164 protein-coding genes, 2 tRNA genes and 3 rRNA genes (2 of these 169 running past the window's edge) are annotated in these 230686 nt (G+C 40.9%); 84 read left to right on the top strand and 85 right to left on the bottom strand.

The window, feature by feature from the left end; genetic code table 11:
- The 5 genes from IZT61_RS22500 to IZT61_RS20175 all read right to left on the bottom strand — a co-directional run.
- Positions 1-426: the 5' portion of a hypothetical protein gene (locus tag IZT61_RS22500; protein ID WP_262895703.1), read on the bottom strand. It extends 4056 nt beyond the left edge of the window; 426 of the gene's 4482 nt are visible here — the first part of the coding sequence; its start codon is at positions 424-426; the stop codon falls past the left edge of the window.
- Positions 427-1545: 1119 nt separating this feature from the next.
- A complete protein-coding gene (locus tag IZT61_RS20190; RefSeq protein WP_196098801.1) occupies positions 1546-3192 on the bottom strand; it encodes a glycoside hydrolase family 32 protein in 1647 nt (548 codons plus the stop codon).
- A 417-nt stretch (positions 3193-3609) separates the two neighbouring features.
- Entirely contained in the window at positions 3610-4449 is an 840-nt protein-coding gene (locus tag IZT61_RS20185; RefSeq protein WP_196098800.1) for an endonuclease/exonuclease/phosphatase family protein, read from the bottom strand.
- Between the two features lie 206 nt (positions 4450-4655).
- The gene (locus tag IZT61_RS20180; RefSeq protein WP_196098799.1) at positions 4656-6431 is read right to left on the bottom strand and encodes a RagB/SusD family nutrient uptake outer membrane protein; all 1776 of its coding nucleotides are present in this window, start codon (positions 6429-6431) and stop codon (positions 4656-4658) included.
- Positions 6432-6493: 62 nt separating this feature from the next.
- The gene (locus IZT61_RS20175; protein WP_230383782.1) at positions 6494-9799 is read right to left on the bottom strand and encodes a SusC/RagA family TonB-linked outer membrane protein; all 3306 of its coding nucleotides are present in this window, start codon (positions 9797-9799) and stop codon (positions 6494-6496) included.
- A 922-nt stretch (positions 9800-10721) separates the two neighbouring features.
- On the opposite strand from IZT61_RS20175, the gene rpsA reads away from it, so the two are divergent.
- On the top strand, positions 10722-12656 hold the full coding sequence (rpsA, locus tag IZT61_RS20170) for a 30S ribosomal protein S1 (RefSeq protein WP_196098798.1): 1935 nt from the start codon (positions 10722-10724) through the stop codon (positions 12654-12656).
- A 529-nt stretch (positions 12657-13185) separates the two neighbouring features.
- The gene (locus IZT61_RS20165; protein ID WP_196098797.1) at positions 13186-14850 is read left to right on the top strand and encodes a beta-N-acetylhexosaminidase; all 1665 of its coding nucleotides are present in this window, start codon (positions 13186-13188) and stop codon (positions 14848-14850) included.
- 995 nt (positions 14851-15845) lie between these two features.
- Here IZT61_RS20165 and IZT61_RS20160 read toward each other — a convergent pair.
- Entirely contained in the window at positions 15846-16250 is a 405-nt protein-coding gene (locus IZT61_RS20160) for a thiol-disulfide oxidoreductase DCC family protein (RefSeq protein WP_196098796.1), read from the bottom strand.
- 66 nt (positions 16251-16316) lie between these two features.
- On the opposite strand from IZT61_RS20160, the gene map reads away from it, so the two are divergent.
- From map to IZT61_RS20145, 3 genes are all read left to right on the top strand, one after another.
- Entirely contained in the window at positions 16317-17081 is a 765-nt protein-coding gene (gene map, locus IZT61_RS20155) for a type I methionyl aminopeptidase (RefSeq protein WP_196098795.1), read from the top strand.
- A gap of 70 nt (positions 17082-17151) precedes the next feature.
- Positions 17152-17700, top strand: coding sequence for a bifunctional pyr operon transcriptional regulator/uracil phosphoribosyltransferase PyrR (gene pyrR / locus IZT61_RS20150; RefSeq protein ID WP_196098794.1), 549 nt, complete (start codon positions 17152-17154; stop codon positions 17698-17700).
- 3 nt (positions 17701-17703) lie between these two features.
- Positions 17704-18633, top strand: coding sequence for an aspartate carbamoyltransferase catalytic subunit (locus IZT61_RS20145; protein ID WP_196098793.1), 930 nt, complete (start codon positions 17704-17706; stop codon positions 18631-18633).
- A gap of 48 nt (positions 18634-18681) precedes the next feature.
- On the opposite strand, the gene IZT61_RS20140 is transcribed toward IZT61_RS20145, so the two are convergent.
- Positions 18682-18858, bottom strand: coding sequence for a hypothetical protein (locus tag IZT61_RS20140; protein ID WP_196098792.1), 177 nt, complete (start codon positions 18856-18858; stop codon positions 18682-18684).
- Positions 18859-19001: 143 nt separating this feature from the next.
- Between IZT61_RS20140 and IZT61_RS20135 the strand changes: the two genes are divergently transcribed.
- A complete protein-coding gene (locus IZT61_RS20135; RefSeq protein ID WP_196098791.1) occupies positions 19002-22025 on the top strand; it encodes a tetratricopeptide repeat protein in 3024 nt (1007 codons plus the stop codon).
- A gap of 4 nt (positions 22026-22029) precedes the next feature.
- A complete protein-coding gene (locus IZT61_RS20130) occupies positions 22030-23727 on the top strand; it encodes a porin family protein (protein ID WP_196098790.1) in 1698 nt (565 codons plus the stop codon).
- A 601-nt stretch (positions 23728-24328) separates the two neighbouring features.
- On the opposite strand, the gene IZT61_RS20125 is transcribed toward IZT61_RS20130, so the two are convergent.
- The 5 genes from IZT61_RS20125 to IZT61_RS20105 all read right to left on the bottom strand — a co-directional run bounded on the left by IZT61_RS20125 (position 24329) and on the right by IZT61_RS20105 (position 30485).
- Entirely contained in the window at positions 24329-25573 is a 1245-nt protein-coding gene (locus IZT61_RS20125; RefSeq protein WP_196098789.1) for a DUF4374 domain-containing protein, read from the bottom strand.
- 1 nt (position 25574) lies between these two features.
- Positions 25575-27914, bottom strand: a complete 2340-nt coding sequence (locus tag IZT61_RS20120; protein WP_196098788.1) for a TonB-dependent receptor — start codon at positions 27912-27914, stop codon at positions 25575-25577.
- Between the two features lie 294 nt (positions 27915-28208).
- Positions 28209-29861, bottom strand: a complete 1653-nt coding sequence (locus IZT61_RS20115; RefSeq protein WP_196098787.1) for a PepSY-associated TM helix domain-containing protein — start codon at positions 29859-29861, stop codon at positions 28209-28211.
- A gap of 12 nt (positions 29862-29873) precedes the next feature.
- On the bottom strand, positions 29874-30152 hold the full coding sequence (locus IZT61_RS20110; protein WP_196098786.1) for a hypothetical protein: 279 nt from the start codon (positions 30150-30152) through the stop codon (positions 29874-29876).
- Between the two features lie 3 nt (positions 30153-30155).
- Complete coding sequence (locus IZT61_RS20105) at positions 30156-30485, bottom strand: hypothetical protein (RefSeq protein WP_196098785.1); 330 nt, start codon at positions 30483-30485, stop codon at positions 30156-30158.
- 874 nt (positions 30486-31359) lie between these two features.
- Between IZT61_RS20105 and IZT61_RS20100 the strand changes: the two genes are divergently transcribed.
- The 15 genes from IZT61_RS20100 (at position 31360) to IZT61_RS20030 (ending at position 54167) form a co-directional block, all read left to right on the top strand.
- The gene (locus tag IZT61_RS20100) at positions 31360-33021 is read left to right on the top strand and encodes an SPOR domain-containing protein (RefSeq protein ID WP_196098784.1); all 1662 of its coding nucleotides are present in this window, start codon (positions 31360-31362) and stop codon (positions 33019-33021) included.
- 1 nt (position 33022) lies between these two features.
- Positions 33023-33727, top strand: a complete 705-nt coding sequence (locus IZT61_RS20095; protein WP_196098783.1) for a MotA/TolQ/ExbB proton channel family protein — start codon at positions 33023-33025, stop codon at positions 33725-33727.
- Entirely contained in the window at positions 33727-34128 is a 402-nt protein-coding gene (locus IZT61_RS20090; RefSeq protein ID WP_196098782.1) for an ExbD/TolR family protein, read from the top strand. Before IZT61_RS20095 ends, IZT61_RS20090 begins: the two co-directional genes overlap by 1 nt.
- Positions 34128-34961, top strand: a complete 834-nt coding sequence (locus IZT61_RS20085; RefSeq protein ID WP_196098781.1) for an energy transducer TonB — start codon at positions 34128-34130, stop codon at positions 34959-34961. Before IZT61_RS20090 ends, IZT61_RS20085 begins: the two co-directional genes overlap by 1 nt.
- A 430-nt stretch (positions 34962-35391) precedes the next feature.
- Complete coding sequence (locus tag IZT61_RS20080) at positions 35392-36402, top strand: PDDEXK nuclease domain-containing protein (protein ID WP_196098780.1); 1011 nt, start codon at positions 35392-35394, stop codon at positions 36400-36402.
- Between the two features lie 452 nt (positions 36403-36854).
- Positions 36855-38144, top strand: coding sequence for a bifunctional folylpolyglutamate synthase/dihydrofolate synthase (locus IZT61_RS20075; protein WP_196098779.1), 1290 nt, complete (start codon positions 36855-36857; stop codon positions 38142-38144).
- Positions 38145-38397: 253 nt separating this feature from the next.
- Positions 38398-38946: an RNA polymerase sigma factor gene (locus tag IZT61_RS20070; protein WP_196098778.1), complete on the top strand. Its 549-nt coding sequence runs from the start codon at positions 38398-38400 to the stop codon at positions 38944-38946.
- Positions 38947-39005: 59 nt separating this feature from the next.
- Entirely contained in the window at positions 39006-40007 is a 1002-nt protein-coding gene (locus tag IZT61_RS20065) for a FecR family protein (RefSeq protein WP_196098777.1), read from the top strand.
- A gap of 78 nt (positions 40008-40085) precedes the next feature.
- Entirely contained in the window at positions 40086-43244 is a 3159-nt protein-coding gene (locus tag IZT61_RS20060; RefSeq protein ID WP_196098776.1) for a SusC/RagA family TonB-linked outer membrane protein, read from the top strand.
- 58 nt (positions 43245-43302) lie between these two features.
- Complete coding sequence (locus IZT61_RS20055) at positions 43303-44646, top strand: RagB/SusD family nutrient uptake outer membrane protein (RefSeq protein WP_196098775.1); 1344 nt, start codon at positions 43303-43305, stop codon at positions 44644-44646.
- Between the two features lie 373 nt (positions 44647-45019).
- Positions 45020-46192 (top strand): glycerophosphodiester phosphodiesterase family protein, encoded by a 1173-nt coding sequence (locus IZT61_RS20050; protein ID WP_196098774.1) that lies wholly within the window; start codon positions 45020-45022, stop codon positions 46190-46192.
- A 47-nt stretch (positions 46193-46239) separates the two neighbouring features.
- Positions 46240-47202, top strand: coding sequence for a glycerophosphodiester phosphodiesterase family protein (locus IZT61_RS20045; protein ID WP_196098773.1), 963 nt, complete (start codon positions 46240-46242; stop codon positions 47200-47202).
- A gap of 564 nt (positions 47203-47766) precedes the next feature.
- The gene (gene pafA, locus IZT61_RS20040; RefSeq protein WP_196098772.1) at positions 47767-49425 is read left to right on the top strand and encodes an alkaline phosphatase PafA; all 1659 of its coding nucleotides are present in this window, start codon (positions 47767-47769) and stop codon (positions 49423-49425) included.
- Between the two features lie 282 nt (positions 49426-49707).
- Complete coding sequence (locus tag IZT61_RS20035) at positions 49708-53106, top strand: methylmalonyl-CoA mutase family protein (protein ID WP_196098771.1); 3399 nt, start codon at positions 49708-49710, stop codon at positions 53104-53106.
- A gap of 140 nt (positions 53107-53246) precedes the next feature.
- On the top strand, positions 53247-54167 hold the full coding sequence (locus tag IZT61_RS20030; RefSeq protein ID WP_196098770.1) for an MBL fold metallo-hydrolase: 921 nt from the start codon (positions 53247-53249) through the stop codon (positions 54165-54167).
- A gap of 630 nt (positions 54168-54797) precedes the next feature.
- Here IZT61_RS20030 and IZT61_RS20025 read toward each other — a convergent pair.
- Positions 54798-55778, bottom strand: a complete 981-nt coding sequence (locus tag IZT61_RS20025; RefSeq protein ID WP_196098769.1) for an acyl-ACP desaturase — start codon at positions 55776-55778, stop codon at positions 54798-54800.
- Positions 55779-56065: 287 nt separating this feature from the next.
- The gene (locus IZT61_RS20020; protein WP_196098768.1) at positions 56066-56365 is read right to left on the bottom strand and encodes a helix-turn-helix domain-containing protein; all 300 of its coding nucleotides are present in this window, start codon (positions 56363-56365) and stop codon (positions 56066-56068) included.
- Between the two features lie 764 nt (positions 56366-57129).
- Here IZT61_RS20020 and IZT61_RS20015 point away from each other — a divergent pair.
- Positions 57130-70182 (top strand): T9SS type B sorting domain-containing protein, encoded by a 13053-nt coding sequence (locus IZT61_RS20015; protein ID WP_230383781.1) that lies wholly within the window; start codon positions 57130-57132, stop codon positions 70180-70182.
- A gap of 60 nt (positions 70183-70242) precedes the next feature.
- Positions 70243-71205, top strand: a complete 963-nt coding sequence (locus IZT61_RS20010) for a PorP/SprF family type IX secretion system membrane protein (protein ID WP_196098766.1) — start codon at positions 70243-70245, stop codon at positions 71203-71205.
- Between the two features lie 322 nt (positions 71206-71527).
- On the opposite strand, the gene rrf is transcribed toward IZT61_RS20010, so the two are convergent.
- The 5 genes from rrf to IZT61_RS19985 all read right to left on the bottom strand — a co-directional run bounded on the left by rrf (position 71528) and on the right by IZT61_RS19985 (position 77065).
- A 5S ribosomal RNA gene (gene rrf / locus IZT61_RS20005) occupies positions 71528-71639 on the bottom strand.
- A gap of 139 nt (positions 71640-71778) precedes the next feature.
- A 23S ribosomal RNA gene (locus IZT61_RS20000) occupies positions 71779-74655 on the bottom strand.
- A gap of 415 nt (positions 74656-75070) precedes the next feature.
- Positions 75071-75147 (bottom strand) — tRNA-Ala (locus IZT61_RS19995).
- A gap of 88 nt (positions 75148-75235) precedes the next feature.
- A tRNA-Ile gene (locus IZT61_RS19990) sits at positions 75236-75310 on the bottom strand.
- A gap of 233 nt (positions 75311-75543) precedes the next feature.
- Positions 75544-77065 (bottom strand): 16S ribosomal RNA (locus IZT61_RS19985).
- Together the 16S, 23S and 5S rRNA genes with 2 tRNA genes alongside form the textbook arrangement of a ribosomal RNA operon.
- A 1721-nt stretch (positions 77066-78786) precedes the next feature.
- Between IZT61_RS19985 and IZT61_RS19980 the strand changes: the two genes are divergently transcribed.
- The 12 genes from IZT61_RS19980 (at position 78787) to IZT61_RS19925 (ending at position 94188) form a co-directional block, all read left to right on the top strand.
- A complete protein-coding gene (locus tag IZT61_RS19980) occupies positions 78787-79731 on the top strand; it encodes an outer membrane protein assembly factor BamD (protein ID WP_196098765.1) in 945 nt (314 codons plus the stop codon).
- A gap of 7 nt (positions 79732-79738) precedes the next feature.
- Positions 79739-80065 carry a DNA-directed RNA polymerase subunit omega gene (locus tag IZT61_RS19975; RefSeq protein WP_196098764.1) on the top strand — a complete coding sequence of 109 codons (327 nt, stop codon included), beginning with the start codon at positions 79739-79741 and terminating at the stop codon, positions 80063-80065.
- Positions 80066-80143: 78 nt separating this feature from the next.
- Positions 80144-81340 (top strand): bifunctional phosphopantothenoylcysteine decarboxylase/phosphopantothenate--cysteine ligase CoaBC, encoded by a 1197-nt coding sequence (gene coaBC / locus IZT61_RS19970; protein WP_196098763.1) that lies wholly within the window; start codon positions 80144-80146, stop codon positions 81338-81340.
- Positions 81337-82227, top strand: coding sequence for a type IX secretion system protein PorD (porD, locus tag IZT61_RS19965; RefSeq protein WP_196098762.1), 891 nt, complete (start codon positions 81337-81339; stop codon positions 82225-82227). Before coaBC ends, porD begins: the two co-directional genes overlap by 4 nt.
- Before the next feature lie 667 nt (positions 82228-82894).
- Positions 82895-84010, top strand: coding sequence for a TlpA disulfide reductase family protein (locus IZT61_RS19960; RefSeq protein ID WP_196098761.1), 1116 nt, complete (start codon positions 82895-82897; stop codon positions 84008-84010).
- A gap of 557 nt (positions 84011-84567) precedes the next feature.
- Positions 84568-84939: a BlaI/MecI/CopY family transcriptional regulator gene (locus IZT61_RS19955; protein WP_196098760.1), complete on the top strand. Its 372-nt coding sequence runs from the start codon at positions 84568-84570 to the stop codon at positions 84937-84939.
- A 253-nt stretch (positions 84940-85192) separates the two neighbouring features.
- Entirely contained in the window at positions 85193-87082 is a 1890-nt protein-coding gene (locus IZT61_RS19950) for a M56 family metallopeptidase (protein ID WP_196098759.1), read from the top strand.
- Positions 87083-87184: 102 nt separating this feature from the next.
- A complete protein-coding gene (gene recN, locus IZT61_RS19945) occupies positions 87185-88837 on the top strand; it encodes a DNA repair protein RecN (protein ID WP_196098758.1) in 1653 nt (550 codons plus the stop codon).
- Between the two features lie 206 nt (positions 88838-89043).
- Entirely contained in the window at positions 89044-90279 is a 1236-nt protein-coding gene (locus IZT61_RS19940; protein WP_196098757.1) for a carboxypeptidase-like regulatory domain-containing protein, read from the top strand.
- Positions 90280-90328: 49 nt separating this feature from the next.
- Positions 90329-91579, top strand: a complete 1251-nt coding sequence (locus tag IZT61_RS19935; protein ID WP_230383780.1) for a carboxypeptidase-like regulatory domain-containing protein — start codon at positions 90329-90331, stop codon at positions 91577-91579.
- Between the two features lie 328 nt (positions 91580-91907).
- Positions 91908-92975: a PA0069 family radical SAM protein gene (locus IZT61_RS19930; protein WP_196098756.1), complete on the top strand. Its 1068-nt coding sequence runs from the start codon at positions 91908-91910 to the stop codon at positions 92973-92975.
- 340 nt (positions 92976-93315) lie between these two features.
- Positions 93316-94188, top strand: coding sequence for an ATP-grasp domain-containing protein (locus IZT61_RS19925; RefSeq protein WP_196098755.1), 873 nt, complete (start codon positions 93316-93318; stop codon positions 94186-94188).
- Positions 94189-94209: 21 nt separating this feature from the next.
- Here the strand turns inward: IZT61_RS19925 and IZT61_RS19920 are convergent, their stop codons facing one another.
- The 3 genes from IZT61_RS19920 to IZT61_RS19910 all read right to left on the bottom strand — a co-directional run bounded on the left by IZT61_RS19920 (position 94210) and on the right by IZT61_RS19910 (position 98663).
- Positions 94210-94737, bottom strand: a complete 528-nt coding sequence (locus tag IZT61_RS19920) for a CAP domain-containing protein (protein ID WP_196098754.1) — start codon at positions 94735-94737, stop codon at positions 94210-94212.
- A 183-nt stretch (positions 94738-94920) separates the two neighbouring features.
- Positions 94921-97473 (bottom strand): ATP-dependent Clp protease ATP-binding subunit, encoded by a 2553-nt coding sequence (locus IZT61_RS19915; RefSeq protein ID WP_196098753.1) that lies wholly within the window; start codon positions 97471-97473, stop codon positions 94921-94923.
- Between the two features lie 515 nt (positions 97474-97988).
- Entirely contained in the window at positions 97989-98663 is a 675-nt protein-coding gene (locus IZT61_RS19910; protein WP_196098752.1) for a response regulator transcription factor, read from the bottom strand.
- Between the two features lie 132 nt (positions 98664-98795).
- On the opposite strand from IZT61_RS19910, the gene IZT61_RS19905 reads away from it, so the two are divergent.
- From IZT61_RS19905 to IZT61_RS19850, 12 genes are all read left to right on the top strand, one after another.
- Entirely contained in the window at positions 98796-99899 is a 1104-nt protein-coding gene (locus tag IZT61_RS19905) for a DUF4856 domain-containing protein (protein ID WP_196098751.1), read from the top strand.
- A 109-nt stretch (positions 99900-100008) separates the two neighbouring features.
- Positions 100009-101103: an imelysin family protein gene (locus IZT61_RS19900; RefSeq protein WP_196098750.1), complete on the top strand. Its 1095-nt coding sequence runs from the start codon at positions 100009-100011 to the stop codon at positions 101101-101103.
- A complete protein-coding gene (locus IZT61_RS19895) occupies positions 101093-102475 on the top strand; it encodes an HTTM domain-containing protein (RefSeq protein ID WP_196098749.1) in 1383 nt (460 codons plus the stop codon). The genes IZT61_RS19900 and IZT61_RS19895 overlap by 11 nt, the downstream gene beginning before the upstream one ends.
- A complete protein-coding gene (locus IZT61_RS19890; RefSeq protein WP_196098748.1) occupies positions 102472-104865 on the top strand; it encodes a TonB-dependent receptor domain-containing protein in 2394 nt (797 codons plus the stop codon). The genes IZT61_RS19895 and IZT61_RS19890 overlap by 4 nt, the downstream gene beginning before the upstream one ends.
- Positions 104866-105961: 1096 nt before the next feature.
- Positions 105962-107641, top strand: a complete 1680-nt coding sequence (ettA, locus tag IZT61_RS19885; protein WP_196098747.1) for an energy-dependent translational throttle protein EttA — start codon at positions 105962-105964, stop codon at positions 107639-107641.
- A gap of 277 nt (positions 107642-107918) precedes the next feature.
- Positions 107919-108623: a hypothetical protein gene (locus IZT61_RS19880; RefSeq protein ID WP_196098746.1), complete on the top strand. Its 705-nt coding sequence runs from the start codon at positions 107919-107921 to the stop codon at positions 108621-108623.
- Positions 108624-109154: 531 nt separating this feature from the next.
- Positions 109155-109535: a nuclear transport factor 2 family protein gene (locus IZT61_RS19875; protein WP_196098745.1), complete on the top strand. Its 381-nt coding sequence runs from the start codon at positions 109155-109157 to the stop codon at positions 109533-109535.
- Between the two features lie 36 nt (positions 109536-109571).
- Positions 109572-109964 (top strand): DUF1801 domain-containing protein, encoded by a 393-nt coding sequence (locus IZT61_RS19870; RefSeq protein ID WP_196098744.1) that lies wholly within the window; start codon positions 109572-109574, stop codon positions 109962-109964.
- On the top strand, positions 109961-110326 hold the full coding sequence (locus IZT61_RS19865; RefSeq protein ID WP_196098743.1) for a DUF2200 domain-containing protein: 366 nt from the start codon (positions 109961-109963) through the stop codon (positions 110324-110326). The genes IZT61_RS19870 and IZT61_RS19865 overlap by 4 nt, the downstream gene beginning before the upstream one ends.
- 83 nt (positions 110327-110409) lie before the next feature.
- A complete protein-coding gene (locus IZT61_RS19860; RefSeq protein WP_196098742.1) occupies positions 110410-111729 on the top strand; it encodes a serine hydrolase domain-containing protein in 1320 nt (439 codons plus the stop codon).
- A gap of 55 nt (positions 111730-111784) precedes the next feature.
- A complete protein-coding gene (locus tag IZT61_RS19855; protein ID WP_196098741.1) occupies positions 111785-112357 on the top strand; it encodes a dihydrofolate reductase family protein in 573 nt (190 codons plus the stop codon).
- A gap of 85 nt (positions 112358-112442) precedes the next feature.
- A complete protein-coding gene (locus IZT61_RS19850) occupies positions 112443-112979 on the top strand; it encodes a glycosyl-4,4'-diaponeurosporenoate acyltransferase CrtO family protein (protein WP_196098740.1) in 537 nt (178 codons plus the stop codon).
- A 55-nt stretch (positions 112980-113034) separates the two neighbouring features.
- On the opposite strand, the gene IZT61_RS19845 is transcribed toward IZT61_RS19850, so the two are convergent.
- Positions 113035-113325 carry a hypothetical protein gene (locus IZT61_RS19845; protein WP_196098739.1) on the bottom strand — a complete coding sequence of 97 codons (291 nt, stop codon included), beginning with the start codon at positions 113323-113325 and terminating at the stop codon, positions 113035-113037.
- Between the two features lie 194 nt (positions 113326-113519).
- Here IZT61_RS19845 and IZT61_RS19840 point away from each other — a divergent pair, with 194 nt between their 5' ends.
- Both IZT61_RS19840 and IZT61_RS22365 read left to right on the top strand, forming a co-directional pair.
- Positions 113520-117554 carry a RecQ family ATP-dependent DNA helicase gene (locus IZT61_RS19840; RefSeq protein ID WP_230383779.1) on the top strand — a complete coding sequence of 1345 codons (4035 nt, stop codon included), beginning with the start codon at positions 113520-113522 and terminating at the stop codon, positions 117552-117554.
- 2 nt (positions 117555-117556) lie between these two features.
- Positions 117557-118342, top strand: a complete 786-nt coding sequence (locus IZT61_RS22365) for a 3'-5' exonuclease (RefSeq protein ID WP_230383778.1) — start codon at positions 117557-117559, stop codon at positions 118340-118342.
- A gap of 274 nt (positions 118343-118616) precedes the next feature.
- On the opposite strand, the gene IZT61_RS19835 is transcribed toward IZT61_RS22365, so the two are convergent.
- The 4 genes from IZT61_RS19835 to IZT61_RS19820 form a co-directional block, all read right to left on the bottom strand.
- Entirely contained in the window at positions 118617-119336 is a 720-nt protein-coding gene (locus tag IZT61_RS19835) for a GDSL-type esterase/lipase family protein (RefSeq protein ID WP_196098738.1), read from the bottom strand.
- A 24-nt stretch (positions 119337-119360) separates the two neighbouring features.
- Positions 119361-119591: a DUF1456 family protein gene (locus IZT61_RS19830; RefSeq protein ID WP_196098737.1), complete on the bottom strand. Its 231-nt coding sequence runs from the start codon at positions 119589-119591 to the stop codon at positions 119361-119363.
- A 349-nt stretch (positions 119592-119940) separates the two neighbouring features.
- Entirely contained in the window at positions 119941-121245 is a 1305-nt protein-coding gene (locus tag IZT61_RS19825; RefSeq protein ID WP_196101373.1) for a DEAD/DEAH box helicase, read from the bottom strand.
- Between the two features lie 274 nt (positions 121246-121519).
- Positions 121520-121744: a hypothetical protein gene (locus IZT61_RS19820; protein WP_196098736.1), complete on the bottom strand. Its 225-nt coding sequence runs from the start codon at positions 121742-121744 to the stop codon at positions 121520-121522.
- Positions 121745-121977: 233 nt separating this feature from the next.
- Here IZT61_RS19820 and IZT61_RS19815 point away from each other — a divergent pair, with 233 nt between their 5' ends.
- Complete coding sequence (locus IZT61_RS19815; protein WP_196098735.1) at positions 121978-122451, top strand: ribonuclease H-like YkuK family protein; 474 nt, start codon at positions 121978-121980, stop codon at positions 122449-122451.
- A 228-nt stretch (positions 122452-122679) separates the two neighbouring features.
- Here the strand turns inward: IZT61_RS19815 and IZT61_RS19810 are convergent, their stop codons facing one another.
- The gene (locus IZT61_RS19810) at positions 122680-123987 is read right to left on the bottom strand and encodes a spondin domain-containing protein (RefSeq protein ID WP_196098734.1); all 1308 of its coding nucleotides are present in this window, start codon (positions 123985-123987) and stop codon (positions 122680-122682) included.
- A 195-nt stretch (positions 123988-124182) separates the two neighbouring features.
- On the opposite strand from IZT61_RS19810, the gene IZT61_RS19805 reads away from it, so the two are divergent.
- The gene (locus IZT61_RS19805; protein WP_196098733.1) at positions 124183-124650 is read left to right on the top strand and encodes an SRPBCC family protein; all 468 of its coding nucleotides are present in this window, start codon (positions 124183-124185) and stop codon (positions 124648-124650) included.
- Between the two features lie 346 nt (positions 124651-124996).
- On the opposite strand, the gene IZT61_RS19800 is transcribed toward IZT61_RS19805, so the two are convergent.
- The 5 genes from IZT61_RS19800 to IZT61_RS19780 all read right to left on the bottom strand — a co-directional run bounded on the left by IZT61_RS19800 (position 124997) and on the right by IZT61_RS19780 (position 131450).
- Positions 124997-125578 (bottom strand): DUF4468 domain-containing protein, encoded by a 582-nt coding sequence (locus IZT61_RS19800; RefSeq protein ID WP_196098732.1) that lies wholly within the window; start codon positions 125576-125578, stop codon positions 124997-124999.
- A gap of 88 nt (positions 125579-125666) precedes the next feature.
- On the bottom strand, positions 125667-126683 hold the full coding sequence (locus IZT61_RS19795; protein ID WP_196098731.1) for a porin: 1017 nt from the start codon (positions 126681-126683) through the stop codon (positions 125667-125669).
- A 40-nt stretch (positions 126684-126723) separates the two neighbouring features.
- On the bottom strand, positions 126724-128124 hold the full coding sequence (locus IZT61_RS19790) for an ammonium transporter (protein ID WP_196098730.1): 1401 nt from the start codon (positions 128122-128124) through the stop codon (positions 126724-126726).
- A 345-nt stretch (positions 128125-128469) separates the two neighbouring features.
- Complete coding sequence (locus IZT61_RS19785) at positions 128470-129417, bottom strand: TIGR01212 family radical SAM protein (protein ID WP_196098729.1); 948 nt, start codon at positions 129415-129417, stop codon at positions 128470-128472.
- A 587-nt stretch (positions 129418-130004) separates the two neighbouring features.
- Positions 130005-131450, bottom strand: a complete 1446-nt coding sequence (locus tag IZT61_RS19780) for an APC family permease (RefSeq protein WP_230383776.1) — start codon at positions 131448-131450, stop codon at positions 130005-130007.
- A 609-nt stretch (positions 131451-132059) separates the two neighbouring features.
- Here IZT61_RS19780 and IZT61_RS19775 point away from each other — a divergent pair.
- The 6 genes from IZT61_RS19775 to IZT61_RS19750 all read left to right on the top strand — a co-directional run bounded on the left by IZT61_RS19775 (position 132060) and on the right by IZT61_RS19750 (position 138719).
- Positions 132060-134306 carry a sodium-translocating pyrophosphatase gene (locus IZT61_RS19775; RefSeq protein WP_196098728.1) on the top strand — a complete coding sequence of 749 codons (2247 nt, stop codon included), beginning with the start codon at positions 132060-132062 and terminating at the stop codon, positions 134304-134306.
- Positions 134307-134356: 50 nt separating this feature from the next.
- Positions 134357-134827, top strand: coding sequence for a PIN domain-containing protein (locus IZT61_RS19770; protein WP_196098727.1), 471 nt, complete (start codon positions 134357-134359; stop codon positions 134825-134827).
- Entirely contained in the window at positions 134811-134966 is a 156-nt protein-coding gene (locus tag IZT61_RS19765; protein ID WP_196098726.1) for a hypothetical protein, read from the top strand. The genes IZT61_RS19770 and IZT61_RS19765 overlap by 17 nt, the downstream gene beginning before the upstream one ends.
- Before the next feature lie 230 nt (positions 134967-135196).
- Positions 135197-136654, top strand: coding sequence for an amino acid permease (locus IZT61_RS19760; RefSeq protein ID WP_196098725.1), 1458 nt, complete (start codon positions 135197-135199; stop codon positions 136652-136654).
- Positions 136655-136847: 193 nt separating this feature from the next.
- Positions 136848-138080: a porin gene (locus tag IZT61_RS19755; protein WP_196098724.1), complete on the top strand. Its 1233-nt coding sequence runs from the start codon at positions 136848-136850 to the stop codon at positions 138078-138080.
- A 72-nt stretch (positions 138081-138152) separates the two neighbouring features.
- Positions 138153-138719: a MarC family protein gene (locus IZT61_RS19750; RefSeq protein WP_196101371.1), complete on the top strand. Its 567-nt coding sequence runs from the start codon at positions 138153-138155 to the stop codon at positions 138717-138719.
- A 451-nt stretch (positions 138720-139170) separates the two neighbouring features.
- On the opposite strand, the gene IZT61_RS19745 is transcribed toward IZT61_RS19750, so the two are convergent.
- From IZT61_RS19745 to IZT61_RS19720, 6 genes are all read right to left on the bottom strand, one after another.
- Positions 139171-140334, bottom strand: coding sequence for an RsmB/NOP family class I SAM-dependent RNA methyltransferase (locus IZT61_RS19745; RefSeq protein ID WP_196098723.1), 1164 nt, complete (start codon positions 140332-140334; stop codon positions 139171-139173).
- 129 nt (positions 140335-140463) lie between these two features.
- A complete protein-coding gene (locus tag IZT61_RS19740) occupies positions 140464-141717 on the bottom strand; it encodes an ABC transporter substrate-binding protein (protein ID WP_196098722.1) in 1254 nt (417 codons plus the stop codon).
- A gap of 112 nt (positions 141718-141829) precedes the next feature.
- Positions 141830-143359 carry a glutamine-hydrolyzing GMP synthase gene (gene guaA / locus IZT61_RS19735; protein ID WP_196098721.1) on the bottom strand — a complete coding sequence of 510 codons (1530 nt, stop codon included), beginning with the start codon at positions 143357-143359 and terminating at the stop codon, positions 141830-141832.
- A gap of 63 nt (positions 143360-143422) precedes the next feature.
- Entirely contained in the window at positions 143423-143677 is a 255-nt protein-coding gene (locus IZT61_RS19730; RefSeq protein WP_230383775.1) for a type II toxin-antitoxin system Phd/YefM family antitoxin, read from the bottom strand.
- A 205-nt stretch (positions 143678-143882) separates the two neighbouring features.
- Positions 143883-144341: a deoxycytidylate deaminase gene (locus tag IZT61_RS19725; protein WP_196098720.1), complete on the bottom strand. Its 459-nt coding sequence runs from the start codon at positions 144339-144341 to the stop codon at positions 143883-143885.
- Between the two features lie 64 nt (positions 144342-144405).
- Entirely contained in the window at positions 144406-145842 is a 1437-nt protein-coding gene (locus IZT61_RS19720) for an MFS transporter (protein WP_196098719.1), read from the bottom strand.
- A 142-nt stretch (positions 145843-145984) separates the two neighbouring features.
- Here IZT61_RS19720 and IZT61_RS19715 point away from each other — a divergent pair, with 142 nt between their 5' ends.
- Positions 145985-146611 carry a LysE family translocator gene (locus IZT61_RS19715; protein ID WP_196098718.1) on the top strand — a complete coding sequence of 209 codons (627 nt, stop codon included), beginning with the start codon at positions 145985-145987 and terminating at the stop codon, positions 146609-146611.
- Positions 146612-147082: 471 nt separating this feature from the next.
- On the opposite strand, the gene IZT61_RS19710 is transcribed toward IZT61_RS19715, so the two are convergent.
- The 14 genes from IZT61_RS19710 to ubiE all read right to left on the bottom strand — a co-directional run bounded on the left by IZT61_RS19710 (position 147083) and on the right by ubiE (position 161939).
- Complete coding sequence (locus tag IZT61_RS19710; protein ID WP_196098717.1) at positions 147083-148984, bottom strand: amidophosphoribosyltransferase; 1902 nt, start codon at positions 148982-148984, stop codon at positions 147083-147085.
- A 224-nt stretch (positions 148985-149208) separates the two neighbouring features.
- On the bottom strand, positions 149209-150027 hold the full coding sequence (gene murI, locus IZT61_RS19705; protein ID WP_196098716.1) for a glutamate racemase: 819 nt from the start codon (positions 150025-150027) through the stop codon (positions 149209-149211).
- A gap of 810 nt (positions 150028-150837) precedes the next feature.
- Complete coding sequence (locus IZT61_RS19700) at positions 150838-151413, bottom strand: OmpH family outer membrane protein (RefSeq protein WP_196098715.1); 576 nt, start codon at positions 151411-151413, stop codon at positions 150838-150840.
- Between the two features lie 68 nt (positions 151414-151481).
- Positions 151482-152012 (bottom strand): OmpH family outer membrane protein, encoded by a 531-nt coding sequence (locus IZT61_RS19695; RefSeq protein WP_196098714.1) that lies wholly within the window; start codon positions 152010-152012, stop codon positions 151482-151484.
- Positions 152013-152188: 176 nt separating this feature from the next.
- Entirely contained in the window at positions 152189-154729 is a 2541-nt protein-coding gene (gene bamA, locus IZT61_RS19690) for an outer membrane protein assembly factor BamA (protein ID WP_196098713.1), read from the bottom strand.
- A gap of 149 nt (positions 154730-154878) precedes the next feature.
- Positions 154879-155619: an isoprenyl transferase gene (locus IZT61_RS19685; RefSeq protein ID WP_196098712.1), complete on the bottom strand. Its 741-nt coding sequence runs from the start codon at positions 155617-155619 to the stop codon at positions 154879-154881.
- Between the two features lie 19 nt (positions 155620-155638).
- Positions 155639-156436 (bottom strand): type IX secretion system protein PorG, encoded by a 798-nt coding sequence (gene porG / locus IZT61_RS19680; RefSeq protein WP_196098711.1) that lies wholly within the window; start codon positions 156434-156436, stop codon positions 155639-155641.
- 2 nt (positions 156437-156438) lie between these two features.
- Entirely contained in the window at positions 156439-157320 is an 882-nt protein-coding gene (locus IZT61_RS19675; protein ID WP_196098710.1) for an NAD kinase, read from the bottom strand.
- A gap of 8 nt (positions 157321-157328) precedes the next feature.
- The gene (locus IZT61_RS19670; protein WP_196098709.1) at positions 157329-157991 is read right to left on the bottom strand and encodes a CBS domain-containing protein; all 663 of its coding nucleotides are present in this window, start codon (positions 157989-157991) and stop codon (positions 157329-157331) included.
- Complete coding sequence (locus IZT61_RS19665; protein ID WP_196098708.1) at positions 157991-158755, bottom strand: alpha/beta fold hydrolase; 765 nt, start codon at positions 158753-158755, stop codon at positions 157991-157993. Before IZT61_RS19665 ends, IZT61_RS19670 begins: the two co-directional genes overlap by 1 nt.
- Positions 158756-159031: 276 nt before the next feature.
- Complete coding sequence (locus IZT61_RS19660; RefSeq protein ID WP_196098707.1) at positions 159032-159478, bottom strand: GatB/YqeY domain-containing protein; 447 nt, start codon at positions 159476-159478, stop codon at positions 159032-159034.
- 77 nt (positions 159479-159555) lie between these two features.
- Positions 159556-160317, bottom strand: coding sequence for an SDR family oxidoreductase (locus tag IZT61_RS19655; protein WP_196098706.1), 762 nt, complete (start codon positions 160315-160317; stop codon positions 159556-159558).
- A 93-nt stretch (positions 160318-160410) separates the two neighbouring features.
- Entirely contained in the window at positions 160411-161211 is an 801-nt protein-coding gene (gene porT, locus IZT61_RS19650; RefSeq protein WP_196098705.1) for a type IX secretion/gliding motility protein PorT/SprT, read from the bottom strand.
- The gene (ubiE, locus tag IZT61_RS19645) at positions 161208-161939 is read right to left on the bottom strand and encodes a bifunctional demethylmenaquinone methyltransferase/2-methoxy-6-polyprenyl-1,4-benzoquinol methylase UbiE (protein ID WP_196098704.1); all 732 of its coding nucleotides are present in this window, start codon (positions 161937-161939) and stop codon (positions 161208-161210) included. The genes porT and ubiE overlap by 4 nt, the downstream gene beginning before the upstream one ends.
- Positions 161940-162419: 480 nt before the next feature.
- Here ubiE and yihA point away from each other — a divergent pair, with 480 nt between their 5' ends.
- The 3 genes from yihA to IZT61_RS19630 all read left to right on the top strand — a co-directional run bounded on the left by yihA (position 162420) and on the right by IZT61_RS19630 (position 165872).
- Positions 162420-163043 (top strand): ribosome biogenesis GTP-binding protein YihA/YsxC, encoded by a 624-nt coding sequence (gene yihA / locus IZT61_RS19640; RefSeq protein ID WP_196098703.1) that lies wholly within the window; start codon positions 162420-162422, stop codon positions 163041-163043.
- A 160-nt stretch (positions 163044-163203) separates the two neighbouring features.
- On the top strand, positions 163204-164061 hold the full coding sequence (locus IZT61_RS19635; RefSeq protein ID WP_196098702.1) for a UbiA-like polyprenyltransferase: 858 nt from the start codon (positions 163204-163206) through the stop codon (positions 164059-164061).
- Between the two features lie 104 nt (positions 164062-164165).
- Positions 164166-165872: a M3 family oligoendopeptidase gene (locus tag IZT61_RS19630; protein WP_196098701.1), complete on the top strand. Its 1707-nt coding sequence runs from the start codon at positions 164166-164168 to the stop codon at positions 165870-165872.
- Positions 165873-166243: 371 nt separating this feature from the next.
- Here IZT61_RS19630 and IZT61_RS19625 read toward each other — a convergent pair whose 3' ends face one another.
- A complete protein-coding gene (locus IZT61_RS19625; protein WP_196098700.1) occupies positions 166244-167467 on the bottom strand; it encodes an MFS transporter in 1224 nt (407 codons plus the stop codon).
- A 664-nt stretch (positions 167468-168131) separates the two neighbouring features.
- Here IZT61_RS19625 and IZT61_RS19620 point away from each other — a divergent pair.
- Positions 168132-170081 carry an amino acid permease gene (locus tag IZT61_RS19620; protein WP_196098699.1) on the top strand — a complete coding sequence of 650 codons (1950 nt, stop codon included), beginning with the start codon at positions 168132-168134 and terminating at the stop codon, positions 170079-170081.
- A 435-nt stretch (positions 170082-170516) separates the two neighbouring features.
- Here IZT61_RS19620 and IZT61_RS19615 read toward each other — a convergent pair whose 3' ends face one another.
- Positions 170517-172493, bottom strand: coding sequence for a KUP/HAK/KT family potassium transporter (locus IZT61_RS19615; protein WP_196098698.1), 1977 nt, complete (start codon positions 172491-172493; stop codon positions 170517-170519).
- A 176-nt stretch (positions 172494-172669) separates the two neighbouring features.
- Between IZT61_RS19615 and IZT61_RS19610 the strand changes: the two genes are divergently transcribed.
- From IZT61_RS19610 to IZT61_RS19570, 9 genes are all read left to right on the top strand, one after another.
- Positions 172670-173203, top strand: a complete 534-nt coding sequence (locus IZT61_RS19610; protein WP_230383774.1) for a T9SS type A sorting domain-containing protein — start codon at positions 172670-172672, stop codon at positions 173201-173203.
- A gap of 152 nt (positions 173204-173355) precedes the next feature.
- Positions 173356-173967, top strand: coding sequence for a fumarylacetoacetate hydrolase family protein (locus IZT61_RS19605; RefSeq protein WP_196098697.1), 612 nt, complete (start codon positions 173356-173358; stop codon positions 173965-173967).
- 3 nt (positions 173968-173970) lie between these two features.
- On the top strand, positions 173971-175704 hold the full coding sequence (locus tag IZT61_RS19600) for a M23 family metallopeptidase (RefSeq protein WP_196098696.1): 1734 nt from the start codon (positions 173971-173973) through the stop codon (positions 175702-175704).
- Positions 175705-176190: 486 nt separating this feature from the next.
- Entirely contained in the window at positions 176191-176655 is a 465-nt protein-coding gene (bcp, locus tag IZT61_RS19595) for a thioredoxin-dependent thiol peroxidase (protein WP_196098695.1), read from the top strand.
- Positions 176656-176712: 57 nt separating this feature from the next.
- A complete protein-coding gene (locus IZT61_RS19590) occupies positions 176713-177558 on the top strand; it encodes a transketolase (protein WP_196098694.1) in 846 nt (281 codons plus the stop codon).
- Between the two features lie 125 nt (positions 177559-177683).
- Positions 177684-178640, top strand: coding sequence for a transketolase family protein (locus IZT61_RS19585; RefSeq protein ID WP_196098693.1), 957 nt, complete (start codon positions 177684-177686; stop codon positions 178638-178640).
- Positions 178641-178868: 228 nt separating this feature from the next.
- Positions 178869-179429, top strand: coding sequence for an RNA polymerase sigma factor (locus IZT61_RS19580; protein WP_196098692.1), 561 nt, complete (start codon positions 178869-178871; stop codon positions 179427-179429).
- 30 nt (positions 179430-179459) lie between these two features.
- Positions 179460-180116: a hypothetical protein gene (locus IZT61_RS19575; protein ID WP_196098691.1), complete on the top strand. Its 657-nt coding sequence runs from the start codon at positions 179460-179462 to the stop codon at positions 180114-180116.
- Between the two features lie 75 nt (positions 180117-180191).
- Positions 180192-180635, top strand: a complete 444-nt coding sequence (locus IZT61_RS19570) for a hypothetical protein (protein ID WP_230383773.1) — start codon at positions 180192-180194, stop codon at positions 180633-180635.
- 87 nt (positions 180636-180722) lie between these two features.
- On the opposite strand, the gene IZT61_RS19565 is transcribed toward IZT61_RS19570, so the two are convergent.
- From IZT61_RS19565 to IZT61_RS19545, 5 genes are all read right to left on the bottom strand, one after another.
- On the bottom strand, positions 180723-182012 hold the full coding sequence (locus IZT61_RS19565; protein WP_196098689.1) for an HlyD family secretion protein: 1290 nt from the start codon (positions 182010-182012) through the stop codon (positions 180723-180725).
- 17 nt (positions 182013-182029) lie between these two features.
- Positions 182030-184210, bottom strand: coding sequence for a peptidase domain-containing ABC transporter (locus tag IZT61_RS19560; RefSeq protein WP_230383772.1), 2181 nt, complete (start codon positions 184208-184210; stop codon positions 182030-182032).
- A gap of 191 nt (positions 184211-184401) precedes the next feature.
- Positions 184402-185802, bottom strand: a complete 1401-nt coding sequence (locus IZT61_RS19555; protein WP_196098688.1) for a vitamin K epoxide reductase family protein — start codon at positions 185800-185802, stop codon at positions 184402-184404.
- Positions 185803-185981: 179 nt separating this feature from the next.
- Positions 185982-187022 carry a hypothetical protein gene (locus IZT61_RS19550; RefSeq protein WP_196098687.1) on the bottom strand — a complete coding sequence of 347 codons (1041 nt, stop codon included), beginning with the start codon at positions 187020-187022 and terminating at the stop codon, positions 185982-185984.
- Between the two features lie 304 nt (positions 187023-187326).
- Positions 187327-187560 (bottom strand): hypothetical protein, encoded by a 234-nt coding sequence (locus IZT61_RS19545; protein ID WP_196098686.1) that lies wholly within the window; start codon positions 187558-187560, stop codon positions 187327-187329.
- 291 nt (positions 187561-187851) lie between these two features.
- Here IZT61_RS19545 and IZT61_RS19540 point away from each other — a divergent pair, with 291 nt between their 5' ends.
- The 3 genes from IZT61_RS19540 to IZT61_RS19530 all read left to right on the top strand — a co-directional run bounded on the left by IZT61_RS19540 (position 187852) and on the right by IZT61_RS19530 (position 190218).
- Positions 187852-188562, top strand: a complete 711-nt coding sequence (locus IZT61_RS19540; protein ID WP_196098685.1) for a LytR/AlgR family response regulator transcription factor — start codon at positions 187852-187854, stop codon at positions 188560-188562.
- Between the two features lie 211 nt (positions 188563-188773).
- Positions 188774-189265 (top strand): hypothetical protein, encoded by a 492-nt coding sequence (locus IZT61_RS19535; protein ID WP_196098684.1) that lies wholly within the window; start codon positions 188774-188776, stop codon positions 189263-189265.
- A 26-nt stretch (positions 189266-189291) separates the two neighbouring features.
- On the top strand, positions 189292-190218 hold the full coding sequence (locus tag IZT61_RS19530) for a bestrophin family protein (protein ID WP_196098683.1): 927 nt from the start codon (positions 189292-189294) through the stop codon (positions 190216-190218).
- 89 nt (positions 190219-190307) lie between these two features.
- Here the strand turns inward: IZT61_RS19530 and IZT61_RS19525 are convergent, their stop codons facing one another.
- The 4 genes from IZT61_RS19525 to gyrB form a co-directional block, all read right to left on the bottom strand.
- On the bottom strand, positions 190308-190919 hold the full coding sequence (locus tag IZT61_RS19525; RefSeq protein WP_196098682.1) for a hypothetical protein: 612 nt from the start codon (positions 190917-190919) through the stop codon (positions 190308-190310).
- Positions 190920-191007: 88 nt separating this feature from the next.
- Complete coding sequence (locus IZT61_RS19520; RefSeq protein WP_196098681.1) at positions 191008-191691, bottom strand: hypothetical protein; 684 nt, start codon at positions 191689-191691, stop codon at positions 191008-191010.
- Between the two features lies 1 nt (position 191692).
- Complete coding sequence (locus tag IZT61_RS19515; protein ID WP_196098680.1) at positions 191693-192031, bottom strand: PadR family transcriptional regulator; 339 nt, start codon at positions 192029-192031, stop codon at positions 191693-191695.
- 481 nt (positions 192032-192512) lie between these two features.
- Positions 192513-194471 (bottom strand): DNA topoisomerase (ATP-hydrolyzing) subunit B, encoded by a 1959-nt coding sequence (gene gyrB / locus IZT61_RS19510; RefSeq protein ID WP_196098679.1) that lies wholly within the window; start codon positions 194469-194471, stop codon positions 192513-192515.
- Between the two features lie 57 nt (positions 194472-194528).
- On the opposite strand from gyrB, the gene IZT61_RS22495 reads away from it, so the two are divergent.
- From IZT61_RS22495 to IZT61_RS19495, 4 genes are all read left to right on the top strand, one after another.
- Positions 194529-194654 carry a hypothetical protein gene (locus IZT61_RS22495; protein WP_262895702.1) on the top strand — a complete coding sequence of 42 codons (126 nt, stop codon included), beginning with the start codon at positions 194529-194531 and terminating at the stop codon, positions 194652-194654.
- 348 nt (positions 194655-195002) lie between these two features.
- The gene (locus IZT61_RS19505) at positions 195003-195602 is read left to right on the top strand and encodes an OmpH family outer membrane protein (RefSeq protein WP_196098678.1); all 600 of its coding nucleotides are present in this window, start codon (positions 195003-195005) and stop codon (positions 195600-195602) included.
- A 66-nt stretch (positions 195603-195668) separates the two neighbouring features.
- On the top strand, positions 195669-196148 hold the full coding sequence (locus IZT61_RS19500; protein WP_196098677.1) for a nucleoside deaminase: 480 nt from the start codon (positions 195669-195671) through the stop codon (positions 196146-196148).
- 168 nt (positions 196149-196316) lie between these two features.
- Positions 196317-197090, top strand: a complete 774-nt coding sequence (locus IZT61_RS19495; protein ID WP_196098676.1) for an EcsC family protein — start codon at positions 196317-196319, stop codon at positions 197088-197090.
- On the opposite strand, the gene IZT61_RS19490 is transcribed toward IZT61_RS19495, so the two are convergent.
- Complete coding sequence (locus IZT61_RS19490; protein WP_196098675.1) at positions 197087-197491, bottom strand: RNA-binding S4 domain-containing protein; 405 nt, start codon at positions 197489-197491, stop codon at positions 197087-197089. The genes IZT61_RS19495 and IZT61_RS19490 overlap by 4 nt on opposite strands.
- A gap of 158 nt (positions 197492-197649) precedes the next feature.
- Here IZT61_RS19490 and IZT61_RS19485 point away from each other — a divergent pair, with 158 nt between their 5' ends.
- Positions 197650-198468: a 2,3,4,5-tetrahydropyridine-2,6-dicarboxylate N-succinyltransferase gene (locus tag IZT61_RS19485; protein ID WP_196098674.1), complete on the top strand. Its 819-nt coding sequence runs from the start codon at positions 197650-197652 to the stop codon at positions 198466-198468.
- 135 nt (positions 198469-198603) lie between these two features.
- On the opposite strand, the gene IZT61_RS19480 is transcribed toward IZT61_RS19485, so the two are convergent.
- Positions 198604-199158, bottom strand: coding sequence for a DUF4136 domain-containing protein (locus IZT61_RS19480; RefSeq protein ID WP_196098673.1), 555 nt, complete (start codon positions 199156-199158; stop codon positions 198604-198606).
- A 159-nt stretch (positions 199159-199317) separates the two neighbouring features.
- Positions 199318-200076, bottom strand: a complete 759-nt coding sequence (locus tag IZT61_RS19475; RefSeq protein WP_196098672.1) for a GLPGLI family protein — start codon at positions 200074-200076, stop codon at positions 199318-199320.
- A 93-nt stretch (positions 200077-200169) separates the two neighbouring features.
- On the opposite strand from IZT61_RS19475, the gene IZT61_RS19470 reads away from it, so the two are divergent.
- The 4 genes from IZT61_RS19470 to miaA all read left to right on the top strand — a co-directional run bounded on the left by IZT61_RS19470 (position 200170) and on the right by miaA (position 204132).
- Positions 200170-200736 (top strand): L-threonylcarbamoyladenylate synthase, encoded by a 567-nt coding sequence (locus IZT61_RS19470; protein ID WP_196098671.1) that lies wholly within the window; start codon positions 200170-200172, stop codon positions 200734-200736.
- A 267-nt stretch (positions 200737-201003) separates the two neighbouring features.
- Positions 201004-202410 (top strand): CCA tRNA nucleotidyltransferase, encoded by a 1407-nt coding sequence (locus IZT61_RS19465; protein WP_196098670.1) that lies wholly within the window; start codon positions 201004-201006, stop codon positions 202408-202410.
- A 99-nt stretch (positions 202411-202509) separates the two neighbouring features.
- Positions 202510-203154: an IS1096 element passenger TnpR family protein gene (locus IZT61_RS19460; protein WP_196098669.1), complete on the top strand. Its 645-nt coding sequence runs from the start codon at positions 202510-202512 to the stop codon at positions 203152-203154.
- Positions 203155-203226: 72 nt separating this feature from the next.
- Positions 203227-204132 carry a tRNA (adenosine(37)-N6)-dimethylallyltransferase MiaA gene (gene miaA / locus IZT61_RS19455; protein WP_196098668.1) on the top strand — a complete coding sequence of 302 codons (906 nt, stop codon included), beginning with the start codon at positions 203227-203229 and terminating at the stop codon, positions 204130-204132.
- A 416-nt stretch (positions 204133-204548) separates the two neighbouring features.
- Here the strand turns inward: miaA and IZT61_RS19450 are convergent, their stop codons facing one another.
- The 18 genes from IZT61_RS19450 to nusG form a co-directional block, all read right to left on the bottom strand.
- A complete protein-coding gene (locus IZT61_RS19450) occupies positions 204549-205847 on the bottom strand; it encodes an SGNH/GDSL hydrolase family protein (RefSeq protein ID WP_196098667.1) in 1299 nt (432 codons plus the stop codon).
- An 11-nt stretch (positions 205848-205858) separates the two neighbouring features.
- The gene (locus IZT61_RS19445; protein ID WP_196098666.1) at positions 205859-207082 is read right to left on the bottom strand and encodes an OmpP1/FadL family transporter; all 1224 of its coding nucleotides are present in this window, start codon (positions 207080-207082) and stop codon (positions 205859-205861) included.
- A gap of 77 nt (positions 207083-207159) precedes the next feature.
- Complete coding sequence (locus IZT61_RS19440) at positions 207160-207471, bottom strand: DUF3467 domain-containing protein (protein ID WP_196098665.1); 312 nt, start codon at positions 207469-207471, stop codon at positions 207160-207162.
- A 158-nt stretch (positions 207472-207629) separates the two neighbouring features.
- Entirely contained in the window at positions 207630-209363 is a 1734-nt protein-coding gene (locus IZT61_RS19435) for a DUF4091 domain-containing protein (protein ID WP_196098664.1), read from the bottom strand.
- A gap of 392 nt (positions 209364-209755) precedes the next feature.
- The gene (locus IZT61_RS19430) at positions 209756-210022 is read right to left on the bottom strand and encodes a hypothetical protein (protein ID WP_196098663.1); all 267 of its coding nucleotides are present in this window, start codon (positions 210020-210022) and stop codon (positions 209756-209758) included.
- Between the two features lie 339 nt (positions 210023-210361).
- On the bottom strand, positions 210362-214648 hold the full coding sequence (rpoC, locus tag IZT61_RS19425; protein WP_196098662.1) for a DNA-directed RNA polymerase subunit beta': 4287 nt from the start codon (positions 214646-214648) through the stop codon (positions 210362-210364).
- A 90-nt stretch (positions 214649-214738) separates the two neighbouring features.
- Positions 214739-218542: a DNA-directed RNA polymerase subunit beta gene (gene rpoB, locus IZT61_RS19420; protein ID WP_196098661.1), complete on the bottom strand. Its 3804-nt coding sequence runs from the start codon at positions 218540-218542 to the stop codon at positions 214739-214741.
- A gap of 157 nt (positions 218543-218699) precedes the next feature.
- The gene (rplL, locus tag IZT61_RS19415) at positions 218700-219077 is read right to left on the bottom strand and encodes a 50S ribosomal protein L7/L12 (protein ID WP_010601097.1); all 378 of its coding nucleotides are present in this window, start codon (positions 219075-219077) and stop codon (positions 218700-218702) included.
- Between the two features lie 66 nt (positions 219078-219143).
- Positions 219144-219665 (bottom strand): 50S ribosomal protein L10, encoded by a 522-nt coding sequence (gene rplJ / locus IZT61_RS19410; RefSeq protein ID WP_196098660.1) that lies wholly within the window; start codon positions 219663-219665, stop codon positions 219144-219146.
- Between the two features lie 2 nt (positions 219666-219667).
- Positions 219668-220363, bottom strand: coding sequence for a 50S ribosomal protein L1 (rplA, locus tag IZT61_RS19405; protein ID WP_196098659.1), 696 nt, complete (start codon positions 220361-220363; stop codon positions 219668-219670).
- A 20-nt stretch (positions 220364-220383) separates the two neighbouring features.
- Entirely contained in the window at positions 220384-220827 is a 444-nt protein-coding gene (rplK, locus tag IZT61_RS19400) for a 50S ribosomal protein L11 (protein ID WP_196098658.1), read from the bottom strand.
- Positions 220828-221250: 423 nt separating this feature from the next.
- On the bottom strand, positions 221251-223413 hold the full coding sequence (locus IZT61_RS19395) for an FN3 associated domain-containing protein (protein ID WP_196098657.1): 2163 nt from the start codon (positions 223411-223413) through the stop codon (positions 221251-221253).
- 30 nt (positions 223414-223443) lie between these two features.
- Complete coding sequence (locus tag IZT61_RS19390) at positions 223444-223590, bottom strand: hypothetical protein (RefSeq protein ID WP_196098656.1); 147 nt, start codon at positions 223588-223590, stop codon at positions 223444-223446.
- Positions 223591-223796: 206 nt separating this feature from the next.
- Positions 223797-224822 (bottom strand): NHL repeat-containing protein, encoded by a 1026-nt coding sequence (locus IZT61_RS19385; protein WP_196098655.1) that lies wholly within the window; start codon positions 224820-224822, stop codon positions 223797-223799.
- 115 nt (positions 224823-224937) lie between these two features.
- Entirely contained in the window at positions 224938-226389 is a 1452-nt protein-coding gene (locus IZT61_RS19380; RefSeq protein WP_196098654.1) for a DUF1501 domain-containing protein, read from the bottom strand.
- Between the two features lie 3 nt (positions 226390-226392).
- Complete coding sequence (locus IZT61_RS19375) at positions 226393-228711, bottom strand: PSD1 and planctomycete cytochrome C domain-containing protein (protein ID WP_196098653.1); 2319 nt, start codon at positions 228709-228711, stop codon at positions 226393-226395.
- Between the two features lie 239 nt (positions 228712-228950).
- Positions 228951-229814, bottom strand: coding sequence for a COG4315 family predicted lipoprotein (locus IZT61_RS19370; RefSeq protein ID WP_196098652.1), 864 nt, complete (start codon positions 229812-229814; stop codon positions 228951-228953).
- Positions 229815-230422: 608 nt separating this feature from the next.
- On the bottom strand, positions 230423-230686 hold the 3' end of the coding sequence (nusG, locus tag IZT61_RS19365) for a transcription termination/antitermination protein NusG (RefSeq protein WP_115403174.1). 276 nt of this gene lie beyond the right edge of the window; only the last 264 of its 540 coding nucleotides appear in the window; its start codon lies beyond the right edge, outside the window — the gene reads right to left on this strand; the stop codon is at positions 230423-230425.

The following is a 230686-nucleotide window of genomic DNA, read 5'->3' as shown; positions in this document are numbered from 1 at the left end:
ATATATCCAGGTGCCACTATCGTTGTTTACTATGGTAACACCTGGGCCGGGACCTCCGGGTTCGCCGGGCTTACCGGGCATTCCCGTTTTTCCAGTCTGGTTTTCTACTAAAATGCTGCTGCTGCTTTTTACAAAAATCCATTTTGTTCCGTCGTTATAGTAAATACCCGGTACAACATCGTTTGCGTTTGCCACGTTATAAACCATCATCCCAGCAACATGCGCTGTTAAGGGCGCCGCATCGCTGGTGCGAATCAAATTTACGCGGGCATGCAGAAATCCTTTATTATTGCTTTCCAGTTCTAAAATTGCATTCTTCTCAGGTAAATTAGCACTAGTTGCTGAGCCATCTTTTATTTTTTGTTGAGCAACAACACTGAAAATACTCAGCGTTAAACTCAAAGTCAAGAATAGATATTTTTTCATAATAAATAATTTCGTGAGATAAGCGTCTTCTGAACCGAGGCCTACCTTCTATTTTCTAAAATTTTAAACCTGATAACCCTGTCATTTGACATTTCATTACCAAAATTACCTTGTTTAGTAGTTTGGTTAAGGGCACTCGAATGAACCGGGAAAATCCCGAGAAAAAAATTAGCAAAAATCAATGTAAAGATTCTTCATACGTTAATAGAGTTGGACAATTTTTTTTAAAGCCCCATGCAAAATCGATAATCGATGATAGGGAGGTTGTTTTTAATATGGTGCAATACGGTTGAGAGCATCGAGCCCTTGATCGCTTTTAAGATTGGAGCGTTAATAACCCAACGTATTGTAACTTATTACTTACAAAAGTATAGGATTAATAAAGCGGATGAAACACATGCTCGACAGAAAGGCTATATCGCCCGATGAACAGCGGGATGAGCTCCATAAAAGAACTCAAATTCGATCCAAAAAGTATTACTAATAATACATTTTTAAACATATTAAGCGTAAAATTTGAGCATTATACGCATGAAATTGATTAGGCAAGATACAATTTGGGGTAAATGCTCTTTTACCATGCCATTTGAAGATCATATTCAGAATTAAACGTAAATACCTGATTAAGAGCATTTAATGATGCATTAAGAAGATTAAAGAAACTTTGATCTGCATCTGTTCGTTGAGTGGTTGGTATGTTTCAGCATGTTAATTTGTTATAAAAAAAACCGCCCGACTTGCCCTCAACCTGCTCTCCGGAGAAAGCAAAGGAAAAAGACAGCGAAAATTGGGGTGAAAAACGCCAAATATGCGGAAAAGTGACTCAAAAATTAGTCGTGAAGGCGACACAGCGACCTGAAAGGTTGGCCGCAAGCGGAGTTGCTACTGCAATTGGATTGTAGAGTCACCCTGAGCATTTCAATTACGCCCAATACAGGCTCAGTCGAAGGGCAATGTTTATTTGCTTTTTCCTATAGAAAAGGTCTTCGACTGCGTTTATCCTGAACATTTCGACTATGTGAATACAGGCTCAGTCGAAAGGCTCAGACTAACATCATTCTTGCTTAACTAAAAACGACATTCGGCGGGCCGTCGAAATGACAAATCAGCAATGACTTTCTACCAAATTGATTTAACGGAATAAACTTTCAAATCCTTAATTTCGACATTATTTCCCCAGAATTGAAAACCCTCGGTGCTTTTGGCATCAGGTTTACGCTCCAGGGAATAGGAATAGGCTCCATTGTCAATAAACACCTCAACAGATGTTCTGTCGATGTAAATATCTGCCGAAATTTCCATGCTCGTCATATCCTCCGGTGAATAAAAAACACCGTTCACGAGGTTAAAATTCATATCATAATCCAGCAGCTTCTGTCCAAAAAGATTTAGCCCTGCACTTGTTGCGTGCGACAACTTCAGCTTTGTTTTGATGCGGATCCTATCGTTACCGTTATAAGCTTTCAATTTTTCATTAGCATCTTTTGCACTGAGGCTATTCCACTCGCCAACACTTTGAAAAAGTTGGTCGGCCTCTTTTATCGTCTCACTCACCAACCTGACACCATTTCTGGTAGTTTTAAGCTTCAATTCGGTTGGCAAGAGCATCATTCCGTTGAAAGGCATTTCAGGATGGCTTATCCTTCCCCATCCAATCTGTATTCTGCGTCCGTCGCTTTCGGGAATATTGGTAAAGGTTTGGGCGGCGTAAATGGTTCCGGTAACATAAAAGTGCTTGCCCGATTGGGGCGTAAACCTCTTACCATCAAATGAACCCAGCATATAAGTGTTTGAAGCGCCGTACATTACCCATCTGGTTTTATTTTTATCGCCATCAACAGGAAGCTCAAATAAGTCAGGGCATTCCCAAAAGCCCGTGGTATGGCTTTCGAACGTCCAATCTTTTAAGTTTTTAGAATTATAGATGGAATGGCCATCCCGTTCGTTTAGCACTAAAACCCAATGGTTGCCCGGCTCGTACCAAAAAACCCGCGGATCTCGGGTGTCGTTGCTGTTCCATTTTGCTTTTGAATCGATAATGGGATTTTTGCTGTATTTCGTCCACGTACGCCCTTTATCTAAGCTGTAGGCCACACACTGTACTTGCTTTTGGTCGGTATAAGCGGTATAAGTGGCCACCATTGCAGGCGTATTTCCCTTGTTAAAACCTGCGGTATTGTGGTAATCGATAACTGCGGAGCCGGAGAACATAGTGCCGATATTATCAGGACTTAATGCCGTTGGAAGCTCCTCCCAATGAATCATATCTTTACTTACGGCATGGCCCCACGACATATTTTCCCACTCTTTTTCGTAGGGATTGTGTTGATAGAAAAGATGATATTCGCCCTCATAATAAATCAGCCCATTCGGGTCGTTAATCCATCCCCTTTTGCTGGTAAAGTGAAATTGGGGCCTGTTCTTTTCTTTGTACATCAACTCATGCCCAGCTATTTCGTCGTTCTGATAAATCTTATCCAGTCCAGAAGCATCGCCATCGTAACTGATCTTAATCGTTTTCCCTTTTAAGGCGGTAACATCACAGAAAACCCAATATTCGGGTTCGCTGGTTGCTAATCTGATCTTGAAAACCCTTTCCTGTTTACCTGCAATTTCGAAAGTCATGTTCTTTCTGTCTTGCTTTTGCGAAACGGGTAAATTGAGGTAACGCTTGTTGATCTTGATTACAATATCGGCGGCATCAGCTGTATGAATTAAACATAAAAAGGCCGTAAGGGCGAGCAGGATTTTGGGGGATGTTTTCATATCTTCTGGATAAAAATAATAAAAAATATGTATTTCACCCTCCAAAGCCTCCGTTGACTGAAGTCAACGGCAATGAGGTCTACCAGCCGAAGCGGAAAACCCCTGCCTTAAATCCGTTGACTGAAGTCAACGGCAATGAAATGCAAGAGGGCTACCAGACAAAGCGGAAAAATCCCTGCCTTAAATCCGTTGACTGAAGTCAACGGCAATGAAATGTAAGAGGGCTACCAGACAAAGCGGAAAACCCACTGCCTTAAATCCGTTGACTGAAGTCAACGGCAATGAAATGCAAGAGCCCTACCAGCCGAAGCGGAAAAATCCCTGCCTTTAATCCGTCGACTGAAGTCAACGGCAATGAATGGTAAACTGCCTACCTGTTCATTGCCGTCAGTTTAAACTCCCGGAGGAAACAAAAAACTATCTTAGCTCAACCTCGGCCAGCACAGGAAAGTGATCTGAAGGAAACTTCCCGTAATAGGTATCGGTCAATATTCCCCATTTTTTGGCTGTAAATTGCTTCGTTACAAAAATGTGATCGATTACTCCTTTTCCGCGTGGCGTTCTAAAACCATTTGCCGACGAGTTATTGGCATAAGGAAACTTAACTTGCATATAAGAATCGGTCAATACACCAGAAGTAGCCAAAGTTTGGTACCATTCGCTATCTCTGCCGCCGTTTAAATCGCCTGTTAACAAAACTGGCGAGCCATTGGCTATCTCCTTAATCTTGCTTAGCATTAGCTTGCTGCTTTCTTTGCGAGCAACAACGGCCTGATGATCGTAATGTACGTTGAAAGCATAAAACTGCTTTTTAGTTTTTAGATCCTCGAGGTAAACCCACGAGCAAATTCTATTGCAGCAGGTAGCATCCCAGCCTTTACCGGGCTTATCGGGCGTTTCCGACAACCAAAAATCGCCACTTTTCAACAGCTTAAAACGATCTTTTTTATAGAAGATAACTGAATGTTCTCCGGCATCCTTGCCATCGTCTCTACCTTTGCCATAATGCGCATACTCGGGCAAAGCGGTACTGATGTCGTCCACTTGATTTTGCAATGCTTCCTGAACGCCCAATACATCAAAACCATGAAAACGAATGAGGTTTGATACAATTGGCGCACGGTTTACCCACAAGTTTCCGGTGTCACGAGGATTATCATAGCGGATGTTGAAGGTTCCAACGGTGATTTGCTGTGCTTCTATACTGACTGTGGCAAGCAAAAGCATTACCGCAGCAAATAGGATTTTTATTTTCATTTGATTGAGTTTTGTTAGTGTTTGAGTTAAGGTTAAGGTTAACCACACAGAAACATAGGTCACATAGCTCAGTGCTATAACAAACTATGTTTTTCTATGTGCCTATGTGGCCAAAAGTTTTAGTGCAATGAGACATAGGTCACATAGTTTAACGCCATTAAAAGGCTATGTTTCTATGTACCTATGTGGCCAAAAGCCCAGCCTTGTTACTCCCAACCCGGATTTTGTTTTAAATTAGGATTACGTTGAAGATCGTTCAATGGAATTGGATAATAATAGTTCCGCTCGTTCCATTTTCTAGGAATTTCGTTCATCCAGATCAACTCGCCTGATGTACCATTTTTTAACAATTGCGAATTTACCGCGTTACCAATCCTTGGCGAAACATCTACATAAGTAACACCACTCACCGGCGTTGGGCGGGTTCCCTGGTAAAAAGCAACATCCAAAATGCCATCCTCATTTAAATCCATTGGCGTATTCAAGGCCGGCACGTAAAAACCATTCCATTCTTGCTCCATTAAAGGGCCTCTCTTCCATCTCAATAAATCGGCAAAGCGTAAACCTTCTAAACTCAATTCAATACCACGTTCTCTTCTAATCTCCAGTAAAGTTGGGTCGCTAATGCCGGGAAAATAATTGGTCATCAAATACGGATCGGCAATGGTAGGCTTTGCGCTCAAGCCGCCTGTAATTCCTCCCCTTGCCCTCAACGCACCAATAGTTAAGGCCCAATCGGCATCGGTTAGCGTTCCCAGTTCGGCCTTTGCCTCGGCATAGTTTAATAATACCTCCGCATAGCGAAACAGGGCCACAGCATTGGTGTTTAATGCACCTGCATCAAAATAGGTATCATCCAATGTCCATTTAATAGGCTGATAACCCGTAAAAGTATAGGAGAAAACGGGAGGAGCAGGAATTTGCTGCCCGTTGCTAATGCGTTTATAGTCGCCCAGGCGGATGGTTTGTTTCAAGCGCAAATCGCGGTTTTTCACCTCATCCTTAAATACCATGGTTTTATAGGCCGGGTCGTTTGTAAATGGCGTTCCATCGAGTTTCAAATAGGTATTGATGAAAGTACGGGTAAAACTTGCCTTAGCGCCATAAGTACCACTTGTCCACCACCAGTTTGCCTCATTAAGTACGCCCAGGTTAACGTCGGCCACAGCGGCCTGTAAAACTTCGTTGGCAATTGGCGCATTGCTGGTAAATACCTGCCGATAAGACACGCCTGCACCTCCGGCCGTGTTGATTGAATAACCTCCATTTTTGATGATCTGTTCAGCTGCCGATGCCGACGCTTCAAGCCATTTATTTGCCGACGATGCCAGGCCCAATTCTGTATGGTATTTTCTGAAGGTGCCCTCAAAAAGACAAACCCTGGATTTATAAGCATGGGCAACCCATTTGGTAATTGTGGTTCGGCTGGCATCGTTTGTAGCCTGAATATTGGCACAAGCGAAATCAAGATCGGCCAGCACAGAATCCATAACCAACTCTCTTTTATCGCGACCCGCGGTTAGGGTTGGGTCGTCAATATCCAAGGCCTTGTTAATCCATGGCACATCGCCAAAGCGCTTTACTTTTTCCATGTAAAAGTAGGCCCTAAAGTAGCGGGCAATGCCGATGTAACTGTTGCGTGTTGCTACGGGTACGGCCGGATTGTTGCAGTTTTGGATAAAGTAATTGATGTTTCTTAAATCCCTCCAGGTCCATCCCGAGCTATTGTTGGCACCAAAACCGCCTTCGCGGATAAAATCCTGAACTGATCTTACCGCCAGATAATCGGACATTGCATCCTGACTGGTGGAATTTTTCGGAAGGAAATCCATTCCATAGAAAGAATTGGTGTATAATTTCAGTCCGTTCTCTGTTCCGAAAACGGCTTCTTTTGAAGCGGTCGATTCCGGTTGTTGATCGAGCTTTTTGCAGGCTGCCAAACTTACGCAACCCAGCAAAATCCATATATAATATCTTTTCATTTTTATATTTTTTTTTCGATGATGATGAAGCCGTGCAACCCCATCTTTTATATATTATCCGATTAAAAACCAACATTTAAACCCAACGAAAAGCTTTTTAATAGCGGGTAGTTATAACCATCGCCATTGGTGCTGTTCGCATTCAAATCCTGATCGGAAGGAACAGCGTTTTCTACGTCGATCGTGTTCTTCACAATTTTGTACATTGGCGAATAAGTGAAAAGATTTTCTCCAGAGAAAAAGATCTTCGCACTGCGGGCGCCGATACGGTTGGTCCACCTGGTTGGTAAAGTATAACCCACCTGAATGTTTTTCATCCTCAAATAAGCCACATTTTGCAGGTAACGGGTTTGGGCAACTCCTAAAGTCCGGTTGGTGCTGTTTGACGCCGCTCTCGACATTGTTCTTGGAAAATAAGCGTTGGTATTTTCAGGCGTCCACATATTGCCAAGGTGGAAAGTAGGAATGTTGTTGTACGGCCTGTTATACTGCCCCCAAAACATTTCGCTTTCGGTACTTGGGTACCATTGTTGTTTGCCTACGCCCTGAAAGAAAACAGAAAAGGAAATGTTATGCCAATCTGCACCCAAATTAATACCATACATGTATCGCGGTGCCGAATTGCCAATAATTCTTCTATCGCCCGAGTTGCCGGCTTTATTCTCGCCAACGTTGATCAAACCGTCGCCATTTAAATCTTTCAGTTTGATATCGCCCGGAAACCACAAACCCGAAGGTGAGGCCCGCATTTGCGGATCTTGTTTTGCATGCGAGGCAATATCTGCCGCATCGATAAAGAAGCCTTCCGTTTCGTAGCCCCAAATTTCGCCAAGGGTTTGTCCCTCGTAGTAATCGCTCAGCAGCTTATCAGGATTGTTATACTTATCAATTTTCGTTTTATTATCCGATAGCGTCAGCCTTACATTGTACCTGAACGGTTTTTCGGGATTACCAATTCTATCGCTCCAGGTGATGGAAGCTTCCCAGCCCCTTGTGGTTAAATCGGCGTAGTTACCTTTAGGCACATCGGCCCCGAAAACCGCTGGCGGGGTTAAGCCGAACGTAAACATATCGGTCGTTTTGCGGATATAGGCGTCGCCGGTAAAGTTCAATCGGCCAGAAAACATCGTTAAATCTAAACCGAAGTTGGTTGTTGTCGATGTTTCCCAGGTTAAGCCGCTAGGTAATACCGAAGGGTTACGCGTGGTTTGCGGTCGCGAGCCGTTTAAGATCACACCCGATTGACTGATATTGAAAAGCTCTTGAAAGGCGTACGAGGCAATGTTACCATTCCCCAGCGCACCATAAGAAGCCCTGAACTTTAAATCGGAGATAATTTTGTCTGAAACATGCCAGAATGGTTCTTTATTTACCCTCCAACCTGCAGAAACTGATGGGAAGAAGCCGTAACGCTGATTAGATGGAAATTTGGATGAGCCATCGTACCGGGCATTCACTTCTACCAGATAGCGATCTTTAAACCCATAATTCAACCTCGAGAAACCGCCCAAAATAGCCCATTGCTCATAACCGCCGCCGGTGGTAATGGATTGGCCGAGAGCCAGGGTTAAATCGGTAGCATCTTCGAAAATAATACCATTCCGTTGCACGGCAACGCGGTTATAGGTCGATTGCTCGTAATTGTAACCTGCCATCGCCTTTAGGTAATGATCTTCGCCGAAGTGGTCTTCGAACTCGGCATAAATATTAGTTGCCAGATATCTTGTTTCTCGTAAATCGAACAATAAATCGTTTGTAGTGGTACCTACATAGGCGGTAACGCCTTGAAAATTGCTGTACGGCACCTGCACTCTTTTTTGCTCGCGATTATTATCGGTATTGCGGAAGGTGAAATCGGCGTTTACGCGAAACTTATTATCGAAGAAATTGCTCCGCAAACCGGTAATGTTTCTGAACACCTCCCGGCGGGTATCGATGCCATTCTTTCCGTAAACGAAATCGCCAACGGTGTAGGCCGACGAAAAGGTTAGTGAACCATCGGGGTTGAACAATGGCATTGTTGGGTGCCCCTCATCGCCAATGTTTCGCCAAATACCGCCGCCTTCACCCACGTTAATGGGGTTGTGGTAGTTCATAATCGAATAATCGGCGTTGTTTTCAATACTTAACCACGGAAAAAGCTGTATGGTACCGCGGGCACGAATATTTTTCGTATCGTAATCGTCGCTGTTGTACCTGAACAAGCCATCTTGGTTTAAAAAACGACCCGACACCAAAAACGTAGCCTTATCGCTGCCACCACTTACCGAAAGATTGTTTTCGAAGGCGTTGGTATTGTCTTTATACAAGGCGCCGTAATAATCGGTACTGCCGTAGTAAGTATATTCGCCTGTTGTGGGGTTCACCTCGACAGTATTATAAGGTTGACCCGATTCTACCCTGCGCTTAAATTCGTCTAAATAAGCTTGCGAGAACTTTTGCGTTTTGTTTACATTTTGCGGAAAAGCGCCATCGCCGTTAACAAAGGCCTCCGAAAACATTTTCGCCCAGGTGTAACCATCTGTCACAAAATCGGGTCTGGTAATTGGCGATTTAATGGAAAAGTTGCTGGAGTACGAAACGCTTGTTCGCCCTTTTTCTCCTTTTTTCGTGGTAATCAAAACTACGCCGAACGCTCCTCGGGCACCGTAAATAGCTGCCGAGGCCGCATCTTTAAGAATAGAAACGGTCTCTACATCGTTTGGGTTCAATAAACTTGGGTCGCCCTCAAAGCCGTCAATTAAAATTAAGGCACTTCCACCCTGCCCAATCGAGGTTGTCCCCCTGATATTATAGCTTGGCGATTGTGTAGGCTTCCCGTCCATCATTTTAAGGTTTAAGTTGGGCAGTAAACCTTGCAAACCTTGTGTTAAATTCGTAATTGGCCGATTTTCGATGTTTTTAGAAGTAATCTGATCGACGGCACCTGTAGCGTTTTCTCTTTTTTGTGTTCCGTAGCCCACTACCAACACCTCATTTAAGGTACCTGTTTCGCCCTTTAGCGTAACGTTTAGCGGCGTGTTTTCATTGGCTTTTACCGCCACCTTAGTAAACGTAGCGGTAGTGTACGAAATAAAGCTAACCGAGAGGGTGTACGTGCCCTCGGGTACGCTGAGGCTAAAACTGCCATCGCGGGCACTTTGCACTACTTTGTTCAATTCTTTAATGAGGATACTGGCGCCCGGAAGCGGGTCGCCTTTTTCATCAACAATTTTTCCGCTGATGGTTCCTGATGCCTGGATGTTGGCAACATTGAGCGAATCGGGTAAATGGGCCTCGGCCATGGCAGATAGTGAAGGCGCAGTAGCCAACAAACCTGCAATGGCATATGCCGCAACCCTTTGCTTTGATAGTAAAGGTTTTTTCATTTTAAGGATGGTTAGATAAAGCAATTTACGAAATTATTTATCATTGATGTAGTTTTTAAATGCCGCAAAAGTAGGATGCCAATGTAAATGGCAGGTTAAGTTAAATTGAAGTTTAGCGTGCTGAAAAGGCATTTTTGACCCGGGCATGTTAAGCCAAATACCAACGCAGCCTAATAAAAACTGCGGCTAGCTAATTGCACACATTTCGCGTTTAACGTTGGTAGCATTCTCTTACCGAGACATTTTTGATAAACAAGATTTAAAAGAAAAGGGAAGATTGGAGGGCGTGATGCCAAGAAGTTGCTGGAGTTTTATGTACTGCTGAAGGCTACTAGTGCTTTTTAATTCAGTCGGTTGAAACCGACGGCAAAGAAACACATAAATTCTAAAACTACTGGGCGCCCACATTCAATCATAAGTCTTGTTCTAATTTTCGGCTAAAGCCTAACAATTGCTCTTCTAATCCGTAGGTTGAAACCGACGGCAAGGAAATACATAAATTTCAAAACTGCTGAGCGCCCAATTCAATCATAAGTTCTAATTTTCGGCTAAAGCCAAACAATTGCTCTTCTAATCCGTCGGTTGAAACCAACAGCAAAGAAATACATAAATTTCAAAACTGCTGAGCGTTCAGCTAAAGCCTAACGACTGCTTTTTAATTCCGTCGGTTGAAACCGACGGCAAAGAAATACATAAATATTTTGGTGTTTTTCATTACTTAATAGCATTACTGAGCACCCTCAAGAGGGAAGTTACAAAAAGCTATTTTCAGTGTATCAATCGCAGATTTTGAACTTAAGACTCCGAACTATCTTTCTAATCACTTTAAAATCAGCAACATTTATTAAAAAAATCTTTTCTATTAATTAAAATATTTTTACCTTTGCAGTCCCTAAACAGGGGAAAAGGAGACAATTAATTAATGGCTAAAAAACAAGTAGCAGAAAAAGAATTAGCAGCAAAAACAGCTGAGCTTCAGGGAGAAGGCGGACGCCTAACTGAAAAAGAAACTATTGAATCAGAAGCTGATTCAGTTTCGATCGAATCGATCAAATCATCATTGGCAACACCAACGGAAGATTTCGACTGGGATGCTGATGAAAAAGTTTTCGGTAATTACAATGATGCAGACCGTAAAAAGTTTGAGGATATGTATGCCGGAACATTTAACCAGATCACTAAAGGTGAGATTATTCCGGGTATCGTTGTTTCAATCAACAACAAGGATGTAGTATTAAACGTAGGTTTTAAATCGGACGGTTTAGTTTCTACTTCGGAATTCCGTGATACACCAGATCTTAAAGTTGGCGATTCAGTTGACGTTTTCGTTGAAGCACCAGAAGATGCTAACGGTCAATTGATCCTTTCTCGTAAAAGAGCTAAAACTCAAAGATCATGGGAAGCAATTAACGAGGCTCTTGAAAACGATAGAATCATTAACGGTTTCGTTAAGAGCCGTACTAAAGGTGGTTTAATTGTTGATATCATGGGCGTTGAGGCTTTCTTACCAGGATCTCAGATTGATATCAAACCTATCCGCGATTACGATATTTACGTGGGTAAAACAATGGAATTTAAAGTTGTTAAAATTAACCATGAGTTTAAAAACGTTGTAGTTTCTCATAAAGTGTTAATTGAAGACGATTTAGAAAGCCAAAAAGTAGAGATCGTTTCTAAATTAGAAAAAGGTCAGGTATTGGAAGGTACCGTTAAAAACATTACAGATTTCGGTGTGTTCATCGATTTAGGTGGTGTTGATGGTTTACTTCACATTACTGATATTTCTTGGGGCCGCATAGAGCATCCGAAAGAAGTATTATCATTAGATGAAAAAATCAACGTGGTTGTTTTAGATTTCGATGATGAGAAAAAACGTATCGCTTTAGGCTTGAAACAATTAACTCCACACCCTTGGGAAAACTTAACTGCCGACATTCAAGTTGGTTCTAAAGTTAAAGGAAAAATCGTAACTGTTGCAGATTACGGTGCTTTCTTAGAAATCATCCCAGGTGTTGAAGGTTTAATCCACGTTTCCGAAATGAGCTGGTCGCAAAACTTAAGAAACCCACAAGAATTCTTAAAAGTTGGCGATGAAATCGAAGCTGAAGTTTTAACTTTAGACAGAGACGAGCGCAAAATGAGCTTAGGTATTAAACAATTATCGAGCGATCCATGGCAAGAAGTTGCTGCTAAATTCCCAGTTGGAAGCAAGCACCAGGCAACTGTTAAAAACATGACCAACTTCGGCGTTTTCGTTGAAATTGAAGAAGGTATCGATGGTTTAATTCACATTTCAGACTTATCATGGTCTAAAAAAATCAACCACCCTAACGAATTCACTAAAGTTGGTGATGTATTAGACGTTGTTGTTTTAGAACTTGATGTTGATAACCGTAAATTGAGCTTAGGCCACAAACAATTGGAAGAAAACCCTTGGGATACTTTCGAAACGATCTTCACTTTAGATTCGGTTCACCAGGGAACAGTTGTTAAGGTAACTGATAAAGGTGCTGTTATTGCTTTACCTTACGGTGTAGAAGGTTTCGTACCAACTAAACACATGGTTAAAGAAGATGGTACTTCGGTTAAAGCTGAAGAAACTAACGACTTCAAAATTATCGAGTTTAACAAAGAAGCTAAACGCATCGTTGTATCTCACGCTCGTATTTGGGAAGAAGTTAAAGCTGAAGCTGTAGCAGAAGAAAGAAATGCTAAAAAGAAAGAAGCTAAAGCTGCTGTAACTGCGGTTAAGAAAGTTAAAGATTCTGTAGAGAAATCTACTTTAGGCGACTTAGACGTATTGGCTCAGTTGAAATCGCAATTAGAAGGCGAAGAAAGCAAAGCTAAAAAAGGCTAGTCTTTTTAACTGATAAATTTGAAAGCTCCCGATGAAAATCGGGAGCTTTTTTTGGTTATGAGGTTACCGTCATTTTTAGCGGAATGCAACGAAGCCGAGAAATCTAAATAACAGATCTCTCCGTTCCGCTGCGCTCCAGTCGAGATGACGATTTATTTATTGGAGGTGAACCCGCAGGGGGCTTACTGCGATTATTTCCGTTCAATGTGACATAGTACTTCGACTACCGAATCAATGCCAAGTCGTAGCGAGACGCTACCAATGCTATTGAGTTAAGGATAAAACGAAAAAATATTGTCATCCTGAGCGGAGTCGAAGGACAAATATTTTTCGTTCTTATCCTATAGAAAGGGTCTTCGACTCCGCTCAGACTGACAATTGACAAGCTTAACTTTAGCATTGGAGACGCTACAACTAGATTTAGACGGAATGATAATGCTCAGTTCTATGTAACATCGCAGTTCGTTCTTTCAAAGCTTTTCCATTCCTCTTTCTTAATCATTACTTTTGGAAAGGAAACTTACTTATAATGACGAAAATTAGCTTATTACTCTTTGCGATTGCTTTCAGTTTGAACCTTTTTGCGCAGGAAGTAAACATTATACCGCAGCCAGGATATGTTAAATTAGATAATTTACGAAAGCCGTTTACAATCGATGCGAATACTCAAATCGCAATCCAAAACGATAGCTTGCGAAATTCAGCTGATTTTTTGAACGATTATCTCCAAAAGTACCTCAATCTGAAGCTGAATATCACTACGGCAGTGCCAAATCAAAACTTTATCAGCTTAATTTTGGATACCAGTGCCAGCGAATTTGACAATGCTTATTTATTAAATACTTTAGACAGTGGAATTTCGATTGTAGGAACTTCAAAGTCCGGCGTTTTTTACGGAATTCAAACACTGATCCAATTATTACCGACTTCAAAAACTACATCACTGCAAATTCCCTCAGTTTCAATAATCGATCGCCCACGCTTCGATTACCGTGGAATGCACCTCGATGTAAGCCGTCATTTTTTTGATGTGGCGTTTGTAAAGCAATACATCGATTATTTGGCACAGCACAAAATGAACTATTTTCATTGGCATTTAACCGATGATCATGGCTGGCGGATCGAAATCAAAAAGTATCCAAAACTAACCGAGGTTGGCGCCTGGCGCAATGGAAGCATCGTTGGTTTATGGCCGGGAAAAGGAAACGAGAATATTAAATATCAGGTATTACAAAACGGCGTTAAAATTACTCCTCAAAATGCAGTGATTAAAACCGACGGAATTCGTTACGGTGGTTACTATGCTCAAGAAGAAATTAAGGATGTTGTGGCCTATGCAGCCAAGCGTTACATTACCATCATTCCTGAAATTGAAATGCCTGCGCACAACATGGCCGTTTTGGCGGCCTACCCCGAATTGGGTACAGAACCCAACAAAAAATATGAAGTAGCGCAAACCTGGGGCATGATGAACAAATACAACAACGTATTACAAGCATCGGATACTACTTTTAAATTTCTGGAAAATATTTTAACAGAGGTAATGGATTTATTTCCGTCAAAATATATTCATATAGGTGGCGATGAGGCCTCGAAAGTTTGGTGGAAAGCCTCCCCTGTTTCGCAAAAAATAATGAGCGACAACGGACTGAAAAATGAAAGCGAGCTACAAAGCTATTTCATCCATCGGATAGAAAAGTTTGTAAACAGTAAAGGGAAAACCATTATCGGTTGGAATGAGATTTTACAGGGTGGCTTGGCCCCTAATGCTGTTGTAATGAGTTGGCAGGGCGAAAAGGGTGGCATTGAAGCGGCCAAGCAAGGGCATAAAGCCATCATGACGCCCGAGGATAAAGTTTATTTCAATCATGCTCAATTTGCAAAAGAAGATAGTCTAACGGCGAGAAAAACCTCTCCACTAATCGATGTTTACAATTACGAACCGATTCCGGCAGAGTTAAATGCGCAACAGGCCAAGTATATTTGGGGCGGACAGGGCTGCTTGTGGAGTGAATACATTACCAATCCCGCAAAGGTGCAGTACCAGCTGTTTCCGAGGTTGGATGCGCTAAGCGAAATCTTGTGGAGTCCGAAAGAAAAGCGTAATTACCCCGATTTCCTGAACCGTTTAAAAACGCAATTTAAACGGTACGATTTGATGGGAATAACTTACTCAAAAAGGTATCTTGAGTAAACGAAACCTTTAACCTCATTGACAATATTTAGCTAAATCAATCACTTTACACCGAAAATAAATCCAATCTTTGCTTCAAAATTTAATGATGCGTAAAATCCTTGCAGTTCTTAGTACAATAATCACGCTGTTTGCTATTAAAGAAACGGTTGTCATTTTCTTATCAAACGAACCCGAAATTGTAAAGCAAAAGCCAATATACATTGTAATTGCGCTTAGCATATCCATCCCGTTAATTATTTTGTCACTTTGGCTTTGGAAACCCAGGAATAAAGGCTGAAGCGTGGGTTAAAGAGGGTCCAAAAGTCGGAAAGACCGGAAGTCCGAAGATAAAAAGTGAAAAGGCTGAAACCAAAATGCCTAGCCAACCTGTCATCCTGAGTTTTAATTTTTCAGGAAAAAATCAATATGAATGACGTTTTTTAAAGCGGTCGTCATTGCCCCAAAGGGGCTACTTTGTAGCGAGGCACGAAGCAATCTATTCTGCACGAAAAGCGCTAATGAGATTGCTTCAATCGATGAAAAATCGATTTCGCAATGACGAAACGTCAATGGTAGTTTTAATATTTTAGGAGAAAGTCAATATAAGTGACGTCGTTTTTCAGAACAATGTTCCTAAGAAGGGTCGTCATTTCGAGCGCAGCGGAGAAATCTCTATCTAAGATTCAAAGATTTCTCCTCCAAAGGAGCTCCTACGGAGCACTTCGGTCGAAAGGACGATTTTTATGGTATTTACGAAAAACGTCAATGGTATGATAACGCATGTCCCTACACTTCGGGGAAGGATCTACAAGCGATGAAACGCAGAAACGCCAAAAACCGCCTGCCAAAGTTTAAAGCGAAATGCCTGGCTACTTCGTCATTGCCCCAAAGGGGCTAATTCGTAGCGAAGCTGGATTCGAGCGAGCTGAAGCAATCTCAATCGACAAATTTAAACTGAAAGACGAAGCAAAAAACCGTAAGTGTTTTTGATGTCCCAAATGATAAAAACTTAGCTACGGCAAAAACTTACTCTTCAACTCAGGTGTTGGCACCCAACAACTTTCTTGCCTTCCCCACCATTTGTAACGGTTTTTAGCAATAATATCGTAAAAAAAGTCCCTTATAAACTTCGGGATGATGATAAAACCATAAAACAACGGCCAAAGTCCGCTTAGGCGTTTGGCTATCCGTAATGCTGCCGACGATTTGGTATGCAGTTGATCTGCTTCCAAAAGCAGAATAGAATTCATTTTACTTACATTAACATTAAATTTTGGCAAAATCGAGTGCGCATACTCGCCCTGTAAAGCGGTAAACCTAAAAAGATCTCTTTTATCATGCTCAATGGTGAACTGAACAGACGCATTACAGAGATTACAAACACCATCAAAAAAAATTACAGGCTTATGCGGCATCATGCTCCTAAAGTACGTAATTTATTAATTAATATGTAAATCTCTATCTTCGCATTAAAATTTGAATCTATGTCAATCACTACAGAAGAAGAATTAATCGGCATGCAAACCGTGAGTAGCGCTGTAGCCTATACCTTAAAGGAAATGCGCAACTTTGCAAAACCAGGAATATCGACTAAGCAACTTGACGATTTTGGCGGAGGAATACTGCAAGATCTTGGCGCAAAATCTGCCCCTCGTTTAACCTACAATTTCCCAGGTTGGACTTGCATCAGCGTTAACAACGAGATTGCGCACGGTGTTCCGAATGAAACAAAGATCTTAAAAGAAGGCGATTTGGTAAATGTTGATGTGTCGGCCGAGTTAAATGGCTTCTGGTCAGACAATGGAGGTTCGTTTGTGTTGGGCGAAGATATAAACAAACACAACATATTGGTAAATGCATCGAAAGAGATCCTGAAGAAAGCCATCAACAATATCAAGGGCGGCGTTCGGATAGCCGAGATTGGCCGACTGATTGAAACAGAGGCAAAAAAATCTGGTTTCCGCGTAATTAAGAACTTAACCGGGCATGGGGTTGGAAGAAGCCTACATGAGCTGCCCCACGAGATTGCCAATTTTTACGATAGATTTAACCACGACAGGTTTAGAAAAAACACAACCGTGGCTGTTGAAACTTTTATCTCGACGGCATCAAGTATTGCCGAAACTGAGAACGATGGCTGGACACTTACTGGAAACAAAGGCGGGTATGTTGCACAGCACGAGCACACAATTTTGATTACGGGCGATAAACCAATTATTCTCACGTCAGAAAACGATATCTGGGCTTAACTACCATCTAATTTTAACCGTAGCTTTCCAACCTTAAAACATTTTTATATATTTGCCCAATCCTTCTTCAATGCAAAAGAAAACACTTCTTGACGGACAAAAAATTCAAATTACAATTAAGAGGCTTTGCCATCAATTAATTGAAAACCACGACGATTTTGCAAATACAGTTTTAATTGGTGTTCAGCCGCGTGGAATCTTTTTGGCCGATCGCATCCACCAGGAACTTGGAACGATATTAAATACCAAACAAATTTTAAAGGGCAACCTCGATATCACCTTTTATCGCGACGATTTTAGAAGAAAGGAAAGTCCGCTGACAGCAAGCAGCAATTCTATCGACTTCATCATTGAAGGCAAAAAAGTGGTGCTTATTGATGATGTACTCTGGACGGGAAGAACAATTAGGGCTGCTCTTGACGCGTTACTGGCCTACGGACGACCTGAAAAGGTTGAGTTGTTGGTTTTAATCGACCGCCGATACAGCAGGCACCTACCTATTGAGCCCGATTATATAGGCCAGCATGTAGACAGTTTAAATTCTCAGCAGGTTAAGGTTACCTGGGCAAGCGAAGGGGATGAAGATAAAGTGATTTTATTATCCGAAAACAATAAATAAGAAATGGCAGCAGAAAAACTATCAACCCGACATCTTTTAGGCATTAAAGATATTAACCGGAATGATATTGAATTAATTTTCGAAACTGCAGATAATTTTAAGGAAGTGATTAACAGGCCCATCAAAAAGGTGCCGTCACTCCGCGATATTACTATTGCCAATATCTTTTTCGAGAATTCTACCAGAACAAAACTCTCTTTTGAGCTTGCAGAAAAAAGGCTTTCTGCCGATGTTGTAAACTTTGCAGCTTCTTCCTCTTCGGTAAGCAAGGGCGAAACACTGATTGATACGGTAAACAACATCTTATCAATGAAAGTGGATATGGTGGTCATGCGCCACCCCTATGCAGGTGCAGGTCAATTTTTAAGTAAGCACGTAAAGGCACAAATTGTAAATGCCGGCGATGGTGCCCACGAACACCCTACGCAGGCATTGTTAGATGCTTTCTCCATCCGCCAGAAACTGGGTGACGTAGCTGGAAAAAAAGTAGTAATTGTGGGCGATATTCTACACTCCAGGGTCGCCATTTCGAATATTCTCTGTCTGCAACAATTAGGTGCTGAAGTGATGGTTTGCGGACCGACAACGCTGATTCCAAAGCATATTCATCAACTTGGTGTAAAAGTAGAGCACAACTTAATCAAAGCATTAAATTGGTGCGATGTGGCCAATATGCTCCGTATTCAACTGGAGCGTCAAGATATAAAATACTTCCCGTCATTGAGGGAGTACGCCATGATGTACGGCCTGAATAAACAAATTCTTGATAACCTCGACAAAGAAATTGTGGTCATGCACCCAGGCCCTATAAACCGCGGAGTTGAAATTACCAGCGATGTAGCCGACAGCAAACAATCGATCATTTTGGAGCAGGTAGAAAACGGCGTAGCCATCAGGATGGCGGTGCTGTATTTACTGGCAAGTCAGGGGTAAACTGTTCATTGGTTTCACTAGTTCATTAGTTAATTTCTGGTTAGTTCATTATTTCGTCATCGGATGAATACCTGGCCCGTTTGCTATATTCATCCGATGACTAGCATTTTGATTATCGATAATTGTTTCATTGGTTAAAGCGATACAACAATCGGGCAATTCAACAATTAACCAGTTTAAACGGTTATTATTATAACCCGACGAACCAGTGAACAAATGAATCATTGACCCTTTTTTCCACAATCGTATAACCTTCCATACCAATTCAAAAAACCATTCGTTTAATGGTGTTATTAACAGATGTTAATTACTTCTGTTGATAAACATGGTTACTATTTTTAATTTCGTACCAACCATATTTGAAACCGATGCAGAAAAAATACTTATTAGTTCCGCTATTATTGGCAGGAAGTTTTACCACTTATGCGCAGGTTAGCGCAGTGCAAAACCTCAACAAAAACTACCAAACTGGCTTAGAATTATTAGAAAAGGAAAAATATACGGCAGCAGCACAACAGTTTAAACTCGTTGAGCAACAACGCAATAAGCCCTCGACCCAAACAGAGAGCAACGCCGAATTAACATTATTAAAGGAAAATGCAAAGTTCTATGCTGCCGTTTGTGCGCTTGAGTTAACAAACAGCGACGCCGAAAGTCTCTTTCAGGCTTTTATTCGCGATTACCCTTTAAATCCGAACACTAAACTGGCCTACTTTTACGTAGGAAAAACCTATTTTGGCCAGAAAAACTATAAAAAGGCATTAGAATGGTTCGAGAAAACCGACCCTTCTACCCTTTCCGGAAAACAACGTAACGAATATCAGTTTAAACAAGGCTATGCTTATTTCGAATTACAGGATTATGAAAAAGCAGAACCTTTATTTGAAACGGTTAAAAAAGAAAAAGGCGACTTTCAAGAAAGCGCTACCTATTATTTTGCTTACATCAACTACTTAAACAAAGAGTACAAAACGGCATTAGCCAATTTCGAAAAACTGAAAGGTTCTCCTACTTACGAAGCGAGTTATCCATATTATATTACTTCGATGTACTATTTAGATGAGCGCTACGACGATGTGATTAGCTATGCTTTGGAATCTATCCAGAAAACGAAACAGCAGTTTGAGCCAGAAATGTTGAGCTTGGTTGCCGCATCATACTTCGCAAAATCGGAATTTAAAAATGCAGAAAAGTATTTCGCTGAATTTTACGCAAAAGATAAAAGTGAGACTAAAAACAATTTGTTTATTTACCAGTACGGCTATTCGCTCTACCAAAACAAAAAATACAAGGAATCTGTAGCAGTGCTCGAGAAACTGAATACCGACGATATTTATCTTCAAAACGGTATGCACACTTTAGGTAAGGATTTTATCGAGTTGGGCAATAAGCAAAAGGCCCAAAGTGCGTTTTTTAGGGCATCGCGTTTAGATTTTGATAAGGCTATACAAGAAGAAGCCTGGTTAAGCTACGCGAAGTTAAGCTACGAGCTCGACTTCCACCAACAAGCTTTAGATGCTACGCAAGGATTTTTAAAAGCCTTCCCGAAATCGCGGAAAACCAACGAAGCCAAAACTTTGCTCGGTGAGGTTTTATTAACCACCAAAAACTATCAGGCGGCGGTTGATATTCTGGAGCCGATTACCGATAAAACACTGGAAGCGAGAGAGGCCTATCAAAAGGTAACCTATTTCCGAGGTTTAGAGTTTTATAACGAACGGGCGTTCCCCAATGCGTTGTCGATGTTCTTAAGATCGGACAAATATCCTGAAGATAACGAGATCCATGCATTAAACACCTATTGGAAGGCCGAATCGATGTACGAGCTTCGTAAATTTGGCGAGGCCGTGAGCACTTTCGAAAAGTTTCTGCGGATGCCCGATGCCGATAAAACTGGTGTTTACAACTTTGCAAACTATGCGTTGGCTTATGCAGCTTTCGAAGATGAAAAGTATAGCAAAGCAGCCAACTACTTTGAGAAATTTTTAGATGGAAACGATAAAGACCAAAAAACGATTGATGATGCCACTATTCGCCTTGCCGATTCGTATTTTGTAAACAAAAGTTATGGTCAGGCGATGGCCAACTATAATAAAATCATCAGCCGACACACCTCGTCAGAAGATTATGCAACCTTTCAAAAAGGGATGATTCAGGGTTTGGAAACGCAATATGATGCAAAGATCGCGACGATGCAAAGTCTGCTGTCGAAGTTCCCGAATTCGAATTATGCCGATGATGCCGGCTTTGAAACCGCTTATACTTATTTCAGCAAGGGTGATTTTGATAAATCAAAATCGGATTTGGTTGATTTAACCGCAAAATATCCACGCAGCAGTTATGTACCTAAAGCACTGGTTACCATCGGTTTGGTTCAATACAATCAAAATCAGGCTGATCCGGCATTGGAATCGTTTAAAAAAGTAATTCGCGACTATCCAACTACCGACGAGGCTAAACAAGCGATGGAATCGATCAAGAATATTTATGTCGATCGTGGCGACGCCAACGGGTTTATTGCCTATGCCAACACCACTCCACTAGGAAATTATTCTGATAACGAACAAGATAATATCGTTTTCGCCGCAGCCAACAACCTTTATTTAAAAGGTGACGCCGAAGGAGCTTTCCAAGCTGTTAATGCTTATTTTGATAAATTTCCGAAGGCAAATCACGAAAAGGAAGCCAAATTTATCCGGGCAGAATCGTTGGTTAAAATGGGTCGCCCAGATGAGGCTATACCGGATTATGAGTTTATCTTAAACGACTGGACGAGTGATTATACGGAGCGCTCGTTGGTGAGTATTTCGCAATTATTCTTAAATCAAAAGAAATACAACGAAGCAATTGTTTACCTGAAAAGATTAGAAACAACAACCGATTATAAATCGCATTACAGCTTCGCCATCAACAATTTATTAAAGGCATATACTGCGTTGAACATGCCCGATGATATGTTAAAGTATGCGCAATTGACCAAGGAATCTGAGAAAGCATCGGAAGAAGAGAAAAATAGCTCAGGCTTATTTGCGGGCAAGGCTTACTTGTTAAAAGGCGATACCACAACGGCAACTACTGAGTTCAAAAACGTGGTAGCGAAGACCAAAACCATTGCGGCGGCCGAAGCTAAATACAATTTGGCCTTAATTGAATACAACAAGGGCGATTACAAAACATCATCAAAAACTTGTTTCGATTTGATTAACAACATGGCTTCTTACGATTATTGGGTAGCGAAAGCGTTTATTTTGCTATCAGATAACTATGTAGCCCTAAAAGATAATTTGCAGGCAAAAAGTACACTTCTCAGCATCATTGATAATTACGAAGGCAAGGATGACATTATCCCAACTGCCAAAGAAAAACTAGAAAAACTAAACCAGAAGAAGTAGAATTATGAAGTCGATTAAATATATATACAGTACACTATTTTTATTAGCTGCTGGATTATCTTCGGTTCAGGCGCAAGACAAAAAAACAGAGGAAAAAGCCGCGGTTAACGAAGAAATTGAGGTTGTTCGGCCTTATAAACCGATTTTGGCAGAAGCTGTGAAGTTAAGGAGAAGTCCGAATTTGGATGATGTAAAAACTTACAAAGCTAAGTTGAACTACAGCATTACCGATAAAAAGCTGGAATTAAACAGCGATATCCAAAAGCTACAGGCCCAGGCGGTAGCAGACGAGAAAGAAAGCATTTTAATTAATAATTATGTAAAAGGCGCCTTTGGTTCTCAAGCCACTTTATTAGGCGAAGCCTATTTTAACACCGGAAAAGATGAAGGATTGCAGGTTGGTGGTTACTTTAAGCATTTTAGCCAGGAGGGAAAACTAAATAAGCAAAATAGCAGCCACCAGGAGTTAAGTGTTTTCGGCAGAAGCATTTTAGAAGAAAACACGGTGAGTGGTCGCGTTAACATTGAGCGAAATGGCACCTACTTTTATGGTATCGATAACGCAAACCCAACGTTAAACCCCAATCCACAAAAACAGGCGTTAACTTTTGTTGAACTTGAAGGAGAGCTGGTTAAAAACTTCACTGAAGATCAAGACGAACTGAGCTATGCACTAAAGGCAAATGGCTCGCTTTGGGGCGATAAGTTCGATGCAAAAGAAAGCTATCTTTCACTTAACGGGTATTTGAATAAGCGCATCAGCTCACTCAATTTGGGCTTAGCAGCCTCAACAGAATTTGGTAACACTAAAGACGCCCTAACCAGTGTAGGCAATAATTTACTTCGTTTAAATCCGTATATCCGTTTGCAGGTTAAGGGTGCTAAAGTTACTGCGGGGATCAATTTTGTACAAGAGTTTGGTGCGTATAGCAGCTCGAGAATTTTTCCGGCTGTTACCGCAGATTTCACGTTGATTCCAGATTATTTACAGGTTTTTGGAGAGGTTAAAGGCGATGTTAACAGAAACTCTTTAAAAGGTTTTACAGACGAAAACCCATGGTTAAACAGCAATATCCTTGTAAAAAATACGGTCGAAAAATTAAGTTTTAGCGCCGGTATTAAAGGTACCGGAGGACCAGGATTTGGCTACAAAGCTCGGTTCTACGTAAAACAGTTCGACGATATGCCATTGTTTATCAATAATTACACTGACTTTAATAAATTCGATGTGATTTACGATTTCGGCAAAACAAAACTTACAGGCTTAGAGGGCGAGATCTCGGTTCAGGTAAGTGATGCGTTAAAATGGACAGGCAAATTGAACATCGATGACTGGAAGCCTGCTTCGGAAACTTACACCTGGTTTAAACCAGGCTTGAAGGTAAGCTCAAACTTCGTTTATACCTACAACAAAAAATTAAGTTTTAATGCAGCTGTTGTAATTCAAGATGATGTTAAGGCCAAAGTAAACATCGCTGAGCCTGTTAATCCACTGCAATATGTTGTGCCAAACACAAGTATAGAACGCATAGAAACCGTTAAAGGCTTTGTTGATTTAGGCATTGGTGCCGATTATAGAATTAACAACAAGTTTTCGGTTTTTGCAAAGGCAAACAATATCTTAAACACCAATTATAGCCGTTACTTATATTATCAGGTGAATGGTTTCAATATTTTCGGTGGATTAACCTATTCGTTTTAAAGCCAAATCAATTAAAATTAAAATGCCCTTAGCTTAAGTGTTAAGGGCATTTTTTATGCATTTTTACCGTTGACTGAAGTCAACGGCAATGAAATACAAATGGAGCGGGCTCCCTGTCATCCTGAGAGCAACGAAGGATCTCCAAGCGATGAAACACAGAACGCCAACAAAGCACAGGCTTAATCATGCTACTCACCGTTGACTGAAGTCAACGGCAATGAAATACAAATGGAGCGGGCTCCCTGTCATCCTGAGTGGAACGAAGGATCTCCAAGCGATGAAACACAGAACGCCAACAAAGCACAGGCTTAGTCATGCTACTCACCGTTGACTGAAGTCAACGGCAATGAAAGACAAATGGAGCGGGCTCTTTGTCATCCTGAGTGCAACGAAGGATCTCCAAGCGATGAAACACAGAACGCCAACAAAGCTCAGGCTACTCACCGTTGACTGAAGTCAACGGCAATGAAATTTTCTCATTGCCGTCGGTTTCAACCGACGGAACCCGGGCAAAAAAAAAGCAGCTGGGAAAGGAACCCAACTGCTAAAAGAAAGCGTTTATAATGACAAGCCGAATCGCTCTGAGCGGCGGCTATAGTTTTTAGTCTAAATGTTGTACTGCTGTTATTGTACCGCCCTCAACCTTTAAACCTTGAGTTGCTGTTGCTGTTTCAGCATTCACCTTGTAAATGTATCCAATGCCACTGGTTAGGTTCACACCAAAATAAGCTGTTTTACCATCTTTAGGCGTGTAATTGTTCCAGGTAATGCTTTTTATGTCAGCTGGCAATCCGGTTACTTTTCTTACCGATTTATCAACCACGTTCACAATAGCCAGTTCTGTACCGTCGGTATACGCACCTTTTGCAGATTTTGGCTGAACGTGAGCCACAAAGTTGTTTCCGCCAATGTACATCCAAGTAGTGATGTAGTAACCCGGTAAAGCATTTTCAAAGTTGAAATAATAGTTTTGATCAAATTCGGTTGTGTTCGCTTTAATTCTGGTAATAGCCGATGGTTTCGTAGAAGTAAGTTTCGAGTCAGTTGCAACCGCAGTTTCTGTATTCTCATTTACAGCAACCGAAGAAGAGAACGCATACACATCACCATTTTCTACCACGCCTAAACCATTTCTGAAATATCTACCAATAAAACTCGTTCTATTATCTTTAATCGTTTTTTCCAATTGCATTCCCGGATAAGAGTATACTGCAATCCAAGCCTCATCTGGGTGATCAGTCCAGAAACTGCCGTTTTTAATAGAAAAGAAGGGCGCAAAAACCTTGTTTCCAACTTGTTGCAACCAACTAAAGTGCGCAATTTCGCCGTTATTAGCAGGCGCCATCGCATCAAGCGCTCCATTGGCAGCAATTAAGAGACTGTTTGTATTTACCTGATACCAAGTAGCATTTGTAGCACCAGTTGCGTTAATAGTCCTCGGAAGTTTTACTAACAAAAGATCATCGTTTACAGGCGCAAATGTTTGAACCGTTTCCGTTTGAAAATTCGAGATTTTGTTCAGCTTACCACCTAAAATATTATAGGTAGTTACCGCACCCGGATTGCCCTGCCCATACAACATGCTAAAAAACTTGTTGTTGTGCGTTACATAATATCTATACGTTCCATCTTGCTCAACACCGTTACCCGCGGTAGAAATTGTTCCACTTTCAAGGTTATTAGCGGTTAACAGATAATCGGCAACCGCAGTTGATGCAACTGGAGTAACCGTTAAAATATAGTTGCCCGGATTTTCTGATACCGGATTATCACTTTTTTTCGAGCAGGAAACAATTGTTGTTGCCAATGCCAATGCTACAAAAGCGCTTGTAAAATTTACTTTCATTTTAATTGTGGTTTTTATTGAAAAAATATCTGATGTTTAAATAAAATGCTCTACTGGGTTTCTGCAAGCTGAAGTTATCGTACAGAAATGCATCCGTAATGTTCTTGGCTTCCAAACCAATATTGTAGCGCCCGTTTTTCATGCTGTACACGGCATTTAAATCATGCGCAAATTGTTGTGGAATATTATACTTTTCCTGTCCCAAACTTGGCCAGTATAAATAAAACTCGTGCACATAAAGCAGGTTATAACCAAGGTTTAAACTGTTTCCTTTTCCACCAACATTCTTAAGCGATACCGAAACATCTGCATTACCGAAGAAATAAGGAATGTTTGGCATTTGATCGAGGTATAAGGGGCTTTCTCCAGTGTAGCCGGCTTCTACCTTTTGCATGTTCTGCAAAAATTGATAAGTTGCAGTAACGCCGGCACTCAACCAGTTTTTATAGGAATACCTAACCTCGGCATCGCCACCATAAGTACGCACGCCATCCCTGTTATCGGGCACATATTTACTTTGGTTTTGGTTCAGGCGGGTATAAATAAAATCGTTAGCATAACGGTAAATGGCATTGGCATTAACACCAAAACGATGCACTTTGTGTACGGCAAAATCGTAGGTTACGCCAAGGTTGATGTTGTTGCTTTTTTCTGGCTTCAGGTTCGGATTGCCTTCCTGATTAACCAAATCACCAAAAATATCATTCGCTTCCGGCATTCTGTTCGCCAGCTCGTAAGATGCCTTAACTTGTACGTTTCTGTTGAAAAAATAGGTCAAAGCCGTTCCGTAACCCGCTCTTTTTATGGGAGGCTGGTTAACTCCTGTATTTGTTGTTACTATGTTTTGGTAAATATATTTTCCAAATGCCGTAGCACTGAACTTGTCTCTGATCGCATAGCTATACCCTAATCCCAAAACATTTTTATTTGTTCTTTGCGGCGGCGCATCGGTGGTGTTTAATGGCCTTAACTCGTCAAATCCTTTCCGATCGAATAAGTTAAGCACATTACTAAGCGCAAGGCTATGCCGATCGCTAATTGTATAATTGGCCGTTGCTGTTACCAGCCCGTTATTGTTCCGATAATTATACAGCGACCTCGAGCTCTCGCCATTTGATCCGATAGGTTTTAAATTACCGTACCAGTCAAACCTGCCATTAACTGTGTCGATCCTTTTTTCACGTCCCAAATTGTAGTTGGCGTTCAGGGTAACATCTAAGCCCTTTACCAAGTTCGATTTGCGGTACTTTAAGCTTGGCATAACGATATTTCCACGGGTGTGGAAACCGCCAAAAACCGAAACCATCCGTGCACCTGTTTGAATTTCCTTATAATTTTGCCCCAAGGTCATTCCAATCAAGAGTTTATCCGCAAACGATTTATTCACCAACCCTACATTGGCAATTACCGTTTCGTTATGATAAGTATCGTGAAAGCGGTTCAGTATTGTGTTCTCTGCATACTTGCCCGTGTTAATGTCCGAAGCATCAACCTTTACCCGATAATTGTTGTCAGAATAATTTTGGAAAGCGTTAACCTGTACAGTGAAACCAGACTTTGAAGTGGTGCCTACGTTAACTACTGTGCGGTGTGTATTAAATGAACCGAATGAGTACGATGCATCGAGGTAACTACCTGCCCGCTCGGCGGTTACAATGTTAATTGCGCCACCCAAAGCGTCAGAGCCGAGCCACATGGGCACAACACCCTTGTAAACCTCTATCCTATCGGCCAGATTGACTGGGATGTTATTAATTTGGAACGACGAGCCGAAGTTATCCATCGGGATGCCATCGATAAAATATCGGATGCGGTTGCCCGAGAAGCCGTTTAACGATAAATTGAAATTAGAACCGACACCGCCAGATTCGCGAACTCTAACGCCCGACACGCGATCGAGTGCGCTGGAAATATCAAGCGTGGTATTATAAAGCTTCTTGGCATCGATAGCCGTAACATTAAAAGCCTGCCTGTTGGTTTCTTCGGCCTTTGTTCTGCCAAATACCTCAACGGTTTCCATTTCTTGCTCGCTCGAAGCCAACTTTACATTATGAACAACCTGCTCTCCTGCCGAAATGCTAATGGTTTTGTCCTGGGTCTTATTCCCAATTCCGCTGAATACCACAACATATTTCCCTGCCGGAAGCTTACCGATAAAATATTTTCCGGTGTTTTCTGAAATGGTAGCAAAAGTGCTGTTCTTAATTTTAACAGCGATACCGGGCAAGGGAATACCGGCTTCGTCGAGAATGGTTCCACTTATAGAACCCTGGTTTTGTGCATAAGCCGTTGAGCAAAGAACAAATAATATTCCGATCAACAAATTTTTCTTAATTTGCATTACTTTTAATTGACGTTAGAAGTTTGTTTGCCTTTCGGCAAATGATTAGCCGGGTGGTTGCAGCCATCCGGTTTTTTATTGGTTTATCAACCGCAAATCGTAGTTGAAACGCAGTTCCTTAATTTAAGGGAGCTTGCCTTTCATCATTTCTTTTTGGTTATTCAGCATTTCAACTGATCCAGTATCTTTATTTAGACTTATTATAAATATATTGCAAATATAAGTCAATCGTTTTACCACGCAACAATTTTTTCAAACAAAACCAGAATTGTTACACTGTGTGCAAATACATCGCTAACCTATCGCCCGCACTTCCTTCGCTTTTGCATGTTGTTTCATCTTAAACAGTACCAGCACAGATATGATCGATAATATTAAAAACAAGAGATCAATAAACAAGATATCATAACGGCCCTGGCTAAAAGTAGTCCACAGCCAGTTATTGCGCTTTATTCCGTCTATTAAGGGCAGCAAGAAACATAACAGGCTCGAAAGCAAAAGCGTTTGGTGATTAATAATGGCCAGGTTTCTCCGTGCGATGAAGTAAACCGATAAAATTAACCACGAATAAAAATAGAGGTGATAAATATCTGATTGATTGGGTTTTGAAATAAATAACAGGCTGATCATTGTAAACGCCGTAACGGGAAGCATACTCAAACACGCTGCCATAAAGATGTTGGCAGTCCAGAAATTAAATACACGTTTTTTCTTGGGTACCTTATTTTTATCTCTGGCCACAAGCCAAATCAGGATTCCGGAGATGATGATTAAACAGCCCATTATTCCGAGCACAAAAAATATTACACGCACGGGTTTTCCGCCGAAATCGCCAAAATGTAAATGGTAAATAAAACTTCGGACCTTGTCTACATAGGTCGAATTTTTAACTGGCGAAACCTCTTTCAATATCTTTTGATCGCGTACCCGATAAACCATTTTACCTGTACCCGAAAAGCTTTCGTCGGCATAAGGCTTAGCGGTTAGGATGACGTGCATGTTCGCATCGCCGTAATTCTTAATCTGAACCGCACTTATTCTACTATGCGCCCATTTTTTCTCCACCTTGGCCATTAAGTCGTTTACCCTAAATGAAGTTGCAATTGGCTGGTAACTGTACACATATTTGGTTGTGTCGCTATATTCCAGATCCTGAAACAGGGCAGAACTGTTGCCCTTGTATACATATTTGGTAAATGGCGCAATTAAAAACACATTTGCAATCAGCACGATCCCCGTAACGGCAAATATCAGCTGAAAAGGAAACCCTATTACGCCGAGCGCGGTATGGAGATCAGTCCAAAGGGTTTTCCATTTAGCCCAAGGCCTGAAGGTGAAAAAGTTTGAAAAAATCTTTTCCCAATGCAACATTAAGCCTGTAATAAGGGCAAATAAGAACAGAAACGAAACTACGCCCGCTAATAAATAACCGAAAGGTGCGCCAAGATGAATGGGAACCGCATTTAGCTGAGCGAGGAAGTGCAAACGATATAAAAATTCGCCCATATCATAGTTTTCGGCATAATCGCCAGCTTTTTGTTGAGCGAAATCGTAATTAAAAAACTTCGAATCATCGTCACCGCCCCTTCCCCTACCGCGGCGTTTTTTGCCTTCGGCCATGGCTTTGGGTTTAACTTTCTTCTTTAACGTGGTATCGTTCGAACCCGTCATGGTTACATAGGCACCCAGATCATGCCGTTGAATAAAGAAATCAAAATCGCGGCCTTTTAAGTTATTTTCGCGTCCAAGTGAATCGATTAAGTGATCAAAATCTCTCGTTACCGTTTTGCGACCTTCTACGTACGAGGTGTTTTTCTGCCATGCGCTAATGTCTTCCTTAAAAAAGGAAAAAGACCCTGCAAAAAAGATCACATATAATAAAGCGCAGATAATGATTCCGCTTATGGTGTGGGTGTGAAAGTAAACGTTGTATTTTCTATTGTCCATTGTTACTTTCTCTTAAACGATAAAACAAACACCTGAAAACAATACCGTTAATGCGACGTACATCCCCAGCACTTTCCAAACATTTTTGGCCAAAAAACTCATTAACAATAACACCGCCCAAAGTATATATCCGGTTATAAAAGAGGTAACTACAATATTTTGCGGTAAGAACAACTTGCTCAACAACAGGTGAAAAGTGAGCATTACAGTGTATCCACCAATAGTTCCCGTTAAAATTTTTACAAGTCGAAGCCATGGTGACTTAGTGAGGTGTTTTTTGTTTGCCGGCATAATTTAAATGAAGATTTCGAGTAATAAAATAGCGAAGTAGACTGCAGCAATTGTTGCTACACGGAAATAACGAAACGGTTGCAGGCTTACAATGAGGCTACCCGCAGCCATTAGCCCAAATATGAGTGTAGCAATGCCGCTGGCCCAACCTAAGTTTACAACGAGCATTGCCGTTGCAACAAAGAGCAAAAACAAAGCCCCGATACGAAATTGGTTTTTATTAGAAACTAATGTTGCTACGTAAGCCGGAGGATTGGTTTGCTTGTACTGCTTGGAGGTAAGGTAGCAGATTTCGAAAGCCATTAGCAGCAGCAAAAAAGTTGTTGTTATCATAATTTATTTAGGGCATCAACCGCTCATCTTTAAAAAGACGAGGATTTTTTTCTGCAAATATAGATGCCAACATTTTAAATCGCAACATTATTTATAATTAATTTAAATAAAGATAGGCTAGCGCAAGCGTCCCTCCGCTGGCGCAAGCGTCTCGCTTGTGCCTACCTCAAAAATGTTCTTATTGTCGTAGCGAGACGCTACCAATGCTATTAAGTTAAGCTCAGCAACTGTCATCCGATAGCTATCGGATCTGAGCCTTTCGACTTCGCTCAAGATAAACTCAGTTGAAGACCCTTTCTATAGGATAAAACGAAAAATATCTGTCCTTCGACTAAACCTGTATTGAGCCTTTCGACTTCGCTCAAGATAAACTCAGTTGAAGACCCTTTCTATAGGATAAAACGAAAAATATCTGTCCTTCGACTAAACCTGTATTGAGCCTTTCGTCTACGCTCAAGATAAACTCCAGTCGAAATGCTCAGATGACAATATTTTTTCGTTTTATCCTTAACTTAATAGCATTGGAGACGCTAAGACGAGGTAAAGATTTCTCGGCTACGCTCGAAAAGACGACTTCTTCAATTTCTGAGCAATTCGCGTATCAATTTTGCTCAACACCGGTGATACGGTTGCAATTAACGCATTATATCTGCAAAGCCATTTGGTTACTAGCATACCATTTCTATCTTTGTAACCGTTATCTTTTAGCGTACGGGGATACGGATCCTATTAACTGTGAACTTTTGTATGATAAAAACATTGAAATTGTCCTCATATTGGTCTCTTTTTTTAGGCAAAACATTTAGACATGCCCTTGTCGACTATTTAAAGGTAGAATGTAATTTATAAATTTAAAACGCTTAATTTTACCGGAATGGACATCATATCATATCTTTTGGAACTCTTGCAACAACGCAAAGAAGTTGGTATTACCGACTTGGGAACTTTTTACAAGAAGAAATCGCCAGGCAGATACGATAAGGAAACACAATCTTTTTTACCCCCCAGCTACGTGCTGCAGTTTACTTCGGAGTTGAAGGAAGAGGAGGTGCTACCGAATTTTATTTCAACAAAAAGAAATATCTCGATCGAGAGCGCTAATTACTATATTGCCCAGTTTACCGACGAAATAAAGCAGAAGCTCGAAGTTGAACATGAGGCTGAGCTACCCAATTTTGGAAGGCTCTTTTTTACTGAGCATGCAGGTTTAAGTTTCGAACCAATAGAAAATATAAGTTACGGTTCGGAGTTTTACGGCTTGCCATCGTTGCAGGAAACGGTAAGTGACGACGCGGATAACGCGGCAGAAGACGATAACGAAGACGTTTTTGAGGAGATTGCCGAGGCACCTGTTGCACCGCCAAATGTAGAGGGCAATATGGAACCTCCCATTATCGAGAATATTGAATTGGATGAGGTTCGCGACGATTTGAAAAATACCTTAAGTCGAACTGATGCTGGCGAGGACGATGTTGTTCCTGCCCCGGAATTTATTAAAGAGCAACACGAAGAACACCCCAACCGTTTTGGGCACAGGCCAGAATCGGAAACTCCCGCCGATAAAACTGAAAACGTTGAGGAAGAAATCATTCCTGCGCCAGATTTTATCAAAGAACAACATGAGGAGCATCCAAACCGCTTCGGCCATACACCTGAATCGGAGCTAGATCACGGACACAATATTGAGACCCCGGAAAGCGACGGTGCAAATGAAGAATCGGTTACTACAACAAACAATCCTACAGAACCCGTTACAGAGGCTCCCGAATTTATTAAAGAGCAGCACGAAGAGCATCCGAAACGTTTTGGGCATGCACCAGAATCGGAAACGCTGGCGAACGAAATTAATCGTGATATAACTTCTCACACAACGGCTGAACCTAAAAAATATATCAACTTAGAGGAAGATAAATCTGCTGCTGAGCCGATCATAGAAGCGCCAGAGTTTATTAAGGAGCAACATGCAGAACATCCCAATCGTTTTGGCCACGACCCTATGATTGATGAGCCACTAGCGGAGGAAAGCAAACCGATATGGCCAAAAGTAATCGCCGTTATCATTTTGCTTGCCGTAATTGGGGCAGTTGTTTACTTCTTGAAACCCGATTTGTTTAATCAACAGCCTAAAACTGAAACCACTGCCGTAGCGGTTGTAGATTCGCCAAAAACTGTTGTTGATACGGCAAAGGCCAGACAAGATTCCATTGCAAAAACCGATAGTATTTTAAAGGCAAATCAGGTTGCCAGCAGCCCCGATACGGTAACAAAAAGCGCCGTGCCCGCACCACCTTCAACAGTTTTTCATGTTATTGCTATTTCGTTTCAAACCGAAGCCGCAGCGCAACGCTACATCGCCAAAATGAAAAAAGAGGGCTACGATGCAAAAATTGTTAAAATTGAAGGTACCCGCAAAAAGGTAAGTATTGCCAACTTTAGCACAAAGGAAGAGGCAGAAAAGCAAAAAGATATTCTGCAGAAGAAATTAAAAGGACAAGGATTTTACGTAAAACAATTAACAAACAACACACAACCTTAAAATGATAACTTTATTAATTCAAGACACCACGCAAGCGCTTCAAGACACTGCCAATGCGGTAAACCCTACGCTATCGCAGCCAGCCCAGGAACTTCGTTTTATCGACCTGCTATTTAAAGGCGGTTGGGTAATGTTGCCCCTTGCTTTTCTGGCCCTCTTAGCCCTAGTTATTTTTATAGAGCGGTATATCACCATTAAAAAAGCTACCAAAGATGAAACCAATATTATGGGTCAGATTAGGTCGTACATACAATCGGGCAATCTCGATGGCGCCATGTCGCTATTAAGAAATAACGGTTCTCCCCTTTCTCGTATGCTTCAAAAAGGTTTAAAGCGTATTGGTCGCCCGATTAAAGAAATTGAAGGCGCTATCGAAAACGTGGGCAAACTCGAAGTTGCGAAACTAGAAAAGAACATTAGCATTTTGGGTATTGTTGCAGGTATTGCGCCAATGTTGGGTTTCGTGGGTACCATTGTTGGGGTAATTACCATTTTCCATCAGGTATCCATTAAAGGGGCTATCGAAATCGGAACCATTTCTGGTGGTTTGTACACCAAAATGATTACCTCGGCAACTGGATTAATTATCGGTATTATTGCCTATGTGTTGTACCACATCTTAAATGCCATGGTAGAGAAAATCATTCTGAAAATGGAAACTGATGCAATTGATTTTATTGATTTACTAGAAGAACCAGGTAGCTAATGAATTTACGCAAAAGAACAAAAGGAAACGTACATGTAAATACAGATGCGCTGAACGATATTATGTTTTTCTTAATGTTGTTCTTCCTGTTGGCATCGGCGGTAGTGAACCCAACCGTTGTAAAACTGTTACTGCCTCAATCTTCGAGCGGACAACAATCTACTGCAAAAAAAGCAGTTACTGTTACGATAGACGAAAACTTAAAATATTTCGTTGATAAAAAACCGGTAACTATAGAGCAACTAGAGCCTACTTTGGCGGCATATCAACAAACTGCACCAGATATGACTATCTTGCTGTATGTTTCTCGCAATGTGACTTATCAGGATGGATTTGTGGTAAATGATATCGCAAACAAATTAAAATTGAAACTTGTTGTTGCAGTTGAACCGAAAAAATAATGAATTACAATACGCAAAACATACATCAAGAAGAGAACAATTACCCCAAAGCGATAGCAATAGCGAGCGGGATAATGGGGTTTCTGCTTTTGATAAGCTTTTTTATCGTGATTGGCTCGTTCCAACCGCCTGAAGAACTTGGTATGGGCGGTATGGTTGTGAATTATGGAACAGCGGCCGAAGGTATGGGCGACGATTATACCAGCATTGAAGAGCCATCTGCCGACCCAAATGCAAACGGAAAAGCACCCGATAAGGTAACACCCGAGGAAAAGGTAACGCCAACAACATCGAGTGAAAATAGCGATAAGGACATACAGACACAAAACACTGAAGAAGCGATTGCCATAAACACCAAACCTACAAAAGCTACGGCCAAAACGCCAACAACAGTAACCGAAGATAAACCAGCAAAACCAGTAATTAATCAAAATGCACTTTACAAAGGCAAAAAGAGCACTGGGCAGGGCGGCGGCGATGGTACAGGAAGCACTGCGGGTAACCAGGGCTCGATAAATGGCGATCCATTAGCGCCAAATTACGGTGAGGGCGGTTCGGGCTTTGGAAACAAACCAATTGAATTAAGAAGATTTTCGAATCTGGTAATTCCGAAGGATGATGGACAGGAAAGAGGAAAAATTGCCATCAGGATCTTTTTTAATAAAAACGGTGATATTACACGGGCAAACCAAGAGCTAAAAGGTTCGACCATTACCAATACAGCGCTTGTAAATAAATGTATTCAGGCCGTGCTTAATTCTTCTTTGAATCGGTCGGATGTTGGCGGCGATAACCAAACTGGCGTAGTAGTGTTCAACTTTAAGGTGAATTAATCAATATTTGCCCTGTCAGTTGGTGTCTCGACGACCGGAAACCTAGAGTGAAGCTGACATCAATGAAAGAAAAGAGGCTTTCTCAAAAAGCAAAATGAAAGTCTAAGCGCAGTATTAAATTTGACGCCCTAAACCTCTCCCTTTTAATGGCGGTGGTTTTTGCGCTGTCTGTACATCCCTTCCGAAGAAGTCGGAAGGGAAAGCAAAGGCATTGCTTTTAACCCAAACGCTGATAGGGAGAGGTTATAAAAGCAAAATTTAATTTGGCCCAGCTTAGGGAGAAATCTGTTCCCTAACTATTGCCTTATAGGTCGGTCTCTCACCGACCGGAAACCAAAGTGAAGCTGACATCAAGAGAATAACTTTATCTGTTTTTTTGATCCGTAACCCGATAATCCATTTTTGTATATTTGTTGTATAGCTGGTAATTATGGATTTAAAATACAATTGTCTGATAGAAGAGATAGGAGGCTTGTTACAAAAAGGTAGAGAGCAGGCGGCCAGAACCGTCAACACCATTCTGGTGCAAACCTATTGGCTTATTGGCAGGTATATTGTCGAATTCGAACAAAACGGTAAAGAAAAGGCCGCCTACGGAACCTTTCTTTTCGAAAAGCTTTCAAAAGATTTAACACAGCTTTATGGAAAAGGATTTAGCAGATCCAATTTGTTATACATGAGAAAATTATATATTTCATTTCCAAAAAGTGAGACACTGTCTAACGTTTTAACATGGAGCCACTACTTTGAAATTTTAAAATCAGATGAAGATCTTGAGATCAACTTCTACCTTAAACAATGTGAAAAAGAAAATTGGAGTGTTCGCGAACTTAAACGCCAAATGAAAAGTATGCTTTTTCACCGTTTGGCGCTGAGTAAAGATAAACAGGGCATTGTTGAACTTTCTCAGCAAGGGCAGGAGATTCAACAAGCTAAAGACATTCTAAAAGATCCATATGTATTAGAGTTTCTCAACATTCCCGAAGGTCACCAATACCTTGAAAGTGAACTAGAAGAGAAACTTATTTCAAATTTACAGAGTTTTCTGCTGGAACTGGGAAAAGGCTTTACATTTATGAAAAGACAATACAGAATCTCGTTAAGTGGCAAGCACTTTTACGTAGATTTAGTGTTTTATCACCGAATTTTGAAGTGCTTTGTTCTCATTGATTTAAAACGCGGTGAAGTAGCACATCAAGATATTGGTCAAATGAATTTGTATCTAAATTACTTTCGAAAAGAGGAAAACACAGAAGGCGATAATGAACCAATCGGAATAGTTTTAGGAGCGTATAAAGATCAAGTTTTAATAGAATACGCTACAGAAAATATTAGCAATCAACTTTTTGTAAGCAAATATCAGCTTTACTTGCCCGATAAAAAACAACTAGCCAATGAACTTAATAAAATACTTGAAGAAGAAAACAACACACTAAATTAGGCGCAAACGAATTTAGGATCGACCCTATCAGTTGGTGTCTCACCGACCGGAATCCACTAGTGAAGCTGACATCTGAAAAGAAAAGGGGCTTTCTCAAAAAGCAAAATGAAAGTTTAAGCGCAGTATTAAATTTGACGCCCTAAACCTCTCCCTTTTAATGGCGGTGGGGTTGCGCTGTCTGTACATCCCTTCCGAAGAAGTCGGAAGGGAAAGCAAAGGCATTGCTTTTAACCCAAACGCTGATAGGGAGAGGTTATAAAAGCAAAATTTAATTTGGCACAGCTTAGGGAGAAATCTGTTCCCTAACTATTGCCTTATAGGTCGGTCTCTCACCGACCGGTACAAAGAATGAAGCTGACATCAAAGGAAACACTAAAGAAATTCTATTTAAATATCAACAATCAATCGTCATATACCTTTCCTATTGCCCCGTCTTACCGTATATTTGCACGATGAATTACCCCGAAACACTCGATTTTTTATACAGTAAACTCCCAATGTTTACGCGTATCGGTGCTTCTGCCTTTAAAAAAGATTTAACCAATACGATCATTTTCTGCGAGGCGTTAGGAAACCCGCAACAGCAATTCAAAAGCATCCATGTAGCCGGCACCAATGGAAAAGGCTCCACATCGCACATGTTGGCGGCAGTGCTGCAGGCACAAGGTTATAAAACGGGGTTGTACACTTCGCCACATTTAAAAGACTTTCGTGAGCGGATACGGATTAACGGAAAAATGATCGCAAAAAGCGAAGTAGTATCATTCGTAAAAAAACAAAAAAAGCTCATAGAAAAGGTCGAACCGTCGTTTTTTGAGGTAACCGTTGCAATGGCTTTTGATCACTTCGCAAGGCATCAAGTAGATATTGCCGTGATCGAAGTCGGTTTGGGCGGTCGGTTAGACTCGACTAATATTATACAGCCAGAACTTTCGGTAATTACCAACATCAGCATGGACCACATGAACATGCTTGGCGACACCATTGAGGAAATAGCGGGAGAAAAAGCAGGAATCATTAAACCAAACACGCCCGTTATTATCGGCGAAACGCAGGAAAAATCTGCAGGCGTATTCATCCGCAAAGCAAAAGAAGTTGCTGCACCCATCTTCTTCGCAGACGAGATCTTTTCTGCAAAAGATTTTAAGCTGAAACGTGCAAAGCTTTCGTTGTCGGTTTTCGAAAATGAGACACTTAAATTCAGTAATCTCGTTTGCGATTTAACCGGCGTCTATCAACACAAAAACATTTTAACCGTTTTAGAGGCGCTGACGAAACTCAACGAAACGACATCATTTAAAATTTCTGAAAGCAGCATTTTCGCAGGCTTGAAACAAGTTAAAAAGCTAACCGGTTTACAAGGGCGCTGGCAAACATTGAGCAAGAACCCATTGGTAATTTGCGACACAGGCCATAACGAGGCCGGCATTGCCGAGGTAATTAAAAACATCAATCAAACCAACTTCGAGAAACTACATATCGTTTTTGGAATGGTGAAAGATAAGGACATTTCGAAAGTACTTTCTATGATGCCCAAAAATGCTACTTACTATTTTTGCAAGCCAGACTTAGAACGGGCCTTAAGTGCTGACGAGCTAAAACAACAAGCTGCAGATTACCACTTACGGGGCAGAAGCTATACAACCGTAGCCGAGGCCAAGGCCATTGCTATATCAACGGCTGGCAAAAACGACCTTGTTTTTATTGGGGGCAGCACTTTTGTTGTGGCAGAAGCGATTTAAGCGTAACGGTAAGTCTGTAAACTGCAACTGTATTGATGAGGATTGAGAAAAGCCCTTTGAAATTGTATCAAGCGGTTTTGCAAAAACGTCTTTTGAAAGGGTCTCACGATGTAAATCTGCAATGACGCCTTTTGCGCTACTATGCGTGTCGGGGCTTATTGTAAGGGTAAATAATTTAGCTATTGTAAAAATTAATGCTACATTTATCGTTACTTACATCAAACCGACATAACCAAATATTCTTGTTCAATTAGTGCCGAACTATATCCAAAATATAAGAAAGGGAGATCATGCATCCTTTGAAATGGTTTTTAAGCTATATCATCGGAAGCTCTATGCCTATTTTTTTTCCAAAACCAAATCTGAAGATCAGGCCGAAGAGCTTACTCAAATGGCATTTATTAAGCTGTGGCGTTTTAAACACACCCTTGCCGATGATTTCCCGTTAGACACTCAACTTTTTAAGATTGCCAAAACAACTTTGTTGGATTACTTTAAAAAACTTGCCAATGATGCTCGCAATCTAAAAATTTACTGCGATCAAATTTCAGCACCATCAGTTGACCCATCACCCCTATTTGATTCCGAACAACAGCTCGACGTGATCTTGGGCTGCCTACCGCCAACCAGAAAGCAGGTCTTTCTACTCAATCGTCTTCATGGTTACTCTTACAAAGAAATTGCCGAAAAGCTCTCTATATCCCCCCGAACCGTAGAAAAGCATATTGCCCTGGCTTTAAAACAGCTTAGCGGCTACGCCAACTTACCTGCGCTCTTACTTTTCATCGAACTGATGAAATAATTAAAAAAATATTTTTTCCTCATTACGGGTTTTATCCCGTTTCAATCGTACTACTATATATGAATGTTTCTGAAGAACTCTTAAACCGGTATTTCGAAAATAAGTGCACACCAGAAGAAAGGCTTTTGGTAAACCGTTATTTAAAAGAGATTGAGGAGTTTCCAGAACATTTGGTTATTAAGGAGGATTGGGACAAAATTACGGATGCACCATTGCCGGCCGAAAAAAGTACAGCCATGTTTAAGCGGATAAAAGCTGAAACCTTTGCAAAAAAGCCAAAAATAAAATGGCTCCAAATTTCGGCAGCCGCAGCGCTAATTGCCGTTATAATAACCATTGGAATAATAATATTCAGCCAAAGCAAACCCGATAACATGATCAGGAATGCAACTAACACTGTAAAAGAACCAGTTTCATTTAATTGGAAATCAGTAGTGAATTATACAGAGAAAACCCAGTTGATAACACTGCCCGATCAATCAGTGATAAAAATTTACCCAGGTGGAGAATTGCGATACGCCGTGCCATTTGTAAATGCAAATAGAGAAGTTTTTCTGAAGGGAAAAAGCTTTTTTCAAGTCGCCAAAGATAAAGAACATCCATTTATTGTATATGCCAATGGGGTTTCGACAACCGCATTAGGTACTTCTTTCACCATCACTGCAATAAAGCAAGGTAAGTTTGTCGACGTTGTACTCCACACCGGAAAAGTTAGGGTAAAAAGCATCGATTCAACTAGCAATCAATCGTTTAGCAAAATACTATTACCCGGAAACGAGCTGATTTATAACGTAGCTAAACATGAAGCAAAAGTAATTATGCCTAAAAAGGAAATGCTTGCCGAATTAAAGTTTACGCAGGTGCCATTGGCTACTGTTTTCGAGCAACTGGAACAACACTACAATATCAGTATTACTTATAGTGTTAAAGATATTGAGAAGATTTCATTTACTGGCGATATTGACACAAAACAACCCGTACACCATATACTAAAAGAAATAACCAGCTTAAACCAGCTAAAACAAACCAGAACAGCCAAGGGCTATTTTATCGAAAAATAACAAACAACCAAATATTGCAAATGCACTTACCTCAAAATTTGGGAGGTGGAATGCTATTGCCCAAAAACCAACTAAATTATGCTTAGAAAAATTACCAAACACCTATTCTTTTGTCTGCTGATACTTTCAGTTACGACACCTGCCTGGGCTCAAAACTCCGAGATAACAGGAATTGTAAAAGACGAAACAGGGCAGCCTTTAGTTGGCGCATCTGTTCTTTTGCTCAACACAAAAACCAATGAAAAAAAGGGAATAATGGTTAATGCCGAGGGTAAATTTCAAATCAAAGACCTATTGGCGGGTGTACCCTACAACATTAGTGCTTCCTTTATCGGCTACACCACAAAAACGATTGAAAATTATCAGCTTAAAGCTGGCGAACAAGCTACTTTGTTTATTCAGTTAAGTCCTGAGGCATCTTCCTTAAATGATGTCGTGATTGTAGGTTATGCCAGCCAACGCAAAGGCAATATTACGAGTGCAATTGCAAGTATTAAGCCCGATAAAATTGACAAGGGCGCTAATTACGATCCTGTTAAAATGTTACAAGGTAGGGCAACAGGTGTTAATATCTCATCAACATCAGGTACTCCTGGTTCCAACCCTAGTATAATGATTCGTGGGGTCAGCTCAATAAGCGGCGGGGACTCTCCTTTGTATGTAGTGGATGGTATGCCAACTGATAACTTACCAAATCTAAATCCTAACGATATAGAATCTATGGACGTTTTAAAAGATGCTTCTGCAGCAGCTATTTACGGCTCAAGGGCAAATAGTGGCGTGATCATTATTAAAACAAAAAGCGGTAAAGCAGGAAAAACCGTTATTAATTACAACTCGCAATTCGGCTGGGGCACGGTAAGTAATGATATTGTAATGGCAAATTCCGCAGAATACACCAAAACAATGCAGGCTGCATTGGCCAATTACAATGCGCAAACTGGCAATAACTTATCATTATATATACCAGCAAACATTGAAGAATTTAACTGGGTAAAAGCTATTGCAAGAGAGCGGTCGGCAACGGCACAGCATAACATCAACCTATCTGGAGGTAATGATAAAACCACATTTTTTACCTCATTGGGTTATTTTAAGCAAGAGGGTTACCTGAAAAAAAGCGCACTTGAACAGTATAGCTTAAGAATGAACTTGACGCACAAAATAAATAAGTACATTAAATTTAATGGCAATATTGCAGCCACATATACACCGCAAAGCTTATTAGAAGAAACCAGTACAAGTCTTAAGATATTACGTACGGCCAGAGAAGAACAACCTTGGTATTCTGCCTATAATTCTTCGGGCGATTATAAAGTGAATGGCACCCAAATTTTACGCCACAACCCTGTAATGCTCCAAAATGAAGAAACCTGGACTCGGAAAGACTACCAAGGAATTGGCAATTTTAGTGTAGACATCACCCCATTTGAAGGATTTAAATATACATCATCAATAAACACCTACGCCATCTTATCAGATGAAAAGAAAAAGTTAACCGAAAATATGGTTGCAAGGGCAACCTCTGCTGGCTGGGGCGCTATAGAACAACGTAGAAATGAAAATTTAAGGTTTGTTATCAATAACATAATGAGTTATGATAATAATATAGGCAAGTTGAAATACACGGCATTAATTGGTCATGAATATTGGTACAGAAACTTTAGCAACTTAGGGGCTTACAGTGATAATTATGCGAATAACGCATTCCCTTCTTCAAGTTTTGACTTGATAACCTCTGGAACAAATATTTATGCAACAGGTGTAGGTTACAGTTCATATAATCTCGAATCATATTTGGGTAGGTTAACGTTAGATTATGATGGCAAATATCTGTTAAATGCCAGTTTTAGGAGAGATGGTTCTTCAAAATTCTCTAAAGATGCCCGCTACGGAAATTTTCCCTCTGCCTCCATTGCATGGCGAGCAACTAAAGAAGATTTTTTTCCAAAACAAGATGTCCTAACTGATTTAAAAGTAAGACTAAGTGTAGGTACAACAGGTAGTATTGATGGTATTGGCAATTATGCCTCCAAATCGTTAGTAGGCGCAGGAAACAGCTACAATGGCTCGTCAGGTCTCGTGTTAACGCAGCGAGCACAGCACCTTACATGGGAGAAAGCCACACAGTATGATGCAGGTATTGACGCCGAGTTTTTTAAAGGAAGATTAAGTTTAACAATGGATTACTTTTATCAAAAAACGAAAAACCTACTTTATAACCTTCCTATCTATTCTACATCTGGGTATACCTCAATTGCTGCAAACATAGGCACACTATCAAATAACGGATTTGAGTTGGCGCTTAATGGCAAAATACTTCAAGGAGAAGTAAAATGGGATGCGGGAGCTAATATTTCGTTTGTACAAAACAAATTACTTTCTCTTTATAGTAACAGTGATATGTACATTGTGCCAGGGAGTGGCAGTAACTTATTTGGCGGCTCACTGCATGCATTAATAAACGGTAAATCCATCTCCTCTTATTATTTATACAATATGCTGGGCCTCTATCAAAATGATGCAGATGTGCCGGCGCCACTTTTTGCAAAGGGCGTAAGAGCTGGCGATGTACAGTATGAAGATATTAACGGCGATGGCGACATTAGTGACATTGATAGAAAATATGTAGGTAAAACCGTTCCCGATTTTTATGGCGGTTTTAACACCACGGTTTCTTACAAGGGTTTCGATTTAGGCATTTTTGGACAATTTTCTTACGGAGGAAAAGTAATTGCCTCGTGGCAAGGCATAAATGGCGTAGAAGGAACAGACAATCCGGCGATGTCGCCAAGCAGGGTTTATATAGACGAGGCCAGAACAACCAGGGCAGAGCAGTATTTTAATGTCAGTCAATATTATGCCAACAACTATTGGCACGGACCAGGCACCAGTAACACAGTACCTCGTCCTGTAAGAGCAGGTGTATTTACAGGTTACAGAAACGGCTATAATTCTTTAGCATCTACACGGTATTTACAAGATGGTTCTTATCTAAAATTCAAAACAATTACGTTGGGTTATAGCCTTTCTGAAAAACTTATCGAACGGACAAAATTCATTAGCTCATTGCGTGTTTATGCTACAGTTGATAATTTGTTAACCTTTACCAATTACTCCGGCTACGATCCTGAAGCTTCTTTTGCAGGTAGCCCAGGTGATCCAAACTATGGCGTCGACTTCGGTTTACAGCCTACATTAAGAACTTTTTCGCTAGGCGTTAACATTAAATTTTAACTATTAAATAACGACGATTATCATGCAATATAAATTCAACATAAACAAACTCATTCTCATGGCTATAGCAATGATATGCTGTGTATCTTGCTCGAAAAAGCTAGATTCTTTATCCCCAAAAGATGCCATTCCGCTAGAAAACCTTTCTGATAAGGATATTGCCTTGCTTCGCAACGGTATTTATAACAAAATGGAAGACGCTGTCTTCTCGTTTTGGTTTGATTTTGATAAAAGAGGAGAAAACTTTGTATCAGGTCCGGGTTTTAGCTTAATAGATCCAATCAATATGTCTCCAGAATCTACAGATATAGGTGGAATGTGGCGTTCTATTTATACTAATTTAGACAAAGTGAACTCGTTTATTGAAACCATTGATAACCTCGGTGCTGCCGCCACCCCGACTGAGGTTTCGTATAAAGGAGAAGCACTTTATTTCAGGGCTTTGTTATATTATAATTTGGTTATCCGTTGGGGAGATGTTCCGATCTTGACAAAAAGCACATTTGAAAAAGTTCAACGCTCGCCTGCTGCAGATGTGTGGAAACAAATCATTACCGACCTTACAACTGCCGAACCCTTAGTCGCTACCTATACCAATAGTTATTATGTTTCTCAACCTGCGGTACAAGCCTTATTAGCGAAAGTATACTTGGCACAAAAGAATTATGATGACGCCATCACTTATGCCAATAAAGTAATTGTTACGGGAAAGTTTGCACAAGCAACAGATGCAAATGGCTATGCCGCTATGTTTGTATCAGCATCTACCAGCAAAGAACTCATATTTGCACTTGCTAATAATACAATAAACAATCAGCATCTTTTTTATCAAGATGTAAATGATGTTGATGCCACTTGGGATTTCAGCCCCGACCCAGCATTATTTACAAATTTGTACGCCGATAATACTAATGGCGCTGTTATTAGGGCAAATGACAAAAGAAAAACTGCTGTTTTCATTTCAAATAACACAAGGCTCACCAAATTTCCAAATGGCAAAACAGGGCAGCAATTGGTAGCCACGGCAAGTGCCATTTCAACACCAATTGTTATTTCAAGATATTCAGATGTGCTACTGATACTGGCAGAATCACAATCATTATCGCCAAATTCTTCTATTGGTGCAGCCGCAGCCACATTGAATCCATATTTTGCAAACAGATACAGCAATCCGCCAAGGCAAGCAGCCGTTGCAGCGCTAAGCCCTGCAGCATTTCAAAACCTGATTTTAAATGAAAGAAGACGAGAATTTTATGGCGAAGGACAATGGTGGTACGATGTAAAACGGACAAACAGAACTGATTTATTTAGCACTTTGGGCGGGCGCAGTTACTTATTGCTCTACCCCATACCGCAAACAGAACGAGATTTGGCAGGTTATACGCAAAACACTGGATATTAAGGTGCTGATATATTTGGCCAAAAATACACAGGTATGCTTCTCCATCATACGCCGTTGATTTCAGTCAACGGCAATGAATTGAATTGCAAACTGCCTAATAGCACCAAGTATGAATGGTTGTCATTCCCCTTGTTAGTCCTTGCTCCAAAGAAGCTATTTTGTTGTGCATTATTCTAATAGCTATCAAAATTCATCGGTAATATTTGTGGCAATCTCCAATTTGGTTTTAGCACAAGGGGATTGCCATCCCGATGAATGGGGAAATTTTGTGCTTGTAGTATAATAGGGATGCTTCCTGCATCAGCAGATGCTTAGACAAACGCTTTGCGATTAACAATTTAAGTATAAACTTATTAAAACAAAGGCGATGAAATTGAAAAATATTTTATTGATAGCGGCTTCTTTTCCCTATCTATTAAACACAAGTTGCAGCAAGGAAAAATCAATTAATAACAATTATACCTCTGGCGCATTACCTGTGGCGGCGTTTATGATTAGCGAACCTCAATCCATAACAGGCAAGCAAGTTAGTTTTACTGATATTTCAACCGATGCAGATGATGATATTGTTACCCAGTTGTGGGATTTTGCTGACGGAACACCTATAGAACAATCAAAAAATAGCGCTCATACTTTTTCCAAAGCGGGCAGTTATCTTGTTTCGTTAACCGTTAAAGATAAAACAGGAAATACAGCAACGGCTTCTAAACGTATTTTAATAAAGAACACTGCACAACCCGACTATGGCAATTTGATTGGGATAAAGGAAAAGATTGCCCTACTTTATCCTAAAGCTATGATTTGTGCTCACCGTACTGATCACGAGAACTTTCCTGAGAATTCTTTAGGAGGCATTCAGGCGGCCATTGAAAATCAGGTAAATATTGTTGAAATTGATACACGCCTTAGTTTGGATAATGAACTGGTTATTATGCATGATGCTACAACAGCACGAACAACAACCGGAAACCATACCATAGCACAAAAGACATTAAACGAATTGAAACAATTAAAACTATTGTTTAATGGAACGCCTACCAATTATGAAATACCAACACTTAAAGAATGCCTTATTGCTGCTAAAGGAAAAGTGTATGTAGATATAGATGCATCATGGGATAATACTTTAAATTATTACAATAGGATTTACAATGAAGTAGCAGCTTTAAACATGGTAAATATGGTGTTTTTTTATACTGAAACACCGGCTGTTGCAAAAGGCCTGCTGGATTTGGATAGTGATGTAATTGTTTTACTCGGGGCGGGCAATGATACCGATTGGAATAATGCCAATAACATGAATCCAAAAGCCAAACTATGGCATTTGGCTGAAAAGACTTTAAATGCCAATTATACTTCCAACCCTTTTACCTCAGGCATCAGGTTTTTTGCTAATGCTTATGTAAACAGTAGTATTGCGCCGCCTCTATCTGGTAAAGATTTAATAGTTGATAATTTGATAAACAACAAAGTGTCTATTATACAAACAGATGTCCCTATCCATATCAAAAACTACTTACAGGCAGGTAATTTATGGCTTCGGTAGCCAAAAAAATGTTGCTCTTAAACCAAGATTTTATAACATCATTAATTATGAAAATATCACACCTTTTAAAAGCTTTTGCACTTTTTGCGATAATTTGTTTAAGTACGGGTTGTAGCGTTCAGAAACTGGCTACAGCACCGCAACTGTCGCAAACGGCAATAGCCGAGCACCTTAACTGGGTAAAGCTTCAGCTAAAACATCCAGAAAATGGAAATATCCTTATATCGGCACATCGTGGTGATTGGAGAAATGCCCCAGAAAATTCCTTACAAAGCTTAGAATTTGGCATTCAAAAAGGGTTTGACATTATAGAATGTGATTTAAAAAGAACCAAGGACGGTGCTTTGATCATTATGCACGATAAAACCATCGACAGAACAACAACAGGAAAAGGAAAGCCCGAAGAATATACCTTAGCTCAATTAAAGCAATTCAAACTTACCAACGCTACCGGCCACCCCACTAACCATACCATTCCAACATTGGAGGAATATCTTATTTCGGCAAAAGCCAGAGCGATATTATGCATCGACAAAGGGTTCGAATATTTCGACCAGGCAATGGAGTTGGTAAACAAGCGTGACATGAAAAGTCAAATCATTTATAATGTTCCAGCAATAACGCTTGATAGTTTACAATCGTTGCAGCTAAAACATCTTGATAGCGATTTAATGCTCAACATCCTTGGTTTCCCAACAGATGTAAGCAAGGCAAGGCAACTGAGCCAAACCTACATCGATAGAAAGAATGCCATCATGCACCCTACCTTTAAATCTGATACAATCGCGTTTGTAAAGTGGGTGCCTACGGTTAAAGCTGATGGGCATCACCTTTGGTTAAATGCACTTTGGCCCGAGCACAACGGCGGCCATGATGATGACAAAGCCGTTGAAGAAAATAAGCCCGATGAAGCTTGGGGCTGGTTAATCGCTCATGGAGCAACAATAATACAAACCGATCGGCCAAAAGAACTCTTGCAGTATTTAAGAGAAAAGCGGCTTCATAGATAAAGTCGTTAATTGTTGAAATTGGTTAATTGCTAATAAAAAAAATAAGAGCCGGGGAAAGCGCTGTCGATTGTTCGGTGAACAATTCTTCTTGCCTCGATCAGATAGATCGGATGAAAGCATAATAAAAACGTCGCTCACCAATTAAACAATGAACTAATCTGGGGCAGGCGTCTCGCCTATGCTTATTCAATTATTTATGTTACTCTTCAATACAAATAATGCATATGTCATCGTGGCGAGACGCTACGACGAGGTAGCGTGTGATTAATCTCTGGTTCTTCGATTGAAACTCCTCCCAACGTAATCTAGTTAACGATACGACAAGAACGTTGTCACCCTGAGCGGAGTCGAAGGGCGGATACAAGAAGCCAATGAACAAATGACTAATGACAATATCAATAAACCTGAAATTTAGTCATCGGATGGATATAGCAGCCACGTCAAGTATTCATCCGATGACTAATGACCATTGAACCTATAAACCAACAGGTTTCTAAATCTTTACACAAACTTCAAAATAACTTTACCTAAAAGTTGTTACTTTAGCCATTTAACAAAAACAGAATGAAGAAAATATCCTATTTACTCTTTTCCCTTTCCCTCCTTTCTGCATCCTTTGCAGAGGCACAAACCAAAAAAGCTTCAGCAATAAACGCAAAAACTTTTCCCGCCGAAGTTGCCCGCCCGAAACTGGTAGTTGGTTTAGTTGTCGATCAAATGCGTTGGGATTACTTGTACCGCTACTATAATCGTTACAGCAACGGAGGCTTCAAGAGATTGGTAAATGAGGGTTTCTCTGTCGAAAACACTTTTATTCCCTATACCCCAACCTACACCGCTTGTGGTCATACCTGCATTTACACGGGTTCGGTACCAGCAGTTCATGGTATAATTGGTAACGATTGGTACGATCCCGAAACTAAGAAAAACGTGTATTGTACCGAAGATTCAACCGTTTCTACCGTTGGAAGTACGCCTTCAACCGAAGGCAACATGTCGCCAAAAAACATGCTTACAACAACAATTACCGATGAGCTAAGGTTGGCTACAAATTTTAAGGGTAAAGTAATCGGAATCTCGCTGAAAGATAGAGGTTCTATTCTTCCCGCCGGCCATGCCGCAAACGCCGCTTACTGGTATCAGGGCAGCACCGGGAACTGGATTACCAGTACATACTACATGAAAGCAGTACCCACCTGGATAGCCGATTACAATAAAATGAAACTGGCTAACAAATTTTACGCAAAAAACTGGGAAACGTTATACCCGATTAACACTTACGTAAACAGTACCAGCGATGAAAAAGCCTACGAGGGCAAAACAAGCACTTTTCCTCATCAACTCACGCAAAACATCGATAAAAACTTTGATGCCATTCGCGGCACTCCTTTTGGCAATACCATCACCCTCGATTTAGCTAAGCTGGCCATTTTATCAGAAGATTTAGGTAAAGACAACATTACCGATTTCCTGGCTGTTAGCTGCTCTGCAACTGATTATGTAGGTCACGGTTACGGGCCGAATTCAATTGAGGCCGAAGACACTTATCTGCGTTTGGACAAAGATTTTGAGGAATTTTTTAACTATTTAGATAAACAGGTTGGCAAAGGAAATTACACCATTTTCTTAACCGCCGACCACGGAGCAGCCCATGTGCCCGGATTTATGAAAGAGAACAAGCTTTTGGCAGGCGTGGTAAGCGATCGGGAAATTGCCAGAAAATTAAATGCTTACCTCAACGATAAATTTAAGGTTAATAATGTAGTTTTAAAATCGATGAATAATCAGATTATCTTCGATCACGATAAAACCGATAACGGAAAGGTGAGCTTCGACGAAATCAAGTCGGCATCCGTTGAGTTTTTAAAAAGACTCGAAGGTTTCCAAAATGCTGTCGATATCTCGAAAATTTCTCAGGCCACGCTCCAGGAAATCCAAAAAAAGATGATTACCAATGGATACAATGCCCGTAGAAGTGGCGATATCTACTACGTTTTGCAACCAAACTGGTTTAATGGCAGCAGTACCGGTACCACACACGGAAACTGGAATCCTTACGATTCGCACATTCCACTCGTTTTTATGGGTTGGGGAATTAAATCCGGCGCTACGAACAAGATGCACTACATGACGGATATTGCACCAACCTTAGCGGCATTATTGCATATTCAAACGCCTAACGGAACCGTTGGCGAGCCCATAACCGAAATAACAAATAAGTAAGGTTGAAAGTAGAGGGCTTTAAGGTGGCAGGTTTACCTCCTATACCTAAAGCCCTCAGCTTTTTTTACCATTTACGAGCATCCAAGTCTTTTCCCAAAGGGATGCCTTTGGCACAGCTTTGGTCTTTTACCTTTAGTCTTTCAGCTTTGGCCTTTAAGCTTTGGTCTTTCAGCTTTAGTCTTTCAGCTTTCTACCTTCCACCCTTTCCACCTTATTCACTACCTTTGTTGAACCAAATATTGGGAACAAGCTTAAAATTTAATTAAGCCTTAAATCCATAGCATGCAACAAGTAGAGATATATAAGCCAAAAAATAAAATCCGTTTTGTAACCGCCGCCTCACTTTTCGATGGGCACGATGCTACCATCAATATCATGCGCCGCATACTTCAATCATCAGGCGCAGAGGTCATTCATCTTGGCCACAACCGCTCCGTAGAAGAAGTGGTTAATTGCGCCATTCAAGAAGATGTTCAAGGCATTGCCATGACTTCTTACCAGGGCGGCCATATCGAGTACTTTAAATACATGTACGATCTGCTGCAAGAAAAAGGTGCAAACCACATCAAGATATTTGCTGGCGGTGGCGGTGTAATTCTTCCTACAGAAATCGAAGAATTAGAGGCTTATGGTATTTCCAAAATATATTCGCCCGATGATGGCCGTAAGATGGGTTTGCAAGGCATGATCAACGATATGCTCATCAAAACTGACTTCGTTACCGTAAGCAACATTGAAAAAACGGAGGTTGTTCAGCTTTCAACTAACGAAGATAAAAATATCGCCAGGCTGATCTCATTTGCCGAAAACAACGCCGATAATTTTTATGAAACAATCGGTTCCTCCCCTTTAAGCGAACTGGGAAAAGCTCCCGTTTTAGGCATTACGGGTACAGGCGGGGCGGGCAAATCATCGTTAGTTGATGAACTGGTGCGCCGGTTTTTGGTAGAAGTAAAGGATAAAACTTTGGCTATTATTTCTGTCGACCCATCAAAGCGGAAAACCGGAGGTGCACTGCTGGGCGATCGCATTCGCATGAATGCCATTAACAATCCACGGGTGTACATGCGCTCGCTGGCCACCAGACAGGCAAATTTAGCTTTATCTAAAAACGTTCAGGAAAGTATCGACATTTGCAAGGCAGCGGGCTACGATTTAATCATTGTCGAAACCTCGGGCATCGGTCAATCCGATACCGAAATAACCGAACATTGCGATGTTTCGCTCTACGTAATGACGCCAGAATTCGGAGCAGCCACCCAGCTCGAAAAGATTGATATGCTCGATTTTGCCGACTTGGTAGCCATTAACAAGTTTGATAAACGAGGCGCTTTAGATGCCTTGCGTGACGTTAGGAAACAGTATAAGCGCAACCACAATATTTTTGACGCCAAAGACGAGGAGATTCCTGTTTATGGAACTATGGCGTCACAATTTAACGACCCGGGTATGAACAATTTGTTTGTTGCGTTAATGCAGCAGATAAAGCAGAAAACCGGGATTGATTTTGAGGCGAAAATGGAACTGACTCGCGATCAATCTGAAAAGATTTATATCATTCCACCCGATAGAACCAGGTATTTATCTGAAATTGCCGAAGCTAGCCAACACTACAGCGAATGGGTTGAAAAACAAGTAGGCCTAGCCCGTAAAATGTATCAGCTACAAGGCGTAATCGATTTACTGGACGATAAAAATTCCTCTCCATCTATCGCAAGTGGTCCGCAGGACGGGGTGTTAAAAAGTCTGACCGCAAACTTTGAGTTTTTCGAAGAACAACTGGATGGCAATTGCAAACGGTTAATTCGGCAATGGCCCGAAACCAAACGCGCCTACAAGGAAGAATTCTTCATTTACAAGGTGCGTGATAAGGAAATAAAACAACCGCTGTTTTACGAATCCTTATCAAAACTGAATATTCCAAAGGTCGCCCTACCGCGTTACGAAGATTGGGGAGATATTTTGCGTTGGCTCTTAACCGAAAACTTGCCCGGCGAATTTCCATATGCTGCTGGCGTTTTTCCCTTAAAACGCGAGGGCGAAGACCCAACCCGCATGTTTGCGGGCGAGGGCGGCCCAGAAAGAACCAACAAGCGCTTCCATTATGTATCACTCGGCCAACCTGCGCACCGCTTATCTACGGCTTTCGATTCGGTGACATTATACGGCGAAGATCCGCACATTCGTCCAGATATTTACGGCAAGATTGGAAATTCGGGCGTTAGTATTGCAACGTTAGATGACGCTAAGAAACTGTATTCAGGTTTCGATCTTTGTGCGCCTTCAACCTCGGTATCGATGACGATAAACGGCCCTGCTCCTATGCTCTTAGGCTTTTTTATGAATGCAGCCATCGATCAACAATGTGAAAAATATATTATCGAAAATAAGCTCGAAAACGAGGTTAACGCAAAAATTGATGCCATTTATAAGGCAAAAAATATCGAAAGGCCGACATATAGCGGTGCTTTGCCCGAAGGCAACAACGGATTGGGCTTAATGCTTCTGGGCGTTACTGGCGATCAGGTTTTACCAGCCGAAGTTTATACAGAAATAAAAGCAAAAGCCATAAGTGCCGTGCGTGGAACTGTTCAAGCTGACATTTTAAAAGAGGATCAGGCACAAAACACCTGCATCTTCTCTACGGAGTTTGCCTTGCGCATGATGGGTGATATCCAGAAATACTTCATCGACGAAAAAGTACGTAACTTTTATTCCGTTTCTATTTCGGGTTACCACATTGCCGAAGCGGGCGCTAATCCTATCTCCCAACTCGCTTTCACGCTAAGCAACGGTTTCACTTTTGTTGAGTATTATTTAAGCCGGGGCATGCATATCGATGATTTTGCACCAAACCTTTCCTTCTTTTTCTCGAATGGGATAGATCCCGAATATGCGGTAATTGGTCGGGTAGCGAGACGCATTTGGGCCAAGGCAATTAAAAACAAATACAAAGGAAACGAGAGATCGCAAAAATTGAAATACCATATTCAAACCTCCGGTCGCTCGTTACATGCTCAAGAAATCGACTTCAACGATATCAGAACGACCTTGCAGGCGCTTTATGCCATTTACGATAATTGCAACTCGCTGCATACCAATGCTTACGATGAAGCCATTACTACGCCAACCGAGGAATCGGTACGGCGGGCAATGGCCATACAGCTGATTATAAATAGGGAACTTGGCTTGGCAAAAAATGAAAACCCATTGCAGGGCGCCTTTATAATTGAGGAACTAACCGATTTGGTTGAGCAAGCAGTTTTAGATGAATTTAAGCGAATTAACGATCGTGGCGGCGTTTTAGGCGCTATGGAAACCATGTATCAACGTGGTAAGATTCAGGAAGAAAGCTTATATTACGAAACCTTGAAACACTCGGGCGAATACCCAATTGTGGGGGTAAACACTTTTCTGAACAAAAAAGGGTCGCCAACCATTGTGCCCGGAGAAGTAATAAGGGCTACTGAAGATGAAAAGCAATATCAAATAGCAACTTTAACAAAATTTCAGGAGCGCAACGCCGATCAATCGGCAGAGGCGCTAAAGCAACTTCAAAAGGTTGCCGTTGAAGGAGAAAACATTTTTAAGCAATTAATGGAAGTTTGCAAGGTTTGTTCGCTCGGCCAAATTAGCCATGCGTTATACGAAGTTGGCGGGCAGTATAGAAGAAATATGTAATGAGAGGCGAGAAGCTTGACTTGAGATATGAGAAGCTAGACACAAGATGTGAGATAGGATGTCAAAGCTCCAGTCTCATATCTCAAATCTCCAGTCTCATATCTCCAGTCTCAAATCTCTAACCGTAAATCTCAAAAAAAATGAAAGCACTATTATTAATGTTCTTATCGGTTTTAACTATCAAGCTTTGTGCCCAGGAGCCAAAAACACCCTACATCATGGTGTTGGGCGTAGCGCAAGATGGTGGCTACCCACACATGGACTGCGAAAAAATGTGCTGCAAAACGGCTTGGAAAAAACCCAGTTTAAGCAGAAATGTAGTGTCTTTGGCCTTGGTTGATCCCATTGCGAAAAAGTGGTGGCTGTTTGAAGCTACACCCGATATTAAGCAACAACTTCAAGACTTCAGATCAAAAACCAGCGAAGAATATCCCTATCTGCCCGAAGGTGTCTTCATCACACATGCGCATATGGGGCATTACACCGGCTTAATGGAGTTTGGAAGAGAGGTAATGTCAACCAAAAAACTAAAGGTTTATGTACTGCCTAAATTGAAAACCTTCCTCGAAGAAAATGGTCCGTGGAGCCAGTTGGTTAAGCTAAACAACATCAATTTGATTGCACTTGAAGAAAATGCGCCACTCACAATTGAAGATAGCAAAGTAACGGCCTTTCGGGTTCCCCACCGCGACGAATTTTCGGAAACCGCAGGTTTTAAGATAGAAACGGATACAAAGAAATACCTCTTCATTCCCGATATCGACAAGTGGAGCAAATGGAACAAAAGCGTAATTGATGAGGTCAAAAAAGTCGATATCGCCTTTTTGGATGCAACCTTTTACACCAATACCGAATTGGGCAACAGGGCTATAACCGAGGTTCCGCATCCATTGGTAAGCGAAACGATGGATTTGTTTCAAAAGGAAAACAAAGAAGTTAAGGGCAAAATTTTCTTCATCCATTTTAATCACACCAACCCACTGCTTCGCGATGCGACCCAACAAAAAACAGTGTTGCAGAAAGGCTTTAACCTGGCCGTACAAGGGAAAATTTATTTTTAAACCTAGTCGCCTGCCAACGCTGTTTTGTCAGACAAGGTTTTAATTCACGTCTGGCCGGACGGAAAGGTTTTTCAAAAATCCAGATGAGTGATGATTTTAAAGCCGTCCTCATTGCGAAGCACAGCCTGTCCCGATTTCTCGGGAAAGCAATCTATTCTGCAATAAATCTCTGATGAGATTACTTCGATCGATGAAAATCGATTTCGCTACAAAGTAGCCGCTTTTGGGCAAAGACGAAAATATCAATGGCGGGAACAGACTAGTCACCACTTTTTACATGGTGTTGGTACATTTTGAAAAAAAGGCGTTATAAGGGATAGCATCATCGAATGAGAACTAAACTTATATGGCGTTAACTATGAACGGTCGTCATGCTTCCCCGAAAGTTCGGGAGAAATCTTAATGCACAAAAATGGATCAAACGCATTAGGATTTCCGCCTGTGCGGGAATGATGAGCAATGAAAAGAAATGTGTTTACACGATAGGACTTCTTCGGACAAACAACCCGGAAATTTCGGGATTAAAGTGCCTCTTCACTTGTTGAGCCCTGCATCTATAAAACCACTTTCAAAAACTTTTAAACAAAAAAGCCCCGAATTTATCGAGGCTTATAGATTTTTATGATAGGTTTACCCGGCAATCCAGGTAAATTTATAATCAATCGTTGGATTTTTCATTCTTTCAGCAACACGTAACAAACGCGAAGGCAAGGCCATAATGTAGTCGCGGGCTTTTTCACCAGCTTCGTTTAAGTCTCTCATGCCCTCAATTTTCCAGTCGATAATTAACTGTTGCATAATATCAACATAATCGATAGCCGTGTAAACGCCTAAACGTTGTGCGGCATCGGTAAAATGGCCGAATGTTTGGCCGATTTTTAAGCCTACTTCTCTTAAAAAATGCGCTGGCATTACAATCTTTTTACGCATCATATCTTCAAATGCAAGCATCGCCTCATTTGGATCGACCGCAAAAATCTGATTCATAAAATCTCTGTACGCTTTCGCATGTCTTGCCTCATCAGAAGCAATTACACCACACATTTTGGATAATAAGGTATCGCCATCTTTTTTAGCTAATGAAGCAACCCTTCTGTGCGAAATGTTGGTGGCCATTTCCTGAAACGATGTATAAATGAAATTGCGATAAGGGTCATGTCCGGTACCAATATCAAAGCCATCGGCAATTAAATATTGTGTTGATATCTCCATTTGGCGCATATCAACCCGTCCTGATAGGTATAAATATTTGTTCAGCAAATCACCATGACGGTTTTCTTCCGCTGTCCAGTGTCGGTTCCATTTCATCCAACCTCCGTCTTCCTTCATGCTGGGTCCCTGCACCATGGCTAACCACGATTCGTAGGTAGGAAGCGCTTCCTCGGTGATGGTATCACCGATTAAAACGGCTACTAAATCGTAAGAAAGATCTTTAGCGCTTTCTCTCAGTACTCGTATATCTTGATAAAATGTATCGCTGGTAGAGTCGGGCAGAAAGTCAGATGGTTGCCAGTTAGTATCAATTGGTTTAAGATAGGTATCCATCATATCAAGCATGTACTTCTCGATATGCACCATCACTTCACCTCTTTTTTCCGCAAAAAAACTCATTTCTTATATTTATGTATAGTATCAATGCAAAGATAACCAAATAAAGTGGCAAACGCCATTATATTAACATATTTGCAAATAATCAGTTTTAAAAATGATGTTTATCACTATTTGATATTGTTTAGGGCCATAAAAACGAAATCTGCTAATTACCGCCTGCAGTTTGCATCACCAAAAGATTTTAGTTGTAGCCTATAATAACGCCTCTGTAAAACAAAATAGGGATGGCAACATGCGCCTCCGACATTAAATTGGCGTACAGGAACCAGTGCTAAATAGCGCTTAAACTAATCGATCTGCTGATCAATAAGCTGATAGTTTTCGGCTACCGTTCCGCTAATTGCCAGTGGAAGCCAGCAGTAACTTTTTGTATCGTAGCCTTTTTCGGCGAAGGCCAAAATCTGGCAGGCCTTTAAACGTAGTATTTCGGCAAGTTGATATAGTCTTTTCGTATCCATATCTACCCTTCCATGTTCCATGTTGGCATAGCTGTTTACTGTTACGCCGAGTTTATGCGCCATGTACACCTGAGTAAAGCCGTGGTATTGGCGACAAGCTTTAATTACTTTTCCAATTTCTCTTTTCATAAGTTTTATCTAATGCTAAAATAATTGGATGATTCTTTATAAAGATAACATAATTTTCCTTAAAACGAAATGTTTTGACCGCCTATCGCATAAAGAAACGCTTTTTTTGACTGAAAAAATAAAGATATAGTACTCAAAGCGGCTTTGTCTTATCAGTAAGATATAAATTACTTACTAATTAGCATAAATTAGATTTAGGTAGAATATTATTGCTTAGTCGTTAACAAAAAGATAACTTTATTGAATAGTTATAAGCTTTATTGAATTAAAAACCTATTATTTTTAAAGAAATAACAAAACAACCAATCGAACAAGCGTCAATTGCAGTAGATATTCATCTTGCATGTTGTTTTCAATAAAATTCTTTAAAATATTTCAATAAGCCGATATCGTCTTGCGTTTTGGCATGTCCTTATGCGAGAATCGAATAGTCCTTACATTTAATTTTACTAAAAAAACTAAAACCAATCCCCATGAAAATCCTTATTTGAAAATAACCACCACCAATGTCCTTGGTATTTGTGTGATTATACTTAATCCCTTATTGATTTCGCAACGTTCTAAACAAACGATATTGCCCTTTCTGCTGCGCCTGGCTCAACAGCCTATCCAAAACCTATTACGGATATCTTAAGCAGTTTTTCAAACAGTATAGCTACCAAAGACCACTTTAAAGGACGGGCCACAACATTTCTTAAATCAAACGTTAGCAAACATCTGAATTAACCAGTTGCCAGGATTTTTGCTGGAAAAATAATTAAAACATGGTAAGTCATCCCCTCTCCTCATTGACCAGTCTGATCAACTATTTCTTTATAAAAAAGGAAAAAGACAGTCATTTTCAACAAAATCGGATATCTCCGATCAACAGACTCCTATTTTTCCTCGGCTTCGTTTTGATCCCCATGATCGGATTTTCGCAGAATGCCAAGCCTATCATCGACTTAAATTCTCCGATTGACGTATTTCTTGATTGGACAAACTACGTTGGTGATTTGGATAATCCGTTTGGTACAGATGCCAGTTTGCCCGATGGAGGTTGGACAAGGAATAATACAACGCATGTGCAAGCGCCTCAAAACGCTAATATTCTTTTCAGTCAAGATAATCCACCAAATCCTTTATTTGCCATATCGCCAACAATAAGCGGAATGAACCTCGGCCCTACCAGTACGGGTGGTGCAAGGCTTTTAGTGGGCTTGTACTGGAATCAAGGCTTAGCACAAGGCGGTCCTTTATCGGGATCAAGAAATACGTTTTCTATTTATTATGACGATGTTGAATACGCCAGATTGAGAACCGACAACACTACCAATAACCCAGGTACGGGGGATGTGTTCTTTCAAAATGGCGCAAAAAACGCTGAGGGCACCACAGCATCAAAACCTATTCCGGGTGCTACCCTAACCACCCTCCATATCGAGTTACCCAAAAATGTTGCGAGTACAGGCAAGGTTCGTTTGCAGTTTAACCCGAGAGACAATGGCAGGGATGATGTAAGGATCGCTTTTATCAGGGCCCATAAATATACAGGTGATAGCAGTTATAACTTCAATACTACCTATATAGAAAACGGTACTCCTGTTGCTCTTGCCAATAGCGATATGGAAATTGTTGATGATGGCACCAACCTGGCTAGCGCTACCATTACCACAACAAACCCTCAAACTGGCGATGTTTTGAGCATTTCAGGAACTTTGCCTGCAGGGATTTCCGCAACCTTTAATGCCGATAACACCATAATTTCTCTTACAGGGAGTGCTCCCGTTGCAGATTATATCACTGCCATTAAGCAAGTTCGGTTTGCAAACACATCCGAAAACCCAAATACAACTACCAGAGCTATTAATGTTGTTGTAACAGATTCCGATGGTGTTTCCTCCGACGCTTCAGTTGCCTCCGTTACTGTGCTTGCCGTAAACGATGCGCCAATGGGCACAGATAAGACAGTATCGGTTGTAGAAGATGGCACTTATACTTTTTCGGCTGCCGATTTTGGTTTTAGCGATCCGGCAGAAGCGCATGAATTCGCTGCTCTAACACTCGCTACGCTTCCTGCAAACGGTACACTTAAACTTAATGGAACTGCAGTAACAGCGGATCAGGTGGTTCCGGTGATGCAAATTCCGCAGCTTACCTGGCAACAAAATTCAGAAAATGCAAATGGAAACGCCTTTGATAGCTTTACCTTTAAAGTTACCGATAATGGAGGTACTGCAAACGGAGGCGTAAATACCGATCCCTCAGCTAATACCATAACGATTAATGTTACAGCCGAAGCCGAGCTATCGGTAAACAAAACAGCAAGCAACAACAGTCCGGATATGGGTAGCAACGTTATTTTCACCATAACCATCACTAACACAGGTCCTAGCAACGCAACAGGCGTTAAGGTTAACGACCTACTACCTACCGGATACGCTTTTGTTTCGGCTACGGAACCTGCAGGTACCAGCTACAATTCAACCAGCGGCGAATGGCTGATAGGCAATTTGGCAGATGATGCCAACTCCGTTCTCACCATTACTGCAACGGTAAAGGCCAGTGGCAACTATGCCAATACAGCAACGGTATCTGCTAATGAATACGACCCTATTGCTGCAAACAACAGTGCTTCGGTTACACTTACACCCGTTGCTGTAGCCAACTTATCGGTTACCAAAACCGTAAATAATAGTACGCCTGATGTAAATAGCGAGGTTACTTTTACCATTACGGCGGCCAATGCAGGACCTGTTAATGCAACTGGTGTTGAAGTTATTGATCAGTTACCTAGTGGTTATACGTATGTTTCTGCCTCATTTCCGGCAGGTACGAACTACAATAATTCTAATAGTGAGTGGACAATAGGTAATCTGGCGAAGGATGCCAATGTCGTTCTAACCATTACGGCTATTGTAAAGGCAAGCGGCGACTATGAAAACACGGCTACAGTGTCGGCTAATGAAAAAGATCCGAGCCCGGCAGATAACACTGCTTCGGTTACCCCCATGCCGGTGGCCATCGCCAATATGTCGGTAACAAAAATAGCAAGTAGCAATACACCCCATGTGGGCAGTCAGATCACGTTTGCCGTTACGGCCGCTAATGCTGGGCCGAGCAACGCAACAAATGTGAAGGTCGACGACTTGCTTCCTAATGGTTATACATTTGTATCTGCTTCTACACCTGCCGGAACAACCTACGATAAAGATACCGGCAAATGGCTGATTGGCAATTTACCAAACGGCTCCAATTTTACCCTGATCATCAGTGCAACTGTGAATGCTAGCGGAGATTATGAAAACATTGCTACGGTATCGGCAAGCGAAACTGATTCGAATGAAGCTAATAATACTGATAGGGCTAAGCCTGTGCCTGTTCCGGTTGCCAATGTTTCTGTTACTAAAAGCGCCAGCAGCAATACGCCCAACGTAGGCAGCAATGTTACGTTTACCGTTACTGCCACTAATGCCGGACCAAGCAACGCAACCAATGTTACCGTTACGGACGAACTGCCAACTGGATATACTTTCGTATCGGCTGTGGCACCCACCGGAACAAATTACGATGAAGCTACTGGCATTTGGACTATTGGTGCTTTAGCAAATGGCGCTAATTCGGTTTTAACCATTACGGCAACGGTAAATGCCAGCGGGGAGTACAGAAATACTGCTTCTGCAACCCTAAATGAAAGCGACCCGGATACTGAAAATAACACCGATGCTGTTACACCTGTACCAGTACCCCGGGCGGATGTATCGGTAAACAAAATATCAAGCAACAATATGCCCGATGTGGGTAGTCATGTTACTTTTACGATTACGGCGGCCAATGCCGGACCAAGTACTGCAACAAATGTTGAGGTAACCGATTTACTACCTAACGGATACACTTTTGTGTCGGCTTCGACACCTGTCGGAACAAGCTACAATAGCGTAAACGGCGTATGGAGCATAGGTAACCTGGCCAGGGATGAGAACTCGGCATTTACCATTACTGCAACTGTAAATGCGAGCGGCAAATACGAAAATACAGCTTCGGTTAGGGCGAGCGAGAGCGATCCAAATCCCGGTAATAACACCAAAAAAGTAACTCCGGTGCCCGTGCATGTTTCGAATGTAGCTGTTAGTAAAACTGCAGATAATAGTATGCCCAACGTAGGCAGCAATGTTACCTTTACCATAACGGCTTCGAACGCGGGCCCTAGTTTGGCAACAGATGTGATTGTAAACGACCTTTTGCCGAATGGTTATACGTATCTTTCGTCTTCTGCTTCGGGAACAACCACCTACAATGCAGCTACAGGTGTGTGGACGGTTGGGAACCTGGCTAACAGCTCGAGTGCAGTGCTTACCATTAATGCCAGGGTAAATGTAAGTGGCAATTATACCAATACCGCTTCGATTGGAGCTGATGAAAAGGATCCGGATGAAACGGATAATAGTGACGCTGTTACGCTTACGCCAGCACCCGTGGCAGATTTGGCCATCGCCAAAACCGTAAACAACACGAATCCTGCTTTTGGAAACAACGTGGTTTTTACCGTTACTGTAAACAATACCGGGCCAAGTAATGCAACAATGGTTAGCGTTACCGATGCCCTGCCCAGCGGCTACACTTTCGCATCAGCTGCGGCACCTGCTGGAACAAGTTATAACAATACAACGGGTATATGGACAATTGGCAATTTGGCCAACGGCGCAAGTGCTGTTCTTACCATTACCGCTACGGTAAACGTCAGTGGAGATTATAGCAATGTTGCAACGGTTACCCGCCATGAGCACGACCCGAACGAAACAAACAATTCGGCTTCTTCTACCCCTTTCCCTTCATCTTCAACAGATTTATCAGTTACTAAAACAGCGAGCAACAATTCTCCTACCGTAGGCACCAATGTTACCTTTACCATTACAGCCAACAATGCTGGGCCAAGCAACGCAACAAATGTCAGCGTTACCGATGCTTTGCCAACCGGTTACAGTTTTGTGTCGGCCGCTGCTCCTGCCGGAACAACCTATAACAGCACTATGGGCGTATGGGCAATTGGCAACCTGGCCAGTGGCACCAATAAAGTACTCAACATTACGGCTACTGTAAATGGAAATGGTAACCGAACCAATACAGCCAATATTTCTGGTAGCCAAAGCGATCCGAATAATACAAACAACACGGCCAGTATTACGCTTACACCTGTGGCATCGGCCGATCTGGCTGTAAGCAAAACCGCAAGCAGCAACGCCCCCAAAGTAGGGAGTGATGTCATCTTCACCATTATTGCAACTAATGCCGGCCTTAGCGGGGCCTCCAATGTAAGTGTGGATGATTTATTACCAGATGGCTATGCCTTTGTTTCTGCTACCCCATCTGGAGGGACCAATTACGATGACGCTACCGGCCTATGGACAATTGGCAATTTAGCCAGTGAGGCCAGTGCCACGCTTTCTGTTACTGCTACGGTATTATCGAACGGTAACTACACCAATACCGCTACCATAAAGGCCAACGAAGATGACCCCGACCTGAGCAACAATACTACCACGAGCACTCCGGTTCCGGTTCCTGTAGCAAATATGTCTGTCACCAAAACAATCGATAACAATACGCCCAATGTTGGTAGTCTGGTTACCTTTGCTATTACCGCCTCTAATGAGGGGCCAAGTAATGCAACAGCGGTTAAGGTTACCGATGCTTTGCCAAGCGGATATACTTTTATGTCGGCCACACCCGCAACCGGAACCACTTATGATAGTGATACCGGAGAGTGGCTTATAGGTGCTTTGGATAATGGTCATAGCGCTGTTCTCACCATTTCGGCAATTGTTAATGCGACTGGAAATTACAGCAATATTGCAGTGATTAACGCGGCTGAAAATGACCCCGGTACGGCCAATAACATGGCTACTGCTACCTCAACGCCAGTGCCTGTTGCCGATTTATCTGTAACCAAAACAGTAAGCGATAATACGCCAAATGTGGGCAGTGAAGTTACCTTTACAATTACTGCCGCCAATACTGGCCCAAGCAGCGCAACAAATGTCAGGGTAAACGACGCCTTACCTAATGGGTACAGCTTTGTATCGGCTTCGGCTCCTGCGGGAACGAATTATAACAGCAACACAGGCTTATGGACAATTGGCAACCTGGCAAACGGGGCCAACACTGTTCTTACCGTTAATGCGACCGTAAATGCAAGTGGCAATTATACCAATACAGCAACCATTCATGCTACCGAAAACGACCCAGGCAACATCAACAATACGGCTACCGTTACTCCTGGCCCTGTAAGCTTATCGGATGTATCCGTTACCAAAACAGTAAGCGATAACATGCCCGATGTAGGCAGTGAGGTAATTTTTACGATTACCGCCAGCAATGCAGGTCCAAGCCAAGCAACAAATGTAAGCGTAAACGACCTCCTACCGAACGGATATACCTTTGTTTCGGCTACAGCTTCGGGCACTACCAACTACAACCCAACAACCGGGATATGGTCGATTGGTAATTTGGCCAATGGCTCCGATATTACGCTCAGCATAATAGCCAGTGTACAAGCAAGTGGTAATTATACCAATACAGCTACCATACAAGCCTCGGAAACTGATCCGGCTAATACCAATAATATGGCCAGTAGTACACCCGTTCCAGTGGCAGTTTCAAATCTCTCTGTTAGTAAAACAGTAAGCAACCCTTCCCCCGGCGTTGGCAGCAACGTAACTTTTACCGTTACAGTTTCTAATGCTGGACCAAGCGAAGCCAGCAACGTAAAAGTGAAAGATCTGCTCCCTGATGGTTATGCGTTTGTGTCAGCTTCGGCTCCGGCCGGAACAATGTATGACCAGACTACTGGCGATTGGATGGTTGGTATTTTAGCAAATGGTGCAAATAGTGTGCTTACTATCACTGCAACTGTAAATGCCGACGGTAATTATTCGAATACTGCTACAGCAAGCAGCACTGAAAAAGACCCCAACAATACGGGCAACACTGATACCATTACGCCTGTGCCTACACCAGTTGCCGATCTTTCTGTAACAAAAACATCAGATAGCAACGCTCCAAACGTAGGCAGTAATGTTATTTTTACTATAACGGCCCTTAATACGGGACCAAGTAATGCAACAAATGTTCGGGTAACGGATGCCTTACCGAACGGATATACCTTTGTATCGGCCTCGGCACCGGGTGGCACAACTTATAACAACTTTACAGGTATTTGGACCGTGGGCAACCTTGCCAGTGGCGCGAGCACGGTTCTTACCATTACAGCTCATGTGAATGCGAGCGGCAACCGAACCAATACTGCTACGATCAATGCGGCGGAGCACGACCCCGACCGTGCTAACAATAGTGCAACCATTAAGCTTGCACCTGTACCCGTGGTTGATGTGGAGGTAAGCAAAACGATAAACAATAACCGCCCAGATGTAGGCAGCAATATTAACTTCACCGTTACCGCAAGCAACAAAGGGCCCAGCACCGCAACGAATGTAAAGGTAAATGATTTATTACCAAGTGGTTACACCTTCGTTTCGGCAAGTGCTGCATCAGGCACAACCTACAATAGTACTACCGGTGTGTGGATGATAGGCAATTTGACTAATGGGTCAATAATAACACTAAACATTACAGCTACAGTAAAAAACAATGGCGATTATACCAATACTGCTACCATAGCGGCAAACGAACACGATTCGGATAACAGCAACAATACATCGTCAATTACGCCCGTTCCAGTTCCTGTTGCCAACCTGACTGTAACAAAAACAGCAGACAACAATAAGCCTGATGCTGGCAGCAACATTACGTTTACTATAACAGCAGCTAATGCAGGTCCGAGTAATGCTACCAATGTAAACGTGAACGATTTATTACCAGATGGCTATACATTTGTATCGGTTACAGCACCTGCAGGAACAAGTTATAACAATACCACGGGCCTATGGGCAATTGGCAATTTGGCCAGTGGCGCAAATGCTGTTCTTACCATTACCGCAACTGTAAATGCAAGTGGAAATTACAGCAATACAGCAACAATTACCGGCAATGAGGATCCGGATGGCAGTCCGAGCGCTACGGTTACCCCTACGCCAAGGCCAACAGGCGATGTTTCAGTTACCAAAATGGCAAGTAATGATGCGCCTAACGTTGGCAGCAACGTTACGTTTACAGTTACGGCCAACAACGCAGGCCCAAGTAATGCCAGCCACGTTACAGTAAACGATCGCCTGCCTACCGGTTACACCTTCGTATCCGCTTCGGCACCTGCCGGAACAATGTATGATAGTAACACAGGCATTTGGTCTGTAAATAACCTTGCCAATGGTGCCACCAGCGTTCTTACCATCACTGCTACAGTAAATGCAAGTGGAAACTATAACAACAGAGCAACCATACAAGCGAGCGAAAACGATCCAAATACCGAAAATAACATGGCTAGCAATACACCTAATGCAGTGGCCCTGGCTAATGTATCGGTAAACAAAACCGTCAGCCACGCTACACCCGATGTAGGAAGCAACGTTACTTTTACCGTTACCGCGGGCAACGCCGGACCTAGTAAAGCAACCAACGTTAAGGTAGTAGATCTGTTACCGTCTGGCTATACCTATCTATCGGCTTCAATACCGGCCGGAACAGCTTACGACAATAGTACAGGTGAATGGCTTGTTGGATTACTGGCTAATGGTGCAAACAAAATACTTACCATTACGGCATCTGTAAATACAAGTGGCAATTATAGCAATACCGCTACCATAACGGCTTCCGAGCTTGATCTGGATGAGTCTGACAATAGCTTTACAGTTACACCAGTACCTGAAGCCACAGCAGATTTACAGGTTATTAAAACCTCAAACGGAGCGAGCTCGAACGTTGGCGACGATGTTACTTTTAAAATCACAGCGCGAAACATGGGGCCAAGTGCCGCAACACAGGTTAGGGTAGATGATTTGCTACCCAGCGGTTTCACATTTGTATCGGCTACGCCAGCTACCGGAACAACTTACGACCATACCACTGGCGAGTGGATTATTGGCAATTTAGCAACCAGTGCAAATATTACACTTTCTATTGTTGCCACTATAAATGCCACCGGTAATCATACCAATACGGCTGTTATAAGTGCAAAAGAAAAAGATTTAAATCCAGGCAATAATACATCATCAGTTGTTTTAACGCCTGGTGCCTTAGCTGATATAGCTTTAACCAAAACTGTTGATAACCCGACACCTGTGGTTGGCGAAAATATTATTTTTAAGCTTACGGCAACCAGTAATGGGCCTAGCGCTTTGGCATCAAATGTCAGGGTGAACGATGTACTTCCTAGTGGTTACACTTTTATCTCAGCTTCGGCAACGCTTGGAACCTATAATCACAATACCGGAATATGGACTATTGGCAATTTAGCAAATGGTAGTCATGCAATACTTGATCTTACAGTAACCGTGAACCCAGGTGGTAACTATATAAATACTGCCACCATCTCGTTAAACGAAACAGATCCCGATGACGGCAACAATACGGCTACAGCTACTGCAACACCTGTACCTGAATCAAATGTATCGGTAACCAAAACTGTAAATAACGATTCGCCGGGCGTAGGTAGCAACATTGCCTTTACTATTACTGCCAGCAACGCTGGACCAAGTATTGCAACAAACGTCATCGTAACTGATGTGCTTCCAGATGGTTATACTTTTTTATCGGCCTCGGCGCCCACCGGAACAACTTATAATCCTGAAAATGGCGTGTGGATGGCCGGCAATTTGGGCAATGGTGCCAATACGATCCTCACCATTACTGCTAAAGTGAATGTAAGCGGCGACTATAGCAACACGGCAACAATAAAGGCAGATGAAAACGATCCTGACAACAGCAACAATAGTGCAACGGCAATACCTGCACCAACAGCGGTTGTTGATTTATCAGTAACAAAATCAGTAAGCAATAATACCCCTGTAGTGGGCAGTCACATTACGTTTACGATTATTGCAGCTAATGCGGGGCCAAGTAACGCCAGCAACGTTATAGTGCGTGATGCTTTGCCAGACGGTTATACGTTTCTGTCAGCTTCGGCACCGGCCGGAACATCGTATGATCATGACAGTGGCCAGTGGATAATTGGTAACTTAACAAATGGCTTCAGTATGATTCTCACCATCGATGCAATTGTAAATGCTACTGGAGATTATACGAATACGGCTGCTATAACGGCAAACGAAGATGATCCGCATGGCGATAACAACTTTGCCAGCGCTGGCACTACGCCAAGACCCTCGGCCGATTTATCTGTAACAAAAACGGCAAGTAATAATACGCCTAATGTTGGAACGCAGGTAACCTTTACCATTACAGCCACTAACGCCGGACCAAGCCACGCAACCAATGCAAGGGTAACTGATGTCTTGCCCAATGGCTACACCTTCCTATCAGCCTCTGCACCTACCGGAACAAACTACAACCAAAACACCGGCATATGGACAATAGGATCGATGGTGAACGGAACCAAGCGTATACTGACCATTACGGCTACTGTAAACGCCAGTGGCAATTATGCCAACACGGCTACAATAACTGCTAACGAAAATGATGTTAATGAAGCTAACAATACCGCTACGGCCAGTCTTTCACCGGTAGCCGTGGCAGACGTACGCATTAATAAGGCTGGCAATTTATCGCCGAAAGTAGGAGAGAAAACCACATTCATCGTGCTGTCATACAACAACGGCCCCAGCAATGCTACAGGCGTTTATGTAAAAGACTTACTTCCCAGTGGTTACACCTTTTTAGCTGCATCACAATCGGCAGGTACCAGTTACGACAGCACAACAGGAGTGTGGACTATCGAAAATCTGGCGAACGGAGATAGTCTCCTCCTGGTTATAGATGCCCTGGTAAACCCAACTGGCAATTATACAAATACGGCCACAATAGCAGCAAACGAGCTCGACCCAAATCACATCAATAATACCGATGCTGTTACGCCCAATCCGGTTGCTGTTGCCAATATGTCAATTATCAAAACTGTTAACAAAAGCAATCCCGGCGTTGGCTCCAGTGTTATCTTTACCTTAACCGCCAAAAACTTAGGCATCAGCACTGCAACAAATGTTAAGGTAAATGATTTGCTGCCAGATGGCTATACTTTCTTGTCAGCTTCGGCACCCATGGGAACTACGTATGATAACACTACGGGTGTGTGGACTATTGGCAATATGGTTAACAAAGGAAGTGCTGTGCTCACCATACATGCAAAGGTAAATGCAAGTGGCAACTATGTAAATACCGCTACTATAACGGCAAACGAAGAAGATCCAAATGGCGACAACAACTCGGCCACCGTTACTACTACACCAACTGCATTGGCCGATGTCGCTGTTGTTAAAACCGCAAGCTCAACAACGCCAGAGGTCGGCGAAACCATTACTTTTACCATTACTGCCAGTAACGCCGGACCAAGCACGGCCAACAATGTTATTGTAAACGATGCCCTGCCAAGTGGTTATCACTTTATTTCGGCCGCGGCCTCAGGATCTACATCTTACAATAGCTCAACCGGTGCGTGGTTAATAGGTAACCTTACCAATGGGGCCAGTGCTACGCTTTCTGTTACTGCAAGGGTAAACTCAACCGGCAATTATACCAATACAGCTACAATTAGGGCAAAGGAAGATGATCCCGATCATACCAGCAATACCGCTACCTTTACCCCCACTCCAGTACCTGTAGCAGATGTGGCAGTTTCTAAAACGGTAAACAATGCCAGGCCAGCAATTGGCAGCCTAGTTACCTTTACCATTTATGCTTCCAATACCGGGCCAGGTTCTGCCACAAATGTGCTTGCAAATGACAAATTACCTGATGGCTATACTTTTATTTCTTCCACTACCTCTGCCGGTACGATTTACGACGCTGCAACAGGTTTATGGAGAATAGGCAACCTGGCTAATGGGGCAAGTGCCATCTTAACCATTACCGCCAGGGTAAATGCAAGCGGAAGCTATGCCAATACAGCAACCATATCGGCAACTGAAAAAGATTCGAATATGGCCAATAACAGCTCTGCATCTACCCCTGTGCCCACTGCAGTTGCTGATGTAATGGTAAATAAAGCAGTGAGCGCTAACACACCCATTGTTGGTAGCAACGTTACCTTTTCCATAACCGCATCCAATGCTGGCCCCAGTACCGCCACAGCAGTAAAAGTAGATGACTTATTACCATCTGGTTATACATTTGTATCCGCCGTAGCACCGGTTGGCACAACCTACAATCAAACAACAGGTGTTTGGAACATCGGCACATTAGCCAATGGAAAAACAATGAGGCTATCCATCACGGCCAAAGTTAATACCAGTGGCGATTACGTTAACAAAGCAACTGTACTGGCCAACGAAACCGACGTTAATGCATCGAATAATACAGCCGTTGCAAGCACCTCTCCAATATCGACAGCAGATGTTTCAATAACCAAAAAGACAAATGAGGCAACACCAAATGTAGGATCAAATATTACATTTACGATCAATGTGCTCAATTCTGGACCTAGCACTGCAACAAATGTTGTTGTAACCGATGTGCTGCCGGCTGGCTATACTTTTATATCATCCGATAACAAGTCCTATAACGCTGCAACAGGTATTTGGACAGTTGGCGATATAGTAAACGGGGCTTCCAAAACACTGGAAATCGTAGTAAAAGTAAATGCCGCTGGTAACTATGCCAACAGGGCTTCCGTTACTGCAAGTGAAAATGATCCTAATATGAGCAACAACGCCACTACAACTGTACCAGTTCCTATACCAGTACCAGTTGCTGATATCGCTGTTTCAAAAACGGTAGATGATTCCCGACCGAATATCGGCGCACTGGTCAAATTCTCCGTCTCGGTATCTAATTTAGGTCCGAGTACGGCAACAAATGTCGTTGCAGCAGACCTATTGCCGAATGGCTACACCTTCGTCTCAGCAATACCGTCTGGCAATACCACTTACGATAGTGCCACGGGAATATGGAAAATAGGAACTTTAGCCAATGGAACGAGTACCGTTATTACCATCGATGCGAAAGTAAATGCTAAGGGTAACTATACCAATACTGCAACAGCTAAGGCCACAGCAATCGACCTTAATATGGCAAACAACACCGCGGCGGTTACAACAGTTCCGCAGAATACGGCCGATCTTTCTGTACATAAAACTGTCGATAATGTGAAACCTGTTAAAGAAACAAACGTGATTTTCAGTATCAAGGCCAAAAATGCAGGCCCTGGAAATGCAAGTGCAGTGACCGTAACCGACCTCTTACCTGATGGATTTAGCTTTATAAGCGCAAATGCCCCTGCCGGAACAAGTTATGATGCAACCGCCGGAGTTTGGACCATTGGCGATTTGCCTAATGGAGCAGATATTACACTTACCATTACCGCAGAAGTTAATCTATCAGGCACATACACTAATATAGCCATTATCAATTCGGTAACAGCTGATCCAAATCTTGTCGATAATATATCAGTATCAACCGTAGTGCCTTCAGCATCTATAAAAAACGAAGAATCTCCTAAAAATTTAAAAATCCCGAATCTCTTTACTCCAAATGGAGATGGCACCAACGATACGTTCGAAATTAGAAATTTAAAAAGGATTCAAAAAAATGAGCTTACCATTATTAACAAATGGGGCAATGAGGTTTATCGTTCCAATAATTATCAAAACAACTGGACTGGCGAGGGCTTAAATGAAGGCACCTATTTTTACTTGCTTAAAGTGAAAGAAACAGAGAGCGCCGAATGGGTAATATATAAAGGATGGCTCACTTTGCTCAGGTCATTTAGGTAAGCCCACAAAGCCGGAACAGGCCTGCACTATTGATGCTTGCTGGATTATAAAACGACTCTTATGAAAAAACTATCGATAATTTTATGTATATTAATGTTATTTAAACTTGTACGGGCACAGCAAGAGGCCCAGTTTAGTCAGTACATGTTTAATGCTATATATATTAACCCGGCCTACGCGGGGTACCATGAGCAGCTGAATATACATGGCTTTTACCGCAATCAATGGACTGGTATAGAAGGGGCTCCAAAAACCCTTTCTTTTGCTATAGATGCGGTTGCCAACAAGGGAAATGTAGGTTTAGCGCTGAATGCATTGAGTGAAAAGCTGGGTGCTCAACGAACTTTCTCTGCCTTTGCAAACTATGCTTACCGAGTGAGGATGAATAATGACGGATCATCGCGTCTCTCCTTTGGTATTGGTTTGGGGCTAATGCAATCGGGCTTAGCTGCCGAGCTCCTGAACCCCAATGACTACGAAACGAACCTTCCCGTAGGGTTTTATAGTCTAATGATGCCCGAGGCAAGGGCCGGTGTGATGTTTGCCAACGATAAGTTCTACGCGGGATTTTCTGCAGGAAATCTAATTAGCCAGTTTTTAAAAAATGAAAAGTATATTTTCATTCCAAAACCGAAGCCTCATTATTATTTAACAGCGGGTTTACTGTTACCGTTGTCTGCAAACGTCTATATAAAACCGTCATTTTTAATTAAAGAGGACAGGGCCGGGCCAACAAGTCTTGATTTGAACGCTTTCTTCATCTTTTATGACAGACTATGGATCGGTGGTTCCTACAGAACTGCGATAGCACTTTTTGACAAGCCTCATTTGCAAAATGATCTTAGTAAAACAAACGCTGCAATAGCGGCGTTACAAGTATTCCCTGCACATTTTAGAATTGGATATGCCTACGATTTCTCTATCGGACCCCTGCGGCACTACAGCGAGGGCGCACACGAATTATCAATTGGCTACTTTTTTAATCGTAACAATTTACGCATGCGCACCCCACGATATTTTTAAACCCATAGAGAAAATAATAAATTCAGTAGCTTAAGTGTCTGCGATAATCTTCTATGATATAGGGTAAGAGAAATGAACCGGAACCCCAGAAAGGAGGCTGTGCGGAGATCATTGGGATTTACTATCACAACAAAGGCTTAGGGCTTGAGCCGTTTTTTAAAAGATTCCCGCCTCCGCGGAAATGGCAGCAAGGATAGTAAATGCAAATTTCATGTACCTGATAGCTATTAGAGAGAATGGCTCCCTGCAAAAAAGCTTATAAACAAGAAAACCCTCCAGAATAAACTGAAGGGTTTTGCAATTGCCCCTTTGGGGCTTTAAGATTTGGCACCGACCTACTCTCCCACGTGTTACCGCAGTACCATCGGCTCTGGTGGGCTTAACTTCTCTGTTCGGAATGGGAAGAGGTGGACACCACCGATATAGGCACCTAAATATTTTTAAATAAGGTTGAGGGTTGAAAGGTGTAGGGTATAAGGTATTAACCTTACGCCTTAAGCCTTTTGCCTTAAGCCTTAAATGACATATTATTGAAAGAAGTTAAGTTTCGAAGAGCAAACAACGATGTTGTTGCTTTGAAAGCTTCGGGTGATTAGTACTACTCGACTGTGGTGTCGCCACCTTTACATCTGTAGCCTATCAACGTAGTAGTCTGCTACGGCCCTATATGGAATTCTCATCTCGTGGCTAGTTTCGCACTTAGATGCTTTCAGCGCTTATCTATTCCCAGCGTAGCTACTCTGCAATGCCCCTGGCGGAACAACAGATTCACTAGAGGCTGGTCCAACCCGGTCCTCTCGTACTAAGGTCAGCCCCACTCAAAATTCCTACGCCCACAACAGATAGGGACCGAACTGTCTCGCGACGTTCTGAACCCAGCTCGCGTGCCACTTTAATCGGCGAACAGCCGAACCCTTGGGACCTTCTCCAGCCCCAGGATGTGACGAGCCGACATCGAGGTGCCAAACCTCCCCGTCGATATGAGCTCTTGGGGGAGATCAGCCTGTTATCCCCAGCGTACCTTTTATCCTTTGAGCGATGGCCCTTCCATGCAGAACCACCGGATCACTATATCCGTCTTTCGACCCTGATCGACCTGTATGTCTCACAGTCAAGCAAGCTTATGCTATTGCACTCCACGTACGGTTACCAAGCGTACTGAGCTTACCTTTGAAAGCCTCCGTTACCTTTTTGGAGGCGACCACCCCAGTCAAACTACCCATCAAACAATGTCCTCCACTTTGTGGAGTTAGACACCGAATACAGAAAGGGTGGTATTTCAACGTTGGCTCCACGATGCCTGGCGACACCGCTTCATAGCCTCCCACCTATCCTACACATCCTGTACCCAATGTCAATGTTAAATTGTAGTGAAGGTGCATGGGGTCTTTCCGTCCCGTTGCGGGTACCCGGCGTCTTCACCGGGACCACAATTTCACCGAGCTCATGGCTGAGACAGCGCCCAGATCGTTACACCATTCGTGCAGGTCGGAACTTACCCGACAAGGAATTTCGCTACCTTAGGACCGTTATAGTTACGGCCGCCGTTTACTGGGGCTTCGATTCAATGCTTCTCCTTGCGGATGACATCCCCTCTTAACCTTCCAGCACCGGGCAGGTGTCAGGCCTTATACCTCATCTTTCGATTTTGCAAAGCCATGTGTTTTTGTTAAACAGTCGCCTGGGCCTTTTCACTGCGGCTGACATTGCTGCCAGCGCCCCTTCTCCCGAAGTTACAGGGCCATTTTGCCGAGTTCCTTAGCCATGATTCACTCGAGCACCTTAGAATCCTCTTCCCGGATACCTGTGTCGGTTTGCGGTACGGGTTTTTATAACCTGAAGCTTAGCGGTTTTTCTTGGAAGTCTGATTACCTGCACTATCCACTCACCCGAGGGCTCGCGGTACTATCGACTTTCAGCTAGATCGGCGGATTTGCCTACCGTTCTAATACCTACTGTCTTTAACGATCTATTCCGTCAGATCGCGGCAGTGTCACTACTCCGTCCCCACATCGCAGTTATAAAAAGTACTGGAATATTAACCAGTTGTCCATCGAATTTCCCCTTCGGGTTCTCCTTAGGTCCCGACTGACCCTGATCCGATTAGCGTTGATCAGGAAACCTTATCCTTTCGGTGGGCGGGTTTCTCGCCCGCCTTATCGTTACTTATGCCTACATTTGCTTTTCCATAAACTCCAGCACCCATTACCAGGTACCTTCGCTGTCGATGGAATGCTCCCCTACCGATATATTTCAATCCCATAGCTTCGGTGTACAATTTAATGCCCGTTTATTATCCATGCCCGATCGCTCGACTAGTGAGCTGTTACGCACTCTTTAAATGAATGGCTGCTTCCAAGCCAACATCCTAGCTGTCTGTGCAATCGGACCTCGTTAGTTCAACTTAACTGTAACTTGGGGACCTTAGCTGATGGTCTGGGTTCTTTCCCTCTCGGCGCGTGACCTTAGCACCCCGCGCCTCACTGCAGATCATATTTAATAGCATTCGGAGTTTGTCTGGATTTGGTAGGATTTGACTCCCCCGCACCCAATCAGTAGCTCTACCTCTATTAAACTAAATATCCACGCTGTTCCTAAAAACATTTCGGGGAGTACGAGCTATTTCCCAGTTTGATTAGCCTTTCACCCCTACCCACAGATCATCCGGAAACTTTTCAACGTTTATCGGTTCGGTCCTCCAGTACGTGTTACCGCACCTTCAACCTGTCCATGGGTAGATCACAAGGTTTCGCGTCTACCCCCACTGACTATGCGCCCTATTCAGACTCGCTTTCGCTTCGGATCCGTGGCTTAACCACTTAACCTTGCCAGTGAGGAGTAACTCGTAGGCTCATTATGCAAAAGGCACGCCGTCACGCAACTTGTACGCTCCGACCGCTTGTAAGTACACGGTTTCAGGTTCTATTTCACTCCCCTGTTCGGGGTTCTTTTCACCTTTCCCTCACGGTACTGGTTCACTATCGGTCTCTCAGGAGTATTTAGCCTTACCGGATGGTGCCGGCAGATTCCCACAAGGCGTCTCCGACCTCGCGGTACTCAGGATACTGCTAGACTGGTGTTCTATACGTGTACAGGGCTATCACCTTGTATCGCCGGGCTTCCCATCCCGTTCCACTTCTGTTCACCAATGCCACGTTGCAGTCCTACAACCCCCACTTTGCCGTAACAAAATAGGTTTGGGCTCTTTCCCTTTCGCTCGCCACTACTCAGGAAATCATTGTTATTTTCTCTTCCTCTGCTTACTTAGATGTTTCAGTTCGGCAGGTTTGCTCATTATATGTGACTGGTCTTCAACCAGCCGGGTTGCCCCATTCGGAAATCTTCGGATCTATTCCTATTTGCAAATACCCGAAGCTTATCGCAGCTTATCACGTCCTTCATCGCCTCTGAGAGCCAAGGCATCCCCCGTGTACTCTTTCTTACTTTCTTCTACTCATATGCCTTTTGCGCCATATGGTATGCTTTTTTTGCTCTTGTTATGATGTCTCATACTTAGCGGTTTCTTGCGATCCCTCTAAGTGAGCACAAACACAACAGTCGCCTATTGTTGTTTGCTCTTCTTTTTTAACTTCTTCCAATATGTCAAAGAACTTTACTAAGGTGTAAGGTTTAGGGTATAAGGGTGGAGGGTTTCATTGTCCTCTGCCCAAGCCTAAGCTTAACCTTATTAGTAAAAACTGCGGTCTCGAACCGTTTCATGTGCCCCTGTGGCGTTTTTCTTTTTCTTTCAATCTGTCAATGATGATCACCGATCCGGGTGATGTGTGTTTTTTGTGGTGTGGTGTGGTGTGTTTAAGCAATAGGTATTACCCTACACCTTCAACCTTTTAACCCTCAACCTTAATGGTGGAGAATAACGGAGTCGAACCGTTGACCTCCTGCGTGCAAGGCAGGCGCTCTAGCCAGCTGAGCTAATCCCCCAGATTTCAGTCCTTAAGTCTGTAGTCAACAGCCCGAAGTCTTAACGACTCATGACTTAAGACTTATCGACTTATGACTTTCAGTGGTGTAGTCCCGTCCAGATTTGAACTGGAGACCCCTACATTATCAGTGTAGTGCTCTAACCAGGCTGAGCTACGGGACTTCTTGATCTTAGATTGTTGATTTTAGACTTACGATGTTCTTCCGTTGCCGCTTCAATCGTAATTCGTCAATCTTAAATCGTAATTCAATTTCAATCTCGTCTCTCCTTAGTTTTTTTAATATTAAGATATAGTATGTATATGGAGTATGAAGACCTTAAGCCTTATACCTTATTACCCTAAACCTTAATGTAGAAATATCATGTTGCGCAGTGAGTAGTCAACTCTACTCCAGAAAGGAGGTATTCCAGCCGCACCTTCCGGTACGGCTACCTTGTTACGACTTAGCCCCAGTTATCGGTTTTACCCTAGGACGCTCCTTGCGGTTACATACTTTAGGTACCCCCAACTTCCATGGCTTGACGGGCGGTGTGTACAAGGCCCGGGAACGTATTCACCGCGTCATTGCTGATACGCGATTACTAGCGAATCCAACTTCATGGGGTCGAGTTGCAGACCCCAATCCGAACTGTGAACGGCTTTGTGAGATTCGCATACCATTGCTGGCTAGCTGCCCTCTGTACCGTCCATTGTAGCACGTGTGTAGCCCCGGACGTAAGGGCCATGATGACTTGACGTCGTCCCCTCCTTCCTCTCTGTTTGCACAGGCAGTCTGTTTAGAGTCCCCACCTTAACGTGCTGGCAACTAAACATAGGGGTTGCGCTCGTTGCGGGACTTAACCCAACACCTCACGGCACGAGCTGACGACAGCCATGCAGCACCTAGTTTCGTGTGATTGCTCACTGATCTATCTCTAGATCATTCACTAACTTTCAAGCCCGGGTAAGGTTCCTCGCGTATCATCGAATTAAACCACATGCTCCTCCGCTTGTGCGGGCCCCCGTCAATTCCTTTGAGTTTCACCCTTGCGGGCGTACTCCCCAGGTGGAACACTTAACGCTTTCGCTTAGCCGCTGACTGTGTATCGCCAACAGCGAGTGTTCATCGTTTAGGGCGTGGACTACCAGGGTATCTAATCCTGTTTGATCCCCACGCTTTCGTGCCTCAGCGTCAATATGACCATAGTAAGCTGCCTTCGCAATCGGTGTTCTGAGACATATCTATGCATTTCACCGCTACTTGTCTCATTCCGCCTACCTCTAGTCCATTCAAGCCCATCAGTATCAAGGGCACTGCGATAGTTGAGCTACCGTCTTTCACCCCTGACTTAACAGGCCGCCTACGCACCCTTTAAACCCAATAAATCCGGATAACGCTTGGATCCTCCGTATTACCGCGGCTGCTGGCACGGAGTTAGCCGATCCTTATTCCCTCGGTACATTCAGCTAAATACACGTATCTAGGTTTATTCCCGAGTAAAAGCAGTTTACAACCCATAGGGCAGTCTTCCTGCACGCGGCATGGCTGGTTCAGAGTTGCCTCCATTGACCAATATTCCTTACTGCTGCCTCCCGTAGGAGTCTGGTCCGTGTCTCAGTACCAGTGTGGGGGGCCATCCTCTCAGATCCCCTAGTCATCGTCGCCTTGGTGGGCCGTTACCCCGCCAACTAGCTAATGACACGCATGCCCATCTTCATCCCATAAATGTTTGATCATTGTACTATGCAGTACTGTGATTTTATGCGGTATTAATCCGGATTTCTCCGGGCTATCCCCCAGATAAAGGTAGGTTGCATACGCGTTACGCACCCGTGCGCCGGTCTCTAGAAGAGCAAGCTCCTCTATACCCCTCGACTTGCATGTATTAGGCCTGCCGCTAGCGTTCATCCTGAGCCAGGATCAAACTCTCCATTGTAAAATGTTATTTGATTCTGACCAGTTTTAACTATTGTTAAAAATAGTCTTCTTTTGTTTTGTCTGTTAGACATTGACTTTAAAATGTAATAAGGAACTCTGTACTTGAATTCGTACTTCATTACCCCACTACGCATCATTGACATCTCTTTTAAGAACTTATCGGCATTGAAACCTCACGGTATGCCTTTTTATATATCTTCCAGCTTCAGTTGGGCATAAGTCTTAATGGTCTTTTCCCTGTTTCGGCCAGTTTCAATCTTTTCATTTTTAGTCACTCGCGACATCCGCCGCTGGACTTTTTTTCCTTTCCTTTCGGTTGGGAGTGCAAAGGTAGAAAACTTTTTCTGAACTGCAAATAAATTATTTTATTTTTTTCGCTCTCCTTTTTTCTTCTCTTCGCTTTTCAATCTGCCTGTCTTTTAACGGGCGTCCCATATCTTCTGATCGGGGCTGCAAAGGTAGTGATCTTTTTGTTTCTGGCAAATTTATTTTAAAATAAATTCTGCGCCTTTTCCCTCTCTACTGTCCCTGATCCACCTTTTCAATACAACCGTTTCCTCCGAAGCGGGATGCAAAGGTAGCAAAAGTTGGGCTTACTCCAAATGGATATGGGGGTATTTTTTGGAGGTTTTGATAATGAACTGAAAATCAATGAAAAAAAATTGAAGGGCAGGGCAAACATTTCAGGGATTGGGGTGTTAGGGGGCAGCTTGCAGTTCTCAGTTGGGAGTTCTCAGTTGGCAGTTTTCAGTTTTCAGTGTTCAATTGCAAAGAATAAATGACCGAATGAGCTAATGAACTGATGAACGAGTGAACTAATGAGCCAACTGCCCACCTAGCCCCGAGCCTAACGCTATTGTCACCCTGAGCGGAGTCGAAGGGCAGATATTTTTTGTTTCATCCTATAGAAAAGGTCTTCGACTGAGTTTATCTTGAGCATTTGACTAGGCAGTAAGAAGGTTAAATTGGCAGTTTGCACATTAGGCAGCTAGCTAAATACTAATGAACGAGTGAACCATTGAACCAATTAACCAGTAAACCAACTGCCCACCTAGCCCCGAGTCTAATGCTATTGTCACCCTGAGCGGAGTCGAAGGGCAGATATTTTTGTTTCATCCTATAGAAAAGGTCTTCGACTGAGTTTATCTTGAGCATTTGACTAGGCAGTAAGAAGGTTAAATTGGCAGCTTGCAGCTTTACGCAGCTAGCCAAATACTAATGAACGAGTGAACCAGTGAACGAATGAACCAACTGCCCACCTAGCCCCGACCGCAGCGGAAAGCCCGCAGGCCGAGGTACGAGGCCGAGGACTTGCAGCACAGGGCGGGAACATACTTATATAATAGCACTGCCAGTGCGCTCCAAAAAAAGATTGATTGACTGTAAACAAATGAACGAATTGCCCACTAAGTATTCGGCGCTGTTTCTTTTTGAACCATTAAGGCATTAAGAAGGCTGGATTGGCGGTTTGCACAGCCAGGAAGCCAGGCAAATGAACGAATGAACTAATGAACCGATAAGCCATTCAACAAATGAACTAATGACGAATGAACCAAATAGCATCCTTCGTACTACTATATATAATGTGTACCTCGGTTTTGGGCGGCCGCTATGCGTATGTTAAAAATTGTTAACGGTAAATATGTTTGAATTGCTTTGCATAGCTTAGCGGCGAATTGTTTTTATTGATGTTATCGTATTATTAATTATCTTTGCAGAATGTTTAAAGTTAAACACTTAATTATTTTGGTTTTTGTTGCCGCATTGGGTATTGCGGGCTGTAAAAGTCGTTTCGAAAAGCTCAGGGCGAGTAACGACGTTGCGAAAAAATACCAGGAGGCGCTTCGTTTATATAACAAACGCGATTACAGCAAAGCGTTGGTGCTTTTTGAAGATCTTTCGCAGAAATACCGCGGTCGTGCTGAAGCGGAAGACCTAAACTACTATTACGCTTATACATTATATAGATTACAGGATTATACTACTGCAAGGTACCAGTTCAAGAGTTTCGCAGATACTTACCCCGCAAGTAAAAATGCGGAGGAGGCTCGTTATATGGGGGCTTATTGTTATTATTTAGAATCGCCAATTTACTCTTTGGATCAAGAGAACACCTATAAAGCTATTGATGCATTGCAGCTGTTTATTAACTTATACCCTACCAGCGATCGTGCTGCTGCAGCGGCAAAGTACATTACGGATTTAAGGGGCAAGCTTGAAGATAAGGCTTTCGAAAATGCGAAGATGTACTTAACCACGGGGCCAAGTAATGTTGACAATTACAGAGCAGCTGTTATTGCACTGCAAAATGCGCAGAGAGATTATCCGGATATCAAATATGCGGAGGAAATGGACTTTTTAATGATTAAGGCACAATATTTATATGCGAAAAACAGTTATGTAATTCGCCAGGAAGATCGTTATAATGAAGCGATAGCTTTATATACCGCGTTTTCTGAGAAATATCCTGACAGCAAATTTATTAAAGAAGCCAAAGACTTAAAAGGCGATGCTGAAGCCGGAATTGTGGCTACAAAAGAAGAGCTTGCGTTATACGCGGCCGATCAAGAAAAATACAGACAAATGCTGATTAGAACTGGTAAGTTAAAGGATACTGTTTCCGTACGACCAACTAATGCAGATAACACCAATATTAAAAATTAATTGATACATGAATACTAACAAACCTGCTGTACCAAATACTACAGTTACCAGAAACGTACACGATTTAGATAGAACAACAGATAACCTTTATGAGTCGTTAGTTGTTATTGCTAAAAGGGCAAATCAGATTTCGAATAACGTTAAAGAAGAGTTACACGGTAAATTGGCAGAATTTGCATCGAGTAACGACAACCTGGAAGAGATTTTTGAGAACCGCGAGCAAATTGAAATCAGCAAGCACTACGAGCGCATGCCGAAGCCTGTTTTAGTTGCTATGGATGAGTTTTTGAATGATAAAATTTATCACAGAAACCCTGCTAAAGAACAAAAATAGTTAGCATAGCGCATGGAGCTTGGAGCAAGGCGTTTGATGTATTACGCTCTACGCTTTATGCTATAAATCCTCTGCTCGATGCTAAAAAATAAAAACATTATCCTTGGCGTTTGCGGTAGCATAGCAGCTTATAAGTCGGCATTTTTAGTGCGGCTTTTAGTTAAGGCTGGTGCAAACGTTAAGGTTATTCTTACCCCCGATGGCGCAAATTTCATTACGCCACTTACCCTTGCTACGCTTTCTAAAAACCCGGTTTATACGCAGTATTTTGAAGAAGATACTGGCGTTTGGAGCAACCATGTCGAACTGGGCCTCTGGGCCGATTTAATTTTAATTGCCCCGATAAGCGCAAATACCCTGGCAAAATTGGCTACCGGAATTTGCGATAACCTGCTTACCGCCGTTTACCTTTCGGCAAAATGCCCGGTTTATGTTGCCCCAGCAATGGATTTAGATATGTGGAAACATGAAACCACGCAACATAACATTCAACAAATTTCGAGCTTTGGCAATGTGATAATTCATCCCGGAAAAGGCGAATTAGCTAGCGGGTTGTATGGTGAAGGCAGAATGCCGGAGCCGGAAGAAATCGCTTCTTTTTTAGAAGATCGAATTAAACAGGGAATGCCCTTAAATGGGAAAAAAGTGCTGGTAACGGCTGGCCCCACTTATGAGGCAATTGACCCGGTTCGGTTTATTGGCAACCATTCGTCGGGCAAGATGGGCTTTGCCCTCGCCGATGAATTTGCGAACTTAGGCGCCGAGGTAACCCTGATTGCAGGGCCAACAGCACAGCAGTCGACAAACGCCTTAAAACGGGTTGATGTGATCAGCGCCGAAGATATGCTTAAAGCCTGCATATCGGCTTTTGCAGATAGCGACATTACGGTGATGTGCGCCGCGGTAGCAGATTACCGCCCGAAAGTTGTCGCATCGCAGAAGATTAAGAAACAAGCGGACGACTTGACGTTGGAACTGGAAAAAACCGCAGATATTCTCGCTACATTAGGCAAGGAAAAGAAATCGGGTCAAATTTTGGTCGGTTTTGCCTTAGAAACCCACGATGAGGAAAATTATGCCAAAGGCAAACTCGAAAAAAAGAATTTGGACCTTGTTGTGCTCAATTCCCTGAACGATAAAGGTGCGGGCTTTAAATCAGATACCAATAAAATTACTATTTTTAACAAAGCTTTGGAAAAGACGGTATTTGAAATGAAATCGAAAACGGAGGTGGCTAAAGATATCTGTACGGCTATTTTAAAGATGATAAAATGATAAAAAAGATTATTTGGATTTTGTTGTTGTTTGGCGCTGGCAAGCTACAGGCGCAAGAGCTAAACGCCAGGGTAACGGTATTGGCGCCACAGGTTTCGAACATCAGTAAACAAGGGCTCGAAGCCTTGCAAAGAACCATTCGCGATTTCTTAAATAACAACAAATTCAGCAACGAAAGCTACAAACCGCAAGAGCGGATCGATTGCAGCTTTATTATTACCATAAATTCCTGGGATGGCGGATCTGGCTATGCTGCCGAGGCGCAGATTCAAAGCAGCCGTCCGGTGTACAGCACATCTTACAATAGCACGTTATTAAATATCAGCGATAAAAACTTCGATTTCAATTATAACGATGGATCGACTATCGATTTTTCTGATCAAAACTACATCTCGAATATTAGTGCACTCCTCTCCTATTATGCCTATACGATTATCGGCTTAGACAAAGATAGCTTCGCCCGTATGGGAGGAACGCCCTATTACAAGAAAGCGCAAAACATTATCAATTTAGCGCAAGCCTCAGGCAATACCGGCTGGAAGGCTGCCGATGGTTTACGGAACCGGTTTTGGTTTAACGAGAATGTGCTAAACCCGATTTTTAGCGAACTGAGGGCATTTATTTACAGTTACCATTTAAATGGCCTGGATCAATTAACCGACGGCGATAAAGGCTTAACGCAAATTGTTGCTGCATTGCCTGCACTGCAGCAAATGGACAAGCAAAAGCTGGGCTCTATTTTTCCCAATGTGTATTTCGCATCGAAGGCCGAGGAGGTAACCAATGTGCTTTCGAAACTGAACACGCAGGAGCGTATCAAAGCGTATAATATGCTGGCAGAGATCGATCCGGCAAATATTGGTAAGTACGAGGGGTTAAAGAAGTAGATTGGTTTATTGGTCATTAGTCATTGGTTCATTAGTTAATTGGTCATTGGTTAATTGGTTCATTAGTTAATGGGTCATTCGTTCATTAGTTAATTTGTCATTGGTTCATTGGGCATTGGTTCGTTGGTCATTAGTCATTGGTTCATTAGTTCATTGGTCATTGATCATTGGTTAATTGGCCATTAGTCATTGGTTCATTAGTTAATTGGTTTATTGGGCATTGGTTCATTGGTCGTTAGTCATTGGTTCATTAGTTAATTGGTTTATTGGGCATTGGTTCATTGGTCGTTAGTCATTGGTTCATTAGTTAATTGGTCATTAGTTAATTGGTCATTGGTTAATTGTTAATTGGTCATTGGTCATTAGTTCACTAGTTAATTGGTCATTAGTCATTGGTTCATTAGTTAATGGGTCATTCGTTCATTAGTTAATTTGTCATTGGTTCATTGGGCATTGGTTAATTGTTAATTGTTAATTGGTCATTGGTTCATTGGTTAATTTGTCATTGGTTAATTGTTAATTGGTCATTGATCATTGGTTAATTGGTTCATTGGTTATTTCCCATTGCGAGGCAATCTCTTTTCTTAAAATCAGATTGCTTCGGCTCGCAGAAGCCGGCCTCGCACTGACGACCAAACACTTCGTAACTTACTTTAAACGCAAAACAATGAAGAGATTACTTTTGATAGCTATCTTTCTTTCGCCTTTAAGTCTATTGGCTCAGTTTTCGTTTGTTATAAAAGGTTTCGGCAAGGCATATAACGATGGGGATAAGATCTTTCTGACTTATCGTCAAGGCGATCGGTTGGTTGAAGATTCTACCGTTGTAAAGAACAGATCGTTTAAATTTAAAGGTACTTTTGCTACCAAGGTTAGAGGCTATCTCAGCAGAAATGATAATCCCAGGTTTGCACTCGACTTATCTGATTCGTTTTACATTTATATCGATTCTGGTCAAATTTCCCTTACCTCTCCCGACACGCTGAACAACACCTTAATTTCTGGAACGCCGTTAAATGATGATTATGCTAAACTGAATAATGCATTAAAACCTGTTGCCGAAAAAAGGAAAAAATTAAAAGACCTTAACCAGCTGAGCACAGAGGAATTGAAAGATACCGCATTTGTAAACTCGATTAAGGCCAATGCTGTAGATGCTTACTATGAGGCATTTCCAATTCAGTTTAAGTTTATAAATGAACATCCAAACTCTTATGTAAGTCTCTTAACGTTAGCCGAAATGGCACGTAGCAGCAAGTACATCCCTCAGGTAGCGCAAAGTTTTGCAAAATTATCTTCAACGCTCAAAAAAATGCCCGAAGCACGAAAAATAGCGGCGACTATTATTGAAAGCAAAAAAATTTCGGAAGGTATGATAGCTAAAGACTTCACTCAAAATGATGTAAATGGCGATGCGGTTACGCTCTCATCTTACCAAAACAAATATGTCCTTGTAGACTTTTGGGCTTCCTGGTGCTTACCTTGCCGAGAAGAAAATCCAAATGTTTTAGCTGTTTATGAGAAATACAAAACCAAAAACTTTGTAGTTTTAAGCGTATCGGTTGATACGGATAAAGATAAATGGATAAACGCCATTAAAGAAGATCGATTGCCATGGGTTCAGGTATCTGATTTAAAAAAACAAAACGAAGCCGCTAAAGTTTATGGCGTTACTACGATACCTGCCAACCTTTTAATCGATCCGAGCGGCAAAGTAATCGCCAAAGATTTGAAAGGAAAAGCGCTCAGAGAAAAACTAGCTGAATTGCTCGATGATAAGTAATCAGATCACAGTTTTTTGCCCAACTATTACAATTTTATATTATTCGTAAAGCAATTTCAGCATTCAAATTAGCGTTACTCCCGCTTTTTGCTCATATCTGCCCCTCCAATGCTATTAAGTAAGCCGAAAAGAATATTGTCATCGTTCGGGATAACCATTGTGTAAAATCCGGTAACTATCGGATGACGTTTTTTCTTGCCGTCTTTCCCGCGCAGGCGGTCCCGTACGTACGGGATCAATGCAATGCAAGTGCGAAAGCCTTAACAGTAAGATCCCCAGCCAAGCTGAGGATGACGACAGTTCATAGTTGACGCCTTAGACGGCCTAACTTAATAGCATTGCTGCCCGTCCGGTCCAGGCGGGCACTCAGGATGACAGCATTGCAAAACTGTCATCTCAATTCCTTTGTTTTCTTATAACACCGTTAACCAATTAACCTCCCGATAGCTATCGGGATTAAACAGTTAACGGTTTCAAAAAAAAATCCAAACTTATTTTGATTATACGAATATCTTCGTACATTTGATTACGAAATAATTCGTAGACCTTGTAACAATATGAGCAACAATAACATCAAACCAACTGAAGGCGAAATGGAAATCTTACAGGTGCTTTGGCAAAAAGGCCAGGCAACGGTGAGAGATGTACACGAAACATTGGATAAAAAAGATTCTGGCTATACCACTACCCTAAAACTCATGCAGATTATGCACGAAAAAGGAATGGTAGAAAGAGACACGAATCAAAAAACGCACATTTACAAAGCCTTGGTTAGTCAGGATAAAACCGAAAAGCAATTGGTAAACAAAATGATCGACAATGTTTTTAACGGTTCGGCAGCCAGATTGGTCATGCAGGCCCTTGGAAATCACAGTGCCAGCGCTGATGAAATTGACGAAATTAAAAAATATTTAGACAGTCTTAAGTGAGGAGTCCGAAAGTCGGAAGTCCGGAGTCTACAGCCAAGAGTAAAGCTTAAAGCTGTGCCAAAGGCATCCCTCCGGGGAAAAGGCCAAAGGCGAAAGCTGAAAGACTAAAGCTAAAAGTAAATTGCAATGGCTTTAATAACAAAACAACAAAAGAGCAGTTCCTAGCTCCCTCTCTTCAAGGAGAGGGCGGGGCGAGAGGTTCTTGATACCAACTCAAAAATCAAACCGAAGAAAAAAATAAAAATCCAACGCTATGGAAACTTTAATACAACAATTTATCAGGGCATTTGGCTGGAGCATTCTGAACTCACTTTGGCAAAGCGCCATTATTTACGGTGTATTGTTCATCATTTTACTGAGTTTGCCAAAGCTGGCGGCAAAATATAAGCACAATTTGGCCTTTGCATCTATAATTCTGATGTTTGCGGGTTTCGCGTACAACTTTGTAAAACAGATGAGCTGGAGCATTCCCAAACAATCGGCGATGATAAACGCTGAGAACCTTCAGGTATATCAGTACTTTAATAATCTGCCGCCAAGTTTCAGCAGCAAGGCCGAGCAGTATTTTCCGGTAGTCGTATTATTTTATATTATCGGCATCTTGCTACAATTATTCGTTATTGTTAAAGGCTATGACAAGCTGGCAAAATTAAAAAGAGACAATTTAAGCGCCATCCCCGCCAGTTGGCAGGCCATATTCGAAAACGTTACTGCAAAGCTTAAATTGAACAAAGCGATCAGGTTCCAGTTATCGTCGATAGTAAACGTTCCCTTGGTTATAGGCTTTTTAAAACCTGTGGTATTGTTTCCGGTGGCGCTGGTTAACCAATTGGACAGCGATCAGGTTGAAGCCATATTAATTCACGAGCTATCGCACATCAGAAGGAACGACTTTCTTTTAAATCTGATTAAAACCTCAATTGAAACATTGCTTTTTTACAATCCATTTGTTTGGATGGCGGGCAGATTTATCCACATTGAACGCGAACACGCCTGCGATGATCTGGTGTTGAAAATCACGGGTAAACCCTTAAACTATGCCCATGCCCTGCTCAAATTAGAATTACTAAAAGATAAGAACAGCCCGGCATATGCTTTGGCAGCCACAGGCAAAACCCAAAACCTGTATCAACGCATTAAACGAATAACCAACATGAAAACCAATTATTTAAACGCAAAACAACAAATGGCAGCCTTAACACTGGGTGTAGCCTGCTTATTCTCTATTGCATGGATTAATCCGGCAGAAAAGAAAAAGGAAACTCAAAAAACTGTTAAACACGAGCTAATTTTAACGACCAATAACATCGGTAATTCAGGTACAGTAATTTATCAGGATACCACCAAAAAACGCAAAGTTAAAATTGTAATCATCGATAAAGACGGCAAGAGAACGGAGTACAACTCGTTAAAAGATATGCCCGATAGCTTACGCAAAGCTTTTTATAAAGAGGAATTGTTTCCCAGGGCCGACACATTCATTTTCAGATCTGATTCAAGCTTCACATTTAACGAACCGTTATTTAACGCACGAATTTACAAGGAATTTAATTCGCCCGAGGCAAAAGAGAAATGGAGAAAATTGAGCGAAAGCCTTACTAAAGAATATTCATCCCCTGAAGCGCAGGCCAAATGGAGAGAGTTAAGCCAAAACTTAGCCAAAGAATATTCGTCTCCTGAAGCACAAGCGAAATGGAAAAAACTGGGCGAAAATCTCGCAAAACAATATTCATCACCCGAGGCTCAGGCAAAATGGAAAAAATTTGGTGAGGACATTGCCAAAGAGTATGGCTCGCCGGAAGCACAGGCAAAGTGGAAAAAAATAGGCGAAGAAATGGCTGAAAAAATAAACACTCCTGAATTTAGGGCGCAAATAGATTCGCTTAAAGAGAGGGTGCTATTCCTTAACGAGAACCGATTATCGATTCTGCCCAGAATGAAAGGAGATTCTTTATCGAAAATTTATCGATTTGAAAATTCAAGCCCATCCGAAAACATCATTTTCTTGAATGAGAATCAACCTTCAAAAAAAGTAAGGCAAAGCGCAGAATACAAAAAGCTGAAGGATGAATTCGACAAGGAAGTGAAAGAACTTAAGGAAAAGATGGAGAAAAAAGAGAGAAGAGAGAAAGCAAAAAACTAAATACACCAACCAACCAGATCACTGAACAGCGAAGAAATTTCTTCGCTGTTTTTGTTTTGTATTGATGTGTTGAAATAACTTTTAGTATTTTCGTAACCGAGTATGCTACAAAAACTTTCTATTCGTAATTACGCATTAATAGATAGCCTCGATATCGAATTTGATAAGGGCTTAAACATCATAACCGGCGAAACGGGCGCTGGTAAATCGATTATTTTAGGGGCCCTCTCCTTAATTTTGGGTCAGCGGGCGGAAAGCAAATACTTCTTTAACCAGGACAAGAAATGCGTTATCGAAGGTAATTTCATTTTGGCCGACGATAACCTGAAAACGCTTTTTGAAGACAACGACCTCGATTTTCTGAACGAAAGCATCTTACGCCGGGAAATTTCTATTGACGGAAAGACGCGATCATTTATAAACGACACACCGGTAAATTTATCAATATTGAAACAGATTGGCGAAAAGCTGATCGATATTCACTCACAACACGCTACGCAGGAAATTAATGATGCCGATTTTCAGCTGCTCATCGTCGATTCGTTGGGCAATCATAAAGCTTTGTTATTTGATTACCGCACAGGTTTTAAAAAATTAAGGCAGGAAAACAATCGGTTAAAGAAATTAATCAGCGATGCCAATGAAGCCAGGAGCAAACAAGATTACGAGCAGTTTTTATTTAACGAATTAGAGCAGGCCAACCTAAAAACCGGCGAACAGCAGGAATTGGAGCTGGAGCTTGAAAAACTTACTCATGCCGAAACAATAAAACGGGCATTGCTTACGGCGTCGGGATTGTTGACAGAAAGTGAACCGTCGGGATTGCAGATCTTAAAAGAAGCGCAACTTCAACTGCAGGGAATTGAGAAGTTTGACCCGGCAGTAAATGCACTTTACGAGCGCTTAAAATCGTCAATTATCGAGATTAAAGATATTGCTGATGAAGTTTCGGGCATTGAAGAAAGTACACTTCACAGTGCCGATCGTTTAGAAATTATCAACCAACGCCTCGATTTGTTTTACTCATTGCAGCAAAAACATCGCGTTGCCGATAACGACGAATTATTGGAAATACAAAATCAGTTGGAGCAGAACTTAAACCAGCTCCTGTCATCCGACGAAAATATAGAAACACTTCAAAAACAAATTGAACAACTCAAGGCCGATTTAACCAAACAGGCCAACCAACTTTCCAACAACCGCAAAAAGGCCATTAAAGTGGTGCAGGATGAAACCAGCCAAACGCTTAAGCAAGTGGGTATGCCGAGTGCAAGATTGGTTTTGGAGCAAAAGACGCTGGTGGAGTTGGGTAAAGACGGTTTAGATGAAATCAACTTGCTTTTTAGTGCCAATGCGGGCCAAGCACCTGCTCCGGTAAACAAAGTGGCTTCGGGCGGGGAACTCTCACGATTAATGCTCGCCATAAAAGCGTTACTTGCAAAACATACGTCGCTCCCTACCATTATTTTTGATGAAATTGACACCGGAATTTCTGGTGAAACGGCCTTAAAAGTGGGCGACGTTATTTCAGATCTTGGCGAAAACATGCAGGTAATTTCAATTACGCATTTACCACAAATTGCAGCAAAAGGAAAATCGCACTATTTCGTACATAAAAACGAAGCAGGCGGAAAAACCACAACAGGAATACGCAAACTAAAACAAGAGGAACGGATTGGCGCAATTGCAGAAATGTTGAGCGGTAAAAATCCCGGTGCATCGGCAATTGAAAATGCAAAAGAGTTGTTGGGATGAGGCTTGGCTGATTAATTCGGTTAATTGTTTGAACTATTGCTGAATTGTTGAATTGCTAAATTGTTGATTTGCTTACTGCAAACTGCATATTGCCAGTGGTTGCTAATTGCTAATTGCCAACTGCCAACTGACAACTCCTAACTGCTAATTGCCAACTGCCAACTGCTAATTGCCAACTGCCAACTGCTAACTGCTAACTGAAACTCATGAAATTAGTCTTGTCTTTCTTAACTGTATTATTTAGCATCTCATACGCCTATCCGCAGGGAGGTTTTATTCTTTCGGGCGCCGTAAAAGACAAGCGTGGAGAACCATTACCCGGTACGGGAGTATATGTGAGCGGCTATAAGATAGCAACAGCAACCGATAATGATGGTGCCTACAAGCTTTTACTAAAACCGGGAAGCTACGACATCCTGATTCAATTAATTGGCTACAAAGCGATAAACAAAAATATCGTTATTGCCGATAAATCCGTTAAGCTCGATGTTACATTAGAAGAAAACCCGACGCAACTGGCCGATGTAACCATTAAGCCAGATCCAAACAGAGCCTACTATATCGCCATGTTTAAAGCTTATTTTATCGGCACTACGCCCAATGCTTTAAAATGCAAAGTGGTTAATCCCGATGTTTTAATAATCGATTATGATAAGGGCGACCAGAAATTAACGGTTAAAACGAACGAGTTCTTAATTATCGAAAACCAGGCGCTGGGTTACCGCATAAAATATTTGATAAGCCTATTTGAGTGGAGCAGCAAAACGAAAATTATCTATTACGAGGGTTATCCGCATTATGAAGACCTAAATGGCTCGAAAAGTAAAAAACGCAATTGGGCAAAAAAGCGGTTAGAAAGTTACCTGGGATCACCGCAACATTTCTTTAAAGCGCTCTACAACAAAAATGCCACCGAAGAAGGTTTCATAATCAACAAGCTGATTACCAAGCCGAATCCCGATAAACCGGCAGACAGTATCATTAGAGCCAATATTAAACGTTTAGCCTCCAGTCAAATGACACTAACCGGACGGCTATCAATCGGCCAGCCCGATTCGTTGAGCTACTGGCTTAGAAAAAAGAACCTCCCCGATGGCATTTCGATACTTAACCGGGCCCCAGTTGCTCAGGATACGCTTGTTAAAACGGTTAACGCATCTATAAAGAAGATCAATTTCACCGATAAGCTTTATGTCATTTATACCAAAGAAATGGAAAGTCCATCGTTTTCTAACCAGATAGGGCAATCCATTTCGAGGCCATTAGATATGCCAAACTACCAAATCTCTACCGTTACCTTGCAATTGGCACCCGTTTACTTTTACGAAAATGGTGGTATTTACAATCCTCGCTCTACACTTTACTCCGGCTATTGGGCCTGGGAAAAAATCGCCGATAGCGTGCCAATGGATTATGTTCCTGATAAACCAGATCATAAATAATGTTAAATTTCGTAAATAAGTTTATCCCATTTAATAAATATACTACCTTTTGGCTACATTCGCATCCATGTTCAGGCACCTGTTTGTAGTCATAATCTTCATTTTTTTAGGTGCAAATGCCCTGGCTCAAAACACATTTTCTATCAGCGGCATTGTAAGAGACAATAAAGATGGCCTGCCCGGTGCAAGTATTTACCTCAGCGGCTACAAAATTGCTACCGTAGCAGATAACGATGGTAAGTTTACGCTTTCGAATCTAAAACCCGGCAGTTACAATCTCCTTGTTCAAATTGTTGGCTACCTGCCCTATTCTAAAAGTGTTATTATCTCCGATAAGTCCGTTCAGGTAGATCTGGTTTTGAAAGAAAACGTTGCACAATTAGATGAAGTTGTCATCCGTGCCGACCCCAATCGCCAAAAGTACATCAATCAGTTTAAAGAATTTTTTATAGGCAAAACGCCGAATGCACTGCAATGCAAAATCCTGAACCCACAGGTGTTAAATGTCGATTACGATATCACGAAAAGTACGTTGACCGTTTCTACAACAGAGTTTTTGATTGTGGAGAACAAGGCCTTGGGTTATCGCTTGAAATACATGCTCGATCATTTTGAATACAACTCCCGAACGCGGATTATTTACTACTCCGGACACCCATTTTTTGAGGAGTTAAAAGCTTCTGCCGCGAAAAAGAAAAAGTATGTCGCTGCCCGCGAAACCGCTTATTATGGTTCCTCGCAGCACTTTTTCAGATCGCTGTATGCAAACAAGGCCAAAGAAGAGGGATTTATCATCAATAAAATGATCAAAATACCCAACCCTAACCGATATCCCGAGTACGTGATCAATTCAAACATAGAAAACATACGGACGGTACCCGAGAAGACTGGCATCAGAATTAACAAAACGAAAATCGACACGGCGCTACTGGCATTCTGGACGAAGCAAAAAGAGATGCCACGCACCATCGATAAATTTTCGAGAGCAGAAGTTTTGACCGATACATTGGTTCATTATTATAACCAAAATCTCAAATATTTGAGCTATACCGATGCTTTACTCATTCAATACACTAAAGAAAAAGAAAGCCTCGCCTATTCGAAAACCGGATTCTGGATTTTTAGACCACTTGACGTACCCGAGAATGAAATTTCTGTGGCTAACTTAACCGATAGCGGCGTTCGTTTTTACGAAAACGGGGGCATTTACGATTCCCGCTCGCTCCTATATGAAGGCTTCTGGGCCTACGAGAAAATTGCCGATATGGTGCCAATGGATTATGTGCCGCTGCCAAAATAACTTTGTCCGTTGACTGAAGTGAACGACAATCAGCAGTAAAGGTCTCTGAATGCTTACTAATCATTGTCTCCGCTCCTTTGACTGAAGTCAACGGCAATCAGCAAATAACACCGCAAAATTGCTTATGATTCATTGCCGTCAGTTTCAATTCAGTGTTGTTTAGTAAACATTACTGGTGTCAGTCTGAGCGGAGTCGAAGACCTTTTCTGTTTAGTCATCCGATGAATAATAGGCAATCGCAGATATTCATCGGATGACTTTATATCAAATCCATTTATGTTTAAAAGTTTCTCATTCGAATTACTAAAAATATTAGTAATTTTAAACCATGACTGGCGAGGGAGAAAAACAATATTTTAAAGGCAGAGGTGCACAGGTTAACCCGCACAATAAATTTCTAAAAGATGTTTACGTGAAGGAACATGATGAAGGAATTGATGATTGGGAAGAAAGTGACCGGAAAACCTCCTTTATATTCGAGGATTCTAAAACTATTGTAAACAAGGTTGATAGTCCTGATGTTGGCATGGCCTATTCGTTAAACCCCTACCAGGGTTGCGAGCACGGTTGTACCTATTGCTACGCCCGAAATTCGCATCAGTATTGGGGCTATAGTGCAGGTTTAGAATTTGAGCGAAAAATAATCGTTAAAAAAGATGCACCGGTTCTTTTTAAAAAATTCCTTGAAAGAAAAGGATGGGATGCAAGCACAATTTCACTATCGGGCAATACCGACTGTTACCAGCCTGCAGAAAGAAAATTCAAATTGACACGTCAATTGCTCGAGATTGCACTGGAATACAAACAGCCCATCGGGATGATTACCAAGAACTCGCTCATTCTCCGAGATCAGGATATTTTGCAAGAAATGGCCAAGCTGAACCTTTGCATGGTATATGTTTCAATAAACAGTTTGAACGAAGATTTGCGACAGGTAATGGAACCGAGAACAACTACCGCAAAACAAAGATTAAAGATTGTTGAGGAACTCAGTAAAGTTGGAATTCCCACCGGAGTGATGGTTGCACCGCTTGTGCCGGGCCTGAGCGACCACGAAATACCCAAAATTTTAAAGGCCGTCGCCAATGCAGGTGCCACTAAAGCAGGCTACACGGTGGTCAGGTTAAATGGCGCTATTGCCCAGATATTTGAAGACTGGCTGAAAAAGAATTTCCCTGATCGGTTTGACAAAGTTTGGCACATGATACAGAGCTGCCACAGCGGCAAGGTAAACGATAGCAGATTTGGCGACCGGATGCGTGGCGACGGAAATATTGCACAAATGATCAGGGATAACTTTCGCCTGCACTGCCGATTAAACGGCTTAAATGTGAAGGATATTATTTTAGATCATAGTCTGTTTAAAGTGCCAAGCGATCAAATATCTCTTTTTTAAAGCTTTATTGTTTAATTGTTCAATTGTTTTTTTGTCTAATCCCAAACACCTATCCTGCGGACGCATCTTGAAAGTGCATTGTAATTGGGTGATGGTCGAAAATGAGAGCCAAACTTTTATGGCGTTAGTTATGAACGGTTGTCATCCTCAGAGGTCAGTTTTATAAAAACAAAGGAGTTAGGATGACAGGTTTCTTAACGCTGTCATCCTGGGTGTAACGAAGGATCCCCAAGCTATGAAACGCAGAGCGCCAAAACCCAACTGCCAAAAGAGGGTGAGTGGTAATTGCCCATTGCAAATTTCCCTTGCTCATTTAGCGGATAAGAACTAGTTTTAAACCATGAAAATTGCTTTAATAATTTACCACGATACTGGCGCCTATGATTCTGATACTGTAGAGAGTGAAGATGACAAATTATTAATCTTTTTAAAATCTAAAGGCCTTGATATAGAAATGGTTATCTGGAACGATCGTTCGGTTAACTGGGAAAATTATAGCGTAGCCATTTTAAAATCTCCCTGGGACTACTTCGATCTGATTAGCGACTTTTATGAATGGCTCGATCTGTTGGAGCAAAAAAACATCAAACTACTAAACCCAGTTAGTATTGTAAGGTGGAATGCAGACAAACACTATCTGGCAGAAATTGCCGATGCAGGTTTAAAGATTATCCCTTGTCATTTTATAAGTAAGGGCGAAAAAGTTGATCTGAAACAATTTTTTCAAAAGTTCGAAGCAAACCGACTGATTGTAAAGCCATGTATCAGCGGCGGTGCCAAAAATACCTTCAAAGTGACTCCAGAAAATGTAGACGAGATAAACACAAAGCTTTCCAAACTATTAATTGATGAGGATTACATCATCCAACCGTTTTTAAACGAAATTTTGGAAGAAGGCGAATGGTCGTTTGTTTTCTTCAACGGTGTTTATAGCCACTCGCTGGTTAAACAGGCCAAGAAAGGGGATTTCAGGGTTCAGCCTGCGCACGGGGGTTCTGTACACCCGCAACAACCTGCCAACGATCTCATTCAGACCGCACAAGCCTACGTTGATCAATTTGCTAAAAATTGCCTGTATGCCAGAGTTGACGGCACTTTTGTAAACAACCAATTTCTATTGATGGAACTCGAGCTGATAGAACCGTTCCTCTTTCTGAATACACATCCCAACAACTACGAAAACTATTTTAGGGCACTTGAAAATTTGTTGTAAAGAACAGTTCTCAGCGCTGTTTTATAGTGCAGTACCAAACACCTGCGACCAGTAACTATCAACTTTTGCAGCGCCCATTTCCTTAAATGCGGCGTTCATGATGTTTTTACAATGCCCCTCGCTCTTGAGCCAGGCGTTAAACACTTCCTGCTCGCTCTTTTGCCCAACAGCAATGTTTTCGCCAACGGCCCGCCACTTGTAACCCGTTGCCGTAACCCGATCGCCCACGCTGCCACCATTTGCAGAAGTGTGTGTAAGCGTTTTCGCCGCAGCCATGTACGAGACCTGATTAATTGCCGCGGCAGTAAGCAGGTGATTCCAGGTTATGGCAGGTACGGGAGGCATAATACTACTACCGCAATTACAGCCAGCCGTCCTTATATCGTTAACCATTTTTAACAACAAATCGTTGTCGATGTTACTATTGACTTTATATTCGATTTCTTCTTTTGTTTCGGGTTTAATTTCGCAGCAATCATTTCTCTTACTGCACGATGCGAAAAGGCAGAGCGCCGCTATGCACATCGTTGGGACGATTTTCTTTTTCATAATATTACGGATAAATACCCACAATATAAACAAAAAAGTTGTGAAAATAAAATTTTTAGAATAAGAAAACTGTCGTTAATGCTTAACAAACGCACTTTTTACTTTTATTAACGATAAGTTGAAAAGCATTTAAGAAAGTGCTTTTAAACCAAAAAGCTCCCGATATTAATCGGGAGCTTCATGTTATTTATTCGAAGAATCTTCTTCTTTTTTAGGCTCTTCTTTCTTTTTTTCGCCTTTTTTATGATTCACTGCGATCAGTTCCTTTTCCTTGTCGTAATCAATTTCAAGTACATCCCCTTCGGTGAGCTCACCTTTCAAAATCTCCTCGGCAATTGGATCTTCGAGGTATTTCTGAATGGCTCTTTTTAGCGGACGAGCACCAAAATTGCTGTCGAAACCTTTATCAGCAATATATTCCTTCGCATTATCAGTTAAGGCAATTTCATAACCTAAGGTATGAACGCGACCAAATAAAGCTTTCAATTCAATATCGATAATTCTAAAGATTTCTTCTTTACCCAAGCTGTTAAATACAACCACATCATCAACACGGTTTAAGAACTCAGGAGCAAAAGCACGTTTTAAAGCACTTTCAATTACGCCACGACTGTGTTGCTCTGCCTGATTGGTTTTGGCAGAAGTAGAGAAACCTACACCTTGACCAAAATCTTTCAACTGACGGGCACCAATGTTTGATGTCATGATGATGATCGTGTTTCTGAAATCGACTTTTCGGCCTAAACTATCCGTTAACTGACCTTCATCCAACACTTGCAACAAGATATTAAATACATCAGGGTGAGCCTTTTCAATCTCATCCAATAAGATTACAGCATACGGTTTACGCCTAACTTTTTCAGTCAACTGTCCACCTTCTTCGTAACCTACATAACCCGGAGGCGCTCCCACCAAACGCGATACAGCGAATTTCTCCATGTATTCACTCATGTCGATCTGGATGAGCGAATCGTCACTATCGAACATGAAACGGGCCAGTTCTTTTGCTAATTCTGTTTTACCTACGCCAGTTGGGCCGAGGAAAATGAACGAACCAATTGGTTTTTTAGGATCTTTTAATCCGGCTCTTGTACGTTGAATGGCCTTGGTTAATTTCTTGATGGCATCATCCTGACCAATAATTTTTTCGGCCACTTTATCGTACATATTCAATAGCTTCTGGCTATCAGTTTGGCCAACACGTTGCACCGGAATCCCAGTCATCATGGCCACAACCTCGGCTACATTATCTTCTGATACCTCGTAACGTTTGGTTTTTGTTTCTGCTTCCCATTCCGCTTTCGCTTTATCCAATTCTTCGATCAGATTTTTCTCAGTATCGCGAAGTTTAGCGGCTTCTTCATATTTCTGACTACGAACAACCTTATTTTTCTCCAGCTTAATATCCTCGATTTTTGCTTCAATATCGATAATATTTTGTGGAACATGGATGTTGGTTAAATGCACTCTCGATCCAGCCTCGTCTAAAGCATCAATAGCCTTATCTGGCAAAAAGCGATCTGAAATATAACGCGAAGTTAAGTTAACGCAGGCCTCAATGGCTTCCTGCGTATAAGTTACACCGTGGTGTTCCTCATATTTATCTTTAATTCGGGTTAAAATTTCGATGGTTTCATCAGGCGTTGCCGGCTCTACCATTACTTTTTGGAAACGACGATCTAAAGCGCCATCTTTTTCGATGTATTGGCGATACTCATCTAAAGTTGTGGCACCAATACATTGAATTTCGCCTCTGGCCAGTGCTGGTTTAAACATGTTCGAAGCATCAAGCGAACCCGATGCGCCACCTGCGCCAACAATCGTATGAATCTCATCGATAAATAAAATCACATCGGTCGATTTTTCAAGCTCGTTCATAACCGCTTTCATACGCTCTTCAAACTGGCCACGGTATTTTGTACCTGCCACTAACGAAGCCAAATCCAGCGTAACTACACGTTTGCCAAAAAGCACACGCGACACTTTACGCTGAACAATGCGCAAAGCTAACCCTTCGGCAATAGCCGATTTACCCACTCCTGGCTCACCAATTAAGATGGGGTTGTTCTTTTTACGGCGGGATAAAATTTGCGAAACACGCTCAATTTCTTTCTCACGTCCCACAATCGGGTCTAAACGGCCTTCTTCGGCTGCCTTGGTTAAATCGCGACCGAAGTTATCCAAAACAGGCGTTTTCGATTTGATATCCGAAACCTTTTTAGGTGTACTGAAGCTTTCTTCCTCGCGGTAATCATCATCGCCCCCAGTCGACGCACTGTTTGAAATGTCGTCTCTGAAACCGTTTTTATTTACCTCAACTTCTTGTTTAAAAACATCGTAGGTAACGCCATACTGCAATAATATTTGGGAGGCGATGTTGTCATCATCTCTCAAAACAGACAGCAATAAATGCTCAGTACCAATTAAATCGCTTTTAAATATTTTTGCTTCTAAGTAAGTAATCTTTAAAACCTTTTCTGCTTGTTTGGTCAACGGTATATTACCTAAGTTTACGGTAACACTTGAGGTGCCACGAACAGCATCTTCAATTGAACGGCGTAACTTCCCGGTATCTACCCCTAACGATCGTAAAATTTTTATGGCCATGCCATCGCCTTCGCGAATGAGGCCCAGTAATAAATGTTCGGTTCCGATGTAATCATGTCCTAAACGGAGCGCTTCCTCCCTACTAAAAGAGATTACATCTTTAACCTGTGGTGAAAATTTTGCTTCCATAATACCTTTCTTAACAGCTACGTCCCTAAACTATAAATAAAATCATAAAAGCGTACCTGCTGTTTTGTTTATTTTTATCAACAATTGCGCCATACTGGTGGATAAAAGGGCCCTGAACTTGCTTACGGCAAAAAAATAAAGTAACCATATGCAATTAAACACTTAAATATATTTACGAAATAAGTGATTTATAAGTTTTAAATAGGGATTTTTATACAAGCTTTTTTTGTTGATGCGTTATTGTCGGCTAATTGTAAGGATTTTGCCCCTTCCAGAAACTGACAAATTGTGATAGTTCGCAGAAGCAATTTACAACTTTTGACAGATACCCGCAATTTTAGTGACATTATTTGCAAGGGTTTCCGTAAAAGCCGTTTTTATATTATTACTGCTTTCAACTACTTAAGCCTTAGTAAATTTAACCGCTGTTTAATCGTTTTTGTTTTCAAAAAAGCAAGATTATTGATCTCGACCAGCTCGAGCCCCCACCAGCACGGTAACAGCTAAACGTTCGGTTAGCCAATAAACTTATACCCCATTCCCCAAATTGTTTTAATGTAATCATTACCACTGGCCTGCATCAGCTTTTTGCGTAGGTTAACCAAATGAACATAAATGGCATCGAAGTTATCGGCATTGCTATAACTATCGCCCCAAATGTGTTCTGCAATGGAGATTTTTCCTACCAGTCTGTTTTTGTTGGTCACAAAATAAATAAGCAGCTCAAATTCTTTTTTTGTTAACCTAATCAAACTGTCATTATAATATAGCTCACGTGCATCAATATTGATCGCAAAATCATCGAACGTGATCACATCATCGCCTTTTAATGTTTTGCGCCGGTACAGGGCATTTATTCGTGCATTCAGTTCCTCCAGATAAAATGGCTTAGTTAAATAATCGTCGGCACCAAGGTTTAGCCCATCCACCTTATCCGCTAGCGAGGCGTTGGCCGAAATAATCACAATTCCGGTGCCGCTTTGCGACAGCTTGATTTCCGGAATCAAATCCATGCCACTTCCGTCAGGCAAACCGATATCCAGTACAATGCCATCATATTTATGCGAATTGATTTTCACCACGGCCTGATCAAAATTCTTTGCCTGCTCGCAAATACAGCCTACCCCGGCAAAATAACTGATCATTCTTTCTAAAAGAATTGGCTCATCTTCAACAAATAAGAGTTTCATGGTCAGAATTTTTAAAAAAAACTTCAAAGCGATCGATTCTTTAGAAATTCTTTAGAAACGATATTAATCTTTGCAACAAGGTTAGGATTTATTTAGACTTAATCAAAATAACTTATTAAATTAAATTGAAAAATGGAAATCAAAAAATTGGCCGGTGGAATGCTACTTGCCGCCACGCTTTTTAGTGCTTGTAAAAAAGATAAAACTACTGAAGAAGTTATTCTGCCCTATGATGTGCCTGCAACTTATAATTTTTCGGGCGCAAACTACGCCTCATCTGCCACAAGGGTAAGCATGATGTTGGAGTTAGATGGTTTTATGAAAAGTGCTACAAGTACAAAACTCGATGCTGTAAAAGCAACCAATCTCTTCAATAATACCAACAATCCTTTTGCAAACGCAGCTTTAAATACTTCGGGATTAAAACTTGCTGATAAAACCGCTGATGCAACGGCATTTAAGGGTTATATTGATGAATTGGTAAAAAATAGTCAAAAAAATGACGTAATGGCTAGTGAAGGAACTGAAGGTTACATCGAAAGATCCGCCACAAGCAAGATTATTGTTGGCACTAATGGCTACGAATACGGCCAGATTACCACAAAAGGTATGATGGGCAGCCTTTTCTTTAAGCAGGCAATGGATTTGCTTTCTGCTGTGCGTTCTGATGCAACTATTGCAACCCAACAACAACACTGGGATGAGGCTTTTGGTTATTTGGCAGTACCAACGGATTATACCCCTGAAAAAAATTACGATGCTGAGCCTTTAAAAAGTCTTTCATTTCCAAAGAAACCTGCGCTTTGGGGAGGGTATTTAGCAGAAAGAGGAAAAAACATCGAGGCCGGGAAAATTATCTTCAATGCTTTTTTAAAGGGCCGTGCTGCTATTGCTGCTAAAGATGTAAAGGTACGCGATCAGGCAATTACTGATATTCAGGCCACTTGGGAAAAACTGGCAGCCAATGCAGCTTATGCCTATGTTACTATTCCACAAGAATCAAAAAATGTTGGTAAGTTAGGCATTCAAGCGCATTACTTATCAGAAGCTTATGGTTTTGTTATTGCATTAAAATATCGCGTAAAAGCAACCAGCAAATTGTCTGACGCAGATTACACCACTTTGTACAATATTATCAGTACCAATGATGCTTACGCTCTAATAAACGAAAATGGCTTTACAAAACTTAAGCAAGCCGCTTTGATTTTAAAAACAAGCTACGGACTCCCAGACTAGGAAAATCATCATATCTAGTCAGCTCCCTGTGCCACATAAAAGCACGGGGAGTTTGACATTTAATGATATCTCGAATAAGGTGTTTCAAACAATCTATAAACGATATTAAATGAACAAAAAAATACTTTTCGGCTTTGTAATCAGCGCCATTACAATACTTTGTGCATGCAGCAAGAAAAGCTCGCCCAGCGACGAGCCTGTGGTAAATAACTTTGATAAAACAGCAATGCTTCAAAATTATGCCGATAACCTGATTATTCCGGCCTACACCGATCTGCAAACACAATTAAACACATTGAATACGGCCATAAACAGTTTTTTAGGCAACCCAACCGAGGCCAACCAACAAACGCTAAAAGCGGTTTTTAAAACGGCCTACCTCAGTTTCGAACGCGTTTCCTTTAGCCAGTTCGGCCCTGCAGAAACGGTGCTGTTAAATAATTTTTTGAACACCTTGCCGGCAATGACCAACGATGATTCGGACCTGGTTAAAATAGAATCGTCAATCCAATCGGGCACTTACGACCTTCAGGCTACAGCAACGGCTAATCAGCAGGGCTTTCCGGCGCTCGATTATCTGCTCTTCGCGAGCGATGCCGTTACCCAATTGAATGATTCGGGAAGTGCGAACCGCAAAAAATATATTCAGGATGTGATGGCCCGCATGCAATCGCTTACTTCGGGCGTACTTACCAATTGGAAGAGCAGCTACCGCAGCCAGTTTGTTGCCAATACAAAATCCGACGCCGGAAGCCCAATCGGCTACATGGTAAATCAGTTTGCTTACGAAATGGATCAGCTAAAAGGACCAAGAATTGGCTGGCCGTATGGGAAACAATCGGCCGGGGTGGTTTTTGAAACTAAACTCGAGGGTTACTATTCGGGTATATCATTAAGTCTTGCTATTGAGAACCTAACAAATTTAAAGCGTTTATATGTTGGCGGCAGTTCGGGCAATGGCATTTCAGCCTACTTAATAGCGCTTAAAAAAGAAAAGCTCAATACCGATATTCTTAGCTACTTTGATAACACTATTGCCAAACTCAAGGCCATTCCCGAGCCATTGGCAAACTCGTTAACCAATAACAAACCTGCCGTTGATGCAGCTTATAAAGACATCCAAATTTTATTAACCGCGTTGAAAACGGATATGGCCTCTGCATTGAGTGTAAGAATTACGTACACGGATAACGATGGCGACTAAATTTCTGTCTCCTAATAAAAATGGCGCTACGGATAATTGGTTGGAAAAGATCAACCGACCAATATCCATTTCTCCATTAATAACTTTTAGGATAATTTTTGGTGCATTGATGCTCTTTAGCACCCTTCGCTTTTGGGCAAATGGATGGATCGACAGCCTCTATGTAAAGCCGCAGTTCTATTTTACCTATATGGGTTTTGAGTGGGTAAAACCCCTTGGTGAAACGGGCATGCACCTGCTTTTCTTAATTATGGGACTATCGGCAATTGGCATTATGCTGGGCTTGCTTTATCGTTTTTCGGCCATTTTGTTCTTCCTCAGCTTTACCTACGTAGAATTGATTGATGTAACTAATTACCTTAACCACTATTATTTTGTAAGCATTGTAGCCTTTTTGCTCATTTTGTTGCCCGCTGGCCGTTGCAAATCGGTTGATATCTGGTTTTCGCCCCAAAGAAAAATAACTCATGTTCCGCTGTGGATTGTTGGCGTAATCAGGCTGCAAATGGCAATTGTTTATTTTTTTGCCGGTCTGGCCAAACTCACTCCCGAATGGATGTTGGAAGCCATCCCCATGAAAATCTGGCTTCCAGCCAAAAGCCACTTGCCTTTGGTGGGCCAATTGATGTACAAAGAGTGGGTGGCCTACCTTTTTAGCTGGTTTGGTGCAGCCTACGATCTTTTGATCCCATTCTTTTTGATCCACAAACGAACACGGAATTATGCCTTTGTAGCTGTACTTGGATTTCACATTTGTACGGCGATATTCTTCCCCGCAATTGGTATGTTTCCGTATGTGATGATGCTTTCGAGCTTATTTTTTTTTAGCAGCACGTTTCACGATAAGTTACTTGGAGTGCGCCGACGGGCTATTTTCCCAATCAATCCAGCAAAACTGCTGCCCGTAATACAAGCCAGGTTTCTAAGCGTGGTGCTTACCATGTACTTTGTTATTCAAGTTGTTGTTCCTTTGCGGTTTTTATTGTATCCTGGCCATCTTTTCTGGTACGAGGAAGGTTACCGGTTTTCGTGGCGGGTAATGTTGATGGAAAAATCGGGCAACACCTTTTTTTATGTTAAAGAAAGTAAAACCGGAAAAACCTTCGAGGTTGACAACACCAGATACTTAACGCCGCAGCAAGAAAAAATGATGAGCACGCAACCCGATATGATTATCCGTTACGCTCACTTTTTGAAGGCCGAATACCAAAAAAAAGGCATAAAAGATCCAAAAATTTTTGCCGAGGGCTTTGTAGCACTAAATGGCCGTCGCTCCCAGCCTTTCATCGATCCTAATATTGATCTGGCAAGCCAACAGTTAAGCTTCGGCCATGTGCAATGGATTCTACCCTTTTATAAAAACAGTAAATGAGAAGATTTTTTACCACACTTTTTCTTTTGAGCGCAACTTTCGCTCAGGCACAATTCAAAATATCGGGGCACGTCACTTTGCATCAAAACCGCGTTGAGGCAGCTAGCCTGACACTTTTGCCCGTAAACCTTAAAACCGCAAGCCGGGCAAACGGCGAATATCTTTTTGACGGGCTTGCTCCCGGCACTTACCAAATAAAAGTAACCGCCGTTGGCGCAAAAACGCTTGTAAAGGCATTTATCATAAAAAACAAGGATCTCATCCTCAATTTCGATCTTGCGGATGAGGAGTCGCACGAATTGGCCGATGTAGATGTTACTGCGAAGAACGAGGGCGCATCGGGCAAATTGAGGCAGGTAGAGGGAACGGCGATTTATGCAGGCAAAAAAACCGAAGTAATCAATCTTGCTAACATCAATGCCAATATGGCAACCAACAACGCCAGGCAGATTTATGCCCGTGTTGCGGGTTTAAATATTTGGGACTACGATGGTGGCGGCCTGCAACTGGGCATTGGCGGTCGCGGGCTTAATCCCAGCCGCGTATCGAACTTTAACACCCGCCAAAATGGTTACGACATCAGTGCCGATGCTTTAGGCTACCCCGAAAGTTATTACACCCCGCCTACTGAGGCGCTTGATCGGATCGAGATTGTGCGTGGTGCGGCTAGTTTGCAATATGGTACGCAGTTTGGCGGGCTCATTAATTTTCAGCTAAAAAAAGGGCCAAAGGATAAGGAAATCGAGTTTACCAGCAGGCAAACTGCAGGCTCATTCGGTTTTTTCAATTCATTTAACAGCATTGGCGGGCAGGCGAACAAACTAAACTATTACATCTACTACCAATATAAACGCGGCGATAATTGGCGACCCAACGGGCATTTTGATCAAAAAAGTGCCTATGCGCATCTCGATTATGATTTTAGTGATAAACTAAAGCTAACGGCAGAGTATACGCACATGAACTACCTGGCTCAGCAACCCGGCGGGCTTACCGATAATGATTTTGCACTTGATCCTGCTGTCTCCGTACGGGCCAGAAACTGGTTTAAGGTAAACTGGAATCTATTTAGCCTTTCGGCCGATTACCAGTTAGGCGAACGCACCAAATTAAACTGGCGGAATTTTTATCTGCATGCCGGTCGCGATGCGCTGGGCGTGCTCAATTACATTAACCGGCCAGATGATGGCCTGGCAAGGGATCTACTTTCTGACACGTACAACAACTTTGGTTCCGAGCTTCGGCTACTGCATAATTACGGTTTAATGGACATGAAAAACAATTCGCTTTTAACGGGTGTGCGGTTTTATCGGGGCAGTACCGACAGAGCGCAGGGCGATGCGGATGACGGCTCTGGCCCTACTTTCAATTATGCGGGAAATGAAGCCAGTAAATCGAAGTTTAACTTCCCCGGAACCAACGTAGCTGCCTTTACCGAAAATATTTTTAGAATAACTAACCGATGGAGCATTACGCCGGGTGTACGATTTGAGTATATTTGTACGAAAGCGGATGGCTATTACTATGAGAAATTGCGCTTTGTTACCACTCCCCCGATTAAAAACCTCGAGCATAAAGAAAACAATCGCTCGTTTGTATTTTTTGGTGTTGGAACGTCTTACAAACCGATTGATGAATTAGAGATTTATGCAAACATTTCTCAAAACTATAAGTCCGTTAACTTTAACGATATCAGGGTAGTTAATCCAAATGCCCGTGTGGACGCTAACTTAAGCGACGAATTCGGCTATACTGCCGATGGCGGGCTTCGGGGCAACCTGAAAGAATGGATGTATTATGACCTGAGTGTTTTTTACCTGCGTTACAACGGAAGGATTGGATCGGTATTTAAAAAAGATTCTGATAGTTTGAGCCGTCGCGTTAGGGCAAACATTGCCGATAGCAGAAATATCGGCTTTGAAAGCTTGATAGAGGCCGATATTTTAAAGGCAATTACCCATGGCCAGAGCAAACACAAGCTTTCAGTTTATACTAACTTCGCCTTAATCGATGCCCGTTATATCAATTCTACAGAAACGGCAATTCAAGATAATCAGGTTGAGTTTGTTCCTCCACTTTTGTTTCGTACAGGTGCATCGTTCGGCAACAAAACGTATAACCTTTCGCTTCAATACTCATACGTTGACCAGCAATACTCTGATGCTACCAATGCAGAAAAAACTGACACAGCCGTTGATGGGTTAGTGCCCGCTTACCAGGTAATGGATTTCAGTGCAAGTTATAAGTGGAAATGGTTTACTCTTTCGGGCAGCATTAACAACCTTTTAAACGAAAAATATTTTACCCGTAGAGCCGACGGTTACCCCGGGCCGGGAATTTTGCCTTCCGACCCGAGAACTTATTATATTACGCTGCAATTTAAGTTGTAAACTAGTATTGAATTGTTGAAGCTTGCTATTAGGGTGGAGTTGGCGGTTATTAGGGTGGAGTTCGATTAATAAACGTCCTCTTATTGGGTTTTACCTGCTATTTAACATGACCGGTCGTCACCCTCAGCTTGACTGGGGGTCTTAATGCAGAGAATAGCACAATGCATTAATCCAATATACGTACCGGACCACTTGCCTACCCGTCCCAATACTATTAAGTTAAGCTCTTTTGTCGTCATTCTGAATTTTAATATTTTTCAAAAAAATCAATATGAATGACGTTATTTTAAAAGAATATTCCTAAGAGAGGTCGTCATTTCGAGCGTAGCCGAGAAATCTTTCCGCAAGGCTCAAAGATTTCTCCTCCACAGGAGCTCCTTTGGAGCACTTTGGTCGAAATGACGGTCTTTTAATGTTTTCAGAAAATGTCAATGGTCGGTATAGCCTGCCCCGATACTTCGGGGAAGAATCTCCAAGCGATAAAAAACCGAACGCTAACATCCCACAGCCCAAAACGTGAGCGGGTTGTAGGGTACGTTGGGTTTTGTGCCGATAAGTTAGGGATTCTTCCTGCCCGTCCGGTCAGGCGGGCGGTGCGCTCAGAATGACAAAACCCTAATGATAATGTTTTACCTAACTTAATAGCATTCCTGCCCGTCCGGTCAGGCGGGCGTGGGAATGACGTGGTGGTTGGGGAATGTGGTTAAACTACTTTTTTAAATAAAATAATAATCGAACTCAGGTTATCAGGCTCGTGTTCGATGCTATTAGGCTCGAATTCAAAGCTATTAGGTTCAACTTCGAGGTTATTAAGTTCAAATTAGCAGTTATTAAGTTCAAGTTTGATGCTATTAAGTTCAAGTTAGAAGATAATAAGTTCAATTTTGATGTTATTAGGTTCAAACAAGCAGTTATTAAGTTCAAGTTTGATGTTATTAAGTTCAAACAATCTCGTCTTAGCGTCTCGCTAAGACCAGCGATAGAACTGCAAATCTCGGCCAGCGGAAATGCATTGCCTGCCATTACTCGGACGATTACAACAAACCACTTTGTAATGGACGCGTTGTTTTTATATTTGTAACTTAAATAAAATAATATGTCCGACGAAAAAATAATCTTTTCAATGGCAGGCGTAAACAAGATTTACCCGCCACAAAAACAGGTTTTAAAAAATATTTACCTTTCCTTTTTTTACGGTGCTAAAATCGGCGTTATCGGTTTAAATGGCTCCGGTAAGTCATCTTTATTAAAGATTATTGCTGGTTTAGATAAGTCTTATCAGGGCGAAGTGGTTTTTTCGCCGGGCTATTCGGTAGGCTATTTGGCGCAAGAGCCGATTCTCGACCCTGAAAAAACCGTTCGTGAGGTGGTTGAAGAAGGCGTTGCCGAAATCACAGCCATTTTGAAAGAATATGAAGAAGTGAATGAAGCTTTCGGATTAGAAGAAAATTATTCGGATCCTGATGCGATGGATAAACTAATGGCCAGACAAGGCGAACTTCAGGATAAAATTGATGCCTTGGGCGCCTGGGAAATAGATTCGAGGTTAGAAAGAGCGATGGACGCTTTACGTTGTCCCGATCCTGAAACAAAAATCGGTGTACTTTCAGGGGGTGAGCGTCGCCGCGTGGCTATGTGTCGTTTGCTGTTGCAAAAACCCGATGTTTTATTACTGGATGAGCCAACCAACCACTTGGATGCGGAAAGTATCGACTGGTTAGAGCAATTCCTGCAGAACTATGAAGGTACCGTAATCGCAGTAACTCACGATCGTTACTTCCTGGATAATGTTGCAGGCTGGATCTTAGAGTTAGATCGCGGTGAAGGTATTCCGTGGAAAGGGAATTACAGTAGTTGGTTAGATCAAAAGGCCAAACGTCTATCGCAAGAGGAAAAAACCGAGAGTAAGCGTCAGAAAACACTCGAACGCGAATTGGAATGGGTGCGCATGGCTCCAAAGGCACGACATGCAAAATCGAAGGCCCGTTTGGCAAACTATGATAAACTGGCTTCGGAAGATGGCAGAGAAAGAGAAGATAAATTGGAGCTTTTCATCCCTGCGGGGCCACGTTTGGGCAATGTGGTAATCGAAGCTACCAATGTAACCAAGGCTTATGGCGATAAGGTATTATTTGATAACTTAAATTTTTCGCTTCCGCCGGCAGGCATTGTGGGTATTATTGGTCCCAATGGTGCGGGTAAAACCACGCTGTTCCGTCTGATTACTGGTCAGGAGGAAGCCGACAACGGAACTTTCCGCGTGGGCGAAACGGTTGAGCTGGGTTATGTAGATCAAATGCACAACGATTTAGATGCTGATAAAACTGTTTACGAGAATATTACCGATGGATTGGATAATATTCAACTGGGCAATAAAGCAGTAAATGGTCGTGCTTATGTGTCGAAGTTCAACTTTAACGGCGGCGATCAACAGAAAAAAGTAGGTGTACTGTCTGGTGGAGAGCGCAATCGGGTTCATTTGGCCATTACCTTGAAAAAAGGTGCAAATGTACTTTTACTCGATGAGCCGACTAACGATATTGATGTAAATACGCTACGGGCGTTAGAAGAAGCTTTGGAGAACTTTGGCGGTTGTGCCGTGGTGATTAGTCACGACAGGTGGTTTTTAGATCGGATTTGTACGCATATTCTCGCTTTTGAGGGAAACTCCGAAGTGTACTTTTTTGAGGGTAATTACTCTGATTATGAGGAGAAGCGTAAAAAACGACTTGGCGATGTAGCACCGAAGCGAATTAGATATAAAAAGTTGAATTAAATATTTAAAGGTCCCGATGAAAATTGGGACCTTTTTTTTAATTACGATGATAACGGCGCTTTAGTATTACATCCGTTTGTTTACGCTTTGATATTTTATTACTTTTCAACCTCGAATAAACATTTGTGGTAGCTTAACCGATGGTGCTTTGAAAAGCCCCACCGTAGAGCAAGCCATAGAACATTTTAGGCAACTCTATAGCACTGAACAAACGAAACCTTTTGGGATTATTTAACTTTTTTAAACGAACATAAATTTTTAACTCACAAGATGAATCATGGAAAAGACCTATAGAACCAAATTGATCTTTCACATTAAATCTTTAAAGTTTGTCCTCATCAGTTCTGGTGTTTCGTTTGGTGTTTTTTATTTGATCCTGACAAGTCAGCAACAAAGTTTTAACCTAAATGCATTTCTCTTGGGGGCCCTTCCCCTATTATTGATGTTTATTGCTCCGGCAATGTATTTGCACCTCACTTACTACATAAAAACTTTTGGACAAAAACTCATTGTAAATGAAAGCCAAAATAAATTAACTGTAATTGAACATGGAAGACGACACTGCTATAACTATTCAAGTATAATTAGTATAGAGCAGCATTTAGGTTTAAATTACCGAAATAGAATTGACCGCCTAGGAAGACGATTCACTCCTTGGACACCATATGGCTACATAACTATAAAATTAGACAATGGACTACGCTTCCAATTGACATGCTTAATGATTGACATTCAAAATCCACCGTTCGTCATAACACACACTTATTTTAGATTTTTTCCATACCTAAAGATCCAAAAAGAAATATCAGAAAAGCGTGCTGCTGTTACCCAAAACTTTGAAAATGAAGTTTCCCATTATAAAGCAACTTTCAAGAATCATACAACCAGACAACTAAAAGAAAAGCTCGACAATGCCAAGAGCTATAATAAAGCATCGGTTGAGGCGTCAAAACAATTACTACGCAATCGTGAGGCCGAATAGAGTCGTGCTAGAAACGGCTATGATTTTGCTAATTTTTGATATCGGGCGCAGTGCATATTAGTAATTAATTACTAAGTTTAGCGGCAGGGCTCGGAAGGGTGCCAATTCTAATGTTTGTGCTCCAACTGGCAGATAAATATTAACGCTAACACTAAAAAGGGGTTGGTGAAAATCCTGAATCGGTAAAGAATAAATAAACAAAAATGTGGTTCACATTCCCGAAGGCACATTATATTCCATTGATCGATAATTAAGGAATCGAATTTGTCAGAATTTTACCCGAACGCATGGATTAAAACACCGATTAAACGAATAAAAAGTCCCATCCCTCCTACTTGGTTCATCGTTCCCCGAGCCACTCAAACCGAACACAAAAACCAAAGATTGTTTATATCACTAAACATCTTTAATCGAAACGAAATTTGTAATATTGGTAAAAGAAACAAAGTACTCGGTTTTAAGCAGAAATTTAAATGGCCGCTGAAACAGCGATCAATAAAATAAAATACGAGCGAAAAAAACCATTACAATATGGCTAAACCACAAATTACCAGAGAAGATGTTGTTGAAGCAGAAGACAGACTTTTTTCGGCTCAATTAATAAGCGAGGTTGAAATTCTCGACCAACTATTACACGATGATTTGATTGCAGTTGCTCCAACAGGAGAAATTTTAACCAAAGAAATGGACTTGAACTCACATAGAGCGAAAATAATGGTTATTGAAGACGCTTCGACAGAAATTAACGACATTAAAATAACGGGCGATACCGCACTTTCAATCGTAACAATGACAGCGAAAGGAAAAGTTATGGGAACGCCATTAGCAGGAAAATTTCGCTATTTTAGAGTTTGGAAACGCTTTGACGACTCGCTGAAAGTTATTGGAGCAAGTTTTATGCAGCTACCGTAGAATAAGTACAACATACAGTTCAGCAATCGACAGTAGATGAACAACGAAATTAAAACATATAACTACCAGCAAACAGCAACAGACAAAGAAATCTGCGATCTTCTGGCTAATGCAATAGACAAGGAATTGCCAGAAGCGGAAAGTAAAATTTGGCACGCACACCCCGTTTGGTTTATTGATGATAATCCAATTGTTGGATATAGCAAACAGAAAAAAGGGATAAGACTTATGTTTTGGAGCGGAGCTGACTTTAATGAAAACGGTTTGAATATTGAAGGCAAGAAATTCAAGGACGCTTCCATTTTTTATGACAATGCGAAAAATATTAAAGTAGAAGACTTAAATCAATGGCTTGAAAAATCTAAAGAAATTCAATGGGACTATAAAAACATTGTAAAACGCAAAGGAAAATTAGAACGATTAAAATGAAAGTAACACCCGAACATAACGAGCGAATTGCCAAGATGACCTTCGCTTCTGTGTACCCACATTACATTGTTAAAGTTGAGAAAAAGGGAAGAACGAAAGATGAATTGAACCAGGTGATTGAATGGCTGACTGGCTTCGACAACAACAAGATTAACGAATTAATTGAAGAAAAGGCGAATTTTGAAACCTTTTTTAATAAGGCAAATTTAAATCCAAACGCTGATTTGATTAAAGGGGTTATTTGTGGCTACAGGATAGAAGAAATTGAAAATACGTTAACAAAACAAGTAAGGTATCTTGACAAGTTAGTTGACGAATTAGCAAAAGGAAAAAAGATGGAAAAAATTTTAAGGACAGGGTAAAAACGAATGATAACAACCATATTGGCAGAGACCTGCTGGTTGAAACTATCTAAATCAACGCTCAAAACTAAACCAAACAAAAAATGAGGCAAACAATTTTTACAACGCTGCTAATTGCAATCTTTAGTCTATCAGTTTGTGCACAAAATATCGACACGGCCAAACTCGATACCTACTTCAAGGCCCTTGAAACAAACAACAAGTTTATGGGCAGTGTTGCCGTTTCAAAAAATGGAGCGATCATTTATTCGAAAGCAGTTGGTTTTGCCGATGTTGAAGCGGGAATAAAAGCAAATGAAAACACAAAATACCGAATTGGTTCCATCTCCAAAACATTCACTTCGGTTTTAGTTTTTAAAGCCGTCGAAGAAAAGAAACTCGCCTTAAATCAAACGATCGATAAATATTTTCCGGCTATAAAAAATGCGGATAAAATTACCGTAAAACACTTGCTTAGCCACCGAAGCGGTATACACAATTTTACCGACGATGACGGATATCTGACCTGGAACACCCAACCAAAGACAGAGAAAGAAATGATTCAGATCATTACAAAAGGGGGTAGCGATTTCGAGCCTGATGCCAAGGCTGCTTACAGCAATTCGAACTTTGTGCTGCTCACTTATATACTTCAAAAATGCTTCAACAAACCATTCAACAAGCTTTTAGCACAGCATATTACGCAACCTGTTGGATTAACGAACACTTATCTCGGAGGTAAGATAAACACCAATAAAAACGAAAGCAAATCGTATCGATTTACGGAAGGCTGGAAAACTGAATCAGAAACTGACATTTCTATTCCACTTGGTGCAGGCGGAGTGGTATCGACGCCAGGCGATTTGGTGAAATTTAGCGACGCCCTTTTCAACGGGAAACTGCTAAAACCCGAAAGCGTTGAAATGATGAAAACAATTAAAGACCATTATGGAAGCGGGCTATTTCAAATCCCTTTTTACAATAACATTGGCTATGGGCACACAGGCGGCATCGATGGGTTTAGCTCGGTTTTCTCTCACTTTTCGGATAGAAATATTTCTTATGCACTAACATCAAACGGAACTGACGTCAACAATAATGATATCTCCATCGCGGTGCTAAGTGCAGTTTTCGGCAGGTCCTATAAAATTCCGGATTTTTCGACAATAGAACTAACTTCAAAGGATTTGGACAAATATTTGGGCGTTTATTCCTCACAACAAATTCCGATGAAAATTACCCTATCAAAAAACAACAAAACACTATCGGCGCAAGCAACCGGGCAATCACCATTTCCGCTTAAGGCAACGGCAGCAGACAAGTTTAAATTTGATCCGGCAGGAATTGAATTGGAGTTTAATCCGACAGAGAAAACAATGGTGTTAAAACAAGGCGGAGGAAAATTTACGTTTACAAAAGAATAAAAATTTGCCGTGTGAGACGACCCGTTACTTATACATTCCATAATTTCAAAACGACATGAGAAAAATAATTTCATTTATGCACATATCGCTTGATGGTTTTGTGGCAGGCCCGAACGGAGAAATGAACTGGATTAAAGTTGACCAGGAAATTTTTGACCATGTGGGCAAGCGCATCAGCAGAGGCGATATTTCAATGTACGGCCGGGTGACTTATCAGATGATGGAAAGTTACTGGCCCACTGCAGCTGATCAGCCAGAAGCCAGTAAGCACGACATTGAACATGCTAAGTGGTACAACCAGGTGCATAAAGTTGTTTTGTCGGCAACAATAAAAAGCGAGGGCTTAACCAATACAACAATTATCGCCGATAACATTGCGGGGCGGATTAATGAAATAAAACAACAGGAGGGTGAAGATATTTTGCTTTTCGGCAGTCCTACCGCAACACATTCACTCATTGAACAAGATTTAATTGATGGTTACTGGTTGTTCGTGAACCCAATTGTTTTAGGTCAGGGCATTCCATTGTTTGTAAACGTTAAAGACAAAATACAACTGAAATTAATGCCTGCTTCTCAACAATTTAGTTGTGGAGTAATTGAACTTAATTATTTAGTAGAAAGATAATCTATTCAAGAATTTGATTGCGTGCTGTCCAATATTTTGTCCACATAACCGATACCCCAGCTGAACAAAGAAACAGAAACACCAAATGAAGAAACTCTCGATCTTAGTTTTTATCGCAGTAGTTAGCATTGCCCTGATTTATACCCTCGTACGCTATATCGCCGTCGACCGATTTTCATTCGCGGTAGCCTTAAACTTTTTGCTGATGGCATGTGTACTTACCTTTACCGAAACACTGAAAAGTCAGTTTAAATCTTCGTATTTTAATGAAAAAGCCTGGGAAAAAAGAGGAAAAGCATATAAGTCGTTCGGAATAGACTTTTACAGGAAACTACTGGTTTGGTTGGGTTGGGAAAAACTGAATAAGCAAGCCAAACCGGTAAAAAAGAACAACGAGGCATTAACATACCTACTTTATAAAACGAAACAAGATGAATTAGGACACCTCATTATTATGTTCATCGTTTTCGGGTTTACTGTTTTTGTGGCGATCAAATATGGGATTGTCAAATCGTTACCGTTACTCGTGCTAAATGTATTGTTAAATGTGTATCCGGTTCTTCTTCAACGATATAATCGGCCGCGGATACAAAGAGCCTTAAACTTAAGTAAGGATAAATAAATTGATTAATTAGCAAGCAAAAGGTTATCGGCGTTCGCTGGCAAAATCGCGTTCTTTAGTGATTAATCCAAGCATACACAACCAGGATGATCAACCCTATAAAGTAGCAAAATCGGCGGTAATTGAGTTTCGAAAATAAGTCTTTCCTTTTAAACTTTGGTTTTACCTGGCAGTAAAGGCTAATTGCAAACAAAACAAGGCTCAAAGTCAAAATAATGGGCACAGAGCGGGCCGAAAACAACAAGGTTTTAAATTGTGGCGATTGGTTGATGATAACAAGTAAGATCATTGCCAAAGCTAGCCCCAGTGTTGTCCACTCGATTTTTTTGTAAGTAGATATTTTCATGCTTCCCATATTAGTAAAGAGGTTGATTTGGGGTTTGATAGGTACTGATGCATAATGTTACAATCAGACCGGTATTTTCGTTCGAAAAGATATCAGGCTCATCAATTCAGTCGGTACGAGAAGACTTGAAAACAAATGCCAATTGTATTCATAATAGTGATTTATTGTAATTTTTATTTACATTTAGGAAACAGATGAAATCGATTGCTTTCGTTGATACCGAAATTGAGCCAAATAGCCAAAAAATCCTCGACATTGGATGCGTTAAGGGTGATGGAAATTATTTCCATAAAGCTTCGGCTGCTGAGTTTGCCTATTTTGTAAGGGGAACAGAATTTATTTGCGGACATAACATTCTTAACCACGACATCAAGTACATCGGCAAAGCCATCAGCAGTGCTGGAATAAATACTGCAAACATCATCGATACCTTGTATCTTTCGCCATTGCTCTTCCCTACCAACCCGTATCATTCGCTGGTAAAGGACGATAAGCTACAATCAGAAGACACAAACAATCCTTTGAATGATGCAATTAAGGCAAAAGACTTATTTCACGATGAAATTGCCGCTTTCAAGCAAATTGACGACACGCTGAAGCAAATCCTCTTTTCACTGTTGAAAGACGAAAAGGAGTTTCGAGCATTTTTCCGCTTTATTGATTTTAAATGCCAAAGCACAAATGCCGAGCACCTGATTTATCAAAAGTTCAAAAACGAAATTTGCGAAAAAGTGAATCTCGCCAAGCTAATATCAGAACATCCAATTGAACTCGCCTACTGCCTATCCCTCGTAAGCTCATTTATTAAGCACAACAAAACAAATTCGATAACACCGCCTTGGGTATTAAAAAACTATCTAGAAGTAGAACGAATCATGTTCCGTTTACGGAACCAACCCTGTATAAGCGGCTGCCTCTACTGCAATAACGCATTAAACATTCATAAAGGCTTAAAACGATTTTTCGGCTTTGATTCATTCAGAACGTATGGTGAAGAACCTTTGCAAGAAAAAGCAGTTCAGGCGGCTGTTGACAATAAATCGATACTTGCCGTTTTCCCGACGGGTGGCGGAAAGTCGATCACCTTTCAAGTACCCGCCTTGATGAGCGGAGAATGTTCAAAAGGATTAACAGTTGTAATTTCGCCGCTGCAATCGCTGATGAAAGATCAGGTCGACAATCTCGAAAAGGTTGGAATTACCGACGCAGTTACCATAAACGGCTCATTGGATGCTGTTGAAAGAACAAAGTCGATTGAGCGGGTTGAAGATGGCTCGGCCACAATGCTATATATTTCACCCGAGTCGTTACGTTCGAGAACAATTGAGCGACTGATTTTAGGAAGGAAAATTGTCCGATTTGTTATTGATGAGGCCCATTGTTTTTCTTCGTGGGGGCAGGAATTTAGAGTTGATTATTTGTACATCGGCGATTTCATCCGGGCAATTCAGGAAAAGAAGAACCTAGAAGACGCAATCCCCGTTTCGTGCTTCACCGCAACAGCAAAACAAAACGTAATTGAAGATATTCGTAATTACTTCAAGGAAAAGCTTTCGCTCGACCTCGAACTTTTTACATCAAAAGCATCGAGAACAAATCTTCAGTACAAGGTTTTTGAGAAAGAAAAAGAACATAAATATGAAGCAGTAAGAGATTTAATTGAGGCGAAAGCCTGCCCCACTATCGTTTATGTTTCAAGAACGCGAAAAGCTTTTCTGCTTGCGAAGAAACTAACCGAAGACGGCCTTAATGCAAAACCCTATCACGGCAAATTGGATGCGCAAGAAAAAATTGCCAACCAAAATGCCTTCATATCGGGCGAGGTTTCAATAATAGTTGCCACCTCTGCTTTTGGGATGGGCGTTGACAAAAAAGACGTTGGCATGGTAATTCACTATGATATTTCTGACTCGCTTGAAAACTACGTTCAAGAAGCCGGAAGGGCAGGTCGGGATGAAAATCTTGTTGCAGATTGTTACGTTTTGTTTGACGAAGAAGATTTGAGCAAACACTTCATCCTGCTGAATCAAACCAAACTCTCCATCAAAGAAATTCAGCAGGTTTGGAAAGCGATAAAGGAAATAACCAGATTTCGATCAACGGTTTCTCAGTCTGCCTTGGAAATTGCACGAAAAGCAGGTTGGGATGATAATGTTGATGAGATAGAAACAAGGGTAAAAACGGCCATTTCGGCCTTGGAAGAGGCTGGATACTTGAAGCGGGGACAAAATATGCCGAGGGTTTTTGCCAATAGTATTCTTTCAAAAAATGCACAAGAAGCAATAGAGAAGATCAGGCTTTCGGAGAAGTTTGATGAAAAGCAAAAGGAAAAAGGAATCAGGATCATCAAAAAGCTTTTTTCAAGCAAGAGCAGAAAGCAGGCAACTGATGAGGTAGCCGAATCGAGGATTGATTACATCAGCGACCATTTGGAAATGGAAAAAAAGGATGTGATCAATATCATAAACCTGCTTCGCGAAGAAAAGATATTAGCTGATGCCAAAGATTTAACCGCATTTATCAAAAAAGGAGAAAACAAAAATCGCTCGCTCGCCATTGTTGAATCCTTCGGAAAGATTGAAAATTTCTTGCTTCCTGTATTTGAGGAAGAAGAAAAGGAGCTTGACATCAAGGCCTTAAATGAAGAGGCCGAAGAAAAAGGGCTCCAAGATGTAAGCGCAAATAAGATTAAAACGATTATTAATTTTTGGGCAATAACAAAATGGATCAAGCGACAGAGCACCAAGCATTCAAAAAATCATATTGCGGTGGTTTACTTGCAGCCTAAAGAAATTTTAAAGGAAAAATTGAAGAAAAGGCACGAGTTGGCAACGTTCATTGTCGAATTTCTTTACGAAAAAAGCAACCAAAATGTTTCAGAGATCGATGCAGGGAAAGAAGAAGTCTTGGTTGAGTTTTCAATTCAGCAACTAAAAGCAGAATTTGAAAAGCGCTCCACCCTTTTTCAGATACAGGTGTCTGTTGAAGATATTGAAGATTCGCTTTTTTATCTATCAAGAATTGAAGCCATCAAGATCGAAGGTGGTTTTTTAGTCGTGTACAACCGGTTAACTATTGAGCGGCTTGAACAAGACAATAAAAAGCGATATAAAGTTGAGGATTACGAAAAGCTACGTCAGCATTACGAAAATAAGATCCAGCAAATCCATATCATCGGTGAATATGCGAAGAAGATGGTGAAAAACTACAAGGATGCCCTACAGTTTGTAGAAGATTATTTTCAGTTAAATTACAGCTCGTTCCTGAACAAATATTTTAAGGGCAGCCGACAGAATGAAATTAAACGTAACATAACCCCGGCCAAGTTTAGGCAGTTATTTGGGGAGCTTTCTCCAACCCAACTTAAAATTATTAACGATAACGAAACCAGGCACATTGTTGTGGCTGCCGGGCCCGGAAGTGGTAAAACAAAGGTGTTGGTTCATAAACTTGCCTCGTTACTTTTGATGGAAGATGTAAAAACTGAGCATCTGCTTATGCTTACATTTTCCAGAGCAGCAGCAACAGAGTTTAAAAAGCGGCTTCTGAATCTGATTGGAAATGTAGCGCTGTACATCGATATAAAAACCTTTCACTCCTACTGTTTTGACCTATTGGGCAGGGTTGGAAATTTAGAAAAATCGGATGCGATTTTAAAAAAGACGATCGAAAAAATCAAGAATAGAGACGTTGAACAAAATCGAATAACAAAGACCGTTTTGGTGATTGATGAAGCGCAAGACATGGATGAAGATGAATTCAACCTTGTAAATACTTTGATGGAGCAAAACGAGGAAATGAGGGTTATTGCTGTCGGCGATGATGACCAAAACATCTATGAGTTTAGAGGAGCTAGTTCAAAATATCTTGAACAATTTATCAAAGCAAACAAAGCTGCCAAACATGAATTGGTTGAGAATTACAGAAGCAAAAGCAATTTAGTAGATTTTTCTAACCGATTTGTACAGCACATTAGCGATCGCTTAAAAGCAACGCCCATTATTGCCCGGCAAACTGACAATGGAAAAATAAAATTGGTTCGCTACCATAGCGGCAACCTCATAACCCCACTTGTGCGTGATATACTTGCAACTGACCTTAAAGGTACAACCTGTGTGCTGACAAAAACCAATGAAGAAGCGCTACAAATCACAGGTTTGCTCTTGAAAAATGGGAGCACGCAAAACTCATCCAAAGCAATGATGGATTCAGCTTGTATAATCTTTTAGAAGTGAGGTTCTTTTTAAATCACGTGAATGTCGCCGACGACGCTTCTGTTATTAGTGATGAGGTTTGGGAAAGTGCAAAACGTGAATTGACAGAAAAATTTCAAAATAGCACAAGATTGGAGACTTGCAAGAATATCATCAAAGACTTTGAAGATACCAATACCAAGAAGAAATATAAATCGGACTTGGAGGTCTTTATTCGTGAATCTAAACTGGAGGATTTTTTCAGTGAAAGTGGCGAAACGATCTTTGTTTCAACCATCCATAAGGCAAAAGGAAAAGAATTTGACAATGTTTTTTTAATGCTCGAAAATTTTAACCTTGAAACAGATGAAGCCAAAAGACAAGTATATGTTGCCACAACCCGGGCAAAGCAGCTTCTGCACATCCACCTCAATTCAAGTTTCCTGAATAACTTAATCGTAGAAAACTTGGAGCAGTTAGAGGATACAGAAATTTATGCTCCCCCTAACGATATGGTTATGCACTTGACTCATAAAGACATTTGGTTAGACTATTTTATTAACAAACAAGGTTTGGTTTCTGAATTGGCAAGTGGCGAGATTCTGACTTTGCACAAAGACGAATGCTTAAATTCTGTCGGACAATCGGTTTTAAAATTCTCGCTTCCATTTATGAGCCGCCTTGAAGCTATAAGGAAGAAAAACTATCAAGTGAAAAAGGTAAAGGTTAGCTTTATTGTTTATTGGCTTAAAGAGGGGCAAGAACTAGAAGTGCAAATTATTTTACCCGAACTTTTTTTTGAACGGATTATTGCCGAAGCCTGATTTTAGCATCGTCAAATTTATATTTTCATTTTAAAACCGTTGTAGCTGGTTTGAACGATTGATTCGCGATTGAAACCCAATACGACTAACACGATCAGTTTAAACTACAACTCAACAAGGGTAATTTTCACCCCTAAAGCAACAACGAAGGTAAATTTTACTTATTTTTACTCTCGTTCAGCAAACAGAAGTAAATCTTACCTTTGAAATAATGAAAAAATTTAACCGCAACGCTTGATAGAAACTGCTGGTTTGGCACTTCAAAAAACGGATCTTAATATACGTTTCTAAGTGATTTTTGAATTGCCGGCTCAGTCACCTTTTCCATAATTTTGTAACCAGCCAGGTTCGGGTGCACGCCATCGGTAGTTAGTTCCTGGCGTTGCCCTTTCTTATCGTCTACCAGCGGCGTCCAGTAATCAAGAACAGTAAAGTTTTCCTTTCGGGCATAGGCTTCAATCAGGTTATTTAAATCGACGATTTTGTCGGCAGGCTCAATGTGCTTTGCCCAGGGGTATTGATTAATGGGCAGGTATTTACAAAGAATAACCTTAATGTGATGCAACTTGGCCAGCTCGCACATTGACTTAATATTATCCATGATCTTTTCGTTGGTAACATGGCCCGTATTACCCGAAATATCGTTGCTTCCTGCTAAAATAATTACCGCTTTCGGCTTAAGGTCGATTACATCTTGCCTAAAGCGAATGAGAAGTTGCGGAGAAATCTGCCCGGAGATTCCCCGATCGATATAGGACCTGTTATTAAAGTATTCAGGGTCTTTCTGTTTCCAAAATTCGAAGATCGAACTGCCTAAAAAAATAATGCGGTTTTCTCCCTTTTTTGGTGTGCCGAGCAGCTCGTTTTCCTTTTGATATTTTGTTAATGCCGCCCAATCATCGGCAAAATTTTCTTTCTTTTCGGTGGTGGTTTGTTGTGCGAATAGACTACTCGAAAATAGAATAAGGGCAAGGAAGGATAATTTGATTTTCATTTTATTGACTGATTTTAACGGACCTTACTTTTTTTCTTCTCTTGGACCTCTTTTATAGATCACCAAACCATTTAAAAAGTTACGTAGAATCTGATCGCCACAAGGCTTGAAGTTCTCGTGATCTTCGTTTCGGAAAATATCGCCAAGTTCGGCCTTGGTTACCTTAAACCCTACCAAATCGCAAATCGTAATGATGTCTTCCGTTTTTAGCGATAACGCTACTCTTAATTTCTTTATTATATCGTTGTTGCTCATGTTTGAATTATAAAATGATTAAATTAGTGAATTTTGAATGATTGAGTTTTTGAATGATTGAATTAGTAAGTTTTGAATGATTGACTTTCGTGCCAAAGGCATCCCTTCGGGAAATGATTCTAATTTTCAATAGCGAACTTTACTGCCTAATTTTCGAATGAACCAATAAACCAATTGTCATCCTGAGCGGAGTCGAAGGACAATGAACCAGTGCACCAACTGTCATCCTGAGCGGAGTCGAAGGACAATGAACCAATGCACCAATTGTCATCCTGAGCGGAGTCGAAGGGCAATGAACCAGTGAACCAATTGTCATCCTGAGCGGAGTCGAAGGACAATGAACCAATAACTAACTCGCCACCGCCAATTTTAACTTTTTGCCCTTTATTTTCTCGCCTTGCAAAGTCGACAATAAGTCTTCTACCCTACCTCTTTTTACGGCAACATAACTTGTTGTATCCTTCACTTCAATCAGCCCTAAATCGTCTTTCGCTAAACCACCTTTTTGCAAAAATAGTCCAACAATATCAATTTTGTTAATTTTATCTTTTTTACCGTGCGCCAAATATAAAGTTACCCAATCACTTGCTTCAGGCAATTTATATTTTTCTGATAAGGTTTCTTCTTCAATATCCTCTGGTAAATATTTATAATGTTCTTCTTCAGTTAAAATCGCATAAGCGGTACCCTTTGCATTCATGCGGGCGGTTCTGCCATTGCGATGAATGTAGGCATCTTCGGTATATGGCAGCTGGTAATGCACAATATATTCCACTTCGGGAATATCAAGACCTCTCGCCGCGAGATCGGTTGTGATCAATATTTTATGGCTTCCATTTCTAAATTTCAACAATGCCTTTTCCCTGTCGAACTGCTCCATGCCGCCGTGAAACACATCGTGGCCAAGGCCGTGTTCAAAAAGTAAATCGCTTATCCGGTCAACGGTTTCCCTGTGATTGCAAAAAACCAGTGTATTTTTTCCTCCAATTTTGCTCAACAGCCTAAATAGCACATCCAATTTATCGGCAGCAGCAGCTTTTACCATTTTGAGCTTTAAAGCAGGCTTATTTTCCAGATTTTGCGAAAAATCGATTTCCAATGGCGACTGCATTTTAACGAAGTCTGGAATTTCTTCCATCCTGGTGGCCGAAGTCAGTATGCGCTGTTTTAAAGATAGCAGCGAACCGATAATATAGCTCATATCACTTTCGAAGCCGAATTCCAACGATTTATCGAACTCATCTAAAATAAGCGTTTCGACAAAAGATTCATCAAAATTTTGATGTTCCAAATGGTAGGCAATTCTTCCGGGGGTACCAATTAAAACAGCTGGCGGATGAGCAAGGTTGTTTTTCTCCGTTCTTACAGCATGCCCACCATAACAGCAATTTACCTTAAAACCTGTACCCATTTGCTTAAAAACCTGCTCAATTTGCAAGGCAAGCTCTCGCGAGGGAACCAAGATTAATGCCTGTACACCCACAACGGCAACTTTTAACTTTGCAATTAGCGGCAATAAAAATGCAAGCGTTTTGCCCGAACCCGTTGGCGCAACCAAAATAACGTTGTTACCCTTGGCCACCGCCTTTACCGAGGCTTGCTGCATTTCGTTTAATGCAGTTATGTTTAACCGTTTTAGCGCTTCATCTATCATTGCCGGCAAAGGTAAGCATTTACTGCTTAGGCCAAAAACGATAGCCCACATGCTTAAAAACTGCTTTTAGCTTTTTTTGCTAGTTTTGTGCTTTTTGGTGATACCAGTGGCAAAAGCTATGCCCTCCGTTTGCCACGGAGGCTCGAAAAACACGAAATATTTTAATTCTTTTCTCTACCCGTACGGTCAGTCGGGCTGGTTTCTCTCTTTCCCTGGCTAATTAATTTCTGTATAATAGCCATTTTTTAAAAGCGATTTCGCAGGTATATGTATCTTATTCAGCTTTGAAAAAGCGATGCTTTAGTTGTTTTAATAGTTTAAAGTTGAGTCCTTTTTCTAAGTTCAACAGCATGCTTCCTCGTTTCAATATAGAAGAGGTAAGTTTTTCGTTAACAACATCAACAGAAGATAAAATCTTATCAGCCATTTCGCCGCCAATTTTATTAGCCCTACTATTTTGAAGTAATTGAAGTTCTTGAATTAATTCTGCTTTCATCATAACGCTGTATTTATCTGTATATAAAGAAAACGACAGCCTATGTAATTTGTTTCAAAAAATACGCATTACCTACAGGAGCTTAACAGCTAATTTGTTAATAACCAAACATTTGTTAGCAAATAAACAATGTGCAGTTAACAGGTTTTTAATTTGAACCACTTATTTTTATAAAAACCTGATTACCATTTTGTTCCAAAAGGGATTCTTTTGGAATTAACCTAAATATAAAGTGTATGACATGGAAAAAATTCAGTGGTGAGGTAATCCACGCTCCAATCCTCGAAGAGATTGAAAACGCAATTATCAGAGAAAGTGAAAAGGGTTATAAATTGAAGGTATGCATTGGCACCGATTCGCAAGTTAAGGGCAGCATTACCGATTTTGCAACTGTTATCGTTCTCCTTCGCGAACATCACGGTGGTTTCATGTACATCCATCAAGAAAAAAGTACACAGCAGGTAAGTATTAAAGAGCGAATGCTGATGGAAGTTCAGAAATCGATTGAAACAGCGTATGCGGTTTGCGATCTGCTCGATCTTTACGAGGTTGGATTAGAGGTTCATGCCGATATCAATACCAATCCGTCATTTAAATCGAACAAGGCACTGAACGATGCGATGGGTTATATTTTAAGTATGGGCTTTATTTTTAAGGCCAAACCCGAGGCTTTTGCAAGTTCTACCTGTGCCGACAAAATGGTACATTGATCGAAATGAAGGATAGCGATGAAGTTAATCACCAACATTCTTTCTTAAGCATTTGCTAACAAGGGCACTAAAACAAATCGGGACAACGACATTAGTCATTATCCCGAAATTGTTTACTGCTATGGTTATCCTCAGCATGATTTATTATCATCCTTTATTTAGCGATGGTAAACATAGTTACTTTTTTGCCACTTACTTTTATCTGTTCGATCAGCGCCAGTTAATTCATTAGTTAATCGTCACTTTAATTATGTTCTTAACATCAGGCAAAGTGGTAAAAGCATTGGGATTGGGAACGGCAGCGATAGGCTTGCTTTCAACAAGCGGTGTTCCTCCTAATTTAAACTGGGTTCTTCCCGAACCTGGAAATTCATTTATAGCAGTACCATTATCGAAAAGCGCAATACTGGCAGACGCATCACCTTTTTTATATGGATCAATTCCATCTGCACCGCTCGCAAAAAACCAGTCGTTTGAAAAGCCATACATCGTGGCAATAGCTATTCGGTCTCCTTTTGTAACAGCAAGTTCTTGAGAAACATTCCCTCCACGCTGGGTATTAATCATTGGAAGCAACGCAGTTGTAGTTGGGGCGGCAAGAATATAGACCGATTTAATTCCGGGCTTTCCTTTCAAATATGCAGCTAAGCTACTCGCATCACCTTTCTGAGCCAATGCTTTCAATCCCTCATTTCGGTCATTCTCACCAAGTTTGTAAATTGGATTATCGATTCCGTTGTAAACGACTACAAGGATTGGCGAAATTGGCGTAAATATCCCTGTAATACCTTTAATATAACCGCTTAGCGGTGTATTATTGCCGCTTTCTGCAAGTGCCGTCAATCCATTTGCCGTTGCTTTATCCTTTGTAAATAATGGTGTGGAATTTAAAAAATTACCTTTATCATCAATGTACGATACTGCCCAAACGCCCGGGCTCAAGGGAGTCTCGTTTGAAGTACCTCCAGACGTATTTTCCAGCGTAAGTGAAAACTGAGCGTTTCCGTTATATTTTAATGTGGCTTTTACCAATTTAGAAGCAGGCAAAAATGTGTTGCCTTGAGCATCCGTTCCCTCTACCACCGTAACGTTTTTGGTTTCTGCTGCTCCCGGGTGGTTTACCGTAGTGCCAGGTTTTTGATTAACCCGTGTGCCATTGTCCCATAATTTAACCAGGGCCGAAACATCGCCCTCTATTGGCAAACCATCGGCGGTATAAACTTTTATACCGGGATTTTCGGGTGCAAAAAATAAATCGTTAGATAAGCCATACATTGTAGCAAAAGTTATCGCTTGCCCTTTTGCAGCATAAAATTGAATTGTTGTAGATTGACCAGGGAGAGTTACTGGTGGCGTTCCGGTTCCTTGAAACGTGCCAGACTGCACCAATGGTCTTGAATCTAACACATTCTCGACACTAATAGTTGTATTGTCGGTTCTTTCTTGTACAAATTCGCGATCTTTTTTACAGGCTACCAGCGCTAAAGACAACGCTGCTATACTAGTCCATTTTGTGATGTTTTTGTTATATTTCATATTTTACCAGGTTTGTTTTTAAGATTAGTCGGGTAAAAGTCTGATTCCTTACAAAAAAATCGAATAAAGGGTTTCCGATTGGTAAATTGCGGATGTTATTTGAGAATTAAGGAAGATAATAATATATAAAGTTTATAGAAAGGATGCTAACAAAAGCCGCACTGAAAAGGTACGTTCTTTTAGCAAAGGTTTATTATGAAAACATACCGATTAGAATTTACGCAAAAACTACCTGTTGATTTAGCAACCGCCTGGGATTTTTTTTCATCGCCATTAAACCTGGCCGAAATTACGCCGGAAACGATGGCATTTGATGTAACCTCGCCGAATATTGCGAATACAAAAATGTATCCGGGCCTGATCATCACCTATAAAGTATCGCCATTGATGGGCATAAAGCTCAACTGGATGACAGAAATTACGCATGTAAAAGAAAAGGAATATTTTGTAGATGAACAACGCTTCGGACCTTTTGCATTTTGGCACCACGAGCATCATTTTACTGAGATAGATGGCGGGATCTTAATGCACGATATTCTTCATTATGCCATTGGCTTCGGCCCGATCGGAAAAATTGCCAACGCAATTACGGTAAAGAAAAAAATCAGGGAAATTTTTGAATTCAGATACAAAAAGGTTGAGCAAATTTTCGGTCATAAGTAGATTGCCACACGCTAACGTACTGGCTACGCTTCGGTTTGCTGCAAAGCAGCTCAGTTGGAGCACTGACGGGGGCAAAGGAAAGAGCGGAACGGTTTCTTAGGATGAAATAATACGACAAAAATACCCAAAACCCTTGTTTATAAACCCGATGGCAGTGGCAGCCTCCGATCCTTTACCGATCAATCGGCACTGAGGTAGCATCGGAGCTATAACGAACAGCGGGGCGAAAGACGCCATGAAAAGCAGAACGTTCGTTTCCAAAATCGACGAAATTAATTCATGAAGCAAAAAAGACACGCTTCGGTTTGCGGCAAAGCAGCTCATTTGGAGCAACAACGGCGTTGGCTTACCACTCTTTGGTTGAAATAACCTCCGGACTTTTAGGCTGCAACTTTACAGTAATATCTGTAGCCAAATACTTTTCAAATGATTCGCCGAATGTAACCGCCTTATCGTAAGCACTTGCCTGAATGGCCTTCCACTCGCCGGCATTGAGTTTGCCCTTTGCGGTTTCCAGCGGCGTGCTTACAGTGGTTGATGCGGTAAAATTTCCGTAACGATCGCGTTTGTACGGTATAAACTCAAAATCGGTAAGCCAATACCGGTATTTTCCATCCCTCGTTTGAAGCATAAAATTGTATTTCACCTCTCCACTCGGATGGCCAATTACCAAAACTGTTTTATCAATAATCAACTTCCCCGAAGCAAAAACTGAGCTGTCGGTTTGGCCAACGAGCTTCATTTGCTTTTTGTAAAAATCGTTAACAAAATGGAGTGCTCTTTTTTGCAGCGTTGCCTTGTTTACGGCTTGCGAATCAACAACCTTATAATAAATAAACTTGCCATTATCACCTTTCGCAAACTGTTTCTGTTGGGCAAAGAGTTGCATGGAAAAAGCACTCAGGATGATAAGTAAAATGTATTTCATTTTAGCAGGTTAATTGTTAAAGCAAAAATAAAGGTAATAAAAAGCCGCCAGTTTAAGTTTGCTGGCGGCCTGCAAAAAAAATATTTCTTTAAAAAGCGTACACTGCGGCTAGCGAGAACTGCCCTGCGTTTGGAGCAGCCATTCCATTTTCCTTTGCAAAAGGTTTAGCACCATTATGGTCTAATCTTACCTCTGGAATAAATGTTAAACCACCCGATTTAATGTTTGCAGTTAAGGTTACCGAAGTATATTTATCTCCTTCAAAACCAGCAACATCTTTGTATTTAAAGTACTCGCCTCTTAAACCCAATGCTACCGCACTGGTAAAAGCATATTGAGGATATAAAGCAACACCGGCATAACCACCATCATCATCGTTTAGATCGTAGTTGGCCGCATTTAAGCCCAATTTAAATTTTTCGGTAATTTGATACGAAGTGGTTAAATCTTCGATGGTTCCATAACCACCTGCACCAGCCCCCGAAAGTACATTAAGGTAAGCGGTCCAACCTTCAACAGGCGATACCATTAACTGCCCACCTATTGCCGAAACACCTCTTGTTGCCGAGTACACATTCCAATCGTTAAATAAACCCGCCATTAAACTCACCTTATCGCTGAATTTATAAGTTGCTTTAATACCTGCATTTTGGAACGGTCCGTTAGTAAAAAGATACGAAGTTGAATAGTTGAAATTGCCAACTGGCGAAATTACCTCATAACCGATAAATGTACCCATATAACCGGCAGTCATCGAAAACTGATCTGTAAAATCGTAATTTACGTATAAATTTTGAATGTGAAACGACGAACCATCATCAGAAGCGTCTAAAAGAGACTGTGTTTGCCCTCTAGGACCAAAAGACAGTTCTCCAACAAATGAGGCTTTACCCGTTTTCTTTTTCAATGCCAAATCAATCATTCCTAACGAAACTGAGTTATGATCTGATGCAAATGAAGTTCCGATATTAGGTTGCTTGGCAAAATCGTATTTAAAATAAGTATCAACCGACCCTGATATTTCAAGTGGTGATGTTGGTGTCTCTTGAGCGAGGGCACACGTCGTGCTTGCCATTGTAAAAATAGCGGTTAAAAATTTCTTCATGTTTGAGCTGAATAAGGTTTAGATATGTGATTTTTGAGTTTTAAACTGCCTCGGTTAGCGGGCTATGGCTTTCGATATAAATTGCTTTTTCTTCTACCAGTAATGTTCCCTGGGTGTATTTCTCGTTGTGTTGAGAAGCATCAAGACCCATTTCTTCTTCTTCTTCTGATACGCGGATTGGCTGAATAAGATTGATGAATTTGAAAATAATAAAGGATACTACGAAACTGAATGCAATTACGATCAGTGCGCCTTTTAACTGGGTGATAAAAAATTCCGGATTGCCGTAGAATAAGCCATCAGCACCTGCCGCATTTACTGTTTTAGTAGCAAAAACGCCGGTTAACAACATCCCAACTATACCGCCTACACCGTGGCAAGGAAATACGTCTAAAGTATCATCAAGGCTGGTTTTTTGCTTCCACCCAACTGCAAGGTTTGAAATAACGGCAGCAATTGCACCGATAAAAATACTCGACGGAATGCTTACGAAACCGGCACCTGGGGTAATGGCTACCAAGCCAACTACAGCACCGATACAAAAACCTAAAACTGACGGCTTTTTGCCTCTTGCAACATCGAAAAACATCCACGATAAACCTGCAGCGCCCGCAGCGGTATTGGTTGTTAAAAACGCTGAAACAGCCAGGCTACCTGCGCTTAATGCAGAGCCTGCGTTAAAACCGAACCAACCGAACCATAATAAACCTGTACCAATTAATACATAAGGAATATTTGCTGGTGGAACTTCTTTATGCTCTAAGTGCGATTTTCTTCTTTTTAAAACTAAGGCACCTGCCAAAGCGGCCATACCTGCAGAAATGTGAACTACCGTACCACCCGCAAAATCTAATACGCCCATTTTTAACAAGAAACCTTGTGGGTGCCAGGTCCAGTGCGCTAATGGCGAATAAACAAATACCGCAAATAAAACGATAAATAAAATGTAAGATGTAAACCTGATACGTTCAGCAACAGCACCAACCACCAAACCTGGGGTAATGATGGCGAACATAAGCTGGAATACGGCAAATAATGAAAGCGGAATGGTCAAATCTGCACCGCCTTGTAAATGTGGTGCACCAGAGTTTACGCCTTTGAAGAACAAAAACGTAGAAGGATTGCCGATAAAACCACCGATTGTATCGCCGAATGCCAAACTAAAGCCAACCACTGTCCACAACACCGTAATTATACCCGCTGCTACCACACTTTTGATCATGGTTGAAAGCACGTTTTTACGGTGAACCATACCGCCATAAAAGAAGGCCAGGCCAGGTGTCATTAAAAATACAAATGCCGCAGCAATAATAATAAAGGTTACATCGGCTCCATTATATTCTCCGGCAAAATCTGACGCAAGGGGAACGAATAATGCAAGAATTGCGACGATCATCAGAACCGCAAAAGGTGCAAACTGTTTAATGGAAAATTTACTCATAGCTTTTAGGTTAATTTGTTTGTTATTATTTAAATATTCAATTATTCACAAATAATTTTTATAAAAATACGAGATATTGTAATTTTTACACCAAAAACTTGAAATATTTTAATCAAAAAGCTAAATTTTTGTAAAACGAAACAAAATAAAGTCTTAAAAATGAAAATAGCACAAAAAAGATACACAAAACACAGCGGATTTTGACAAATTTAAAATCACATTTTTTGACGTAATTATATGATTTTACCTAAAAATTGTATGGATTTGGCTTTTAAAGTCAGTAAAAACAAAAAAACCAGCCAAAAATTGACTGGTTTTCGAATATTTTCTATAAAAAATAAGTTTTTAGCCGATGTAGTCAGAACCCTGAACTACTCCCCTTTTTTCTATTTCTTTGTCAATGTAGGTTTGTATTGCCGATTTATTCAGGCCCCAATTGGGTGCAATTAGTAAATCCCAGTCCGAAATACCAAAAAGGCGTTGAATAACGATATCTGGCCGAAGCATCGGAATCAATTCGCAAAGCAGATCAGTATATTCTTCTAAAGTAAATAATTTGAAGGGTTCTTTTTTATACTTCGCTCCCATAATGGATCCTTCTACAACGTGCAAATGGTGGAATTTTACAAACTTGATTTGTGGAAAGCGGTTAATTTCGTGGATATATCCATGCATTTGCGCTCTGGTTTCCCAGGGAAAGCCAAAAATGGTATGCACACAAAGATCGAGCTTACTATTTTCCAACAGCTCAACAGCCTTTACAAATTCGCCGTGGCTGCAGCCCCGGTTAATTTGCTCGAGTGTTTCGTCGTATATCGATTCCATGCCCATTTCTAAATCCACATCAAAGCGATCGGTATAGCTTTCTAATAAGGCTACCTTTTCGGCGTCAATGCAATCTGGCCGGGTTCCAACGGCAAAGCCCACAATATTTTCGGTATTTACAGATAGCGCCTCATCATACATCATTTTTAAATAATGCGTAGGCGCATAGGTGTTGGTATTGGGCTGAAAATAAACGATAAACTTATCGGCCCTGTAGCCATTAACCGCCCGTTTAATTCCTTCCTCCAATTGCGCTTTAATGGTGGGCATCTTTCGCGAGGGCTCGGGCGTAAACGAATCGACGTTACAATAGGTACAGCCACCGTAACCTTTGCTGCCATCACGATTTGGACAGGTAAATCCGCCGTCAACAATTACCTTAAACACCCGCTGACCATTGTATTTCTCTCGCAAGTGTGTGCCGTAATTTTTATATCCCTTTATTCCTAAATCTACCTGTGTTCCCATTTGCTGCAAAAATACACAAATACATTTATTATAAGGTTTTGATTTTCAAGATTAAAATAAGCTTGACAAAACGCCGTCGGTAAAACCGACGGCAATGAATGGAATAGTATAATTTAAAAGTCTGTCACTCTGAACATCGCGAAGAGCCTGTTCGTCGTCGGCATAAAACCGACAGTTAGACTGGGATGCTAAAAGTAGGGCCTGTGCTTTTTTTTAAGCAGCGGCTTCTTAGCCTTGGGGATCCTTCGTGCCTACTATTGACTTTTTCTGTAAACATCATAAAATCGTCCTTTCGACCGAAGTGCTCCATAGGAGCTCTCCTTGGAGGAGAAGTCTTTAAACCCTGGGTAGAGATTTAGCTTCGCTGAGCACTTCGTGGTTCTCGGCTGCGCTCGAAATGACGACCTTTCTTAAGAGCATTCTTTGAAAAAACGACGTCACTTATATTGATTTTTTCCTGAAAATTAACACCCAGGATGACAGCTTAGATAGAATGTCATTCTGAGCATCGCGAAGAATCTGTCCGTTCATTGCACCAATAAAAAGCAGCAACCGTGCTTTCAAAAAAATTTAAAAACCGTTTTAAATTAAGATTGTGGAACTGTTTTCCTGTTAATCAGGAAATAAACCGGAACGCCCAATAGTACGATTAAAAGCCCCGGCCAGGTGTATTGTTGTTTATAAATAAGCAGCAAAATACAAAATGCGGCACCAATTAGCAGGTAAATAACTGGCGTAACTGGATATAACCATGTTTTGTAGGGTCTTTCTAGATCTGGCTTTTTGAATCTCAAATAAATCACTCCGAAAACGGTGATCATGTAGAACAGCACAATTACAAAAGAGATCATATCTAAAAGATTACCATATTGACCACTCAGGCATAAAACTGAGGCCCAAATGCCTTGCATCCAAAGCGATTTTTCGGGAACGCCATTTTTATTGTTTTGAAGGGCTGCTTTAAAAAACATGCCGTCTTTCGCCATGGTTTGGAACACCCTTGCACCAGCGAGCACAATGCCGTTAACGCAGCCGAAGGTAGAGATCATTACCAGCACCGCCATTACAATCGTGCCGATGCCACTACCGAAAATCTGCTCGGAGGCCGCCACGGCTACCCTATCGTTGGCAGCAAACGCAATACCGTCTCTACCCAGTGTATTGAGGTAAATGAAATTGACTAATAAATAAAGAACCATTACTGCTGAGGTACCTAAAACCATCGAACGAACAACGTTTTTCTTCGGATTTTCAATTTCACCAGAAACAAAGGTTACGTTCTCCCAAGCCACACTCGAAAACACTGAACCTACCATTGCCGCTGCAATTCCCCCCATTATAGTCATTCCGGAAATAGATTCCCATCCAAATTTCGTCAGATTTCCACCCGAGTCGGTTTTAAGGTTGCTAAAAGCATTCCAACCAAACCCCATGTTTTCAGACCAAAAGCTGTTTTTAACCAAAAGGAATCCCAATATGATCAAACCAATTAAAGCAACAATTTTGGACCCGGTGAATACATTTTGGAGAATTTTACCGCTTTCAACGCCTTTGGTATTAATGTAAGTTAACAGCAAAATTACGCCAATGGCCAAAATCTGGATCCAGGTTATTTTGTAGCCACCGCTCTGAAAAATTGGTGCTGCATCGTTTAAGGTTGGTATAAGATAAGCAGTAAACTTACCGAAAGCTACTGCAACCGCGGCAATTGTACCAGTCTGAATTACGGTGAACAGACCCCAACCGTACAAAAAACCCATCATTTTACCAAAAATCTCTTTTAAATACGTGTATTGACCGCCCGCTTTTGGAAACATGGCAGAAAGCTCTCCATAAGAAATTGCCGCAGCAACCGTCATTACCCCGGTTATTACCCAAACCACAATTAACCAATAACCGGAGCCCAGGTTCCTCATAATATCGGCACTCACAATAAAAATACCGCTTCCAATCATCGAACCCATTACCAGCATTGCAGCATCAAAAAGGCCTAACTTTCTCTTCAGTGGTTCATTTCCCTGTTGTTTCTCCATTTTTAGTTTTGTTTGGTTTGTGAGTTTTAGTTGGTGGCTAATTTATTTAAAAAAAAGAAAACCGAACCTGTTTGATTGTATTATTTTAATGAGTCGAAAATTATTCCTCGCTGTTGTTAAATTTTTAATCATAAGGAAATAAAATTATTATATTGCTTACGAAACGATTGCTACAATTTTCAGTTGGAAGTTTTCGATTTTCAGTTGACGGTTGGCAGTTGGCAGTGAACCAATGAGCAAATAGTCATCGGATGAATATAGTAAGCGTGCCAGGTATTCATCCGATGACTGAGACCAGTGAACCAATGACCAATGAACCGAATAGTCATCGGATGAATATAGTAAGCGTGCCAGGTATTCATCCGATGACTGAGACTAGTGAACCAATGACCAATGAACCAATAACCAAATAGTCATCGGATGAAATAGTAAGCGTGCCAGGGATTCATCCGATGACTGAGACCAGTGAACTAATGACCAATGAACCAATAACCAAATAGTCATCGGATGAATATAGTAAGCGTGCCAGGTATTCATCCGATGACTGAGACCAGTGAACCAATAACCAATGAACCACTAAACTAATCAACCAATAACCAAATATTAATCATGAACTTTCTAGAAAACAATTTAATTTACTGTATTCCGGCGCTCGGGCTTATAGGCATTATTGTAATGCTATTTAAAAGTGCCTGGGTAAACAAGCAAGATGCTGGCGATAAGAACATGCAGGAGCTTGCAGGCTATATTGCCGATGGGGCAATGGCATTTTTAAAGGCAGAATGGCGGGTGCTGAGCATTTTCGCCATTTTTACTGCAGCACTGCTGGCCTATTCGGGTAGCATTACCGAAATCAAGGGCGTACCAATGCATTCGAGTTGGATTATTTCGATCTCCTTTATTATTGGTGCTGTGTTTTCGGCCACGGCTGGATACATCGGCATGAAATCGGCTACGAAAGCAAATGTTAGAACCACGCAGGCCGCCAGAACGAGCTTAAAGCAAGCCTTGAAAGTTTCTTTCACTGGGGGTACGGTGATGGGTTTGGGCGTTGCCGGTTTAGCCGTTTTGGGTTTGGGTGGCTTGTTCATCGTTTTTTTGCAGTTGTTCCATGTAACCAATGCCAATAGCACGGAAATGAGAACCGCAATCGAAGTTTTAACCGGATTTTCGCTCGGTGCGGAGTCGATTGCATTATTCGCCCGCGTTGGCGGAGGGATTTATACTAAAGCGGCTGATGTAGGCGCCGATTTGGTGGGAAAAGTGGAAGCCGGAATCCCTGAGGATGACGTTCGTAACCCCGCCACCATTGCCGATAACGTTGGCGACAATGTGGGCGACGTTGCTGGCATGGGTGCCGATTTGTTTGGCTCATATGTAGCCACAATTCTGGCGACAATGGTTTTGGGACAAGAAATTACGGTTACCGATCGCTTTGGCGGCATGTCGCCAATTTTGTTGCCGATGGTAATCTGTGGATTGGGCATCCTCTTTTCTATTGTTGGAACCTGGTTTGTAACCATAAAAGATGAAAAATCTAACGTTCAAAATGCACTGAACCTCGGAAATTGGTCTTCCATTATTATCACGGCTGTTGCGTCATTTTTTATTGTGAAATGGATGTTGCCCGAAACCCTGAGCCTGCGTGGTTACGAATTTTCGAGCATGAATGTGTTTTATGCCATCATTGTTGGCTTGGTTGTCGGTACCATTATGAGCATTGTTACCGAATATTTTACCGCAATGGGAAAACGCCCGGTTAACTCGATCATTCAACAGTCGTCTACAGGGCATGCTACAAATATCATCGCAGGATTGTCTGTCGGCATGAAATCGACCGTTATTCCGATCTTGGTTTTAGCGGGCGGAATTATGACGTCTTATCACTTTGCGGGCCTTTACGGAGTAGCGATCGCCGCAGCCGGGATGATGGCAACCACCGCGATGCAACTTGCTATTGATGCTTTTGGCCCTATTGCAGATAATGCCGGCGGCATTGCCGAAATGAGCCAGTTGCCACCGGAAGTTCGTGAGCGTACTGATAATTTGGATGCTGTTGGTAACACCACAGCTGCAACCGGAAAAGGCTTCGCTATCGCCTCTGCCGCTTTAACATCCTTAGCTTTGTTCGCTGCGTTTGTGGGGATTGCAGGCATTACGGCCATTGATATTTATAAAGCACCCGTTTTGGCCGGTTTATTTGTCGGCGGAATGATTCCTTTCATTTTCTCCGCACTTTGTATTCAGGCGGTAGGCAAGGCAGCGATGGATATGGTACAAGAAGTTCGTCGTCAGTTTCGCGATATTCCGGGTATTATGGAATACAAGGCGAAGCCAGAATACGAAAAGTGTGTGGCCATTTCTACCAAGGCATCCATCCGCGAAATGATGATGCCCGGCGCAATCGCCTTAATTACGCCCATTATTGTTGGCTTTACCTTTGGCCCCGAAGTACTTGGCGGCTTATTGGCTGGTGTAACCGTTGCCGGTGTTTTAATGGGGATTTTTCAAAGCAATGCCGGTGGTGCGTGGGATAATGCAAAAAAATCTTTCGAGCAGGGAGTGAATATTAACGGTGAAATGTTTTACAAGAAATCAGAGCCGCATAAGGCATCGGTTACTGGCGACACTGTTGGCGATCCGTTTAAAGACACTTCGGGCCCATCAATGAACATCTTAATTAAAGTAATGTCTATTGTTTCGTTGGTAATTGCTCCTTATATTGCTGTTAAGGCAATTCCCGGCGAAAACAAACAACAAATCCGCAAGGAAATACGAATTGAGCAGAAGATGGATAGTTTGGGCAATATTATCACCGATACTTTAGTAAATACAGTAGATACGTTAAGTCGTTAGTTTTGCAGAAGGTGAAACGGTATAACGTTTAAATTTTCGTAAATTTACACATGAAGAAACAGCGGATATATTTGGATACATCGGTTTTTGGCGGCTATTTTGATGAAGAGTTTGAAGAGTTTACAAAGCCTCTTTTTGAGCGCATTGAAAGAGGTGAATTTAAAATACTTCTTTCTGCCGTTTTACAAAGAGAGCTTGAGCCAGCACCCGAAAAGATATTGAATTTGATTTATAGGCTGAAAAGTGAGTATACCGAGTTGCTTAGGGAGGACAACGAAGCGGTGGAATTGGCAACAGAATATATAACCGAAAAGGTGGTTGGACTGACAAGCTTTGCTGACTGTATGCATATTGCACTTGCCACAATCAACCGAGCCGATTTGCTTATTAGCTGGAATTTTAAACACATTGTAAATATTGAACGTATACGTGGCTATAATTACATCAACATAAAAAATGGGTACAAAGAATTGGATATTCGCTCACCACGAGAATTAATGCACTATGGAAACGAAAACTGAAAAGAAATTTGACGCTGTAAGATTTGCCAGAGAGCAAAAAGACAAATTAAGTGCCGAGTTGGCAAAAATGACAAAAGAAGAGATTGTCGCTTACTTCAATAAAGTTAGGTCGGAAAGCCGCATAAAGCCCAATACCTAAAAGCCGAAGGCAATGTTGGAGTGTTTTTTTGAGGATTTTCGTTTAAAACATCCTTTATTGTTTCGTATTAGCAAATGTGACCAGGAATTTTGTTGTATGTTGTAAAATCATAGATATAAAACGGCTATAAGCCTGATTTTGATACAATCTCTTTTAATTTTTCGTAATTTTTATTTAGGTTTACCGCTTATTATCATAAAATCAAACAAATATAAAAGACTAAACAACTTATGAATCTAAAAAAGCCTATTGATGTGCTTATAGCAGAATCTGCTGAAAGTGGCGAGGGGACGCTCAAACGGACGTTGAGCAGTACGAGCCTTGTGGCTCTGGGTATTGGAGCTATTATTGGTGCGGGTTTATTCTCTTTAACTGGTATTGCTGCCGCTGATCATGCTGGACCTGCCGTAACCTTATCATTTGTACTGGCTGCAGTTGGCTGTGCTTTTGCAGGCTTATGTTATGCCGAGTTTGCCTCCATGATTCCTGTTGCAGGAAGTGCCTACACCTACTCTTACGCTACAATGGGCGAGTTTATGGCTTGGGTAATTGGATGGGATTTGGTACTGGAATACGCATTGGGCGCCGCAACAGTGGGCGTTTCGTGGTCGGGTTATTTTAATAAACTTTTACACGAATTTAACCTCGAAATGCCGCTCTATCTCACCAAATCGTTTGCAGAGGTTGATGGCGGTGGTATAAACCTTCCGGCAGTGGTAATCGTTTCGTTGCTTTCTTTAATGCTGATTCGTGGTACAAAAGAATCGGCCAGTTTAAACAACGTTTTGGTAATTGTAAAAGTTGCCGTAGTAATCATATTCATCACACTTGGATGGAAGTTTATCAACCCAGCTAACCATACGCCTTACATTCCAGAAAATACTGGTGTAAAAGGCGAGTTCGGTATCTCGGGAATTGCCGCTGGTGCTGCATTGGTTTTCTTCGCGTTTATTGGTTTCGATGCCGTATCTACAGCAGCTCAGGAAGCTAAAAACCCGCAAAAAGGGATGCCTATCGGTATTTTGGGCTCACTTGTTGTTTGTACCATCTTGTACGTTTTATTTGCTCACGTGATGACGGGTTTAGTGCCTTACACCATATTTAAAGGTGATGCCTCTCCTGCTGCTACAGCATTTAAGGTTACTGGTTACAGTTGGTTGCAAATGGGTTTGATTATCGCCATCTTAGCAGGTTACACTTCGGTTATTCTGGTGATGTTAATGGGACAATCACGTGTGTTCTACACCATGTCGAAAGACGGTTTGTTGCCACGATTCTTCAGTACAATCCACTCGAAATTCAGAACTCCATTTAAAACAAATATCTTCTTTATGTGCTTTGTAAGCATATTTGCAGGTTTTGTTCCGGTAACAGATTTAGGGCACATGGTATCAATAGGTACATTATTTGCCTTTTCTCTGGTTTGCATAGGGGTAATGTTGTTACGTAAAACTGATCCAGACAGGCCTCGTCCGTTTAAAACGCCATTAGTTCCATTCGTTCCGATTATGGGCGTAATTGTTTGTGTTTATCTGATGTCGTCATTGCCAATAGAAGCATGGATCAGATTAGCGATTTGGATGGCTTTAGGCGTTGCAATTTATTTCTTCTACGGTAAAAAGAATTCGGTATTAGGAAACACTGGCAAAGTGGTTGAACCAGTTGATCCACCAAGACCAGAATTATAATAGCATTACGAAATTATTTAAGCCTCGACCAAAAGTCGGGGCTTTTTTGTGTCAAATATTCCTAATAAGTTACCTTTGCAAAAAAAACCAAATGCATCTAACAGTTTCATCATTAAAAAAATGCCTTTTCGCAGTCACAGTATTGATCTTGTCATCCACAACAATCTTTGCCCAACGAACTATTAATGATGTAATGGATTCGACCACAGTAAACCATTTGTTGATTATTTCAAAAAAATATGGGTCGTTATCCTTCAGTGGTTATTTGCAGCCACAGTTTCAGGCCGCCCAATCGAACGGAACGCAAGCCGAATATCAGGGAGGTAACTTCGGGGAATCGACCAATAATCGCTTCAGGCTCCGCAGGGGGCGTTTAAGAGCAGATTACATGCTTTTAACCGATGACGGCAGTCCATCGACCTATTTTGTATTGCAGTTTGATGGTACTGAACAAGGCGTAGCCATTCGCGATTTTTGGGGCAGGTACTACGAAAACAAATGGAAGTTGATGTATGTGACCATTGGCCTTTCTGGTCGCCCTTTTGGCAACGAGCTGCAGCTATCTTCATCCGTACGCGAAGCGCCAGAACGTGGCAGAATGTCGCAGATATTAATGAAATCAGAGCGTGATCTTGGCGCAACGTTCTCGTTTAATCCGCGCTGGAAAGATGCCACGCTTAAAAACTTTGTGCTCGACATTGGAGTGTACAATGGCCAGGGCCTGGCAGGTCCATCCGAATTTGACAACAGTAAAGATGTTATTGCAAGGCTTAGCCACAAGCCTTATACGTTTAAAAAGCTCGGCCTTTCGGTTGCGGGCGGAATTAGTACGTTACAAGGAGGATTAAACCATCGTTTGCCGGTAAGCTATAAAATGGCTAACGTAAATCAGAACTGGACAATGGTTAAAGATTCGTCAGCCAGCAATATCAATAAGGTTGCCCCGCGACGATATTACGGAGCGGATATCCAGTTGGCTACGGCTACTAAAAGTTGGAAATCAGAACTAAGGGCTGAGGTGATTTCTGGCCTGCAAACGGGTACCTCAACTACCTCGACAACGCCCGGCTCTTATCCAACCGATAACAAATCAGTCGCTTTACCCTATTACACCAGGAATTTTAACGGCGCTTATTTCACCTTTGTGCAAACTTTGAATAACACTAACAATCAGCTTATTTTAAAGTACGATTGGTACGATCCAAATTCGAAAGTTAAAGGTATGGATATCACTTCTGCCAAAGGATTATCGGGAGCTGATGTTCGGTTCGACACGTTCGGCTTTGGATTTTTACACCATTTTAACCCCCATTTTAAAGCTGTGCTATATTACGATGTAATTGCCAATGAGCGTACCCAGCTACCAGGCTACACCACTGATAGAAAGGATAATGTTTTTACCTTGCGTACGCAATTTTACTTTTAACCTGAAAGACAATAAGAAGTTAACACTATTTGATATACATTTGCTTAAAATCTGCCCATGGAATTTAATGTAATGAAGTTCGACTTTAACCAAATATTGACTACCACAATGGTTATTTTTGCCATCATTGATATATTGGGGTCCATTCCGGTTGTTATTGAATTGAGAAGAAAAGCTGGCCACATCGAATCAGAAAAAGCTTCTATTGTAGCAACAGCATTAATGATCTTGTTTTTATTTCTGGGAGAATCATTGCTTAAGATTATCGGGCTGGATGTAGAATCGTTTGCCATTGCGGGTTCGTTTGTAATCTTCTTTATTGCCATGGAAATGGTGCTTGGGCTCACTATTTTTAAAGAAGAAGCACCTGAAACGGTTTCTATTGTGCCTCTGGCCTTTCCGCTAATTGCTGGCGCAGGAACGATGACTACCCTCCTTTCGTTAAAAACCGAATATCAAACGCAAAATATCCTCGTTGGAATAGTTTTGAACATGCTATTTGTGTACTTCGTATTAAAAAACACGGAACGCTTAGAAAAACTGTTCGGAAAAACAGGGTTAAATATACTTCGTAAAGCATTTGGCGTGATTTTATTGGCTATTGCCATAAAGCTGTTCAGAAATAATACCGGATTGTAAAAGAAAAATTCGTCAATCATCGCATGAATATCGCAAACGGGCCAGGTATTTAAAAGCAGAATAACTGTCAGTCATCGGATAAATATGGCAAACGGGCTAATATTCATCCGATGACTAAAAAAGCCTTACTTGTAACAATAATTCCGTATATTCATCTAAACATAAAGCTAACCAACAATGAACAGCTTTGAAGAATATACCTTAATCATTGGAGCCATTGCTATTTTGATAGAAGCCGTGAAGTACTTCAAAAAGAATCTTAAATCGTGGTTTGAGCACGGCTAGGTTTAGGTAGGAAACATATGGGCTTTGTGTGCCGACTCACTTTCTTTTCCCACAACGATACTAAGAACACAACGGCTCTACTACTTTGTATTGGCCTTTTGGTCGTTATTAATCCTTTTGCTGTATCCAAACCTTCCGCCTTACTACCCTTTACCTTCAAGCTCTTCTAGCCTTTCTTGATCAATCTTGCTACAAACATGGTATCGGCGTTATTTTCGTAACCTTTTATTACCTCCATTTTTTCTAACTCCAGCGGCAGCACCTCAAGCAAATGGTTTACAACATCTTCGTTTTCGGCAGCAAAGGCCGAGCAAGTAACATAAATTAAGGGCTTTCCGGGTTTTAAATACTTTACCACGTTTTGTGCAATTGTTTTTTGAATGGTGGCAAACTGAGCAATCTTTCGCTCCTCAAAAAAGGTTAACATTTCGGGCGTCCTGCCCCATGTTCCCGAACCGGTGCAAGGTGCGTCGAGAATGATGCCGTCAAATTGATAATGATGAAGAATCTGATCATTGTTTTTCAGCAAATCGAGTTCCTTTTTGTGATATTTGTTTATTCCTGCCAAACGAAAACGTTCATCGAGATTGAGCAGCACCGATTCCCTCAGGTCAGTTACCAGCAATTCCAAAACTGGCTCAAAACTATGCAAAAGCAATGTTTTTCCGCCCGATGCGGCACAGCAATCCCACCATTTTTCCCATTTAGCCGGTTTAAAATACGATCCTGTAAATTGCGACGATAAATCTTGAACCTGATAAGCGCCTTCGGTTAAAATGTTTTCTAATTTCGTTCCATTAGGTAAAGCGAATGCAGTATCAGAAAGCTGCTTGAAATTAACCTCTGCACTTTTCAGTCGCTCGGTAACGGCTATTGTATTCGTTGTGTTTACCCTGATAAAAAGATCGGGTTGCTTAAAAAATGAAGCTAAAAATGTGGCCTTATTTACACTTTCAGAAAGCGCACTATGAAACGTGAAAACATCTTCGAGATTAAATTCAGGGAACTTTTGTGAGATGAGCATTAATTTTTCACTCAAATCTGCGTGGATATGGTCAACCAGATCAGGAAAACAGCGTTCAACCACTAAACTCAGCGTGTTTTGGCACAGAAAATCGCCTACGCTCAACCGTTCTTCGGCCCCTAAATGAGACAAGGCCTTGCCAAGCCTGAAATAGCTGTAAATATGCCGCGTAGCCCATCGCCTATCGGATGATCCCATTTGCTTGTTTTGCTTAAAATAGGCAGGCAAAAAGCGGTGCAGCGGTAAGGTGCCATCGTAGGCACTTAATATTTGTTGGAAAGCCCGAAGCTGATGATCTGCTCTCATAAAAGATAGATTGACGCGAATTGATTGTTTATTAAAGTTATTCAGCTTTTGCCGGAATGAGTGCTGTTATAGGTTTACATAATCAAACCATTGTCACTTAAATTATCGTAAGCTAAAGACTAAACCCACTTAGTCTACCACATTAAGTGCAAAGTCTTTATATTCCAACAGCATTAAACTGGTGTTAATATAGCCTAATTTTTCATCATGAATGAACGAAAAAGAATTATGCAGACCTTTATATTGTTCTTCGGTAATGTGATCCAAATACTGTTCGCCATGCCTATCGAGTAACCGCCCAAAATAAAAACCGATATCGAATCCTTTAAAGGCATATTCTCCGGGCTCGAAACCATAGTGGTAGCGGTACTTTTTTATGAAGGCAACGGTACCGGCATTTTTGTAATCAATTTTATAGGAGGAACTGATGATGGTATTTAGCGCCTGCATTTTTTCGGTGGGATAGTTCTGTTTTACCCAATTTGGGTGGCCAAAAAGGTTAATGTTATAACCGCCGCTCGGCAGGTTTTTCAGCTTGTACAGCTTTTCTATGCTTGGCAAAACAAACGCCCGATCGGATGAGGCGATCACCACAGCATACCGTTTACCCTTGATCATCTTCGTTTCGAATGTATATGCAGATGCATATTCTTGAACGATAAATTTCGTTTTGGTCCGCAGGTAAGTTCTGATTGGGTTTGCAAAAGCTTCGTCCTCAGTTTTCCTGGGGTTAATAATCACCACGATGGTGTTGGCGGCGTTATAATTTTTAGCAATGTACTTCGCTATTTTTTCGCCATGCAAATCGATATTATTAACAATAGAGATTAAGTTCGGATTGTTAAATTCTGACGGGGTTGAGGCCGCTAACGGCGAAACAACGGGAACATTATTTTCTTTGGAATAAGAAGCAATATACTTTAATCCTTCAGGAAATACCGGGCCAATAATGAGATTACTGCGCTTAAAGCGTTCGTTTTTATACAACAACGAAATGTGTGCATTATCATCCTGCGTATCGAAAACATTTAATTGAAAGTTCAATCCCAATGCGGCAGCTGAATCGAGTCCGAGCTTAAATCCCTGGTAAAAATCAATTGGCATTGCATACTTTTCGATATCCGATTTTGTAGCTGCTTTCAGGTTAAGCCCGTCTAGCTTGAAAGGAACAAGTAATGATATGCCGGCCTGGGTAAACTTTTTAACGGGCTTATTCACTACCTCTTCGCTGTCGGTCTGCCTGTCGTTTTTCGAGGGTTTCCCTTTCTTGGGCGCTCGCTCAGTTCTCTCTGTTCGCGACTTTGTAGCCTGCGTTTTAGGCGAACAAGCAGCCAAAACCAAAGCAAATGAAACCAACAACAAATAACTACTTTTCAAATTCATGCCTAGTGTTTTTAACAAAATATGCTAGCAAAGTTTATTCCACCTTGCTAGCATCACCTTTATTTTACGCAGTTTGGACTCCAAACTGAACATTCACAATTCCGGTCAGAAATTATTCCCATTCAATAGTTGCCGGTGGTTTAGAGCTGATATCGTAAACAACCCTGTTTATACCTTTAACTTTATTGATGATTTCGTTTGATATTTTTGCTAAAACCGGGTAAGGCAAATGGCACCAATCGGCAGTCATTCCATCGAGTGATTCTACGGCCCTTAGCGCAATTACATTTTCGTAAGTACGTTCATCGCCCATTACGCCAACCGATTGCACCGGCAAAAAGATGGCTCCGGCTTGCCAAACCTGATCGTAAAGCCCTGCTTCTTTTAAGTTATCGATATAAATTTTATCGGCATCTTGTAATATCGCAACTTTTTCGGCTGTTACCTCGCCAATGATCCGAATGCCGAGCCCTGGCCCCGGGAAAGGGTGACGACCCAATATAAATGATTCTAAACCCAGGCTTGTTCCAACTCGTCTTACCTCATCTTTAAACAAGGTTTTTAACGGCTCTACCACTTTTAGCTTCATAAAATCGGGCAAACCGCCAACATTGTGGTGCGATTTTATAGTTGCCGACGGACCTTTAACGGATACGGATTCGATGATATCAGGATAAATTGTTCCTTGTGCCAGCCATTTTACGTCCTGTATCTGATGCGATTCTTCGTCGAACACCTCAATAAATACGCGGCCAATTATTTTGCGCTTTTGTTCCGGATCTTCAACACCTGCCAATTGACTCAAAAACTTGTCTTTTGCATCTACGCCCTTAATGTTCAGCCCAAAATCTTTGTACTGTTCCAAAACGCTTTCAAACTCATTTTTGCGCAGTAATCCGTTATCAACAAATATACAGTGCAGGTTTGTACCAATTGCCTTGTGCAACAAAACCGCGGCAACACTGCTATCAACACCACCAGAAAGCGCTAAAACGACCTTATCATTTCCCAAAGTCGCCTTTAAATCAGCAATTGTTGTCTCCACGAATGCCGAAGAAGTCCAGTCTTGGCTACAGCCACAAATATCTACCAAAAAGTTTTCTAAAAGAACTTTTCCATCGATGCTGTGGGTAACTTCCGGGTGAAACTGAATGGCGTAAGTATCAGAATTTTTTATGTGATAGGCAGCTACTTTCACGCTGTCTGTACTTGCAATTAATTCGAAATCATCGGCAACCTCAGTAATCGTATCACCGTGGCTCATCCAAACCTGCGAACCGATATTGATTCCTTTAAACAGCTTATTTTCCTGATTAACAAAATTGAGGTTTGCACGACCGTATTCTCTGGAGGATGAAGGCTGAACAGAACCGCCAGAATGTTGTGCGATGTACTGTGCGCCATAACAAACAGCGAGCAAAGGATATTTTAAATGAAACTTTGATAAATCGATTTGTGGTGCATCTTCCTGACGAACGGAAAACGGGCTACCTGAAAATATAACGCCTTTTACGTCAGGTGTTATCTCGGGAAGATTGTTAAAAGGGTATATTTCGCAGTAAATATTTAGTTCGCGAACTCTGCGGGCGATGAGTTGTGTGAATTGCGAACCAAAATCGACGATAATGATTTTTTCTAGCATCCGCAAAGTTAGCAATTAGATGCGAGACTTAAGAGGTGCAAACTGAGATTTTTTGATAGATTTTCATAAACCCAAAAACTCCTCGGTGGTCATTTTGAAATCGTCAGCAAAGATTACTTGCGCCTTACCGTTTAATGGCCCCAATTTACGCTTACCCACCGTTTTTTCTATTTTAGGAGCATTTTCTAATGTAGGAACAAAGTAACCTATAATTTCCTTTTTTTTGCCGTAAGTTACTGCAATCTCACCGCCCGCTTTCACTTCCTCAATTGCTTCAGCGAGATGACTCTTAAACTCTCCAACTGACATTGTTTTCATAATCAAATATACTAAAAACTGATAAAATTATCAATAGCAATAAGCTATGAGCAAAAAAATGAACAACAATTAAAAAAGTAATTTGCAATGAGAAAAAATCAATAACCAATGACCAAGTTTCAATGACCGAAATCCAACGAACGAGTGAACCGATGAACCTGTGAACCGATGAACTAGTGAACCGATGAACTAATGAACCAATAAATTAACTCTCCAACAACTGTACATCGACCCCAAACTTCCTTAAAAAGTCAACGCCTTCATCGCTTGGTAAGCCCTTGTAAGCGGCGTAGGATTTTGAATAATAAACCAACTTAATTCCAGACGACAGAATCAGTCTGGCGCATGCAATGCAAGGCGATAGCGTGGTGTAAAGTGTGCAGCCTTCTATTTTCGAACCGTTTTTAGAGGCATACAGGATTGCATTTTCTTCTGCATGTAAGGCTAATGAGCAGCTTCCCTTACTATCTCTGGCGCAACCTTCCGTTGGCCATTCCTCGTCACAGTTATGCGTTCCTGCTGGGGGACCATTGTAGCCGATTGAAATGATTCGGGTATCTTTAGTTAAAACTGCACCAACATGGGCACGCACACAATGCGAACGGGCGGCCAAATCGGTAGCAAGATTCATGAAAATGGTGTCGAAACTCGGTTTGTCAGTCATGTAAAAAATTAAAAAAGCCACAAAGAAATCAATCTTTGTGGCTGCAAAAATACTTTATTAAAAATTAATGTCCGCCAGAAAGTTTCTTATCGAAACTAATTCCTTGCGAGCGCAGTATACCGCTAACTCTCCAGGCGTAAAATGCCAGGTACGAAAAGCAGATAATACCAACAACATAACTGTACTGGATACCGGTAAATTCAGATACTGCTCCCTGGGCCCAGCTAATGATACCGCCGCCCATAATCATCATGATCAGGAAGCTACTTCCCTGACTGGTGTGCTTGCCTAAACCACTTACCGCCAAGGTAAAAATACATGGCCATAAGGTGCTACAGAATAAACCAACGCTGGTAATGGCATAAACACTCACCATGCCTGTTGTAAACATTCCGATTAACAATGCTGTAATACCAATTGCCGAAAAAATCAATAACATTCTGGCCGGGTTTCCTTTACTGGCCATATCCGCAGCAATTAATACCAGAATAATTAAACCATATACATAAAAGGGAGCAAGATCGTGTTTTGCAATTGCGTTAACGCCCAAGAAGATGGCGAAAGCCAGGTAAGGGGCAATAAACCTTAAAACCTTTTGCGTACTTACGTTATCAGTAAACGCCTCAACGGCACCGGTCCAACGTCCAATCATCATGCTGGCCCAATACAATGAAATGTAAGGTGCGATATCCTTGATTTCAAATCCCAGATCTTTTTCCATGTAAGCAGGCAAGTTGCTCGCGGTAGAAACTTCTACACCCACATAAACAAAGATCGCAATCATACCCAGCACCAACTGAGGATATTTGAGTGCAGATCCCTTAATCGATTTAGTATCTTCAGCAACCGCTTCAACCAATGCTGGTCTATCAGGCAATGAAGATAATTTTAAGAAAAGGGCTACGGCAATAAAGGCAACACCTAAAATTAAATACGGAATTTTAACACTCTCAATGCTGATATCGGTAGAAGCCGTTGCAGCCGAACCAAAAATAGCGAAGCTTACAATAAGTGGTCCTATCGTGGTTCCGAAGTTGTTAATACCGCCAGCAAGTGTTAAACGTTGCGAACCTGTTGTAATTGGCCCCAAGGCAATAGCTAATGGATTTGCAACAGTTTGCTGTAACGAAAAGCCGAGCGCCACGATAAACAAGCCGGAAAGCATTAAAGGAAACGAGTGAAGATTTGCCGCTGGATAAAACAATAGTGTACCTAACGCTGAAATCACCAAACCCAGTGCCAACGAATTTTTATAGCCTAGCTTGTTGACAATATCTTGTTTCATTAAAACAGAAATTGCGTTGTAAATTAACGCCCCAACGGTATAAGCAATGTAAAATGCTAGAGAAACCAATTGACTTTCTGCCTGGGATAAATCGAAAGCCTTTTTAAATACAGGAATCAAGATATCATTACTCGCGGCTACGAAGCCCCAAAAAAAGAATACCGTAACGAGGGGAATGAATTGGCCCCACTTGGTTTGCGTTTGTTCTGAACTCATTTTAATAATAGTTTTAGTGGGGCTAAACATAAATAAAAAAAAACGAAAAATTAGTAACTTTTATGCAACCTGCACAATAAAATAAATACCGTATGTTTATGTATAAAATTGCATATTCGCATATTATAAAACAATACAATACATGTTTGAAGCCATATTATTAGGTATTGGGGCAGGGATTATATCGTCGTTTTTAACAGGTCCAGTATTTTTTGCAATGATTAAAACCAGTATAGAAAGAGGCTTCATGGCCGGATTTTCATTGGCTATTGGTGTTATAATTAGTGATGTTATTTTGATTGCCATTGTACTGTTTGGCAGTCAGTTCTTAGAATATCAATCAAGCTTTGATAAATATGTTGGAACAATTGGTGGCGGCTTTCTGCTGGCCGTGGGCATATATTATCTGGTATCGAAAATTAAGGTAAATTATAACAATGCCACTTTGCCAAAGGTGAGCAAGCGTAGTTATGTGCTTAAAGGATTTTTAATGTGCATCCTTACCCCTTCTACATTAATGTTCTGGATTATTGTGAGTGGCATTATCTCTGTAAAGCTGAATAACATGCTCAATGAAAAACTGGTTTGCTTCTTTATTGCGATGGCTACCCAATTAAGCATAGACGGTGCGAAGAGTTATTATTCCAGCCGACTTCGTTATAAGATCAAAGAAGATGCGCTTAAAACCTTAAATAAGATTGCCGGTATTGTAATCATATTTTTTGCTTTCTGGCTGATCTATAAAACATACGTACAGTTTTATGCGTAAAGAACTCACAGTCGTAGCAAGAAGCTATCAATGCTATTAAGTTAAAAATAAAACGAAAATATTGTCATCCTGAGTTTTAATTTGTTTCACAAAGATCAATATGATCCGATAGCTATCGATGACGTAAAATATTCTTGCCGTCCTTCCCGCGCAGGCGGGAATCTTAAAGCGTTGCGCTATTTTTTTGTATTAAGATTCCCTACCGATAGCTATCGGTACAAGCTGGGAATGACGACCGTTCATGTAAAAGATTATAAATAGCGTGTTGCAAAACAACGTCAATAGTAGCGTAGCCGAAGGACAAATATTTTTTGTTTTTATATAGAAAAAAGTCTTCGACTAAGTTTTCTGAGCTTAACTCAATAGCCTTGGAGACGTTACGACTAGATTTAGGTGTAAAAAAAAGAAGTCAAGCTTTAAAAGCTTGACTTCTTTAACATTACAATTTAAGTCCCTTCAGGGATTTAAAAGCTAATAAGCTCTTTGGTTATTTCCTTCTTTCCAGTTAATGAAAGCCTTATTTACCACTTTGTTGCCACCTGGTGTTGGATAGTTTCCTGAGAAATACCAATCGCCTTTGTTCTTCGGACACGCTTCGTGCAAGTTCTCTAAGCTTTGGTAAATCACCTCCACTTCGGCAACGGTGCCTTTTGGCGTGATAATCTCTGCAATTTTCGCCGAAATTTCCTCCGGTGTAAATGGCTTATAAATATCTTTTACATGGTTTACAATTTCTTCTTTTGGCAACAATAACGAAGCTTTACATTTTGCATAAACATCTTCGATAACCTGCCACATTCCACGCTCGGTAAGTAACTGGATTGCGGCATCGAAAGCCACGAACTGCCCCATTCTACTCATATCAATTCCGTAACAATCGGGGTAACGGATTTGAGGCGCCGAAGAAACGATAATAATCTTTTTCGGGTGTAAGCGATCGACAATTTTAATGATGCTTTGTTTTAGCGTAGTTCCGCGAACGATGGAGTCGTCCAGCGCCACTAAGGTATCTTTGTAATTATTTACAATACCATAAGTTGTGTCGTAAACATGGGCCACCATTTCACTTCGATCGGCATCTTGCGTAATGAAAGTTCTTAATTTTACGTCTTTAACCGCAAGCTTTTCAACTCGAGGAGCCATCGAAAGCAGATCATCCAACTGTTCGTCGGTTAATTGCTCTTTTTTCTCTATTAGTGTTTCCTTCTGGTGCCTTCTAACATACTGCTGAACGCCATCAACCATACCAAAAAATGCAACTTCAGCAGTATTTGGTATGAAAGAGAAAACCGTATTTTTCAAATCATAATTAACCCGTTCGAGAATTTTTTCGCTCAGCAAACGACCTAATTGTTTACGTTCGCGGTAAATTTCAACGTCGCTTCCCTTTGAAAAGTAGATGCGCTCGAAAGAGCACGAAAGTCGTTCGGTAGGTTCACGGAATTGCTCCATGCTCACTTCACCGTTTTTCTTGATAATCAGGGCGTGGCCGGGATCGATTTCCTTTACATCTTTAAACTGGATATTGAAAGCGGTTTGTAGCGCTGGTCTTTCTGATGCAGCCACTACAATCTCGTCATCGTAATAGTAATACGCGGGTCTGATACCAGCAGGATCACGCATTACAAACGAGTCGCCATTCCCCACCATTCCGCAAATGGAGTAACCTCCATCCCAGGTTTTGGCCGAGCGACGCAAAATGTTCGCAATATCTAAGTTCTCAGAAATTTTATGTGTAATGGCCACATTATCATGGCCCTCTTTTTTATATTGATCAAAAAGTTCCTGATTTTCATCATCCAAAAAGTGACCAATCTTCTCTAAAACAGTAACCGTGTCGGCTTTCTCTTTTGGATGTTGGCCAAGCTCGTATAGTTGCTCCAATAACTCATCAACATTGGTCATGTTGAAGTTACCAGCAATTACCAGATTTCTGGTCATCCAGTTGTTCTGCCTTAAAAAAGGGTGACAATTTTCGATGCTGTTCTTACCATGTGTACCATAACGCAAATGGCCCAATAAAACTTCGCCGATAAAGCTAACGTTGTTTTTGAGCCATTCTGTATCCTGCATTAACTCAGGCGTGTTTTCTTGTATATCTACAAACTTGTTTTGCACGTATTCGAAAATATCGGCTACTGCATTGGAGGCCATGCTCCGGTACCGGCTTATATACCTACTGCCCGGCTTCATATCCAACTTAATGGTGGCAATACCTGCGCCATCCTGGCCCCGGTTATGCTGTTTTTCCATTAAAAGGTATAATTTGTTAAGGCCGTAAAGTGCTGTCCCGTACTTTTGCTGGTAGTAAGAAAGTGGTTTTAACAGGCGAATAAAAGCGATTCCGCATTCGTGTTTTATCTGATCACTCATTGTGTGTGTTATGAAGCCGCAAAGTTATCCTTTTAAACAATTACAACCTAAACAAAAATGTTTTCTTTTGTCAATAGCGGGTTAATTCTCTCGGTAGCTAACAGTTCTCAGTTTGCAGTGGCCAGTTGGCGATTTTCAGTTCATTGGTGGCATCAAGTCATCCGATGAATATTGGCATATCGCATATATTCATCGGATGACTGCAAATCCGACAATTTAGCAATTCACATTTTCAACGACTTCAGCGCTTGGCCAAAAAAGATAGAGGCATGGGCATTAAACGCTTCGGGATCGCCGCTTGTATAAAACCGCTTGTCGCCATCTTTAGCCAGTTTTTGCTCAATTTCGGGATGCCGCTTAAGATAGTCGATCAGGCTATTGGCTACAATTTCGCCTTGCGTTAAAATTTCAATGTAGTCGGGAAACACGTTCCGCAGCTTTGGCAGTAACAACGGGTAATGCGTACAGGCCAATAAAACGCAATCAATTTCTGCCGATTGCTGCATCAATTGCTCGCAGTATTCGTTAACAAAAAAATCGGCCCCAGGTTGAAGATGGGCATTATTTTCGATTAAAGGCACCCACATGGGACAACTTTGCTGATAAACCTTTAAGTCGGGGAAAAACTTGTTAATCTCCATTAAGTACGATTTGGAATTAACCGTGCCGCGGGTTCCCATTACACCTACATGCTTGCTGGAAGTAAAAGAACCAATAACCTCGGCAGTTGGCCTAATAACGCCCAACACACGCTTATCAGGATACATTGCAGGCAAATCTCGCTGCTGTATGGTGCGCAAAGCTTTCGCCGAAGCTGTATTACAGGCCAGAATAATCAATTCGCAGTCGTTCGCAAAAAGCCATTCAACGCATTCTAAGGTGTATTTGTAAATGGTATCGAATGAATGATCGCCATAGGGCGAACGGGCATTGTCGCCAAGGTAAATATAGTTGTACTGAGGCAGCTTATTGGCAATGGAGCGAAAAACGGTTAAGCCCCCGTAACCGGAATCGAAAATACCTATGTTCGCTTTTGCCTGCATTGCGGTAAAGATATTGTTTTATTGCGAATTGTTGGTAAAATGGTAATCGGCGGTTTGTTTAATCGATTAACCGTTAAATTGTTTAATTGTTTGAACTGGTTAATCGATGCGCTATCAATAGAAACAGACAAGGCGGCTAAAAAACTGTCATCCTCGGATGTCAGTTTTTGAAAAAAAAGGAGTTTGGATGTGTTTTTTCAGGCTGTCATCCTGAGTTTTAATTTTCTAGCGAAAAAATCAATATGAGTGAGATTTTTGAAACGGTCGTCTTTGCGAGGCACGAAGCAATCTATTCTGTAATAAAAATCGCTAATAAGATTGCTTCAATCGATGAAAAATCGATTTCGCAATGACGAAAACGTCAATAGTAGTGCAACGAAGATCCCCAAGCGATGAAACGCAGAACCTTAAACAACCTGCTGCTAAAGAGGGTAAGTCGGTGGGCGGGAACGATGAGACGGAGGTTACAGATGCTTTCCCGAGAAATCCTATCGTGTGGACACATTTCGTTTTCTGCGCTGTCATTCCCGCGCAGGCGGTCCCGAAACTTCGGGATTAATGCTGGGCGCCCAATTTATTGCGCATTAGGATCCCCCTACCGATAGCTATCGGTACAAGCTGAGGATGGCTACCGTTCATGTTAAATAGCCCATAAAACCAAAAAGTGTGTATTTAGCAATCGGACAACGTTATAAGGCGGCTAAAAGCCTTTTAGAGCAATAATAAAAAAAGCGGAACCAAGTTACCTCGATTCCGCTTTATATTTTGCTTAAGCTTGGAGACTCACGACTCCGAACGAAAGACTCAGTACTATTTCTTAGGTGCTGGTTTTGCTGCAGTTGCAGTAATTCCTAACTTAGATTTAACCGCTCCAGTGATGTCCTCACCACCTTCCCAGAAAACCAAGTTGTTACCACCTTGACCGTTTGCGATATCGAAAACGTAAGCTAAGCCTTTTTCTTTTGCTACAGAAGAAATTGCACCTGCAACTTTAGCTTGAATTGGCTGGAATAATTCGCCTTGTTTAGTACCAACCTCTTGCGATGCTTTTGTACGGGCATCTTCAATACGTTTTTGCAAATCTTGCAATGCCTGGCCAGCAGCTTGTAGCTCTTTACCAACTTGCTCTTTGTTTGCTTCGCTTAAGGTTTTTTCTTTTGCCTGGGCAGCAGCTAATTGAGTTTGATATTCTTTAATCATGGCATCAATTTCTGCTTGTTTGCTTTTACCCAAATTCTCTAGTGTAGTTTGTGCCGTTTTTGCTTCAGGAAGGTTTGCAAAAACATCTTCCGAATTAATGTGACCTAACTTTTGTTGCGCACTTGCCATATTCGCTGTAAACAATAATCCTGCTGCTACAAAGAATACGTTAATTAACTTTCTCATCTTTCTATTTTACTTTTTTTTATTTTTCTTGTTTGTTTGTTTTCTCTTAAATTCAAGGCTCGAATATACTAATTATTCGCACTCCCTGGTTTATATCCTAATTTGACGATCACATCATTACTTACATCGTAACTGCTGCTTGCGTAAATCATCATGGTTGCCTCGCTGCTTTTATCGAAAATGAAGTCGAGGTATTTGCCTTTGGCAATTTGCTTAATCGCTTCGGCAACCTTGTCTTGGATGGGTTTGATCAACTTCACCCTGCTTTGGAACAAATCGCCATCGGGCCCAAATTTTTGGCGCTGAAACTCTTTGGCCTGTTTTTCTTTTTCAATAATTTCGTTCTCACGACGTTTGCGCATGTCGTCAGTTAATAAAACCTGATCGGCCTGATAGGCTTTATACATCCGGTCTATCTCCGAAAAATTCTGATCAACCTGCTGTTGCCATTGTTTCGAAGCAACATCTAACTGGTTTAAGGCCGATTTATATTCTGGCAAATGCTTCAGAATATATTCTGTATCTACATAGGCAAACTTTTGGGCAAAAGCGCCGAAAGATGTGCAAATTAGAAATGCAATTAAAAGATATTTTTTCATTTGTGTGTGTGTTTTAACGCATGAAACATCCAGATTCTCTTTTTAATGCCAGATAAAGGCAGATCTTAATGTGTCATCTTGTTGTATTAATAATATAGTTTACTAACCTAAGCTTTCTTTAAACTCTACTTGCAATGATTTATTGCATAATTAATTATTTTTTTACGCTTTATCAATTAAAATCCACCTAATTGTTGTGCAATACTGAAGTGGAACTGACCTTTGTTGGCATCAGGCAAGCCCGGAATGGTATCAAAGCCGTAACCATAATCAATACCTAACAAACCGAAGATAGGTAAAAAGATCCGAGCACCTACACCAACCGATCGACGGATGTTAAAAGGATTAAAGTCGCTGAACCTGTTCCAGGTGTTACCACCCTCGGCAAAGGCCAAAACAAAAGCTGTTGCTTGTTGACTTGCGATTACCGGATAACGTGCTTCTAACACGTATTTTGTATAGATCGGGCTACCCGACTGTTGTGCAATGTTCGGATCGGACCCTACTGGGATGACGGTGTTGTTTGCATAACCACGCATGGCAATTAATTCTGAACCTTGTAAGAAATCGAAGCCTTGCATACCGTCGCCACCGAGTTTGAAACGCTCAAACGCTGATTGACCAACTGCTCTGTTGTATTGACCCAAGAAACCAAATTGCGCCTGTGCCTTAACAACGAGGTTGCCCACAATACGTTGATACCATTGCGAATCGAACTTCCATTTATGATATTCGGTAAAACGATATTTCTCTTTATCTGATGCCGTTGCATAGTTCACTTTGTTAAACAATGAGTATGGCGGCGTTGCCTGAATAGTGAAACGTAAGAACGATCCTGATTTCGGAAAGATTGGCGAATCTCTCGAGTCGCGGCTAATCTCTTGCGATAAGTTTAAGTTATACGATGTACCGGTACTAAACAAGTAACCACCGTAGTTATTTAACACATACTGCTGCAAGTTAACTGCGTGGCTTAACTGGAAATAGTTATCTGGCCAGTTCAACCTTCTACCTAAACTTACGGTAACACCGTTTAAACGGATTTTTTGGTACGACGCATTATCTGAATTTAATCCGTTCGATTGCAATGAGGTGAATGCACTAACACCAAAACTTACCGGTTTTTCGCCACCGAACCAGGGTTGAGAAAATGAGAAACTATACGATTGATAATATTTACCATTCGTTTGTCCACGTAAGCTCAGTTTCTGACCGTCGCCTTTTGGCAATGGCTTGTAGGCTTTTAAGTTAAATAAGTTGCGTAGCGAGAAGTTGTTAAAGGTTAAACCGAGCGTACCGATGATACGGCCACCACCAAAACCTCCCGATAGCTCAATCTGATCTGACGGTTTTTCTTCAACTGCATATTCAATATCTACTGTTCCATCGGCCGGATTAGGGCGTGGGGTCGGAACGGTTTTCGATTCATCGAAGTTACCCAACTGGCCAATCTCGCGAATGGTCCGGATCAAATCACTTTTGTTAAACTTTTGTCCCGGTTTGGTACGAATTTCACGCAAAACCACTTTATCGTTTGTAATCGTATTTCCTTTTAGGGTAATGCGGTTATTGGTAAACTGCGGCCCTTCGTACATGCGAAGCTCAACATCAACCGTATCGCCACGAATGGTTTTTACAGGATCGATGTTAAAGGTTAAATATCCGTTATCGGTGTATAAACTGTTTACATCGCCGCCGTTTTCGCCGCCACCGTTCAGTTTTTTATTCAAACGTTCTTCACTGTAAATATCGCCTCTTTCAATCGTTAATACTTTGTTCAGAATGCTATCGGGATAAATGGCGTTGCCCGCCCAGGTTACGGCACCAACATAGTATTTCTTACCTTCGTAAAGGTCCATGCGAATGTTAACGCGTTTTGTGTTATATTGATAGATGGTATCTTTTAAAAGCGTAGCATCTAAATAACCTTTTTCACGCATTTTATCGATCATCTTAATCTTGTTCTCCTCATACTTCTCTTTTGAGAATTTTCCAGAACCCCAAAAACGCCACCAAGCAAATTGCTTAGGGTTTTTAAGAAATTTTCTGAGTTTTGAAGATTTAAAATCCTTGTTTCCGGTAAAATCGATGTGCTGTACTTTTACTCTCGATCCCTTATCGATATAAGTTTCCAACACCACACTATTTTCGGCATTTGGATCTTTACGGGTTTTGTAATCTATTTTGGTAAAGAAAAAACCTTTATCCAACATGTATTTTTTAATGATGGCCGTTGTGGTGTTGTATAAGTTATCGTTTACAATCTTTCCGGTTTTATCATTTAACTTTTCTTGTATTGCTGTTCTTTGCGATTTGCTGATGCCTTTTAAATCGATTGATGTTAAACGGGGGCGCTCAACCACTTCGATCTCAAAGTAAACAGAATCCTGAACAAACTTTTCGATGTTAATTTTCACATCATCAAACAAGCCCTGTGCCCAAAGGGTTTTAATGGCATCAGAAGTGGCTTCGCCTGGCAGTACCACTTTATCACCTTTGGTAAGTTTAGATAATGTAATCAGTACTTCCTTATCTAAGTATTGCGTTCCGGTTACTACGGTTCCGCCGATAATGTATTCTTTTGGACTAAAATAATCGAGATCTAAGCCTCCAACTTTTAAAGATGGGGATGCCGGGGCCATCCCCGGAGGACGTATTTGAGCAATGGCCGGACTAGCTAAAATAAGTAGGATTAAAACTTGAAATATTCTTTTCATCAAAATAATTTGTTCAGTAATGGCCACAATTTACGATAGTTGAAGAGCAGTTTAATACTCGTTCACGCTGCCTTATCATGGTTTCATTTATCGTATAAAAGTGGTGCTAAGTTAGTTTAAACGCTTGTTAAAAAGTGTTAAAAGAAAAATTAGTTTAGTTGTTCGCTAATTTTGCCAAAACGGCGTTCGCGTTTTTGGAAGTCGACAATGGCCTCAAAAAGATCTTCGCGTCTGAAATCGGGCCATAAAACATCGGTAAAATAAAACTCTGTGTATGCCATTTGCCAAAGGAGGTAATTGCTGATGCGGTGTTCGCCACTTGTTCTGATCATCAGTTCCGGGTCGGGCATATTTACGGTGGTTAGTTTAGATGAAAACAGGTCTTCATCAATATCATCAACAGAAATTGTATCATTTTTAACTTCTGCGGCTATCTTTTTTGCTGCCTCTAAAATTTCCCATTTAGCGCTGTAGCTTAAGGCCAGCGTTAGGGTACATTTTTCGTTGTGTGCAGTTTTGTCCATCGCTTCTTTTAGGTCGTCGATGCACTCTTGTGGAAGCGATGCAATGTTGCCAATGGCATTAAGCCGAATGTTATTTTTGTTGAGGGTTTCGGTTTCCTTGTTTATTGTAGAGATCAGAATCTGCATTAATGCATCAACCTCCTCTTTCGGTCTGTTCCAGTTTTCGGTAGAAAAAGCATAAAGCGTGAGGTATTCAATGCCAACCTCTACGCAACCTTCTACAATATCTTTTACTGACAGTACACCCTGTTCGTGCCCAAAAACCCTCACTTTACCCTGGCCTTTTGCCCATCGGCCATTGCCATCCATGATTACAGCAATGTGCTTTGGCAGGCGCCTATCGTCTATTTGTTCTTTAAATCCCATTAATTATGTCAAAATCAGCTTAAAAGGAATAGCATTTTGAGGATACAAAGGTAAAAGATATGCCAACACTAACAAATAGATAAGTGTCCCTTTTTCTAAAATCTCCTCTTTGGGTGCCGGCATAACCAGTTTGATTAAGAGAAGGATCGGATAAATTGAGCGTATTTTGGCCCTTACCCACAATAACGGGGTTAACGGGATACCTGTTGCTTACGTCGTCAATATAATCGGTTAAGGGGGTTCTATACCCAATTTCGCTAAAAATACTCCAGGTATCTTTATAATTATACCGTAAGCCAACGCCATAAGGAACGGTTAAAACCATGTTGGGATATCCGTTCGGTTGGCCCTCGGTAGCCAACTGATCTAATCGATAAGTTTCTCCGTCGAATTTTACCTTTGGCTTGAAGATTACAACACCTACGCCCGCAAAAATGTACGGTGTAAACTGCCTGGTACCGCCTCCCAATGAATAATTAAAGAAATTAAAATCTACCAGGGCGCTGAGTTCGTTTAATGAAGTTTCGAATGCCAGATTCCGCTCTCTGAAATAAGCATTGTCTGATTTATAATCAAAAGCGGCAACTTCGCCGTAGGTGTAGTTAAGGCGAACGCCCAAATATTGGTTAAAATTACGTTTACCATAAAGGCCGCCGGAAAGACCGCTGATTTTGAGCGGGTTGTTTTGGTTCAGATCGCCCATGTAGCCAGCGCCGCCCGCCATGATACCTACCTCCCAGGTGCCCTCTTGCGCTGTAGAAACCTTGGTGCATACGATAAAAAAAAGAAAAATGGCTACTATTTTGCTTAGCGTCATACTTAATAGTTACGGGTATCAATGCCCCATAATAATTTATTCCTTAACGTAGTTAAGTAGGTTTCATTGTTAAGACGAATGAGATTTATGCAAAAATCGGCTTTTTTTATGGTTATTTTTACTGATCGCTCCACTGTTTCGGTTCTGCTATCGCACGAAACGAGGAATTTCGATTCGCGGGCTTCCACTTCAAACGACAGGCTATTGTCATCGGGCAATACAACGGGCCTTACGTTGAGGTTGTGCGGGGCAATTGGGGTAACTACAAAATTCTCCGAATCGGGATAAATAATCGGCCCGCCGCAGCTTAACGAATACGCTGTTGAGCCGGTTGGGGTAGCAATAATTAATCCGTCGGCCCAATAAGAGTTGATGAATTCGCCGTTCATTGATGCATGAATAATCATCATGGCCGAGTTATCTCTACGGTGGATAGTAATATCGTTTAGTGCAAAGTTTTCTTCGCCAAAAAGGCCGTTATCCGACTCTAATGTAAGTAAAGAACGGATATCTAAAGTATATTGGCCGTGAACGAGGGCTTTTAATGCGGATTCGATTTCGTTTTTATTGATGCTGGCCAAAAATCCCAACCGCCCGAAGTTGATCCCGATTACAGGGATGCCGGAGTTGCGGATCAGCGAAAGTGTATCGAGTAGAGTGCCATCGCCGCCGAGGCTCAGCAATACATCGGCACGTTGTTTTAGCTCTTTATGGTTATGAAAGATTAATGCATTATCCGGAAGCTTGATTTTACCGTTAAGGGAGTTTTTAAACTTGGAGTACAAGACGGGCGAAATTTGATGGGCCGCAAAAAAATCGAAAACCTCCTGCACGTAGGGCAATACCGTATCGTTAAAATCTCTGCCGTAGACTGCAATCCTCATAAATCAGGTTATACATTTAAATAGTTCATAAACGAATCGTATCGTTCCTGCGAACCATCATCAATTTGTGTGTTATTGTAAACTTCTTTAACAAAGTAATCGTAACGTTCAAAAGAAGCCACTAAAGATGAAATTTCTGTTTTGTTTACTTTTAAGGTAATTTCAAGCCGGGTAGAATCTTCAAAAGAACTTACGTATGAGGAAAGAATCTGAGCATTATCGGCTTCAACGATTTGAGAAATGTGCGCCAATGAGTTGTTGCGGTTACTGATCTCGAGCACAATGATGCCCCCGGGCTCGTTTACTGCGTATTGCTCGGCCACCGCATCAATAAGCTTGTTGATTGAAATCAGTCCTAAATAGTTTTTCTGCTGGTCTAAAACCGGGAGTGCGGTTAAGCTGAGCTGGCTCAACAACCTGATGGCATCGTAAGTGTGCGCATCGTTTAACACAAAGGCCTGAAGCAAATTTAACGCCGCATTGCCCAGTGTTGTATTGTGATCTATAATGTTCAGCAAATCATCTTCGGATACTATGCCCACCAAAACTGCGCCATTAACTACGGGCAAGTGCTTTAATTTAAACTCGTTTAAACGATCTAAAGCCTTTTGTACCGTGTCATTGGTTTTTAGTGATGGTATAACATTCGATATGATTTCTTCAGCAAACATTATTTAAGTAAAATTCGATCTAAAAATTTTTCCAGGTAACTATTAAAAATTTCCGGGTGCTCCATCATGGGCGCATGGCCACACTTATCAACCCAGTTTAGTTCTGCATTTGGCAACAATTCGTAAAACTCTTCCGCAACTTCGGGCGGGGTAACTTTATCGTTTTTTCCCCAGATCAGCGAAACAGGGATCGTTATTTTCGATAACTCTTTGGCCATATTGTGGCGAATTGCCGATTTAGCCATCGTTAAAATTCTGATTACACGCGATCTGTCGTTCACCGTTTTAAATACGTCATCTACAAGCTCTTTCGTTGCCGTAGCGGGATCGTAAAAGGTAAATTCGACTTTTTCTTTAATGTAATCGTAGCTTTCCCTACGTGGAAAAGAGCCGCCAAAAGCATTTTCATATAAACCCGAGCTTCCGGTTAATACCAAGGCTTTAACAAACTCCTGATGGGCAACGGTAAAAACTAGACCAACATGCCCGCCGAGCGAGTTGCCAATCAGTACTACGCTATTTAATCCCTTAAATTTCAGAAAACGGTGAACATATCTGGAGAGCGCCTTAACACCGAGTGTCAAAATAGGCAATTCGTATATTGGTAAAATGGGGACTACAACATGATAGCGATCTTTAAATTGCTCAATTACCCGTTCCCAGTTGCTCAATTCGCCCATAAGGCCATGTAGCAATACCAGCGTTTCGCCTGCTCCAGCTTCTATGTATTTAAATCCGTCTTCTTCAATTATCTGGTATGTCATATATATTATAGATGGTATGGTGCACTAAGTTAGTAGAGTAAAATTAAATTTTTGCATTTATGTGCCATTTTTCTGAAATAAAATCGAAAACGGTATAAAAACGCTGTTAGCAGTTGCACAAGACAGTTTGCAGTTGGCAGTTGACAATTTGCAGTTGACAGTTTGCAGTTGCCAGTTTGCAATTAGCAAAACCCCTTGCCTAGCTTTAGTCTTTCCGCTTTAGTCTTTTAGCTTTTAGCTTTAATCTTTGCTAGAAGGGATGCCTTTGGCACAGCTTTAAGCTAATTTTTCTTTCACAAGCTCTGCAATCAGTTTACCATCGGCCTTACCGGCAAGTGCTTTATTTGCCATACCCATCACCTTGCCCATATCTTTAACCGATGTGGCACCAGATTGTTTGATAACGTCGCCAATTATCGCCGCTACCTCTTCCCTATCTAACTGTTTGGGCAAAAACCGGTTAATTACAGCAATCTCTTCTTCTTCAACCTGAAACAGGTCTTCGCGGTTTTGAGATTTGTAAATATCGGCTGACTCGCGACGCTGCTTAATCAGTTTCTGCAATATCTTTAACTCGGTTTCTTCTGTGATCTCATCAGATGATCCTTTTTCGGTTTTAGCCAGCAACAAAGCGGCCTTAATTGCTCTTAAGCCCCTTAATTGCGCATTGTCTTTAGCCAACATGGCTTTCTTAATTTCTTGATCTATTGTATTTGATATCATAACCCCGAACCCCTAAAGGGGCTTCCCTTTTAGTTTAAATTATATATGTCTATCCCCTTTTTACCCCTTTCAGGGGGTCAGGGAGTTCTATTAATTATAGTAGCTGTTGCCTGCACGGTAGGCATAATAAGCATATCGTTAATGTTTACATGTTTTGGTCTGCTCACCACATACCAGATTGCGTCGGCAATGTCGTCGGCAATTAACGGTTCGAGGTTTTCGTACACTTTTTTTGCCCGGTCTTCGTCGCCCTTGAAACGCACCACAGAAAATTCTGTTTCTACCATTCCCGGGTTAATCTCCGTAACCTTAATGCCATGAGGCAAAAGATCGATCCGCATGCCTTTGCTTAGCGCATCAACCGCATGTTTGCTTGCACAATATACATTTCCGTTGGGATAAACTTCTTTTCCCGCAATTGAACCGATGTTAACGATGTGGCCCGATTGATGTGGAATCATCCAGTTGGACACAATTTTGGTTACATACAACAGTCCCTTCACGTTGGTATCAATCATCGTGTCCCAATCATTGATATTCCCTTTGTCAATTGGATCCAAACCCTGACTCAGTCCGGCATTGTTTACCAAAACATCAACTTTTTTCCATTCTTCGGGAAGTGCTTCAAGCGCAGCAGACAAGTTTTCATTATGGCGAACATCGGCCACAATCTGCTTAATTTCTATTCCATACTTGGCCGTAAGATGATGCGCTATTTTTTCCAATCTGTCTTCGCGTCGGGCAAGCAGAACGAGTTGATAACCTTGTTGAGCAAAGATATGTGCACAAGCCTCGCCAATACCAGAGGTTGCACCTGTAATTAATGCAATTTTAGACATGTTTATGAATTTAAGTCCTTGGCGGGATGAAAGTCTAGCTTACCTTCATAATCTACCAACCTGGGCAAAGGTAAGTTTTTTTGAATTGTACGGCTATTGAAAAATCAAACTGAAGGTTAATTGACGTAATTTCAACTTATCAATCGGGTTGGCGAACGCCGTATTATCGTGTAAAAGCAGGTCGTTTGTTGAATAGGCGAGTTTTATCTCTGGCGACATTTTGAAGTACTCGAAATATAGATCGAAGCCGATGCCCGTTTCGTAGGAAAGGAAATTCCTGCGGTTTTTAACGAACTTGTTGATTGCCGATTCGCCCTCATCGAACGTTTTCTTCTTTGAGGCAATGTCGATAGAGTATTTTACACCGCCGAGCCAGTAAGCCCTGAAGTTGTTTAATCGATTCGATTTTACCTTTAAACCTACAGGAAACTCGAACATGGTGGCCTGCACTTTTTTATCTACCTGGGTTTCGAAGTTCCGAGTTTGGCCATTGCCAACGTTTAAAGGCGCCATTGGCTCATATTGGTAGCTAACCAACCTGTCGCTAAAAATTAATGATGGTGTGGTTCTAAAATCGAAGTTTTCTGCAATTCGTCTGTTAATTACAAAACCGAGGCCAAAACCTTGAGATGGGGGACTCGAAATGGCATTGATCGGACCAGTAACGGGCAACCCGCCCAGACTGGAATCGTAAGTAACGCCCAACGAGTTGGGTATTTCGTAAAAAGGCGCACGCCAGTTTTCCTTTTTTAAAATTTTATACTCGGCAGAGATGTATTGAAAATTAAACCCGAAACTCCAATCTTCGTCATCAATACCTCCGCCCCAGTTTTGGGCAAACGAAATATTGGTAACAATAAGCAGAGAAAGAATAAGGCTTATTTTTTTTATCATTTAGTACCGACGTATATTGAACTTATTCCAAACGTTAAAATTCTTTGTTTGGTACTTTTAAAACCAACTTTCTCCATTAGCGCAGTAAAATCCCTTCCATCAGGAAAGGCAGCAACCGATTCGGGCAAGTAGCTGTATGCCCGGGCATCTTTCGAAAAAAGTTTCCCAAAAAATGGCGTTACGTGCGAAAAATAAAAGTTGTATAACTGTTTTACAGGAAAAACCCTTGGCTTCGAAAACTCTAAGATCACCATTTTACCGTTCGGTTTTAAAACCCGGTACATGTCTGCCAAACCTTTCTCGAGGTTTTCGAAATTGCGTACGCCGTATGCGCAGGTTATGGCATCGAAGGTACTATCCCCAAAATGCAATCCTTCCGAATCGCCAACCTGAACGGTGAACACTTCATTCAAGCTGCGCTCGTTGATTTTTTTCTTTGCCACTTCTAGCATTCCTTCTGAAATATCGACACCAATTACCTGCTCTGGATGAAGTTTTTTTATGGCCTCAAACGCGAAATCGCCGGTGCCGGTGGCAACATCCAGCAAATGCCTCGGCTGGATAGAAACGAGCTCCTTAATCGCTTTTTTACGCCACAATACATCGATTCCGAGCGAGAGAAAATGATTTAAAAAATCGTAAGTGCCCGAAATATTGTTGAACATGGTAGCAACCTGCTCTTTTTTGGTTGTATCTTCTACCTGATATGGGGTGATATTTTGATTCATGATATACGGCAAAGATAGGGAAAAAGTCGGGAGTCTTGAGTCTTGAGTCCAGAGTCTTTAGTCATGAGTCTCTGAGTCAGGGGTCGGAAAGCCTGAAGAGAGTCCGAAGTCCTGAGTCCGAAAGTCGGGAGTTTAGGGAACAGTAAATAGTCGGGAAGTCGGGGAGTCAGAAAGTCCGAAGTCTGGGTATATAAAGAAATAGAGTCCGAAAGTCGGGAGTTTAGAGAGCAGAAAGGGAAAGAGTCGTAAAGTCGGGGGGCTTTAGTCAAGAGTCCAAAGCCGGAAAGCAGGAAGTGTCACTGACATGGATTAATTTCTAATAAATTTTAAACAGTTTCGATTAATAGCTAACTTGCTTCGCTTTTTTTAAAGGACTTCGGACTTCGGACTTCGGACTTCGGACTTCGGACTTCGGACTTCGGACTTCGGACTTCGGACTTCGGACTTCGGACTTCGGACTCAAAACCTTACCTTTGCAATATGGTTATCAAGACGGCAACTTTTGTTTGCAGCAACACCCAAATTTCGGCGTTACCGCCGCCCGTATTGCCCGAGTATGCCTTTATTGGCCGCTCTAACGTTGGCAAGTCATCGCTAATTAATATGCTGGTAAATCAACATGGATTGGCTAAAACTTCGCAACGCCCGGGTAAAACCCAGTTAATTAATCACTTTTTAATTAACGAAGGCTGGTATATTGTCGATTTGCCCGGTTACGGATACGCCAAAGTATCGAAAACAAGTAGAGAAAAATGGGAAAAATTTATCAGGGCCTATATTACCAAAAGAGAAAGCCTGCAATGTGTTTTTGTGCTGATCGACAGCCGTTTAGAGCCGCAGCAGATCGACATTGAGTTTTGCTACTGGCTGGGCGAAAAGCAAATTCCTTTCAGCTTGATTTTCACCAAAGCCGACAAACAAGGAATGACAACCACTCAAAAAAATGTGGCCGCTTTTAAAAAGAAGTTGGGCGAGTTTTTTGAGGAAATCCCTTCTACCTTTATCACGTCGGCCGAAAAAGGAAATGGTAAGGACGATGTTTTGGAATTCATTTCGGAAGTAAATAAAGATTTCGCCATGCCGACGGATTATAAAAGATTTTAGTTCAAAACAAATTACCAATAGTCAAATCACCAATAGTCAATTTGCAATTAGCAAACATTTGCAAAAGGCAAATTTTCATTATTTCGGCTCTTTACAGGGTCTGAAAATTGGTTATTGTCCCTTGATTATTAGATTTATACAGTTAACCCTGTTATTTAAAATGAAAAAATACTTTTCACTCGTATTATTCGCTCACTCGGTTTTTGCTTTGCCGTTTGCCATGATTGGATTTTTTTTAGGTGTAACCACAACCGAAAATCCTTTCTCGTGGTATAAACTCATCCTGGTTTTATTATGTATGGTTTTTGCCCGTAATTCGGCCATGGCGTTTAATCGTTATTTGGATAGAAATATCGATGCCAAAAATCCACGTACAAAAATGCGGGATATTCCGGCTGGTAAAGTTTCGGCCAACGAAGCATTAATCTTCGTCATCGCAAACTGCATCTTATTCGCAATTACCACCTACTTTATTAATCCACTTTGCTTTTATTTATCGCCGGTGGCCTTATTTGTGGTGTTGTTTTATAGCTATACAAAAAGGTTTACTGCGCTTTGCCACCTGGTTTTGGGCCTTGGACTATCGCTTGCGCCGATTGGAGCATATATTGCCGTAACCGGACATTTTGCACTTGTGCCCGTGCTTTACTCGTTAACGGTTTTGTTTTGGGTAAGCGGCTTCGATATTATTTACGCCTTACAAGATGAAGATTTTGATCGCGAAGAAAAATTACATTCCATCCCTTCGGCCCTTGGCATCAAAAATGCATTGCGGGTTTCGGTGTTGCTGCATGTGCTTTCGGCAGCCTGTGTAATTTTGCCCGTCTTTTTTACCGAATTTAGCTGGGTTTACTATTTGGGAATTGTGTTCTTCTGCTCGATGTTGATTTATCAGCACCTGCTTGTAAAACCAAACGATATCAGCAAGGTTAACCGGGCCTTTCAAACGTTAAATGGCTATGCATCTGTTGTATTTGCCATTTGCTTTTTAATTGATGCCTACATTAGAAATAAATGAGAGAATTTTGAATGATTTAATCAGAGGATGCATAATAAATGATTGAATTTTTGAATTGGAGAATTAGTATTATGCCGTATCATTCACTCACTAAATAAAAAATTATGATTATAGAAAAGAAAACCAGAACATATATTCCGCAAGATTTAAAAATTACCTGGGAAAGCTTAGAACCAATATTTACCGAACTTCAAAACCGTCCGATCACCAGTCTCGACGAATTGGAGCAGTGGTTAAAAGATCGCTCGGAGTTGGAAGCGGCCCTCGAAGAAGATTTCGCCTGGCGGTATATCAAAATGAGCTGCGACACAGCGAACGAAGAACTGGTTAAAAGCTTTCAGTACTTTGCTGAGGAAATAGAGCCGAAGATTTCGCCCCTGTCAAACGAACTGAACAAAAAATTTGTAGAAAGTAGTTTTATGGACGATTTAGACAAAGAGAAATTCTTTGTTTACAGCAGGGCAATTAAAAAGGCGCTTGAAATTTACCGCGAGGAAAACATCGACCTCTTTACGCAGCTACAGGTTAAACAACAAAAATACCAGGCCATTACGGGCGCCATGAGCGTGGAGATAAACGGTCAGGAATATACGCTTGAGCAGGCATCAATCTTTATCAAAGATTTAAACCGCGAAGTTCGCGAAAATGCATGGAGAACCATTCAGCAACGCCGTTTAATTGACAAGGATAACTTAAACATCTTGTTTGATGAGCTAATTAAGTTGCGCCATCAGGTTGCATTAAACGCTGGCTTTGAAAACTATCGCGATTACATGTTCCAGTCGCTGGGCCGTTTCGATTATACGCCACAAGATTGCTACGATTTTGCCAATGCAATAGAAAAAGAAATTGTTCCGATATTGAAAGAACAAGCCGAAAAACGTGGTGAAGCTTTAGGCCTGGCAACATTAAAGCCATGGGATTTGGAGGTGAGTATAAGTGGAAAGCCCGCTTTAAAGCCTTTTAACAACGGCGAAGAACTTATTGACAAAAGCATTGCATGTTTTAACGCAATTGACGAAAAACTGGGCATAAAACTGGCCACCATGAAGGCAAACAACCTTTTCGATGTTGAGAGCAGAAAGGGCAAGGCACCAGGCGGTTATAATTACCCATTGGCAGAAACCGGAGCACCATTTATCTTTATGAACTCGGCCAATTCGCTTCGCGATTTAACCACAATGGTTCACGAAGGCGGTCATGCCATTCACACTTTTCTTACAGCAAACCTCGAGTTGAACGACTTTAAACATTGCCCATCGGAAGTGGCGGAACTGGCCTCAATGAGCATGGAATTGATTTCTATGGATAGCTGGGATGTTTACTTCGATAATGAGGAAGATTTAATCCGTGCGAAGAAAGAACAGCTGGCCGATGTGTTGAAAACCCTGCCCTGGGTTGCTGTTATCGATCAATACCAACATTGGATTTATACCAATCCTGAGCACACCGCGGCCGACAGGGAAGAAACATTTAAACAAATTTACAACAGGTTTGGCGCCGGCTTTGCAGACTGGACAGATCTGGAGCAGCAATTCGGTAACGTTTGGCAAAAGCAATTGCATTTGTTTGAGGTGCCGTTTTACTACATTGAATATGCTATTGCGCAGCTTGGTGCAATTGCCGTGTGGAAAAATTATAAGGAAAACCCTGCCAAAGCGTTAGATCAATATTTGGAGGCACTTTCGTTAGGCTACACAAAACCTATGAACGAAATTTACGAAACCGCAGGAATTAAGTTTGATTTTAGCGCTGATTATGTGAGCGAACTGGCTCAATTTGTAAAAGACGAATTGGAGAAACTGGGTTAAGAAAGCTGAAAGACCAAAGACCAAAGCAAAAAGTTTGATGTTTTATAAAAAGTCAGGAGTGAGGAAGCCCGCAGTTTGAAAGTAGCAAAAGGCTAGAAAATCATAAAATTTTAAGCATAAATTATTTATAGCTTGTCACGTTGAGCTCAGCCTGTACTGAGCTTGCCGAACGTATCGAAACGCTTTGTACTAAGGGTCTTCGACAGGCTACCATTGACGTTTTTATGCACTTCGCTCTTTTATAAGGCTATACATGAACGGTCGTCATCCCCAGCTGGACTGGGGATCTTAATGCTAAGGCTTTAATCCCGAAGCTTCGGGACCGCCTGTTCGGGATCCGATAGCTATCGGATGACGAACGGGCGAAATAACTAAGCGATATCTTCGTTTTTGCCCTTCGTTCTCATAATTACGAACATCACCAACACAGATATCAAAATCATCACCAGATAGCTAAAACTCAAATTCTGCTCATCCTTGGCAGGAAACAGATTAACTACACCATAACTCAGAAATGAAACAATAACATACGTAATTCCGCCCGTTAAACCACCAGCAATGCCCGCATTTTTAGGAAACTTGCTTAAACAAAAAGTAAAGTAATTATTAAATGTAAAACCTGCACAAACATGAATGATAAAGGCAAAACCAATTAACGAGGCGAGGTTGGAAACAAATCTCAAACTAATTATCATCACAATTACAAAACCCATTTGGATAATTGAGTTCATCATCAACCGCCTAAAAAAAGGCTTATTTATAGTTGCTTTTCCAATAAAACCACCAACCATCCACGCAAAACCCAAAACTAAGGAGCTATAACCGGCAATAATTGGCGAATATTTCAGTTCATGTTCAATGATAAATGGGCCCGTCATGTTATAAACCATCACCATGCAATACGCCAACCCAAGCATTACAATTCCCAACGTAAAGCTTGGTGTCTTAATCATATCAATATAAATGCCCGTAATCTTTTTGAGTTGAAAATCGGTGAAATGCTTTAACGTTTCGCCGCTGAAAATAAATTCGAGCAGGGCAAAAACAAGTGCGAAGCCCGCCAGGAAGTAAAAGTTAGATTCCCAGCCAAACATAGTTTGCAGATAGCCGCCAACAAAAGGTGCAATAATCGGTCCTGTAGACCAAATGATGGAAAACAGGCTGAGGTAGTGTTTTAACTTATCGCCCGAAAAAAGATCGACGAAATACGCCCTTTTTGCCACCACAATGCCACCAACAGATAAACCATGAATGATTCGCATCAAATAAATAAGATAAATATTATGCGTTACGGCAATAACGAGACTCGCCCCGGCAAAAATGAGCAGTGCATATAAACAGATCTTGTAGCGCCCAAAACTATCGAGCAGGCTACCGACAAACAACTGAGCCACTCCATAACTGATTAAAAAAATGCTCAACGTAAGTTGCACCTGAACATTGCTCACATTCATTTTGGCCGCCATTGTTGGAAGCGATGGAATATAAATATCGGTAGCAAAGCCAGAAAGTGGAATGAGTGCGAATGCTAACACGGTGGCTATACCGAGATTTTTCTCTTTAATAGCCGTTGTTTTTATTGGTAGTGATGTCATTTTAACGATAGGAATTTAGAAGCTCCATTATCAAGGAGCTGCCTTTTTTAATAGCGCTGGCAAAAGTAGCATTTTAAAGAGTAGGCGAAATAACGAATGCTAAATAAACACAAACGGATTACATTACTATCTTTATTTTACTTTAATCTGAATTCGATAATTATTTTTGAATTCGTACGGTCGCTCCGTATGAACGGTCGTCATCGCCAGAGGTCAGTTTAAGAAAAACAAAGGAGTTAGAATGACAGTTCTTTCCAGCAATCGTCATTTCGACCGAAGCGGAGAAATCTTTGAACTCAACATCGAAAAATAGTTCAAAGATTTCTTGGTTCCGCTACCGGTGAAAAATCGGTACAAGTGTACTACAGTCGAAAATACAATCGAATCTGAGAATCTGTCAACGGTAGCTTGACTGAAATCTTAATGCATAAAAATATGTATTGCATAATCCTGTACGTACGGTACCACCAGCGCAGGAATGGCGTGGTGGTTTGAGAGGCGATGACAGTAAACTGTTCGTTGAAACAATAATTCTACTTGGTTTTTAAATTAATCCCAACAACCAACATTGGATTAAAATTTTGGTGTAATGAAATTAATATCACGGTTTAAACGTTTTTAACTGATATTTTTATAAGTTTGGTGAATACAACAAGCAACAAAAATGTTCGAAAAGCTATTTAGAAAGAAATCTATTTCCAAGATATTAAAAGATGCAGCAAGCGGATATGGCGATCATGATAACACGCTACATAAAACTTTGGGTGTACGCGACTTAACAGCTTTTGGTATTGCCGCAATAATCGGCGCTGGCATTTTCAGCACCATTGGCAAGGCAAGTGCAGACGGGGGGCCGGCAGTTATTTTTTTGTTTATTTTCACCGCCGTTGCCTGTAGCTTTGCTGCTTTTGCCTACGCAGAATTTGCTTCTATGGTTCCGGTTTCGGGCAGTGCCTACACCTACTCCTACGTGGCCTTCGGCGAATTAATTGCCTGGATAATCGGCTGGTCGCTCATTATGGAGTATTCAATCGGCAACATAACCGTGGCTATCTCCTGGTCTGACTATTTTACGGGTCTCTTATCCACCATAAAAATACCCTTTCTCGGCATCGATGGCATTCATGTGCCCGATTGGGCAACAATGGATTATTTAAGCGCCTATAACGGGCACAAGCATGCTGAAGCGTTGCTTGCAGCAGGCAAAAACCTAACCGACTTAGACTCGGCTACTGCCCTGGCCAACAATGCATGGCTTACTGCTCCCCAAATCGGTGGCTTCCACTTGGTGGCCGATCTTCCGGCGTTGGGCATTATTATCTTAATCACCTGGCTAATTTATCGCGGAATGAAAGAAAGCCGCAATGCCAGTAATGCAATGGTAGTAGTTAAATTAGCGGTTATTTTGTTGGTTTTGGCTGTCGGAATTTTCTATGTTGACACCAAAAACTGGGATCCATTTGCTCCGAACGGCGTATCGGGAATACTAAAGGGCGTATCGGCTGTATTTTTCGCCTACATCGGTTTCGATGCGATCTCTACAACCGCCGAAGAATGTAAAAACCCACAACGCGATTTGCCCCGCGGGATGATGTGGGCCATTGTTATCTGTACGATTTTATACGTGGCCATTGCCCTTGTTTTAACCGGGATTGTTAAATCGGATACTTTAGCCGTTGGCGATCCGCTGGCTTTTGTTTTTGATCAGATTGATTTGAAATTGATGAGTGGAATCATTGCTGTAAGTGCTGTTTTCGCTATGGCCAGTGTGCTTTTGGTTTTCCAAATGGGCCAGCCACGCATCTGGATGAGCATGAGTCGCGATGGTTTATTGCCCAAATCATTTTCAAAGATCCATCCAAAATATAAAACGCCTTCCTTCGCAACAATCGTTGTAGGTTTTGTGGTTGCCGTTCCATCGTTGTTTATGAACCTAACTATTGTAACCGACCTTTGTTCTATCGGAACGTTGTTTGCCTTTGTATTGGTTTGCGCTGGCGTTTTGGTACTTCAAAACCGTCCCGATGTGCAACGCGGTAAGTTTAAAATTCCGTACGTTAATAGTAAGCTCATTGTGCCTGTTGCGTTTGTTTTAGCACTTGTATTCGCCTTTACGCAGTACGGAAAAGAAACCAAAGCTTTCTTTTTCAATACGCCAAAAACCATCGAAACGGTAACCTTCGTTACTTCGTTAAGCGGCGATGAACTGAGGATTGTTAAAGAAGAAATTGTTAAAGATTCGGCACCACAAATTATACTTGCAGAAAAGGTGGATGCAGAATCGTACCTGAGCAGCCTGCCAGCCGATCGTTATGAGCAGTTTATTTCAGCTTCGAAGGTATCGATCGACAAAAAGTACGAAAGCGGTTGGAAATTGTTTCAACACAAAATTCCGATGTGGATCTTTTTGATTATCTGCGTGGTAATCTGTTATTACTGTGTAACCAAAAACCTGTCCCTGATACCTGTTTTGGGCCTGATTAGCTGCTTGTATATGATGTGCGAGCTCGGAATTTCAAACTGGATCGGTTTCGGCATCTGGTTGGTGGTAGGGCTTATTGTTTACTTTGCCTACGGCTATAGGCATAGCAAATTGGCACAGGTGCAAAGTTAATTGAAGTTAGCGTTCCATCGCTTGGAGATCCTTCACTGCCCGTCCCGATGCTAGTAAGTTAAGGATAAAATAAAAAATATTGTCATCCTGAGCATTTCGACTACGCTCAATACAGGCTCAGTCGAAGGACAGATATTTTTTATTTTATCCTATAGAAGAAGTCTTCGACTCCACTCACACTGACAGCTCATTGGCTAAACTTAAAAGCATTTTTTCGTTCGGTCAGTAAGGCGGGCGTAGGATGACAGCAGGTGTTTCCACCGACCAAACTAAAATGCCTTACTTTTTCCCAATAAACGCCAAAGCGGTAATCATCACCAGTCCCAGGCCCGAAGCAATCATATAACTATTCGCATGGTCCAGCTCATAAATTTTAGCCGCCGGACCTGCAATAAAAAGGCAAATACCTAATATTAGAATCGCAATCCTCATGCGTTAAACGGGCAATCTATTTAGTTCGATGTCGTCTGGCGTTACAAAAATCAGTGGCACTTTTTCAACATCTACATAACTGCTATCCAAGCCAAAACTTCTCTCCTCTGACAAGCTCATTTTTTTCAAAATGAAATAATAATCCATTACAGTACGCTCATAAAAGCTCAGCTTTGCAAACTTCGAGAGATGTTTCTCCAGCAGTACGAATCTGAAATCGCCTGCAATTTTATGCCTGTTTAAAGAAGGGTACTGGCTTGTAATGTCTATTTCGCCGTTTTTCACCAGTTCCTCAACCACTTTGCGGTAAAGCAGGTTTACCCGCTGTTCTACCCTGAAACCCAACCTAAAATCTACACGAATCAGTTTCCCCGGTATCAAAAATTCTACCTTGTAATCTAACGTATAAGGTTCGTCCATCACATCAACGTGAACCAGCCAATAAACATCCGCACGCTTGGGTTCTTTCTGAATAATGGAGTAAATAATTTTCGATTCAATTTCTGTCTTAAAATTGGCGCTGGTTAAATAAACCAGTTGCGAGCAATATTTTGGAACAGCCTCATCGTTGCTCAATTCGCTCAAAACAGGGTAGTAATCTTCAATTTCGACGTATTTTACAAAACGGTTTTTGATTTTGCGAGAATTGTACCAGGTCCACATTACGCTCAACAACCCACAGCCAATCAATAATGTTACCCAGCCTCCGTGTATAAATTTAAATAGGTTACCCGCTAAAAACGCCAACTCGATTGCGCCGTAAATGACAACGAAAATTATGATCAGATACTTTGGAAATTTCTTTCTGAGCATGTAAACAGCCACTAAAACCGTTGTCATTAAAAAGGTAAGGTTGATGGCGAGACCGTACGCACCCTCCATATTATCGGACTTTTTAAAGATCAAAACGATAATAATACAGCCTATACAAAGTAACCAGTTTATTGATGGAACATACAACTGCCCTTTTTGTACACTTGGGTAGTTAATTCTAACTTTCGGCCATAAATTTAAGCGAACCGCCTCTGAAATCAGCGTAAACGAACCTGAAATCATCGCTTGCGACGCGATTACCGCAGCCGCAGTAGCGAGGCCAACCATGTACAATACCATACCGGGAGGCACCAGCTCGAAGAATGGATTTACCAGGTGCGGATCATAATTTGGATTTTTTAAAACCCAGGCACCCTGCCCTAAATAATTGAATATGAGCATCAATTTCACGAAAATCCAACTGATTCTGATATTCTGCCTGCCGCAATGGCCTAAATCCGAATAGAGTGCTTCCGCTCCGGTGGTACATAGAAAAACACCCCCTAATATGGCCAATGCGCCGGGGTTGGTTACCAACAAATGAATGGCGTAGTAGGGGTTTAATGCCCTGAAAATCGATGGGTCGTGAATAATTTGTCCCAAACCCGAAACGCCCAATGCAGCAAACCACAGGAACATAATCGGGCCGAAAAGCTTCCCGACCAAATTGGTACCAAATTGTTGAATGATAAACAATAACGCTATAATAGTGAGCACAATTGGAAGGACCTGAACGGTGGGAAACTTAAGCTTTAGCCCTTCAATAGCCGATGTAACGGTGATACTTGGGGTAATCATCCCATCGGCCAAAAGCGCTGCACCGCCTATAATTGCCGGTATAACGAGCCATTTCGCTTTCTTTCTTACCAACGAATAAAGCGAGAAAATTCCGCCCTCACCTTTGTTATCAGCACGCAACGTAATCATTACGTATTTTATCGTCGTTTGAAGGGTAAGCGTCCAAATAACACACGATAATGCTCCCAAAACCAGATCCGGATTGATGTACGAACCACCTCCCCCGCCTTTTTCCGCTATTTCTTTTGCAGTTTTAAAAATTGCTTTTAAGGTGTATAAAGGTGAAGTACCGATATCGCCGAAAACAATCCCCAAACTAACCAGTACTCCTCCGGCCGTTAGGGCGTTGACATTTTTATGATTTGACACGTCGTTATTATTTATGCGGCAAATGTAAAAAACTCTAACAAATTAACAACCAAATTATTGTGTATTTTCACACTTTGCAAAAACAAAAATTATTGTTAAATTGTGTTAAAATATGGCTTTTAAACAAAATGTTTAATTTCTTTGTTATAAATTAATACATTTGCTTTACCAATTTGATGAAACTCTACAAAAGAATAACGTTGCTCACCAAACTACTATACATTATGTGTATGGTTTTGTTGTGCAGCGCAAATTCTTGGGCTCAACAAACTGATAGCATTCACATTAGCTTAAAAAACAGAAGCAAAAAGATCAGCCGAATTCCTGAAATCAAAGCAAACATTCAGCCTTATCGGCCACTTTACATGTCTATCGGCGGAGCCGGGATGTTTAATACCTATTCATCTGCCAGTAAAGGCAATACCGTTGCGGCGGCTAAAGACAAATTGCTCACTATTGTAAAAATTTATCCAAACCCGGTTGAAGACCAATTGAACGTAATCTTGTCCATTGGTAAAGATAATGTACAAACCACAATAAAAATTATCGATTTACTGGGCAATGAAGTGGTTACCTTGCTCAATGAAAGGCTGAATGCCGGCGAACAAACCAAAACCTTCACCATGCCGAGCAGGGTAAACCCGGGTATTTACTTTTTAAGGGTAATGGCCGGCCCTGAAAGCCAGGTAAAGCGAATCTCGGTTTTATAACATCAATTTCTTTTTTATTTTTGAAACGGTATGGACACGTTGGTTAACTGTTGCATACTGCCAAGGTAATTGTAAGCCTGTTTAAAATGGTTAACCATTGCATTCAATTACCCATCGGTAATTAGCCGATTAAACAATTAACCCATATTTAAATGAAAATCATCGCCATAGGCCGCAACTACGCCGAACACGCCAAGGAACTGAACAATCCCGTTCCGACAACGCCTGTAATTTTTATGAAGCCCGACACGGCTTTACTAAAAGACAACAAACCTTTTTATCTGCCCGATTTCTCGAGCGAAATCCATTACGAACTGGAAGTGGTTTTAAAAGTTTGCAAAGAAGGTAAGCACATTGCGGAGAAATTTGCATCGAATTATTTTGATGAAGTTGGCCTCGGAATAGATTTCACCGCCCGTGATATTCAAGGCAAACACAAAGAAAAAGGACTTCCGTGGGAGCTTGCCAAGGCTTTCGATCACTCGGCGCCGATAAGCATCTTTTTGCCGAAAAACGATTTCGAGAATCTTTACGACTTAAACTTCGAGCTAAAAATAAATGGCGAAACTCGCCAGCAAGGGCACACTAAAAATTTGTTGTTCTCGTTCGAGAAAATAATAAGCTTCGTTTCTCAATACATTACCTTAAAAAAAGGCGATCTCATTTTCACCGGAACACCGGAAGGGGTTGGAAAAATAAATCAGGGCGATAAGCTCGAAGCATCGCTTGAGGGAAGACAGCTGTTAAATTTTGAAGTAAAATAACGAATGATAAAACGACAAATCCACCATACATTTAAAATCATCCTTTGCCTTTATTTTTTACTAATTACCAGCCACGTTACGGCACAACAAATATTTACTGACAATAAATATCCAATTACCGATTTTCGGCAGCCGTTGGGCATTACGCCCCCTGCCCTGGCGGGATCATTTGGCGAAATTCGCGGTAATCACTTTCACTCGGGAATAGATTTTAGAACCAATCAACGCGAAGGATATCCAGTTTACGCTGTTGCCGATGGCTACGTTTCGAGGTTGAGGGTTCAAAACAGTGGATTTGGCCAGGCACTTTACATCAACCACCCCAACGGTTATACCTCCGTTTACGGTCATTTGCAACGCTTTGCACCAAAAATAGCCACCATTGTTAAAAATCTTGAATATGAGAAAAAAACATTCGAGCTTGATGACTTTCCCGATGCGGCGTTAATTCCGGTGCGCAAGGGTGAAATCATTGCCTGGTCGGGCAATAGGGGAAGCTCTGGCGGCCCACATTTGCACTTCGAAATCAGGGACACGAAGACCGAAGAAACCATTAACCCGCAATTTTTCGGAATCAACATTCCCGATAATATTCCTCCGGTTATTCATGGGCTTTATGTTTATAGGTTAAACGGACAAGTTTTTAACGAATCGATTTCGAAACAGGCAATCGGCATATCGGGCGCAAATGGTAATTACAAAACGCTGGCCCCCGTAAGTTTAACTGGCGAAGTAGGTTTCGGAATTGTGGTAACCGATCGTCATAATGGCCTGTCGGGAACCAACGGTGTATACTCCATCCAGCTGGAGGTAGATGGAAAAATGGTTTATACCTCTGCCCTCGAACGCTTTGCTTTTGAAAACAGCAAGGCCATTAATTCGCACATCGATTACCCCACTTATTTAAACACAAAAAGGAGCATCCAGAAAAGTTTTGTTGATCCGGGAAACCCGCTAAAAATTTATAGCGGATTGATAAACAGTGGCAGAATCAACTTTAACGATGGCGCATCGCATCAGGTTCGGTACATTGTCACCGATTCTAAAGGCAACTCCTCCACCCTTCCCTTTACGGTTAACGCTGGTTCTGCACCAATTGCAGCGGCCACCATTCCTGCCGGAATTGTCTATCCTTATAACAAGTTAAATGAGTTTAATGCCGACGGGGTAAAAGCAATATTTAAGCAGGGAACCTTATACAACGATTTAAACTTCACTTACAAACGCCTCACGAAACCTGCCGGAAATGCTTTTTCTGCAATTCATCAGATTCATAATCGATATACACCCCTTCACATTGGCTTCGATTTATGGATCAAAGCCGATGATCTGCCGGAAGAGTTAAGGAGCAAGGCTTTAATTGTTAGTTCTGGTGGTTCTTCGCAGGGCGGCTACTTCGAAGATGGTTATATAAAAGCCAGCCCGAGGAATTTCGGTAGCTTCTACATTTCTACAGACACCACACCACCGAGGATTATTCCTGTAAACATCGTTAACGGTAAAAACATGTCGGCTTTGTCGAAGATGATATTTAAAATTAGCGATAATCTATCGGGCATTAAATCTTTCGAAGGCTACATTGATGGGAAATGGGTTTTAATGGAGTTTGACACGAAAACAGCAACCCTTTGGCACAGTTTCGACGAAAGAACCGCAGCCGGAAAACATTCGTTATCACTCGTGGTAACGGATATGAAAGACAATGTAAGGCGATACGAAATTTCTTTCTTAAGATAATCAATGTTTTGTTGATTGAAACTGAAAGCTCCTTAGTTAAGGATAAAACTGAAAAACATTGTCACCCTGAGCGCCCGCTTGACCGGACGGGCAGCAATGCTATTAAGTTAAGGATAAAACAAAAAACATTGTCACCCTGAGCGGAGTCGAAGGGCGATGTTTATTTGTTTTTTAATATAGAAAAGGTCTTCGACTGAGTTTATCTTGAGCGAAGTCGAAAGGCTCAGATCCGATAGCTATCGGATGACACTCATCTCGCTTAACTGAATGACATTGGACGCCCGCCTCAACGAACGGGCAGGGCTGAGCGCAATACGGGGCGAACATTAAAATGGAAAATGGCAATTGCTTTTCTGAAATAAAAAACCTGAAAAGTCTTTAACAAGCTAAAGTCATATTTATCTCCGATATAAACACTATAATGAATTAAACTGTTTACCTTGCAAATGCAATCATTTAAACATTCAAAATTCAATCATTTAAAACATGGCAGAACTTAAAGAAGGAGATCAGGCGCCTGCTATTACTTCAAAAGATCAAGATGGCAACGAAATATCGTTAAGCAATTACCAGGGCAAAACGGTGGTTTTATATTTTTATCCCAAAGATGATACGCCCGGATGTACTGCCGAAGCCTGCGATTTCAGGGATAACTACCAGGGCCTGCAAGCCAAGGGCATTGTAGTTTTAGGCGTTAGCGTTGATGACGAAAAGTCGCATCAAAAGTTTGTTACCAAACACAGCTTACCTTTTACCTTACTGGCCGATACTGACCAAAAAATAGTGAATGACTACGGTGTTTGGGCCGAAAAAAACATGTACGGCAAAAAATACATGGGCACAGTGCGTACTACTTTCATTATTGATGGCGAAGGAAAAATTTTGCACGTTATCAAAAAGGTAGATACCAAAAACGCTACCCAGCAGGTGCTCGATTTAATAAACAACTAATTATGATATAGCAGTTAAAATATTAACTTTGCTTTGTAACAACAACCTCTTATTTTAATGAAACATACAATTAAAGAGCTAGAAGATATTGCCTCGCAAATAAGACGAGATATCGTGAGAATGGTTCATGGATGCCAATCGGGCCACCCTGGTGGTTCACTAGGCTGTGCCGATTTTTTTACCGCCTTGTATTTTGAGGTGTTAAATCATAAAAAGGATTTTAGTATGGACGGTGTTGGCGAAGATTTGTTCTTCCTTTCAAACGGACATATATCGCCTGTATGGTACAGCACGTTGGCCCATGCGGGGTATTTTGATAAAAGTGAACTGGCAACTTTTCGTAAGCTGGATTCGAGATTGCAAGGTCACCCAACCACGCACGAAGGTTTACCCGGCATTCGTATTGCTTCGGGCTCCTTAGGCCAGGGCATGTCGGTAGCGATTGGTGCTGCATTAACCAAAAGGTTAAACGGCGACAAATCGTATGTTTTCACCTTACACGGTGATGGAGAACTGCAAGAGGGCCAAAACTGGGAAGCTGCAATGTTTGCACCTTTTCATGAATTGGACACCTTAATTTGCAGCGTAGATTACAATGGACAGCAAATTGATGGCCCGACTAAAAAAGTACTTTCGTTAGATAGCTTACAGGCTAAATTTGAAGCATTTGGCTGGCATGTAATCAACACCGATGGAAACGACATGCGTTCTATTGTTGAAGGTTTGCATTACGCCAAAACGTTAACAGGAAAAGGTAAGCCAATCCTAAATTTGATGAGCACACAAATGGGTGCTGGTGTAGATTATATGATGGGTACGCATAAATGGCACGGAACGGCTCCAAATGATGAGCAGTTGGCCACAGCCTTGGCCCAATTGCCCGAAACATTAGGGGATTACTAAATAAGATTAGAGATGTGAGATATGAGATTTGAGTCTCATATCGAATATCTAAAATCTCATATCTAAAAACAGAATGGAAACCTGCGGAGCAAGCTTGAACGCAGCTAAATAAAAATATAAACAAGGTGAAAAAATATACATACACAGAGAAAAAAGATACACGTTCGGGATTCGGAGCTGGCTTACACGAAGCTGGAAAGAAAAACGAAAACGTTGTTGCACTTTGTGCCGACTTAGTTGGATCGCTTAAAATGGATGCTTTTATTAAAGATTTTCCTGAGCGATTTACCCAGGTGGGCATTGCAGAAGCAAATATGATCGGTATTGCAGCCGGAATGACAATTGGTGGTAAAATTCCATTTACCGGAACATTTGCCAATTTTTCTACAGGTCGCGTTTACGATCAAATTCGCCAATCTGTAGCTTATTCTAACAAAAACGTTAAAATTTGCGCATCGCATGCTGGGCTAACCTTAGGTGAAGATGGTGCTACACACCAAATTTTAGAAGATATCGGCTTAATGAAAATGTTGCCTGGAATGGTGGTAATCAATCCTTGCGATTACAATCAAACCAAGGCCGCTACAATGGCCATTGCCGAGTACGAAGGTCCCGTTTATTTACGCTTCGGTCGCCCCGTTATTCCTGTATTTACAGATCCTGACCAAAAGTTTGAGATTGGTAAAGCGTGGATGGTGAACGAAGGTACCGACGTAACCATTATTGCAACCGGACACATGGTTTGGAAAGCAATTGAGGCTGGCGAAAAACTAGCGGATATGGGCATCGATGCCGAAATTATAAACATTCACACCATTAAACCGCTGGATGACGAAGCCATCTTAAAATCGGTTAAGAAAACAGGTTGTGTAGTTACCTGCGAGGAGCACAACAAGTTTGGCGGTTTGGGCGAAAGCGTTGCCCGCCTACTCACTACAGAATTGCCAACTCCACAAGAGTTTGTAGCCACTAACGACACTTTCGGCGAAAGCGGAACACCTGATCAATTAATGGCAAAATACGGCTTAGATACGGTTAACATCGTTGAAGCGGTACAGAAAGTAATTGGCAGGAAAAAATAAACACGATTTATGGATTTTCGAGATACAAAAGGATGATACTCCTAACGTGTTTCGTGTTCAGAATTATTGAAACGTGCTACCTTTTGATCTTTCTTGTTTAAGTAGTAGATTAGACCAAAGATTTTAGGAATAAAATCAGTAAGACGCAAAATTACACTGAGTATATCTGGTGTATTTTGTGTCTTTCTGTTAAATAACCTTGCGATAAAATAAATAACTGTCCCGTTAATGAAACAAGTCGAAGATTCAGAAATACTAGCCATGTTTGCTGTCGAGCGTACTCGAAATGAAGCTTTTAACTTGTTATTAAAGAAATATCAGCAGAAAATTTACTGGCACATCCGACGATTGGTGCTCAATCATGATGACTGCGACGACTTGCTGCAGGAAGTTTTTGTAAAGGTTTGGAAAAACCTCGAAAAGTTTAGAAGCGACTCACAACTCTACACGTGGATTTATCGCATTGCGACAAACGAATCCATCACTTTTTTGAACAAACAAAAGCAGAAAAACAATACGCCGTTAGATGAAGTGTCGTCAGAACTCGCAGAAAACCTCGTCGCCTCATCTTATTTCAATGGCGATAAATTGGAGCTCAAGTTGCAAAAAGCTATTCTTACCCTTCCCGAAAAGCAACGCATCATTTTCAACATGAAATACTTCGACGACATGAAATATGAAGAAATATCGGAAGTGCTGGGCACATCTGTTGGCGCATTAAAAGCATCATTTCACATCGCTGCAAAAAAAATCGAAGCTTTTATCACAAATGATGAAATAGACTATTAAACCTTTGCGCCGAAATTGTATCATATATAAGTGATGATTGAAAATGTAGAAAATAACGATTGGGAAAGGGATGCACCAGTGCTGGCAGCAATGGCCAAAACTAATCCTTTTGCTGTTCCAGCTAATTATTTCGAAAGTGCTGAGGAAATTACGCTTTCGGCCTTTTTTCTGGATAGGTTAAAGGAAAAGACCACGAATACCAGTTTTCAGGTTCCGGAACAATATTTCGAAGAATTAACGGAACGTATCGAAACGAATATCAAATTTTCTCAACCTGCTTTGATGCAAAATGCTTTTGCTGTTCCCGAAAACTATTTCGACAGCTTGCAAAGCCGAATTGCAGATAAAATTGCCGCTGCTGAGCCTAAAAAAGTGGCCAAAATAGTTCCAATGTGGCGACGAGATATATTCAAATACGCCAGTGCAGCCTGCTTTGTTTTAATGGCATCTGTTGGGGCTTATTTTTATCAAAATAGCAGTCCAGCCATTCCAAACGTACAAACAACAACGGCAGACCTGGCAACCGATCAGTTCCTTTACGATATTGACGAGAGTACAATTATTGAGCACCTCGAAGCCCAAAATACAGTCGCGTCAAAAACTACTTCTGCGTCAGATACAGAAATGGAAAACTACATCTTGAGTAATTTCTCTTCGAGCGATTTAACTCAGGCTTTAAATAACTAATTGTAACGATCATGATTTTGCGTTTCGACGTGAAGTCGTGATAGCTTCATCACCATTGAAAACATAAATTAACAGATGAAAATGAAGAATTTAATGTTCGTTGCCTTAATGTTTTTATTACCCTTAACCGCTTTGGCGCAGCGCCCAAAAGGTGAAGAAATAGAATCGTTAAAAATTGCCTATTTTACCCAAAAGCTCGACTTGTCGCCTGAGGAAGCAAAGATATTTTGGCCGATTTATAACAACATGCAGAGTGAGCAAAGTGCCCTGCGTAAAGAGCGTATGCAAAAAATGATCTCTTTCCGTAAGGTTACCGAAATTGATAATTTGAGCGATGCACAGGTACAAAGCTTAATTACCAGCGAATTTGATCTGAGACAACGCGATCTGAATATAGAGAAAAAATATTACGCCAAGCTCAAATCGTCGTTGCCAATTAAAGTGGTAGGCAAGTTCTATCGGGCACAGGAGGCTTTTAAACGAGAGCTGCTAATTAGGTATAGAGGTGGAGGGAAATAAAATTTTGAAAAAGACTTACAGAGGATGCATGTAACCTTTATAATGTTTTGACATGGGTTTTTCTTGACCCGAAATAATAAAAAAAAATTAAGAATTACCTATCATTTTTGTAATATTTCTGAAAAATCGCTGTAACAAAGAACTTTCTTCGGTAATAATCATGGCCTCTGCCAACATGCCATTTTTTAAAACAATTTTATGCATTGATTCTTTATTTTCAATTTTATCAAAGCTGACCTTGGCGATAAAAACACTATCACGATAGGCTGCATCAGATAAATAGGTCAATTTTCCTCTAATCATACCATACTGTTCAAATGGATAACTTTGCAATTTAACTAAAGTACGTACACCAATATGTATTTTGCCCATATTATATTGCGGTATTTGTACTTCTCCAAAAAAATCAGTGTTGCCGGGGTTAATAATAAACACTTCTTGGTTACTTGCTATATTTTGGTTTTGTTGCAGAATGCCTGCAAAACTTACTTTACCAGCGATAGGTGCACGCAAAATGTGTTGCTGTGTCCAAGCTTCACATTCTGTAATACATTGGTTTAAAGCCTGCACAAATTTAGCTTGTTGCTGGGTAATGGTATTTCGCAACTCAGCTAGTTCTTTTTCCTTTGCAATATAGCTGCTGGTATTATTCAACACCGAAGTTTCGGTTTGCTGTAAAGGATATTTTGCAGCTAAATACTTATTTTCCTGCTGAATAAACTCACTCCTAGAAATTACCTTTTTGGTATATAATTGTTTATACGCTCTGTATTCACTTTCCGAATTAGCGTATTCCTTTAATTGAATTTGTCTTTGTTTTAAAATTTGACTTTTTAAATTTTTAATAGCACTTAAGTCTCGCTCTAAAAAAGCCATTTGGCTTAAGTAATAGCCATTTTTTTGAGTAGATTGATATTGTAGGTACTCTTGATAAAAGCGTTGATAATTTCCTTGTATTTCGCCCAAATTTAAATTTATTGGCAATTTGAAAACCTGTTGATTATTTAAATTAAAAATATCATTTTGGATTTCTTTTAATTTTTCGGAAAGCTTTAGGACATCATTTGGGTCTGCCGTACTTTCAAAAAAAGCAAGTAATTGATTTTTTGTTACTTTTTGCCCATCCTCTACAAGTAAACTTATTAATTTTCCACTTTGTTTTGAAAAAACTGCTTTTGGTGCATTTAAGGAATTTACTTTTAAATTGACCTTAACAATATCAGGATACTCTATAAAAGCTGAAAGCAAAATAATTCCTCCTAACACAAAAAAAACCAATGTTATACCCCACCGTATAATCCAATCAGGAACTGCGGCAATAATTTCTTGTATCTCTTCACTATTAATTTCAATAGATATATGTTCGTGCTCGGGCATATTGATCTCCAATTATTTTAATTTCCTAATTCCAATTGATTCTTCACCAACTGATAATACTCACCTTTACTTTTAGTTAATTCAGTGTGTGTTCCTTCCTCAATAATTGCACCCTTATCCAACACTATTATATTATCTGCATTCTTTACTGTACTTAAACGATGGGCAACAACCACAACGGTACGGCCTTTAAAAAACTGCTCCAAATTCTCCATAATTATCCTTTCATTATTGGCATCCAAAGCGTTTGTAGCTTCATCAAAAAAGATATATTCTGGGTTTTTATAAACGGCTCTTGCAATAAGCATACGTTGGCGTTGCCCTTGACTTATACCGTTTCCGGCTGCACCAATTTTGGTATTGATACCTAACGGCAAGTCTTCTATAAATTTACTGACATTAGCTATTTTTATGGCGTGGTTTAGTCTTTCGAGGTCAGGATAATAATCATTTACAACAATATTACGGGCTATTGTATCCGAAAATATAAATCCGTCTTGCATTACTACGCCACACTTGCCTCTCCAATAACGATAACCAATCTGATTTAAGTAGGTATTGCCAATCTTGATATCTCCTTTTTCTACTTCGTAAATACGTAATAGCAATTTTAATATAGTGGTCTTTCCGCTACCACTCATGCCTACTATGGCCGTAGTTTTGCCTTGAGGAATACTAAGGTTGATGTTTTGCAGAACAGGTTCGTTACCTGCACCGGGGTAGCTGAAAGTTACATTGTGTAAGCTAATGTTTTTATTCGTTGGCAAATTATTTATAAAGTTAGTTTCTATCGGCTCTTCATCTTTCATCTCGTGTATTTCGTTTAGCCGTTCTAAACTAATCTTTGCGTCTTGAAATTGTTGCAAAAAACCCAACAATTGTTCAATTGGGCTATTCAATTGCCCCACAATATACTGTACAGCCATCATGCCACCTAAAGTTAATTGCCCATCAATTACAGCCTTTGCTACCATAAAAGTGATGAGGATATTTTTGCCCTCATTAATGAAAAACGCTCCTATTTGTTGATATTGACCCAAAGCCAGGCTTTTAATACTAAATTTAAATAGTCTTGCCTGTATGTGCTCCCATTCCCAACGCTTTTGCTGTTCACAATTGTTCAACTTAATTTCCTGCATACCGCTAATCAACTGTACAATGCTGCTCTGATTATCAGATGAAATATCAAACCGCTTAAAATCAAGTTCGCGTCGTTTTTTCAAGAAAGCAACAACCCACAAACTATATAAAAAGGCACTTACTATAAAGACAACAAAAATATTGAGGTTATAATAACCCAATACCACAGCAAAAACTACCAAGTTGAAGAGCGAAAAAATAGTACTTAATGATGAACCTGTTAAAAAGCTTTGTATTCTACCTTGATCATCCATTCGCTGCATAATATCACCCGTCATCTTGGTTTCAAAAAAGCTCATTGGGAGTTTCATCAACTTAATTAAAAAATCGGTAAGGACAGATATATTAATCCTTGTGCTAATATGCAATAAAATCCAAGAACGAATAAAGTCAACGCTCAGACGTCCTAAGAAAAGCATCGTTTGTGCAATAAGGATAAGATAAACAAAGTTGATGTTGCGGGTATTGATGCCAATATCGACAACTGATTGTGTTAAAAATGGTAAAATCAATTGCAATAGACTACCAATGCCTAGCCCCAAGAACAGTTGGAAGATCAGTTTTCTGTATCTGGTTAGATAACCTATCAGATAAGTTAAATTTAAGCCCTTTGTCGGATCGCCACTCTGTGAATAAAAATCGGGAGATGTGGAAAGTAACAAGACTATACCATCACTATTATTTTTGGTACTTAACCAATGTTGGCTAAAATCGGTTATACTATATTTTATCAGGCCTTTAGCAGGGTCAGCGATGTAAAAAATGTCTTCTGTTATTCTGTAAAGTACTATAAAATGACCTTGTTGCCAATGAATAATGCATGGCAAGTCTATTTCTAAAAGTTTTTTTAAGTTAATTCTTATTCCAGTTGTACGAAAACCTATTTTTTCAGCTGCTTGACTGATACCCAATAACGAAACACCTTCTCGGTTAATTCCTGAAATTTCTCGTAAACGCTGTAAGCTGTAGTTGCGCCCATAATGTTTAGCTATCATACGCAAACAGGTAGGACCACAATCCATTTGGTCAAGTTGTTTGTAAAAAGGAAATGAAATCAATTTTTATTTTTTAAGATATTATACGTTAATTACTTGTACTTGGCATCAAATGAATGTATATAATAAACTGGGGGGGTGCTAAAATAGAATTTAGAGAATCCATGGGTAAAGAAGTTGTTTTTTATAGTAACTCTTCGTTTTTCATGCTTTCTTTCTTTTCCCTGAAGCAGAGCTACGAGAGGTTTTTTATATTACATATACTTCAAATCTTCAATCTCATATTCGATTGGCAAATGAGCATTGTTTATTAAAAACATTGGGGTTTCATTTATGTTATTTTGATTCGCCCATTCTTTATTCTCCATTAGTATTTTTTTGGCTAATTCGTACTTTTTGACATAAAATTTTCTCTGCCATTTTTGATGATCTAAATTTCCCCATTCATACCATGCATCAATCGATTCTAAATATATCTTTTCACCACTTAGAAAAAATATAGAAATAAATTGCAGGCAAATATCTTTAGCTTCATTATTATGGTTATCCAAATAAATTACCTTTAATGCATAATTATCATTGTAAGAAATCACCCTCTTAACCTTTATATATGCTTCCCGGCAATAATCACAAAACGGATTAGTTATTAATGATATCTGCATTTCTCTTTCCTTTCCAATTATGATAGGACTTGTCGTTCTAACATCTGTATTTTGGAAATTTTGATATGATAAAAAGTTAAAAATCTGATCATTACTAATAAATCTATTTAGCCTTTTTATTACATTCTCAAATTTATTTCTATAATCCAATGCCAAAAAATAAAAATTTGCGATTACTAGTAAAATCGCTATGGGAACAAAACAATTAAAAAAACTAAATAAACTATATTCAAATGAGCTTCTTTTTATAAAAAAAGTAAAAAAATTCAATACAATACAACTTTGAACTAGTAAGCAAAGTATACACCAGCTTTTTGCTATATACTGCTGATAAAATATCGAATAGAATGGAAAAAAAACGGCTAAAAATGAAATTATAGTTAACACACCACCTGAAACTATATAGTTTGAGTACATTGGGATTGAACAAAATAGCAAAAAATACACAATGCCAACACGATCATATTCAAATAGATTTAAAAATCTAGTGCTTTTTGTGAGCGATTTACAATCTCCACCTTTTATTAGCTTACATACGCTACTTTCTTCGTCACTATTTTTTAAAATAGATATTTTATTGCTTAAAAGTAAACCAATAAAATTAAGACCAAAAACAATACTATTAAAAATATAGTTTTCATTTTTGACTAGCATTAAAAAAAAAGCAACGAATAGAAAAAAAACGAATAAATATTTTTTTTCTGAAACTATAATGCTTAAAACTTTGTTTGTTAATATGTTTCTTTCATGTTTTATGTCTCCAGCTTCGAGAAACATTACATTATCAGACCATCTTTCTAAAAATTTGGGTATATTCTCTTTAAAAGAGTCCCCCTTTCCATTAATTAGTTCTATGTTTGTAGAGTTTATTTTTGTTATTGCGACGATTTCGTCTGGATTTTCCAAATAAGCAAGAAATGAGCCTGCTTTTTCCTTTGCATCATTAAAACTTAGCTTTTGGGCTATTGATTTAAGTCCATAAATTGTAAACAATTGACTTAAACCAAAAAAGTTATTACTATTGGGGTTAGTAAGTAAAAAAAAATTTAGATTATAGTTGGTAAATTTAATTTTGTATTTTTTTAAAAAAAATTGAATTAATTTATGTGATTACTTCTCATCGTTAATTATTGTTCGATCTTGATTGAGTATAAACTTAATTTCAATTCAAACTAATACACATTTTCTAACTCGTTAATACTCCCCAACTGTCCTAAAATAAAACTAGGCAAAGGATGTTTCTTCATTTCTTCCGTCCAATAGTCTTTATCATAAAAACTCCGATCAGTATCAATGTTTGCCTTATATTTTATGGGCTTATTCCAGTCAAAACGAATTTTATCACTGAGATAAATTTCTGTAACTGTCTCTACTTCGTTGATTTTTCCGTTATGACTCTTTTCCAATGTTTTTTTATCAGAAAATATATATATTGGATGTCTAATATTGTCTGTCTTAGTCCATTTTTCTATATTTTTACTTTTACCCGAAATCTTCCACCATAATGCTATTTTTAGCGCTTCGTCACCGTCAAAATCGTTAGTTACATTAATTTCCACTGGAAAATTTTCTTTGTCAAAAATAGCATACCCAACATTCTTCCCCTCATCAAACACATCGTATAAACTGTCTTTAACTTTTTTTGTACTGTACCAACTCCAGCTACTAGAAATTCGATCACCGTTAGGTAGATCGTCATTAAAAAAACCATCACTAAATGTAATACTAAATACTTTCGATTTTGCCTTTATACTATCTATTTTAAAATTTCTAAATGCTCTTATATATTTGTTTTTTTGTGCACGAAACGGATATTTTGAACCCTCAAACAGAATTTGATAATCTGTAATGGCATCGCCATATCTCACAACCTTATTATTTACCAATTTCCAGCTTCGTACGAAAGCACTTAAAATGTAGTATTTATTAATACGCTTAGCTTTTATTTCAACACCATCTAACTCGTTAACTTTTATTTTCTTAACATAAATAATATTAGGTAAAATACCAATAGGGAATTCTACCGATTGATAATCTATACTATAAATCATAATCTTTGTTATTTTCAATTCTCCAAAGAAAGATTTATCAAAAATAAATTCACCTTTCTCATTCGTATCTCCAATTAACCCCCCACTTTCTGTAAGAATTGATATCCCTTTAATTGGCTTGTTGTCCGCTTTATCTAAAATAATTATTTTTTTTTTGAGCAAAAACAAAATATGGAGTTAGTATTAAAAGTAAAAGTAAAAACCTTCTTTTCATATGAAATTTCTAATTTTAGCTTATATTTCTGTGAGTTTAAAGACCTAATATTCAATTTTGAATATCAAATGTACAATCATCATTCTAGTCTTCACTTATTATTAATATTCAAAATTTCAGCACAACAATGAACAATATTAGTTAGATTCCATCTAGAATGTATCAGTCGTTTAAAGTATCAGATAATATAAAATCCCTTCTTCATTATCCGATACTTTAAAGTTTTACCTGTTAACTTTGCCAACCTGCAAATTAAAAATTTACTGGATCACCATCGTATTCTAAATTTTCTTCAATGGTTGGTTCAACAGTTGCTAACTGTCGGTCTCGTGCTTTTCTACATTCATCATAGTTGTTGCCCTGTGAAATCGTGATTCCAAAGACTACAACACGAGGATGTTTAATAGTACAATAAAACCTACTGTACCCACCTTTTACAGCTTTCATTTCTTGCTTTGAGAGCATTTTCATTCTCAAATTTTCCATATTTTTTATTCTCTTAAGTGATGAATATCTTTCAACTGAAATAGCCTTTTGATATTCGATTGATTAATTACCTCAAACCTCAACTAAAAAATCTAAAATAAAAACTTTTGGCACCAACAACCGTCGAAACGACATGAACGACATACGAGGCGGTGTGAACGACATATTTTCGACTCGCTGAAAATATTATAACAAAATTCTTCTTTGATTGTCAGCTTTTTATTACATATATTCGTGTAAATCATTTCTTAAATAGTGCAAATCCCACTTTACTTTTATTTAAGAAATATTATGCTCACGTGTCTCGCCATTGATGATGATTCTTCTGCTTTAGAGTTACTAACTGATTACATTGCAGAACAACCAGAACTTAAACTATCGAAAACATTCACCAACCCCCTTATTGCCCTGGCTGCAATAGAGGGATTAAAAAATCCGGTAGATATCATTTTCTTAGACATCGAAATGCCGGAAATGAATGGTTTGGAACTTGCTAAACTGATTCGGCATAAAACAAAAAGGTTAGTTTTTACAACAGGTTACGCTAGTTACGCTTTAAGTTCGTACGAAGTGAATGCAGACGATTATTTGCTAAAACCCATATCGTTAACAAAATTCACACAATCCTTAACAAAACTGTCGCTTAAGGAATCGCAGAGCATGCCACAAGAAAGCCAGGAATACCTTCTTGTAAAAGGCACTGAACATAGGAATCAACTAATAAAGCTGAAGATTGAAGATCTAATTTTCGTAGAGGCACAGGAAAAGTCGACAAAAATTCTAGTTAATCAAGAAGCTTTTATGTCTAACTCGAGGTTCCATGAAGTAATGGAATTATTAGCAGAAACTGATTTGTTTGTACAGGTGCACCGCTCGTTTCTTGTAGCAAAAGATCAAATTAAGGTTTTAGAACGATCCCATATTATACTTTATAATGGCAAAACCATAAAAATAGGCAGAATGTATGCTCATGTTTATGCAAAGCTTTTAAAAAGGAATTAACCTATCCTAAACCAATAGCTTTTAAATCAGTATTAGATCAAAGCTTTCAAATCTCAATCCCTGCACAATTTTAGCAATGGGGCACTTTTCTTTTGTCTCCTGCCATCACCCTTCAATTCTAATCTCATTTTAATCTTAGTCTTATTTCGCTGTAATAACATCGTGGTAAACTTGTATAAATAATTTATAGAAATTTAAACAAGATAATCCCATGAAGACAGTATTAGTTCCAACCGATTTTAATGTGGAGAGCACAAAAATTATCGATGCTCTTATGCAAAGCCAGCACGAAAAGCTCAACATCATTTTCTTGCACGCCTTTAAATTATCCGATTCAGTAACCGATATGCTAATGTTGAACTATAGAAGCCGGGATTATGAAAACATTAGCGACGAGTTTTACGCACAATTAAACCATTACAAAGCGAAATACGCCGACCGACTCAACCTCGGGATTGAATATTTCTATGGCAGTACCGTTGTTGCGTTCAAAAATTTCCTCGAAGCGCTGGAGGTGGCTTGCATTGCCTATCCAAAAGCCTACAACTTTAAGCCCATTAACAAATATAGCATCGATCCAAAATTTTTAACCGGGCGCTCGGGCTGTGAAACAATGGAGTTGGATATTATCGAGCACGAAGTTAACGAGAACCTCATCGAAACCAAGATGCACGAAAGAACGTTGCAAAATACTAATGTTTAAGCCCTGTCCTATTAAATTTTTATCCTATGCTATTAAGAAAGAATGTCCCACTTAGTTATATATTCGGAAAAATCAAAAAAGAACTATTGTTCGTAATCGCCTATTCGGTGGGCATAGTTATCCTGTATCAAAATTTTCACGTTACCCGAATATCAATACCTGTTGCCGTGCCGGCACTTTTAGGCACCATAATATCACTTTTGTTGGCTTTCCGGTCGAACCAGGCGTACGACAGATGGTGGGAAGCCAGAATTCTTTGGGGGTCGATAGTTAACGATTCCCGGTCAATCTCTCGCCAGATATTATCATTTGTAGAAAACCCTTATCAATTGGAAGAAGTTGAAGCGTTTAAGGAGCGTTTCATCAAGCGACAAATTGCCTGGTGTTATGCGCTAAGTCAGTCGTTACGTGGCTTTAATCCTCGAGAAGGCATTGAAGGATATCTTTGTGCCGAAGAAATTGCATTTATCAAAAAACGCAAAAATGTAACTACAACATTATTGGAATTGCATGGTATGGACCTGAAACGTGCATTATCGGAGGGCTGGATTAATAAATACCAGCAAATTGAGATCGATAAAACCATTACTGGCCTGTGTAATTACATGGGCGGATCGGAAAGAATCAAGAACACCGTTTTTCCGGTTACTTATAGCAAGTACATCAGCATGTCGATACATTTGTTTATAGTGTTGCTGCCGTTCGGATTGATCGAATATTTTGGATATATGGAAGTGCCCTTAGTAGTCGCCATTGCTGCCTTTTTCTTATTGGTAGAAAAAATGGCTGTACACTTACAAGATCCGTTCGAAAACAAGCCTACAGATACGCCAACAACAACGATATGCAGAACTATTGAGCGAGATCTTTGCCAAATGTTAGACGACAACAAATTATACGAGGACAAACCTCAAACCGAATTGGCACCTTTTGGTTCGTATTACATTTTATAAACGTCAATTCTTTTCTGTCGTTAGTAAGCCACAATTTCTTCTCTAAATGAGAAAAGGTTGTGGCTACTTTTTTAAATCGGAAAATAACTTTATGAAGCGATGACCAGATTATACTTTTCCATTAACAATTTACTTTCCACAGCCCCGGCCCTGGCTGTTTTGATGGCAGAAAAAATATAGATATAAAATAAACCGATCATTGCAGCCGTTGCCAAAGCATTCAGATTAATTCCGAAATAAAAATGAGGTGTATCGAGCACCATACTTAATACGCTAGACATCGAAAGAAAGCTACCAAGAAGGCACAGATAAACAGCCGAACATCTAAAAGCTAAATAATTTTTCAGCGAATTCGATCTAAAGTATTGCGCAGAAAACGCAACGGTGATGGCCAAAACCGCGATTATAAAGATTGGAAGCATCAACTTCGTTTTTTGAACAAAATCTTGTAATTTATAAAGTGCAGCGAATGCCACCAGTGTAACTGGGAGATATTTTAGCCTAAAAAAAGAAAGCATAAAGCGGAAGAACAGCTTTCGGTATTTTTTTTCAAGTCCTCTTGTAATCCCTTCTTCAATGCTACTAAAACCAAACAGACCAAATGATTGATGCGTCTCTTGCAAAGCCTGATCGAAACTAAGCGTATCGTTGTTGTTCATTCGCTCTTCCACAGCCGACGCTACATGATCAATAATTTCCATTTGAACATCGATGAACGTGAAGCCACGTTTCCTGATGAACTCCTGAATCTGAATTAATTGTTCCTTGGTTAATTTCATAGCTTCATTGTTAGGCATTTACCAATTTATATTGATCTTCCATCACCTTACATTTTTTTGCACCCGCTAGAGCGGTCTGAATAAATGCCCTGAACATCAATAACTGAATCATGAGTAGAGCAGAGATCAGCATAAAAGAAAGATGTTGATTTATTGTAGCGTTATTTCCTAACGTGATAAGCACATTGCAGGGAAGAAGCTGAAAACAAACCCACCAAAGTGAATATCGTGAAGCGATTTTGGACGTTAGGAACTTGCCTTTAGCAAGTGCAAATTTACGCCGACAACCGATTACGGAAATTGGAAGCATGATAACATAGGGGATAAAACCCGTCAGTATTGAGATGTTGTCTCTAATCGCTATCAAATACCAGAAGTAAAGCACCGAACCTGACAACAAGAACAGCGAGAACCTGGATGCAAGATTAGCGAAAATGTTTTTACGGAACATTTTATAATAAGTCCTTTTCAAACCTTGCTTTACCGACTTTTGAATACTGAGTAAATCGATCTTATTCTCGAGATAAGTCCTGTCAACAAGCAAGTCAAACTCCTCTCCATCGTTTCGAAGCTGAGGATCTTCCAGTAGCGAGATAAAATGATCTAATATCTCAATCTGTTCTTCAACGTAGATGTATTTCTTTTCGGTAATGAACTGCTTTACAAAAGCGAGTTCTTCTTTACTTAATTGCATATCAACAACTTGGCTTAAGGTTTAACAACAACTGTAATTGAGAAATAAAATCCTTCGCTTCCTGCAACTTGTTCACCACTTCCTTTTCTCCATTTTTAGATAAAGAATAATACTTGCGAACGCGGTTATCAACCACCTCGGTAGAAGTTTCCAATAAGCCATCGGCCTCTAATTTATGCAGCGCAGGATATAAAGCACCCTCTTTCAATAATAGCTCACCCTGGGTAATGGATTTCACTTTCTGCGTGATCTCATAACCATACATTCGCTCGTTCTCCGATAACAGATTAAGGATAATGGTTTGCAATGTACCCTTAAACAATTCGTTTTTCAATGCCATGCAGCAAATATATAAATTTTTATATACCTAAGAAAATTATGTATGTAACTTATAAAGCAGAAAACCCTTTTCGAGTTTTAAATCGAAAAGGGTTTTCATATTGTAAAGGTTTTATATTTCGAAAATAAAAATCATTGCCCTTCAACTAAGCCTGTATTGAGCCTTTCGGCTACGCTCGAGGTAAACTCTAGTCGCAATGCTACCATTGACGTTAAAAAAATCGTCATTTCGACCGAAGTGCTCCAAAGGAGCTCCTATGGAGGAGAAATCTTTGAACTTTGCATGAAAGATTTCTCGGCTACGCTCGAAAAGACGACCTCTCTCAGCCATATTCTGAACATTTATTCTAAAAAATAACGTCAGTTATATGGATTTTTATGCAATAATTAAAGCTCAGGTTGACAATGCTTCTTATCTGGCTTTAGCCTTTAAGCTTAGATGACAAAGCTTATTTCGCTTTCAGCTTTAGTCTTTAAGCTTATTAAGCATCAATCTTCGCATATTTTGCATTACGCTCTATAAATTCCCTACGTGGTGCAACTTCATCGCCCATTAGCATAGAGAAAGTATGATCGCATTCTGCTGCACTTTCAATTGTAGCTTGTAGTAAAGTACGGGTTGCCGGATTTAAAGTTGTTTCCCAAAGCTGCTCAGCATTCATTTCACCAAGACCTTTATAACGTTGTATATGTACACTATCTTCTTTACCGGCACCCTTTAAGCGTTGCACAGCAGCATCACGTTGGATATCGCTCCAGCAATACTCAAATTCCTTACCTTTCTTAACCTGATAAAGCGGTGGCGAGGCAATGTAAACATAACCAGCTTCAATTAACGCCCGCATATAACGATAGAAAAAGGTTAAAATCAAAGTGGTAATGTGCGAGCCATCAATATCAGCATCCGTCATGATTACGATTTTGTGGTAACGCAGTTTCGTTAAGTTCAAAGCCTTATCATCTTCAGGCGTACCGATGCTCACACCAATGGCCGTGAACATATTCTTGATCTCGTCATTCTCGTAAATCTTATGCTCCATCGCTTTCTCTACGTTCAAAATCTTACCCTTTAACGGTAAAATCGCCTGGTAGTTTCTATCGCGTCCTTGTTTGGCAGTACCTCCCGCCGAGTCACCCTCAACCAGGTAAATCTCGCACTTTTCCGGATCGCTATCTGAGCAATCGGCAAGCTTGCCGGGTAAGCCCGAGCCACCCATTACACTCTTGCGCTGAACCATTTCGCGGGCCTTACGTGCCGCAGCACGCGCCGTAGCGGCTAAAATTACCTTGTTGATAATCATTTTAGCCTCTTTGGGATTTTCCTCAAGGTAAATGCCAAGGGCCTCGCCTACTGCCACATCAACGGCGCCCATTACCTCGCTATTACCAAGCTTGGTTTTTGTTTGCCCTTCAAATTGCGGTTCCTGCACCTTAACTGATACCACCGCCGTTAAGCCCTCTCTAAAGTCATCACCAGTGATTTCCATTTTGAGGTTCTTTAACAAGCCCGATTTATCAGCGTACGCTTTTAAGGTACGGGTTAAACCCCTACGGAAACCCGCAATGTGCGTACCGCCTTCGTGCGTATTAATGTTGTTAACATACGAGTGTACGTTTTCCGAATAGCTATCGTTGTATTGAAAAGCAAGCTCAACCGGAATACCGTTTTTAATACCCTCAATATAAACGGGCTCAGGCAGAAATGATGCCCTGGTTCCATCTAAAAACTTAACAAATTCTTTTAATCCACCTTCAGAGTGAAAAACTTCGGAGAGGAAAGAACCATCCTCTAAAGTTTCGCGTTCATCGGTCAAAGTTAGTGTAATCCCTTTGTTCAAGAAGGCCAGTTCGCGTAAACGACCAGCTAAAGTATCGTACTTATATTCAGTGGTTTGCGTAAAAATGGTTTCATCTGGCGTAAAGGTTACAATGGTACCGCGTTTATCCGTATCGCCAACTTCCTTCACATCGTACAATGGCTTGCCAATGTTGTACTCCTGCATCCAGATTTTGCCCTCGCGATGCACCTCAGCAGTCAGGTGCGTTGATAATGCGTTAACGCAACTTACCCCAACACCGTGCAAACCGCCCGAAACCTTGTAAGTATCTTTATCAAACTTACCTCCGGCGTGAAGCACCGTCATCACAATCTCCAGCGCGGATTTATTTTCTTTCTTGTTGATCCCGGTTGGAATACCACGGCCGTTATCTTCAACTCTAATCGAGTTTCCTTTTAAAATCTTAACGTCGATTGTATTGGCATGACCCGCCAAAGCCTCATCAATAGAGTTATCTACAACCTCGTAAACTAAATGGTGCAAACCTTTTACTCCGGTGTCACCTATATACATCGAAGGGCGCTTACGCACCGCTTCCAAACCTTCTAAAACCTGTATATTATCTGCCGAATAATTTGACTTTAAATCTTGTTCTTCGCTCATATTTTAAATAAAAACTATAAGTATCAAAAATACGGAAATTTCGGCACATAGCCTAATATGTGGATAAGTTTTGGGGTGTTAAAAAGCGATTTAAAGCAGTTTTTAGAAAGTGGTTTCGGTATTCACATTGATGTTCCTTCCGCTTTCCATTATAAAGCCCGGGGCAATTTCAGTGCCGGCTAATTGAATAAAGAATCGGGCGCTTTCTAATGCAACCGGGTTTAGCAAATACCATACGTAGGCGGTAGGCCGGTTCCGTATCCTGCAACCGCCAACTTGTGGCAACCAGAGCCATTTGAACCCGAATAGCAGCGAGCACGAAGCCTTAGCTTTTCGCTAAGTTGGCGAAGAAAGCAGATAGCGGCCAGACGCTTAAAATGAATCAGTGCGCTTGCTTTTCTAACAATACTTGGCACCTAAACTCCGTTAAATCAATTGTTAAGCAATTTTTGTACAGCGGCACAGGCTTCGAAACTATTTATTGCATACTTAATTATCATTTTTATCTTTGCTAAAATTTATTAAATAATAATGGAAAGAAGAACCTTTAAAACCTTTGGCATAGTTGCTACGGCGGCATTAATTACGGCTTTTACAGCTTGCCAGAACAAGGACGCTAAAACGACTGAAACAAAAAAAACAGACAGTACAACGGCAGCAGTATCTTCAAACGAGAAGATTGTTTATGTAAACTCAGATTCGTTATTAACAAAATACGACTATTTTAAAGATCTTAAAGTTAAGTTTGAGAAAAAGACTACAGATGCTCAAAAGGATATGCAGGCTAAAGGTCAGGCTTTCCAGAGAGAGGTTGCGCAATACCAGCAAAGTGCACAAACACTATCTGCTGATCAACGTAAAAGCACCGAAGAGCGTTTGGCACGTAAGCAACAAGAATTACAAACTTACCAACAAAATGCCGGTGGTGCCCTACAAAACGAGCAAGCTGCAGAAAACGAAAAATTATATGATAAAGTTGCCGATTATTTGAAAGGCTACGCCAAAGAAAAAGGCTACAAAATGGTTTTAACCTATTCTAAAGGCAATAGCGCAATCTTATTTGCCGATGAGAGCTTAGATGTTACTTCTGAAGTAATTAAAGGTTTAAATGCTGAATACAGCAAAAAATAAGCCTTAAAAAGATATAAACTGGATGCCCCGAGTAATCGGGGCATTTTTTTTGCGCTCCTTTTTACAATGGAAAACAAGGAGCAACATCAGCAATTTATGGAAATGGCCATAGCGCTATCTTTCGAAAACCTCCAAACTGGCAACGGCGGACCGTTTGGAGCGGTAATTGTAAAAGACGGGCAGTTTATTGCCGGTTCGGCGAATAAAGTGGCCTTAAACAACGATCCCACCGCCCACGCGGAAGTTTCGGCCATTAGGCTCGCCTGTGCACAATTAAATACTTTCGATTTAACAGGATGTGTAATTTATACCAGCTGCGAACCTTGCCCCATGTGCCTCGGTGCTATTTACTGGGCCAAGATTGGAACTATTTATTACGCCAACACCAAAGCGGATGCCGAGGAAGTTGGATTTAGCGACAAGCTTATTTACGAAGAACTGGACAAGCCTCTGGAAAAACGAGCCCTGCCAGTTGTACAATTAATGAGAAACGAGGCCTTGAAAGCATTTAAGCTTTGGGAAAAATCGCCTTTTGAAATTGAATAAATTACTTAATGGCTAGATTGGATAGTTGTTGGGTTGGTTAATCGGTGAATTGGTTAACTGATAATTGGTTAACTGCTAATTGGTAACTGGTAATTGGTATTATCCCTGCTCAATGATAGCTGTGAGTTAACACCTCAATTAAGGAATAATTTTTGCAGTAAAAAATTCATGACCTACGAACAGAAAATCATAAGCGAACTGGATTTTTGGAAATTTAAACTCTTGCAGAAGCCCTCGCTGTTTAATAAGGTAACCGACAATGTTCAGCGGAAAATTAACAGCTATATCCCCGATAAAGTGCACAATGCCATCACCACAGCAATAAAGCAAATGGTTAAAGCTGTGCTTTTTGGCTCGACGTTTACAACCTCAAAGCCTATTGCCGATTTAACTTTTATGCATCGTGAGGCACTGATTAAACAAAAGATAGAGAACTATAAAAAAACCGGCGCTGCCGAAGGCGGAATCACGGGCGCAGGCGGCTTCTTAATGAGCATGGCCGATTTTCCGTTGCTGCTCGGTATAAAGATGAAAATGCTTTTCGACATTGCCGCAGTTTATGGTTACGATGTGAAGGATTATCGCGAACGGCTGTACATTTTACATGTATTTCAATTGGCTTTTTCGAGCAAGAAAGAAAGCCATGCGGTATTTAACAAAATGCAGGATTGGGACAACAAGGCGCATCAACTGCCCACCAATATCGATGAGTTTGATTGGCTAACGTTTCAACAACAATACCGCGATTATATCGACCTGGCCAAGCTGGCGCAAATGCTTCCTTTTGTGGGTGCAGCCGTGGGCGCTGTGGCCAACTATAAACTGATTGAAAAACTGGGTAAAACCGCTATGATGAGTTATCGAATGAGGTATTTTAGTCTCCAGTCGATAGTCCTCAGTCGTGAGTCGACTACTGACTTAAGACTTCCGACTAAGGACTAATCATCTTCCTCTTCGAACATGCCGCTAATTAAGTCGTCTGTTTCCCTGCGATCTTTTTTGGTCGGCCTACCCGATCCCCTGTCTCTTTTTAACGTTGGAGCATGAAATGCCGATTTAAATGCATGTGTTTCTTCAACAGGTGTAAGGTCTTTATATTTTGTTAGCGCAGTTGGCGAGTCGGTTCTATTGTATGAGAAATCGACAACTTCGATTACTTTCTTCTCTATTCCCTTAGAAATTTGATAAACATCGCCAATTTTAACTATTGCAGATGGCTTAATATTTTGTCCTTTAAGCTTCACACGTCCCGCTTTGCATGCTTCCGTTGCAAGGCTTCGGGTTTTAAATAATCTTATTGCCCACAAATACTTGTCTATCCTAAGTTTCTCTGTCTCTTTCATACAGCTTCAAAAATACGCATTTAGCTTAATTTTTAAGTTGGCTAATTGCAGAAATGGCTAAACGATTCAGTCAATTAACCTCATTTAAACAAACAATTTAAACAATTGAACCTTTAATAAGCAAAAAAAGATTTATTTTGCGTAAAATTTAAAACATCATGTATTCAGATTTAAAGAAATTAATTGAAGCCGCTTGGGAAGACAGAACGCTATTACAATTCAGCAACTATTGTGAAGCCATTGAAAGTGTTATTTTAAGGCTAGATAAGGGTGAGATTCGTGTTGCAGAACCTGTTTTAAACTCCTGGGGCATTAATGAATGGGTAAAGAAAGCGGTAATTTTGTATTTCCCGATTCGCGAGATGAAAGAAATTAAAAGCGGCCCTTTTGTTTACCATGATAAAATGGACTTAAAAACTGATTATAAATCGACAGGTGTACGTGTTGTACCAATGGCGAGCGCACGTTATGGTTCGTTTTTGGCCAAAGGCGTAATTATGATGCCTTCATACGTTAACATTGGCGCTTATGTAGACGAGGGCACAATGGTTGATACCTGGGCAACTGTTGGCTCATGCGCCCAAATAGGCAAGCGTGTTCACTTAAGTGGCGGCGTTGGTATTGGAGGCGTATTAGAGCCTGTGCAAGCCGCTCCTGTTATTATTGAAGACGACGCGTTTTTAGGTTCGAGAGCTATCGTAGTTGAGGGCGTAAAAGTAGAGAGAGAAGCGGTATTGGGCGCAAATGTGGTTTTAACTGCATCAACTAAAATTATCGATGTTACAGGATCAACTCCGGTTGAATATAAAGGAATTGTTCCGGCACGCTCGGTAGTTATTCCCGGAAGTTATACCAAAAAGTTCCCTGCCGGCGAATATCAGGTGCCTTGCGCCTTAATTATCGGCAAACGTAAAGAAAGTACAGATAAGAAAACCTCGCTGAATGATGCGTTGAGAGAAAATAATGTAGCTGTTTAAAGGGTGTATGGTATAAGGTCTAGGGCGTAAGGCTTCCAGCAAACGCCTTAAATCTGTTTTGTGGCTAGATAAAAGTAAGGCATAGGGTTTAAGGTACACCAACACCTTAAACCTTACGCCTTTTACCTTAAACCTTTACCTCGCTGCTATAGCATTTGGCGGATACTGAGCCAAGATTTCTTTAACACCAGTATTCAAACGCTCTTCTCTTTTGCTAAAATTATCGAGGTTAAATCCTGAGCCCTGTCCGTGCCAGAACAAGATTTTTTTCGCAGGATCTAAGAAATCGATGATGATGGTACCCTCAATATATTGGTTAACGTAATTCGGTCCGCCCCAAAATGGCGAGCCCCAGCCGCCTCTCCAGCCCCAGCCCCAACCGCCATAATAAGCAGGGCCATAAATGTCTGTTTTCTCTCTGGCAACTACTACCAGGTTAACCAACATATCTGGCTTTTCAGATTTAGTAAATCCTTTAGCATTCATCTCTGTTTCAACAGCGGCCATTAACCTGCGTTTATCCAGATTGTTCAGCTTAACGCGGGCAATTCCCTTATCGTAAAAATTGTACGTTTTGTAGCTGTTCAAGTCCGCTGTTTTGTCATAATCCGAAGCGGTACGAAGGGTAGAGCACCCTGCTAATGCCAATACAACAGTAAGTAGCATTAATATTCTTTTTGTTGTTTTCATTGTGTGTTTTTATTTTAAATAACCTGTAATAAATATAGCAATTTTGGAACGGAAAATAAGATAACCGATACAAATTTTACAAATCTGTTTTAAACCTAAAACGGTTTGCTGGCTGATATTGTTTCAACCTTAGTCACTCATTATAAATATTTTACAAAATCAATATAATTCTTGTATTGGTGCGACATGGGTTTTTATTGTGTTCGATCCAGTGAAAGTATATTCAACTTTATCGTTGTCCTTTTCGAGTTCAATTTTATTTGCTTTCCATAGCGCCATAAATTCGCCATGAGTAATTATCAAATTGTCTTTATAACCTTCTGGCGTCTTGAGTTCAATTGGAAAACTATCCACCAATTCAATACCAGTTAATTCATACTTAAACATGCCGTCTGTATCCTGTACTTCATAAATAATCCCCGGTAAGCCACCAAATTTCCATGGCCCAGTTTGAATATTGCTATCTTTTTTAAACCAAGCCACATAATTACGTCCTCTGAAATATGTTTCGGCTTTGGTACAATTCACGTTGCCAATGTTTTTTGTTTCATTCAATATCTTCCACTTAAATTTGTTAAACGTATCAGTCACCAGTTGTGTAGGTTTAGTCCATATTTCCTTCGCATAAATTAAACTTTTGCGCTCTGCTGTTTTTAAAATAAATGGAAGTCTGTTTCTATCAACCCTTATTATCTGTTTAATATTTGTAGTCAACCCGTCAACAACGGTATCACTTTTCACATCACTAATTATTGGCAGTTCTAGCGATTTTCCATTTTGATAATATTGCTGTAGTGAGGATTTGTCATTTCGGCCATAAATATCCTGGCATAATTGATAATGTAGGGTGGCCTTCTTTTGAGCGAAAGCAAAGTTCAATAAGCTTAATAGGGTTATGAGCACGTGTATTTTCTTCATTTGATTTAGATTTTACCTAAAGATAATTGGATGAAAGTGATCTTTTTAAACATTAACATTATTTAACTTCCCATTTATAAATACCTTTGTAGCATGCTAAGAGACGAAATTAACAAGGCTTTTGATGTTTTAAAGGGTGGCGGTGTGATCCTTTACCCAACTGATACCATCTGGGGTTTAGGATGCGATGCAACGAACGTTGATGCGGTTGAAAAACTGCTCAAAATCAAAAATCGGCCCGCAGAAAAGAGCCTCATTATTTTATTGGATGTAGACAGCAAATTGCAGAGTTATATCAGCGAAATACCTGAAGTGGCCTACGATTTAATCGAATACGCAGAAAATCCCCTGACGCTGGTTTTTCCAGGTGCAAAAAATTTAGCTCAAAACGTAATTAATGAAGATGGTAGCGTTGGCGTAAGAATTGTAAAACACGATTTTTGCACGCCACTTGTTCAAAGATTCCGGAAGCCGATTGTTTCTACTTCTGCAAACATCAGCGGTAAGCCATCTCCGAAATTTTTTGATGACATTGATCCCGAAATTATTGCAGGCGTTGATTATGTTGTCGACTTTGAACAAGAAAACAGAAATTCCAGGAAACCATCTACGATAATGAAGCTTGCACCGGGCGGCCAGTTTGAGTTTATCCGTAAGTGATTGAGTTTGGGGCTGGAAGTGCGGAGTCGAAAGATAAAAGGGCAAAAAAATAATTTCAACATTACACCAATTCCACATTTCCCCCATTCTTTCCCTTTCTTTTCGTGGATTCGGAGTTTCCGTGGCGACATTCACTAAATGTTTTTCTTATTTTTGCTTCCCAATTGTCATTCTGAGGCACGAAGAATCCCCGCCTGTTGCGGATGGGCAGGTGTTCATCGCTTGCAGATCCTTCTTTCTTTAGCATGACAGCTTTTTATATACCTCATGCAACAATATCTTCAGAATCCGATTTTTAAAACCTTATCGTCGGTAGCCGACAAACATCAAACCGAAGCCTATGTTATCGGTGGCTTTGTTCGCGATTTATTTCTGAACAGACCGTCTAAAGATATTGACGTTGTGGTGGTTGGCAGCGGAATAGATTACGCCGAGGCCGTTGGTCGCAAGCTGGGTACCAAGGTGGCTGTTTTTAAAAGCTTCGGAACGGCAAGTATCAAGTTTCAAGATTTGGAAGTTGAATTTGTTGGCGCCAGAAAAGAGTCTTATCGTTCTAATTCGCGTAAGCCTATTGTTGAAGATGGTACACTTGAAGATGATCAATTAAGAAGAGATTTCACCATAAATGCCCTGGCACTTAACCTAAATGCTGATCGTTTTGGGGAACTGTTAGACCCATTTGGAGGCGTGAAGGATTTGGAGCAAAAATTAATCAGGACGCCGCTCGATCCGGAAATTACCTTTTCTGATGATCCATTGCGCATGATGAGGGCAATTCGTTTTGCCACACAGCTAAACTTCGTTATCGATGAAGCGGCTATACAAGCAATAAAAACGCAGAAACAGCGCATCACAATCGTATCTAAAGAACGGATCACAGATGAATTAAATAAAATTATTTTATCGCCGAAGCCCTCAATAGGCTTTAAGCTTCTTTTCGACACTGGATTATTGCACATTATCTTTCCTCAAATGACGCAGCTTTATGGTGTAGAAATAATCAAGGGAAAAGGCCATAAAGATAATTTTTACCACACGCTAGAGGTTTTAGATAACATCTGCGAAACAACCGATGACTTGTGGCTAAGGTGGGCGGCGATTTTACACGATATTGCCAAACCAGCCACCAAGCGTTTCGACGAAAGCCATGGCTGGACTTTTCACGGCCACGAAGACAGAGGCGCGAGGATGGTTCCGAAGATATTTGCGCAGCTCAAACTTCCCTTAAATGAGAAGATGAAATACGTACAAAAGCTAGTTCAACTGCACCTACGGCCAATTGTGCTGGCACAGGAAACGGTTACCGATTCTGCCGTGAGGCGATTGCTTTTCGACGCTGGCGAGGAGATTGATAGCTTAATGCTACTTTGCAATGCTGATGTAACAACAAAAAACGAATATAAAAAAACGAAATACAGGCGCAACTTCGAACTGGTTAAACAAAAACTAAAAGATGTTGAAGAACGCGATAAGATCAGAAACTGGCAACCACCCATTTCGGGAAACGATATTATGGAAACTTTTGGCCTTGCGGCTGGGAAAGAAGTCGGCCTGATCAAGAATGCAATTAGAGAGGCAATATTAGAAGGCGAGATTACAAACGACTTTCAAGAAGCGTTCGATTTTATGCTAAATCAAGCAAAACAAATGGGATTAAATCCTGTTAATAAATAATTTAATTGCCAATACATTGAATTAAGGCAACAAATTGGGGCATTTTGATGTTTGTGGTAAAACAAATTAACTTTATTTTTACGGTTCCAAAATACAATAATGGCTATTTATAAATTTAAAATTACTTTCGAAGATTTTGACGATGTTGTGAGGGAGATCGACATTAAATCGAACCAAACTTTTGAGGATTTGCACAGGGCAATCCACAAATCGACAGGTTATAACGCCGAGAAGTCTTCATCGTTTTATGTGAGTACTGATAATTGGTTAAAAGGCGATGAAATTGCTTATTTGCCAAGCGAACGCAAAAAAGACAGAGTGGTTTTGATGGAAAAATCAAAATTAAGTGGTTTTATCGAAGATCCACATCAAAAATTCTATTATACCTACAATTTCGACCGTCCGTACGATTTTCACGTAGAGTTAGTGAAGATCATTTTAGATGCCGACCCTAATATTGAATACCCGTTTTTGGCCAAAAGCATGGGCGAAGCACCAAAAATTATGGAACAGAATAGCCCTACAGCTGTCGATCCACGTGGCGCTGCCGCATCAGCCGGCGAATTCGATTTCCTGAATGAAATGAATTTCGTTCCTGAAGACACCGATGAACTGGAGGCCATGGGCGAAATGGGTATCAACGAAGAAGAAAGAGATGAGGACGAGGAAAGTGACGACGAGTTTGGCGATGAGTTCTCTGATGATGATAATTTTGATGATGACAGTCAAAAAGACGACTATTAATTAAAACATACAAGATCAAAAAAGCTGTCAACCTTTAAATTGACGGCTTTTGTTTTTTATATACCTTTGCGCATGCCTCAACAAAAAACCTTGATCGCCATTGTTGGTCCGACGGCCATTGGCAAAACGGCCCTGGCAATAGCGTTGGCTCAGCATTTCGGCACAGAGATTATCTCTGCAGATTCTCGCCAATTTTTTAAGGAAATGGAAATCGGCACGGCCAAGCCAGATCAGTTTGAGCTCGCTGCTGCCAAACACCACTTCATCAATTCGCATGCTGTTGAACAGCTTTTTAGCACAGGCGATTTTGAGCAAGAAGGGCTAAAAGTATTGGATGAGATCTTTAAGACACACCAAACAGCGATTATGGTTGGCGGATCGGGGCTTTATGTTAACGCACTCATTAACGGATTGGATGAAATGCCGGAAATAGATTTATCTATCCGCGAAAAGCTGAACAAACAGTTTGAGGAAGAGGGCATCTCCGCCATCCAAATGCAGCTTGAAGAACTGGACCCGGAATATTTTGCCAAAGTAGACCAAAATAATCCGCAAAGGATGATCAGGGGCCTTGAGGTTTTTCTATCGACCGGAAGAAAATTGTCTTCCATGCTGTCATCTACCAAAAAGAAGCGCCCTTTCAATGTAATCAAAATTGGCTTAAACACCGACAGAGCTGTGTTGTACGATCGAATAAATAAGCGTGTTGACCAAATGGTAGAAAATGGTTTACTTGAAGAAGTAAAGTCGTTGTTGCCTTTTAAAAAGTATAATGCCTTAAACACCGTAGGTTACAGCGAACTGTTCGACTTTTTGAATGAGAAAATATCTTTCGATGATGCAGTTTCTGCGATAAAACAGAACACCCGCCGCTTTGCCAAACGCCAGTTAACCTGGTTTCGGAAAGACGAAGAAATTCATTGGTTTGAGCCAGATGAACGCGATAAGATTATTGAGTTTATTGAACGTTTGGTTTAGAAACAAAAACCTACTCATCGTAGCGTCTCGCTACGACATAGATGAATTAATTTAACAATGAGCATCAGCCCAAGTTGATTCTATGCACAAATGCAGCATCTAATCCCCGTCGTAGCGTCTCGCTACGACAAATATTCCGTAAATGTTACCCGTTTAAAAAATAGAAACTATGGAGTTTTTTAACTACTATTTTTAAGAAACGGCTGTTTTAACCGCCTTGCTTAGCCGTTCCGTCCTGCTGAATTTAGTTCAGCATCTTTCTTGCTATAAAGGCCCACATCCCGAGTATCGGGAAGGGTGATGTGATGGTTAATCAAATGCCTAAAACAGTCCTTCAATACATTGAAGATTTCTTCCGTGATAACAAAAAAAGGGGCTTGACTTTGGCCAACCCCCTTTTTTCAAAAACGCTTGATTTATTTCTTGTCGTCTGGAAATTTTACTCCCCTGTATTGAGTAATATCTATTGTTGGGATAGTAGAACCGTACTTTGCGTTAATGGCATCGATAAATACATTGCCAATTATAGCGTTTCCACGAGGCGTTAAATGCACGCCATCTAAAGAGAATGCTCCGCCGGTAATAAATGCAGAATTAACATTTACACCTTGAACGGCAACGCCTACTTTAACTAAATTTAAATAACTGTAAGTATCGGCAACCGCAAGCCCTTTGCTATTGGCCAGCGATTTTATACTGCTGTTATAACTGTTCACATAATCTTTCACTTTAACAATTTCATCTTTATCCAATACCCAGTTATTGGCAATCGGGTTTGCAGGATGTAAGCCATAAGGTGCACCGCCCAGGGCTGGGTTAGGAACGCCAAACAATCCTGATGATTGAAATGGTAAGCGAATCAAATCGTCAGCTGTTGCTGCTCTTACTGTGCCAGCGCCCGTTCTGATATAAATTGTAGTGGCCGCAGGGTTAATCGCCTTTGCGGCATTCAATAAGGCCGCAACGGTAACGGTATTAAAGTAAGGTATGGCTGTTACATCTGGTATGGTTGCTACAACGCCTTTCTGTCCATTGGCCGTTAACGCATTCAGCAAATTAGAATATAATAAGGCGAACGTAGATTTATCAGTTAAAACATTAGTGGCATCGCTGGTTACGCCACCATTTGTTGCCCAACCCAACGCATCATTATTTCCAAGCCAAATTGAGAAAAAAGTATGGCTCCTGCCTTGTATAAACTGAAAATATGTTGTTGTGCCTACCTGGGTACCTGTTAATAAACGCTCCATGTAAGGGTTAGCAGCACTATACGGCGCTGCAAATGCTAAGTCGACACGCATGCCCGGAATACCCAGGTTTTGAACTTCGCCACTATATTTCGCCAAATGGGTTGGGTCTATATAAGCTAGTTTATCCGTTACATTTGTTAATGTTGGTGTTCCGTTAACCAAAGCCGACAATGTTAAATACCCTGAGCCATTTGATTGCGCATCAGTAAAAAACGGTGATGTGAAATTGCCGCCGCCAACTGATGCCATTTTTGCTGCAAGCAAATTTGGATAAGCAGCTTTTTGTCCTTCCAGATATAATCCACCATCAGCAAAACCTGCGGTTAACGAATTACCAACTGCAATATACTTGCTAAAATTAGCGTTACCTGCGGTAGTTCCGGCGGGTGTATCTATTTCGGGCTTACATGATGCTGCAAATAATAGGGATGCAGCAACAAGACTATTTAATATAATTTTTTTCATGTTGTTTTCTCCTACCATTTATAAGTTAATGAAAGACCGGGTGCGTAAACCAATGTTTTGAAAGTTCCATCTAATCCTGTCTCAATATTCTTTTGTTTTCTCGATTTAACATCCTCGAAAAAGAAGGAAGCATTTACCTCAAAGTGGCTTGATGGTGCGTAACCTACACCCGCACTCAAAATGTAGCGATCGGCGTCGGGTGCTTCGGGGGTTACATAACCGTCTTGAACCGGGCTAAATGCATAGCCAACTCCTGCCCTAAGTGCTAGTTTTTCTGAAGCCTGATGATTTATCCCTAACTTAAATGATGATCCATCGCGGTAGTTGCGTGCCGACCTCGTATCGGCCAACGCTGGAGTATTGGTTGCATAATCAAAAGCGAGCTCCTGATAAACACGCCATTGTACCCAACTTGCATCGAAAGCTAATACGGTGCTTTTGGAAAGCGGTATCCCTACGCCCAATGAGGTTGTAGACGGTAATGGCAATTCGGCATTAAAGGTGTTGCCGGCAGGAAAGGAGGTTCTTAACGATTCTGGAACGTCGAACTCTGCAGTTCCACCATCTAATTTGGTGTTCACTTTGGATTTATGTACGATGGCGAATGAAATATCGCTCAGGGTTTTAATGTATAGACCTGCGTTCCAGCCGTAACCTTTTCCTGTTCCATCTAATGTAACATGGCCTGATCTTCCATCGGGATAATTAACCGGGAGCGCTCTTTGCAGGTTTACTTCGCCATGATTGTAAACGAAACCAGCGCCGATACCGATGCGATCGGTAATTTTAATACTCAAGGTGGGCTGAAAGTAAATAGCCTTTAAGTTTAACGAAGTTAAGGCGTATCTGCCCGACCAATCGTTGCCCCAATCTACCAAGCCACCAAATGGGGTATAAACGCCCAAGCCCAGCTTCCATTTGTTTGATTTTGGCCCCCAAACGGCATAAGCCTCAAATGGCGGTGCAATCTTATTTTTTACGTTCTCGGTGATGTTTGATCCGCTTTGTTTAAATGCGGACTTAAATAGTAAAGGATTTACGCCTGCTGAAATGGAGTTTTTCTCTAAAAAAGCTACAGCTCCGGGGTTGTAAAAAACGGAAGCCTCATCTAAAGCCAAAGCGGACCCTGCGCCCGCCATTCCGATTTGCTTTTGTCCTTGTAAGTTAACCTGGAAACCCTGCCCAAAAACCCATAATGGGGCAGAAAGTAATGCGCTCAATAAAATTTTTTTCATTTATATATGGTTATAATACAAATGTATGCTATGCTAACATAGTAAGCAAATATTTGTTTGTAAGAATTTATGCCGGCTTACGCTTGGGCCGTGGGGCCGCCAAAGCCCATCGGGAACGGAGGTTCATCTTGTGCTTTAATGCGTCCGTTTACAGCTTCAAACTTTTGGATGTTATCGTCCAGAGCGTTTAACAGTCGCTTTGCATGTTCAGGTGTTAAAATAATTCTCGATTTAACTTTGGCCTTTGGTATGCCGGGCATTACGCGAATAAAATCGAGTACAAACTCAGTATTTGAATGCGTGATGATGGCAAGGTTAGAAAAAATTCCCTCTGCTATCTCTTCAGATAATTCGATATTTAATTGATTTTCGTTTTGTTGCTCTTCCATAAATCAAAAGTAAAGAATCTTGAGTAACGAACGGCGTAATTAACCCATCTTTATTAAGAAATTTTTAAGATCATGTTACTACGTCGTGCATAGGCGTTTTGTTGAATGAGGCGACTCATTTAATGACTTCAAAAGTTCTTCACTCATCAAAAATGTAACTACTTATTTAATAATGGTTTTACACGTTGCAGCATATCGGCGGCGGTAATAGTTGATAAATTTTTTATCTCGAAGTTTCCTAATGCCTCATTTAGCTCGTTAAGTGCCGAGGTATTGCTGGTTTTGGCGTAAAGCGCCTGTAGTTGCTTAATCTTCTCGAAGTCTTGTCCCCCTTCTATCAACTTCTCAAATCTTACAGATGTTAATGGCCCAGGATAAATCATATAGGTATCACCGGCTGGCCAGGCGGTAAAACGAGTGTCGGCTAACGGGTTTTTTGTCCAGCTATTAAAGGCCCAACGCACATAACCATCCATATTTTTGTTTGCGGTATACCAGCCCATCCATACCTGTTCGGCGGGCGAAGAAAAGCTAAATGCATTTGGATAAGGCTCTGTACAGCACGTATACCAGGTACTGGTTTTGCCTTGTTGCTTGCGTTTCTGCAATATATCCGCAGGAAACTCGAACCGTGAGGCGATACAGTAATTGTCGATATCTGCTTCTATCTCTTGATGATACTCTCCCGCTAAGGCAACTTTCCATTTTGGATCGACGCTTTTTAAAAGTTTGATTACAGCCTGCATGGCCTCCATCGGGCGTTCGTCCATGGCAATATATGTTTTTGCAAACCAGTTTTTCGCTTTCAAATGTTTAGTAAAGTCGGTTAGCATTGTTTTCCAAAAAACATTATAAGCAGGAGTTCCAATGGCGTCGGTAAACAAGGCTTGCTTTTGCAATGCTTCGTCCCAATAGGTAAAAGCAATTTTCCACGGCACCATGCTGTAACAGTTAATGTTTTTATCGATGCCCGTAGTCATTACAAAAGCGACGTATTTATCAAACAAGCTGTAATCGTACATCCAACTGCCGTCTTTTTTCTTCGTCCATTTAACTAAGCTCGGGTAATCGTCGTACGTTTGATGCCCCCAAGGCTCATCGACAATACTGGCTGTGATGGTTTTTTGCCCGGCATTGGCCAACATCACATAATAAGGCTTCATTAGTGCGAAGTGTTCATCACTCCATAATTTTACCTGATGCACCCTCGCAATGGCTGCAGGGTGTTGCCACAAATCTAAGTCGTATTTCCACGCACTTGGTGGAGGCAATGTTCTATCCAACACCCGAATTTTAACTGGCAGCTTGTACTCCTTTTGGCCGTTAACTTGAATCGTACCTGAGTAAATTCCTGTTTTTGTATTTGTAGGAACGGTTATACTGAGCCAAACGGGCTGGGTATTTTTGGCATCGATAACAATTGTTTTCGTTTTGGTATCAATTAAATCGGCAACGTACGATGAATCAAAGTCTGCAGGTTTGCGGTAACCACAGCCGTTTTTAAATTCATCGGTAATTACATATTTAATTGCCCCGGTAGAGATATTTTCTTTTTCAATACTGTTGCCCTGTTCATCCTTTAAATCGGAAACTTCTATGCTGAGCTTAGCGACAGATTCCTTTGCCCAAAGCAAAAGTTGGGTGTGTATTTTTTCGCCTTTCCACGCTGTGGTTGACCACGACTGTTGATGTTGAACTGCTGGAGGTATTTCTTTTGCAAACCGAACATTACTGTTTGCAAAACTGATATTTAAGCCGTCGGCGGTATTTGCCCATTGTTTGTTCAAGCTCTCTTTATCGGGCAGCTTCGATTTTTGAATGGCTATGCTTGCATCTTGAGCGAAGCCCGATAGGCTACAGCCCATTACTAAAATCATCAATAAATACTTCATAAACCTAAGTTAATGAAAGCAATCGAAATAAATTCAGGAGATTAAAATGGTATCGATACGCAAACGTTTGATAGATTGTAACGATATTGATGGAGAAATTATTGGTATTTAGTCATTTGATAAATAATAACGGGTTGCCTATATTCATCGGATGACCAGCCAGTGCACGACATTTCGACGAGGAACGAGATGTCAGTGAACCTGCTGGCACAATTTGAACTTAAAGATTTCTCGGCTGCGCTCGAAAAGACGATTCGCTCCGCCGTCATCTCGACTGAAACGGAGAGATCTTTGTAATTAGTGGTTGGCGTTTGGATGAAAAGATGCTTCTTAAGGTTGACTCCTATGCCAGTCGAATGACGGTAAAAAAGTGGTATCGCCTGTTCTTCTGTCTATTTATCAATAAACATCGCAATTACTCCAACGGAGACAGCAATTTGACCGACCGAAAAAATAAACATCCATTTTATGATATTAGCTTTAGTATTAGCCAATGCTTGATTTGTATTAGCGATATCATCCTTCGTGGCCAAAATCTCGCGTTTGTTATCAAACTCGGTTTTTACTTCTTCTTTTACGAAAGCAACCAATTGCTCGGCTTCTTTCTCTCCGAGCTTTGCTTTTAATATTTGAAAAAGTTGTATTTCGGTAACAATCAAATGTTTAGTTTTTTATTAAAGCTACAAAATTTATTCCAAATGAAAAAGTTAGTCATCCGATGAATAATAGCCAGTCGCAGATATTCATCGGATGACTAGACAATGTACGTCATCCGATCGCTATCGGATTCGACAAGGAACGAGGAGAAATCTGTTTCCTATAGGGTACCGTCCTTTCCCACTCACTCCACCCTCTTTTTGGCAGTGGGTTGTTGGCGTTCAGTGTTACATCGCTTGGGGATCCTTCGTGCCTCAGGATGACAACTCAGGCAAATTACGCGTAACAAAAAAGGGTTGTTTCTTTTGGAAACAACCCTTTTTATATGGTTTTCGATATGCTTACGCTTCTACTTCTTCTTGTTTCGAAGCTAATAATTTATCGTATTCTTCTTGCGAACCAACGATGATTCTTTCGTAACCACGTACACCAGTACCTGAAGGGATTAAGTGACCAACGATCACGTTTTCTTTCAAGCCTAACATATTATCGCGTTTACCTGCAATCGCTGCCTCATTTAATACTTTCGTAGTTTCTTGGAACGAAGCCGCAGAAATGAACGATTTAGTACCTAATGATGCACGTGTAATACCTTGTAAGATAGAACTTGCAGTTGCTGGTCTTGCATCTCTAACCGTAATCTGTTTTAAATCTTTACGTTTCAATTGAGAATTTTCGTCTCTTAATCTACGCAATGATACAATTTGACCCGGCTTGAAATCAGTTGAGTCACCTGCATCTTCAACAACTTTCTTGTCGTACATGGCATCGTTCTCGTCTGCAAAATCCCAACGATCTACTGCGTTGTTCTCTAAGAAAATGGTATCTCCCGGATCTTCGATGTGAACTTTCTGCATCATTTGGTGAACAATTACCTCAAAGTGCTTATCGTTAATTTTCACACCTTGCAAACGGTAAACTTCTTGAATACCATTTACTAAGTATTCTTGAACCGCTGCCGGGCCTTTAATTGATAAGATATCTGCCGGAGAAATTGAACCATCTGATAAAGGCATACCTGCTTTCACAAAGTCATTATCCTGTACAAGGATGTGTTTAGACAATGGAACAAGGTATTTTTTAATTTCACCATCTTTCGATTCGATTGTAATCTCGCGATTACCACGTTTAACACCACCTAAGGTTACTACACCATCAATTTCGGTTACTACCGCTGGGTTTGATGGATTACGCGCCTCAAATAACTCAGTTACACGAGGTAAACCACCGGTAATATCTCGGGTTTTACCAGTTGCACGAGGTATTTTGGCAATAATCTGACCGGTTTGGATAGCCTCGCCTTCATCAACTGAAACGTGGGCGCCTACCGGAATGTTATAACCTTTGATGAACTCACCTTTCTTATCAACGATTTGAACGGATGGGTTTTTGGTTTTATCACGTGTATCGATAATTACTTTTTCACGGTGACCAGTTTGCTCATCTGATTCTTCACGGAAGGTAACACCTTCTATAATGGCATCAAATTGTGCTTTACCGGCAAACTCCGAAAGGATAACCGCGTTGTACGGATCCCACGAACAGATTTTATCGCCTTTTGATAATTTATCGCCTTCTTTAACAAATAGAAACGCACCATAAGGAATGTTGTTGGTAACGATAACTCTACCGCTTCCTGGCTCAACAATTCTAAACTCACCTGAACGGCCCAATACAACTTGCACTGTCCCATCTTCGGTTTGTGTATCTACCGTACGGATGTTTTCAAACTCGATAACACCATCAAATTTCGCTACGATGTTTGATTCTGCGGCAATGTTGGATGCAGTACCACCCACGTGGAAAGTACGAAGTGTTAACTGTGTACCCGGCTCACCGATTGATTGTGCTGCAATTACACCAACTGCCTCACCTCGCTGAACACGTTTACCAGATGCCAGGTTACGACCGTAACATAATGCACAAACACCACGTTTAGATTCGCAAGTTAATACCGACCGAATTTCGATTCCCTCTAACGGAGATTCTTCGATGGCTTTGGCTACATCTTCATCAATATCCTGACCTGCTGCAACCAATAACTCGTTATTTAACGGATTGTATACATCGTGTAACGAAGTACGACCTAAAATACGTTCGTATAATGGCTCAACAATATCTTCCTGATCTTTCAATGCGGTAGTGTACATACCTCTTAAGGTACCACAATCGTCATCATTAACAATCATATCTTGGGCAACATCATGTAAACGACGGGTTAAGTAACCCGCATCGGCCGTTTTCAACGCCGTATCTGCCAAACCTTTACGAGCACCGTGGGTAGAGATAAAGTACTCTAATACGGATAAGCCTTCTTTAAAGTTTGATAAAATCGGGTTTTCGATAATATCGCCACCTGAACCTGATTTTTGAGGTTTCGCCATCAAACCACGCATTCCGCAAAGCTGACGAATCTGCTCTTTAGAACCACGGGCTCCTGAATCAAGCATCATGTAAACCGAGTTGAAACCTTGGTTATCTGATGATAACTGGTTCATTACGAAAGTGGTTAACCTGTTGTTGATACGGGTCCAGATATCGATAATCTGGTTGTAACGCTCGTTGTTGGTAATGAAACCCATGTTATAGTTGTTTCTTACCTCTTCAACTTCGTTAGCGGCTTGCTCTAATAAAGTGTGTTTCTCAACCGGAATGTTTACGTCTTGTAAGTTGAACGATAAACCTCCCTGGAATGCCATACGGAAACCTAATTCCTTTATATCATCCAAGAATTGAGATGCACGAGCCATACCAGTCATTTTAACTACCTCACCGATAATATCTCTTAACGATTTCTTAGTTAATAATTCATTGATATAACCTACTTCTTCTGGAACCAATTGGTTAAATAATACTCTACCAACTGTAGTTTCTGTTAATTTATTAACGATTGAACCGTCGTTTTGCTTAACGTTAACTCTTACTTTAATGAAAGCATGAAGATCTAATTCTTTCTCGTTGTAGGCAATAATTACCTCTTCTGGAGAATAGAAAGCAGAATCTTGTCCTTTTACCACTCTTGTTTCATCAGTTCTACGGCCTTTAGTAATGTAATAAAGACCCAAAACCATATCCTGCGATGGTACTGTAATTGGTGTACCGTTTGCAGGGTTTAAGATGTTGTGTGCAGCCAACATTAACACTTGGGCTTCCAAAATTGCGGCATTACCTAATGGTAAGTGCACGGCCATCTGGTCACCATCAAAATCGGCGTTGAATGCAGTACAAACTAATGGGTGTAACTGGATTGCTTTTCCTTCGATTAGTTTTGGCTGGAAAGCCTGAATACCGAGTCTGTGTAGCGTAGGTGCACGGTTTAGTAATACCGGGTGACCTTTCAATACGTTTTCTAAGATATCCCAAACTAATGGATCTTTTCTATCAACGATTTTCTTTGCAGATTTAACTGTTTTTACCACACCACGCTCAATCATTTTACGAATGATGAATGGTTTGTAAAGCTCAGCAGCCATATCTTTGGGAATACCGCACTCGTGTAACTTAAGGCTAGGCCCTACAACAATTACCGAACGAGCTGAATAATCCACACGTTTACCTAGTAAGTTTTGACGGAAACGACCTTGTTTACCTTTCAAAATATCTGAAAGTGATTTTAAGGCACGATTACCCTCGGTTTTTACCGCGTTTACTTTACGTGAGTTATCGAACAACGAATCTACAGCTTCCTGCAGCATACGTTTCTCGTTACGTAAAATTACCTCTGGTGCTTTGATCTCGATCAAACGCTTTAAACGATTGTTACGGATAATTACACGACGGTATAAATCATTTAAATCGGAAGTAGCGAAACGACCACCTTCTAATGGTACTAACGGACGTAATTCTGGCGGAATAACCGGAACGATTTTTACAATCATCCACTCTGGGCGATTCTCGATACGTGTATTAGCGCCACGGAAAGCCTCTACAACCTGAAGACGTTTTAAGGCCTCATTTTTACGTTGTTGAGATGTTTCGTTTGCTGCCTGGTGACGTAAATCATAAGATAAAGTATCTAAATCAATACGTTTTAATAAGTCTTCTAATGCTTCAGCACCCATTTTGGCGATGAATTTATTAGGGTCTTTATCATCTAAGTATTGGTTTTCTTTAGGTAATTTATCTAAGATATCTAAATATTCTTCTTCGGTTAAGAAGTCCATATAGTTGATACCTTCTTCGGCCATTAAGCCCGATTGAATAACTACGTAACGCTCGTAATAGATAATTAAATCGAGTTTTTTAGTAGGTAAACCTAATAAATAACCGATTTTGTTTGGTAAAGAACGGAAATACCAGATGTGCGCAACAGGAACCACCAAAGCGATGTGTCCCATACGCTCACGACGTACTTTCTTTTCTGTTACTTCAACACCACAACGATCGCAAACGATACCCTTGTAACGGATACGTTTGTATTTACCGCAATGACATTCGTAATCTTTTACCGGACCAAAAATACGCTCACAGAACAAACCATCACGTTCAGGTTTGTAAGTACGGTAGTTAATGGTTTCTGGTTTCAACACCTCACCGCTAGAGCGTTCCAAAATAATCTCTGGAGACGACAGGCTAATGGTAATGGACGTGAAATTGCTTTTTAATTTATTATCCTTTTTGTAAGACATACTTTTTAAGGTTAAAGGCGGAAGGCGGAAGGTGTAAGGTGTAGGGCGCTTAAACCCTTTACCTTATACCTTATACCTTATACCTTATTATTAGTCTAATGTAATATCTAAACCTAAACCGCGTAACTCATGTACCAATACGTTAAACGATTCTGGTACACCTGGTGTTGGTAGGTTTTCACCTTTAACAATGGCTTCGTAAGTTTTGGCTCTTCCGATTACATCATCCGATTTAACGGTTAAGATCTCTTGAAGAATATTAGCTGCACCGAATGCCTCTAATGCCCAAACCTCCATCTCACCAAAACGCTGACCACCGAACTGGGCTTTACCACCCAATGGTTGTTGTGTAATTAATGAGTATGGTCCGATTGAACGGGCGTGCATCTTATCATCAACCATGTGACCTAGTTTCAACATGTAGATAATACCTACTGTTGTAGTCTGATCGAAACGCTCACCTGTTAAACCGTTGTATAAGTAGGTTTTTCCTGAAGCCGGAACGTTTGCTTTAGCAATCCATTCTTCTACCTCATCGTGGGTAGCACCATCAAAAATCGGGGTAGCGAATTTCACGCCCAATTCTTTACCGGCCCATGCCAATACGGTTTCGTAAATCTGACCAAGGTTCATACGTGATGGTACACCCAGCGGGTTCAACACGATATCAACCGGGCTACCATCGGCCAAGAAAGGCATATCTTCATCACGTACAATACGTGCAACAATACCTTTGTTACCGTGGCGACCTGCCATTTTATCACCTACTTTTAACTTACGTTTTTTAGCAACATACACTTTTGCCATTTGTACAATACCCGATGGAAGCTCATCACCTACACTAATTGCGAATTTATCGCGTTTGTAAGCACCAAGTTCTTCGTTAACACGGATGCCGTAGTTATGAAGCAACATTTTAATCATTTCGTTCTTATCATCATCAGTAGTCCATTTGTTAGGGCTAATGTGATTATAATCAAGCTCTGATAAAATTTTCTGAGTGAATTTTGCACCTTTAGCGATCAACAATTCTTTGTAAATATTGAACACACCTTGGGATGTTTTTCCGTTTACAATAGTGAATAATTTATCAACTAATTCTGCCTTTAACTTCTCAGTAATGCTGTTGTAACCTTTGTCTAATTTCTCAATTGCCGATTTTTCCTCAGCTTTTGTAGTTTTCTTAGCACGGCTGAACAATTTGGTATCAATTACTACACCACGGATTGATGGAGGAGTTTTTAAAGACGCATCTTTAACATCACCTGCTTTATCACCAAAAATGGCACGTAATAATTTCTCTTCTGGCGACGGATCAGATTCTCCTTTTGGAGTGATCTTACCAATTAAGATATCACCTTCTTTTACTTCAGCACCAACACGGATAATACCATTTTCGTCAAGGTCTTTAGTAGCCTCTTCAGAAACGTTCGGGATATCTGGTGTTAATTCCTCTTCTCCACGTTTGGTATCACGTACTTCTAATTCAAACTCTTCAATATGCAATGAAGTGAAAACGTCATCACGAACAATACGCTCGTTAATTACAATCGCATCCTCAAAGTTGAAACCTTGCCAAGGCATAAATGCCACTTTCAGGTTTCTACCTAATGCCAACTCGCCATTTTCAGTTGCATAACCTTCGCAAAGCACTTGTCCTTTAGTCACTTTTTGGCCTTTTCTAACAATTGGCTTCAAGTTGATACAAGTATTCTGGTTGGTTTTTTTGAACTTAATTAAGCGGTATGTTTTGCTATCACCTTCAAATGAAACTAAACGATCATCTTCGTTACGTTCATATTTAATAGTGATTTCATTGGCATCTACATATTCTACTACACCGTTTCCTTCGGCATTGATCAAAGTTCTTGAGTCACGTGCAACGCGACCTTCTAAACCTGTACCAACGATTGGTGCTTCAGGACGTAACAATGGTACGGCCTGACGTTGCATGTTCGATCCCATCAAAGCCCTGTTCGCATCATCATGCTCCAAGAACGGAATCAACGAGGCAGCGATTGAGGTAATCTGGTTAGGTGCAACGTCCATCAAGTCTAATTTCTCAGGCTCAATAATCGGGAAGTCACCCTCGTAACGTGCTTTAACACGTGGCGTAATGAAGTTACCTTTATCATCGTACTCTGCATTAGCCTGAGCGATGGTTTTACCATCTTCATCTTCTGCAGATAAATAAATAACGTCTGAATCAACTACTACTTTACCTTCTTCAACGCGTTTGTAAGGTGTTTCGATGAAACCTAAATTGTTGATTTTTGCATGCACACAAAGTGATGAAATCAAACCAATGTTTGGTCCCTCAGGAGTTTCAATAGTACATAAACGACCGTAGTGGGTGTAGTGAACGTCACGCACCTCAAAACCAGCTCTTTCACGTGATAAACCACCTGGACCTAAAGCTGATAAACGGCGTTTGTGTGTAATCTCGGCCAATGGATTGGTTTGATCCATGAACTGAGATAACTGGTTTGTACCAAAGAAAGAGTTGATTACTGATGATAACGTACGGGCGTTGATCAAATCAGTTGGTGTAAACACCTCGTTATCTCTGATGTTCATACGCTCGCGGATTGTTCTGGCCATACGTGCCAAACCTACTCCGAATTGTGCGTACAATTGCTCACCTACCGTACGTACACGACGGTTTGATAAGTGGTCAATATCATCTACCTCTTCTTTAGAGTTGATCAATTTGATCAGGTACTTAACAATGGCAATAATATCTGCTTTTGTTAACACCTTTACATCATCCGGGGTATTCATTTTCAATTTACGGTTGATGCGGTAACGACCAACATCCCCTAAATCGTAACGTTTATCTGAAAAGAATAAACGATCAATGATACCACGTGCAGTTTCCTCATCAGGTGGTTCTGCGTTACGCAAAGCCCTATAGATGTTTTCTACGGCCTCTTTTTCGGAGTTCGATGTATCTTTTTGTAATGTATTATAAATAATGGTATAATCGGCCTGGCTAGCACCATCTTCTTTCGAAAGAATAATGGTTTTAACGCCTGCTTCAATTACCATATCAATGTGTTCGTCTTCTAAAACGGTTTCTCTTTCGAGAACAATTTCATTACGAGGTACCGATACTACTTCACCAGTATCTTCATCTACAAAATCTTCAACCCATGAACGAAGTACCCTTGCCGCCAGCTTACGACCGATGTATTTCTTTAAACCTGATTTGCTAACTTTTACTTCGTCAGCAAGATCGAAAAGTTCTAAGATGTCTTTATCAGAATCGTAACCGATAGCACGTAATAAAGTGGTAACCGGGAATTTTTTCTTACGATCGATGTAAGCGTACATGACGTTGTTAACGTCTGTAGCAAACTCGATCCATGAACCCTTGAAAGGAATAACACGTGCTGAGTACAATTTGGTTCCGTTGGTGTGACGGCTTTGGCCGAAGAACACGCCTGGCGAACGGTGCAATTGCGAAACGATAACACGTTCTGCACCGTTGATTACGAATGTACCTTTTGGTGTCATATACGGGATAGTACCTAAGTACACATCCTGAATAATGGTTTCAAAATCTTCATGTTCAACATCGTTACAAGAAAGCTTAAGCTTTGCCTTTAACGGAACATTGTAGGTTAATCCACGCTCAATACACTCGTGTATATCGTAACGTGGCGGATCCACAAAATAGTCAAGAAACTCCAATACGAAGATATTTCTTGAATCTGTGATTGGAAAGTTTTCAGCAAACACTTTAAACAAACCTTCGCTAGAGCGATCGTCTGATGTGGTGTCTATCTGGAAAAATTCTCTGAATGATTGCAATTGCACATCCAGAAAATCCGGATAGTCTATAATGTGCTTACTAGTTGCAAAATTTACTCTTTGTTCGACTGTCTTTGCCAATGGACTAAAAGATTTTAGTTTAAGAATAAACTATTTGTTTGGTTCGGGTTTTAAACAGTCTCATTAACCAAACAAAATGAGTTGTTTATAAACAGGTAAAGACACCGACATTTTCAGTCGGTGTCTGATACATTTTTAGCTTAGCTAAATTAAGTGATTACTTAATTTCAACTACTGCTCCAGCTTCTTCTAATTGTTTTTTAAGAGCTTCTGCTTCGTCTTTAGCAACACCAGCTTTTAATTCTTTTGGTGCACCATCAACTAAGTCTTTAGCTTCTTTCAAACCTAAACCAGTTAAGTCTTTAACAAGTTTTACAACTGCTAATTTCTGACCACCAGCTTCTTTTAAGATTACATCAAAAGATGTTTTTTCTGCAGCAGCAGCAGGTGCATCACCACCAGCAGCAGGACCAGCAACTACAGCAGCAGCTGCAGGCTCAATACCATACTCATCTTTTAAGATTTGAGCTAATTCATTAACTTCTTTTACTGTTAAGTTTACTAATTGCTCAGCAAACGCTTTTAAATCTGCCATTTTATTAAGATTTTAAAAATTTACGTGTGTAATAATTTTGTTTAATTTGCGAACTTAAGGTGTTCGTTAACCTTCTCTTTCTTGAAGAGTTTTAACAATTCCTGCAATTTTGCCTCCGCTTGATTTAAGCGCAGATACAACATTTTTCGCTGGTGATTGTAATAATCCAATGATATCGCCAATAAGCTCTTCTCTTGATTTTAAGCTTACTAAGTTATTCAATTGGTCATCGCCAACGTATACTGATGAATCTATAAATGCCGCTTTAAGCACAGGTTTATCAGATGTTTTTCTCAAAGCTTTAATCAACTTGGCCGGAGCGTTTGCTGTTTTTGAGAATAATAATGATGATGAACCTTTAAGGGCTTCGTATATCTCTGAAGCATCGCCTTCTAAACCTTCAATCGCTTTGCGGATTAAAGTGTTTTTGGCAACTTTCATTACGATATCGCTTTCGAAACATTTGCGACGGATGTTATTAATCTGCTCAACAGAAAGGCTAGAGGTATCAGCAATATAGAAATTGCCAAACTCTTGCATTTGTCCTTGTAGTTCTAAAACTACTTCGTTTTTTTCTTCTCTGTTCATGATTAAATCCCCGCTGATTTAGTTTCAATTGCAATCCCAGGACTCATTGTAGAAGACACGTGAATGCTCTTAAAATAAGTTCCTTTTGCAGCAGATGGTTTCAATTTAGAAATCACAGAGATAATCTCCATTGCGTTTTCATAAATTTTATCTGCTGGGAATGATACTTTTCCTATCGAGGCGTGTATGATACCCGTTTTGTCTACTTTAAAATCGATCTTACCTGCTTTAACCTCTGTTACAGCTTTACCAACTTCGTTAGTTACTGTACCAGATTTTGGGTTAGGCATTAAGTTCCTTGGACCTAAAACACGGCCCAATTTACCTACCTTAGCCATACAAGCTGGTGTAGTGATAATAATGTCTACATCGGTCCAACCACCTTCAATTTTAGCTACATACTCGTCTAAACCTACGAAGTCTGCACCAGCTGCTTTTGCTTCTTCTTCCTTATCAGGAGTTACCAAAGCTAAAACACGTACAGTTTTACCTGTTCCGTGTGGTAAAGTAGCAATACCACGTACCATTTGATTGGCTTTACGCGGATCTACACCTAAAGATACGTCAATATCAACTGAAGCATCGAATTTAGTCGTAGTGATTTCTTTTACCAAAGCAGCAGCATCCTTCAAAGAATAAGCTTTACCAGCCTCTATCTTAGCATGTGCCTTTTTTTGATTTTTAGTTAATTTCGCCACTGTTGTAAACTGTTTTTTAATTAATTTTTCCAGGGTGCGTCACCAGAAACGGTGATTCCCATACTGCGTGCTGTACCGGCAACCATACTCATTGCAGATTCGATTGTAAATGCATTTAAATCAGGCATTTTATCTTCAGCAATAACTTTAATCTGGTCCCAGGTCACCGATCCAACTTTTTTACGGTTAGGCTCAGCAGAACCACTCTGTAATTTAGTAGCGTCTTTTAACTGAACTGCTACCGGAGGGGTTTTGATGATGAAATCGAATGACTTATCAGCATAAACAGTAATTACAACCGGCAATACTTTACCTGCTTTATCTTGGGTACGAGCATTGTACTGTTTGCAAAACTCCATGATGTTTACCCCCTTAGCACCCAATGCAGGTCCTACTGGTGGCGATGGATTTGCAGCTCCGCCCTTGATCTGTAATTTGATCATTGCACTGATTTCTTTTGCCATTTTTTGTTTTTAATTTATTTAAAACTCAATGTTAAATAGTGGAAGCATGTAACATTTTATTTCCTTTTGAGGTAAGAGCATGAAGACATGTGGTTCTAGATTGTTTCCGTTCCTTAGCACATATTACCATCCTATTAAACCAAAAGGACTGCAAAGATAGGGATAATATAATTGAACCGCAATAGATTAAGTAAAATTTATTTTAGTGTTTTTTTTAATCCGTTGACTGAAGTCAACGGCAATGAAATGGAAAGCGCCAATCAAGTCATTGCATTAAAAAGAATTCGCTAGTTCAATCATTGCCCTATTAGTCCGGCAATGAAATGGAAATCGCTAATTTAGACAACGGGTTAAATATACAGCTCGCTAGTCCATTCATTGCCGTCAGTTTCAACTGACGGAAAACAAGGAAAATAAACAGCCCTAATTCAAAAACACCTCATCCACAAAAATCCATGCCGGCTCGCCCTTGCCCGGGTGCCAATCGGGAAGCTTTTTAAGGTTTTTGGCCACAATTTTAAGAAAGGAGATATTTTGAGGCTTAAATTTCGTTTCTACTTTTATTAATTCCCTTTCAGCACCTTTTTTTGTCGCTGCCGGCTTAACCTTGCCCAGCAAGCGTAATTTATTTTGTTGAGAACCGCCCCAAACCTCTACCTCTACCGGCGGAAAGATGTACGTTGGAACATGGCGCATTACGTTTAAAGCGACCGATTGGATTAGTACTGGCTTCTTGAAAACCAACAACGCTTCCATATTATTATCTTTAAAGCCTAACCATTTGCCAGAGTTGGTTTCAAAATCGCCCAACTGACCATCAGCGAGTATTTTTGATCCGCCTGCCTTATATTTAATATCTGGCCCCTGCAAAAACGCAATGGTATCGGCCTTTATGCTCGATTTATAAACATTTACACGCACCGTTTCGCTCCCGTACCAACCATCTTTATAGGCCTTAGCCTTTATCGTGGTATTCTCTTTAAACACAAGCGGTTTCTGATATAGCGTAGAATTTACGCTATCTGGTTCAGAACCATCTGTAGTATAGCGAATTTGAACCCCGTTTATGGGATGCTTGATGGCTAGCGACAGCGATGATTTGAAAACGGTAACCTCTGTTTTAAAGCTTGGTCTATTTAACATGATCGGATGCTTTCCATTATCTTTAAAACCAGAAACAACCTTTATGCTCGGGTATCCTTTTTGCAGTTGTGTGATATTGGCCTCGCTTAACCCAGCGTTCCAAACTACCAGTTTCTTCAAGCTTCTCATCTGCCCAAAGTCTTTTAAATAAACAGGATTTAGTTTCGTGCCTGATATGGATAGCTTATCCAAAAATTTTAAGGCTTGCAGCGCCTTGAGCCCCGAACCGGTAATATTGGTAAAGTTGAGGTTTAGCGTTCGTAAGTTTTCAAATTGAGCAATCGTTTTTAATTCGTCGTCCTTTAGCGGCATTCCCTTCACATCCAAAGAAACGATTTGCCTTTTTATGGGCTCCAATTCTTTCAGCACATTTGGGCTATAGGCATTTTTGTTGTAAATATTAACAGCCAATGCAGGCGAACCCTTGGCCAACGTATACACACCGCGATAGTTGTTGTTTAGCTTTTCGATGGTTTGGTTATCTGCTGCATCAAAATCATAATTTTCTTCAGATGATTCTGCTGGTGCTAAAAAAGTAGTTGCCAAAATTCTTAAAGAATCTTGGGCGGGCAAATCGATTACTTTTTTCTTGGTCTCGGCATTTTCCTTAATCCACAAGTTTAGTAAGGCAATTTCCTCATCCGTTAATTGATTTTTTCCCCTGGGTGGCATGTGCTTTTTATCATCTTCGGGCAGATGTATCCGCTCTAGGAGCAAGCTGATTTTGGGGTTACCGGCAACAAACAGTTTTCCGCTTTTTCCTCCCTTTAGCATGGCCGTTAAATTATCGACCCTTAAGCCGCCCTTTGCCTTTTCGAGATTATGACAGCTGAGGCATTTTTGCGAAAATATGGGCAGGATTACGTCATCAAATATCTTGGCCTGCTCTACAGGTATCTTGGGCAGTGTTCGGGCTAAAGTTACCGGTTCGAGTATAAAGTTTTCGCCATGCGTTAAAGATGCACCGTAATGCCCAGCTGCGATTAAACAAAAGGTTATTAGTATTGCACCTAACCGGGCAACTTTCACTTTATACCATGAGGCGTTCCTGAACCAATACACAATCGAGGCTACAAAAACGATGCTTACACCGGTCCACTTGTGCCATTGTAAAAGCGAGCCCGAATAGCCGTCTTCCCTAGCCAAAAACAGACCCATAATTACGGTAAGGGCCGAAAAAAGTGTTCCTGAAAGTAGCAAACCAGAGGTGAAGTTTTGGTATAGCTGCTCTTTAACATAGGCCGCCTTGAACCTAAAAAACTCCATCAACATGGCCAAAAAAAGCAGCACGATTGGAAAATGCAGCACTAAGGGATGCATTCTACCAAAAGGCACCAGCCAGTACGGAACATCTATCTTATCACTAAAAACGAGTAAAAAAACGATAAAAACGTTAGCAGCAAATAGTAAATGTTCTGCAATACTTTTAAAAGTAATCTTCATAAAATGGGTAAAGTGCCTGTTTAAATTTGGTTAAAAATTTATTTCCTTAGGTAATTTGTTATTCTGAACGCCCGCCTGACCGGAACGGGCAGGCAGTGAAGAAACTCTTTGCTTTATAACTACTCTTGCCAATTCCTCTGCTATTTTCTTGGCAGCAGGGCTATTTATGTGCTGCATTTTATTGCAGATTCTTCATTGTTTTAATTTGTTTCTAAAGGAATTCATGCTTGCTTCGCAGGTCTTCACTGTGTTCAGATCCTATAGCTATCGGATGACAGCGTATATGTATAAATGGTCGTCATTGCGAGGCACGAAGCAATCTAAATCCATAAATGAGATTGCTTCGTGCCTCGCAATGACGAAGTGGTGAGCATCTTCCCTAGCTACACCCGCGTAAACTTATACGGATAAACCTTTCCAGAGGCCCATTGCGCAACGTAGAGGTTTTCATCGTCGTCCACACAAACGTCGTGCGGGTTCAGAAATATCTTTTCTGCTTGTGCCATCGGCTGTAAAATACCGTTCTGGTATGTGGGCAAGGTTCCGCCAATGTTCGAAACCACCTTATTTTCCTTATTCAATATGGTGGTGAAGCCACTTCCATCTTTACCTAAATCGGGCGATCGTAAAACAGCGGCATACAAATAGTCGTTTTTAATTACTGGCCGACAAACACAAGCACCCGGAAGCGCAATAACTTCTTGCAAATTGCCTTCCATATCAAACCTTTTGAAGCAGTTTCGTGTACGATCGGTAGCCAGCAGGGTCGGATTTCCGTTGCGCCTATCGATGCAAACGCCGTGCGCATTGTCCAGATTTTTTGTTTCCTCTCCCTTTCCGCCAAAATAGCTCAATAACTTGCCTTCGGGGCTATAGCGGAAAACATATTGCTGTCCATACCCATCAGCTATAAAAATATCACCGTTATCGGCTATTGCTGTTTCTGTGGGCACAAACTCCTCTTTCTTTTTATAAAGACCGGTTTCCATCGGGCAATCAATGGTCATCAAAATCTTCCCATCCACGGTGGTTTTATAAACCTGATGTCTGTTGGTATCGGTAATATACAAGTAATCCTTTCCATTTTCCTTGGCCAAGGTCAGGCCATGCGCACCCGGAAACTCGTGCCCCCAAGAACTAAGCAGCTTACCGGATTTGTTGTAGATCAGCACGTTGTTTTTGGTTTCGTTGGTGAGCAGAATTATCCTGCCCTCGCTATCCTGAACCATTTCGTGGCAATCGTTCACAGGATGTTGCAGGGGATTTAAAGCGCCCCATTTTGCATCCATGCGATAACGCATTTCATTGTGACCATAAATTGGCCCTTTCGGTTTGGCCAATAGATCTTTGGCGATAAAAAAACTGGCTGAGATCAGGCCGGTACTTTTTATAAATGTTCTTCTTTCCATATGGATTTTATTGGTGTTGTGTTATACATCGCCAGGCTGAGATGAATTCTTCACTAAATGCCCTTCGACTACGCTCAGGGTGACAACCGATCAGCAAGCGAACATTCCGTGATGATTAAACTAAAATATCGTTTACAACTTTGCCAGCCACATCGGTAAGTCTGTATCTTCTCCCAAGGTGTTTAAAGGTCAGTTTCTCATGGTTCAAGCCGAGCTGATGCAGCACAGTTGCTTGAAAATCGTGTACATGCACCGGGTTTGAAACAACGTTATAACCAAATTCGTCCGATTCGCCATAAACAATGCCCGGTTTTACGCCTCCTCCGGCCATCCAAATACTGAAACAACGCGGGTGATGGTCGCGGCCATAATTATCTTTTGTTAATGTTCCCTGACTGTAATTGGTACGCCCGAATTCGCCGCCCCAAATTACGAGTGTTTCATCAAGCAAACCTCGTTGCTTCAAATCGGTAATGAGCGCCGCTGATGCTTGATCAACGTCTTTCGCCTGCCCCGACATTTCTGAGGGAAGATTCCCATGCTGATCCCAGCCTTGATGGTACAACTGTACAAAGCGAACTCCATTCTCACTCAGCTTTCTGGCCAGCAAGCAATTGGCGGCGAATGTACCCGGCACTAAGCAATCGGGCCCATATAGTTTAATGATATCATCAGGTTCTTTGCTCAGGTCGGTTATCTCGGGCACGGCAGTTTGCATCCGGTAAGCCATTTCATATTGCTGTATTTTTGCGCTAATTTCAGGATCGCCAAATTCCTGATAAGAAATATCATTCAATTCGGCTAGTTTATCGAGCATTTTTCGCCTTTCGAAGCGGTTTAACCCATCAGGATCTTTCAGATAAAGCACCGGATCTTCGCCACTGGTAAACTGTACGCCCTGATGAATGGAATCCAGAAAGCCATTGGTCCAAAGTTTAGAATATACGCCCTGCCCATTTCCTTTCCCTTTAGAAAGCAACACGCTAAAAGCAGGCAGGTTTTTGTTCTCACTTCCCAGCCCGTAGCTTACCCAAGAGCCCATGCTCGGCCTGTTGCCCTGCTGTGCGCCGGTTTGAAAAAAGGTCAGGGCCGGATCGTGATTGATGGCCTCGGTATGCATCGATTTGATAATACAGATATCATCAACCACCTTTGCCGTATACGGAAAAAGATCGCTTACCCATGCTCGAGAGTCTCCATACTGTTTAAAATCGTAATAAGAGCCTACCAGCGGAAAAGAGGCTTGATTGGCAGTCATCCCAGTCAGTCGCTGTCCGGCACGGATCGATTCAGGAAGCTCCTGCCCCATCATTTCCCTCAGTTTTGGTTTATAATCGAAAGATTCCAGCTGAGAGGGTGCGCCGTTCTGAAACAGGTAAATCACTCTTTTGGCCTTGGGCGCAAAATCGGGTATCCCCGAGGGGAGGCTGCTTTCATCATTTCCACTGGTAAATAAATCGGGAATAAGCAAGGAGCCTAGGGCTACACTGCCAATGCCCAAACTTAGCCTCGATAAGAAACGACGCCGGTTAAAATTAAGCCCATGCTCTAAAAAATCCTTTTCCATAGTTTAGGTTTTTGTAATCGTTTCTTCTAAATTGTAAATGGTGCTTACCACCGTCATCATGGCGGCCAGCTTCGTCTTATCAATTTGCTTCGGCATGGGGTATTCGCCAACAGCAAGTAGCTTTTCGGCCTTTGCCATATCTTGATATACCTTTAATTGACTATTGTAATAGGTACTGAGCAAGTTGATTTCCTTTTCGTTGGGCTTTCGGCACACAATGAGTCTAAACGCCCTGGTTATTTTAGCTTCTAACGGATTGTTTTCTTGCAACAACTTCGCCGCCAATACTCGCGAGGCTTCCAATACGGTTGGATTGTTTAGCATCACCAAGGCCTGCAACGGCGTATTGGTATTTAGGCGTTTAATTTCGCATTGATCTCTACTGCTGGCATCAAAAATAGCCATGCTGGCTGGCGGTACCGTACGTTTAATAAGCGTGTACATTCCACGGCGATACAGGTTTTCGCCATGATCTTGCGTGTATTTAGCTAAAATTCCACGTCCGGAGGAAGCGGCTTCCCAAAGTCCCGGCGGTTGGTAAGGTTTTACGCTTGGCCCTCCAATGGTTTTAACCAGCAAGCCACTGCTTGCCAACACTACATCTCGAACCGTCTCTGCCGGAACGCGGTAACGTGGCGCTCTGGCCAGGTACTTGTTTTCGGGATCTTTTTTCAACTTATCTGTTGATACTACGGCCGACTGGCGATAGGTAGCTGAGGTTACTATCTGTTTTACCAAACGTTTAATGTCCCAGCCATGGTCTCTAAAATCTACAGCCAGCCAATCTAATAGTTGTGGATGCGATGGAAGCTCGCCCTGCATCCCGAAATCGCCAGCCGTCTTCACTATGCCTCTTCCAAAAAATTGCTGCCATAGCTGATTTACAAATACTCTTGATGTTAATGGATTTTCTTTATCGAACAACCATTTAGCAAGCCCGAGCCGGTTTTTATCGTATTTTTTATCAAAGGCCAAAATCGATTTGGCTGTTCCGGCCTCTACTTCTTCACCGTGCGCATCGTAAACGCCCCGATTTAAAAGATATGTTTTTCTAAGTGTATCGCGATCGCCCATTACTGAAACAATCAATCTGTCGGTATCTTGCTTGTTCACAAAAGATAGAATGTTTTTAACATCATCATTGCTGATTTCCATCAACGGTTTCTTGGCGTAGGTTTCGGGTCCACCAACGGTCGATTCTATTCCTTTTTCTTTTACATTGTTGAAAAATGCAAACACTTGATAGTATTCTCTCTGAGAAAAAGGGTCGTATTTATGATCGTGACAATGGGCGCACTCCAAGGTAACCGCCAATAAGGCTTTTCCAAAAGTGTTGGTTCTATCGGTTACGTATTCTACGCGATATTCCTCATCAATTACCCCACCTTCTTCGGTAATTTTATGATTTCGGTTAAAACCTGTGGCCAGCAATTGTTCTTTCGTTGCGTTTGGCATCAAATCGCCTGCCAGCTGCCAGGTGATAAACTTATTATACGGTAAATTTTTGTTAAAAGCATGTATCACCCAATCTCGCCAAGGCCATTGCGAACGATAATTATCATCTTGATAGCCATGGGAATCGGCATAACGAGCAACATCGAGCCAATGAAGTGCCATCTTCTCGCCGTACGATGGGCGCTTTAGCAGTGTTTCTACTACGTTTTCATAAGCATTGCTGCTGTTATCGGCCAAGAACTTGTCCATCATTTCTATGGTGGGCGGCAAGCCGGTAAGGTCTAAACAAACCCTTTTCAATAACCTTTCCTTGCCAGCTTCTTCGTTAGGCTTCATTCCCTTTTCTTCTATCGTTGCCAGCACAAAGCGATCGATATCGTTTATTGGCCAAGCCTCATCTTTAACTTCTGGAACTTTCGATTTTACAGGAGGCGTAAAAGCCCAATGCTTTTCGTACTTGGCGCCCTGTTTGATCCATTTTTCTATCAAATCAATTTCGTAAGCACTTAATGGCGGTAAGTTCGACGATTTTGGCGGCATGAGTTGCGAAGAATCGGTAGTGGTAATGCGCAGAAAAACTGCAGAGGCCTCGGGCTTAAACGGCACAATTGCATGGGCAGAAGGGTTTTCTTTTAATGCCTTGTAAGCTTCCTCTTCTATATCGAGCCTCAACCCTGCTTCTCTTTTGTTTGCATCAGGCCCATGGCAGGCGAAGCATTTATCTGATAGAATTGGCCGAACGTGAAAATTATAACTCACCTGATCGGGCATTTTTTCTTCCGTAGCTTCACTGCCAGCCCAATTACAGGCTTGCAAAGCATAAATAAATAGCCCAAGCACTATCGAAAAATATAAAAGCCGTTGCATGTTAAGTATGTTTGGTTAGGTAGTTTTTGTACTCGAGATAATTAAATCAATCGAATCGTTAATAGTTCGAGCCCTGTTAAAGTTAATAAATTATATCTTAAGATTCGCAATCTTTTTAATTATTTTATTAAGTTCGAGTGTTAGTTAGTGATTTGGAACAAGGGCATTGCAGTCGTCAACGTCAAATAAATTAAAAAAGCTGCTGCCTGTGTTATACAATTACTATTCACGAAGCGAACTCAATCGGCAGCTGCAGCTAGGTCTTGTACAGCAATTGGCCAGGTACCCGGGCTTGGAACCGACACACCTTTATTGGAACCCATCACCTTATTGTCTTCTCCAAAATAGTATAATGGCCAGCCTTTGTAAGTGAGTTGCTTTTTTCCGTGTACGGTAATACTTCCAAATAACGCTTTATCTAAAATAGATGGAACAACGATTTTATCTTGCTCATAAATGGGCCATATGGTATTTTTAACAAAGGCTGCATCAGTAAAATTGTTCTTATTCTTTTTATCGTTTTTAAAGGTATAGATGGCGAGTCCATTTGCATCGGTAAAGTAGAGCGTTTTGCCCGTTCCCTCAGTATAATCAGCCAGGTAACTTTTACCGTCCTTACCAATGAGCTGGGCATTGGTAAGCATAACGGTATAATCTGGTTTGGCAACAAACCAAACTTTGTTTACACCCTCGCCAGTTGTTGCGCCAGCCACCTCTGGCGTATTAACGTTGTTCACTTTAGGCGAATAATAATAGAGTGGATGCCCTTTGAAGGTGATTTGTTGTTTCCCATTCACCTGGCTGATTGCTTTAAAATCGGCGATATTTAAACTTGTAGCAATCTTTGCGGCCGTCAAATCTGCAACCATAAAAGCGGGCCAAACGGCTTCGCAGCCACCTGTGCAGGTACTTGTACCGTTTGCATCGTTTGCGAAATAATAAAGCGTTCTGCCGTCCTTATCGATTAAGATTTGGCCTAGCTTGGCATCTGTTTTAACCTGTACCTCGAGTTGTATTTCGGCGGGTTGGATTTTTTTAGATTTTGAGCACCCGGCTACCAGAGCTGAGATACATAATGCGATTACTGTAATTTTTGTTTTCATGTATATTTGGTTTTTTGAATTAATGAAAGATTGTGATGTGGCTAATTAAAGTCTACATTATTTTTGGAAAGGAAAGTTGAAATTCAAGCGATGCTTTCAAACCGAAATATCCGGACATTGGCGCTAAAAAGCAGGATGATCACAGGCCTTCAGATTTGCGCTCAAAGTTTAAAGCATTGCGAATGATATTGAAAAGCGGTGCTGCTTAAACAACCGCCGGGTCGATTTAACCATTTGTTTCGATCTCCTTCTCACGGAAAAAACAAGATAGTTGAGTTTGGTATAAAGATGCGAACTTCATTGCTGCGACCTTGGCTGATGGTTTTTTGCCACCATTATATTGGCCTGTCTGCGAACAACGTCCTTATACTTTTAAACGCAGCATGCATCGATCACATACGCGACCATTAAAACAAAGCAATCAAGGTTTGCAGTGGCAACACAAAATTTCTTCCGACCCCGATAAAAGGTTAATTACAAATAACAAACCGCTGGAAAATGATAAATGTAAATATACAAAAATATTCCATACTGGAATATAAAAATACACGCACAAAAAAAGCTTTCCCTTTTGAGGAAAGCTTTTTTACTATGATTTAAATAAATCGTTATTCTTTTTCTACTTGCATATAGTTAAGTTCAAGTGGTGTTTTACGACCGAAAATCTTAACCATTACTTTCAATTTCTTTTTCTCTTCGTTTACTTCTTCGATAATACCTGAGAAACCATTGAAAGGTCCATCCATAACTTTGATGCCCTCGCCAACGTAATAAGGCACATTCATGGTTTCACCTTGTTCGCTCATTTCATCAACCACACCTAAAATACGGTTAACTTCTGCCTGGCGCATCGGAATCGGATTGCCTGCTTT

It is taken from the genome of Pedobacter endophyticus, assembly GCF_015679185.1.
GTDB classification, from domain to species: domain Bacteria; phylum Bacteroidota; class Bacteroidia; order Sphingobacteriales; family Sphingobacteriaceae; genus Pedobacter; species Pedobacter endophyticus.
The sequence above is the reverse complement of the archived record's forward strand: the minus strand, read 5'-3'. Positions and strand labels throughout refer to the sequence as shown.

Bases quoted from the DNA above. Each gene is read 5' to 3' on its own strand.
- IZT61_RS20085 (WP_196098781.1), top strand. From the start codon at position 34,128: ATGAATTACAATACGCAAAACATACATCAAGAAGAGAACAATTACCCC.
- IZT61_RS19855 (WP_196098741.1), top strand. From the start codon at position 111,785: ATGAGAAAAATAATTTCATTTATGCACATATCGCTTGATGGTTTTGTG.
- IZT61_RS19720 (WP_196098719.1), bottom strand. From the start codon at position 145,842: ATGAGTTCAGAACAAACGCAAACCAAGTGGGGCCAATTCATTCCCCTC.
- IZT61_RS19905 (WP_196098751.1), top strand. From the start codon at position 98,796: ATGGAAATCAAAAAATTGGCCGGTGGAATGCTACTTGCCGCCACGCTT.
- porD (WP_196098762.1), top strand. From the start codon at position 81,337: ATGATAAAAAAGATTATTTGGATTTTGTTGTTGTTTGGCGCTGGCAAG.
- IZT61_RS19800 (WP_196098732.1), bottom strand. From the start codon at position 125,578: ATGAAATACATTTTACTTATCATCCTGAGTGCTTTTTCCATGCAACTC.
- IZT61_RS19760 (WP_196098725.1), top strand. From the start codon at position 135,197: ATGAATCTAAAAAAGCCTATTGATGTGCTTATAGCAGAATCTGCTGAA.
- IZT61_RS19450 (WP_196098667.1), bottom strand. From the start codon at position 205,847: ATGAAAAAAATTATATTAAATAGTCTTGTTGCTGCATCCCTATTATTT.
- IZT61_RS22495 (WP_262895702.1), top strand. From the start codon at position 194,529: ATGTGGATAAGTTTTGGGGTGTTAAAAAGCGATTTAAAGCAGTTTTTA.
- IZT61_RS19920 (WP_196098754.1), bottom strand. From the start codon at position 94,737: ATGAAAAAGAAAATCGTCCCAACGATGTGCATAGCGGCGCTCTGCCTT.
- ubiE (WP_196098704.1), bottom strand. From the start codon at position 161,939: ATGAATCAAAATATCACCCCATATCAGGTAGAAGATACAACCAAAAAA.
- IZT61_RS19445 (WP_196098666.1), bottom strand. From the start codon at position 207,082: ATGAAAAAAATTTTATTGAGCGCATTACTTTCTGCCCCATTATGGGTT.
- IZT61_RS20015 (WP_230383781.1), top strand. From the start codon at position 57,130: ATGGTAAGTCATCCCCTCTCCTCATTGACCAGTCTGATCAACTATTTC.
- IZT61_RS19950 (WP_196098759.1), top strand. From the start codon at position 85,193: ATGGAAACTTTAATACAACAATTTATCAGGGCATTTGGCTGGAGCATT.
- IZT61_RS19880 (WP_196098746.1), top strand. From the start codon at position 107,919: ATGGAAAAGACCTATAGAACCAAATTGATCTTTCACATTAAATCTTTA.
- IZT61_RS19475 (WP_196098672.1), bottom strand. From the start codon at position 200,076: ATGAAGAAAATACACGTGCTCATAACCCTATTAAGCTTATTGAACTTT.
- IZT61_RS19370 (WP_196098652.1), bottom strand. From the start codon at position 229,814: ATGAAAACAAAAATTACAGTAATCGCATTATGTATCTCAGCTCTGGTA.
- porG (WP_196098711.1), bottom strand. From the start codon at position 156,436: ATGACGCTAAGCAAAATAGTAGCCATTTTTCTTTTTTTTATCGTATGC.
- yihA (WP_196098703.1), top strand. From the start codon at position 162,420: ATGGTTATCAAGACGGCAACTTTTGTTTGCAGCAACACCCAAATTTCG.
- IZT61_RS19695 (WP_196098714.1), bottom strand. From the start codon at position 152,012: ATGAAAAAATATCTTTTAATTGCATTTCTAATTTGCACATCTTTCGGC.
- IZT61_RS19875 (WP_196098745.1), top strand. From the start codon at position 109,155: ATGGCTAAACCACAAATTACCAGAGAAGATGTTGTTGAAGCAGAAGAC.
- IZT61_RS19835 (WP_196098738.1), bottom strand. From the start codon at position 119,336: ATGAAAATCAAATTATCCTTCCTTGCCCTTATTCTATTTTCGAGTAGT.
- bcp (WP_196098695.1), top strand. From the start codon at position 176,191: ATGGCAGAACTTAAAGAAGGAGATCAGGCGCCTGCTATTACTTCAAAA.
- IZT61_RS19765 (WP_196098726.1), top strand. From the start codon at position 134,811: ATGGAAACGAAAACTGAAAAGAAATTTGACGCTGTAAGATTTGCCAGA.
- IZT61_RS19745 (WP_196098723.1), bottom strand. From the start codon at position 140,334: ATGAGAGCAGATCATCAGCTTCGGGCTTTCCAACAAATATTAAGTGCC.
- IZT61_RS19435 (WP_196098664.1), bottom strand. From the start codon at position 209,363: ATGAAGTATTTATTGATGATTTTAGTAATGGGCTGTAGCCTATCGGGC.
- IZT61_RS19725 (WP_196098720.1), bottom strand. From the start codon at position 144,341: ATGACTGACAAACCGAGTTTCGACACCATTTTCATGAATCTTGCTACC.
- IZT61_RS19610 (WP_230383774.1), top strand. From the start codon at position 172,670: ATGAAACTCTACAAAAGAATAACGTTGCTCACCAAACTACTATACATT.
- IZT61_RS19530 (WP_196098683.1), top strand. From the start codon at position 189,292: ATGCTATTAAGAAAGAATGTCCCACTTAGTTATATATTCGGAAAAATC.
- IZT61_RS19375 (WP_196098653.1), bottom strand. From the start codon at position 228,711: ATGCAACGGCTTTTATATTTTTCGATAGTGCTTGGGCTATTTATTTAT.
- pyrR (WP_196098794.1), top strand. From the start codon at position 17,152: ATGCAAAAGAAAACACTTCTTGACGGACAAAAAATTCAAATTACAATT.
- IZT61_RS20030 (WP_196098770.1), top strand. From the start codon at position 53,247: ATGAAAGCACTATTATTAATGTTCTTATCGGTTTTAACTATCAAGCTT.
- IZT61_RS19465 (WP_196098670.1), top strand. From the start codon at position 201,004: ATGCAACAATATCTTCAGAATCCGATTTTTAAAACCTTATCGTCGGTA.
- IZT61_RS19480 (WP_196098673.1), bottom strand. From the start codon at position 199,158: ATGAAAACAACAAAAAGAATATTAATGCTACTTACTGTTGTATTGGCA.
- IZT61_RS19910 (WP_196098752.1), bottom strand. From the start codon at position 98,663: ATGAAACTCTTATTTGTTGAAGATGAGCCAATTCTTTTAGAAAGAATG.
- IZT61_RS19860 (WP_196098742.1), top strand. From the start codon at position 110,410: ATGAGGCAAACAATTTTTACAACGCTGCTAATTGCAATCTTTAGTCTA.
- IZT61_RS19820 (WP_196098736.1), bottom strand. From the start codon at position 121,744: ATGATGAAAGCAGAATTAATTCAAGAACTTCAATTACTTCAAAATAGT.
- IZT61_RS19495 (WP_196098676.1), top strand. From the start codon at position 196,317: ATGACCTACGAACAGAAAATCATAAGCGAACTGGATTTTTGGAAATTT.
- IZT61_RS19570 (WP_230383773.1), top strand. From the start codon at position 180,192: ATGAAAATGAAGAATTTAATGTTCGTTGCCTTAATGTTTTTATTACCC.
- IZT61_RS19750 (WP_196101371.1), top strand. From the start codon at position 138,153: ATGAAGTTCGACTTTAACCAAATATTGACTACCACAATGGTTATTTTT.
- rplJ (WP_196098660.1), bottom strand. From the start codon at position 219,665: ATGAACAGAGAAGAAAAAAACGAAGTAGTTTTAGAACTACAAGGACAA.
- IZT61_RS19500 (WP_196098677.1), top strand. From the start codon at position 195,669: ATGGAAAACAAGGAGCAACATCAGCAATTTATGGAAATGGCCATAGCG.
- IZT61_RS19540 (WP_196098685.1), top strand. From the start codon at position 187,852: ATGCTCACGTGTCTCGCCATTGATGATGATTCTTCTGCTTTAGAGTTA.
- IZT61_RS19780 (WP_230383776.1), bottom strand. From the start codon at position 131,450: ATGGAGAAACAACAGGGAAATGAACCACTGAAGAGAAAGTTAGGCCTT.
- IZT61_RS19975 (WP_196098764.1), top strand. From the start codon at position 79,739: ATGAATACTAACAAACCTGCTGTACCAAATACTACAGTTACCAGAAAC.
- IZT61_RS20165 (WP_196098797.1), top strand. From the start codon at position 13,186: ATGACGAAAATTAGCTTATTACTCTTTGCGATTGCTTTCAGTTTGAAC.
- IZT61_RS20055 (WP_196098775.1), top strand. From the start codon at position 43,303: ATGGCTATAGCAATGATATGCTGTGTATCTTGCTCGAAAAAGCTAGAT.
- IZT61_RS20125 (WP_196098789.1), bottom strand. From the start codon at position 25,573: ATGAAAGTAAATTTTACAAGCGCTTTTGTAGCATTGGCATTGGCAACA.
- bamA (WP_196098713.1), bottom strand. From the start codon at position 154,729: ATGAAAAGAATATTTCAAGTTTTAATCCTACTTATTTTAGCTAGTCCG.
- gyrB (WP_196098679.1), bottom strand. From the start codon at position 194,471: ATGAGCGAAGAACAAGATTTAAAGTCAAATTATTCGGCAGATAATATA.
- IZT61_RS20135 (WP_196098791.1), top strand. From the start codon at position 19,002: ATGCAGAAAAAATACTTATTAGTTCCGCTATTATTGGCAGGAAGTTTT.
- IZT61_RS19915 (WP_196098753.1), bottom strand. From the start codon at position 97,473: ATGGAAGCAAAATTTTCACCACAGGTTAAAGATGTAATCTCTTTTAGT.
- IZT61_RS19580 (WP_196098692.1), top strand. From the start codon at position 178,869: ATGAAACAAGTCGAAGATTCAGAAATACTAGCCATGTTTGCTGTCGAG.
- IZT61_RS19630 (WP_196098701.1), top strand. From the start codon at position 164,166: ATGATTATAGAAAAGAAAACCAGAACATATATTCCGCAAGATTTAAAA.
- recN (WP_196098758.1), top strand. From the start codon at position 87,185: ATGCTACAAAAACTTTCTATTCGTAATTACGCATTAATAGATAGCCTC.
- IZT61_RS19730 (WP_230383775.1), bottom strand. From the start codon at position 143,677: ATGAAAACAATGTCAGTTGGAGAGTTTAAGAGTCATCTCGCTGAAGCA.
- IZT61_RS20180 (WP_196098799.1), bottom strand. From the start codon at position 6,431: ATGAAAAGATATTATATATGGATTTTGCTGGGTTGCGTAAGTTTGGCA.
- IZT61_RS20190 (WP_196098801.1), bottom strand. From the start codon at position 3,192: ATGAAAACATCCCCCAAAATCCTGCTCGCCCTTACGGCCTTTTTATGT.
- rpsA (WP_196098798.1), top strand. From the start codon at position 10,722: ATGGCTAAAAAACAAGTAGCAGAAAAAGAATTAGCAGCAAAAACAGCT.
- IZT61_RS20060 (WP_196098776.1), top strand. From the start codon at position 40,086: ATGCTTAGAAAAATTACCAAACACCTATTCTTTTGTCTGCTGATACTT.
- IZT61_RS19815 (WP_196098735.1), top strand. From the start codon at position 121,978: ATGACATGGAAAAAATTCAGTGGTGAGGTAATCCACGCTCCAATCCTC.
- IZT61_RS20065 (WP_196098777.1), top strand. From the start codon at position 39,006: ATGAATGTTTCTGAAGAACTCTTAAACCGGTATTTCGAAAATAAGTGC.
- porT (WP_196098705.1), bottom strand. From the start codon at position 161,211: ATGATAAAAAAAATAAGCCTTATTCTTTCTCTGCTTATTGTTACCAAT.
- IZT61_RS20080 (WP_196098780.1), top strand. From the start codon at position 35,392: ATGGATTTAAAATACAATTGTCTGATAGAAGAGATAGGAGGCTTGTTA.
- IZT61_RS19490 (WP_196098675.1), bottom strand. From the start codon at position 197,491: ATGAAAGAGACAGAGAAACTTAGGATAGACAAGTATTTGTGGGCAATA.
- rplL (WP_010601097.1), bottom strand. From the start codon at position 219,077: ATGGCAGATTTAAAAGCGTTTGCTGAGCAATTAGTAAACTTAACAGTA.
- IZT61_RS20010 (WP_196098766.1), top strand. From the start codon at position 70,243: ATGAAAAAACTATCGATAATTTTATGTATATTAATGTTATTTAAACTT.
- IZT61_RS19980 (WP_196098765.1), top strand. From the start codon at position 78,787: ATGTTTAAAGTTAAACACTTAATTATTTTGGTTTTTGTTGCCGCATTG.
- IZT61_RS19525 (WP_196098682.1), bottom strand. From the start codon at position 190,919: ATGGAAATTATTGATCATGTAGCGTCGGCTGTGGAAGAGCGAATGAAC.
- IZT61_RS19940 (WP_196098757.1), top strand. From the start codon at position 89,044: ATGAAATTAGTCTTGTCTTTCTTAACTGTATTATTTAGCATCTCATAC.
- IZT61_RS19830 (WP_196098737.1), bottom strand. From the start codon at position 119,591: ATGAGCAACAACGATATAATAAAGAAATTAAGAGTAGCGTTATCGCTA.
- IZT61_RS19485 (WP_196098674.1), top strand. From the start codon at position 197,650: ATGTATTCAGATTTAAAGAAATTAATTGAAGCCGCTTGGGAAGACAGA.
- IZT61_RS19845 (WP_196098739.1), bottom strand. From the start codon at position 113,325: ATGAAAATATCTACTTACAAAAAAATCGAGTGGACAACACTGGGGCTA.
- IZT61_RS20020 (WP_196098768.1), bottom strand. From the start codon at position 56,365: ATGAAAAGAGAAATTGGAAAAGTAATTAAAGCTTGTCGCCAATACCAC.
- IZT61_RS19660 (WP_196098707.1), bottom strand. From the start codon at position 159,478: ATGATATCAAATACAATAGATCAAGAAATTAAGAAAGCCATGTTGGCT.
- IZT61_RS19865 (WP_196098743.1), top strand. From the start codon at position 109,961: ATGAAAGTAACACCCGAACATAACGAGCGAATTGCCAAGATGACCTTC.
- IZT61_RS20160 (WP_196098796.1), bottom strand. From the start codon at position 16,250: ATGATGCCGCATAAGCCTGTAATTTTTTTTGATGGTGTTTGTAATCTC.
- IZT61_RS19520 (WP_196098681.1), bottom strand. From the start codon at position 191,691: ATGCAATTAAGTAAAGAAGAACTCGCTTTTGTAAAGCAGTTCATTACC.
- ettA (WP_196098747.1), top strand. From the start codon at position 105,962: ATGTCCGACGAAAAAATAATCTTTTCAATGGCAGGCGTAAACAAGATT.
- IZT61_RS19440 (WP_196098665.1), bottom strand. From the start codon at position 207,471: ATGGAAGAGCAACAAAACGAAAATCAATTAAATATCGAATTATCTGAA.
- IZT61_RS19955 (WP_196098760.1), top strand. From the start codon at position 84,568: ATGAGCAACAATAACATCAAACCAACTGAAGGCGAAATGGAAATCTTA.
- IZT61_RS19710 (WP_196098717.1), bottom strand. From the start codon at position 148,984: ATGAGTGATCAGATAAAACACGAATGCGGAATCGCTTTTATTCGCCTG.
- IZT61_RS20185 (WP_196098800.1), bottom strand. From the start codon at position 4,449: ATGAAAATAAAAATCCTATTTGCTGCGGTAATGCTTTTGCTTGCCACA.
- IZT61_RS19795 (WP_196098731.1), bottom strand. From the start codon at position 126,683: ATGAAGAAATTTTTAACCGCTATTTTTACAATGGCAAGCACGACGTGT.
- IZT61_RS19925 (WP_196098755.1), top strand. From the start codon at position 93,316: ATGAAAATTGCTTTAATAATTTACCACGATACTGGCGCCTATGATTCT.
- IZT61_RS19810 (WP_196098734.1), bottom strand. From the start codon at position 123,987: ATGAAATATAACAAAAACATCACAAAATGGACTAGTATAGCAGCGTTG.
- IZT61_RS19605 (WP_196098697.1), top strand. From the start codon at position 173,356: ATGAAAATCATCGCCATAGGCCGCAACTACGCCGAACACGCCAAGGAA.
- IZT61_RS19740 (WP_196098722.1), bottom strand. From the start codon at position 141,717: ATGAATTTGAAAAGTAGTTATTTGTTGTTGGTTTCATTTGCTTTGGTT.
- IZT61_RS19900 (WP_196098750.1), top strand. From the start codon at position 100,009: ATGAACAAAAAAATACTTTTCGGCTTTGTAATCAGCGCCATTACAATA.
- IZT61_RS19790 (WP_196098730.1), bottom strand. From the start codon at position 128,124: ATGAGTAAATTTTCCATTAAACAGTTTGCACCTTTTGCGGTTCTGATG.
- IZT61_RS19895 (WP_196098749.1), top strand. From the start codon at position 101,093: ATGGCGACTAAATTTCTGTCTCCTAATAAAAATGGCGCTACGGATAAT.
- IZT61_RS19805 (WP_196098733.1), top strand. From the start codon at position 124,183: ATGAAAACATACCGATTAGAATTTACGCAAAAACTACCTGTTGATTTA.
- IZT61_RS20175 (WP_230383782.1), bottom strand. From the start codon at position 9,799: ATGAAAAAACCTTTACTATCAAAGCAAAGGGTTGCGGCATATGCCATT.
- IZT61_RS20075 (WP_196098779.1), top strand. From the start codon at position 36,855: ATGAATTACCCCGAAACACTCGATTTTTTATACAGTAAACTCCCAATG.
- IZT61_RS20115 (WP_196098787.1), bottom strand. From the start codon at position 29,861: ATGGACAATAGAAAATACAACGTTTACTTTCACACCCACACCATAAGC.
- IZT61_RS19840 (WP_230383779.1), top strand. From the start codon at position 113,520: ATGAAATCGATTGCTTTCGTTGATACCGAAATTGAGCCAAATAGCCAA.
- coaBC (WP_196098763.1), top strand. From the start codon at position 80,144: ATGCTAAAAAATAAAAACATTATCCTTGGCGTTTGCGGTAGCATAGCA.
- IZT61_RS19600 (WP_196098696.1), top strand. From the start codon at position 173,971: ATGATAAAACGACAAATCCACCATACATTTAAAATCATCCTTTGCCTT.
- IZT61_RS19655 (WP_196098706.1), bottom strand. From the start codon at position 160,317: ATGTCTAAAATTGCATTAATTACAGGTGCAACCTCTGGTATTGGCGAG.
- IZT61_RS20140 (WP_196098792.1), bottom strand. From the start codon at position 18,858: ATGATTCATTTGTTCACTGGTTCGTCGGGTTATAATAATAACCGTTTA.
- IZT61_RS19930 (WP_196098756.1), top strand. From the start codon at position 91,908: ATGACTGGCGAGGGAGAAAAACAATATTTTAAAGGCAGAGGTGCACAG.
- IZT61_RS20110 (WP_196098786.1), bottom strand. From the start codon at position 30,152: ATGCCGGCAAACAAAAAACACCTCACTAAGTCACCATGGCTTCGACTT.
- map (WP_196098795.1), top strand. From the start codon at position 16,317: ATGTCAATCACTACAGAAGAAGAATTAATCGGCATGCAAACCGTGAGT.
- IZT61_RS20120 (WP_196098788.1), bottom strand. From the start codon at position 27,914: ATGCAAATTAAGAAAAATTTGTTGATCGGAATATTATTTGTTCTTTGC.
- IZT61_RS19470 (WP_196098671.1), top strand. From the start codon at position 200,170: ATGCTAAGAGACGAAATTAACAAGGCTTTTGATGTTTTAAAGGGTGGC.
- IZT61_RS19515 (WP_196098680.1), bottom strand. From the start codon at position 192,031: ATGGCATTGAAAAACGAATTGTTTAAGGGTACATTGCAAACCATTATC.
- IZT61_RS19850 (WP_196098740.1), top strand. From the start codon at position 112,443: ATGAAGAAACTCTCGATCTTAGTTTTTATCGCAGTAGTTAGCATTGCC.
- IZT61_RS19665 (WP_196098708.1), bottom strand. From the start codon at position 158,755: ATGACATACCAGATAATTGAAGAAGACGGATTTAAATACATAGAAGCT.
- IZT61_RS19870 (WP_196098744.1), top strand. From the start codon at position 109,572: ATGAACAACGAAATTAAAACATATAACTACCAGCAAACAGCAACAGAC.
- IZT61_RS20035 (WP_196098771.1), top strand. From the start codon at position 49,708: ATGCAACAAGTAGAGATATATAAGCCAAAAAATAAAATCCGTTTTGTA.
- IZT61_RS19535 (WP_196098684.1), top strand. From the start codon at position 188,774: ATGAAGACAGTATTAGTTCCAACCGATTTTAATGTGGAGAGCACAAAA.
- IZT61_RS19625 (WP_196098700.1), bottom strand. From the start codon at position 167,467: ATGACATCACTACCAATAAAAACAACGGCTATTAAAGAGAAAAATCTC.
- IZT61_RS19390 (WP_196098656.1), bottom strand. From the start codon at position 223,590: ATGCAGCACATAAATAGCCCTGCTGCCAAGAAAATAGCAGAGGAATTG.
- IZT61_RS19785 (WP_196098729.1), bottom strand. From the start codon at position 129,417: ATGGGAACACAGGTAGATTTAGGAATAAAGGGATATAAAAATTACGGC.
- IZT61_RS19685 (WP_196098712.1), bottom strand. From the start codon at position 155,619: ATGGGATTTAAAGAACAAATAGACGATAGGCGCCTGCCAAAGCACATT.
- IZT61_RS19700 (WP_196098715.1), bottom strand. From the start codon at position 151,413: ATGAGAAAGTTAATTAACGTATTCTTTGTAGCAGCAGGATTATTGTTT.
- IZT61_RS19770 (WP_196098727.1), top strand. From the start codon at position 134,357: ATGAAGAAACAGCGGATATATTTGGATACATCGGTTTTTGGCGGCTAT.
- IZT61_RS19670 (WP_196098709.1), bottom strand. From the start codon at position 157,991: ATGTTTGCTGAAGAAATCATATCGAATGTTATACCATCACTAAAAACC.
- IZT61_RS19960 (WP_196098761.1), top strand. From the start codon at position 82,895: ATGAAGAGATTACTTTTGATAGCTATCTTTCTTTCGCCTTTAAGTCTA.
- IZT61_RS19890 (WP_196098748.1), top strand. From the start codon at position 102,472: ATGAGAAGATTTTTTACCACACTTTTTCTTTTGAGCGCAACTTTCGCT.
- IZT61_RS19505 (WP_196098678.1), top strand. From the start codon at position 195,003: ATGGAAAGAAGAACCTTTAAAACCTTTGGCATAGTTGCTACGGCGGCA.
- IZT61_RS20025 (WP_196098769.1), bottom strand. From the start codon at position 55,778: ATGAGTTTTTTTGCGGAAAAAAGAGGTGAAGTGATGGTGCATATCGAG.
- rplK (WP_196098658.1), bottom strand. From the start codon at position 220,827: ATGGCAAAAGAAATCAGTGCAATGATCAAATTACAGATCAAGGGCGGA.
- miaA (WP_196098668.1), top strand. From the start codon at position 203,227: ATGCCTCAACAAAAAACCTTGATCGCCATTGTTGGTCCGACGGCCATT.
- IZT61_RS20105 (WP_196098785.1), bottom strand. From the start codon at position 30,485: ATGATAACAACAACTTTTTTGCTGCTGCTAATGGCTTTCGAAATCTGC.
- IZT61_RS20130 (WP_196098790.1), top strand. From the start codon at position 22,030: ATGAAGTCGATTAAATATATATACAGTACACTATTTTTATTAGCTGCT.
- IZT61_RS19395 (WP_196098657.1), bottom strand. From the start codon at position 223,413: ATGAAGATTACTTTTAAAAGTATTGCAGAACATTTACTATTTGCTGCT.
- IZT61_RS19675 (WP_196098710.1), bottom strand. From the start codon at position 157,320: ATGAGGATTGCAGTCTACGGCAGAGATTTTAACGATACGGTATTGCCC.
- IZT61_RS20090 (WP_196098782.1), top strand. From the start codon at position 33,727: ATGAATTTACGCAAAAGAACAAAAGGAAACGTACATGTAAATACAGAT.
- IZT61_RS20095 (WP_196098783.1), top strand. From the start codon at position 33,023: ATGATAACTTTATTAATTCAAGACACCACGCAAGCGCTTCAAGACACT.
- IZT61_RS19755 (WP_196098724.1), top strand. From the start codon at position 136,848: ATGGATTCGACCACAGTAAACCATTTGTTGATTATTTCAAAAAAATAT.
- murI (WP_196098716.1), bottom strand. From the start codon at position 150,027: ATGCAGGCAAAAGCGAACATAGGTATTTTCGATTCCGGTTACGGGGGC.
- IZT61_RS20045 (WP_196098773.1), top strand. From the start codon at position 46,240: ATGAAAATATCACACCTTTTAAAAGCTTTTGCACTTTTTGCGATAATT.
- rpoC (WP_196098662.1), bottom strand. From the start codon at position 214,648: ATGTCTTACAAAAAGGATAATAAATTAAAAAGCAATTTCACGTCCATT.
- IZT61_RS19380 (WP_196098654.1), bottom strand. From the start codon at position 226,389: ATGGAAAAGGATTTTTTAGAGCATGGGCTTAATTTTAACCGGCGTCGT.
- guaA (WP_196098721.1), bottom strand. From the start codon at position 143,359: ATGCTAGAAAAAATCATTATCGTCGATTTTGGTTCGCAATTCACACAA.
- IZT61_RS19620 (WP_196098699.1), top strand. From the start codon at position 168,132: ATGTTCGAAAAGCTATTTAGAAAGAAATCTATTTCCAAGATATTAAAA.
- IZT61_RS19460 (WP_196098669.1), top strand. From the start codon at position 202,510: ATGGCTATTTATAAATTTAAAATTACTTTCGAAGATTTTGACGATGTT.
- IZT61_RS19545 (WP_196098686.1), bottom strand. From the start codon at position 187,560: ATGGAAAATTTGAGAATGAAAATGCTCTCAAAGCAAGAAATGAAAGCT.
- IZT61_RS19590 (WP_196098694.1), top strand. From the start codon at position 176,713: ATGAAACATACAATTAAAGAGCTAGAAGATATTGCCTCGCAAATAAGA.
- IZT61_RS20145 (WP_196098793.1), top strand. From the start codon at position 17,704: ATGGCAGCAGAAAAACTATCAACCCGACATCTTTTAGGCATTAAAGAT.
- IZT61_RS19635 (WP_196098702.1), top strand. From the start codon at position 163,204: ATGAAAAAATACTTTTCACTCGTATTATTCGCTCACTCGGTTTTTGCT.
- IZT61_RS19775 (WP_196098728.1), top strand. From the start codon at position 132,060: ATGAACTTTCTAGAAAACAATTTAATTTACTGTATTCCGGCGCTCGGG.
- IZT61_RS19565 (WP_196098689.1), bottom strand. From the start codon at position 182,012: ATGCCCGAGCACGAACATATATCTATTGAAATTAATAGTGAAGAGATA.
- IZT61_RS19825 (WP_196101373.1), bottom strand. From the start codon at position 121,245: ATGATAGATGAAGCGCTAAAACGGTTAAACATAACTGCATTAAACGAA.
- IZT61_RS19715 (WP_196098718.1), top strand. From the start codon at position 145,985: ATGTTTGAAGCCATATTATTAGGTATTGGGGCAGGGATTATATCGTCG.
- IZT61_RS19385 (WP_196098655.1), bottom strand. From the start codon at position 224,822: ATGGAAAGAAGAACATTTATAAAAAGTACCGGCCTGATCTCAGCCAGT.
- IZT61_RS20100 (WP_196098784.1), top strand. From the start codon at position 31,360: ATGGACATCATATCATATCTTTTGGAACTCTTGCAACAACGCAAAGAA.
- pafA (WP_196098772.1), top strand. From the start codon at position 47,767: ATGAAGAAAATATCCTATTTACTCTTTTCCCTTTCCCTCCTTTCTGCA.